Here is a 228,037-nt window from a genome sequence, read left to right as displayed (position 1 = left end):
TGCCCGTGGGCGTTTTGTGGCAGCAGCCTACGAGCAGATGGGGATCGCCGAGATTGCGCCTATTGCCCCCTCCATCGAGGACTATGCGCCCACAGCCCTTGCTTTTGCTCGTGACCAAGAACGCTGCCTCGCTTTTGCCAGCAAGGCTGTAGCAGCAGCCAAAACGCACCTGTACTTCGACCTAGGGGCGGTGCGTCAATTCGAAGCCTTCCTCCTAGCGGCGCTGGAAGCGGCTGCCCAGGGCGAGAAGCTGCCAAGTGGCTTCCGGGTGCCGCCTCCCAAGGGCGGGAGCTGACCTTTTTGGGAGGCTCTGGCCAGGCCTGGCAGCTTTGCTCTGCCGTGGGATGTAATCAACCCCCTCACTCTGGGATTAAGATGCAGAAAAACTGCAGGCAGGATGGCAAGCTGCCAATTGTCTCCCTGCATGGCCATGTAGAGCTGAGAGCGCGATAGGTCGAAGCCAATGAGTTTATCGCAAGGGCCGGGTTTTGATGGGGTGGATCCCCCGGATCCGAAGCTGATCGATGCCTGTGTGCATTGTGGGTTTTGCCTGACCACCTGCCCCAGCTACCGTGTAATCGGCAAAGAGACGGACTCGCCGCGGGGCCGCATCTACCAGATGGACGCCCTCAATCAGGGCCAAATCTCTCTCTCAGCGGCAGTGGTTTCCCACTTCGACAGTTGCTTGGGCTGTTTGGCCTGTGTTACGGCCTGTCCATCGGGGGTGCAATATGACCGCTTAATTGCCGCCACCCGCCCGCAGATTGAGCGCAACTACTCCCGCAGTTTTTGGGATCGGCTTTACCGCCAGTTCATCTTCTCGGTGTTTCCTTACCCGGAGCGGCTGCAACCGCTGCTGTGGCCTCTCTGGCTGTACCAAAAAATGGGGATCGGCGCTTGGATCCGAAAGGGTCTGGAAAAGGTCTCCCCGCGTTTGGCGGCCATGGAATCCCTGATGCCCCCCCTGGAGGTGGAGCAACTGCTGCCCAAGCGTTACCCTGAGCGGATCCCGGCGGTGGGAGAACGCCGTTTTCGGGTGGGACTCATTTTGGGCTGCGTGCAGCGCCTGTTTGCCCCACAGGTAAATGAGGCCAGCATTCGCGTCTTGACCCACAACGGCTGTGAGGTGGTGATCCCGCCTGTCCAGGGCTGTTGTGCGGCCTTGCCCCACCATCAAGGGCAACTGCAGCAGGCGGAAACCCTGGCCCGCCAGATGATCGATGCCTTTGCCGATTACGAGTTGGATGCCATTCTGATCACCGCTTCCGGCTGCGGACATACCCTGAAAGACTATGGCCACCTATTGGCCAGGGATCCCGACTACAAAGAGAAGGCAGCCCGATTTGCCGCCCAGGTCAAGGACATTCAGGAGTTTCTCGCTCAGGTGGGGTTAACGGCTCCTCTACATCCGCTACAGCCGGAACCCCTGGTGCTGGTCTACCAGGATGCCTGTCACATGCTGCATGGGCAGCGGCTCAGCCAGGAACCCCGACACCTGCTGCGGCAAATCCCAGGGCTGGAGCTGCGGGATCCCGTCGATGCCGCCCTCTGCTGTGGTAGCTCCGGCGTCTATAACCTGTTGCAACCCCAGGTGGCGGATGAGCTGGGATCCCAGAAGGTGACGAACTTGCTCAACACTGGCGCCCAGGGGATCGTCTCCGCCAATATCGGCTGCCGCCTACAAATCCAGAAACATCTGCGCCTACAGGGCAAAGCCGGGATCCCCATCTATCACCCGATGGAATTGTTGGATCGCGCCCTTACCGCTGCGTGACGCTTTCGCGAACAAGCTACAGGGGCTGCCTCTAGTCCCCGATCTGCTGAACAATTGGTTACTTTGCGGAACCGAAATAGCCATTAAACTAAGCATGTTGGCCGCGGCTATGTAAACTACCCGACACCAACCGCTAGGCGGTACGGAGCGGGCTTTTAGTAGCCCTGCAGTTAGCAAGCCAACCACGAGCCTCTGGGGTGGTTTACTGCACCCCCAATCGACCGTTACCAGTGCCCTAAAAGCTGTTTCTGGTGCCCGCAGTACCATTATAGCATTCCTCCCGACACTGACCCTACGGGTACCGTACGGGGCTCCTGCAATTTCTATCTGAATGCTGCTTGGATTCCGCACCCGCTTAGAGCTGAATAACCGGCAGAAGACCCTAGCCGCTCAGCACGCTGGGGTAGCCCGTCACGCCTACAACTGGGGCCTGGCCATCTGTCGGCAAGCCCTGGAGAACCGGCAGAAACTCCCCACCGCCATTGACCTGCACAAGCGCCTGGTAGCCGAGGTTAAGAAGGAAAACCCCTGGTACTACCAGGTCTCCAAATGCGCTCCTCAGCAGGCATTACGCAACTTGGAGCAAGCCTTTAAGCGCTGGCGGGGTGGGTTGGGGAAGTTCCCCCGCTTCAAACGCAAGGGAGTGCGAGACAGCTTTTACCTAGAAGGCAGCATCCGCATTTCTGGCGACCGCATCAAGGTGCCTATCTTCGGTTGGCTGCGCTGTGCAGAGTTACTTCCGGCGACCACACCCAAGAACGTGGTCATCAGTCTTCGCGCCGGACACTGGTACATCTCCTTCAAATATGAAGCTCCAGCGCCTCAAGTGGAGAAGACCGGGGAAGTTGTGGGAGTGGACTTAGGGATCCATCACTTGGCCACCTGCTCCGACGGGGAAGTATTCGAGAATCCAAAGCCCTACCGTAAGGCGAGGAGGCGTCTGACCAAACTGCAACGGCGGCTGAGTCGCAAGCAGAAGGGATCCGCTAACCGTAAGAAGGCGGTGGTGCAGTTAGGCAGGGCCCACAAGCGGGTGGCAGACATTCGGCAAGACAATCTGCACAAGCTAACGACTTACCTGGCCAAGAAGTATCGGGTGGTGGTGATTGAGGGCTTGCAGGTGAAGAACCTGCTTAAGAACCGCAAGTTGGCAGGAGCGCTGTCAGACTGTGGGTTCTACGAGTTTCGGCGACAGCTAGAGTACAAGGCCCAACTCTACGGCTGTCAGGTGGTGGTGGCGGATAGGTTTTATCCGTCCAGCCAACTGTGTTCAGGGTGTGGCCACAAACAGAAGATGCCACTCAGCGAGCGGGTATTTCGCTGCCCGTGTTGTGGTCTGGAGCTAGACCGCGACTTGAATGCAGCCATCAACCTAGCCCAGTGGTATCTAACTACCTGCAGCTCGCGGGGAAGTAACGCCTGTGGAGATCCCTCTGGCGGGGCGGTGGAGGTGAACTCTGCCGCCAGTCATGGGTCGCTGAAGCAGGAAGAAAGCAGCGATGCTGGGCAAAGTTCTGTTTTGTTCAGCGTTGCATAAGTCTTTCGGAGCGGCTATTCCATCAACAGGCCCAAGTCCAGGTGAGGCTGCCACAGATCGGCCAGGCGCTCCAGCAATTGCTCCCGCTGCTGAGCATAGTGGCCCTCCAGCTCCGGCAAGGGATCCCAGCCTTTTTGTCGGCGCAGCCAGTTCAGCCATTGTCGCCGCCACAGGTGGTTGTCAAACAGGCCATGCAGATAGCTGCCCCAAATCCGACCCGTGGGATCCCGCCAGCCCAGGTTCTCCCGGTCGAACAGCGGCAGGCAGCCAGAGGGATCCGCCTGGGTGGATCCCTGATGAATTTCGTACCCCTGGATGGGGGCCAGGGCAGGCCATCGGCTTTGGGTCTGTACCTGCTGGGTGACCTTGGTGGGCTGTAAAACGGTGGTCAAAGGGAGAAAGCCCAACCCCGAGTAGGTGCCGGCGATCCCCTCCCAGCCTTCGGGATCGGCGATGGTTTCTCCCAACATTTGCAGTCCGCCGCAAATGCCGACGATATGGCCAGAGTATTGGCGCAGTTGCTCGGCCAAGCCGGTCTTTTGCAACGCGAACAGATCGTTGAGGGTGGTTTTGCTGCCGGGCAGGATGACCACATCCGGGGATCCCAAACTTTGGCCGGGGTGAACCCAGCGCAGATGGACGGTGGGCTCCGCCAACAAGGGGTCAAAATCCGAGAAATTGGCCACCTGGGGCAAACGCACCACAGCAATCTCCAGGCGCCCTTCCCTCAGGGCTTGGCCACCGGCTCGGTCGCGGCGATCTTCCCAAAGCAGGGGGTTGGCTGCAATTCCCATCGAATCCTCTTGGGGCAGAACCCAGTCCACCCAAGGCAAGACCCCGACAACTGGGATCCCGGTGTAGTTTTCCAGCCAATCCAGGCCGGGCTGCAACAGTTCCCGCGAGCCCCGAAACTTGTTGATGACAATGCCCCGGATCAGGGCCCGTTCTTCGGGTTCCAGCAGTTGGAGTGTGCCCACCACATGGGCCAGCGCCCCACCTCGGTCGATGTCCGCCACCAGCCAAGTGGGGGATCCCAAATGCAAGGCAACCCGCATATTTGCCAAGTCCCGATGTTTGAGGTTCACCTCTGCTGGGCTACCTGCCCCCTCGCAAAGGATCCAGTCGTACTGCTTTTGCAGGCGAGCAAGGGCTTCTTTGACCGCTTGCCAGGCCGGCGCAAACCAGCGCTCGTAATACTCTCCGGCGCGGTAGGTGCCCACCGCCACTCCGTTCAAGACGATCTGGGAAGTCAGGTTGCCCTGGGGCTTCAGAAGAATCGGGTTCATTTCCACCGCAGGGGGGATCCCGGCAGCCCAAGCTTGCAGAGCCTGCGCGTAGGCGATCTCTTTGCCGTCTGGGGTGACATAGGCGTTGAGGGACATGTTCTGAGCTTTGAAAGGGGCAACCCTTTTTCCCGCTTTCTTGAGAATGCGACAAAGGGCTGTCACCAAAAGGGTTTTGCCCACATGGGAAGAAGTTCCCACCACCATCAAGGATCGACCTGAACAGCTCACCCCGGATCCCTCGCCCTTGGTTTCTGGTTGTTGCCATTCTCCCCGCGGCCAGTCCTGCCAAGCCAGGGCCTCCGTTGGCAAAAGCGACTCTGCAATCCCCTAGTTAACCGCCCTGCTGATGCCAAGAGCCGAAACCCCAGGTCTGCACGGGATCCCAGGGGCTTGCGCCTTTGTGCTCTCGGTTGGATTTTAAGCTGGGGCAGATGGATTCGAACCACCGAATGGCGGGACCAAAACCCGCTGCCTTACCGCTTGGCGATGCCCCAATTCACATTGCTTAACCAGCTTAATTAATCTAGCGATGCAGCTTCGGGTCTGTCAACAGTTGCAGTGAGCTCCTATGCGTGGGGAAGCTGAAGCTCTTCGCCAAGGCCAGGGCCGATGTCAAAGGGGTTCACAGGGAGAATGCGGGCCACCTCGAAGAAATAGGCGCGGATCTCTGGCCCGAAATAGATGACATCTCCGCTCCTCAGGTAGTGAGTAGCCACCCGCGTGCCGTTGACAAACACCCCATTGGTACTGGACTGGCCCTTGCGGTTGCCGTCGATCAGGCAATAGGTAAACCCTGTCCGGTTGGACTTGGTGGGCACCCGCACCAGGTAAGCGTGGTGACGCGAGACAAACCGATTGACGATCTGGATGGCGTTGGAGGGATCCCGTCCAACCGTGTAGATACTCTCCCGCAGGATGTAGCTGCAGGGCCGGACAGGATGGCAGATGGACAGGGTGAACTCCGGATGGGACACCGGCCGTTCAGGGACTTGATCGAACAAATCCGCCGGCAGATCAAAGCCCTGGCTGGGAAGAGGACTTTTCCCGCCAACCTCTGTGATGGAGGTGAAAAAATCGTCGTAGCTATGTGACAACGGCCTTCCCCCCTCAACGCTCAACGCCATCTACAGCAGCTTGGCTTTCCAAATTCAAAGTCTTACCTATAGTTCCCCAAAACCCTACTGCTTTCAAAGGAACTCTGGTCTTGGCGGGCTGCCGGAAAACCCACAAGCCCCAGTGTACTGTACTATACACCATAGGCAGCCTTGGAGATACCCCCTTTCCCCGGAAACTGGGCTTGGGCTCAGGTTGGGCCCATTTTGGTTTTCAGGGATCCCTTGGGAGCCACAGCCTCAGGCGGGCTATTCTGAGTAGCAGGTTTTTAACCTTGAGGTGAGGGTGTGACAGAGGCCCTGCTGCGTCGGTTGGATGTGGCCACAGAAGCTGCCCTGGAGGCAGGGGCTTTGCTGCGCAGTTATGTGGGAGGCACCCTTGCCATTGAGGAGAAACGTCCGGGCGACTTGGTGACGGCGGCGGATCGCGCTTCCGAGGATCTCATCTTAAAAATCTTGAGGCGGCACTTCCCCGAAGATGTCATCTTGACCGAGGAATCAGGCCAGCAGGGATCCCCGGAGGGTGCCTACGCTTGGATGATCGATCCCCTAGATGGCACCACCAACTTTGCCCATGGCTACCCTTTTGCCGCCGTCTCCATTGGTTTGCTGCAGGGGCGGGAGCCGGTTTTGGGGGTTGTTTGTGATGTTTTTCGCGGGGATCTGTTTCGCGCCGTCCAAGGAATGGGGGCCACCCGCAACCGTCAACCCATTCGAGTCTCCACAACGGCTGAATTGTCTCGGAGCCTGCTGGTTACCGGCTTTGCCTACGATCGTCGCGAAACCCCCGACAACAACTACGCCGAGTTTTGCCACTTTACCCATCTCACCCAAGGAGTGCGGCGCGGCGGATCTGCAGCTCTGGATTTGGCCTATGTGGCCACCGGCCAGTTGGATGGCTATTGGGAGCGGGGCCTCTCCCCTTGGGACATTGCCGCAGGGATCGTTCTGGTGCGGGAGGCAGGCGGCAAGGTGACCGCTTATGATGGCAGCCCGGTGGACGTTTACAGTGGCCGACTGTTGGCCAGCAATGGCTGGTTACACGCTGCTCTGCAAGAAGAATTGGCCCAAGTACAGCCTTTGCCGGTCTCCTTTCCCATGCGGCGGGATCCCCACCCAACCTAGAAAAACCGGGAAAGCTTGCCGGTTGAAAGAGTTGAATTCGAGACAGAAGTAGTTGAAGAATAATCAAGAAGACTACAAAACATCCGTGTCGGGCAGGGTAGGTAGAAGATTGGTTAGCAAGCTCCACAGAAAACAGCGACATTGCTGCCGGGCGGCACAGTTCGGCCTGGCTCTCCTCTTGGGAGCAATGGCCCTTGGGGTCGCCACTGCTGGCCCCGGTTACCCTCAGCCGGCACAAGGGAAAGTCGCCCCCACCGAGCGGGCACAGCCCCTCGATTCCCGTTGGGCCGAGATCCAGGCCCGGGGGCGCATTCGAGTTGGCTTGGATCCCAGTTTGGGGCCGGCCTATCTCTATACCGACTTGGAGCGACAAACCTACGCCGGCTTCGAGTGGGATATCCTGGAGGCGCTTGCCCAAACCCTTCAGGTGCAGGTGGATCCCATCTACGTGGCCTGGAGCGAGCAGTTGGCGGCCTTGCAAGCGGATGAGGTGGACTTGATCTGGGGAGCGCGGGAAGCTTTGGGCTTGGATCCGGAGCAGTTTCTGGCCACCCGGCCCTACTATCTCAGCCCGCAGCGCTTGGTGGTACGGGATCCCTTCCCCACCTCTGGGCCAGAGGAACCGGCCATTGAAGCACTGTCGCAATTATTTGGCCGCAAAGTGGGCATTGTAGTTAACAGTACGGGGGCAGCCCTGCTGGAGGCGTACAACGAGAGGAGAGGCAACGCCATTCGTCTCTTTGCCACCAGTAACCCTGAGCGCTTGTTTGCTCAGCTACAGGCTGGCCAGTTGGATGCTGTGCTGGTCGATCAGCCCGTTGCCGCCCTAAACCTGCGCCAAGCTGGATCCCGGCTGCGCCTGGTGGGGCCGCCCCTGTTCCCCATGCCTCTGGTGGGAGTAGTATCCTCTCAGCATCCTTCCCTGAAGGAAGCTGTGGATGGGGCGATTTCCAGCCTGATCGAAAACGGAACCTTGCAGCAGATTTTAGAGAAGTGGCAACTATGGGATCCAACTCTAATGTCCCCCGCCTCAACCGAGGACTAGCCCGCTACGAGACTGACCATTTCGCCATCTTAGGCGTGCCCCTTACCGCCGACTCCAAGGGGATCCGGCGCGGCTACCTGCAGGCGGCCAAGGCCCTCCACCCGGATCGGTTTGTGGGGGATCCCGAAGGTGCAGAGCGCGCCAACATCCTCTTTGCCAAGCTGGTCAACCCGGCCAACGAAGTGCTGACCAAAGAGCGGGAGCGAGGGGAATACGAAACTGTGCTCAAAATGCGGATCAAACGCCTTTTGGAGACGCCCCCCCCGGATCTTTGGCCCTCTGGGGAAGCCGTCAAGGGCTTGGCCGAGCACCCCCATTGGCAGGAAGAGTATGTCAGACGGGTGGAGAAGCTGGCCAAAGAGCAATACAGCTCCATGGAAACCCTGCTCGAGAAAACCGAGCAGTTGAGCGAGCTGAACCTGGCCTATTTGTTGCTCAAGGCCGGCTACCAAGGGATCCCAACCCCTTCCCCCAGCCGTACCACTGTGGGTGGGATCCCAGCCTCCCCCATCGTTGCTCCGCCCAGCCGTCCCCCTGTTCAGCCCGTTCCCACCCCACCTCCGGCTCCCAAGCTCAGCCCTGCGGAAACCCGCTTTATCCAAGCCTTGGACATGATCGAGCGCAAGCAATACCGGGATGCGGTGCAGTATCTGAACTTTGCCATCAGCGCTGAGCCCAACGTGGCCCGCTACTACCTGCACCGGGGCATTGCTCACCTGAAGCAGGGGAATGCTGGCATGGCCAAAGCAGACTTTATGCAAGCCAGTCGCCTAGAACCTGCCAACGCCGAGTTGATGGCAGAAGTGCGCCGTTGGATGCAGCAAGTCACCACTCAACAGCCCGTTCCCGTCCCCAAGGACTCCGTCCCGCCAACGCGAGTGGCCAGCCGTCAAACGTCACAGGCTCAGAAAGTGGTGCCGCCTCCCCGTAAGGAGGACAACGGCGGGTTCTTGAGCCGCCTCTTCGGCAGGAAAAAGTAGGCAGAGCCCCCCTTAACGCGCACCCCCTAGCACCAGCAGCGTCACCAGGGATCCCGTATTCCAGAGGCTGTGCAGCAGGATGGGAGCCAGCAGGTTGCGGCTGTGGCTGTACACCACCCCCAGCACCACCCCCAGCATGGTCAGAGGCAGCAGATCAGAGAGGTTGAGGTGGGCAAGGGCAAAGGTAAAGGCGCCGAGCACAATGGCGGCCCCCATAGGCAGGTAGCGGCTTAGAGTAGGCAGCCAAAAGCCCCGGAACAGCACCTCCTCAAAAACAGGGGCACAGACAGACACCACGGCCAAAAACACCAACCGCGCCCCCCAACCATGGCTATCCAGCAGCAGGGGCAAAATGGGATTCCCACCCCCTGCCTGCGGCAGCAGCAATTGCGAGAGTGCCGCTGCCAGCACCACCAAAGGCAAGGCCACCCAGTAGCCACACAGGCCCCACAGCAGCCAAGGGTCCCACAACCGCACCTGCAGCACCCTCTGCCAGCCGGGGTAGGTGTGCAAGAGACGGTACAATAACCCTGCCCCCAGCACAGCGCCGGAATTGTAGGTGAGAAACAGGGCTACCGCCTGCTGCCAAGGGCTGAGCTGCCGTGCCCCCAGGCCGAGGATGATGATGTAAAGTCGAGGCACCAAAGCGTTGAGGGCAATAAACCCCAAAAACCAGCCGGTCAACACCGCTTGCGCCCCGATCCCCGGCCAAGGCACTTCCCAAGCAGGGCCCAGGAGCGGACGTTTGCGCCAAAGGCTCCAGCCCAGCCAGCCCAACAAGAGCATCAACCCCAGCAGCGCCCCCAGCACGGGAATCCCACCCACCACCGCCAGTCGAAACAGAGCCGCCAAGGCCAATTTTTCCTGCTGTTGGTTGAGGGCATTTAGGCTATCGCTGCGCTGCTGCAGTCGGTAAAGCTGTTGCAGGGCCACCGCCTCAAACCAGCCATCCAGATGATTGCGGATCTGCACTTCCGCTTCTGGCCAGATGCGCCGCGGTGTTCCCCACAGTCCCTGTAGAACCTGGGCTGCTCTCTTTTGACTCGATTCCAGCTCCACGGGACGTTCCAGGTCGATGATCTGCTGCCATTGCTGCTGAGCGGCCTCCAGATCTTCTTGGTAGGCATAGAGCAAGCCAAGGCGCAGCCACAGTGCATCCAGCTCCGTCTGCAAATCTTGCATGGAGGCCAGAAGGGCAGGATCCACCTCTGGAGATTGGGCCAGTTCTGGGCTGGCCGCCTCAGATTCGCCAGCAGGAGTTAAACGGGCCAGCCGTTTTAAACGTTTCAGGCGTTCGGTGTAGTTATCGGCAGTCTGCTGATAGCGATTTTGGGCCACCTTGAACACATCCTGGCCCAAAAGTGCCCGTGCCAGATCCTGATAGCGGGGATCATCGAGGGTGCGGGAAGCCTGCAGGGCGAGATCGGTTTGCAACAAATCCAACTGCGTTTGGGGCGGCGGCTGAAACCAACTGCTGGAAAGAGAAAGCCCGACAATCAAAATGGCCAGTAGGCTCAGCAGGTTGAGGATCCCACGGCGAACAGAAAACCAAGCAGAGGAGGGGTCGGCAAAGGCCGTGGCTTCAGGGTGAGACATTGCGGCAACGGATCCAACTCAAGCGGGTTATATCCTATCTTCTGTATTGTCTTGGCGGAATGGAGTTGTTATTACTGCATTACGGATTTGTCCTGTTGTCACCGTCGCTCCAGCCAATAGCGATAGATGGGCAGATCCAATTGCAGACACTGCCACTCCCGCTCCGTGGGGATGCCGAGGGGATTGGAGTCCAAAGGCCCCTGGTGCGGATCCCAAAACTGCGGATGCTCTAAAAATCGAGCTGCCATTTCTTCGGCCACCTCTTGGATATCCGATTGCAGGAAGACAGGGCTGCCCGGTCGCAGCAGCAGAGCCAGATCTGCCACCAGTTGGGGTTGGACAATCCGCCGTTTGTGATGGCGCTTTTTGAACCAGGGATCCGGAAATAGGATGGTCACCCGGCTGAGATCCCCCGGCGCAAACAGATGCCGCAAAGAGACATTGATGTTGGCAAACAGAAAATGGACGTTATCCAGCCCCAGCTCGTCCCGCCAGGCATTGGCCCGTTCCACCAGCGCCTGCCGAATCTCTACCCCCAGGAAGTTCCAGTCGGGCTGCTCCTGAGCAATGCGCAGCAGAAATCGTCCGCTCCCTGTGCCGATATCCAGATGAAAGGGCTGCCCCAGCCGCCGGTATACCCGTTCCCAATGGGGTGGGGGGGCGGGCTGCTGATACTGTGCCTGCAGGGGATTGACGTGCTGCCGTACCCGGTGACCGAGGCCCCTCTGTAAGGGGATCCCGGCCCAAGGCGGAGAAGGGGGGCGCTTCTCCAGTTGGCCCTCAGGCGATTGCTGCCCCTGTTGCACCTCTGCTTCCATAGACCACCTCCTGCCGCCAGCTGCGGCCCTCGCCCACTGACCAAGGGATCCCCCAGCTTGGAGGGGAGCGACAAAAGTCCAGGAGATCTAGGCTACCACCGGATGCTGTCGATGACTTGCCGCAAGATCTGGGCCGAGCGGTGCAGCTGCTTGCGCTCGCTCTCGGTGAGGGACATGGCCAGCGTGCGTTCCACCCCCTGCCGCCCGACCACTCTGGGCAAGCTGAGACAGACCTCTGGCAGATCGTACTCCCCTTGGGTGAGGCTGCTCACGGTTAAAACGCGGTGTTGATCCCGCAGCAGGGCTTGGACAATTTGCGTCACCCCTAACCCGATGGCGTAGCTGGTGGCCCCTTTGCGACGGATGATCTCGTAGGCAGCGTTGCGCACCTGCTCGAAGATATCCCCCAAATAGGCGGGATCCCAGTCCGGCGAGAGTTCCCCAATCGGGGTGCCGGCGATGTTCACCTTGCTCCAAACGGCCACCTCGCTATCTCCATGTTCGCCGATGATGTAGGCGTGCAGGCTACGCGGATCCACCCCCAGGCGCTCCGCCAAAAGATAGCGAAAGCGGGCTGTGTCCAAAACCGTCCCCGACCCAATTACCTGCCCTGCCGGCAACCCCGACAACTTCAGGGAAACGTAAGTCATGATGTCAACGGGATTGCTCACCACCAAAAGGAGTGTGTCAGGGCAATGCGCCATCAAGGCCGGGATCAAGCCTTTGAAGATCTCGACGTTGCGCTGCACCAAATCCAAACGGGTTTCTCCAGGCCGCTGCTTGGCTCCTGCCGTTAAAATCACTACATCTGACCCGGCGCAATCCGCCAGTTCCCCTGCCCGTATCCGCGTCGGCTCCACAAAGGGGATCCCGTGCACCAGATCCATCACTTCCCCTTCCAGCTTGTTGCGGTCGATGTCGTGAAGGACCAGCTCATCCAGAGTGTTCTGGATTACCATCGAGTAGGCACAGGCCATGCCTACCTGGCCGGCGCCGATGATGGATCCCTTCAAAAGGCGGCGAGAAGTCAGCCCCTCGACCTGCTGCTGGGAGCGCTGCTTGGGTTGGTGCTTAGAAACAGTCATGGCTGCAGCCGCTACTCTTCGTTCTCCAGCTTAAGCCTGCCTAGAGGAAGAAAAAAACAGGCTACCGCTCTCCAGAAGAACTGGAAAGGCGAGAAGAGGCAGGATCGGTTGCCGCAGCGGACTGGATCCATCTGAAACAATAACAATAAATAGCCCTCTAACCTTCAACAGTCCTCAACCCGGCTGCTGGGTTAGCCGCTGCCAAAGCTGCGGAGGAATGCGCTCGTGAGGACACTTTAGGGACTGAATCTGAGCTAAATCTTCCGGCATGTAGTGCAAGGCTACCCGCGCTGCCGGATCCAAAAGGCTGCGCCGTCGTCGGTTACATTGCTCCGCTTCTCCCAGAAACACGTCCAGCCAGCCATCTCGCTCTTGGTAGCGAATCCTCAAAGCAGAGAGAGAAGGCAGAGCAGAGGAAACTTCTTTGCGGTAGAGCCGAAAGCCCTGCTCCAGACTCCAGCCCAACCACCACTGAGGCGCCAATTGCCCCAACTGCCTACACCACACCCCCGCCTGAACCTGTTGCCATGCCATGCTTGCCACTCCGCAGCTTGTTCTCCTGAGAAGACTTAACTGCAAATCTTTAGCAATTGCTACTTGGGTAAGCACTCTACCAGACTCCTCAAGCTTAATGCAAGTCTTTATCAAAGAGGATCCCTACTTTACCGGCACGCTATTGAAAGCTAATCTCAATAGAGCTATGCTGTTACTCGGTTGAGTGGTGGAGTTGTATCCATCAGTCTTCCTCTCTTGCCTTGGATGCATCGGGGATCCCACGCCCGCGGAATTAGCCATCCTGGGTCTGGCAGGGATCCCTTTTCCAGGGCTAGCTGAGGTTCTTTCTAATGAGAGCAGTTCTAACTAATAGGAGCCTGGTTCCTTCCCAAGCGTGTCGATGTACGGGTAGAACAAGTTCGGGAGCCAGAAGCGGTTTAACCTTGAAAACGGCGACGCATAGCCCTTCACGTCGGCAGGACAGGCTTTTTAATAATTCTTTTAATTAACCTCAAGAGTTGCTTCAAAGAATATCCCCTCCGGAGCACCCGAAAGCCCGTGCCAGCCCGGGGATCTTTTGTATCGAGAGACACACAAACTCCCCCAACAATTCCATAGGATGACCGTAGAATGGCAGAGACAGCGTGAATTCATAGCTGTTTTTTTCGGCTTGCCCTCCCCGTTGCCCGAGCGTCTACTGGGTGTTCCTAGCCTATGGTTGAAAGGGGGACTGCTGGGCCAGACCAGGCTGGCAGCGTTTACGATGCGCTGACGCGGGCCGATCTGTGGAATCCCCAGGTCATGTACCGTGGGCGCCCGGTACAGGCTCGGGGACGGGCTGTGCTGCGCACCATGTTCGAGAGCGTCAGCGATGGGTTGTTTGTCCTTGAGTGTCTGCCCCCGGAGCCAGAAAGAGGCTCACCTCAACCGCGCTGTCGGTTTTTGGTGGGTAACCCGGCCTTTCGCAGGATGTTTTTTCTCTCCTCTCGACCTATCGAGGGAGAAGAGCTCCAGAGTTGTCTACCGCCTTCTCTGGCTGCGCAGATTCAACTGCACACCGAACACTGCCTCAGCCATGGCCGGCAAGTGAGCTTTGAGCTGAGCCTAACGGCCTCTGCCGCTCCCGACCCAGAGTCGACCCATGTTCTAATCGTTACCCTTTCTCCAGTAGTTGAGGAGAACAAGCCAATCAGCCGAATTGTCGGCTCCTGTCAGGACATCACAGCACGCAAGCAAGTGGAGTGGCAGCTACAGCGCAGCCAAAAGCAACTGTTGGAGCACAACCGGGCTCTGATGGAGCTCACCCGGCACAAAGCCCTCAGCCAAGGAGACTTACAAGCTGCTCTGCAACAGATTTGTACTACAGCCGCCCATACCCTGGGGGTGGCACGGGTGGGGGTCTGGCTCTACACGTCGGAGCGCTCCAGCATTCGCTGCATCAATCAATTCGAGATCACCCCAGACAACCCCGAGGGATCCCATACTCAAGGGGCGGAGATCTGGGCCAAAGACTATCCCCGTTATTTTCAAGCCCTGGAGCAAGAGCGCACCATTGCTGCCGACCAAGTGGTGGCGGATCCCCGCACCGCCGAGTTCGGCAATTCCTACCTGACAGCAATGGGAGTGATCTCGATGCTGGATGCCCCCATTCGACTGGAAGGACGGATGGTGGGTGTTCTCTGCCACGAGCACATTGGATCCCCTCGCCACTGGACCTTGGAAGAGCAAAACTTCGCCGGATCCCTGGCGGATTTGGTGTCTCTGGCCCTCGAGATCTCGGAGCGCCGGCAAGTGGAAGAGGAGCTGCGCCAGGCTGAGGAGCGCTATCGCAATTTTTTCGAGAATGCGGTAGAGGGCATTTTTTTCACCGATGCGGCAGGTCGGTATCTCTCCGCCAACCCGATGCTGGCCCAGATCTGCGGCTACAGCTCCCCCGAAGAATTGATGCGCGAAGCGAAAGAGGCGGGCAAGCGGCAGCTCTATGTGGATCCCAGCCAGTGGGAGGAATTTGTGCGGCTATTGCAGGAGCAGGGATCCGTACGCGGCTTTGAGTACCGGCTGCGGCGGCGGGATGGCTCGATCATCTGGGTCCGAGAAAAGGCCCGTTTGGTTAAAGATAAAGCCGGAAATCTCCTCGGCTATGAAGGCATCTGCGAAGACATCACCGCCCAAAAGCAGAGCTTAGCCTACATGGAGTTTCGCGCTCATCATGATGCCCTGACAGGTTTGGTGAACCGCGAATCCTTTCGGGAGCGGCTGCAGCAGACCCTGCAGCAATACTACAGTGAATGCCTGGCCCTCTTCTTTGTGGATTTGGATCACTTCAAAGACATTAACGATACCTTCGGCCACAGTGTCGGCGATGCCCTGTTGCAGGGGGTAGCCGAACGGCTAACCAAGTGCGTTCGACCTGGAGATATCGTCGCCCGCTGGGGAGGGGATGAGTTTACCCTGCTGCTGCCCCGAATTGGCAGCTCCACAGTGGCAGCGCGTCTGGCTCAGCGGATTGTCGATGTCTTCCAAACTCCCTTCTCCTGCGAGGGCCATTCCCTTTCCGTGACCTGCAGCATCGGCGTCGCCCTCTACCCCCAAGACGGCGTAGAAGTGTCCACCCTTTTGCACCATGCCGACTTGGCCCTCTACCAGGTCAAGGAAAATGGCCGCAGCGGCTTTCGACTCTATCGGCCAGTTTCAGGGATCCCGGCAGCAGTCCGCAACACTATCCTGTAAGCTGGTTGGGTCAGAGGCCCTTCTGGTTTGTGATTTGTGCATCCGGGTCGTAGCTATCGCCGTCTCATTCCCTTCATTCGGCCCCATCTGTGGATGTTGTTGCTGGGGCTAACCTGTACCCTTGGCTTTGTGCTAACCATGCCCGCCCTCGCCTACTTGATCGAGTGGGTGGCCCGCTCCATTGGTGCCGGGGATCTGGGGCAATTGCGGATGCTGGCCTTGATTGGGGTGGTGTTTTTCTTGGTGCGCGGCGCTTTTCAGTATGGCCAAGACACCCTGATGGCGAGGGCCTCCTTGCAAATGGTTTTGGAATTGCGCCAACAGATTTATGCCCACCTGCAGGCACTGGATGTGGACTATTTTTCCGGCAGCCGCACCGGCGATCTGGTCTATCGCCTCACGGGGGATCTGGATCGGGTGGGAGAGGTGGTGCAACGATTTTTCCATCGCTTCATCCCCAGCGTGCTCACCATCTTGGCGGTGGTGGCCTACCTGTTCTATCTCAACGGCATTCTCACCTTGACCACCTTGCTGATAGCCCCCCTGATGGGAGCCTTGATCAGTTGGTTTGGGGATCGCCTTTTGTTTCGCTCCCGCCTCAACCAAGAGAAGATGTCGGATTTGGCCGCCCTCTTGACAGAGGTGTTTGCCGGGATCAGCCTCACTCGCGCCTTTGCGGCTGAGGACTACGAAATTCGCCGCTTCAGTGCCATTGCCGAAAGCAACCGCCTGGCCCGGTTTCAGACCGAACAGGTGAAAGCCATTCAAGACCCGGTGGTGGGTTTTCTGTACGCCATGAGCGTGTTGGGGGTGTTTTGGGTGGGCGGCTGGCAAATTAGCCAGGGCAACCTGACCGGCAGCCAGTTTCTCGGCTTTATCGCCGGTGTTGCGATGTTGATCGACCCTATTGTTCACATCACCAACAACTACAGCGAGCTGAAACAGGGTGAGGCTTCGGTGGAGCGGATTTTCGAGCTGCTAAACACCCGCTCCCAAATCCGGGAGCTGCCCGGGGCCCGCCCCATGCCTCCCATTCAGGGTTGGGTGGAGTTCGACCAAGTTTCCTTTGCCTACAAACCGGATCAGCCGGTGCTCAAACAGATCAGCTTTCAGGTGTCTCCCGGCGAGATTGTGGCCCTGGTGGGATCCTCCGGCGCCGGCAAATCCACCCTGGTGAGCCTGATTCCCCGCTTTTACGATCCCCAGCAGGGCTGCATCCGCATCGACGGCATCGACATCCGCACCGTCACCCTCAAGAGCCTGCGCCGGCAGATCGGCATTGTGCCGCAGGAGATCACCCTGTTTTCGGGAACCATTGCCAGCAACATCGCCTACGGACAAGAGCATTTTGACCTGGAAGCGGTGCGCCAGGCGGCCCAGGTGGCCAACATCGACACCTTTATCGAGAGCTTGCCCGATGGCTACGCCACCCGCGTGGGAGAACGGGGGGTCACCCTCTCCGGTGGACAACGGCAACGGCTGGCCATTGCCCGCGCCGTGTTGCTCAACCCCAAGATCTTGATCCTGGACGAGGCTACCTCTGCTTTGGACAACGAGTCGGAAGCGTTGGTGCAGGAAGCGCTGCAACGGCTGATGCAACGCTGCACCGTTTTTGTGATTGCCCACCGCCTCTCGACGGTACGCACCGCCCACCGCATTTTCGTCTTGGAGCAGGGGCAATTGCTGGAGCAGGGAAATCACCGAGAATTGCTGGGCAAAGGGGGTCGCTACGCCCAGTTTCACCTGCGCCAGTTTCATTGAACCCTTGGCCTCTGGATCTCCTGGATCTCCCATGCCTGCCAGAAGGGCCGGTAAAACTCCGGATCCGCAGGCGCTCCCCCCGGGATCCCGCAGATGGCCGCCGCAAATTGCACGGCCCGTTGCACCAGAATCGCCTCCGGCCATCCCCGCAACAGCCCCAGGATGGCCACGGCGCTAAATGCATCTCCCGCCCCCACTGTATCCACCAGCTGAGGCGCGGGCACTGGGTCGGCCCGATGGATCTGAGTAGGGGTGATCAGCAGCGCGCCTGCCGCTCCCAAGGTCAGAAATAGACCTTTCAGGTTCAGATGAGCCTGGAGGATCTGTCCTTGCTCCAGCAGGTCTCCAGGAGGGATCCCTTCCAGTTGGGCCACTTGCTCCAGCTCTGCCTGGTTCAGCTTCAGCCAAGTGCAGGTGCGCAGCATCTCCCGGATGGCGTCTGGATGCCACCAGGGATCCCGCAGGTTGAGATCCAGAAACACGGGACAGCCCAAAGCGGGGATCCCCTCTTGAAAATGGCGATGGGCTGCCTCCCGGCGGGCTGCCAAGCTGCCCCGGTAGAGCAGGCTGGGCTGGAGAGCTTGCAGAGCCCCGATATCCAACTGGATGTAGTCGTAGGCTTGGTCGGGCAAGATGGCGAAGGTGGGGATCCCTTGCTCATCCAGGGTTACTTGAACCTTGCCGGTGGGGTGAACAGAATCCTGCTGCAGACCCTCCAGGCGCAGCCCCTGCCGTCGCAAGGCCCCCAGCAGCTCTCTGGCGGCCTCGTCTTGGCCAACACGACTGAGCAAGAGGGGATCGGATCCCAGCCCCTTGAGGTTCCAAGCCACATTCAAAGCCGCCCCACCCAGCACAACCTCGGTGGGGAAGCAGTCGAAAAGCACCTCCCCCAAGATGAGCGGCAAACCCAGGGGCACATGAGAGGGATCCATCTTGAGCACTCAGCTAGAAATCGCAGGAGCCCCGTGCTGTACCGGTAGGATCAGTGTCGAGAGGAAAGTCCGCCTCCATGGTTATAATTGTACTGCGGACACCAGAAACGGTTGTTTAAGGCACTGGTAACGGTCGATTGGGGGTGCTGTAAACCACCCCAGAGGCTCGTGGTTGGCTTGCCAACTGCAGGGCTACTAAAAGCCCGCTCTGTACTGCTTTAGCGGTCGGAGTCGGGTAGTTTACGAAGCAGCCGTTGACGTCCGCGGTGCGGAGCCCAATCCCTGGAGCTCCAGGATCTGCTGATAGGTGTTGCTGCGGAACCAACGCTCGATTTCTCTGGCCCGTAGCACCGGCAGCGGATGGGTGCGCCCCACCGTTTGCATCTGCTTCAGCTCCATCTGCCACAGATCCCCGTCCAGCTCGTCGTAAGTACGGGCCTGCTCCAAAAAGGCGTCCACGTTCAGCTTGGAGGCCAACTGCGGGGATCCCCCACACAATTTCATCAACACCGAGATCACCGTCTTGGCATCTTGGGCTACCAACAGCGCCGCCCGGTCACAGGTAAACTCGGCACACCGCAGCCAGTGCATCAGTTGATCCTGCAACGCCTGATAAAACAACCCCCCGAAGGGGAGCAAGCTGGTGGAGAGCATGAGAATGTTGGCCATCGTCAAGTAGACCCCGTGATTGCACTTCAAGTGGCCCAACTCATGAGCGATCACGGCCTGAATTTCCGGCGGCTCCAACAGATCCAGCAGAGAGCTGTGCAAGACAATGAAGGGCTTTTTCCCCTGCATGGCAAAGGTGTAAGCATTGGGCGTGGGGTTCTGCCGCACGTAGAGCTGGGGCACCTCCAGATCCAAGATGCGACAGGCCTGCACCAAAAGCTGATGAATTTCCGGCAACTGATGCTCGTTAATTTGGATACTGGAAGCAATGTTGTCCAGATAAAATATCTGTCCTGCCGTTGAGCCAAGCCAATTTTGAATCAGCAGGCCCAGCCCCGGCACTTGCTGCAGAGAGCGGGTGGCTTGCAGATCCACGGGATGACGAAATTGGTCGGCCCGCAGGCCCAACAGAATGCGAGGTTCTCGTTGAATGGACGACATAGACAATAGACAACAGAGGGAGAAAGGACTTCGGTTACAACTCGTAGGGCACAAACTGGCGGTGGCGATTCAACAAAAATAGCCGCTCCGGCGGCGGATCCGACAGGGTCGGCTTGTCAGTAAAATCAAACGGGTTTTCTCCAGAGGGGATCTCCCAATAGACCACATGATCTTGAATGCGAGTGCCATCGGTAACAAAGCGCCCAGTATCGGCGGCAGCACGCTCAGCGCGGCGATAGAGTCGCCCTTGCCAGGTCAAGTGCGGGGGCAGCCCCAATCCCAAAAACAGTTGCTGCCGACTGGATTCCTGGTTGAACACCGTTTGCAGGCGATCCGCCCAGATCCTTGCCAGATCTGCCGGTTGGGGAGCAGCATGAGCCTCTGCATCGGCTGGAGTTACCTCCAACAGCAGTTGCTGGTTCAAAAGAATCCGAGCGGCTTGAGCTGGGGGATCCCCGCTGCCGGTCGTCGAGGGATTGGGACTGGGGATATCCAGACTGACCTGCACCTGAGGGCTGCTGGCCTGTAGCAAAATCTCTTCCAACCGTTGCTTCAGCAGACGGAGGCGAGCGGGGGCATCGGGGGTGCGCAGGGTCAAAACCAGCTCACTCCCCACCCGAAACTCGCTTTCTGCCCAGGTTGCCTCACTCCGCCAACTCCCCATCAGCCCACCCACGAGCAGGATCCCTGCCCACCTCGCCATCCTTGCCGGCCCCCTTACCGGGGGTGAAGCGCTCCTCTGTGGCCTTGACAAGTTCACTAACCTCGCCTCTCCCCTGCAGGACTCCTTGATCTTAGCCGCTACCCTAGATACATCTGTTCTCTTGACCCTATGCCGTTGACAAGCTCGGCTTCTTTGTCATTGTTCTAAGGTCATCATGCGGATCCCGACTTCCACCTATCGCATTCAGTTTCATGCTGGGTTTGACTTCGACGCAGCACGACAGATTGTTCCCTACCTGAAGTTGCTGGGCATCAGTGACTTGTATGCCTCTCCCATCTTCCAAGCCCGCAAAGGCAGCACCCACGGCTACGACGTGGTGGATCCCAGGCAGATTAACCAGGAACTGGGGGGAAGCGAAAAGTTTGAGCTCTTGTGGGAAGCCCTCAATCAGCAGGGAATAGGCTGGATCCAGGACATTGTGCCCAATCACATGGCCTACGATGGCCAGAACCAGATGCTCATGGATGTTCTGGAGAGTGGCCCCAACTCAGATTTTGTTGACTACTTTGATGTGAATTGGAATCACTCTTACCTGGGGATCAAAGGCAGAATCTTAGCCCCTTTCTTGGGAGATTTCTACGACAAATGTTTGGAGTCGGGTCAAATCCAGCTTCGTTATGATGCCGATGGCCTAAGTATTAACTACTACAACTTGAGGTTCCCCCTCAATATTGACACCTATGCGGATGTTTTTACCTACAACCTGAGCAAACTGCGGCGAAAATTGGGACGCAGCCATCCCGACTACGTCAAGTTACTCGGGATCCTCTTCAGCCTGAAATTCATTCCCAGCAAGGAAGATCTCCTAGAGCGCACCGATCAAATTAGCTTTGCCAAGCATTCGTTGTGGGAACTCTACACTTCTAGCCAACCTATCCAGAGCTTTTTTGACGAGAACATTGCCATTTTTAACGGCAAGCCAGGGGATCCGTCAAGCTTTGACCTGCTGGATAGTCTTCTGGCGCGGCAACATTTCCGCCTTTCCTTCTGGAAGGTGGGTGCTGAGGAGATCAATTATCGTCGTTTCTTTACCATTAACGAGCTGATCTCGCTGCGGGTAGAAGATCGCGAAGTGTTTCGCAAAACCCATCAGCTTATCTTTAAGCTTGCAGAACAGGGACGATTTAATGGTTTGCGCATCGATCATATCGATGGGTTGTTCAATCCCGAAGAGTATCTCCATCGCCTGCGGGAACGCTGCCCAAATCTTTACATCGTGGTGGAGAAAATACTAGAGGCCAATGAAAGTCTGCCCCAAAGCTGGCCGGTTCAGGGCACAACGGGTTACGATTTTTTGGCTAAGCTCAACGGCATCTTTTGTCAAGAAGAAAATGCGGAGGCTTTTGACTCTCTCTATCAAAATTTCACAAATCTACGGCATTCCCCAGAGCAGGTTATCGAAGATAAAAAACGCCTGATCATCGAGCGCAACCTGTCAGGAGATATGGATAACCTTGCTTTTTTGCTCAAACAGATCACCAGCCACCATCGCTATGCCAATGACTTTACCCTCTACAGTTTACGTCGAGCTTTGGTAGAAGTTTTGGTGTGCTTTCCGGTCTACCGCGTCTATATCCACGAAGGGATCCTCAGTCCAGAAGGTCAACAGGTGGTTCGTCAAGCTGTGGAGAAGGCCAAGGAGAACCTGCCCGTTTTGGTGAATGAGCTGAATTTTATTCAGCGCTTTCTCTGCCTGGAGTCTCTGGAAAATTTATCAGACCAGGAGAAAAATGAGCAGATCCATTTTGCCATGCGCTTGCAGCAGTTGGCCGGCCCTCTCATGGCCAAAGGGGTAGAAGATACTGCTTTTTATGTGTACAACCGCCTTTTATCTCTCAATGAAGTCGGCGGGGATCCCTGTCGCTTTGGCCTTTCGGTGCAAGAGTTTCACCGCTTTAATCAAGAGCGGTCAGCTCGGTGGCCTCTGTCCATGAATGCTTCTGCCACCCACGACACCAAGCGTGGCGAAGATGTGCGGGCCCGGCTGAATGTGCTTTCTGAAATCCCCGCCGAGTGGGAAAAGCACATCAATCTTTGGCATGAGCTGAACCTCGGCTACAAAGTCCGCAGCAAACAAGCTAAGCGCTCGGAACTGCCGGATCGCAATGACGAGTATTTGCTCTACCAGACATTGCTCGGCTCTTATCCCTTCCAACCGGAAGAGGTGCCCCAGTTTGTACAGCGGGTCAAAGATTATGCCATCAAAGCAGTGCGGGAAGCTAAGGTCCACACCGCTTGGCTTCGCCCCGATACCGAGTACGAAGAAGCCACTACCGCTTTTATCGAACGGATCCTTCAAGGTCCTAACCCCTTTTTGGAGTCCTTTTTGCCTTTCCAACGGAAAGTTGCTCACTTTGGCATTTTTAATTCTCTCTCACAGACGCTGATCAAACTGACCAGCCCTGGGATCCCGGATATTTACCAAGGCACGGAACTGTGGGATTTGAGCATGGTGGATCCCGACAATCGTCGGCCTGTGGATTTTTCCCGTCGCCTCGCCTATTTGGAAGAAATTCAGCGGCGGGTTAAACAGGATCCTCTCCAACTCATTGCGGATTTGCTCCTGCACCGCAGCGACGGACGCATTAAGCTGTTTCTGATTTACCACGTGCTCAAGGCCCGCCAGGAACAGCCCCAATTGTTTCTCGAGGGCAGCTACATTCCTCTGCAAATCAGCGGATCCCATGCTGACCATGTTGTGGCTTTTGCCCGTCAGCACAGTAAGCAGGTATTGCTCACGGTAGTGCCGCGTTTTTTAACAAAGTTGATCGACGAAACCCAAGATCCTCTGGGAGAATCCGTTTGGGCAGATACCGAAATTCATCTGCCGCGTTGGAAGCGGCTGGACTGGGTGAATGGGCTAACCCAGGAAAGGATCCCTGCCGGCGAAACCTTGCCGGTGGGCGTTGTCTTGAAATCCTTCCCGGTGGCCCTGCTGTGGGGACAATCCCGCTAGCGGCCTAGGCGGGAGCTAGGGCCTGAAAGTTGACGATGCGGGCAAACTCTTGGGGGTCTAGGCTGGCCCCTCCCACCAACACGCCGTCGATCTCAGGCTGGGCCATCAGCTCATCGATGTTGCCGGCCTTCACCGAGCCGCCATACAAAATGGGCAGTTGGGCATTGCCCAGGTGTTGCCGGATCAAGCCGATGACCCGGTTGGCCTCTTGAGCTGCACAAGTCTGGCCGGTGCCGATGGCCCAAATTGGCTCATAGGCAATCACCAAGTTCTCCAGATCGATCCCTTGCAAGGCGCGATCCAACTGCCCCACAATCCAAGACTCGGTCAAGCCTTGCTCCCGCTGCTGCTGGCTTTCTCCCACACAGAGGATGGGGGTAAGGCCGTGCCGCTGGGCGGCTGCCAGACGCCGATTGACGGTTTCGTCCGTCTCGCCGAAGTACTGCCGCCGTTCGCTGTGGCCGACGATGACATAGCGCACCCCCAATTCCGCCAGCATGGGGCCGGAAATTTCCCCGGTAAAAGCTCCCTGATCCTCCCAATGTAGGTTTTGTGCTCCCACGGCTATGTCGGATCCGCGGCTTTGCTCTGCCACCACCGCCAGGTCTGTAAAGGGCACACACAAGATAATCTGCCGCTGGGATGCTGACCCTGACGGCGATGACCGTAAAGCCAGGCCCAACTCTCGCAGAAACTCGCGAGCCTCAGCCTGAGTCTTGTGCATTTTCCAGTTGCCGGCAATGAGGATGGGGCGCAAGATGAGATCCTCCCTTAAAGACAGCAGAAGGAAGGGATCCCGCAAGCAGAAAGCCCAAGGAATATGTGGAAGAACAGCAGGGATCCCAGCTTTCGTTTTTTTGTATGACACAGTTTACCAGCAAGCGATCCCAGAAATACGGCGACGGGATCCCTTCTCCGAGCGCCGGTTAACCCCTCAACCCACGTGGGGACAGGGGGATCCCCCACAGGCCAAAACTCAACAGGGAAAGCAGCCTCTCAGAGCTCAACGATCTGGGTGTTTTCAAAGGTAGCCAGAATTTCATCCAGATCTTTGTTCTGCAGCGAGTAGGTAGCGGTGGCATCGTTGCCAAACTGAATTTCGTCCCCGTCCTCCAGATCCCGAAATTCCACCCGTTGCCCGCCCACGTAAAGGCCGTTGGTGCTGGGAGTGCCCTGAATGTCTCCGTCAATGATTTGGTAGGTAAACCCATCGGGAGAAGAGGGAGACTCTGTCTTAACCAAAATGGCGTGGTAGCGAGAGGCGTACTGGGAGTCGATGCGAATGCTGTTGCGCGGATCCCGGCCCAACGAATAAAGCTCAGCCGTCAACCAGTAGGCTTTTGGCCCGTGACGATCCTTGACGATGAGCACGTGATTGAGGGCCGGTCGGCGAGGGGGCGTGGTCATGAAAGGCACCCGCTTGCACAACACTGAGGGCAAGATAGCCAAAACATAACATAGGATCCCCCTGGTGGATCCCTGTGTCCACCGGATAAGTCTCTTCAGGTCGGCATCCCAGGCTGGTGCGGGATCCCCCTGAGCAACAAGAAAGGGTCTGAGTAGATTTTTGTAACAATTCCTCTCATAATAGGATCGACGATGCAGATGGATCCCTGACCATGAATGGCTCGCAACCGGATCCCGGTGTTCAACCCCGTTCTCCCAAGACACCGAGGCTCATTGAGTTGCCGGAAGATGAAACCGATGCGCAGCTCAGCGATCCCCTGCGGATGCAGCGCTACGAATGTCGTTCTTGTGGCTATGTTTACGAACCGGCCAAGGGGGATCAGCTCAATCGGATCCCGGCGGGCGTACCGTTTGAGGAATTGCCAGCCGATTGGAAATGTCCGGTGTGCCGAGCCGGTAAGCGCTCGTTCCAAGCAGTGGGCGCCAAGGGCAAGCCTTCCGGTTTTCAAGAGAACTTGCGCTACGGCCTGGGGGTGAACGTGATGACCCCTGCTCAAAAGAACCTGCTGATCTTCTTGGGACTGGCGCTGGGATTTTTATTTTTGATGAGTTTCTATTTCGTCGAGTGAGGGTCAAGATGTTCAAACCCCTGAGGCTGGTGCTGCTGATTGCTGTCTCGGTGCTGCTAATGGCGGCGCGGATGCCCAACATGCGGGTGGTCCCCTGGCAGCAGGTGGAAGTGCCCACCCAGAACATTCTGCTGGACATTGCCTTCACCGGCACCACCCCTTCCCATGGCTGGTTGGTGGGAGACAAGGCGACGCTGCTGGAATCCCGCGATGGGGGTCTGCACTGGCAGGTGCGGGAGCTGCCGGGTCTGGAGCCGGAAGCCTACCTGGCCTCCATTAGCTTTGCTGGGGCAGAAGGCTGGGTGGCCGGGCAGCCGAAGATCCTCCTCCACACCCTAAACGAGGGATCCGACTGGACTTCCATCCGCCTCAACAACCAACTGCCAGGGGAGCCGCTCTTGATCCAGGCTCTGGGCCCTGGCGCCGCCGAAATGGTGACCAATGTGGGGGCCATCTACCGCACCGAAGATGGCGGTCAGACCTGGCATGCCCAAGTGGATGAGCCGATTGGGGCCATCAAAAACATTGCCCGCGGCCCTGAAGGCGAATATCTGGCGGTGTCGTCGCGGGGCAGCTTCTACTTTCTGTACACTCCTGAAAGTCGCACCTGGAAGCCCTACCCGCGGGAAAGCTCCCGCCGCATTCAAAACATGGGCTTTGGCCCCCACGGCAGCGCTTGGAAATTGAACCAAGGGGCGGAGATCGCCTTTACCGATGACTTCACCTCCGGCCAGTGGTCGTCGCCGCTGCGTCCGGGGCGGGCCCTCAGCTTTGGCTACCTCAATGCCGCCTACCAGAACGACCACGACCTGTGGGTGGTGGGGGGTGGCGCTACCCTGATCCACAGCCCTGATGGTGGCAAAACCTGGGAACAGGCCAAGAAACTCAGCAACATCCCCGCCAACTTCTACAGCATTGAGTTTTTCGGCCCCGAGCAAGGGTTTATTCTGGGGCAACGGGGCACCCTCTTGCGCTATGTCAGCTCCAACAACTCCTGAAGGTCTCAGGGATCCCTAACCGGCACACGGGTGGACACACGCGCCAAGGATCCAGCTTCACGCCCTCGGCTGCTGGTTGCTGCCAGCGGCACTGGTGGCCACATTTTTCCGGCCTTGGCCGTTGCCGAGCAGTTGCCTGACTGGCAGATTGAATGGCTGGGGGTGCCGGATCGCATGGAAGGGAAGCTGGTGCGGGAGCGGTATCCCTTGCACCGGGTCGTCATGTCGGGCTGGCAGGGATCCCCTCTCCACAGGCTGCAGGCCTTGGCCCAACTGGCCCGTGCGACCCTACAAGTGCGCCGACTCCTTATGTCGGGACGGTTTGATATTGTCCTGACCACCGGTGGGTACATTGCCGCTCCGGCCATTTTGGCCGCCCGTTCGCTGGGGGTGCCGGTGTTGCTGCACGAGTCCAATTGGATCCCGGGCAAAGTGACCCGTTGGCTGGGGAGATTTTGTCAGGTGGTGGCGCTGGGCATGGCGGAGACGGCAGAGCATTTGCCAGGGGTGGCCGCCCAAGTGGTGGGCACGCCAGTGCGGGCCGAGTTCTACACGCCCCAGCCTTTCCCTGCCGACCTCCCCATTCCCGACGGGGATCCCCTCATTGTGGTCATGGGGGGCAGCCAAGGGGCGCGGGGCCTCAACCGCATGGTGGCCACCTGTGCCCCAGCTTGGTTGGAGGCGGGGGCCTGGATTGTGCATTTGACCGGCGGCAGCGAAGCTCAAGATCCGGAAGCCAGGATCCCCAGCCATCCCCGCTACCGGCCCTTTCCTTTCCGTCGAGATGTAGCTGCCTTGTTGCAGCGGGCCAACTTTGCCATTAGCCGCGCCGGAGCCATGAGCCTGGCGGAGTTGCTGACCACCGCCACCCCGGCCATTTTGATCCCCTATCCCTTTGCTGCAGAAGATCATCAGTATCAGAATGCTCTGGCCTTTGTGGGGCGCGGTGGGGGGGTGGTCATGCGAGAATCCGAAGAGAATCTGGACTTGCTGCGGCAAACGGTGTTGACCTGGTTGGCCCAGCCGCAGGTGGTTGCCCAAATGGCCGCTCGCTTGCAGGCCGCAGCTCCTCCCAATGCCAGCAAGGTTCTTGCCCGCCTGTTGCAGGAGATCCGCCAGAGTTCTGCCCGTTAAGCTGTGGTACAGCCAAGATTGGACAGCCTTTCCCAACGCCCGCCTGTGCTCGCCAAAGCGGCGGAGTCCCCTGCCCTGCTGGCAGAACTCCCGCCCGCTGACAGGATGGAATCGCTGTTGATGCGGCTAGAGCAGTGCTTCGGGATCCCCCAGCGGGCTCCCAATGGCCTTTCCCCTCACCCCGATCTCCTGGACGAGTTGGTGGGCACGATCCTTTCCCAGAACACCACCGATGCCAACAGCAGCCGTGCCTTCCGCGCCCTCAAAGCCGCCTTTCCCTCTTGGGAAGCGGTCTTGGCTGCCGACCCGGCAGATCTGGCCCAGGTGATCCGCTCCGGCGGCTTAGCCCACCTTAAAGCAGCCCGCATTCAGGAGATCTTGGCCGCCATTCAAGAACGACAGGGATCCCTGAGCCTCGACTTTCTGCGCGACCTGGACGACGCCGGCGCCCTCGACTTTCTGCTCTCGTTAAAAGGGGTAGGGCTGAAGACCGCCACCTGTGTGTTGTTGTTCGGGCTGGGTCGGGATCTCTGCCCGGTGGATACCCATGTGCATCGAGTGGCCAACCGTCTGGGCTTGGTGCGGGCCAAACATCCCGACGACACTTTTGCTCAGCTTTCCCCTCAGATCCCCAGAGGCAAAGCCTATTCCCTGCACGTCAACTTTGTCCGGCTGGGCAAGCGCATCTGCAAGGCCCGTATGCCCGAATGTGGCCGCTGCCCGCTGCGTCCCACCTGCCCTTCTGGGCGGCAGCGCTGATCCCGACAGCAGGGCTCTATTCTGCGGGCGCAGTAGAAGCATCGGGGATCCCCTCTTGTCCGTTCCTGCCGGCGTCTCTCTCTGCTGGGGGAACTTCCAACTCCAGGGCTTGCCGCACCGATTGAATCTCTTGGGAGAGCAGCACCCGCTCTCGATCCAACAGGCCGACGATCTGCTCTGGGTCTTCCCGAGAAACCACCGGCAATTGGCGCAAATCGTATTCGTACATCGGCTCGGCTGCCACTGCCACCGCCTCATCGGGGAAGGTGGTGAGAACTGGGGATTGGCTGACCTCCTGTACGGTTAGCTCCGCCAACTCCGCCGCCTCCTTGTGGGCCAAGGCCCGCTCCAGGTCTTCCAGGGTGAGAATGCCCCGCAGCCGCTCCTGTCCGTCCACCACCAACGCGCTATGGCACTTTTGCTGCAGCAAACTCTCCAGAGCTTCTCGCAGCGGTGTGTCTTGCCGAAGCAAAAGAGATGGGGGCACCATCACCTCTTGCACCGTCAGCTCTCTAGGCTCCTGCCCAAGGACTCCGTCAAGCGTTGCGTGGCGATAGCGACGGGCGGAAGGGTAGATGGCCGGCGAATGCAACTGCTCCGTCAGCCAGATGCTCAAACCCACTGCCGCCATCACCGGCAGCGCAATGTGATAGTCCCGCGTCATCTCAAACAGCAGCAAGATGGCCGTTAGCGGAGCCCGCACACTGGCCGCCAACACAGCCGCCATGCCCACCATGGCGTAGGCAGCGGGGGGAGACAAGGCAATCAGGGGCAAAGCTTGGGATAGCACCTGACCGTAGCCTGCCCCCAGCACTGCCCCCATGAACAAAGCCGGGGCAAAGGTTCCCCCCACAAAGCCGCTGCCCAGGCTCAAAGCGCTCAGCAACAGCTTGCCCAATAGGAGCAGGCCCAGATGGCCAAGAGAAAAGGGAACGGCCTGCAGAATCGACTCAATGGTTTCATAGCCCACCCCCAACGCCAATGGGATCCCCAAGCCCGCGCAGCCCAGGATCCCGCCCCCCAAAATGGGCTTGCTCCAAGCTGGCCAGGCCGCCAGGGGGCCACTGTTGAACAGGTGCTTGCCCCACTCCAGGGTGTAGCTGAAGGCCATAGAAACCAGGCTGGCCAAAAAGCCCAAGCCGAGATACAGAGGTACCTCCAGCAAGCTGTGGATCTCGTAGTCCGGCAAGACAAAAGCCGGCTGGGTGATGGTGGGCAAAAGAAAAGCGGGTTGTGCCCCCAACCCCACCTGGGCGATCAAGGCGGAGACCACCGCCGCCAACACCACCACACTGACAGCAGAAGTGGTGAAGGTGCGGGCCAAAGCCAGCTCCAGCGCCAAAAACACCCCGGCAATGGGCGCGTTAAACCCTGCCGCCAGGCCAGCCGCTGCTCCGGCAGCCATCAACAGTTGCACCCGCTCCCGCGAGAGGCGTAGGTTTTGCCCCAGCAGGGATCCCAGCAAAGCGCCACTTTCCACACTGGGGGCCTCAGGGCCAAGGGAAGCTCCCGCGCCCAACGAGATGGCAGCCGCCAAGAGCTTGAGCGGGATCCACCAGGGCTGAAGTGCCAAAGGACGAGCAGGACTCACCAAGCTGGAGAGGCTCAAGTTGGGAAAGGGCACAACTGCCCCCAAAGCGCCGATCAGCAGGCCCCCCAGCACCGGCGCCAGAGCCAGTGTCCAGGATCCCAGCAGCCACAGGCCATAGTGTTCTGCAGCCCTGCCGATGCCATCCACGAGGGTGTCCTGCAGCAGATAGCGCCACCAGCCAATCAAGTAGCGAAATCCAACCACCAACAGCCCCGTGGCCAACCCCACTGCCGCCGCCAGCAGCAGCAGCAGGTTCTCGGAGGAGAGGCGCAGGCGGAGAGCGGGGGCGCTGTTCATGATGGCTCAAGGGCTTTGGGAAGGCAGGGTTAAAATTTCTACACCGGTTTCGGTAACGGCGACTGTATGTTCAAATTGCGCCGAGAGCTTGCCATCTAAAGTTACCGCCGTCCACCCGTCGGAGAGCACCTTCACCTCCCAGGTGCCCTCGTTGATCATCGGCTCGATGGTGAACACCATGCCGGGGCGGAGTTTCTCCCCTTTTCCTCGCTCGCCGTAGTGGGGGATCTGGGGAGCAGTGTGGAATTGCCGTCCCACCCCATGCCCGACAAAATCGCGCACCACGCTGTAGCCCTGGGCCTCGGCATATTCTTGGATGGCAGCGCCAATGTCGCCGACTCTCCCCCCCGGCTTTACAGCAGCAATGCCCCGCCGCAGACATTCTTCGGTCACCTCCACCAGGCGCCGCGCCCGCTCAGAAGGCTGTCCGACAAAGAAGGTTTTGGAGGTATCGCCATGGTAGCCATCCAAAACCGGGGTGACATCGATGTTGATGATGTCGCCTTCTCGCAGGATCTGCTTGGGGCTGGGAATGCCGTGGCAAACCACGTGGTTGACGCTGGTGCAGATGGACTTGGGAAAGCCATGGTAGCCCAAAGGGGCGCTTCTGGCCCCATGCGCCCGCGTCCATCGCTCGGCCTCGTCGTTGAGCTCTTGGGTGGTGACCCCTGGTCGCACCATCGGCTCCAAGTGCTTGAGCAGATCTGCCGCCAGGCGACAAGCCCGCCGCATTTTCTCCAGTTCCCGCGAAGAGAGCAACACAATGGGCTGAGGGGCTTGCGTGAGCTGGTTCATACCCGTCTGCAAAGCGGATCCCAACTGCTCCCCCCATCGCTGGGAGCGACGGCTGAGGTCTGTCAACAACGCTCGCATGTCTTCCATCATGAGACCTTATCTGTGAAAAGCTCTGTGAAAACGGATGGATCTCTGCACCTGCAGACTGTCCAGGATTGGGTTCTCAGTTGGGATTCTGAATCGCCTTGCGCCCATTCACAGACCCCTGCCGGCCATTTTCTGCCGCCGACGAATCCGCTGCACCAACCACAGCCCCAGAAAATAGCTGACAAGGGATCCCCAAAAACCGACAAACGCACAGCCGACAAACAGCGTGCCCGACATCTCCAAGCCCCACTGCATCCAGTTTTGCCAGGTGGCCGCCACCAGCTCTGTGGTGGGAAGGACAGTTCGGGATCCCAGTAGCCATTCTCCCACCTGGTAGTTGAATGCATAGATGGGCACATAGGTGAAGGGGTTACTCACCCAGGTCCCTGCCGCCGCCGCCAGCTTGTTGCCCCGAAACGGAACAGCCAACACCAGAGCGGCCAACGTTTGAAAGCCGAAGATGGGGAAACAGCCGGCAAAAACCCCTACCGCCAAGCCACGGGCAATTTCTTTTGGCGACGATTGCAGCCGCAACAGGCGCAGATAAAGATAGCGCAGCCAACGCTTCCAGGAAGGATCCCGGCGGGCTAGGGTCGGCCCTGGTTGAGATCCAGAGTAGGATCTGGAATAAAGCTTAAGGGATCCCGGCGAAGGCCAGGAGAAAGAGGGCAGCCTCAACCAAAAGAGGGGGCTCATGGTGGCAAGGGGGCAACTGAGAGAAGGTGTTAAGTCCTGTAAATCCAGTGTATCTTTCCTGCCCTTGGCGACAAAGGGCCATTGGCAAATCCGGGCCAGCAGCAACGGGGTGACGCCGGGGGATCGGTTTACGGAGTGGTCACCTGAGCTTGTCCACCAAGGCCAGCACGAAGTTAAGACCCAAGTAGGAAACCAGCACCACCAAGAATAGGAACAGGGCAATGTTCAGCCCGGATCGCAGGGCAGAGGGCAGGGATCCCGATTTCATTTTGGGGTTAGGCCTTTCGGGGGGAGTTGTCATCTGAAGTTCTGGGGAAGACTGTGAATCTAGGATCCCATCTTGGCTGTGCAGGTGTACCCATCGGCTTACTTTCCGAAGATTGAAGGCCTCTTCTCTGAACACGGAGCAAGCCCAGTTCCTGGCCCCCGGCCAATGGGAGCGACTTGGATCGAGAATACCTGGCTGAGGAGATCGCATCTCAGAGAAGACAACGGCACCGGGAACCATGTAAACTACCCGACCCTGACTGCTTCGCAGTACAGGGCGGGCTTTCGGTAGCCCTGCAGTTGGCAAGCCAACCACGAACCTCTAGGCTGGTTTACGACAGCCCCCAAAAGCGCAATCACATTCGCACCATTCAAATCCGCATCCCCTTCCCATCCACAGTGTCCACACTTAAACTGCTTCCCACTGCGGTAGGATTGCTCAGGGTCGGGATGAATGTGCAAACACCGGTGGCAGGTCTGCGACGTGTAGGCAGGCGGCACAAGAATCAGAGCAACCCCCGCACGCAGAGCCTTGTACTCCAGAAACTGACGTAGTTGGTAGAACGCCCAACTGTTGGTCCTACGCCGCTCGGCTTTGCTGCGTGGCTGTTGATTGACCCTTTCCCGAATCCCTGTCAAGTCTTCCAGAGCAAGAGCGCTGTTTGTCGCCTTTGCCCTAGAGACAATAGCTTTGGAGATTCGATGATTGACCCACGCCTGAAAGCGTCTTTCCTTGCCAGACAGCCGTTGCAACAGTTGACGGCATCTGCGCCGCGAACTGCGTGTGCCCTTACTGGCTTTGCGTTGGAGTGCCGCCCTCAGCTTGGAGTAGTGGTCTCGGATTCGGTTCAACTGCTGTCCATTCCAGTTGTCCCCCTCTGACGTATGGGCGATATCCGTCCTGCCCAAGTCCACCCCGATCACCTTGTCGGTATCTTGTTGCTTGGGCGGGTTTTTCTCTACGCAAATCTGGATGTAGTAGGAGCCATCCTTCCGCTGGACTAGGGTGGCCGATTTGGGGTTAGAACCAGCCAGCATCCCACGCTGGTAGTTGCCAATGGCTAGTTCAAAGCGTTCTCTTCCATCAACCGTGGCAAGCGACACTGTCCAGTCTTTCTCGCGAAACGAGAAGATACGTGCATCGTAGGTCGCAAAGCCTCTCTTGAACGCTTTGACCGGACGGTTTTTCTGTCGGGCAACTTTACGGGCACCGGCCAGCCGTCTGCAGACCTGCTGAGTCAAGTTACTGGACAAGCCAAACCGAGCGCGAATCTGGTAATAGCAAAGGGACTGGAGTTTGACTGCGTTGACTACTTTTTCTGGTGTGTTTTGGTTGACCCAGTTCAACGCCTGCACAAAGGCATCCGTTGTCGCATCCAACTTTGCGGCTTGCGACTGAGACACCTTGAGCTTGCAGGAGACGGTCAGGACTTGGGTCATGGTTCTATCATAACTTCCGCATTCCTCCCGACACTGACCCTACGGGTACAGTGCGGGGCTCCTGCGATTTCTAGCTGAGTTATCCTGCCGCCAGAATTGCCTCCAACAAGGGATCCGCCCCAAAACGCACCACATCCGTACAGGGCCGTCCGGTCTCGGCTTCCACCCGGCGGATCTGCTCTAGGGCTGCTTCTTCCTCCCAGCCGAAGGTATTGAGGGCAACCCCCACCACGGGCGCGGGGGCAAAGGCCCCGGCAGCCGCTGCCACCTGCTCATACAGCTCGATCACTTTGGACAAGGGTGGGATGGGCACGTAGTCCATCCCCTTGATGTAGGTTTGGCCGGCGCGGTGTACCAGGATGAGGTGGGTGGGCTGGGATCCACGCAACAGAGGCAAGGTGGCCGTAGAGGCGGGGTTGAGCAGGGATCCCTGGCCTTCCAGATGCAGAATGTCGTGGTCAGAGCCATAGCGCATGATCAGTTGCTCCACCGCCCCACTGGCATAGTCCACCCGCACCGCATCCAAAGGGATCCCCTCGCCGCCGATCAGGATCCCAGTTTGCCCGGTGGCCAAAAAGCGGGAGCGCAGGCCCCGTCTCAGGCTGGCCCGGTGCAGCTCCAAGCTGGTGGACATTTTGCCCACGCTCATGTCGGTGCCCACCGTCAACACCCGTTTACAGGGCAAGGTGCGGGCCAGGGCTTTCCCCACCGATAAGTTGGGGGGCTCGCGGCGAATATCCCAGATCCAGGCCCCCGGCTGCAACCACTGCCGAAACTGGGGATCCTCGGCCAAAGGCGTGTGCAGCCCATTCACCAGAGATAGGCCAGCTCGCAGGGCCAGGCCCAACTCCTCCCGCCAGGCTGGCGGCAACTGCCCCCCTGAAGGGGCGATCCCAATCACCAGAACTTCAGGCCGGTGGGCCAGCGCCTCCTCCACCGAGGCCACGATGGGAATGTCTTTGGCAATTCCGGTCAGATGGGCCAGGGATCCCCCCGCCTGCTCCCGGTCGATCACCGCCACCACCGGGAAGGAGCCGTAGCGCAGCAGCCCCAGCCCCGTTTTCCCATGCTCCCCCAGCAATCCCCCGTGGAGCAGGATGGCCACGCGACTTTCGCTGGACAGGGATTCCGGCCTTCCCATTATTCCTCCCGCAGCTCTACCCCCAAACCCGGTCGGTCGGTGGGGAGCAGGCAGCCGTCCTGCAGGATGGCCCCGGCAAAGGGATCGTCGATGAGGTTGAGGTGGCTATCCAAGTCCAGGTAATCCACCAGGGGAGCCAAGTGGGCTGCCGCTGTATTCCCCAGGGCTGTGTTGCTGTAGCAGCCCAACATCACCTGTAGGCCGTGGGCTTTGGCGGTGTGGATCATGCGCCAGGCTTCGCTGAGGCCTCCGCACTTCATCAGCTTAATGTTGATCCCGTGGACGCGATCCACCAGAGGGGGGATATCGCGGCTGTCCATACAGCTCTCATCCACAAAAATGGGCAGCTTCGACTCGTGCCAGAGGGTGATCAGCTTCGCTTCCTGCCCCCTCTCCAAAGGCTGCTCCAGGTAGCTCACCCCTTGCCCCGCCAGCCAGTTGCTCATGCTCAGGGTTTGCTCCACCGTCCAAGCGCCGTTGGCATCCACTGTAATCAGGGATCCCAGCGGGATCACCTCTTGTACAGCAATCAGCATGTTCTGATCCGCCATCAGTCCTGAGCCGCTGCCCAGCTTGATCTTAAAGGCCCGCGCTTGGGTCTGTTCCATCCAGGCCAAGGCGCGCTGGCGGGCCGCCTGCGGGGTGGAGATGCCGATCGTCATCGTCGTGGGCGGAATGCGGGAGCGATCCAGCCCCCACAACTGCCACAGGGGCCTCCCCAGCCGTTTGCCCATCCAATCGTGCAGGGCCATATCCACCGCTGCCCGCGCTGCCGAAGGGATCCCGGCCCGCAGCAGTTCTGCCTCGATTGGCTGTCGCTCCCAGGGGGAATGGCGGCGCAGGATCCCTTTGGCCACCTCCAGACCCATCAGGATGTCGTCCAGAGACTGGTGGTAGTCGTCGCTCACCGAAAAAGGGCAAGCCTCTCCCCACCCTTCAACTCCCTCCTCCTCAATTCGCACCCAAGCCAAGGTTGTATCGCTGTGGGTACCTCGGCTGATGGTCAAGGCGTAGCGCTTGTGAACGGTGAAAGGTTCGACGTAGAGCCGCATGGGCATCTCCAGAAGAGGAAGCTTGGAGGGGCAATTGGGCCTGGGCCGCCCCTTTGAGCTTAGCTTGGTTCCCAGCCCAGCCTGCCCCCGTCCCCAAGCCCAGAAAACAAGTTATCCCTTGCCCCGTCCGCCGTCTATGGTGGGATCCAGATCCACCGTTCTCCATACCCTTGCCACCATGAATACCGCCGAACTGCTGGTTCGCTGCCTGGAAAATGAGGGGGTGCAGTACATCTTCGGCGTTCCTGGCGAAGAAAACCTGGAAGTCCTGCAAGCCCTGCGCCGCTCCTCAATTCGCTTTATCACCACCCGCCACGAACAGGGGGCCGCCTTCATGGCCGATGTCTATGGCCGGCTGACGGGCAGAGCGGGGGTGTGTCTCTCCACCTTGGGGCCGGGCGCCACCAACCTGATGACCGGAGTTGCCGACGCCAACCTGGATGGAGCACCCCTAGTGGCCATCACCGGCCAAGTGGGCACCGACCGCATGCACATCGAATCCCATCAATACCTGGATTTGGTGGCCATGTTTGCCCCCGTCACCAAGTGGAATGCCCAGATCGTGCGCCCCAGCATCACCCCGGAGATCGTGCGCAAGGCTTTCAAATTGGCCCAAACCGAGAAGCCCGGGGCCGTCCACATCGACTTGCCGGAAAACATCGCCGCCATGGAAGCCAGCGGCACTCCCTTGAGGAGAGATCGCCTGGACAAAACCTACGCCTCCTATCAAAGCCTGAACGAAGCGGCGTCCCTGATCTCCCGCGCCCGCAACCCCTTGATTTTGGCCGGCAATGGGGCCATTCGCGCCCAAGCCAGCAGCGCCCTCACGGAATTTGCCACCCGCTTGAACATCCCCGTGGTCAACACCTTCATGGGCAAAGGAGTGATCCCCTACACCCATCCCCTGTCCCTGTGGGCCGTTGGCCTGCAACAGCGGGATCTGATCAGTTGTGGCTTCGACCGCACCGATCTGCTGATCGCCGTCGGCTACGACCTCATCGAGTACTCTCCCAAGAAATGGAACCCCGACGGCACCATCCCCATCGTTCACATCGCTGCCCTGCCCGCAGAAATCGACAGCAGCTACATTCCGCAAGTGGAGGTGGTGGGAGACATTTCCGACTCCCTGATGGAGATCCTGCGCCGCTGCGATCGCACGGGCAAGCCGGATCCCTATGGCCTCAGCCTGCGGCAGAACATCGTCCGCGAGTACACCTGCTATGCCCACGATCAGAGCTACCCGATCAAGCCCCAAAAGCTGATCTACGACCTGCGCCAAGTCCTGGAACCCGAAGACATCGTCATCTCCGATGTCGGCGCCCACAAAATGTGGATGGCCCGCCTCTACCACTGTGACAAACCCAACACCTGTCTCATCTCCAACGGCTTTGCCGCCATGGGCATCGCCATTCCGGGGGCCTTGGCCGCCAAATTGGTGCATCCCGACCGGCGCATCGTGGCCGTAACCGGAGATGGAGGGTTCATGATGAACTGCCAAGAGCTGGAAACTGCCCTCAGGGTGGGCACTCCCTTTGTAACTCTCATCTTCAACGATGGCGGCTATGGGCTGATCGAGTGGAAGCAACACAATCAATACAACGAGGCTGCTTTCGTCAAGTTCGGCAATCCAGACTTCGTTAAGCTGGCGGAGAGCATGGGCCTCAAGGGCTACCGTGTCGAAAAGGCTGCCGAGCTGATCCCCATCCTGAAGCAGGCCCTCGAGCAGCCGGTGCCCACCCTCATCGACTGCCCTGTCGATTACAGCGAAAACCTTTACCTAACCCAGCGGTCGCAAGCGTTGGTCTGCGAGGCTTAGGGGACGAGATGGATGTGAATGCGAGATTTGAGCCGAGTTGGGGCATAGTAAGCCCAGGGTTGGCGGCCTCTGGGCAGTCCAGACTTATGTATCTTTACCGTTGACCCTTAGCAGCCGAGTGCAGTGAAATAGAGGCATTGTGGGTGACCCGCTAGCATGAACGATCTTCCTCCCCCTCCTTTTACCTCGCGCCGCGCCGGCGCTGCCAGCAAAGCTCTGGCCATCGCCAACGTCAGCATTACCCCCTTTGGCCGCAAGTTAAAGGAGCTGGGCTTTGCCGACGATAAGCAGATCCAGGACATCCAAAACGCCCTCAAAGCGGATCGAGAGGGCAACAGCAAGGCCCTGGCTCTGGTGGTCAAGGATATCGTGGGCAAAGAGATCACCCCTGACCTGGAGCGGGCTTACAAACGGCAGCAGCTCTTTGAACTGAAAATCATCTACGGGATCCCCTCCCTGGATGTCGACCTGGAGCCGGTGGAGATCTCCGAGATGATTGGGCTGATCGACTCGATCTTGCCCCTCGACATCTGCAACCGCTACAAATTCTTGCCCATTCGCCGTCGAGACAATCAGGTGACGGTGGCGATGGTCAAGCCAGACAACCTGCAGGCACTGGACGACATTCAACGGCGCTTCCGCATCCAGGGGCTGAAGCTGCAGCGGCGGGTCTTCACCCAGCGGGATTTCGAGACCCTGATCAGCCGCTACATGGATGCGCAGGCGGAGCTGCTGGCCATCAAGGGGATCAACGACGCGGCTGCTGCCCAACAGGCGGCTGCTGCCCAACAGGAAGAAGAGGTGGTGGTCAACACTGCCGAAATCGATCTGGATGCTATTGAGGATGTGGCTGCCGATGAGGCCGGCGAGGGATCCCTGGAGCAGCAGGTCAAATCGGCAGATGATGCCCCGATTATTAAACTGTCCAACCAGATCCTGGTCAAGGCCCTGCAGGATGGGGCGTCCGACATCCACATCGAGCCACAAGAAGAATACCTGCGCATCCGCTTCCGCAAAGATGGGGTGTTGCGGCAGGCTTTTGAAAACTTTCCCAAGAAGATCGTCCCCGCCCTCACTGCCCGCTTTAAAATCATCTCCAACCTGAATATTGCCGAGCGGCGCATGCCCCAGGATGGGCGGATTCGGCGGGTCTTCAAGGGGCGCAAGGTGGACTTTCGGGTCAGCACCCTGCCCTCCCGCTATGGGGAAAAGATCGTGCTGCGGGTTCTGGACAACTCCGCCACCCAACTGGGGCTGGACAAGCTGATCACCGACCCAGAGACCTTGGAAAGCTTCAAGGAGATTGTCAGGCGACCCTTTGGCCTAATCTTGGTGACCGGGCCAACGGGATCCGGGAAAACCACCACCCTCTACTCGGCTCTGGCGGAGGTGAACGATCCGGGCATCAACATCAGCACTGCCGAGGATCCCATTGAATACTCGCTGCCGGGGATCACCCAAGTGCAGGTGATCCGAGAAAAGGGCATGGACTTTGCCATGATCCTGCGGGCCTTCTTGCGGCAAGACCCGGATGTGATCCTGGTGGGGGAAACCCGCGACCACGAGACGGCCAAAACCGCCATCGAAGCCTCCCTCACGGGCCACTTGGTGTTGACCACGCTGCACACCAACGATGCCCCTGGCGCCATTGCCCGTCTGACGGAGATGGGGATCGAGCCATTTATGATCTCCAGCTCGTTGCTGGGGGTGTTGGCCCAGCGCTTGATGCGCCGGGTGTGTACCGAATGTCGGATCCCCTACCACCCCACGCCGGAGGAGCTGGCCCGCTATGGCCTTACCCTCAGTGGCGACGGCGAGCAGCTCACCTTCTACAAAGCCAACAAGCTCTCCCCCAAAGAAGTGGAGCAGCGCAAGGCCACCGGCAAGCCCATCTGCGAGAAGTGTGGGGGCGTGGGCTACAAAGGTCGGGTAGGGGTGTACGAGTTCATGCGCATGAACGACCGCCTTGCGGACTTGATCAACAAAGAGGCCCCCACGGAGGTGATCAAAGAAGCGGCGGTGGAAAGTGGCATGAAAACCCTGCTGGCCTACAGTTTGATGCTGGTGAAGCAGGGCCTCACCACGCTGGAGGAGGTGGATCGGGTGACCCTCACCGACAAGGGTCTGGAAAGCGAGCTGAAGGCCCGTGCCAAGGCTCTCAGCACCTGCCGCAACTGTGGCGCGGCCTTGCATGTGGACTGGATGGACTGCCCCTATTGCCTGACCCCGAAGTTTTAGGAAGTCGGCTTGGCACTTGACGATGTTGGGGTGCCGACTATAACAGTCCTATACAGTTGCCTTTCTCACATGGCTTTGGCCGGCGGCTCTTTTGATAGACAGTTCTACTCGCCTTTGGAGAACCCAACCCTATGCCCCAACTGATGATCGAAGACCTCATGGAAGCAATCGTCCAAAAGGGCGGTTCCGACATTCATATCTCGGCGGGTTTGCCCCCCTACTTCCGCATCAATGGTCACCTTGAGCCGACAGAGCATGAGCCTCTCTCGGCAGAGGAGGTGCAGCGGTTGATCTTCAGCATGCTGAACAACAACCAGCGCAAGCAGCTGGAGCAAAACTGGGAATTGGACTGCTCCTATGGGGTGCGGGGGATCGGGCGCTTCCGCGTGAACGTCTACCGCGATCGCGGCACCTATGCTTGCGCCATGCGGGCCCTGGCTTCTGAGATCCCCAACATCGACAAGCTGGGCCTGCCGGATGTGTGTAAGGAAGCAGCTCGCCTGCCGCGGGGCTTGGTGCTGGTAACCGGCCCAACGGGATCTGGCAAATCGACTACGCTGGCTTCCATGATCGACATGATCAACCGCGAACGGGCCGAGCACATCCTCACCATCGAGGATCCCATTGAGTACATCTACACCCCCATTCGCAGCATCATCCACCAGCGGCAACTGGGGGAAGACACTAAGAGTTTTGCCAATGCCCTGCGGGCAGCGATGCGGGAGGATCCGGATGTGATCCTGATCGGGGAGATGCGGGATCTGGAGACCATCCAGTTGGCCATTACCGCCGCCGAGACGGGCCACCTCTGCTTTGCCACGGTACACACCAGTTCTGCCGCCCAGACGGTGGATCGCTTGGTGGATGTGTTTCCGCCCGAGCAGCAGCAGCAGATTCGCGTGCAGCTCTCCAACTCCCTCAAGGCCGTCTTCTCCCAAACTCTGGCCCGCCGCCTCAATCCCAAGCCAGGAGAGCCTGGACGGGTGCTGGTGCAGGAAATCATGGTGGTGACGCCGGCCATTGCCAACCTGATTCGGGAGGGCAAAACTGCCCAGATCTACTCGGCTATCCAGACGGGGGGCAAGCAGGGCATGAAAACGCTGGAGCAAGATCTGGCTAACCTTTACCTACAGGGCAAGATCGACTTCGATACGGCCATGTCTAAGACCTCTCGCCCTGAAGAGCTGCAGCGGCTTTTGGGCAACGTTACCGGGCCCTCGCCAGCCGCGGCTGCCCAACAACAGCGGCCAGCAGCAGTTGCCGCCCGTCGCTAAACTTCGTCTCCACCAGGCAGCGCTGGGATCCCGGGGTGAGGGTTCATTGCCGATCTCTAGCCGCTGACTTGATTTGTGGCTAAGCTCTAGCTGAGAGATTGTTGATCTGCCCAAGGTTTGGGCTGACTTCTCTTTTGCACCTGCGAAACATTTAAAGCCATTTCGTTATTTAGAGCGATCTAGCCGGGGGTACAGCCATGCCGCGCTACAAGGTTCGGGGGTTAAAGGCCGGTCAGCCGGTACGCCTGACGGTGGTGGCCAACAGCTTGACCGAAGTTCGTGCACGGCTGCGCCGAGACGGGATTTTTGCCAAACAGGAAGACATTCAGGAGGAGAAACCCTTCTTTTCCTTGGATACGTCTTTCGATTTCTCAATGCTGGGATCCATCGACATTCGCGACAAGGCAGTGTTCTCCCGGCAATTTGCTGCCTTGATCAACGCCGGCGTGTCGATGGTGCGCTCTCTCACCATCATGGAGGAGCAAACCGGCAACCCCAAACTCAAAAAGTACCTGCGGGCTATCCGAGCGGAGGTGGAGGCGGGGAAAAACCTCTCCGACTCCATCCGCCCTTATCCCGACGCCTTCGACGGCCTCTACTGCAGCATGGTGCAGGCGGGGGAGGTGGGCGGCGTGCTGGACGAAGTGCTCAACCGCCTGGCCAAGCTGCTGGAGGACATGGATCGCCTGCAGAAGCAGATCAAGTCAGCCATGACCTACCCGGTGGTGGTGACGATCTTGGCTGTCTTGATTTTCTTGGGCATGGTGCTGTTCATCTTGCCCACGTTTGAGAGCATCTACAACGACTTGGGTGGGGAGCTGCCCGCCTTTACCCAGTTTTTCATCAACATCAGCAAGTTCCTACGCACGCCCCAGTACAGCTTGGGGCTGGTGGGCTTTCTAGGGGCCGTCTATTTTGCTTTCCGGCGCTTTTACCGCACCCCTGCCGGCAAGGAGACCATCGACGCGCTGGCCCTCAAGCTCCCTATCTTCGGGGATCTGATCCAGAAGTCGGCGGTGGCTCGCTTCTGCCGCACCTTTGGCGCTCTCACCCGCTCCGGGGTGCCGGTGCTGACTTCCTTGGAAATTGTGCGCGACACCTCCGGCAACCAGGTGGTGGCCAACGCCATTGACGCCGCCCGCCAATCCATCTCAGAGGGAGGGCAGATTGCCCCTGCTCTGGACAAGGCCAAGGTCTTCCCAGTCATGGCCATTCAGATGATCAGCGTGGGGGAAGAGACAGGGGAGCTGGACGCGATGCTGATGAAGACGGCGGATTTCTACGAGCTGGAGGTGGAGGAGGCGGTACGCGCCCTCACCAGCCTGCTGGAGCCGTTGATGATCGTGATCCTGGGCGGTATGGTGGGCTGCATTATCGTGGCCATGTACCTGCCCATGTTCAACGTGTTCGAGTTGGTGAAGTAGCCGGAAGGGATCCCTCGAAGTTGGACGGTAAATTCTACACAGGTTCTGCTGCTGGCTCCCGATAGTTTGGGTCGAAAGAGGCAAAGTCAGAGCAACGGAGGAAAGGGATCCCATGCTGAGGCGATGGTTAGCGGCCCTGGTGCTGTTGTTGGGGGTGGGGCTGGCAGTTTTGCTTTCCGAACAGCCGACGGGATCCCTGGTGGGACGGGTGGAGCTACCGGCAGGGGTAGCTCTGGAGAGCGTCCGGGTGATCGCCGCCGGCCCGGCCACTCGCAGCTCCAGCTTGACCGCAGATGGCGAATATCGCTTGGATCGATTGCCTGTTGGGGAATACCAGGTGACGGTGCAGGGATCCGGCCTGGAAACGGTGGGCAGCCAGGGATCCGTTCTGGTGCGGGAGGGGGCAACGGCCCGGATCCCCACCTTGCGCCCTCAGCTTGTCCCCCCCGGTCTCTATCTCTACAGCACCAGCCAGGTGTTTACGACCGCAGAACCGGCGCGGCTGCAGTGGCGGGCCACCAGCCTGGGCTCGGTGCAGCTCAGCCTCTATCGCTTTTCCCTGACAGAGCTGCAGGGATCCCCTCTCTTGCGGGATTTGGCGGATGCTGGCTATGGCTCCCTGAATCCGGCTCTGTATCCCACCCTGCGGCGGGAGCTTGTGCGCAGTTGGCAGCAGCCGGTGCCACGACGAGCGGGAGAGGGGTGGACAGCCCAAACCTTGGAGCTGGGGATCCTGCCGCCGGGGGCCTACTGGGTGGAGGCGGAGGGCCGGGAGCCGCTGGCGCAAACGGCTGCACCCTTGCCCCGTTTCGACCATTGGTTTTTGGTGAGCGATCTCGGCCTCATCCAGAAGCAGGATGCCAGCCAGTTGGTGGTGCAGGCGGTGCACCTGCGGGAGCTGCGTCCCCTGGCCGGGATCCAGATCCAAGTTTTCGGGGAGTGGGGGGATCCCCTGACGGCCACCACCGATGCAGAGGGGCTGGCCCGCTTTGGCCTGCCGGCGAGAGAGGGTTCTTCCCTGGTGGTCTATGGCCGCAGTGCCGACAACACCCTGCAGGCTTTGTCCCGCAGCTACGCCTATGGCTGGAACCAGCCCCACCGGATCTACGCCTACACCGATCGTCCCCTCTACCGCCCTGGCCAAACCGTCTATTTCCGCGCCCTGGTGCGAGAGCAAACCCGCCTCACGCCGCCCCCCCCAGGACAAGCAGTGCAACTGACCCTTACGGCCCCCAACGGGGATGTGTTGAGCGAACAAACCCTGGCCACCAATGCTTTTGGCAGTGTCCATGGGGAGTTTCAACTGCCAGAAGAAGCGTCCCTGGGCAGCTACGGCCTGGAGTGGCAGGTGTCAGGGCCGCAGGGATCCAGCCGCGAATACACCTCTTTTCAGGTGGAAGCCTACCGCAAGCCGGAGTTTGAGGTGGCGGTGGTGCCCGACCGACCTTGGCTGGTGCGGGGGGGATCCCTGAAGGTGCAGGTGGAGGCCGAGTATCTTTTCGGCGCGCCGGTGGCCGCTGCCCAGCTTCGCTACCGGGTTTACAGCAGCCCCGACTGGAGCCTGCGCTATGGGCTGTTGCCCCGTTCTGCCGAGGAAGACTATTTCGCCGACGACCTGGGAGAGGAGCAGGGCTACTACGGCGGCTACGGCCAGTTGGTGGCGGAAGGGGAAGGGGTGACGGATGCCCAGGGGCGTGCCGTCTTTCACCTACCCCGCCTGTTGGCCGATCTGGACTGGGAAGAAGACAGCTACTGGGGCCCCCAAGAGGTGCAGCAGTTGCGCATCGAGGTGGAGGTGACCGATATCAGCCGCCGGACGGTAACAGGATCGGCGCGGGCCTGGGTCACGGCTGGCGAATTTGCTCTGTTTGCGGAAGTGAACCGCCACCTGCCCGCTCCGGGGGATACCCTCACCTACCGGCTGCAAGCCCGCGATTACGATGGCCGCCCCGTCAGCGCCACCGGAGAGCTGAGCCTGGAGCGCTGGCGCTGGGATCCCAAGAGCAACACCTACCAACGGCAAGGTACCCTGCTGCGGCAGCCTTTTCAGATTGTCAACGGGGAAGGCAGCCTCGACCTCCACCTGCCCGCCGACCTGGAGCCGGGAGACTACCGGGTGCGGTTGACGGCATGGGATCCCCGCCGTCAAAGTGCTCCGCACCGCTGGCGCGAACGGGTGCAGGAGGTGGACTATCTCTGGGTGGTGGAGCCGGGCAGCCCCCTACAAAGTTGGGGATCCCTGCCCAGCCTGGAAGTGGTGGCGGATCGGCAGATCTACCAGGTGGGGGAAGAGGCCCAGATCCTGATAGTCTCGCCGCTGCCGGATGTGGCGGTGCTGGTGGGCATTGAGGGATCCCGGCTGCACCAGGTGCAGGTGCTGCGTCTCCAGGGGCATACGGCCACGCTGCGGCTGCCCATCCGCGGCGACTATCGTCCCAATCTCTACGTCACTGCCACTGCCATCGGCCCAGAGCGGCGGCTGTACCGAAGCGAGGCCCTGCTGCGGGTCTCCCCCTTGGATCGCTTTTTGCAGGTGGAGCTGCAAACCGATAAACCCACCTATCGACCGGGCGAGACCGCCCAAATCCAAATCCGCACCCGCGATGCCCAAGGGCAGCCGGTGAGCGCCGAGGTGGGCCTAGGGATTGTGGACAATGCCCTCTACCTATTGCGACCCGACTTCACCCCGGATATTCGCCGCTTCTTCTATGGGCGCCAGTACAACCAAGTTACCACCACTACCTCTTTCCCTCAGCAATATCCCGGCGGTGCTGACAAGCTGGCCGGCCAAGTGCGGGAAGACTTTCGCGATACCGCCGCCTGGTTCCCGGATCTGGTCACCAATGCCGATGGCCTGGCTCAGGTGCAGGTGCGCTGGCCCGACAACCTCACCACCTGGCGCTTGACCGCCCGCGCCGCCACTGCCGACACCCAGGTGGGATCCGCTCTTGCCACAGTCTCGGTTAGCAAAGACCTGTTGGTGCGCTTGGCCGCTCCCCGCTTTTTCCGGGTGGGGGATCAGCTCACCTTGGCGGCCATTGTGCAAAACCGCACGGGTCAAGCCCAAGCGGTGGAGGTGCGGCTGGAAGTTCCTGTTCCTGCCGGTGGGATCTTGAAATTGCAAGGCCCGGAACGACAACGCCTCACCGTGCCGGCCCAAGGAGCGGGGCGGGTGGAATGGCCTCTCCAGGTTCTGGGGGCCGGAGATACCTCTCTGCGGGTCTGGGCGGAAGGGAATGGGCTGAAAGATGCGTTGCAACTGCGGATCCCCAGCCAGCCTTTCGGCGCTGTGCAACGGTTCTCCCAGGTGGGTCGGGTGCAGGAGGGCAGCCTTGACTTATCGCTGGATTGGCCCGCCACCTGGGTGCCGGGATCCCGGCAGCTTCACCTGGAACTGGCCGCTAGCCCGGCAGCAACCCTGCTGGAGCCGCTGGATTACCTGGTGGAGTTCCCCTACGGCTGCACCGAGCAAACCCTGAGTCGCTTCTTGCCCGCCCTAGCCGTCGCCCAAGTCAGCAAGCAGTTGGGCTTGAACCTGCGCTCGCAAACCCTGGAGCGGCTGCCCCAGGTGCTTCGATCGGGCTTGCAGCGACTGGAGGGATCCCAGAACTACGATGGGGGCTGGGGCTGGTGGGCCCATGACCGGAGCAACCCCTATCTGACCGGATACATCCTGCAGGGATATCATCTTGCCCAAGCCGCCGGCTATGCCCTCAAAGATTGGCAGGTGCGGCAGGCCTTGGACTATCTGGCCGCTCAACTGGCCCAGCCACAAGCCCTCTCCCCGGATCTGCAGGCTTTTGTCGCCTACAGCCTGGCCCTCTGGGATCCCGCTTTGGTGACTGCCGACCTGCCGCCGCCGGAGCGGCTCTCCACCTTTGGCCTGGCCTACCGAGGGCTGGCCGCCCTGCAACTGGGCCAGAGGGATCTTGCCCAGGCAGCCCTGGATGAGGTTCTGGAGCGGCGGCAACAGGATCCCCAAGGGCGCTGGTTTATCCCGGCTGCCTCTTCCTTGGCAACCCACGAGCGCTCCACCTACGACGACATGGAGGTGGCCGGCCCGCTTTTGCAATTGGCCGTTCGGCTGCAGGATGACCGGGCTGCCCAGATTGCCGAGGCCCTTCTCCAGCAGCGGCAAAACAACCGCTGGCGCACCACCAAAGCCACCGCCGATGCTCTCCTCGGCCTGTCCGCCTACTACCAAGCCCAGCAGCAGCAGCTTCCCGGCCCCGGCGAGGTGCGGGTGTTGGATGGGACAACCGGATCCCTTCTTGATCGCTGGCAGGCCGGCGCTGGGGATCCCCGCTATGGGCTGGATTGGGCTGACGCAGAAGTGGGGAACCTGAGCAGCCTGCGCCTGGAAAAGTCCGGCCCCGGCCCCCTTTACTACAGCTTGAGGGGAGAAGCCTTCGTCCCCAACCCTCTGCCCTCTCAAGCCCAAGGCTTTGCGGTGAGCCGCAGCTACTTCCGCCTACAGCCCCAGCCCCAACCCAACGGGGAGATCCGCTACCGAGAGCAGCCGCTGCGCCCTGGCGACACAGTAAGGGCCGGAGAAATCCTCCTGGCCCGGTTGACGGTGGAAGCCGAGCGGGACAGCCACTACGTGGTGGTCGAGGATCCCCTGCCCAGCGGCGCCGAGATCACCTCCCAGGATCCGCGAGAGTTCACCGGCTTGGCCCCAGACTACTGGTGGGACTGGTTTTGGACCCGCCAAGAGAATCGGGATGACCGCGTGGCCTTTTTCAGCACCGAGCTCAAGCAGGGTCGCCATGAGTTTGTCTATCTCTTCCGTCCGGAGATCCCCGGCCAATTCCAGGTGGCTCCTGCCTTGGCCGAAGAAATGTACGATCCCAGCCGCCATGGCCGCAGCGCCGCTTACTCCCTCGAAGTTCTCCCTTGAATGCCTCGAACCTGCCCACTTGGCCAGAAACAAAGTAACCAGTTGCGTCAGTGTGGCCCAAGGGCTGACGCAATGAGCAGCTGCGCATGGCTGGGCCGCCCCCAAAGCACCTGCTCCTGTTTGTAAACGACCATGCCGGGCGGGGATCCCTTGGGTTTGAACACCAGTTTCGGGCGAGTGTAGACTACCGGCACCTGTTCGCTGAGGCGACCGCGGCTGAAATGGGCCGCCAAATCAGCAGCCGCCTGCAGATCTTCGCTTTCTGCTACAGCCCCGGGGGGCAAGCGCAGCAGCACATGACTGCCGGGGATCTCTTGGGCATGAAACCACCAATCGTGTTCCTGAGCCACGCGAAAGGTGAGCTGATCATTTTGCAGGTTGTTGCGCCCCACCCAAATGGAGAAGCCACTGGGGCTGGTAAAGCGGTGGGGGTTGAAGGTTGCCGGTGAGGCATGTTTTGAGCTCGCCCGCAGAGACTCTGTCCCGCTGTTGCGAGTGGGACTCTCCAAGTAGCGCTGTTCAATCAGCTCGGTCTCAATTTCCTTGAGGGTGGTCAAGTCTTGGGGATCCCGATAGGTTTCCAGCTGCTGTAGAGACGCTTCCACCTGCTCGAGGTAGAGGATCTCTTGGCCAAGCGCCTCTTGTAGGGGCCGGATAGCATCCTGGGCCCGTTTTTGTTTGCGGTGCTTGCGGTAGTAGGCTTGGGCATTGAGAATGGCATTTTTTTCGGGGTCGAGAGGGATCTTGACCGTCTGGCCGCTGGCAAAATCCGGCAGCTCGATGTGATGCAACCCTGGCCGCCAGAGGTGGAGGTGGGCCATCAACAAGTCGGCAGCCTGCTTGGAGGCTTCCGCCTGGGTGGAGTCGGCCAGCATTGCCTCAAATTGCTCTCGCCGCTGATAGAGCTTTTTCAGCAGGGTGGATACCCTTTGCAGCAGACGGTGGCGCTCTCGCTCAAACTGTTCGCGGTTAAGCTGAGCCTGGTAGTAGCCTTCCAGAAGTTGGTGCAGATTGAGTCGAGAAGGTTGTTGCAGGGACTCCGTCCCGCTAACGGGAACGGCACCGCTTGCCCAGCCGAGAACGGTGTATCCCTGGGGAGTGGGAGCTGGGTCAAACTGGCCTGTTTCCAGACGGGTTAACCAGTCTTGCCACCTGGCAAACAGTGCCTGCCAATCGCGGGCAGAGAGGTGATCGGTGGAGGTTTGCGGCGGGATCCCAGCCTGATGGCACATCGCTTCCACCAAGTGCCGACTGAGGCCGCGATAACAGCGCAACAGCCGTTGGCCGATGGGGCCGGGGATCAGGGCAACGCGCTCTTGCCAGCAGGAGAAGGGCTCGGATCGCTGCGGGATCGGGTCGGTTAGGGCCGGAGGAGCCTCGTAGGGCAGGCCCGGCTGCACTGGACGGATTCGCGATTGGCGCTCGCTTACCCCATGGCCACTGGCCAAGATCATGCCCGCCTCGTCCACCAAAATGGCATTGCTGTGCTTGCCCATCACCTCCAGGTAGAGATGGCGATAAGGGGGATCCCCGGGCCGAGGGGCAAAGCGCAAGTCAATCACCCGTTCCCAATCCTCCAGCAGAGCCAGCTCCGTCAGAGCCAAACCCTTCAGGTGCCGTTGGAGGAACTGGCTAAATTGAAAGCCATCCGGCTCTTTGGGAGGAGGCTGACAGAGGTGGAGACGGGCCGCCTGAGGGTGCCAGCACAACAGCAGGCAGGGACGGGCAGTGAGGGTGCGCAAGCCAATGACCACCGTCCACAGATCGGTCTGTTGGATCCATTCCACGCGGGCAGGCAACACTAGATCCCGACCTGTCTTAGCCTGGGCTAGATCTGCCAGCACAGCGCGCAGGGTGGTCAGATCAACGGGCTGCATCCCTGTTGCTGATACATTTACGCTGAACACTGCTGAACATCACTGTTCAACTATGCAGCGATAGCATTCTGTTTGTTTCCATTCGCGTTAGCGGGACGGAGTCCAAACAGAATGGCGGTATCCCGCAAAGCTTTGAGTAGAATACCCAAAGCGCAGTTTCCGTGTCGTCTTACTACCAATTTTCTGCTTTGCTTTGGCTACCATGTTGGCAGACTCGAAAGTAAACAGAAAGATCAACTGGTAGTAATCCGTACTGAACATATTATACATTATTTTCAGTATAGTTGAGCTTATTATTGACTAGAGTCATGCTCCTTCGCTACGCAATGCTCAGGCGGCTGGTCTGAGGCTGGCTTATTCTGACCCTTGGCCCGCAGATCCGACGCCCCCGACAGATGTTGAGACGGGTCTGGAGTGGCTGGTGAAAAACTCTGGGCAAGTTTTACCGGGTAGTTTCACCACCTCTATCCCTATGGTGCTCCGCACCGCCGAGGCGACTGGCTGGGCAGGAGTATCCAACTCGGCAGAACAGAAGGGGTTGACCGCCTAATCTTCGTCTTCATCTTCTTCGTCATCTCCGTCTTCCCATTCCTCATCGAGATCCAGCAGCAGGGCATAGAGCTGATCAAAAAGCTCTGGCGGCTCATCGGGGGTGAGCAGGTAGGGATCCCCTTCGTCAGGCAGAGCGGCGTAGAGCAAAACGGGATCGAGGGGGGTAAAGATGCCGTATTTCTTCTCTTGGTAGAAAAAGGTAGCTAGCAGTTGAAACTCCTGGGCATCTTCCTCGCTCTCGCCCAGCTCGAACACATCTTCCTCTTCGACTGGGGGCAATTCCCCCTGAACCGTGAGGATGTCGAAGCCATTTTGCTGCAAGGTGAGGTTCAACTCCCCCAAGACAGCCTGGATGGTGGGCAGGGTAGCCTGTAGCTCTTCGGGATCCGGCTCGTCCAGGATCCCTTCCATGTTGGCATCGCCGTTCACCGCTTGGCTGGGTTCTTCTTCCCCTTCCCAAACCAGCACTTTGATCACAGCATCAACGGGAGTCACCAGAGCATAGGTCTGCTCGTCGATGACCACCTGCCGCAGGATCTCGCACTTGAGAGGCTGGTTTTGCTCGTCGCGGAGCACCAAGGTTTCATGGGATTCAGTCATTGAAAACAGCCCAGGGTAGGAAAGACGGGGGTGTACAGAAGCTCATTCTCCCATGTTCTGCCCCCCTGCAATGCTGAGGGATCCCTTCCAGGCCCACCGGCAGAACTCTATGCTTCGGCTTCTCCTTCTGCTTGGGTTAAGGCTTCCAGAGCCAATAAAATCTCCTCTTCTCGGCGGGCGTAGGTTTCTTCGTCAATTTCTCCCAAATCTAGCTGAATTTGCAGGGCCGTAAGTTCTTTTTGCAGGTTTTCTTTGCTATCCAGCTGTGCTTCGGCGCGTTCTTGGATCTGCTCTGCTAGCCAAAGCAAACTTTGGGCCGGCCAAGTCAACAATTGCCAAACCATCCCAGGACCCCTAAAGCAGATGATGAGTCTTCGTAATCCTATCAATTTGGATTCTCAGGTGGCCATTGCCCCGGCCTAGCCGTGAAACTTTTTGTTCCCTTCCTCCCAAGCTGGAAAGACTGGGACACGCACGAAGCGCCAGGGGAAACACTGGCTATTGGTGCTCAGGCAAGTCCTAGCCGCGAAGACTAATCCTCTCGCTGGTGCTTCTCGATCCACTCCATGAGCTCCCCCTCGGAATGGGTACACAGGCGCTCTCCCGTGATTGGGTCTTGGACAGACCACCAGACCATGCCGCTGCCATCTACCCACTGCCGCACCCGCAGTTCATCGCAGGCCGCCAAGACTTCCTTCAAGCTCTGCCAAAGATGGCGCAGTCCTCTGAAGAGCGCTGAAGAGAAGGGATCCCTGCCGCCGTACTCGGCTGCCAGCTGCCGCTCTTCTTGTTTCAGCAGCTCCATCAAGCGGGTGTTGTTGGCCGCCCTAGCTGCTTCCAAACGACGGGCCAGGGAGGCTGCTATGTTTTGGCGATGGCGGGCCAGGAGACTTGTCCCCCTCATTTCAGCGATTGCACTCATAAGGCTGCTCTACATACCAGTACCTCTACACGATCAATCCTACCAAAAAATCTGTAGTCAAGGATACGAAAAGTGCAAAACCATCGGTCCTGCACGCTAACGTGCGGGATCCGATCCCAGTGCCCTGCCTGGGAGCTGCCGGAAGTTAATCCAACAAGGGGCCACCTGAGCAGCTCAGATCAATCGGCGGCTTCCCCGGACGGATTTAACGGGGGCTAATCCACAGGCAGCAAATTCAAGCGGAGCGGCAACCGGAGTTTTTCCGCGTCTTGCAGGAAAAAATGCTTGCAAGCCTACTTCCACGGAGCTGCCACAACTCGGAACGAGCCGACCAAAACAGCTTAGGCAGGAGGTGGAGAGGAAAAGGATGGGGGACTATCAACTTCAATGTAGCCTAACCCTCTCTTCTGGACGATGGTCCGTAGCTCCTGAATCAACTTTTGATCTTGGGAAGCGGTACGTGCTCCTGACTCGGCAGCCCATTCTTTCAAGCTTTGAATTTGGTCACGAGCAATGGCGGCTAGAGGAACCGTTTGGCGGGTGGTGCCCCAGGAGTAACGATACAGCCTGTTAAGGAACTAAGGGGCACAGTAGCAACACTTAGCAAACCAACTTCGGAAGCAGGACGGGTTGATAAGTAATAAAGAGGTCTCCACTATCTGCTCTATGCTACACTTCCCAGCTTCTAGCGAATGGGTTGGCATATCCCTCTCTCCTTCCTCTTGAATACTTGTATCCTATTTTTAATAGGCTGTAGCAACAATGTGAGTCTAAAGAAAGGTGTACTCGTCGTAAAGGGATCCCTTGAACAAAGCGCCGTTCAGGTTAGCTCCCCGCAGGTTGGTGCCCCGCAAGTCGGTTTGGCTCAAGTTGGCTTCCTGCAAGTCTGCTTCTCGCAAATCAGCTCCTCTTAAATCCGCTCCGGTCAAGTCCGCTTGCTGCAGGTAGGCTCGGCGCAAATACGCATCTGCAAGGTTAGCTCGGGCCAAGCTCCAGCCGGAACGCGGCTGGTTGAGAACCCGCCAAACTTGTTTCCACTTGGGATCCAATTGGGTCTGGGCGTCTAGGCGTGTCCCCTGCAGGACGGCCTGGCTGAGATCTGCCCCTTGTAGGTTGGCTGAGGTTAAGTCGGCCCCGCCGAGGTGGGCTTCGCGGAGATTGGCGCCGCGCAGATCGGCATGGACAAAGTTAGCCTCTCGCAAATTGGAGCCCTGCAAGTCCGCTTGCAGTAGGCGAGCTTGGCGCAGGTTAGCCTTTTGCAAGGAAGCCCTGCAGAGGATGACTTGGCTGAGGTCTGCATCGGCAAGGTTGGCTTCATCCAATTGGGCCGAGTGGAGATAGCCCCCGCAAAGATTTGCCTCCGACAGATCCCTGCCCACCAGATCTCGTCCTTCCTGCTCCCAGTTGAGGATTTGCCACACCTGGCGCCACTTTTCTGCAATTTGGGTCTCAGGGGTAAGGTGGGCGCTCCGCAGCAGGGATCCCCGCAAGTCCGCTCCCACGAGATTGGCCTGATGCAAATCGGCGTCAGCCAAAACGGCGCTGCTTAGGTTAGCCCCCATCAGGTTGGCTTGGCGCAAGTTGGCTTGCCGGAGATTGGCCTGGCTGAGGTTGGCATGGCTCAAGTCCGCCCCTTGCAGATGGGCTCCCTCAAGGCGGCTATGGCTGAGGTCAGCGTAACAAAGAATGGCTTCAGTTAGGCGGGCATTGTTCAAATCAGCAGCTTTTAGCTGGGCCCGCCATAGGTTAGCCTGACGTAGGTTTGCTCGACACAGATTGGCTTGTTCCAGGAAGGCTTGGCGCAGGTTGGCATTCACCAAGACAGTTCCCACCAAAATGGCCCGGCACAGAACTGCTTCAGCCAGACAAAGGCCAGAGAGGTCGGCCCCGCTGAGGAGGATCCCTTGCAGATCTGCTTGGTAAAGCCCCAGGGCGCTGAGATTCAGCTGCTTGAAATCCCGTTCCCCCTGAGCGTATTGGTGCAGCAGTTGCTGGACGGGGCTGAGCATGATTCCTTATCTACCAAATCCACCAGGAGATCCTGGCCGCGAACACAGACAGGGTAAGCCGATAGGTAGAGGGTGTTACGGCAGCCAAACCACTCGTAGCGGTGATCCCGGATCTGTTTGTAGCCCAGATCCCCCAGAAACTTCAAGCCAGGAAAGTTGCGGTACAGAGCCAGCCACACCTCCCCGCTCGGCAAAAGGGCGGCAATTTGTTCAATGGCAGCGGATCCCTGCCAGCGGCGCTCTGAGTGCTCCAGATCGATGAGAATCATCCCCAGCTCCACCTGCTCCGGTGGGATCCCCCATTGGGCCAGGGTAGAAGCATCTTGCATGGGGGCATAGCAAAACTGCCGTCCGCGATCCAGTTGCTCCAAGAGCTGAACGCCGGTGGCACAGAGGTTGCAGAGGCCGTCGTAGATAACCATGTAGGGCATGGTGGGATCCCTCAGGCGGGCTGACCCAAAATCTGTGCTTGGTACTGGGCTTCGGTAAGCAGTTGCCGAGGCTGCCGCTGCAGGAACACCCGACCCATCAGGTGATCGTATTCGTGCTGAAAGATCCGCGCCGGAAAATCCTGCCAGACCACCCTTTGCTGAACGCCTTCTGGAGTGTAATACTCCACCTCCACTTCGCGGGCGCGGGCCACCAGACCACGGCAATTGGGCACACTCAAGCAGCCTTCCCAACCCAGCACCTGTTCAGAACTGCAAGCCAGCAGACGGGGGTTAACCATCACCAGAGGCTGCATTTGCGGCGCTTCCGGGTAGCGGGGATTGGGACGAGAGGCCACGATCAGCACTTGGAGCAGGGATCCCACCTGAGGAGCAGCCAAGCCCACCCCCTGCGCCTCTTTCAGGGTAGCCAGCATGCCTTCTATAAGATCCTGCAAGGCCGGCGTTTTGAACTCCGTCACCGGCTCGGCCACTTGCGTCAGGATGGGATCCCCCAATTGGCGTAGGCGAAAAGTCATGGCTTGCCCCAAGCAATTCTTCTTCTCAGTCTAGCGGGGATCCCTGAGCAGCCTAGCGGCTCTTGCCAGTAGCCACCAGTTCCAGGGCCAGCTTGGAGCGCTTCAGCCCTTCTGGGATGGGGATGGGGTAGTGGCCGGTAAAGCAAGCGGAGCAGAACGAGTTGGGATCCCGGCCCGTGGCAGCCAGCATGCCTTCCCAGCTCAGGTAGGCCAAAGAATCCACTCCAATCTTCTCGGCGATTTCCTCTACGGAATGCTGGGCAGCAATCAACTGATCCTGGCTATCGGTATCGATACCGTAGAAGCAGGGATGGGTGACCGGGGGGCTGGAAATGCGCATGTGGACCTGGGTAGCCCCCGCCTGGCGCAGGGCCTTGACGATTTTCTGGCTGGTGGTACCCCGCACAATCGAGTCGTCCACAATAACAATCCGCTTCCCCCCCAGCACATCCTCCAGGGGGTTGAGCTTCATGCGAATGCCCCGCTCCCGCATGGATTGGGTGGGCTGAATAAAGGTGCGGCCCACGTAGCGATTTTTGATCAGCCCTTCGGTGTAAGGGATCCCCGACTGGCGAGCATAGCCAATGGCCGCCGGCGTGCCGGAATCGGGAACGGAGATCACCCAGTCGGCCTCTGCCGGAGCCTCCTTGGCCAGTTGTTCTCCCAGCCGCACCCGGTAGGAGTAGAGGCTTTCCCCGTGCATCCAACTGTCGGGGCGGGCGAAGTAGATCATCTCGAAGATGCACAACTTGGGGGTGGCCTCCGCCCAACGCACCGATTGCAGCCCCTGACGGCTGATCCACACCAACTCTCCCGGCTCCACCTGCCGCAGAGGGTCGGCCCCAATGATATCCAAAGCACAGGTTTCTGAAGCCAACACGTAATGCAGCGGCTCGGCCTCGGGGTGGCTGAGGGTGCCGTCGCTGCAGATGATCTCCAGCATCTCTGACTGCAGCAGCTCATCCAGAGCGGGGTTGCTGCTCAAAAGCCCCAACACCAGCGGACGCACCCCATAGGGATCCCGTGCCCCGATCAGGCCCTCTGGCGTGCCGATCACCAGACTAAAAGCCCCCTGACAGCGGCGCAAAGCTTGGCAAGTGGCCGCGATCCAATCTTGACCTTGGTTCACCGCCTGGGCAATGGCGTGGGCAATACACTCGGAGTCGGTGCTGCTGGTTAGGTGCCGGTCGGCGGCCTCCAGTTCCTTCCGCAGCTCTTCCGCATTGACCAAATTGCCGTTGTGGGCCAGAGCCAGCGGCCCCAGGCGAGTCTCCACGATCACCGGCTGAGCATTGGCCACACGGCTGGATCCAGTGGTGGAGTAGCGGGTGTGACCAACCGCCAGATCCCCGGTCAGTTGGGCCAAGTTCACTTCATCGAAGACCTGGGAGACCAAGCCCATCGCCTTGTGAACCCGGCAAAAGGATCCCTCAAAAGTGGCGATCCCTGCCGATTCTTGGCCGCGATGCTGCAAGGCAAATAGGCCAAAGTAGGCCAGCTTGGCCACCTCCTCTCCTGGAGCCAGGATGCCAAAGACCCCGCAAGCCTCTTGCAGCTCTTCCCGGGCATACCCCGCCCCGCTGATGTTTTCTGAGGGGTACAGGGCATCAACGCCAACGGCAGTCTGCCCCTCTGCTTCTCCACAGCCAGAAGATGGTTCTGCTCCCGCCCTTGCTGCCATGGATCCTCGTCTTGCTGTCACGCTTACCAGTCTAACTCGGCCCAGGTCATTCCCCTCTATCTGGCTTCACCCCCAAAGGGGGAGTCCACAGGTGGGGTTTGCAAAAAACTAATGCTCTATCTATAGTGTTAGCAGCGTGTGAGACGCTCCTGCTTTTGCGGCTGAGGAAGCAGGTTGGCCGGGTTTTTGAGTTGAATGCCACCGAAGCTCGGCTCTCCCAGAACCGGCAGGATCCCAAAGCTTTGTGTTGTGAGGAGTCAAACCCCATGAGACAGCAGCCCCATAGGTTCCGTCAGAGCTGGACGTTAGCAGCCTCCTCTGTAATAAGGGCCAGTATAGCCGCTCTTCTGTCGTTGTCACTTGTGGCTTGCCAAGAAGATGCCGGCGAACAGCCTGCGGTTACCATCACGCCGATAGCGGTGGTGGCTCCAACGCCCACTCCTTTCCTCATCCCCAGTCCTGTCCCTACGCCGCTGCCCACCCCTCTGCCTACCCCGACCCCCACTCCCCTCTTGAATCCTTTCCCCACTCCCAGCCCCTCTCCCACTGCTTCCTTTGCAGCAGAGCCGCCTTCGATTGCCGTGGTGGCCCTGACGGACGCGCGACAGACAGTACCCTTCAACGTGCTGGTGGCCGTGACGACTCCTGCAGGTTTGGGGGCCGGCATCAGCTTCCGGGTGGAAATCCGACAAAGCCCCCTCACCCTCACCTTTGATTTCACTGCCGCTGCCGTCGGCTGTCAGCCCAACAGCAGAGCCTGCATTGGCACCATCCCCATCACCATTCCCACTTCTGCTCCCACCGGGGATTATGAGGTGACGGCAATGGTGGCGGATACCCAGGGCCGAATTGCTTCGGCCAAAGCTCCTTTACGGGTGTTGCCTGCGCCCAGTCCCTCCCCCTCGCCAACGCCGACCGGCACCCCCAATCCCTTTCCCTCGGTATCCCCTTCGCCCAGACCCAGTCCCTCTCCCAGTCCTTCGCCGACGCCCAGCCCCAGAAGCTTCTAACTCCCTCAGGCAGTCTCTCTTGTCGATTCAGGACTAAGGTAGCTCTTGAAGAACTCGCTTCAGGGTGGCGATCAGGTGTTCAATATGGGCTTCCTCGATGATCAAAGGCGGGGAAAGGGCAATGGTATCACCTGTAGTGCGAATCAATACCCCCCGCTCGTAGCAGCGCAAAAACGCTTCAAAAGCCCGCGCTGTCGGTCGGCCAGGGATCCCTTCCAATTCAATTGCCCCCACCAAGCCGAGGTTGCGCACATCGATGACATGAGGCAAGCCCCGTAGGGAATGGAGAGCCTCCTCCCAGAGGGGAGCGAGGTTGGCAGCCCGCTCGAACAAGCCTTCTTCTCGATACAGGTTCAGGGTAGCCAAGCCGGCGGCACTGGCAACTGGGTGGCCGGAGTAGGTGTAGCCGTGGAAAAACTCGATGGGGCTCCAGGACAGCGTCCTGCTGTTGTCCCCTGGACGGTGCAGGTCATCAGCGGAACCAGCAGCCTCCATGAAGGCGCTGTAGATCTCTTGCTTGACGATCACTGCGCCCATCGGGATGGTGCCATTGGTGAGGCCCTTGGCACAGCAAATCAGATCCGGCACCACCCCAAAGTAATTGGCCGCAAAAGGGGATCCCAGACGCCCAAAGCCGGTGATCACCTCATCGAAGATGAGCAGAATGCCGTATTTGTCGCAAATGGCCCGCAGCTTTTCCAAATAGCCCACCGGCGGCAGCAACACCCCCGTTGAACCGGCAACCGGCTCTACGATCACCGCTGCAATCGTGCTGGCATCGTGGAGAGCGACGATCCGCTCCAAGTCTTCTGCCAAGTGGGATCCCCAGCGAGGCAGGCCGCGGCTAAAGGCGTTTTGCTCCAGGTTGTGGGTGTGGGGTAGGTGATCCACTCCGGGAATGAGGCTGCCGAAAAACTTGCGGTTGTTGGAGATGCCCCCGACCGAGATGCCCCCAAAGCCAACGCCGTGGTAGCCCCGTTCTCGGCCAATCAGCCGCTGCCGGGATCCCTGTCCGCGTAAGCGATGGTAGGCGATGGCCATTTTCAGGGCCGTATCCACCGCCTCAGAGCCAGAGTTGGTGAAAAAAACGTGATCCAGTCCGGCAGGGGTGAGCTGGATGAGCTGCTCCGCCAGTAGAAAGGCTTTGGGATGGCCCATCTGAAAAGCTGGGGCGTAGTCCAGTTGGGCCACCTGCTGTTGGATCGCTTCCACAATTGGGGGGCGGCAGTGGCCGGCATTCACACACCACAGCCCGGCAGTCCCATCTAGGATTTGGCGTCCATCGTGGCTGGTGTAATACATGTCTCGGGCGGCAACCAACAGGCGCGGGTTGGCTTTAAATTGCCGATTGGCCGTAAAGGGCATCCAAAAAGGCTCCAGATTCAGCTCCGCTTGCAGGGCGACGGCTGCTTTTTCCAGGGTTTCTTGCATGGCTGGCCCTCCGGCAGTAGACGAGATTTCAAGCTGGCGAAGATGGAATCCCTGGATATTGGATAATTTTGAAAGGGGCTCCATCCTGCTAACGGGAACGATAGAGCAATCCTAATCGGCCTGGGAGGCCTCTGGAAAGTTAGTATTTTCGCTCCTGAGGGGGAAACCGGGTGATCACCACGGGGCGATAGCTGATCTGAGGGGATCCCTCGCGAAAGGCAGCCAAGGTGTGTTGTAAAAACCGTTGATCATCCCGTTGGGGGTAATCTTCCCGCGCGTGGGAGCCACGGCTTTCCCGCCGTTCCAGGGCGCTGGCGAGGATCAAAGCCCCCACCGTCATGAGGTTGTCCAGCTCCAGCGCTTCGATCAGCTCGGTGTTCCACACCTTGCCCCGATCGTCCAAATGCAAATCCCGCTCGTAACGCTGGCGGATCTGCTGCCATTTTTGGATCCCTTCTTGGAGAACCGATTCGGTGCGGTAAACGCCGCAATGCTCGGTCATGCAATCTTGAAATTGCCGCCGCACCTGATCAATGCGGCTCTTCCCTGATCGTTCCAGGAGCCCGGCAATCCGGCTGGCGGCCTGTTTGAGTAGGGATCCCTCGTCCACTTTCGGCAAGGCTCGACCTCTGACGGCCTCTACCATGGCTGCCCCTGTGCGCCGCCCGAAAACAACGCACTCCAGGAGAGAGTTGCTGCCCAGCCGATTAGCCCCATGCACCGAAACACAGGCCGTTTCACCGGCAGCGAACAGCCCTTCCACACGGGTTTGGGCATCCCGCAGTACCTGCCCCTCCACCGTCACCGGGATCCCGCCCATGCAGTAGTGCACCGTCGGTCGCACTGGAATGGGATCGACAACCGCATCGATGCCCAAGTGGCGATGGGCCTCCTCCCAACAGAAGGGCAGCCGAGTGTGGATCTTTTCTGCCCCCAGATGCCGCAGGTCTAAGTAGACAAAATCTTTGCCGTCAATACCGCGCCCGGCCCGCACCTCCGTAACAATCGCCCGCGAGGTGATGTCCCGTGGGGCCAATTCCATCTGGCTGGGGGCATAGGCGGCCATAAAGCGCTCCCCCTTCCCATTGATCAGATAGGCCCCCTCTCCGCGCACTGCCTCTGAGATCAACACCCCCACCGGATACAGGCCCGTGGGATGAAACTGCACAAACTCCATATCCTGCAGAGGCAGGCCGGCCCGCGCCACCATTGCCATGCCATCGCCGGTGGAAGCAAAGTCGTTGGACGTGGAGTTGTAGATGCGCCCATAGCCGCCTGTAGCCAACATAACCGCCTTGGCCCGCAGCACTTCCAGCCGTCCGCTGGCCTGCTCCAACATCACTACGCCCTGGACTTGGTTGTCCTCCAGGATCAGATCCAGCACATACCATTCGCTGTAGAGTTTGACCCCAAAGCGCTTGAGGTTGCTCACCAACTCGTGTAGAATGGCCTGCCCAGTTTTGTCGGCGGCATAGCAGGTGCGCGGGTGGCTGTGTCCCCCAAAGGCCCGCTGGGCAATGCGGCCATCCGGCAGGCGGGAGAACAAGACCCCCAAGTGTTCTAGGTCGATGATCACCTCAGGGGCTTCCCGGGCTAGAATCTCCACCGCATCTTGATCCGCTAGGTAATCGGATCCCTTGACGGTATCGAAGGCATGAGCCTCCCAGGAATCTTGCGGATCAACATTTTGTAAGGCGGCGGCAATGCCCCCTTGGGCTGCTACCGAGTGGCTGCGAATGGGATGGGTTTTGGACACCAAGGCCAGGTCGAGGCTGGGATCCCGTCGCATAACCTCCAAAGCCGCTCGGCAACCGGCCAGCCCTCCCCCGATGATGACAATGTCGTGTTCCAGCATGGATGCAGGCAAGCTCTCGCAAAGGATTCCGCCACAGCCAGGATGGCGTTTTCCCATTATGGCCGGCCCCAGCAGCCTCTCCAGCAGCAGCTGAGTATAGCTCGTTATCAGCAGCGGTGCGGTGCCGTAGGCTTACCACTTTCTGCTGTAAACTACCCGACTCCGACCGCTAAAGCGGTACGGAGCGGGCTTTCAGTAGCCCTGAGCCTGCTCTGCTCCACCAGAGAACAAAACAGGCCCGAACCTCTAGGCTGGTTTACGGCAGCCCCCAAAAGCGCAATCACCTTCGCACCGTTAAAATCTGCATCCCCTTCCCAACCGCAGTGCCCGCATTTGAACTGCTTACCCTTGCGATAGGATTGAGCGGAGTCGGGATGAATACGCAGGCACTTGTGGCAGATCTGCGAGGTATAGGCCGCAGGGACAGCTACCACTTTGACACCCGCCCTCACAGCCTTGTATTCGATAAACCGCCGCAGCTGGTAGAACGCCCAGCTATTGCTACGCCGCCGCTCCTCACGACTGCGGGGCTGCCGGTTGGTACGCCCCCGGATGCCGCTCAAGTCCTCAATTGCAATGCAGGCAGAAAGAGATTTTGCTGTTTTAACGATGCGCTTAGCGATACTGTGCTTCACCCAAGCTTGAAAGCGTCTCTCTTTGCCAGACAGCCGTTGCAGCAGTTGACGGCATCGCCGCCTGCAACTGCGGGTGCCCTTACTGGCCTTGCGCTGAAGAGACGCTCTTAACCGACAGTAGTGATCTCGGACTTTGTTCAGCTGCTGTCCATTCCAGTTGTCTCCTTCGGAGGTATGTGCAATGTCTCGCCGTCCCAGGTCAACACCAATCACCTTGTCGGTGTTCTGTTGCTTGGGGGGCTCTGCCTCGACACAAATCTGGATGGAGTAGGAGCCGTCTTTGCGCTGGACTAGGGTGGCCGATTTGGGGTTAGAGCCAGCCAGCATTCCCCTCTGGTAGTTGCCAATGGCTAGCTCAAAGCGTTCTCTTCCATCAACCGTGGCAAGCGACACTGTCCAGTCTTTCTCGCGAAACGAGAAGATACGTGCATCGTAGGTAACGAACCTACGCTTGAACTCTTTAACTGGACGGTTGCGCTGTCTCGCCACTTTGCGAGCGCCTGCCACCCGTCTGCAGACCTGCTGGGCCAGATTACTGGACAAGCCAAACCGAGCGCGAATCTGGTAATAGCAAAGGGACTGGAGTTTGACTGCGTTGACTACTTTTTCTGGTGTGTTTTGGTTGACCCAGTTCAACGCCTGCACAAAGGCATCCATTGTCGCATCCAACTTTGCGGCTTGCGACTGGGACACCTTGAGCTTGCAGGGGACGGTCAGGACTTGGGTCATGGTTCTATCATAACTTCCGCATTCCTCCCGACACTGACCCTACGGGTACAGTGCGGGGCTCCTGCGATTTCTAGCTGACGAACAGCTTTAAGTTGCATCGCTTCCTAACTTCCCTCTTCCCCTGGGAGTGGTCGCGGAAGCAGCGCGGAACGCTTGGGGAGTGTCCCAATCCAGTTTGGAATGGCTATGGCTTGCATGGCGAAGCCATACACTGTTGCCCAGGGCTGCAGCGATTGCATCCTGCTCGTTGCCAAACAGAATGGCAGTATCCCGCAAAGCTCTGATCTCTGACGCTGCGAAACTTCGGGTCTTTGCTCTCTCGAAAGGCCAACCCTGCCTCTTGAATGGCGTTCCGCTTGAGGTGGCAGGGATCCTCTCTCACCCACTGCGGCAGGTCAGTGCAGGATGATGTCCCCCAGCTTTCTGGCTGTTTTTGGAGCCCCCTGCTATCGCGAACGGCACAGCCGGTCTTTGTGGGCAACCACAAACGTATGCAAGCAGACACCAAAGTAATGGCCGGATTAGAGTCAGGCTCCTCTAGCGGGCCAGGTACCGTTCCAAGCGTCCCTGGAAAAATGACAAGATTAACGTCAGCAGCCAGTACCACAGCGCTGCCACCACCAAAGCCTCAAAAAAATGTTGGCGCGGCAAACCCGCCTGTCGAGCCCGGCCCATCAACTCCTGCAAAGCAATGGCGCTGGCCAGGGCAGTGTCTTTCTGCATGGCGATGAATTGGTTGCCAATGTCGGGTAGGACAATTCGGAAAGCTTGCGGCAAAATGATGCACCACAGGGTTTGCCAGGGCTTAAGCCCCAGGGCATAGGCAGCTTCCCGCTGCCCAATGGGAATGGCTTGGATCCCGGCCCGGAAGATCTCGCTCATGTAGGCGCCATAGTTCAGGCTCAAGGCCAGCACTGCCGAAGTGAACGAGCCGAACACCAGACCCAGTTGCGGCAAAGCCTGGTAGATGAACAAAAACTGCAGAAATAGAGGTGTGCCCCGCATCAACGAGACATACAGAGCGGAGAGGCTGCTCAGAGGGGCAATCTGGGAGAGGCCCGCCAGTGCCGACAAAAAGGCCAAGGTGGTGGCACAGAGGATGGAGACCAAGGACAGTTGAAAAGTAGTGCCCACCCCTTGCGAGATGAACCACCACCACTCGCGCACAAAGTTGCCGTTGAGACGCAAGGTACGGATGGGGATCCCGGCCAACTCCAACTGTACCCCGCTGAAGGTGAACAGCAACAACAGCAGCCACAAAACCAACCACAACCCCTGGGCCACCGGGAACGGGATCCCTTTTCGAATCCGGGGCGGTGGGTAAATGGGCTGCTCCAGTGGGATAGAGTCTTTGCTCACTCAGCTTTTTTCGTCAGATCAATGCCGTAATACCGCTTCGAGAGGGCTGTTAGCGTGCCGTCGGCGTGCATGGATTCTAAAATTTCGTTAATTTTGGCTTGCAAGCTCTCGGAAGGGGCAGGGCTGGAGCGATCCAAGGCCACAGCCAAGGCTTCATAGTAGACCGGATCCCCCAGAGTTTTCAGGGGCAGTCCTTCCCGAATGGCGTTTTCAGCCGTCGGCAAAGCTGTCAAGACTGCATCCAGGCGGGTGCCATCCCCCAGTGCCAAATCCTGCAGAGCCAGGCTATCGGTGTCGTAGATGCGAATGTCCACCCGCGGGGCCGGAACTTGGATGGTCTCTCCTTCCAGGGTGAGGTTGCCCTCCAGGTAGGCTTGATAGGTGGTGGCGGTGCCCACCCCAACTCGCTTTCCTTCCAAGGCGGCGATATCTGTCAAGGTCGAGGCTTGGTGGACCACGAAGCTGGCGGGGGTGTAGTAGTAGGGAATGGTAAACAGCAGAGCTTTCTGGCGCTCGGCAGTCACGGTCATCGACCCGACATTGACATCCCAGCGGCCATTCCAAGATCCGGCGGTGATGACATCGAAGTTGATATCCAGAAACTCAGCCTCTACCCCCAAGCGCTTGGCGATCTCGCGCGCCACATCCACGTCAAATCCTTCCCAACTGCCGTCAGGGTTGCGGTAGCTCTGAGGCCGGTAATTGGAGTCGGTGGAAATCCGGAGCACCCCCCGCTCTTGAACTTGAGCCAACAAATCGCTACCTTGGGCCAGCAGGGATCCCTGGTGTGCACTTAAAGCCCAGCATCCGGCCAGGGTCAAGCAAAGGGCTTGTAGGGATCGGCGTCGAGAAACAGACATCGGCAAAACCTCAGATGAAGGTGAAGGGCAAACCCATTGGAATCCATCCAAGCTATCCAAGGCTGTCACAATTCCCGTTGCAAGGTAGTATCACCTGACACTGCCGCTTTGGGTGGCTATTCCCGACTGGGGCGAGCGGGTCGCAATTCTCCAAACATGCTCTAAAAAAGGCAAATCAACTGTCTCAGGATTGAGCTTATGAATCCCAATTGAGATTGAAATATCTCCTCCAGAAAGGCATCCCCTGAGACTTGAGATCAAGACTCGTGCTGTATTGCCCGGGGGGGCAATCCGTATCCCTCTGTGGGCAACGGAGAATCGACGTTCTGGGTAGCAGAAAACATTTGGCTCGACCCAATGGATCCCCCTTAGCAATTGGGCGGAGAGGATGTCAATATCTTTGGAAGAGAACGGGGTTGAGGGTGGTTATGCAAGCGGTGATCTTGGCGGGTGGGAAAGGAACTCGTTTACGGCCCTTTACCTTTTTGCAGCCTAAGCCTTTGTTGCCCCTCCTGGATGTGCCCTTTTTGGAGTGGCTGATCGGGCGCTGCCGCCGAGCCGGCCTGACGGATATTTTGCTCAGCGTGGGTTATCTGGGCCAACAAATTGAGGCTGCTCTGGGAGATGGCGCTGCTTTGGGGGTGAAGCTCCGCTACATTCCCGAAGAGACGCCTTTGGATACGGCAGGAGCCTTGGTGCTGGCTCAGCCCTATTTCACCGGGGATCCCTTGGTGGTCTTCAATGCCGACATCCTCACGGATCTGGATTTGCAGGCGTTGATGCAATGTCATGTGCAGAGCAAGGCCATTGCCACCCTCACCCTCGCCCGCGTGGAAGATATCACCGCCTATGGCCTGGTGGAAGTTGGGGAAGGGGGCCAGATCCAATCTTTTCGGGAAAAACCCACCCCTGCAGAAGCCCTCACCCTCACCACCGACACGATCAACGCCGGCACCTATGTCTTGGATCCAGCCATTTTTAAAGACTACCCCAGTGGGGATCCCCTCAGCTTCGAGCGGCGTGTCTTCCCCGATTTGCTCAGGCAAGGGCACCGGCTGCAAGCTTATCTCCACACAGGCTACTGGCGGGATCTGGGCACGCCGGCCAGCTACTACCACGGCCAACTGGACATTCTCCTGGGTCGAATGACGGATTTTCCCCTGGAAGATGTGCAGCAACAGGCGCCGGGGATATGGGTGCACAAAACGGCTGAGATCCATCCCAGCGCTCAACTGCACGCCCCCTGCTACATCGGCGCCCACACCCGTTTGGGATCCCAAGCTCAGATTCCGGCAGGCACCATCCTCGGCAGCCACAGCTGGGTAAATGGATCCCTGCAGCCGGGAGCCTACGGGCCGAGAGTCCTGGTAGTGTAGGTTAAGTGCAAGTTAAGTTCACAACCATCTACGACAAAGCCATCAACAGATGGAGTTACCACAAACTGGGGAACGCTGGGATCCCTACCTTGCCTCTGTGGCTGCTCGCTTTAATCGGGAGCTGGAAATTCAACTGGGTCAGCCAGCTTGGCAACTTCCCCCAGACCTGGAGCAACTGCCTTTTTGGCAAGCCCAGCAGCGGGATCACCTGCAAGAGCGCCTCGGGATCCCCTTTTGGCAACTGCGTGCCCCCAAAAAACGGGAAGCCTGTTTGGATTTGGGCTGTGGGGTAAGCTTCCTGACCTATCCCTGGAACGATTGGCAAGCCTACTTTTACGGCCATGAGCTGAGCGGTGAGATTGTGCGCTTTATTCGCTCGCGGGCACCCCAGCTTAACTCCAAGCTGTTCAAGTCAATGCAACAGGGATCCGCCCACCATTTGGAAAACTACGAGTCGGAGCAATTTGATCTGGCCATTGCCACCGGATTTTTGTACTACTACCCGATTGAGTACTTCGACGCGGTTTGGGCAGAGTTGATGCGAGTGTTGCGACCGGCTGCACCTGTGATTATTGAAGTGGTCAATCCCGACTCGGTGTGGGCGGAACAATGGGGCCTCATCGAGCTATTCAAAGGCACCGAACCGATTTTCACCCCCCTAACGGAGTGGGAGCGGCGCATCGCAGCCTTGGGGGGCAAAATTCAGAAACAGGCCAGTGGCGAACTGTTCACCACCTATTGGATTCAGCGCAGACCGTGATCTGCTCACAACCGGGAAAGTATCGGAGCATTCGGAGTAGTGGGGTAACCTTTAAGGCTGGGTACTAAGATTAAAAATAAGATAAAGATTAAGATTAAGAAGTGTGATCCCGGACAGGGGATCCACCGTCATCCATGCAAGCTTCCTCTTCCACCTTCCTCTTGGTTGATGGCTACAACATCATCGGAGCTTGGCCCACCCTGAACCAGTTGGCGCGTCGCTCCCTGATGGAATTGGCCCGTCTGCGCTTGGTGGAATCTTTGGCCAACTATGTGGCCTTCCGGGGCTACCAGGCGACCGTGGTGTACGATGCCTACGCCCAACCCACTCCAGCCCGGCAAGAGCGCTCCCCTTCGGGTATCGAGATCCTGTATACCTCCTATGGCGAGACCGCCGACAGTTGCATTGAACGGCTGTGTGCTCAGCTGCAGAAGGATGGGTGTCGGGTAAGGGTGGCTACCTCCGATCGTGTCCAGCAATTGGTGATCGGTGGCTACAACGCCGAATGGGTCTCGGCAGAACAACTGTGGGATGAAGTGCAGCAGGCCCAGCAGCAGATCCGGCACCTCCAGCCAAAACGGCTATCGAGCAAGCGGGGCATTGATGCCTACTTGGATGCAGAAACCCTCTCACGCCTAAACCGCTGGCGGCTGTCCGGCCAAGATCCCATGCGCTAAATGCCATCGTAGGGAACGGTGGGAGCTCCATACCAAAGATGCTCTTCATCTGGCGAGGCAGTGGGCAACTGCTCCTGTGAAGGATCCGCCGGAGCCAGCTCCTGCTCATCTACCAACACCAGCACCCGCACAACTCGATTTTTGGGCAATTGTTCCTGCGCCCGCATGGGCAAAATCAGTTGACCTTGGCTGTCGGTACGGGCCCAGAACTCATGTGCTTTCATGCTGTTTCCCAAAATCATGAGCCAATGAAGGGATCCCCAGGCCGGATCTTAGTGAGGATGATGAATGACCCCAGAAAGCTCCATCTGTTCTTCGTATTCAGATGAGTCGGAGAGGCTGGCCCAGCTTTATAGTTATTTTGATTCAAACTAGGACACTCTAGGACACTGCGTCAGGGTTGTGGAGCAATAGCGTTGCGGAGCAATAATGCGCGGGGCTAGAGGGCTTGTCTCAGCAGCCCAGGCATCTCACCTAACCTGAAACGGCCATAAGCTCCCACAGCATCTCGGATAAGCTTGCCTCAACAAATCTCAAAAGCTGCTGGCAGGTAGTCAACCAAAGCGTAGCTTACCCCTTCCCTGGAGGCCCGACGTTCTATCAGCGCAACATCAAAACGGCAGGACAACTCGGAGAGGTGGGGATGCTGGCTCAAGAAGGCTTGGGCAGCCCGGATCAAGCGTCGCTGCTTGGGGATCCCAACCGCCAAAAGCCCGCCTCGATCCCAGCTACCGGGGCTACGGGTTTTCACCTCTACGAAAATCAGCACATCAGCTTTGTGGGCAACCAGATCCAGCTCGCCCCAAGGGCAGCGCCACCGCTGGGCCAGGATCTGCCAGCCCTGCTGACAGAGATATTGCCGCACCCAGCCCTCGCCGACGTTGCCTGTATTCTGGAGGGAAGCCCTTCTGGGCAAGGGATCCATAAAAAAATCACCAGCGCCCGGCTCTAATGAGCAGAGCCATTGCCGTGATACTTGTCGGTGTCGTAAAAGCCGTTGCGGGTGCCGAAGTAGAAACTTGCCAGAGAGAGGACAAGAGCAACCCCCACCAAGACTAACTTTGCATCCACGTGGTTTTCCCCTGATTTTCTCCTCAACCGTGATCATAATAGCCTGCCGCTCCTTCACAATCCTCTGGTAAGCGATGCGCGGCACTGATATCGGCCAAGGCACAGCAAGTCTTGGGGGATCCCATCGGAAATGAACTACTCCCACTGGGAGCTCAGCATGCTACCATTCAGACGGAAAGGGAGTAGTCAGGCGGCTTACCGCCCTCTGCATCGACATACTGGCTAAAAACAGCCCGGTGCAAGAGACAAAGCAAGCCCGGCAGGCTGCTTTGGTGACGAGACTTTCACTGAGTTCACGCGGAGGTGAGCTTGGTGAGTCCGTCTGACTTTCCCAGCCTTCACCTCTAGGTGTGAACCGATTCCACACACAAGAGAGGTTGGAGGCTAGAAAATGTGGGCCGGTTTTTTATCGAGTTTGCTGCTGGTGACGGTAGCGGAATTTGGGGACAAAACCTTTTTTACCCCCTTGATTTTGGCGATGCGCCACCCACGCCGCTGGGTTTTTCTGGGGACATGGCTGGCTTTAGCGATGATGAACCTGCTAGCGGTAGGAACCGGGCAAGTGCTTTTTAAGCTACTGCCACCCTTGGGCGTGCGGGTGCTATCGGCTGGGGTTTTCGCCGTTTTTGGCTTGAGAATGCTCTGGCAAGCGTGCAGAATGCCACCTCAACAGGCATTACCAGAAGAAGAGGAAGCCCTCAGACAAGTGATGCAGGCAGAAGCAAAAGGAGTTGGCCGCGGGGGGGTTAGGGCCATCGTCTGGGAAGCCTTTAGTTTGATCGCCCTAGCCGAGTTCGGGGATAAAACCCAGATTGCTACCGTTTCCCTAGCCGCCACCCATCCGGGATTCAGTGTCTGGGCGGGGGCAACCCTGGGTCATGGTCTGATGGTGGGGCTGGCGGTGGTGGGAGGTCGTTTTTTAGCAGCTCACATCTCTGAACGCGCCGTGCATTGGGTGGGGGGCGGCTTATTTCTGGTGTTTGCGTTGCTGACCGGTTGGGAGTTGGCAGGATGAGGGATCAGCTAGAAATCGCAGGAGCCCCGCACTGTACCCGTAGGGTCAGTGCCGGGAGGAATGCGCTTTGATGAAGTACAATGGACTTATGAGCCAAGTCCTGACCATATCCTGTAAGCTCAAGGTGTTCCCGTCACAAGCCGCCAAATTGGACGCGACGATGGATGTCTTTGTGCAGGCATTGAACTGGGTCAACCAGAACACGCCGGAGAAGATCGTCAACGCGGTCAAACTGCAATCCCTTTGCTACTACGAGATTCGAGCCCGGTTCGGCTTGTCCAGTAACTTGGCTCAACAGGTGTGCAGACGGGTGGCGGGCGCTCGCAAAGTGGCGAGACAGCGCAACCGTCCAGTTAAAGAGTTCAAGCGTAGGTTCGTTACCTACGATGCACGTATCTTCTCATTTCGCGAGAAAGACTGGACGGTGTCGCTGACCACGGTGAAAGGGCGAGAGCGCTTTGAACTAGCCATTGGCAACTACCAGCGTGGGATGCTGGCTGGTTCCAACCCAAAATCTGCCACCCTGGTCAAGCGGAAAGACGGCTCCTACTACATCCAGATTTGCGTAGAGAAAAACCCGCCCAAGCAACAAGATACCGACAGGGTGATCGGGGTGGACTTGGGCAGGACGGATATCGCCCATACGTCAGAGGGGGACAACTGGAATGGACAGCAGTTGAACCGAATCCGAGACCACTACTCCAAGCTGAGGGCGGCACTCCAACGCAAAGCCAGTAAGGGCACCCGCAGTTCGCGGCGCAGATGCCGTCAACTGTTGCAACGGCTGTCTGGCAAGGAGAGACGCTTTCAGGCGTGGGTCAATCATCGCATCTCCAAAGCTATTGTCTCTAGGGCAAAGGCGACAAATAGCGCTCTTGCTCTGGAAGACTTGACAGGGATTCGGGAAAGGGTCAATCAACAGCCACGCAGCAAGACAGAGCGTAGGCGGGCAAATAGTTGGGCGTTTTATCAACTCCGTCAATTTTTGGAGTACAAGGCTCTGCGTGCGGGGGTTGCTCTGATTCTTGTTCCGCCTGCCTACACGTCGCAGACCTGCCACCGGTGTTTGCACATTCATCCCGACCCTGCGCAATCCTATCGCAGTGGAAAGAAGTTTAAGTGTGGACACTGTGGATGGGAAGGGGATGCGGATTTGAATGGTGCAAACGTAATTGCGCTCTTGGGGGCTGCCGTAAACCAGCCTGGAGGTCCGGGCCTGTTTTGTTCTCTGGTAGGGCAGAGCAGGCTCAGGGCTACTGAAAGCCCGCTCCGTACCGCTTAGCGGTCGGAGTCGGGTAGTTTACCCAAATTCCTGTTCGATGATCCGCCATCGGGCAGTGATCACGCCTGGCTCTAGGCTGAGGCGGCTGACGACAAGTTCCAGGGCTTGGTCGTCGCGGGTCTGGGTGACTAGCTCTGCTTCGACTTTGACCAGATTGGGCTTGTCCTCCAGGTCTTCGCTGTAGAGGGCACGCAGTTTGAGATGGGTGGGAGCTATACCCTGCAGGAGCAAGGCGCGGATGTGGGCCTCTGCTTGGCTTTTGCAGATGAACGAACACTCATAGACCAGTTCCAGTTCTGTGCCTTTCAAAGGCTGCTGGTTGATGCGGTAGCCCAGTGGACGCAGCACAACGTTGGAGATCAACACAGCTGCGGCCCCAATGGCAGCTTGGGGAATGTACCCCGATCCGGCAAAGGCTCCCACCGCGGCTGCACACCAGATGGTGGCGGCAGTGTTCAGGCCACGGACGCTGGCTCCTTCCTTAAGAATCACGCCCCCGGCCAAAAAGCCAATCCCCGATACCACTTGGGCCGCAATACGGGTCGGGCTGCTTTCATCAGGGGTGAGAACCGAGAGCATGACAAACAAAGCTGCACCCGTGGCCACCAGGGTATTGGTGCGCAAGCCGGCCATGCGCTGCCGCCACTGTCGCTCCAGGCCAATGAGGGATCCCAGGACAAAGGCAACGGCCAAACGCAAGGTGAAGTCAATCCAGGTCATGCTCCGGTTCTCGTGAAAGGATAAAGTTTAGCCATCCTCATCTGGGATCCCAAGGGCAGTGGCTTCCTGTTGCAAGGTTTGCCAGAGGGCTTCCAGTTGAGCAAAGGCGGATTCTGGGGCCAGCTTACCACCTGTTTCTAAAGCACAGGTTATGCCCACCCGATAGGCATACTGCTGCAGCCGTGACCGAAATTGAGCAGCAGCCAAGGGAGATAGAACTTTCAAGGTCATGGCACACCTCCTAAATGTTTGCTGTAACCCTTCGTTGGTCAAAGGACACCTCGTAAAAGTGCTCTGCGCCGCCGTCGCGATGGCCTTGTGGCGAGACTCTGAAAGGCTGATTTCTCAAGAAGGGCTGGATTATTCGTTCCTGGAACGCGCTTTGCCGGTGAGGTGCCCCCTGGATCCAGCGCCGGCGCAGCCCTAGAGCTCCACTTCAACCCCGACTAGCCAAGCCACCAGGGTGAAATACACCCAGAGGCCGGTGAAGTCTTTAATGGTGGTGATAAAAGGATCCGCTCCCGGAGCGTGGTCAAAGCCCAGCTTTAACATCACCCAGGGCAAAATGGCGCCCAAGATAGCCCCCAAAGTGAGGACAATGGCCAGAGCCAAGCCCACCGCTAGACCCAATTGTGGGATCCCATTCGGTGCCCCCTGCCAGAAGTAGGCAATCACCCCAGCCGTGGCCCCCAGGATCGCACCGATAATGCCACCAATGCTGGCTTCCCGCAGCAAATAGGGGAGAAACTGCCGCACGTTGATGTGGCCCCAAGCCAAGCCACGGGCAAAGATGGTCGTAGATTGGGTGCCGACATTACCGCCCATATCCATGACCAAGGGGATGAAAATAGCCGCTGCCGTCACTGCTTGCAACACTTCCTCAAAGGTTTGGATCACTCCCCCCACCACCATGCCGCCAATCAAGGTGATGATTAAAAACGTGATGCGCAGGCGGACGGCATACCAACGGGAGCCTTTAACCAGGCGCTCGCTCCAAACCTTGTCTCGGCTGAGCAAGTTGCCCACCCCTGCTTGGGCCAGAGCAGCATCCGTAGCCTCTTCTTCCACCAAATTGATCACATCTTCAAAAGTGATGTCACCCACCAAGCGCCCTTCCGTATCCACCACCGGAATGGCCGGCAAGCCGGAATCTTTGAGCAAACGGGCTGCCTGGAGATCCCGGTCGGTAACCCGAGCAAAAATATCCGATCCCTCAATCAGCTCCCGAATGGGCAAATCCGGATCTGCTTTCACGAGGCGCACGGTGCGAACCAAACCTTTGTAGAACCGCTGATCGTCCACCACAAAAATCACATCCAGCTCATCGTCTCCCAGTTGAGAGTCCCGCACGCTGGCCAGAGCAGCCCCGACGGTGATGGTATCCCGTACCGACAAGTAGCGCAGGTTCATCAGCCGACCGGCACTGCGCTCTGGATAACCCAGCAAGATATTCACTGCTTCCCGAGCTTCTGGGCTGAGGTTGGCAATGAGGCGCTTGGTTACTTTGGCCGGCAACTCCTCAAACAGACGTACCCGCTCATCAGGTGGCAGAGCTTCTATGAGCTGGATCACTTCTGGGCTTTCCATGCTGCGAATGAGATCGGCCTGCTCTTCGGGCCGCAGATACTCAAACACTGCAATGGCTCTGTCTTTTTCCAGCAAGCGAAAAGCCAGTACCCGCTGCCGAGGTGAAATCTCCATCAACTGCTGCACCAGCTCGGCAATGGGAGCGCGGTTGGCCTCTCGCTTGGCGGCTTCCAAGGAAGCAGGGGTTAGGAGATCGCGAAGAACGTTGTGCCGCATGATAAACCTCCGAACGTTGGGGTCAGCCGGGATGAAGAGAACCAGGAGGTCAACAGCCAACCGGTGCTCCGAGGCTCACAGGGAAGCCCTGAAACCCTTGGATGGCCGCGCAGCAAGCCGTAGGTCTAGCGCCAGGCCTCCAAGCCCAGCTTGGATCGCAAGCGCCCAAGCCGATAAGAGGGACTCCAAGGGATCCCCAGGCCTGCGGAAACCCCAAAACCCACAACGGGAAAGTCAAGGGGAATCCCCTCGGAATTACTCCTGATCTCCCCTTTTCTGAACAGGGCTGCACAAACCCATTGCTCAGGTAAGGCTCTGCTCAGCTCATCTGTTCGTCGCCGACTGAGAGAGCCACCCAAGTCAAAAGCTAGCCGGGAAAACTCTCCCACCCCTTCGCGTTGGCGAAACGGGATCCTCTCAAGCGACGACAGAAGCTGTCAGCGGGGAAAAGGAAGACACCAGTGAGAGCCCAATCTTCAAGAACGTGCTCCTCGAAGACCATCCACTGGTGGCTGGCGCTACAACTACCGGAAGCGTCCATGCTGTTGAACGTTTTCCTCCAAAAAGGTTAACCGAAACAACCCGGACAGCCAGAAGAGGATCTCTTCAGCCCCCTTTAGGCTAGTTGCAGGAGTGGGATCCCGTCAACCCTTTTTCTCCAGCTCATCCGGTGAAAAATTGGTGGGGCAGCTGGAGGGGTAAGATCGGGGTGAGCAGCAATAGCCCCATTGTGGTTCCTCTCGTCTCGACATTGCCCTCAGCCTGACTCAGCAAAGTCTACATCTCGGTGGCTTGCGACCTTGAGCAACCCACGCCCTTCGCCGCCTCTGTTTTGTTAGTGGTTTTTGTTAGTGGTTTGTTGGTGGCCTTGCTTCAATGAGCTGCGCTTCCCATCTCCTACAGGTGCCGATGTCCTTGAGCTTATGGCCTCTCTTCCCCTCGTTGCCGTGATCTTGGGCACACGGCCCGAAGCCATTAAGCTGGCCCCGGTGATCCAAGCTCTGCGTGCCAGTCCCCATCTGCGCACCGAGCTGATCTTGACCGGACAACACCGGGAAATGGTGGATCAGGTGATGCGGCTATTCGGTCTGCAAGCGGATCGGGATCTGGCGATCATGCGCCCCCGCCAAAGCTTGACAGACATCACCGAAGCCACCTTGCGGGGCCTGGAACTCTACTTTCAAGAGCAACATCCTCAACTGGTTTTGGTGCAGGGAGATACCACCACCGCCTTTGCGGCTGCCTTGGCAGCTTTCTACCACCGCATCCCGGTTGGGCATGTGGAAGCCGGACTGCGCACCGATGATCTCTACAATCCTTTCCCCGAAGAGGCCAATCGCCGCCTGATCTCCCAGTTGGCCAGCCTGCACTTTGCCCCTACCCCCCAAGCCGTTGACAACCTGAAGCGAAGCCACGTGGTGGGATCCATCCATTGCACCGGCAACACTGTCATCGACGCCCTACTGCAGGTGGCCTCCCAAGGGATCCCCTGCCCCATTCCCGGGCTGGACTGGCAGCGCTACCGTGTCCTGCTGGTTACCTTGCACCGACGCGAAAATTGGGGGGATCCCCTAACCGCCATCGGCAAGGCTCTGCTGCAGATCTTGGCCGAGTTTCCCGATACCGCCCTTCTTTTGCCCCTCCATCCCAACCCCTTGGTGCGGGATCCCCTGCAAGCCCTGTTGGGATCCCATGAGCGGGCTTTTCTCACTGAGCCTCTGGACTATCCCCTCTGGGTGAGCGCCATGCAGCGCTGTACCCTCATCCTCAGCGACTCCGGCGGCATTCAAGAAGAGGCCCCTGCCCTGGGCAAACCGGTGCTGGTGCTGCGGCAGACCACCGAACGTCCTGAAGCGATTGCTGCCGGCACCGCCCGCCTGGTAGGCACACACCCCGAAAAGATCCTGAAGGCAGCCCGAGAATTGCTCACAGACCCACAAGCCTATGCCCGCATGGCCCAAGCCCAAAACCCCTTTGGCGATGGCACTGCCGCCCGGCAAATTCGCCACATCATCGAGCGGTGGTTTAACCCGCAAAGCCCTCGAGAAGAACAAAGTTAAGAATTAAAAGTTAAGAATTAAATAAGAATCAAAGATGTATAGGCCGTTACCGGGAAAACCGTTTCTTTACCTATTGCTCTCAATAAGACAATTAATCTCAATAAGACAATTAATTAAGATAGAAAGCCTGACTCCAATCCAATTGACCCCAGTCCAATCAAGAGCGAGGATGCAAACCATGAGCACGACTGCAACTGCCACCACCGTTGTCCGGGTGCCGATTGTGGATGCCACCCCAGAAAATGTGCAACCCTTCGGCCAACTTATAGGGGACGATGTGGCCAATCCTGGGCTGGGGATCCCCTTTTATCAGGGGCGTGTCCTGGAAGGACAGAACATCGACTTTCAATACACCGGCAGAGCCGTTATCCGTACGGCTAAGATCCTGCCCGGATATCCACCTGTGCTCTGGCTGGAGCGCCACATGCGTATGACCCAGTTGTTTGTCGGCCTGGGGCAAGAGCCGTTCATCATGGTGATGGCTCCTCCCAACCATCCCAAAGCAGCTCCCGATCTCGACAAAGTACAAGCCCTGCGATTCCCTGCCGGGCATGGGCTGCTGCTGCACCTCGGCACGTGGCACGATTTCCCCATTGCCTGCGAGCGCCCCGTTGTGGTGCTAACCGCCAACTCCGAAGAAGTGGTGGAAGCCCTGGCCAGCATGGAAGATGCCCACGAAATGAATCAGGGAGATGTATTCAAAATTTCCCTCCCCCAACGGCTAAAAGCGGAGATCCACCTAGAGCTGGTGTAAACTACCCGACATCAACCGCTAGGCGGTACGGAGCGGGCTTTTAGTAGCCCTGCAGTTGGCAAGCCAACCACGAGCCTCTGGGGTGGTTTACAGCACCCCCAATCGACCGTTACCAGTGCCTTAAACAACCGTTTCTGGTGTCCGCAGCATTATTATAGCATTCCTCCCGACATCGACCCTACGGGTACAGTGCGGGGCTCCTGCAATTTCTAGCTGAATGCAAGTCCGGATCCCTGAATCTCTACAGGATGCCAAAGCCTCAGTTCTACAAAGTGGCGCTCTATCAGCCTTTGGCTGGATAGGGAACTCTTCGCCTTAACTGGGCCTTAACTAGGGCCAGACTCTTGTACCGAAACCTCCCTTTGGACCCTTCTTCCCCTGCAAGGGTCTAAGTATTCGAGAACACCTATTCTTACACACAAAAGCTTCGAGACAAGTTCAGAGAGAAATGCCTCTAGGCAAGAAAGGCTACCTGAGATTCTGCCAACAGGCGTCTTTAGGAGGGCCGTATTCAGCGGGAAGATTCACAAACGTCGGCAGCGTTGGCATCTGGAGGGAGTTGCTCTATATTAAATCAGCTAGCATATTCGATATTTGCCAGAATTTAAGTTATTGTGAGAGCTGACATGCCATCCAATTGGTCAGACATCCATCCTCTCAATCCTGGGCAAGGGTTGGGTTCAGCCCAGTCTGCGCCTTCCCATTGGAATGAGCGCCACAGGGGAGAAGGCTCTCATGCCGAGTATGAGAGGAACGGATCTCAGACCAGAGCGGCGGATCGTCCAGAGGACTTCATGCCGAGCAATGCCGCAAAGATTAAGGTTGTAGGCGTGGGGGGTGGGGGTGGCAACGCGGTCAGTCGGATGGCGGCCAGTAACCTCGTGGGCGTCGAGTTTTGGAGCGTCAATACCGATGCGCAGGCCCTTGCCCAGTCCTCGACGGTGAACCGCTTGCAAATTGGGCAGAAGCTGACTCGAGGCTTGGGTGCAGGTGGTAACCCGGCCATTGGCCAGAAAGCTGCAGAGGAATCCAGCGAAGAAATATCGGCAGCCATCAAAGGGGCAGATCTGGTCTTCATTGCCGCCGGCATGGGGGGAGGCACGGGCACGGGTGGAGCACCCGTCATCGCCCAAATTGCCAAAGCCAGTGGTGCCCTGACGGTGGGAGTGGTGACACGGCCTTTTTCCTTTGAGGGCAAACGCCGCAGCAAGCAGGCCGAGGAAGGGATCCAAGCGCTGCGGGAGGCAGTTGATACCCTGATTGTAATTCCCAATGACAAGTTGCTTTCGGTGATCTCCGAGCAAACCCCTGTCCAAGAGGCTTTTCGCGTTGCTGATGATGTGCTGCGGCAGGGGGTGCAGGGCATCTCGGATATCATTCTCATTCCCGGCATGATCAACGTGGATTTTGCCGATGTGCGCAGCGTGATGGCCGATGCCGGCTCTGCCTTGATGGGGATTGGCATGGGATCCGGCAAGTCCCGCGCCCGCGAAGCCGCCATTACCGCTGTATCTTCGCCGCTTTTGGAAACCTCCATCGAAGGGGCTAAAGGTGTCCTCTTCAACATTACCGGTGGGCCGGATTTGTCCTTGCATGAGGTCACGGTGGCTGCCGAGATCATCGCCGAGGCAGTGGATCCCGAGGCCAACATCATCTTCGGCACCGTCCAAGACGAGCGCATGCAGGGGGAAGTGCGCATCACGGTCATCGCCACCGGTTTCCAAGAGAAAGCCCGTCCAGCCGCCATCCCTGCTGCAACCAAAGTTTCTGCCTCCAACAGGTCGGGGGTTCCCAAGCCCACTCCCACGGGCTCTGGGCTGCCGCCTCGACAGCCTCCGGAGCCTGAGCCGCCGATGTCTGGAGGCTTAGATATTCCCGAGTTCTTGCGCCGCCGACGGCCCCCTTCGTAGGGTAGGGTGAAGGTATGCTGGTATCTTGGTGCCGGTTGTTGAGGGTGGGGAGTGCTTTGGGGTTAGGCCATGAACATTGTTGTCTTGGCGGGGGGGCGTTCGGCAGAACGTCAAGTCTCTTGGGTAACGGGTAAAGCCTGCAAACGGGCTTTGGAGGACCTGGGCCATCGGGTCAAGGTAATCGACCCAGATGAGGATCTGCCTCTGCGCCTTTGGCAGGAACGGCAAGCCGGCTGCGACTTCGTTTGGATTGCCTTGCATGGCCCTGGTGGCGAGGATGGGGTGGTACAGGGAATGCTGGACTGGCTGGGCCTGCCCTACCAGGGATCCGGGCCGCTGGCCAGTGCTCTGGCCATGGATAAGCTGGTCTCCAAGCAGATCTTTCGCGCCGCGGGGATCCCTACCCCCGATTGGCAGGTTTGGGATGACCAAAACCCCCTCACTTGGGCCGACTGTGCGGCAGAGTTGGGATCCCCACTGGTGATTAAGCCCAGCAACAACGGCTCGACGGTGGGCATCAGCATTGTCCGGGATGAGAGGTCATTTGCTCAGGGGCTGGAGTTGGCCCGCTCGGTCTCGTCGCGGATTTTTCTGGAGCGCTATGTTCCCGGAAAGGAGATCACCCTCTCGATCTTGTCCGGCCAAGTTCTTCCGGCCATTGAGATCATCCCCGCCCAAGGCGACTTCTACGACTACGAAGCCAAGTACGCACCCGGTGGCTCGCGGCATTTGATCCCCTGTTCCCTCAGCCCGGCAGGGTTGGCCCGCTGTGAGGCGGCAGGTCTGAAGGCCTACCAGGCGTTGGGGTGCGAAGGCTTGGCGCGGGTGGATCTGCGGGTGGATCCCGAGGAAAATCCTTGGGTGTTGGAGGTGAATACACTGCCCGGCATGACCCCCACTTCCCTCTGTCCCGATGCGGCGGCAGCTCTGGGGTGGACGTTCACCGAGTTGGTGGAGCGAATGCTGCAGGATGCCTTGCAAAAAGCCCAATTGACCGGATCCCGGCATCCTCAAAGTTCATCGGCGACTCTCGGCAACGCTCCCTGAGGCTTTTCCCAAGACAAGAACAAGAACCTTTACCCAGCTCTTTCAGAGAAGGGCAACCAGCAAAAGAATCACCCCAATTCCAACAATCAGTACAGCTCCCCCCAGCCACACCCAGGAGATGCGGGACCTGCTGCCTATGTCGGTTTTCCCGACAGGATTCTCCGGCGCAGGTTCAGGCTTTGAGTTGACCGAATCCGGGGCAACAACTGTTAGATCCTGCAACAAGAAGTCGCCTTTTTTTTCCAACAGAACTGTGGTTTCTTCTGAGGCCAGCAGCGGGTTCAACAAGGGGGCCGTTTGCTCCCACTCGTATTCAGAATGTCCCGACTCACGCCCGTACACCGTGACCTGCTCCAAGCCGGGCAAGCCCAACACTCTGAGCTCCGCCTGCACCCGTTCCATGAGATGGGGGTAGTCCACTCGGGCCGAGGAGGATCGATTCAGAAGAACATGCAGATGACCTTGGCGGCGTTTGACCGCAATTCTGACCGGGGCAGCCAACCGAGCCTGCAACGCTTGGGCAATCTCAGCTTCGGTCATGGTGCAGCATCCAAGGTGTGCGGGCTAATTCTAATACAATCCTAGAGCAACCGTGCAGAGGGCTACGGGGGCTCGGGGTAGAATGAGATGCGCATGGGCGAAGAAATGCCGGGTCTCGACAGAGCAGGGCGTTCCTCTTTTCTCTCGCCGGATCCCTAGCTGGAAGTTCTATGCAAGAGAAAACCATTGTCCGCGATTACTTCAACTCCGTTGGCTTCGAGCGCTGGCGGCGCATTTATGGTGAAGAAGAAGTCAATTTCGTCCAAAAAGACATCCGCCTTGGCCATGCTCGCACAGTAGAGACGGTGTTGCAGTGGTTGGGGGATCCCTCGGGTTTACGCATTTGTGATGCCGGATGCGGGGTGGGCAGCCTCAGTTTGCCCTTGGCCACCAGAGGGGCGCAGGTGTTCGCCAGCGACATCTCGGAACAAATGGTGAACGAAGCACGCCGCCGCCAGCAAATGGAGTTGGGATCCACAGACAACCCACACTTTTGGGTCTCGGATCTGGAGGAATTGACGGGGGAATACGATGTCGTCATCTGCCTCGATGTGATGATCCACTACCCTGAAGCCGAGGCCCTGCGCATGCTAAAACACCTGACCTGCCTGGCCCAGTCCCGCCTGATCTTCAGTTTCGCTCCCAAAACCCCCTGGCTGACGCTGCTGAAGAAAGTGGGAGAGTTCTTCCCCGGCCCCAGCAAAACCACCCGCGCCTATCAACACCGAGAGGCGACCTTGGTGAGCCAATTAACCGAATGGGGCTGGAAAGTGCAGCAGCGACAAACCATTCGCAGCCGCTTCTACTTTGCTTGGCTCCTCGATCTGGTTCGGTGACACTCGATCTGGTTCGTTAAACGGGAATGAAACATTTTCGTCTAGCTCCCCTCTCCCTCTGGCAGCGAGGCTGGGAGTAGGGGCAGCAGCGTGGAATGCTTGGGGAGTGTCTCAATCTAGTTTAAAAATGACTATAACGATCAGCTGAGGTTATCCAGTTGCTCCAGCAAATCGGGATCTGCCAGCTTTTGTAGGGCAAGCCGCGCGTCATCCCGAACCCCCCAATCGGGATCGTGGCGGGCGCTGGTCAGCAACTGCCTTGTTAGCATTGCGTAAACGGCGGGATCCTCGAGAGCCAGTTTCACCTGTTGCCCCAGGATCCCTAAGCTCCAGGCACAGTTGCCGCGTACCGCCGCGATTGGATCTTGAGCCAAGCCCCGGCAGAGAGCTGCGACCACCTCATCCAATGCCGGGCCGGGCAACGCCTGCGCCTGAGCCAATTGTCCGAGGGCACTGGCAGCCCACAATCGCACTGCCGCGATATCCCCGGCCAACACTTCCAGCAACACCGGGTAGGCGCGCGGATCCTTGGCATTGCCCAACGCCCACACCAAACCTTTGCGCACATAGCCGTTCCAATCCCAGCGCAAGCCCTCGATCAGCACCTCCACCTCAGCGGGATCCGGATTCCGACCTAGGGCATAGGCTGCTCCCACCCGCACCAACGGGCAGGGATCCCGGACTAGGGCCAGCAGGGGTTTAACGGCGCGGGGTTCTTCGATCTCACAGAAGGCGCGGGCCGCCTGCATCCGCAAATAGGGATCCGGATCCTGCAACTGCTGCAGCATCAGCTCCACATCCACCTCCGGCGGTGAGTGAGGTGGCAGCTCGTCTAGGGGCTCAAGGGGGGAAAAAGCGTCTTCTTGCATGAAAGGGTGCCCAGGTGTTGGCGGAGGGGACGGGGGCAAAACTTGCCCTTCCCCAAGGCAAAAGCCAGAGCCACAACAACCAAACCAGCAGCAGAGTTGCTGCCCATCATAAACTGCCGGGATCCTCCATCTGATCTGCTCTTTCCGGTTGGGATCCCGGCACCCTAAGCAAGTCCGCTCCTTCCAACACCCGCGCCGAGCGGATCACATCTCCCACCTGGATGCGCTCCACCCACTCCATCCCCTCGGTGACGTAGCCGAACACGGCATAGCGCCCGTCCAAAATCGGCAGAGCAGAGAGGGTGATGTAAAACTGGGAAGAGGCTGAGTCAAGTGGGCTAGAACGGGCCATGGCCACCGCCCCCAAACGATGGGGCAAGAGCAACTTACTCAGAGCAGCGGGATCCTGGATCAAGGTGTTGTAGCGGGGGTAGGGTTCCCCACGCAGCTGAATTTCCAGGGGGATGGTGCGCAGGCGGTTGCTCCCCGGCTCTGTTGCACCCCCTGTACCGTCACCACGGGGATCCCCACCCTGCACCACAAAAGGCTGCGGATCCTTTTCCACCCGATGGAAGGTGAGGCCATTGTAAAAGCCCCGCTGAACCAAATCCACGAACTGGCCGCCGGTCAGGGGTGCCGCTTCCCCGTGGATCGCCAAGATCACCTTGCCTACCCCCTCAGCAGTTTGCACCTCCATCTCCACCACTGCCTTCCCTTGCAGTTGCGGGCGGCTAGCATAGGCCGCCGGGATCCCAGAGGGGGATTCTGAGAGGGGGGGTGTACTGCGACAAGCCAACAGCCCGAGACAGAGGTATCCCAGAACTAAGCCCACTCCCACTCTGCAGCGGCTCATTCGCCCCAGCTTGGCGAATTTCATCTGCCCCTTCTCCTTCAATCGAATCTCCCACCCTCCAGGCGCTGCTCAACCCAGCAGGGATCCCTATCCAGGTGATTCAGATCCGCTGCGACAGCCCCAACTGCAAGGTAACGCTTTGAGCGCCATTGCTCACCCTCACGCCGTAGGGGCTGATGGCGGTAACCCGCCACTCTGCTTTTACCGCATGGCCAACAGCCACCTGCCGCACCACGTTGTCGATCAAAATCAGAGCCTTGGGGGCACCTGGATCGTGGATCAATCCCACCAGCTTCATCTGCGGCAGAGGCTGGGGTGGGATCCGCGCTGGCACCGGAGGCGCAGGTACCCTGGGGGGAGAGGGAAGACCAGCCCCTCTTGAAGCAAGAGGAGCGGCAACAGTCGGCGGTTTTGCCGGTTCGACCAAGACAGCCTTTGCAGAATCCTCAGGTGGAGCTTTGGGGTTTTCATCCACATCAGCAGCAGTGGGAAGCAAGGGCTCCTGGTGAGCATCGGAATGGGAAGAATTGGGTGCCTCAGCCAAGGGATCCCGAGTGGCCTGCGAAAAAACCACCGCCCGCGGGCGCAGGGTCATCCAAAAAGCCAGCCCTGCCACCAAGGTAGCGGCCAAAGCCATACCCAGCAGTAATCCTCCGGCAGCAGAGAAGCGCCGGGAAGGCAGTGGGGGCCGTGTGCCGAGGTAAGGATATTCGCCGGCTTCTGACAGCCCCTCTTCCAAGCTGTTCTCCAAATCCTCGAACAGCTCATCCAACAGAGAATCTGCCTGCTTGACTTGGCCAGACCATGCCCAAGGGGAACGACGGCCTCTGCCCGCTGAAGCATCTAACCCGGACATACAACCTCCCTAGCCTGAGCGGCGGGGATCCCGAGGAGTTGAGACACTCAGCCAACAGTTGCCGTCTATCGCCCAAAGGCTCTCAAAGGAGCCGCATTTCCGGGTACTCGGTCAACAGCGCCTCTGCCGACAGGGTGTCTCCCTCCAACTGCGGCGTCCACAGCACTTCGATGGCCACAATCCGATCTGCCGGAATCGAAGCCAGCTGCAACAGGCACTGCCGCAGATCCGCCATGGAGTTAACTACAGGTAGTGTACCCAAGTTACCACGATACGCAACCAGTAGAGTTACCAGCAGGTACTCGCCAACATCTGGGATCCCAGCAGCAGATCGCTGCAGCGCCGCTTGGGAGACTTGTTGGATCTGGTTGTTGCGGTTGCTGAGGCTTTCGACGCTGAACTTGCTCCGTTCTTGTAAAGAGGCTTGATAGAACAGGGATTCGGCGCGGGAGAGGGGCAGCTTCTCCGCTTGGGCATGGCCATAGGCCCAGTAGTCGCTGTAGCGCATCAAGCCAAGGGTGACCTCTTGCAACAGTTGGCTCAGCCCTTCTGGCGACTGAGTATCCGCCTCCAGAGCCAGGGCGTTCATGTCTTTTTGCAGTTGCCGGGCGCTGGCCAGCAGTCCCACTTTTACCTGCGCAACAGTTACCTGGGGATCGCGAACCCCAATGCTATCGTCCCCTTCTTCGGATCTGATCCCCGAGCGCAGCGTCTGCACCAAAAAGCTACCTGCCCCAACCAAGAGCAGCAGCGTCAGCAGGCCGCCACCCCCCCCTCCCCAGAAAAAGGGCACCAGCAGCGGAAAACCAAAGCCGCCTCCATAGCTGGGGTAGACAGGAGCTGAGTAGTGCGGGCCAATCGAGCGGGGGGCAGAGAACGTCGGAGACCGGAAAGATCCGCCGCCAATGCGACCGCCACTGCGTGCCCAAACAGCGCCTATGGGAGCCAGGGCCAAGGTCAAGGCCAGGGCAATGGCCAGCAGAGGCCGGCAGACGCGACCGATTCGTTTCAGCATGATCACAATGTTTTCGTCCATCACGGGGCTAGTCTTTCTTAATTCTACGCTTTCTCGTTGGCAGGAATAGGGGCGGAAACCGATCCCCCACCCGGCCATCTCACTTGTTCAATTCTTCTGTGTTGATTCTTTGTGTACTGAGCCGGCCAATGACCGTCAACCAATCGAGGCAGAGCCATGCTACGGTCTGGAAGGTTGCCAGGAGGAGGGCAAACAACAGCAATGCAAACTCAGGCTAACGTCCAAGCCGAGGAAAGAGAGCGGGCATCTTCTCCACCCCGTGCCCAGATTCGGCTGTTGGTGGTGGATATCGATGGCACGATTGCCGGGCCTTCCAACCAGGTTTCAGAGCCGGTTCGGGAGGCCATTCAGAAGGCCAAAGCAGCAGGGGTGCGAGTAGCCATCGCTACGGGTCGCATGCATCGTTCTGCCGAGCGGTTCCACTACGCGATTGGGGCCGATATGCCCCTATGCAGCTACCAGGGGGCTTTAATTCGGGATCCCGATAGCCAAAAGACCCTAAAGCACTGGAGCCTGGACTGGCCGCTGGCCGAGGAGTTGTTGCAAGCGTTGCAGGATCAGCCGGTGGGGGTTCACCTCTACATCGATGACCAGCTCTACTTACGGGAGCTGAGCCCTCTCAGTCAGGCCTATGCTGAGCGCTCTCAGGTGCCGTTCCAGATGTTCTCTTCCGCCCAATACGGACGAAGCCCCACCAAGATCCTGGCTGTTTCTGAGGATACCGAGTTCCTGCAGGAATTGCAGGGATCCCTGCGGCGGCGGTATTCCCCTGAGCAGCTCTATCTCACCCGTTCGGAGCCGATTTTTCTCGAGGCTACCCATCCGGCGGTGAACAAGGGCAATGCCGTTCGTTTTTTGGCGGAGGAAATGCTGGGGTTGTCGGCGGAGCAGGTGATGGCCATTGGCGATGGCGACAACGACATTGAGATGATTCAATACGCCGGGATCGGGGTGGCGATGGGAAATGCCTCGCCAGCTCTCTTGCCCCATGCCGATTGGATTGCCCCTCCTGTGGCAGAAGACGGGGTGGCGGCAGCCATCGAGACCTTCATCCTCAGCTAGGCAGGGATCCCATGCTGGGTCTGGCTTCTTCTCCCTTTCCTGAGGTCACCCTGCGTCCGGCGCAGCAACAGGCGTTGGCCTACCAATCGGGGCCGCTGGGGATCGCCGCCGTTCCGGGGAGCGGCAAGACCTTTATTCTGGAGCTGTTGATCGCCGATTTAATTCTCAATCGAGGGATCCCACCGGAGCGCATCGGGGTGTTCACCTACATGCGTTCGGCGCGGGGCAACTTGATCAGCCGCATCAATCAACGTTTGCAACGGGCGGGGTATCCGGATCGCTTTACCCAGGCCTTTACCCTGCATTCTTTGTCGTTGCGGGTGTTGCGGGAGGCCCCCAGCCGTTGGGAGGAGCTGTCTATTTTGGAGGGATACGAACAGGAGCGGTTGCTCAGCCGCCTGTGCCGCGCTTGGCTCGTCCGCCATACTCAGCTCTGGGAGCCGCTGATCCCCGGCGACAACAACCCGCAAAAGATCGCCCAAAACCGAGCCCAGTTCCGGCGCAGTTTCCAGCAGATGGTGCAGGTGGTCATCAGCAGGGCCAAGAATCTGCGCCTGGGGCCAGAAGTGATCCCCAGCGAGGGCTATCTGGGCTGGGCTGCTCCCATCTACGCCGGTTATCAAGCGGAATTGCGTCGCCTGGGCAAGTTAGACTACGACGACCTGGGCTGGCAAGCAGTGGATTTGATCGAGGGCAGTCCAGAGCTGCGGGAGCAGGTGCAGAACTGGTACGACTACCTGTTCGAGGATGAGGCCCAAGACAGTTCCCCCCTGCAGGAAGAGCTGCTGCGGCTGCTCAGCCAACGCACCGGCAACCTGGTGCGGGTGGGGGATCCCAACCAGAGCATCATGGGCACCTTTACCAGCGCCGAGCCGCGGCTGTTTCGCGCCTTTTGCCAGGCCAGTCCTCAGGTGGTGCTTTTGGATGAATCCAGCCGCAGTGCCCCCCAGATCATCGCTTTGGCCAACCGCCTGGTGGAGTGGGTGAATCAGCAGCACCCCATCCCGGCTTTGCGCACCGCTCTGGCCCCCCAGCCCATTCAACTGGCCACCTCCGGTGGCCAAAACCCCCCGGCCAGCGAGGGTGGTGTGGACTTTCTGCGGGTCGTCGGATCCCCGGAAGAGGAGCTGCAACAGGTGGCGCGGCAGGCCATTGCAGCCGCCCAAGCTTTTCCCGGCCAAACGGTGGCCATTCTGGTCACCACCAACGAGCTGGGGGGCAAAGCCCTCAGCTATCTCCAGGAAATGGGAGCGGAGCGGGTGATCGATCTGTTGCGGGGCAGTCCCAGTCAGCGGCGGGTGTTGTTGCAGCTCAAGGGAATCATCGACTGGTTTGCCCAGCCCACTGCCCCCACTCGCTTGGCTGCTGCTGTGGATTGCTTGGCGGATTGGGCGGGGATCCCACGTGCTGAACTGGGGCCGATGTTGACCTGGATCCGCGCCTCTCTGCCGGAGCGGCTGCTATTTCCCAACTTTGGTGAGGCTCCCGCTCTGCCCGATGGCCCGCCTTGGCAGAACTTGGGCAGGCTGCTGCGCACCCTTGCCGGTTGGCTCCGGGCCGGGCGCTCCCCTTGGCCGGAGGTGCTGAATGTGATCGTTCAAAGCCTCTACCGCAAGCCGGAAGAGCTGTTTGTGGGTCGCTATGTAATCGATCAGCTGGAGCAGGTGCTGGGATCCCTGCCCGAAACCGATTGGCAGGAGATCGCCCAAGAATTTCAAGTGATTCTGGATCACCGCCTCAACAACTTGCCTTCGGAGATCTTCGCCTTCGACCCCGAGCCGGGCAGCATCACTGTCACGACTCTGCATCGGGCCAAGGGGCTGGAATGGGATCAGGTGTTCATCCCCCAGGTGTCGGCCTACGAGTTTCCCACCCAGTACGGGGAGCGAACCCTGGGGCTGAAGTTTTTGGATGAAGTGGATATGCAGGCAGAGGCCCTGGCTCAGTTGCGACAGCTCAGCCCCAAAGGCGGCTGGGAGCTGCAGGCCGACTCGGCCACCAAGCAAGCCTTTTTGGATTTGGCAGCAGAGCGATTGCGGCTGCTGTATGTGGGCATCACCCGCAGCAAACGACGGCTCACCCTCTCGGTATCCAGCCAATCTCGCTTTGGCACAGAGCAGAGTTCATCTTTGGTGTTTCGGGTGTTAAGTCGCAGTTTTAGGGCCGGTTGACCGGGTGAGTCTCTCGTTCTTCATGGATTGGCAACCTGCTAGCATGGCTAAGCCCGATAGCGCTTGCGCGCCGCCTTGCGGCAATGGGGCAGTCTTTCAGAAGCTATGGATATTCTGCAATGCAACCTCGGCGTATTGCCCGCGAACTGGCCCTGCTGGGGGTCAATCAACTGCCAGCCACGGCGGCCAAACTGAGCGAAAAACAACTGGAGGACTTGCTGCTGGCAGCCATCCGCGCCCTGAGTGAAGAGACCCATGAAACCCTCTCCACAGCGGCGGCGGAAATCCAGCGCAGCGACCGTTTGTTGCACGAGAGCGATCCTCTATTGTTGGCCGATTCGGATCCCAAGGAAGAGGGTGGATCCCGCTCCGTCACCCTCCGCCTTCATCAAGCCCAACGGCACCTGCAGCGCCTGGAAATTACTCTAAAGGAGGCGAAGGTTCCTAACCCCAATGCCCTACGGGGGGAAGTGCTGGAGCTAATCCAGCAGGTGCAAGTGGCTCTCAGCAACGCCGGCCAAGCCCTAGAACACCTGGAACAGCGGCTGCACAGCGTCCGCCACATCTTGGATGAGGTTGTCCAGTTGTCCCAAAGAGCAGTCAACCGGGTGGGCGTTGCCCTGTCCATGCCGGAACTGTTGTACATTGCCCAATCCCAAGAAGTGCGTGCCTACGCTTTGCAACTGTTAACTGCCCTGCGAACCCACAAGGAGGCGATTGATGCTCGTTTGCAAAAGGCTTTGGTGGGTTGGCAATTGCAGCGGGTTGGTCGGATCGAGCGAGATATCCTGCGCCTGGCGGTGGTGGAGATGGAAATACTGGCCAGCAGCCCCGTGAAGGTTGCCATCAACGAAGCTGTAGAATTGGCCAAAAAATACGGGGATCCTGAAGCCGCCGCTTTCGTCAACGGAGTGCTGCGACGGGTAGTGGACAGCCAGATGGAGACCCACCGGGGTCGGGATCCCTCCCTCCCTGGTTCTGGTTCCGGGGGCTGAGCAGATCACTGGGGATCTTCCTTGCCAGGATAAAAGTCGGGATCCATCACCTGCTCAAATGTGTAGGGACACTGGGCAGGCAGATCTGCTTCAGACAATGGCGTTTCTCTCACCACCAACAGGATCCCGTCCTGGTGAGCCTCTTGCAGGGCTGCCGAAAGATCGGGCTTGAGGCTGGGACTGTCTCTGAGCAATCGCTGGATCTGGCGGCGTTGTTCAGTAATCGTTGCCCGCCAACTTTTGCCTCGCAGGTGGGGTTGCAATTGCCACTTCAGCAAATGCCCTACCAGGATCCCCAGCCGGTGCAGCAATTCCCGGCGTTCTTGCCTGCCCAAAGCCTCGATTTCCTCCACCAAGTTGGCGATATCCAGTTGATCCCACTGCCCCGATTTCAGCAGTGCGGCTTGCTTTTGCGTCCAGGCATAGAAGTCGTACTCGTAAAGTTGCATGCTTCCTTACCCTGAGCCCATCGATTTCCCGGACTAGGCCAAATCCGGGAATGCTTGTGGGAAGCGGGTTTTGCGGGTTGGCTGGGAGAAGCGGGCGATGAGACTCGAACTCACGACATCCAGCTTGGGAAGCTAGCGTTCTACCACTGAACTACGCCCGCGTAAATCAATCTCAAGTTTAGCAAGCTGAAACCCTTGCTGAATCTAACCTATCACGTTCCCGACCCCTTGAGTAGGTGGGGAGTCGGGGGGCATATTTTGCCCGCAATTTGACCAGCAGGGAATGACGTCGAGAGACAAAGCTATCGTGCATGCTGGGGCAGGGCGAGAGTGGGTTAATCATCTTTCACATGGGATCCCTGGTACAACTGAGGCAGTATTCTGTCTGCGGCCTATGTCCAGCATCCTCCTGCTCTCCGGTAGTCCCAGCACTCCTTCTCGCTCAGAAGCCGTTTTACATCACGCTGCCGGGATCCTGTCCGATCTGGGATTGACCACTCAGTTTGTTTCGGTGCGGGATTTGCCCCCAGAGGATCTGGCACTGGCCAAGTTCGATAGCCCTCAACTCAAGGCAATTCAGCAAAAGGTGGCCCAAGCTACCGGGATCGTCATCTCTGCTCCCGTTTACAAAGCCTCCTATCCAGGTGTGTTGAAGGCACTGCTGGATTTGCTGGATCAAGACGCCTTTACCGGTAAAGTGATTCTCCCCATTGCCACCGGGGGAACCCTGGCCCATCTGCTGTCCATCGACTTTGCGATGAAACCTGTGCTGGCGGTGATGGGGGCAACCCACATCCTGAGAGGGGTTTATATCCTGAGTTCTCAAATTCAGTTGGACGCTGCCGGAACACTACAGCTAGAGGCCGACATCGAGGAACGTCTGCGAGCAGGGCTGCAGGCACTTGTGCAGGCGGTGAAATAGAAGAAATCAGAATTTTGCGGAGACTGGCCGAATACGGGATTGGTGCCCTGGGCCCGGAACCGGTTGCGGCAATCTATTCCGAAAAGTGCATAGGTGATTGCCCAGTCAGGCCCGAGAAGCCGCGGAAGAGCCGACGGCAAGGGATCCCTTTTGCGGGTATGGCCGGATTAAATTTCTATAAATCCCCCAAAAAACCTGCAAAACCGTAAGTTATGATACAGACATAGGATAAATCGTTCACCTCTGCAGTTGGCTCACCAGTGGCCTGGAGCTGTGCAGAGACGGAAGTAGGGGTCTTCCCGAAGGAACGCGCCTCAACTGAATCGCGCCACTCTCTCCGTGGCTTACGGTTCAACAACAACAAACTCAACCCTTCGTTGATGGAGGCGACTTATGAAACTCTCTTTCCGTGGCAACACCTTTGACTACGTTCCCGCGCATACTCAGCTCAGCGATGAGGAGTTGCAAGCTCAGTATCGCGGTCAAACCTTCTGTGTGCACCACACCAGCAAGAAAGCGATGCCTCACCCTCATCAGCCCCTGACCTACCGGGGTGTAAGCTACTGAGGTGAATACTGTTTGCCCTTGTAGGTGAGGTGGGGATCCTCTGGAAATCTCCATAAGGGCTGGATAAAGACCGGGCGGCCCCGTTTGGGGTCGCCTTTTGGGGCAAAACAACTGGAGCAAAACAACACCTCCAGAAGAGATGGCTTAGCCCAGCCAGTTCAGATTCTCAAGCAAGATCGATATCCATCGATATCTTCTCGATATCTTCGTCCGCCAGCTTCTCTCCCCGTCTAGTGACCTGAAGGATTGCGTCGAGGCTGCCTGGGGACAGGTTCTATGTCTTCTGGAGTGGGTTTGCTGGAAGGGTGAGGTGGACCTTGCCAAGGTTGACCTCAAAGGGAGGAGCCAAATCGGTCGCAAGTGCTGGGGGACAGTCAGCAACAGCTGGGCTGTCGGGGGGCCTCAGTGCCCTGAATGCCGGTACCGGGTGCATCGGGACCCAGCCTCAGCCTTGGGAACTGTGCTGGGTGGATTAGAGGTTGTTTTGCGAGCTGGCAGTAGCCAGGGAGGCTGGGGAAGGGAAGCCACCTGTCCAGTCGTTTTGTCGGGGGTTGTAGACCCAGGCAAGTGGCAGGGGGCAGGAATGCCCAGCCGCGAGGTAAGGACTCCGTCCTGCTGACGGGAAGGGAAGCCTGTGCTCTGTCCGCAGGACGAGCGCCGGGAGGATGCCACAGAAGATGGGTGGGTCTTCACCTGCCAACTTGATTCTGAAATGGGAGCGATGCCGAGACAGGGTGCGCTAAGATGCGGTTCCAAGCGATAATGGCCTTAGCAACTTGCCCTACAGGGATCCGCTGCGATGGAAGCGTTTTTCGAGTTTCTCTGGTCGGCTTCGGCCATCTTGCTGGTGATCTTGGTGCTGCTGCACAGCCCTAAGGGGGATGGGTTGGCGGGCATTGGCGGGCAGGCCCAGCTGTTCTCCAGCTCCAAGAGTGCTGAGCAAAACCTCAACCGCATCACCTGGACGGTAGCGACCCTTTTCCTCTCCATCAGCGTGGTGTTGGGGGCGGGCTGGCTCTCGGCAGCCACAGGGCCATAGGGATCCCTTTCCGTGTTGGCGATTTACCTGCATGGATTCGGCTCTGGGCCGCAGTCGGCCAAGGCAACTTTCTTTCGGCAGCGGCTGCAGCAGGTGGGGATCCCTGTTCAGGTGCCCGATCTGAACCAGGACAATTTTGCCCAGCTCACCTTGACCCGCCAGATCCAGCAGGTTTCCAGCCAGCTTGCCGAGATGAACTACCCCCCTGTCACCCTCATCGGCTCTAGCCTGGGGGGGCTGGTGGCTGCCTGGGTTGCCGAACAACAACCCTGTGTGCAGCGCTTGGTGCTCTTGGCGCCGGCTTTTGGCTTTTTAGGCCATTGGCTGCCGCGGCTGGGGGCAGAGGCGGTGGAGACTTGGCGGCGAACCGGACAACTCATGGTGTTTCACTACGGAGAAGGCCGCCCTCTCCCTTTGGAGTACGGCTTTGTCGCCGATGCCCAGCGCTACCCGGATGGGGGGTTACGACGGCCTGTGCCCACCCTAATTGTGCACGGGATCCAAGACGACACCATCCCCATTCAAGCCAGTCGAGACTATGTGGCCCGTCGCCCCTGGGCCCAACTGGTGGCGGTGGAGAGCGACCACGCCCTGACCGATGTGTTGGATCCCATTTGGCAGATCACCAGCCGCTTCTGCGGGTGGGGGATGGAGACGGGGCAGTAGGGTTGTTAAAGGGGATCCCTGTCCCGTGCTTGCCCATTCGCGAAAGCGTCGCGTAGCGATAATGTCTATGCAATCCAAAGTGCTGTGCCTACAACAGGGGAAGGCTGACGTGACTGCCGGCTTGCTCTTCGATATGGACGGGGTGATTGTGGATTCGGAACCAATCCATGCCCGCGCCGGGGCCATTGCCCTGCAACGCTGCCACCTATCCCTGGATTTGGCCCCCATCTCCCTGCAGTTCAAGGGGCGCACCGACCGCGACATGTTCGAGTACCTTGTCCAACACCAGACGGACACCCCACCTGCAGAACGGCCCCTGCTGGTGCAGCGCTTGATCGAGGAAAAGGCCAAGGCTTTTGGCGAGCTGCTGGCAGAGGTACCCCTGGTGCCGGGGGTGCTGGAGTTTTTGGCGGCCAGCCGCCAGCGCTTTTCTGCCCTGGCCGTCACCACTTCGGCCATCCGCCGGGATCAAGCGCAGATTTTCCAGCGCTTCGACCTGCACCGCTGGTTTGACGCGGTGATTACCGCCGAAGACATTCAGCGGGCCAAGCCCGACCCAGAGCCTTACCTGAAAACGGCTGCCGCTGTGGGGTTGGATCCGGCGTTGTGTTGGGTGATTGAAGATTCTACCCATGGGATCCGCGCCGCTAAGGGGGCTGGCTGTTTTGCGGTGGGCCTCACCACGGCTTTCACCGCCGAGGAACTGCGCCACGCCGGGGCAGATGTGGTGGTGGACAGCTTTGCGGAGTTGGCCACACTCCTGTTCGCGAGAGCGTCGCGTAGCGATAACCTGCCTGTGTAGGGAGCCCAGCCCATTCGCGAGAGCGTCGCGTAGCGATATGCCAGCACCCACTTTTTTGCGGCAGGCCCTGGATCGCTATCCGTTTGCTTCGCGGCGACGGGTGGTGATGGGCAGACAGGGATCCGTGGCCACCAGCCAACCTTTGGCGGCAATGGCGGGCATGGAGATGTTCTGGGCGGGCGGCAATGCTGTGGATGCAGCCGTGGCAATGGCGGTGGCTTTGACGGTGGTGGAGCCAACCTCCAATGGCATTGGCGGCGATGCCTTTGCTCTGGTGTGGGAGGGGGGGGAGGAGGGTCAGCTGTACGGGTTGAATGCTTCCGGTCGCAGCCCAGCCGCCCTGACGCCGGAGCGGTACCGGGACCATGGGCGGATCCCCCCCTACGATTGGTTAGCGGTGACGGTGCCGGGGGCAGTTTCCGCTTGGCAGACCTTGCACCGGCGCTGGGGAAAGCTGCCGTTCGAGCGTCTGTTTGTGCCTGCCCTTCGTCTGGCGCAAGAGGGATTTCCGGTCTCTCCCCGGGTGGCCCAACTGTGGCAGGCGGCGGAGTCCATCTATTTGCCCCTGCCGGATCCGCGCCACGAGGCCTTCAAGGCCGTTTTCTTTCCCCAAGGGCGTGCCCCACGGGCTGGAGAGCGCTGGAGCAGCCCCCTGCATGCTCAAACCCTAGAAGAGATTGCCCGTAGCGGTGGGGAGAGTTTTTACCGGGGGGAGCTGGCGGAGAAGTTGCTGGCTTTCTCGGAGGCCACGGGCGGCTTCCTGTCCCCCGCCGACTTGGCTGAGCACCGGGCCGATTGGGTGGAACCCATCCATACGGATTACCGCGGCTACACCGTCTGGGAGATCCCCCCCAACGGGCAGGGCATTGCCGCTTTGATGGCGCTCAACCTTTTGGAGGGTTTTGAGCTGGGTCGGATCTCCTACGATGCCGGCGAGCGCTATCACCTGCAGATTGAGGCAATGAAGCTGGCCTTTGCCGATGTGAGCCGACAGGTGGCGGATCCGGAGTATGTGCGGGTCAGTCCTGCCCAGATGCTGGATAAGGCTTATGCACAGCGGCGGCGGCAGTTGATCGGGAGGGAGGCGATCCCCCTGGCCCAGCCAGGGCTGCCGGAGGGGGGAACGGTTTACCTGGCTGCAGCTGATGGTGAGTTGATGGTGTCTTTGATTCAGTCGAATTTCGATGGCTTCGGCAGTGGTCTGCTGGTTCCGGGCACGGGCATTGCTCTCCACAACCGCGGCACGGGTTTCACCCTGGAGCCCGGCCATCCCAACCAGGTGGGCCCCCGCAAGCGCCCCTACCACACGATTATCCCCGCCTTTCTATCTAAAGAAGGGATCCCCCTCGGCCCTTTTGGTGTCATGGGGGGGGCAATGCAGCCCCAAGGCCATGTGCAGGTGGTGGTGAATTTGGTGGATTACGGCCTGAACCCCCAGGCGGCTCTGGATGCGCCCCGCTGGCGAGTGCTGTGGGATCAGGGGATCCCGCAGGTGGCGCTGGAGAGCACGGTGCCGCCCCAGGTGGTGCGCGAACTCTCCGCCCGCGGCCATGCAGTGCAGGTGGTGGACGCAGAAGAGGATTGCGGTCTTTTTGGCCGGGGACAGATCCTCTTGCGGGATGGGGATCACTTCATTGCGGCTTCCGAACCCCGTGCCGATGGCCTAGCCCTGGCGTGGTAGAGTGCCTAGCTCATCACCATGCCACCATCGATGGCAAAAACCTGTCCCGTGATGTAGGCCGCCGCCGGATCTGCCGCCAAAAAACGCACCAGCCCCGCCACTTCTGCCGGGGATCCCAGTCGCCCCAGGGGGATCTGCGCCAAAATCGGGCCGGGGTCCAGTTTTTCGGTCATTTGGGTGGTGATGAACCCCGGTGCCACGGCGTTGACGGTGATGTTGCGGCTGGCCAGCTCGCGAGCTGCTGTCTTGGTGAGGCCCACCACCCCTGCTTTGGCGGCGCTGTAGTTGGCCTGGCCGGCATTGCCCACCAAGCCCACCACCGAGGTGATGTTGATGATGCGCCCCTGGCGCTGCTTCACCATGATCTTGGCGGCTGCCTTCAGGCAGAGAAAGACCCCCGTCAGGTTGAGATCCAGCACCGCCTGCCAATCTTCTGGCTTCATGCGCAGCAGCAGGGTGTCGCGGGCCATGCCGGCATTGTTCACCAGCACATCCACCCGACCCCACCGCTCCATCACCTGGGCAAACAGGCTCTCCACCGCCTCTGGGCAAGACACATCGGCGGCCACAGGGATCCCTTCTCCCCCCAGGGCTGCGATCTCTTCCACCAGAGACTCGGCTTCGGCAGCGGAGCGGGCGTAGTTGATCGCCACTTTTGCTCCAATGGCCCCCAGGTGCAGGGCAATCGCCCGGCCAATGCCCCGGCTGGCTCCGGTGACCACAGCCACCCGGTCTTGGAGGGAAGGCAAAGGGAGAAGCTCAGACATAAGCGGCAGATTCCTTATGATTGGGACAGCCGCAACAGTATAGGATGCTTTAGAGCCCTCTGGTTGCCACTGGCTTCCCTGCGATCGCTTGCGCTGCGTCCCTCATAACCGCCGTTCGCGCTACTTGGATGGAGTCCTTCGGCATAGGCAGGAGGGATCCCACGGCTCTGTGCAGTCACCCTGCCCGCAAGATGTGTTGACGGACGGATTCCCAGACCAACGGGCGAGCAGAGCCGGACTATGATCAAAGGCTAGGCCGCAGCAGAGCATGCCTCTAACCCCCAAAACCCTGAACTTTGCTGAATTTACTGAGCTTTAGGCGGTTTGGCAAAAGTCATTGAGAGGGATATAGTAGACCAAGTTTCCCCCTGATCCTTGAGTCCACCGCAACGGTTGCCGGGAAGTGAAGGGGGAAAGCGCTCGGGGGGTATTCCTCAGGGCTTTGCGGGATACCGCCTTCCTGCTCAGAGATAGGCAGGATGCGATCGCTTCTTTCCTGAACCATGTTCAGGAGAGTTTAGCGTGAATGTATCAGGAACTGTCCATGCAAGTGGAGTTTCGCGAGTGCGATCCGGGAAATCTGTGGATCTGGTTTGAGTTTGCCGAGCCGCCGGTCGAAGCTGAGCTGAAGTACCTCAACGAGGTGCTGGAGTCATGGTACGTGCTGGGCAAACTGGGGGGATTTAACGCCGAGCGCCTGGTGGCCCAAGAGGCAGAGGCGGATCTGAGCTATCTGGAGTATCCCAACGAATCGGATCCCTTGCCTTCCCTGATGCACAACATGGGATCCCTGGAAGAGAAGGACAACTGGGCCCGCTGCTGGTTTGATCTGGGCACCGCCGATGCGATGGCGCTGGATGTGTTGATCAACGCCCTGCGCACCCTCAGCCTGGAATACATCGGCCTCAGCCGCGTGATTATCGGCGGGCAAAATGAGGATTGGCCAACGGCGGATCCGGAGGAGATGGATGACATGGATGACTACGATCTAAACGGCTATGTGCGGGATCACAGGGAGGAGGAAGGAGGGCTGGAATAGCGGGATCCCTGCCTACTCCAAGTAGCCCAGCTCTTGCATCTGCCGCACCAAGTCGGCATCGCTTTCCACATTCACCTTGCGAGGAGCCGTGCTAGGCCGCCGGGACTCTGCCCAGCTCACCCAGGCTCTCAGCCCATGCTGTAGGCGAGCCAGCCAAGCCTGGGGGGAAAGTGATCCCCAGCCGGCTTCCCCCGCCGACCCGTCGTGACAGCGTTGCGGATCAGCATCAGGGAGAGAGGACACGGGATCCCCGTCGCCGACCCAGAGCAGATCCCGCAGCTCCGCCGGATCCTGCTCCAAGTTGTAGAGGCTGGGACGATCCCCCGTTTGGATGAGCTTGGTCATCCCCTCATAGAGGGCACGGCGGATGTCGTAACAGGCACGCGCCCGCAGCAGGCTGTCGTTACGGCTTTCCATAGCCCGAATGAGGAGGTGGGGCGGGAAGGCTTCGCTGAGCACTGTTCCCTGCTCGGGATCTTCCCCTGCCAAGGTGCGGGCCAAGCTGAGGCGGGCGACCTCGCGGCGGAGCTTGAGGCTGACACAGGGGGCACCGTTGGGGGAAAGGTTGGGGCTAAAGCCGGCAGCTTCCAGGAGGGTATGGAAGAGGCGGCGGGTGGAAACGGGGGTGGCAATGCGCTTTCCTGCCGGGAAGTGGCCGGGATAGCGCAGGATGAGGGGCACGCGGATCAGCTCTTCGTAGACCACAAAGGCGTGGCCGACGAAGTCGTGTTCTCCCAGGCCTTCGCCGTGATCGGCGACGATGGCCACCAGCGTGTTCTGCTCCAGGCCGGTGTGGCGCAGGGTGTCGAAGACGGATCCCAGTAGGTGATCTTGGTAGGCCACCTCAGCATCGTAGATATCCCGCAGCACCTGCGCTTGCAGTGGAGAAAGGGGCTGCGGCAGGGGCGCCATCCAGCGGTAGGGCTGGGCGTTGTATTGGCGCAAAAAGTCGCGGGCCTCGCGGTTGCTTTTGAAATAGGGGGCGTATTTCTGCACAAAGGGCTCCGGCGGCCAGTAGGGCAGATGGGGCTCCATCAGGTTGACAAAGCAAAAGAAGGGCCGTGCTCCGGGATCCGACCGGCGGCGGGCCATCTGCTGCAGGTAGCGGTTGAGGTCGGCAATCGAGGCGGCGGTGTTGCCTTTGAAGTTGAGCAGGCGGGTCCAGAGGGAGGCAAACCAGGGGTGCAGCGCCAGCTGGAAGAGGGCGTCGGAGCGGGCAAAGGCGTTTTGCACCGGATAGGAGAGCCGCCGCCAAAATTGGGTGTAGGCGGCCAGCCAGCGGTTCAAGGGGGCGGGCAAGGGGGTGCCTTCGGGGGGGCGGGTGGGCAGAGCGCCACCGTAGTTGTAAAAGGTTTCAAAGCCGCGCCGCAAGCCGTTTTTCAGGATCCCCACCAGAGGGTTGTTGCAAAAGCCCACAGTGGTATAGCCGCTCAGCTGCAACAGCTCTGCCAGGGTGGGCAAGGCGGGGCTCAGCTCCAGATCTGCTTGGACGGTCTGGTGGGTGCTGGGGTATTCCCCCGTAAACAGGGAAGCGTGGGAGGGGATGGTCCATTGGGCGGGGGCAATGGCCCGCTCGAAGAGGGTGGATTCGGCGGCCAGCCGATCCAGGTTGGGGCTGGTGGGCAGTTGGCGGGCACGCTCCGCTTCTGACCAATAGCAGGAGAGACGATCCGCCCGCTGGGTATCCAGCACGATCAGCAGGATGTTGGGGCGTTCTACGGCAGCAGCGCCGGCCCTTGCGGGGGAATGTCCTGTTTGCGCCACTCGGACGGAGTCCTCAAAGCTCACCACAACTCACCCGATACTTTTCCTTAAAGGTATCCCTATCCTGCCATGCTCTCGGCCAGCTTTCTGCTTCCCCCCAGCCCCCCTTAGGGCAAAGTGAGCTGGGTTTGGCTGTTGCCTTGGATCCGAGCAGTGTTGGCCTGCCAATCCAGGATCCCTTGGTTGCCTCTGACAGTCAAAGCCTGGCCGGGCTGGCGGTAGCGCACGTTGCCCTGGGCCTGCAGCTGGGTGGAGCCGATGCGCCAGCGGATCTCCTGGGCCTGCAGCTCTTGACCGGTTTGCTCGGCTTTGGCTTGCCCGTTGCCCAATATGCGCAACTCGGTTAGAGGCAGGGGAGCCCGCAACTGCTCGCCCCTGAGGCGCAAAGCTTGTAAGGGAGCGTAAACCTCTACAGACCCTACTGCCTGCACTTCCCCGACGCCAAATTGCCACAGAAAACGGCTGGCAGCCAGCTCCAGATCCGGATCCCGGTACTCTGCCCGCACCGGCTGAGTGGGATCCCAGTTCTCCAGCTGCATCTGGGCTTGGCCAAAGTCGACGAGCAGCCGCTCCCCCTGCAGGGATCCCTGGCCCTCCAACAGCTCCACTTTCACCTGGCCCTCAGCTTGGAGGAGGCGCTGTTCCGGCAGCCATTCCACCCGCTGGGCCTCCAGACGCAGGTTGTCTCGCTCCGATTCCACCTCGACTTGACCCCTCAATTCCAGCCGTCGTTCGCCGGGGTACGCAGAGCCTTGCTCGGCGCGGGTGCGGATGGCGCGGTTGTCTTCGTCGAAAAATTCTCCCTCAACGGCCTGCAAATGGGCGGATCCCAACTGCACAGGAGCGGCACCATTTTCTGGGGGGGACTCATATTCGGCCAGGCGAGCCTGTAAGCGCCAAAGAATGCCGCCGTCGGGCCTGGCTTGGGTGAGGGTGATGTCTTCGTAGATCAACTGGGGGGTGGAGATGGGCTCGGAAGGCGCATCGGGATCCCACTCCGGCCCGCCACAGCCCGCGCTCAGCAGGGCCAAAACGGCCAGGAAACGGAGGACAGACAAAGACCTGGACTGCATGGATCTTCTTCCTTGTGGGCGCTCTCCCCTACCCTAGCTTTCTTAGGTTGTGTTGATCTTTCATTTGAGCCAAAAGAGAGCACTGACGAGATAGAGAAAACTCAAGAAGTTCCTGGCCAATTTGTCAAAACGAGAAAATAGATGCCGGTACTGCTTTAACTTATGAAAAAAGCATTCGATTAAATGCCTCTCTTTATACAGATGCTTGTCATAATGCCGCTGCGTCTTTCTATTCCTTTTAGGCGGAATAACCGCTTGAGCTTCCCCTATCTTCTCAATCAACTTATCCGCATCATATCCTTTATCCCCAATTACTTTGGTATCCTTTCTCTGCCAGCCCTCTATCAATTCTTCCCCTTGAGTAATATCGCTCTTTTCTCCGCCAGTTATTCTCAATTCCAGCGGATTTCCCAACCCATCTACACTCACATGAATCTTGGTGCTGTATCCCCCTCGGCTTCTCCCCAAAGCTTGCTCCCCTTTTTTCCGGCAGCACAGGAGTGCGCTCGAACCATGGTTGAATCAATAATGAGATGCTCTAAATCAGGGTCGTCAATAAAATACTTGAACATCCGTTCCCACACTCCAAAACGACTCCACCGGTGGAATCTTTGATAGATGGTGTACCATTTGCCATATCCTTCTGGGAGGTAGCGCCAAGGAGCACCGGAACGGGCTATCCAAAGAACTGCTTCAATAAACTGTTTGCAGTTTGCTTCTTTCCCAATGTTAACTCTCTCTTCTGTCTGTAAAAAAGCCAATATCTTCTGCCATTTGTTTTCATCTAAAAAAACCAACTTCATCCTCTTTCCTCTATAAATCATTCTCTCTATCCTAACATAAGATCAACACGACCTAGGACTCCGTCCCGCTGGCGCGATCAGCCGTATCCTTCCGCTGTGCCGGACGGGATCCCGCTCTCGGCAAACCCGTGGCATTATCAGGGCAAGGGGTTTTCGGGGGCAAGCGTGACCCAACTGTTGCAACTTTTCATTTACGGCCTCGTCTTGGGCAGCATCTACGCCCTGGGAGCAATTGGGGTGTCGCTGACCTTTGGCATTTTGCGCTTTGCCAACTTTGCCCACGGGGATCTGATGACCCTGGGGGCCTACTTCGGCCTGACATTTGTTGGGTTGGGTTGGCCAATTGGGGTCAGCCTGCTCCCGGCAGCCTTGGCCACGGTACTTTGTGCAGTTGGGATCGACCAGCTCATCTATCGCCGCCTGCGCCGGGAGGCACCAGTGATCTTGCTCATTTCTTCTTTTGGCACCGCCCTGATTCTGCGCAGCCTGGTGCAGATCATCTGGGGGCCCAACAATCAGGTGTACCGCAGCGGGATCCAGTTGCCGTGGCGGCTTGGGGAGCTGCGCATTAAGCCCGATTGGGCGGTAATCCTGGCGGGAACAGCCCTGTTGGTGGTGGCCCTGCATCTCTTCTTACAACGCACGCGGGTGGGCAAAGCGATGCGGGCCATGGCCGACAATTTTGAGCTGGCCAAGATTACCGGCATTGATACGGAGCGAATCGTTCTCTGGACTTGGGCCATTGGCGCAGCCTTGGCCTGTGCAGCAGGTGTGTTCCTGGGTATGGATACCCGGCTGCACCCCACCATGGGCTGGCGGCTATTGCTGCCCATTTTTGCAGCGGCCATTCTCGGCGGCATCGGTCGCCCTTACGGGGCTATTGCCGGAGGAGTGGTGATCGGCCTGGCGGAAGAATTCTCGACCTTGGTGATCAACCCGGCCTATAAAACCGGGGTGGCCTTCGCCATTTTGGTACTGCTGCTGATCTTCCGACCCACGGGATTACTGGGATCCCCGGGTGGGGGGGATGTCTGATGTTGAGCTACGGCATTTTCTTTTTGATTTTGGTGGGGATCTACGGCGTGCTGGTGCTGGGCCTCAATATCCAGTGGGGCTACGCCGGCATGTTCAACATCGGGGTGGGGGCTTTTTTTGCCGTGGGAGCCTATGCCAGCGCCATTGTCACCACACCCCCAAGCGCCGAGCATTTGGGCGGCTTCAATCTGCCCTTTTGGGTGGGTTTTGCCATAGCTGTGGCCGTCGCCGGGGCGATTGCCTTTTTGATCGGCTTGATTACCCTGAAGCTGCGTTCCGACTACTTGGCCATCGCCACCATCGGCATTGCTGAGATCATCAGCCAAATCCTGAGAAATGAGGGCTGGCTGACCAATGGCGTACGGGGAATTACCCGCATTCCGCGACCCTTTCGCGGCTGGATCCCAGGTCAGGATACCCTTCTCTACTTGGGCTTGGTGCTGGTCATTTTGGCGGTGGTCTATTGGGCTGCGGAGCGGGCCTATCGCTCCCCCTGGGGGCGGGTGCTGCGGGCCATTCGCGAGGATGAACCGGCAACCCTGGCTGCCGGCAAAGATGTGCTCCAGTTTCGCCTGCAAGCGTTTGTGCTGGGATCCATGCTCATGGGGTTGGCGGGGGCCCTCTACGCCCATTTTGTCAATTTCATCAGCCCAGAAGCCTTTCAACCGGAGTTTGCCACCTTCATCGTTTGGGTAATGCTGATCGCGGGGGGCAGTGGCAACAATCGCGGCGCCTTGCTGGGAGCGCTGGTAATTTGGGGGGTGTGGTCGGGCAGCGAGTGGCTCACCAACCGTTTGCCGCCCCAGTGGGCCACCCGGGCTGGCCCTTTGCGCATTTTGTTGATCGGGATCCTGCTCCAGGTGATTCTTCTGACGCGCTCTCAAGGATTGTTGCCTGAACGTCCGCCCAAGCCCGTCTTGGGCACTTCTCCTTCGCCTAAGCAGAACCCCGCAGGATAGGATTGGGTCGGCTCCAGCCGTTGTTGACGTGTTTGAGATAACCCAGCCCTCTGCCGCCATGACTCCGCGCCCCAAGGAAACCGACCCTTCCTGGCCACCTTGCAACCCCGACACGACGGGCTGCCCCCCTGATGCCGGACAACCAGGGATCCGGACTACACCCATCCAAGAGGGCTATGCTCTGCCGGAGCAGTATTTCAACCGGGAGCTGAGCTGGATTGAATTCAATGCCCGGGTTTTGCACGAGGCCCTGGATGAGCGCACACCTCTGCTGGAGCGGCTGAAGTTTCTGGCCATCTTTGAGAGCAACCTGGACGAATTTTTCATGGTGCGGGTGGCGGTGATCCGTCGTCAGTTGGAAACGGGCGTGTTGGTGCTAACCCCGGATGGCCTTACACCGCAGCAGCAGTTGCAGCAGATCTCGAGCCACCTGCGCCCCCTGATTCGAAAATTGCACACTTGCTTCCGGCAGGAACTGGTGCCCAAGCTGGCGGAACAGGGCATTCACATCCGCGATTTTTCCGAGCTGGCCGAGTCGGAACGGCAGGAGCTGCGGGACTACTTTGAGAGGCGTTTGTTTCCAGTGCTCACCCCCTTGGCGGTGGATCCAGGCCATCCCTTTCCCTACATCTCCAACCTCAGCCTCAGCTTGGCGGTGGTGGTGCGGGATCCAGAGACTGGCAAGGAGCATTTTGCTCGCGTGAAGGTGCCCAACACCTTGCCCCGCTTTGTGCCGCTGCGGGATGGGGTAAGCTTTGTGCCGCTGGATCAGGTGATTGCCCACCATCTGGAAGCGCTGTTTGTCGGCATGCAGGTGCTGGAGTACTACCCCTTCCGCATCACCCGGGATGCCGATCTGGAAATCCAAGAGGACGAGGCCGACGATCTGCTGGCTGCCATTCAAGAAGAGCTGCGCAAGCGCCGCTTCGGCTCAGTGGTGCGCATGGAGATTGCCAGCCAAACTCCGGCAGCCATCCGACAACGGCTCAGCGAAGAGATGCGCCTCAACAGTGACTCGGTGTACGAAGTGGATGGCCTCTTGAGTATGGGGGGGGTGATGGCGTTTCTCAGCCTGGATCGGCCCGATTTGAAGGATCCCCCTTGGGGGCCGGTCACCCCGCCCCGCCTGCGCACTGCCTCGGTCAGCGATGAGCCGGTGGATATCTTTGCCGTCATCCGGGAAGGGGATCTGTTGGTGCATCACCCCTACGATTCTTTTGCCGCCAGCGTGGAACGGTTTTTGGAGGAGGCCGCCAACGATCCGCAGGTGCTCACCATTAAGCAAACCCTCTACCGCACCTCCGGCGACTCGACGGTGGTGAAATCCCTCATTCAGGCCGCCGAAAACGGCAAGCAGGTGGCCGCTCTGGTGGAGCTCAAAGCCCGTTTCGACGAAGAAAACAACATCCTCTGGGCCAAAAAGCTGGAGAAAGCCGGGGTCCACGTGGCCTACGGCCTGCCGGGGCTGAAAATCCACTGCAAACTGGCTTTGGTGGTGCGGGAAGAGGAGGGATCCCTGCGCCGCTACGTCCACATCGGTACCGGCAACTACAACCCCAAAACCGCCCGTATCTATACCGACCTAGGGCTGTTCACTTGCGATGAGACCCTCTGCAACGACGTTACGGAGTTGTTTAACCTGCTGACGGGCTACTCGCGGCAACGGCAATTCCGCAAGCTCTTGGTGGCCCCCAGAACCCTGCGCCAGGGCATGGAAGCCCTGATCCGCAGAGAGATCCGCCATGCCCAAGCGGGGGGCCAGGGGCGTATCATCGTCAAGATCAACTCTCTCACCGACCCGGAAATGATCCGGCTGCTCTACGAGGCCAGCCAAGCCGGGGTGGAGATCGATCTCATCGTGCGGGGCATGTGCTGCCTCAAGCCCGGGATCCCAGGCCTAAGCGAACGCATCCGCGTGATCAGCATCATCGGGCGCTTCCTGGAGCACTCCCGCATCTTCTACTTCTACAATGGCGGCCAGGAAGAGTACTTCATCGGCAGTGCCGACTACATGACCCGCAACCTGGATCGGCGCGTTGAGGTGGTTACCCCTGTGGAGGATCCCGCGTTGCAGCGGGAGCTCAAGGCGATCTTGGACATCTGCCTGACGGACAACCGGCAAGCCTGGGAGTTGCGCCCTGATGGCACCTACGTGCAGCGGCAACCCAAGCCAGGAGAGCCTGTGCGCTCCACCCACCAACGCCTGATGGAGCGGGCCGCCAGCCGCATTTAGCAGGATGACTCTCACTGCTAACCTCTCTCTCAGAGGGAGAGAGGAGCAGCCTCGCCGCTATCGGGAATGGCCACCAAAGCTCAGGATCCGGTGGTCTTGGCGGCCTCGGCCTCTTCCTCGCCCAGCGCAATTACCCGTTCCGTGGCCTGCAACGAAGACTGCAAGCTCTCCAACTTTTCCCGGCTGGCGCGGTTCAGCCACGACTCGATTGCATTCACCAAGAGCTGATCCACAGAGAACCAGCCCCCCCCATTCACCGCAAAGGCCAGGAAGATCGCTGCGTAGATGGCGGATAGCTCCAAGTAGGGAACGCTGAAGCCGGCCACCTTAATGTGATGGAACATGGCCACCGCCATCGTGGCGAACAAGCCCAGTGCTGCCCCTCGGGTCAACAAACCCAACGCCACCATCGGAGCTGCGATCAGCTCGGTATAGGCAGCCACATAAGCGAAGAAGATCGGGAAGGGCAACCCGATCACTTCTACATAAGCCGTCGCAAATCCTTCGATATCTGCCAGTTTGTCAAGGCCGTTGTGAATCATGAATAGCCCTGCCACCACCCGCAAAACGGTCCACGCCACTTGAGACCAGCGCGGAGTTACGCTGTCGTGACGCAAAGCTGAGGCGAGTAGCACGGGAAACTGCTGAGAGGGTGCCATAGGATAAAACCTGCGATGCAAAGATGAGCAAAGATTCTAACTCATTGTAACGATTCTAAATTTCTGTAACAAGATGGGGTTCAGATCCCCAGTGGTCAAGGGATCCCATGCAAAAACAGGGATCCCATGCAAAAACAAGGCCTCCGGTCCGCTTCCGCGAAAGGCCTCCGGCCCGCTTTCGCGACCGGTCGGGTGGGTTTCCGGCGAGCTTTCACCGCAGGCGATTGCGCCACACTATCTCTGCTCTTGGCCTGGAACCTTTCCGGCCTTGCTGAGACCTGTCAACCTCTGTAAATGGAGCCCTCATAATGGGTTCATTTGCTGCCTGTGTCGATATGGTTGCCGAATCTGTCCTCGCCTCTGATGTCAGCTCCGCCAAAGCCCAAGCCGGGAGAGAGGAGGGATCCCCACCTGCCATTCGTTTGCGGAGGGTCAGCCGCAACTTTTCCGGGATCCAAGCGGTGGACGGGGTGGATTTGGAGGTGCAGCAGGGGGAGTTTTTTACGTTGTTGGGGCCGTCGGGTTCGGGCAAAACCACCTGTTTGCGGATGATCGCGGGCTTTGAGCGTCCGGATGAGGGGCAGATCGAATTGAACGGCCAGAATGTTTTGGGTCTGCCGCCCTACCGACGGCCTGTGAACACGGTGTTTCAGGACTATGCTCTCTTCCCCCACATGACGGTGGCGGAGAACGTTGGCTACAGCTTGATGATCCGCGGCATACCGCCGAAGGAGCGCCAAAAGCGAGTGCAAGAGGCGCTGGAGCTGGTACAACTGCCCGATCTGGGATCCCGTAAACCCAGCCAACTTTCAGGGGGGCAACGGCAACGGGTGGCCTTGGCGCGGGCTTTGGTTGGCCGACCGCAGGTGCTCTTGCTGGATGAACCTTTGGGGGCGCTGGATTTGAAGTTGCGCCAACAGATGCAGTTTGAACTCAAGGCCCTACAACACCGCCTTGGTCTCACCTTTTTGTACGTCACCCACGACCAAGAAGAGGCCCTGACCATGAGCGATCGTATTGCCGTGTTCAATCGCGGGCGCATCGAACAGGTGGGATCCCCGGCAGAGCTCTACGAGCGACCTGCCACCCGGTTTGTAGCCGGTTTTATCGGCCAAACCAACTTGATCGAGGGATCCCTGGCGGAACGATGCGTGGGAGAAGCGGCCCTGTTTGCTTTGCGCCCGGAGCACATTCGGATTGACTTATCTGAAGAAGGGATCCCCGATGGCCACTGCCGCTTGCGGGGACGGATTTGCGACACTGCTTATCTAGGGGCTTTCATTCGCTATCAGGTATGGGTGTCGGGCTGTGAGGTGAAACTTTTGGCTGTGCAACCCAACCCCGGCCTGAATTTGCAGCAGTTGCCGGAAGGGACGGAGGTGACTTTAAGTTGGGATCCCAGCCGGATGCACCGCATCCCCGAATAGGGCTCTCAATCCCGATCTCCTCTGGAGCTTGTCTATCCGGCGTCGGCGCTATCTTGCAGGCAGTTGACACTCCCGCCGACTGAAGTCGAGGGATTCTTACGTAGCCCAGAAACGGGCTCGCAACGGCGTTGTCAAAGGGAGAAAAACGGGCCATGATGCGCATTTCCATCCAGCCGGGGAGTGGGATCCCTGGCTCCGTGCAGCTCTTTAATTTGCTCTGCTTCGCCATCGCCTGTGGGCAGTTTCCTCCCGGCTGCCGCCTGCCCAGCACCCGTCAATTGGCCATGCAAACGGGCCTGCATCGCAACACCATCCACAAGGTTTACCGCCAATTGGAGGCCATGGGCCTGGTGGAAACCCGCGCTGGATCTGGCATTTACGTGAGCCGCTCCGCCCGCCAGGTGGTTAACTACTCTCGCGGCCTGGGGGAAAACCTGGATCGATCCCGACAGGTCCTGGAGCAGGTGCGCCAGGGCATCGACCAGCTGCTGCAGCAGGGGTTTTCTTTGGAGCAGGTGCGGGATCTGCTGCTAGCGGAGATCGATTGGCGATTGCGCTGCAGTGCCCAAGTGCTGGTGTGTGTGCCCAACCGGGATTTGGGTACAGGACAACTGATGGCCCAGCAAATCCAGCAGACTTTGGGCATCCGGGTCCAGTTGGTGCCCCTGGAGGAGCTGGCCACCGTTCTGGATCAGATCCATTCCGGCACTGTGGTGACGCTGCACTATTTTCTCAGCGCCGTCGAGGCCATTGCCCAACCCCGGGGGGCCCGTGTTCTGACGGTGGAGGTGTCTGACTACGCCCGCGAAATTGCCCTGATCCGCCAATTGCCTTCCTACGCCTGTCTGGGGCTGGTGAGCATCAGCACTGCCCTGCTGGAAGTTGCCGAGGTGATCGTCCACAGTTTGCGGGGAGACCTGCTGGTGCTGACGGCAGTGATCTCGGATACGGAACGGGTGGGATCCCTAATCCGCCGCGCCCATACGCTGATTTGCGATGAGGCCAGCTACCCCACCCTGCGGGTCTTGGTGCGCCAAGCCCGAGCCGATCTAATCCGCACACCCAACCTAGTCTGCGCCACCCCCCACATCGGAGAAGCAGCCATGGCCGAGCTGAGACGGGAATTGGGTGGGATCCCTGGAGCCGGAGGGGATAGAGAGGCGGGCGGCAGCGATTTGCAGAGTAAAGAAACGCATTAAGCCTTGTTGCAGGTGAGCCATTTTGCGGATGACAGGCTGCCCAAGATCGTGCTTAAGTGAAAATACGGTAAAAGCTCTCTCATTTTGATTCATCGCTGATCAGTCTTTACACGCATGGTGATCCTCGACTACGCCTCCGCCAATCACGACTATGTGGCGGTTACACGGGAAGGTTTCTGGGAGGCCATCCGCTTCCAAGACCATTTTTACGTCTTCAACCGGGGCTTTTCTCAGCTGCAAGAGGCCATCGCCAGTTGCCGCTACGACATGGATCACGGATCCCTGATCAGCCTGGTGGTGGTGCGCCCTCAGGGCTATGAAGTGTGGTCGCAGGTGGGATCCGACATTCCCGTCTTGCCGAAGCAACTGTTGAGCCCGACAGCCAGGGACTCCCTCCTACCGGCGCGTTCGGTTCCATCTTTGCCCGAACGTCCTTTCTGGTCTTTTTGGGGTTGGGGATCCAAGGCTTATGTGGTGGATGGCGAGCCGGCTGCACCCCAGTCTTTGTTCCACCATAGCCCTCGGCCCTACAACGCGCTACAGGCTTGAGCCGGAATCGGTTGCGCCAGTGTCGTGCAGCAACAGTTTCAGGGAACAGGACGGCTCCACATGCAAATTGAGATCCGGCTCTTCCACCAGCAGGGGCACGCGCTCGGCCACTTCCAGGCCAAATCCTTTCAAGCCGCTGATGTGGCGAGAGGTGTTGCTGATCAGGCGCATTTTGCGCACCCCTACATCCCGTAGGATCTGGGCGCCGATGCCGTAATCGCGCAAGTCCATCGCCACCGGTGGCGCGGTTTCAGAAAGTCCCAGATCTTGCCGGGCGTAGGACTTGATTTGCTCGATGAGACTCAGCTCCTGCTCTTGCCGGCGCAGGTACACCAGCACCCCCTTGCCCTGGTGGTCGATCATTTTCAGGGCCGCTGTCAATTGGCGGCGACAATCGCAGCGCAGGGATCCCAGCGCATCCCCTAGGGGACACTCCACATGGACGCGCACCAAGACGGGCTCAGAGGCAAATTGGTCCGGATCCCCTTTCACCAGAGCCAGGTGCTCGACTTGGTTGAGGCTATCGCGGTAGCCGTAAACCCGAAACTGGCCGAACTCCGTCGGCAGGATAGCAGCAGCCTCTCGGTGAACCAGTTGTTCGGTGCGCAGGCGGTACTCGATGAGGTGGGCGATGGTGATGATCTTCAAATCGTGCTGACGGGCATATTCGATCAACTGGGGCAGGCGGGCCATGGAGCCATCCGGGTTTTGGATCTCGCAAATCACCCCTGCCGGATACAGCCCGGCCAACATCGCCAGATCCACCGCTGCTTCCGTATGGCCAGCCCGTTTGAGTACTCCGCCCTCCCGTGCCCGCAGCGGAAAGACATGCCCAGGCCGGCGCAGATCTTCCGGTCGCGTGTGCGGGTGAATGGCCGCCTGAATGGTGCGAGAGCGATCGGCAGCGGAAATGCCGGTGGAGACTCCGGCTTCCGGCCCAGCATCAATGCTGACGGTGAAGGCAGTTTGGTTGCTGTCGGTGTTCTGCCCCACCATCAGGGGGATCTTCAGCTCATCGAGGCGGGATCCCTGCATGGCCAGGCAGATAAGGCCCCGCCCGTAGGTGGCCATGAAGTTGATGGCCTGCGGAGTGGCAAACTGGGCAGCACAGACCAGATCCCCTTCGTTTTCTCGGTTTTCGTCATCGACCACGATGACCATGCGACCACACTTGAGGTCTTCGAGGGCTTCGGGGATGGAGTGGAAGATCGTCTCTGTCTCGGCCTGCGGGATGGCACTCATGGAAAAGGGGACGCAAAAAGGGAAAACCTGGCACAGCCGGCTCTGGGCACCGGATCTGCCGGATCTATGCTAGAGCAAACCGGGCGACAGGTAGGGATCCCAAGGCAGAGTCAGTACTTGGGAATCGAGGGATCGTAAGCCTCTGCCCAGGCGAGGATCCCCCCGCGCAGGTTTTTTCCTTGGATCCCAGCAGCTTGTAGGATCTTCAGGGCTTTGGCCGAGCGTGCCCCACTCTTGCAGTGGACGATCAGCTCTGAGCCGTTAAGGAGGCGACGCACCTGCTCCACCCCGTCGCCGTTTTCAATTTGGGGCAGGGGGATCAGGTGAGCACCAGGGATCCGGCCTATCTCCCACTCATTTGGGTTGCGCACATCGACCAACACAAAGTCTTGGTGAGCATCCATCCGCGCTTTCAGCTCGGCCACAGTGATCTCGGGGATCTCTGTCTGGCCAGCTTGTTCTGTGGCTTGGGCTGGCGGGATCCCGCAGAACTGCTCATAGTCGATAAGCTGGGTGATGGGAGGAGTGGCAGGGTTTTTGCGCAGCTTCAGCTCCCGGAAGCTCATGTTCAGGGCATCGTAAAGCAGCAGCCGCCCACTTAGGGTTGTGCCCACGCCCAGCAGGATCTTCACGGTTTCGGTAGCTTGAATAACACCGATGATGCCGGGGAGGATCCCCAACACTCCCCCTTCGGCGCAGGAGGGCACCAGTCCTGGTGGGGGCGGCTCGGGGTAGAGATCCCGGTAGTTGGGCCCATCTTCGTAGTTGAAGACCGTCGCTTGTCCCTCGAAGCGGAAGATCGAGCCGTAGACATTGGGCTTGCCCGTCAACACACAGGCATCGTTCACCAGGTAACGGGTGGGGAAGTTATCGGTGCCATCCACAATCACGTCATAGTTGGCAAACAGCTCCAGTGCGTTGTGGGCCTTCAGGGCGGTGTTGTAAACATCCACTTGACAGTGGGGGTTGATCTCCAGGATGCGGTTCTTGGCCGATTCCACCTTCGGCTTGCCCACCCAGGAGGTGCCGTGGATCACCTGCCGCTGCAGGTTGGACACATCCACCACATCAAAATCGACAATGCCAATCCGCCCCACGCCGGCTGCCGCCAAGTACAGCAACAGGGGCGAGCCAAGGCCGCCTGTGCCGATGCACAGCACTTTGCCCGCTTTCAGCCGCTTCTGTCCTTCTAGGCCCACCTCGGGCAGGATCAAATGCCGAGAAAACCGCTCCATCTCCTCGCGGGAGAGGCTGACTTGGCTGGTATCCAGGTTCAACATGCTCACAACCCTCCAGCAATAGCGGGAACGATGCTGATGACGGCTTGTTCTCCCACGGGGGTGTTGTTGCCTTGGGGCAACGTGCGCACATCCTCGTCGTTGAGGTAGACATTGACAAAATTGCGCAGCTTCCCATCCTCGGTGTAGAGGTGGCGCTTCAGCTCGCCATAGCGGGCGATGAGGTTGCCCATCACTTCGCCAACATTGCTGCCCTCGATCTCGACAGCTTCCAGGTTGTCGGTGTAGGGGCGCAGGGGAGAGGGGATCAGAACTTTGGTTGCCATGGGAGTTCGGGGAGAGATCTTGGGTATCTACTGGAGACTTTTGAGGATCCAGAGGATCTGGGCTGACCTATCCGTTTGTCGATCTTGTTGGGGCTGTCTACTGACTTTGAGGATTCAGCTATGTTACAGACAAGGTTCAGCACTAGACTACCGCTTTTTCCGGTGGTACCCATCCCAGCTTTCAAGGATCCCAACTGAACTTAGCCGTGAACTTCAGCCTCAAACAGCGGCAAAGCCCAAACGACTCTAGCTTGCCAAAGCCGGGAGCGGGGGTATGCGAATGTCTTCCAGCATCTGCATCGGCTCCCGTTGGGGCTGCTCCTGCTCATCCAAAACCCAGCTCACCACCTCTTCTGCCTTGCCCTCGCGCACACTGACGATCACACAGGAAAAGCCCCAAGGAAAAGCATGCTGCCGATCAAACTCGGAGGGAATGGCCGCATGGTTGGGATGGGAGTGATAGGTGCCCAGGATCCCCAGCCCTTTGCGCACCGCATGGTCGTTGGCCCGCTTGAAATCCGCCGGATCGATCAAAAAGCGGCGGCGGCTGGATTCCCCGTCTGCCAGAGGGTTTTCCGCTTGATCCCAGGTGTTGGTCACCGACCAAAGCTCGTGGATGATCTTGTCGGATCCCCGGATTTCCCCAATTAAAATGCCGCAGCTCTCGTGGGGAAAGGCTTGTTCGCCGTGCTGGCGGATGCTGTGAAGGTGGTCTGCCGAGAGGTAGAGGGCCATGAATCTCGCCTTTGCCGATGGAGTTACCGTTCTTTTATTCTGGCACAAGTTGGCCGGGGATCCCTCAACTTAGCTACAGCGGATGCCATTGGGGCGCAACGGGCAGGCCGTTCCGCAGAGGCCGCCGCTGCTGAAAATGTTCGGCCACCAGTGTGGCGCGGTCAGACCCGTCCATCGAGTGAACCCAGAGGTGGCTCTGGCTTTGGAGGGGTGACGGGGGCATAGTGGGGGCAACCCTGGCACGGCCCTTGGGGATGGACGGCACAGCGCAACCAAGCCGAGTGGGCACTGAAAACACAAGAGGGATCCCCCAGGGGTGGGCCAAATTCGCCGGCCCGTTGACGGCGCAGCAGCACCACTTGCCGTCGCCAATCTTGCAAAAATCGGCTGTAGGCGCGTTCCCGCCAGCGACGCTTGGCCGCATGTTCTAGGACACGGACGGTAAGGTTATCCAACATGGAACGATCACCCAAGGAAGAGGCCAACAGGCTGGAAGTTGCGTTGGATGGCTGAGAACCTCAGGATGGCACACACTGGCGAGAAGAACCCAAGAATTGCAAACTCTCCTTGAGTTCAGCTTACTAGCGCAGGAGCCCCGCACTGTACCCGTAGGGTCAGTGTCGGGAGGAATGCGCTTTGATGAAGTACAATGAACTTATGAGCCAAGTCCTGACCATATCCTGCAAGCTCAAGGCGTCCCAGTCGCAAGCCGCCAAATTGGACGCGACGATGGATGTCTTTGTGCAGGCGTTGAACTGGGTCAACCAGAACACGCCGGAGAAGATCGTCAACGCGGTCAAACTGCAATCCCTTTGCTACTACGAGATTCGAGCCCGATTCGGCTTGTCCAGTAACTTGGCCCAGCAGGTCTGCAGACGGGTGGCCGGCGCCCGCAAAGTGGCGAGACAGCGCAACCGTCCAGTTAAAGAGTTCAAGCGTGGGTTCGTTACCTACGACGCACGTATCTTTTCATTCCGCGAGAAAGACTGGACGGTGTCGCTGACCACGGTGGAAGGGAGAGAACGCTTTGAGCTAGCCATTGGTAACTACCAGAGGGGAATGCTGGCTGGCTCTAACCCCAAATCGGCCACCCTAGTCCAGCGGAAGGATGGCTCCTACTACATCCAGATTTGCGTAGAGGAAAAGCCACCCAAGCAACAAGATACCGACAAGGTGATCGGGGTGGACTTGGGAAGGACGGATATTGCTCATACCTCAGAAGGGGACAACTGGAATGGACAGCAGTTGAGCAGAGTCCGAGAGCGCTACTCCCGGTTGAGGGCGGTACTCCAACGCAAAGCCAGTAAGGGCACACGCAGTTCGCGGCGCAGATGCAGAGAACTGTTGCAACGGCTGTCTGGCAAGGAGAGACGCTTTCAGGCGTGGGTCAATCATCGCATCTCCAAAGCTATTGTCTCTAGGGCAAAGACCACAAACAGCGCTATTGCTCTGGAAGACCTGACAGGGATCCGGGGAAGGGTCAATCAACAGCCACGCAGCAAAGCTGAGCGGCGTAGGACCAACAGTTGGGCGTTCTACCAACTACGCCAGTTTCTGGAATACAAGGCGAGGGTTGCAGGGGTTTCTCTGATTCTTGTGCCGCCTGCCTACACGTCGCAGACCTGCCACTGGTGTTTGCACATCCATCCCGACCCTGCGCAATCCTACCGCAGTGGCAAGTCGTTCAAGTGTGGGCACTGTGGATGGGAAGGGGATGCGGATTTGAATGGTGCGAATGTGATTGCGCTCTTGGGGGCTGTCGTAAACCAGCCTAGAGGTTCGTGGTTGGCTTGCCAACTGCAGGGCTACTGAAAGCCCCCCCTGTACTGCGAAGCAGTCAGGGTCGGGTAGTTTACTTTAAGTTTGTGGAGTTTCTTCCGATGGCTCTGGCTGCTGGTGGCGGGCCTGGGCCCGTTGCAGGGCTTCTCGCACCACAGCAAAGCCCGTTCCCCCGGCGCTGAGCCGCGTGGCCACCACCTGGCGGGGCTCAATGGCCGTCAAAATGTCCGCCTCAAAGGCCGGGTGGAAGGTTTTCCAGCGCTCCAAGGGCAGATCCCGCAGCAGGATCCCCTCTGCCAAACAAATGCGCACAATCTGCCCCACCAAATCATGGGCTGTGCGAAAGGGGATCCCTTTGCGCACCAAGTAGTCGGCCACATCGGTGGCGTTGGAGAAATCTTCCTGCACAGCAGCCGCCATGCGCTCAGGTTGAAATTGGATCCCTTCCCGCAGCAGAAGGGTCATCGCCTCTAGGCAGGCTTTCAGGGTATCGACCGTGTCGAATAGTCCCTCTTTGTCTTCTTGGAGATCTTTGTTGTAGGCCAGCGGCAGCCCCTTCAAGGTGACCAACAAAGCCTGGAGATGGCCAAACACCCGCCCCGCCTTGCCGCGCACCAACTCCGGCACATCGGGATTTTTCTTCTGGGGCATGAGGCTGGAGCCGGTGGCACAGGCATCGGTGAGGGTGACAAAGCCGAACTCCTGGGAAGCCCAGAGGATCACCTCTTCCGAGAGGCGGCTGAGATGCACCAAAATCAAGCTGGCGGCAGCGTGGAACTCCACCAGGTAGTCCCGGTCGCTGACGGCATCCAAGCTGTTGGCGCTGATCCGCTCAAATCCCAGCAGATGGGCGGTGAGCTGCCGATCGATGGGCAGAGAAGTGCCGGCCAAAGCCCCGGATCCGAGGGGGCAGACATTCACCTCTTCCCGCACCCGCCCCAGCCGTTGCCAGTCTCGCCAGAACATTTCTTCATAGGCCAAGAGGTGGTGGGCCAAGCTAATCGGCTGAGCCCGTTGCAGATGGGTGTAGCCGGGCAGGATTGTCTCCAGATGCCGCTCAGCCAAGTCCAACAAAACTCCGCGCAGCTCCCAGAGGGCTTGACGAAGGTGATCGATCTGATCTCGCAGATAGAGACGCAGATCGGTGGCCACTTGGTCATTGCGGGAGCGCCCGGTATGCAGTTTTTTTCCCACTTCCCCCACCAAAGCCACCAAACGACGCTCGACGGCGTAGTGGACATCCTCTGCCTCTGGATCGGGCCGGAAGGTGCCGGCAGCCGCTTCCTGTTGGATCTGCTCCAATCCCCACCGGATCTGGTCGGCCTCTTGCTGGGTCAGGATGCCACAAGCGGCCAACATCTGCACATGAGCCAGGGATCCGGCCACATCGTAGGGCAGCAGGCGGATGTCGAAGCCGATGCTGGCGTTGAAGCGGGCGATGGCAGGATGCAGGGATCCCTCGAAGCGTTGGCTCCAGGGGCGAGGGGTGGAAGTTACCGTCGGCTCAGACATCGGCTGGGAACCGGAAGAATGGGAAGAAAGACCCCGCTGCAGAAGAAAAAGCACAAAAACCAAATACCGACGGCCAAAACCCCGCCGGCTCAGGCCAACTGGATCCAGCTAGAGCAATGGTGACAAGGCCCTAGTGGGAGCTGGTGATGCTCTTGAGCATGTAGCCCGCCACGATCCCTATCAAAAGCGCCCAAATTTGGCCCGATTCCACAAAGCCATTCCAACCCTTGCGGATATCGCCCAGCACATCCTGTCGGAACACCTGCCCGACAATCATTTCCGTCTGGAAAGCCGTGGGGGCCGGCAAGTAAACCGAAGCGGTTTCAGACCCAGAAGGAGAGAAGTTCATGGTTGTACCTCAGGTGTAGATAACACAGTGCAGCCAACCTGGTAGCTCCACCAGCTAGAGCGTACCGCTCTGAAAGACCTACGAAACGCCAACAAACACTTCCACTCGCACCGGCGGCGCGGAGTGCTCAGCGTCTGCCGCGCTTCTGCTTTCTTCCTGCCTTAACGAACTATGGCTGGCAGCAGAGATCACCCCCACTGCCCCGCCAGAGGGATCTCCACAGGCGTGACTTCCCCGCAAGCTGCAGGTAGCCGCTCCTTGCTCTCTGAGAGAGCCACACAGACTAAAGCTGGAGCAGGCTTTAGCCCATGCAGAACGCATGCCAGAACTAACCAACTAGCCTAGTAGTCCGGCAAAACCACGTCAACCAACCCACCGTTGCTGCCCAGCCCAGTAGCGTTGAGTAGCTTGCTTGAGCTATTGTGAGCGTTGCGGCCTGCTGTCATTAACCCTGAGTTTGAACTTTTTTAGCTAGGTTGTGTTGATCTTTCATTTGAGCCAAAAGAGAGCACTGACGAGATAGAGAAAACTCAAGAAGTTCCTGGCCAATTTGTCAAAACGAGAAAATAGATGCCGGTACTGCTTTAACTTATGAAAAAAGCATTCGATTAAATGCCTCTCTTTATACAGATGCTTGTCATAATGCCGCTGCGTCTTTCTATTCCTTTTAGGCGGAATAACCGCTTGAGCTTCCCCTATCTTCTCAATCAACTTATCCGCATCATATCCTTTATCCCCAATTACTTTGGTATCCTTTCTCTGCCAGCCCTCTATCAATTCTTCCCCTTGAGTAATATCGCTCTTTTCCCCGCCAGTTATTCTCAATTCCAGCGGATTTCCCAACCCATCTACACTCACATGAATCTTGGTGCTGTATCCGCCTCGGCTTCTCCCCAAAGCTTGCTCCCCTTTTTTCCGGCAGCACAGGAGTGCGCTCGAACCATGGTTGAATCAATAATGAGATGCTCTAAATCAGGGTCGTCAATAAAATACTTGAACATCCGTTCCCACACTCCAAAACGACTCCACCGGTGGAATCTTTGATAGATGGTGTACCATTTGCCATATCCTTCTGGGAGGTAGCGCCAAGGAGCACCGGAACGGGCTATCCAAAGAACTGCTTCAATAAACTGTTTGCAGTTTGCTTCTTTCCCAATGTTAACTCTCTCTTCTGTCTGTAAAAAAGCCAATATCTTCTGCCATTTGTTTTCATCTAAAAAAACCAACTTCATCCTCTTTCCTCTATAAATTATTCCCTCTATCCTAACATAAGATCAACACGACCTAGGCTGGCTCGGAGTCGGGCAACACCTTCAACACCACCAGCGTTGTGTCGTCCACGGGCTCAGGCCGCAGGGAAATTTCATCCTGCAACAGGAGCTCTGGATCCTCGGGCAGCCATAGGGGAAGAGGATGGGATCCCCGACGGCCTCGGAAGGCATCCATCTGCTCAAACAAGCTCTCCAAAATGTCTTCGGGGGAGTCGTAGCGACGGGCAGCGTACTGGATGGCGTCCATCAGCCCAGAGGTTTCCAAGCGCTCGCCGCGGGTGTTGGCTGTCTCCGTGTAGCCATCGGTGTAGTACACCACCACATCCCCGGGTTGCAGTTGCACGCAGCTTTCCGAGTAGTGGCTGTTTTCTTCCAAGCCGATCAGCGCCCCCTCTGTGTCCAGGGGTTGAATTTCTCGGGTGCGGGCCTGCCACCACAGGGTGGGGTTGTGGGCCGCGTTGCTGAAGCAGAGGCGATGGGAGCGGGGATCGTACTCCGAATAAAACAGGCTGATGAAGCGATTGGAGTTTTCCAGGTCACTGTACATGGCCCGGTTCAGATGTTGCAGAACACGGGCCGGCGAATGGCGGTTGAGGGCCTCCGCCCGCACCATGGCGCGGGTCATGGTCATCAACAGGCCGGCGGGCACCCCTTTGCCCATCACATCCCCAATGACGATGGCCAAGCGAAAGCCTGCCGTTTCTTCAGATGAGTCGGATGTTTCCAGGCGTTCGCCGGGAATCTTGATGAAGTCATAGTAGTCGCCCCCCACTTTGCTGGCCACCCGGCAACGGGCTGCCAAGCGAATCCCCTTGACTTGAGGGCACTCCCGAGGTAGCAGTTGGGTCTGGATGTAAGAGCCAATCTCCATTTCTTTTTCCAGGGCCATCTTGCGGCGCAAGGCTGCCGTCAAGCGGTCATTTTCGATGGCCACCCCTGCCTGATCGGCGACCAAGCGCAACAGTTGTTGGCGACGTTCATCCCAGTGGTAGCCAGGCTGACGGCTGAAGACGTACAAGCGACCCTGGACAGAGTTGCGAATCAGCAGCGGCGTGCCGAAAAGGCGTACATCCGGCCCCAAGCTCTGGCGGAACCGTTCGTCCAAGAGGTGTTCCAGGGCAGGGATCTTAACAGACAGGGATCCCTCCGTTTTGAGGATGGGCTCTTGAGCCGAGAGGGTCTGGGTAATTTGCTCCATCTCAGCCCGAATCTGCTCGCGGTGATTGAGATCGGAACAATGCAGTTGATCCAACTGGATGGTGCCGTTGGGATTGAACAAAACCAGGGCTCCGCCTTCGGCATCGGTCAGTTGGCTGGCCACAAAAGCCGTCAGCTCCAGGATCTGGTTCAAGTTGTTAAAAGAGCGCAGAGCAAAAGCCAGCCACGCCAGCAGATACTGCATCCGATGGTGTTCTCTCTCCAGTTCTGCCACCCGATCCGGCATTGCAGGGGCAGGCACAATGGCCGGCTTGACCTCCGGCAGCTCTCTATCATCGGACGCAACGGCACCTGAAGAGGTGGGATCCTCATCCTGGCCGGTCTGAGCTGAGCGCAAGTCCCCCGAATTGTCCGTGGGCGACAGCGACGGAGCATTGGGGGGGAGGGGATTTTTGCCCGAATCCTGGGCCAGCAAGGACTCTGACCACAAAGAATCTGACAGCCCGGCAGGGGGCTGCCCTAAAACGGCCTTTTGGGGGCTGTGATCATCCATCGGGAAGACTGGCGTTAATCCCTTGGAAACGTAACGAAACAGCTTAGCAAAAATATCACAAGCTTCATCACACTCATCCCTCACACCCAGCGATGCTGACGGGATCCCTGGCACAGCTCTCGGTAGAGCTGTTCCACCTGGCTGAGGTTGTGGCTGAGGGTATAGCGCTCCAGCACCCGCTGGCGGGCCTTCATCCCCAGCAGTTGGGTAAACTCCCGTTGATCCCGCAGCAAAGGCAGCAGCGTTTGCAGCTCTGCTGTCACCCGTGTCGGATCCAGCGGGATCCCGGCTCCATCGGCCAAAACCTCTCCATCAGCACCCACATCGGTGGCCACTGCTGCCAGCCCACAGGCCATCGCCTCCAACAGGGACAAAGAGAGCCCCTCGATTAAAGAGGGCAAAATAAACACATCGGCTCCTCGCAAGATCTCGATGCGTTGCTGCTCGTCGGCAATATAGCCCAGCCAGTGGATCCCATGTTGAAGGGTGTAGAAGGGCTTGAGGGTGTTGAGCAGCGGCCCATCCCCCACGATCAGCAGACCACACTTCTCCCCCATTTGGGCGTGTTTCCAAGCCTTGAGCAGGGCCTCCAGGTTTTTCTCCGGCGAAACCCGCCCCTGATAGACGAAGATCCGCTCCAGTCCCAACCGCTGTTTGAGGGTGGAGGGCCCAGGCGCATACTTGTCCACATCGACCCCATTGGGAATGACCACCACCTGTTGGGGGCGCACCCCCAGCTTGACCAAGATCTCCCGCTGCGTTTCCGAGAAGACGATGGTGCGGTGATAGTTGGCCAAACACGGTGCGTAGAGCTGGTAGGCCAAGTATTGGGTGCGAGAGGCGATGTTGCGCCGCCGTCGGTCGAAGGCAGGGTGGAAAGTAGCCACCAGCGGCTGGTTGAGCTCAGCGCAGATCTCCGGCAACACAAAGTCGATGGGAGAAATGGTCAAGGAGGCATGCACCAGATCCGGCTGCAATTCCTTGAGAGCCTGGGTGAGCAACCGCTTGGCGTTGGGGGCCGGGATCGTGTAAATCTGCGATTTGTACAGACAGGGGAGGGAAACGTCTCGACGATCCAGCTCCGCCCTCCAGCCTTCACCACCGGGATCCAGAGCGGGCGGTTGGCCCTCGTTGGTGAAGTGAAAAAAGCTCACTTGATGCCCTCGATCCAAAAGGCCGTTGGTCACCTCGCGGCTATAGGTGACGTTGCCACAGAAAGGTGTTTTTTTGCCTATCCAGGCGATGTGCATGGGCGGATCCCCGCGGAGCTAAAACGCTGAGCTGCAAAGGGAGTCTCGATGCTCAAGCCTCTACAAGAGTAGCAGAGTTAGCTCCTGCCTTGGCCCGTCCCCTCGGAAGAGGATATCCAACCTCGCGCTGCGGCAGGATTTACGAGACCTCTCTGCCCAATAGGCTCCAGGTGTACAGCCCCGCCAGCCCCGCCAGAACAGACAGGGCCACAAACATCCAGGGAAGGCCAAGGCGGGCTTCCGCCAATCCCGTGAACACCAGCGGCAAACTGAGGGCAATGTTGGCGGCGTTGTTCTGGAGCCCAAAGATCTTGCCTCGCAGATGGTCAGGCGTTTCCTCTTGGATCAAGGTTTGCATCGGCACCGCCACCAAAGCCCCCCCACAGCCCAACAGGGCAATCCAGCCCAAGCTGGGCAGCAACCAGTGGGTCGTCCAGGATAGGGCTGCCAGAGCCCCACAGAGCAGCAGGGATCCCAGGCCAACCCAGGCGCGGCGGCTCACCCGTCGGCCCGTATGGCCCACCCAAAAGGCGCCGATCCCCATGCCCAGGCCAGCAGCGGCCAACAACACCCCGAACTGATCCGGCTTCAGCTCTGCCATCACTTCAGCCATGCGCACCGCCAAAACTGCCAGCGCCGCAAACAGCGAGTAAAGCACCACCACCTGCACCAAGGCAGCTCGGATCAGGGGCATCTGGCTGACATATTGCAGGCCCAAGCGGAGATCTTCCCAGAGGTGAGGGACTTCCCAACGCCGGGGCTCCAGCTTCTCGTGGGGTTGCAGCAGCAATAGCAGGGATCCCGCCAAGAGGTAGGCTCCTCCCACCAACAGCTCCGGCCCCACTTCCCAGCCCGGCAACCAATGGCGTATCCAACGATCCGCCAGGGTTAACAGCGGCTCCCCCACGGCAAACCCGACGATCAGCGAAGCCATCATCGTGGTGGTGTACAGGGAGTTGGCCGCCAGCAACTCTCCTTTCGGCAGGATCAGGGGCAAAGTCGCCTGCTCGGCAGGAGCAAAAAACTGGGTTAGAACCGAGACGGCAAAGCTCACCAGCAACAGCCCCGCAAACCCCAAGGGGATCCCCGGCCAAAGGTCGCGCCCGGCAGTGAGCCAGAGCAGCGGCGGCAACAGCAGCACTAGGATCCCACGCCCCAGGTTGGAGAGCACCAACACCCCTTTTTTCAGCCAGCGATCCACAAATACCCCTGCCAGGCTGCCCAATAGCATCGCCGGCAGCGTAAAAGCCAGCATGATGGCCGAGACCCAACCGCTGATGGAAGCCCCTTCAGGTTGAAATTCGCGGGCAACCAAGCCGATCAGCAGCACCAATAACACCTTGTCCGCCAACTGCGAACACACCTGCCCCATCCACAGCAGCAGGAAATTGCGTCGGCGCAGCACGGCAAGAAAGTTTCTCAGGCCCGGCTCAGACAGACCTTGATCTTCCTTCTCTGCTTTTTGCCCCTTTTCGGGATCCTCAGGAGGTGGCTCCGGCAGGGGATCCCCAGGAGAACACTCCGGCGAGCTGAGGGCGGGGCTTGCTGTCGGCTCAGGCAAGAGAGCTTCTGACTTCAGCCCCCAAGTTGGCGTTGACGCAGGTGGGGGATTCTGGAGAGGGGAATTGGGGTGGCAGATCCCTGCCCCTCCCTCCGGCCAGCCCCATCGTTGCTCCAAAGTCATCATGCTCCCCAGGTGACCTGCCCATTTCCCCGACGTCGGCCCCACAACAGAATGGGATCCCGTCAGCAAACAAAAGTGGAAATGGGGTGCCCCGATCTTATCTTGGCCCGCCTTCCAATCCACCAACCCAAATCTTGGGAATCGGCAGGCCTAGCTTCCTGCGGCAGACAAGGAGCGCAAGGGATCCGGGATCGACTCGCTGGGAGCCACAAAGCTGCCCTTTTCCACAAAAGTCAGGCGCAGGCTCAGCCAACGAATAAAATCCGCGTTGGTGGATACCACTGCCCCCAGGGGCTCCTTCAACTTGTCCCGCAGGGGCTTTAACTCTGGAGCCTCCATGAAGGCCGGCTGCGGCACCCAGAAGAAATCGACAGGGTGATGGTGCTCCTCGCAGTATCGACGACGCTCCTCCAGCACCTCTTCCAGAGGCTCAGAACGTAAGAAAGACAGGCTGGCAACGACAAAATGATAGGTAGTCGGTTCGGCAGCAGACATAAGATTGCTGTGGAACTGTGTTGAGAATAAAGGCTAGAGCCGGGCGTCCACCGCTCCTTGCAGATCCTCTCCCTCAGAGAGAGGCAGATTTGAGCAGATGCGGAGCCGGATCGCGGGAGCTACACAGCGGCTGACAGTCTTCCAACTGCCGGAGAACGGGTAGCCGCGCCATGACTTCCTCAGGGGGCATGGAGTGTTCTGAAGCCTGCTTGAGGGTAGGTAGAGCCTGAGCTGCCCATTCCCGAGCCCAGGGAGCGGACTCAGGAGTTTCCTTCTCCTCCAACAGCTCTTGGCAAAGGGCAGTTGAGCGCTCCAAGTCACCACTGCCCTGATATGCCATGATCAGAGCTACACGAGCCAAAACGCATTCTTCCGGATCTGCCCTCGAGCCATTGCGCTCGCTCAGGCGGCGGGACAAACTCTCTTGTCTTTCTTGGATGGAACAGCAGTAGCAGAAGGACTCGAGAAGGTTGATCGCCTCCAGGTAGCGCTCCTGCTTGAGAGCAGTGATACCGGCGCGGAGGGATCCATGGGGGTGGGACATGAGCCTAAGTACAAGAAAAGAGTTCGGACGGACTTGCACCTGAAGGTTATCCAGTCAGTGGCCCGTCTTCTCATCCAAGGTTTCGTGTCTAAAACTACTATACACCCTCTGGACAAGTGACCGCCGATTTACTCTTCCTCTTAACTTGTGGAAAGGGCGCTCAACCCTTACGGGCTAGGGTGTAGGCGCTGACATAGTGAGTCTCCCGGCGCAGCACCGCACAGCCTGCCTGTTGCAGGCGCACCCCCAGATCGTCGTGGATGTAGTCGCGGTAGTAGGGTTCGTGGAAGGTTTGCATAAAGGCTTCCATCGTCTCCTTCAGCTCTGGCGAATCCAGCAGTTGCACCGAGTCGCAGATGACCACCACGCCCCCTGGCTTCACCACCCGACTCATCTCGTTGATGACATTTTGTCTGGCCGGGCCAGGCAGCTCATGAAAGAGAAAAACGCTGATGACGGCGTCAAAGGTGGCATCGGCATAGGGCATGGCCTCGGCGTTGGCGCGGATAAGCTGGGGCAGCTCCCCCGGCAGCTCCTGCAACAGTCGGTTGGCCTTGCGCAGATAGGCAGGAGAAAGATCCAGGCCATACAAAGCTGCTTTGGGCAGGGATCCCCGCAGTAGGCGCAGCATCCGCCCCGTGCCACAAGCTACATCGAGGATGTGGGGGCTGACCAAGGTGGGATCCAAGGCATCTTTGAGCAGGCGAATCACCCGACGGCGCATCGCGTCCGCTGTGCCCCCAAACAGCAGCTCCACCTGCAGGTCATAAAGCTCAGCCGAGCTGTCGCTCAGGTAGCCGTTGGTTTGGTAATGAAAATTTTGCAGGTAGTATTTCGGATAGCCCTCGGTGGAGATGTCTTGAGAAAACTCTTGGTAACGCTTGCTGTGAACCCGCCGAGTAATTTGCGGCAAATCCAACCACACCTGTGGGTAATAGCGGGCAAAGTCCAGCCAGGGGTTGTCGAACAGGAGCGCGTGCGGGTAGTACCCTGCCTCAGCATCTTGCCAGTCCGCTTGCAGGAGTTGTTCGTAACGGGCCCGCAACACCTGTAGCGTGTCAGCGCTCACCCGCACCTTGGCCCGCGGCGGCGGGGTCCTCCCGGAGGAGAAGCTTTGCAGATCCCTGAGCACGGAGAGCATCAGATCTGAAGCTTGGGTGGAGAGCGCTTTGTGGGCAAAGCCGAAGATGTTTTTGCCCCACTGAAAAGCGCGGTAGGCAGCTTCTCCGACTGGAGATGGGATCGGCAGCGACAGCTCAGGACTTAGTTGTAGGCTCATAACCCTGCAAGGTGCGAATGAAGAATGAAGGCTTAACGTTTGTTTACACTTAATTATAGCAAGGCGGCCACGCCGGGCCGGCAGCCGCTGGGCGCGGGGAAAACCTGGCGGAATTGGATCCCTGAGCACACCCCATCTGGCCAAGCAGGGGAGTACTCTAGTGGTGTCCTCAAAAGGATGTCCCCGATTGCCCTATGAGCTGGAGGAAGGGGCTGATCAGGTCGATTTGATAATGGGAAGAGGGAGCGCCTCAGCATGACAACCAAGACGGTGTTGGTCATTGACGATAGCATCATGATTCGCAAGATGGTGGCCAGCATCTTGGCCGATCAGTTCCAAGTGGTGGAGGCCAAAGACGGGTTGACAGGGCTGGAAGCGGCCAAAAAACATCACCCCGACCTGATCCTGCTGGATTTTGTCATGCCCAAGATGGATGGCTATGACACCTTGCAGGCCATCCGCCGCGAAGACAGTCTGAAAAATACTCCTATCATCATGATGTCGGGGCTGAAGGAACAGGTGACTGCCCGCATTCCTGAGCCCTTTGTCGATTTTGATTTCATCGAGAAACCGTTTGAGGCAGATGCCCTTTTGGCTCTTATCCAAAAGGTCCTCCAGGTTGCCCCTGCCGCTGCACCGGAGCCGGGATCCGAAACCAACACCCAACTGATTCTGAACCGGCTCACCGCCATCGAGACGCTGCTGATTCAAGGTACGGAAAACTTGATCCAGCGGGAGGTGGTGGCGCGGCTTTCTGGGATCAACCAACGCCTGGCGCGTCAGGAATCCCGCAGCAGCAATCTGGAGGCCCAGATCAGCAAGCTCGCCGGCGAAGTGGAGCGACATGCCCAGGGTTTGGCCTTGATCGTCAAGGAGCTGCGACAGATCCGTAAACTTCTAGGAGGATCCTGATGTCTGAGAGGGTTTTTGAGCGAGCTTATCGGCACCTGGATGCGGTGACGGCTCTATTTGTGGCCGTGCTGCTGATTTCCAACATCGCCTCGACCAAGATCGTTCTTCTGGGGCCCTTTACCTTTGACGGGGGCACCATTCTCTTCCCCCTCAGCTATATCTTTGGCGACATCCTCACGGAGGTCTATGGCTATGCCCGCTCGCGACGGGTGATCTGGCTGGGATTTCTCTCGGCGGCCCTCATGTCGGTGACATTCATGATCGTGGGATCCCTGCCGGCCGCCCCCGACTGGCCCTATCAAGAAGCCTACGACCAGATTCTGGGCCTGACGCCCCGCCTTGTGCTGGCCAGCTTAATCGCCTATTGGGGAGGCAGCTTTGCCAACGCCTACGTACTGGCCCGCATGAAGGTGTGGACGCGGGGACGGTGGCTGTGGACACGCACCATCGGCTCTACCTTGGTGGGCCAAGCGGTGGACACGGGTCTGTTTGTCACTTTGGCTTTTTGGGGGGTGTTCCCTGGCCTGGACAGCTTAATACTCTCCAACTATGTATTCAAGTGTGCCGTTGAGGTGGCGTTTACGCCCCTGACCTATGCCATTACCGGCTGGCTAAAGCAGCAAGAACAAGAAGACTACTTCGATGTGGCAACCGACTTTAACCCCTTCCGCCTCCAGCCTGTATCCAGGTGAGTCCATCAACTGCCCCAACGGATTTGGCTTTGAGAGGGATCCCATTTTGGTATAGTCAAAGCGTTATCCTTTCTATCCTGCTGCCGTCCGGTGTTGCCGGGAGCTTTTATCCAAGACAAGACTTTTGTGAGGGATCCGCAAGATGATGCTCGTTTTCCAAATTGCTTTGTTGGTGTTGGTGCTTTACAGCTTGCTCTTGGTGGTGGCGGTGCCAGTGCTCTACAGCTCAGCCAGCGACTGGAGCCGGGCCAAGAATGTGATTTTGGTGGGATCCCTGCTCTGGGTGCTGATGGTGATCGGGGTGGGGGTGCTGAGTTTCCTCAAGTGAAGCCGTAGAAGGGCGAGGGCCAATCCACCGAAGGTCACCTTGTGGTCGCAATCAGCGTTGCGTGGGAGCTGCACCGTGGGTGTGGCGGCCCAAAGTTTTTGTCTGGGATCCTGGACGAACTACGCACTTCCGCACCTCGATAAGCCTTAAGCTCTCTCGGTAGAGGGGATCCCATCCTCTACAATGGACGGCGAGGCGTCGGCCTTGCTTGCCATCGGTCAGGCTGTCTACAGGCCGCGCTAGTGAGCTTTGAAGGTGCTGAGGTGTTTCAACCAGCGGAGGTTTGGGTGTTGAGAGCAGTGATGAGAGCAGGGAAATGTTCGCAGGAACTTGGCCTTGCTCGGCGAGGAATGAGGCTGGCCTTGGCGGTTCTGGTGATGGGGAGCCTGGGATCCCTGGTGATGCCCCATTCTGCAGAGGCGCAGTCGGGTTTGGTGATCACCGGCAGTGAAGGGGTACCTGTCCTCAGCTATCGGCTCGATTTTGGCGGGGTTCGCAGTCGTTTGGATCGCTATCGCCTGACCATTCCCCCCCAGAATGTGGCGGTGGCAGAAGTGCAGATCAACGGGGACAGGAATTTCGATGGCCGCATCGATCCGGAAAGTGTCCGCCTGGAGGTAGAAGGCCGCCCTGTAGAGCTGGATCAAGTGTACTGGAACGAGGAGTTTCGCTCTCTAGAGGTGGTGGCCCGTCAACCCATTGCTGCCGGTCAGGAGATCCGTCTGGTGCTCTCCAATGTGCGCAACCCCTCGTCTGCCGGCATCTATCGGGTGGAGGCGCGGGTACGGGGTACGGAACCCAACCCCCTCTTCCGGAATGTGGGCAACTGGCTGATTACCATTGAAGACCCAGAGCGGATTGGCTTCTGATCTATTGACCCGATGATCTGACCTACTGTCGATCTTTGCGGCGATCCTATAGGCACAGCCCTTTTGCGGGTCTGGGACAGCGACACCCAAGTTCCCGGCCAGTTGGGGTGGGATCCCTCTCCAAGTGTTTGTTCGCCGTGGTATGGGCTGCTGGAAAAAGCCGGAGTTCTGAGTTTTTCTAAGAATGGGGATTGTGCAAATCCGGCAAGTTTGGGTGGGGGAGTGTTTACCTTGTTGCTTGCTGACACCTGGTATCCCAATTGGTGGCAGGCTCTAATTTTGGGCATGGTGCAAGGGATCACCGAATTTCTGCCCATTAGCAGCACGGCCCATCTGCGGGTGTTTCCGGCTTTGGTGGGGTGGCCGGATGCGGGAGCTTCGTTTACGGCGGTGATCCAGTTGGGCAGTTTGGGGGCGGTGCTGATCTACTTTGCCTCTGACCTGCGCCAGTTGATCCTCGGCTCTTGGAAGGCTTGGCGAGAACGAGATTTTCAGCAGGAGCCTTGGCGGCTGTCGGTCGGGATCCTGGTGGGAACAGTGCCAATTGTGGTTGCCGGCTGGGCCATCAAGGCCATTTGGGGATCCCCGCCCCGCCAGTTGTGGGTGATCGCCACCGCAGCCATTGGCTTGGCTGTGTTGTTGGGCTGGGCAGAGCAAACGGGCAAACGCCAGCGAGACCTTCACAGCTTAGGCATTTGGGATGGGATCTGGGTAGGGCTGGCCCAAGCTTTGTCCCTGATCCCTGGGGTGTCGCGCTCCGGCTCGACGCTGACGGCAGGGCTGTTTCTCCATTTGCAGCGCTCGGCTGCCGCTCGCTACTCCTTCTTGCTGGGGATCCCGGCATTATTTTTGGCGGGGGTTGTGGAGTTTATCTCCGAGTTCGAGGCAGAGGCCCTGCTGCCGCAGGGGTTGGGGACGCTTTCGGCCTTCGTCTTTTCCTACTTGTCTATCGATTGGCTAATTCAGTTTTTGCAGCGCAGCAGCACCTGGCTGTTCATTGTTTATCGGATTGGCTTTGGCTTGTTTATTATCTTGGGTTTAGCGCTGGGGTTCCTAAGACCCTAATCAAGCTCAGTCAACTACAATCCACGGGGATCCCTGAGGTGGTCACTCCTTTCTGGCTGCTTTTCCCACTGAGAAGATTGGCAAAATGGGATCCCTGCCTGAGGAGGTGGAAAGTCAGATTCGCGCGTTGCCAGTGGAACGCTTAGAAGAGCTGGGTCTAGCCTTGCTGGAGTTCCAGTCGTTGATTGACCTCACCACCTGGCTTGATGGATTCAGCCATTAAAGGTTCTCCCCTTCAAAAAAGGGCTCCGTATCATACGCTGACGAATCTAAAGATTGAGCCCGTGTGTTGCAGCGCACTTGCACTTTGTTGAAGCAGATGTTAGTTTCTGCTTGAGCATCAGGCTGCAAATCCAGTCTTGCTCTTGTCGGGTGATGAACGGTAGATCCTCCTGAGAGAGTTCCTTCTAGGGATCCCTGCCCTAATTTTGTGTTGCTTGTAGCTCCAATAGAAGGATTGCCGGATCCCTGTGGGGGTCACTTGTGCCACTTGAACTGCTAGAACCAAGGCGATTATGAACGGCCTCAGGATACTGCTTATGTTGATGCTCTCTTCTGTGTTGGTGTTGCTGTGTGGGTGCAGTGGCGGGGGAGGTTCTACCCCCAGTGCAGAAGAAGAGCCCAATCCTGATCCCACTACTGGATTTGTGCCAGAAAATCCGGGTGAGGATCCCTCTCCAGATATGATCCCGGTCGATGAACTGGATAGATTGTTTCCGAATTTGCCACCGGATCCAGGGGAGGCGGGCAAGCAAACTTTGGAGGGGATTGATGCCGATGGAGATGGCGTGCGTGATGATGTGCAGCGCTGGATTTACCGCCGGTATCCCAATGATGAGCTGAAGCGGAAGGCCATGCTGCGATACGCCAAAGCTTTACAGGCAAGCATCGTGAATGTTGACAGGGATAGTCGAGACCAGGTGCGTGCAAGAGTGCTTGATGGTTTCCGAGCAGAGCGATGTGCAAGATTGGCATTCGGCGGAGTTGATCAATTTGATCTCATTGATGAGGTTGCTGAGGCAGTAAGGGAAGTGCAATTTCAAATGCTTAACACTCAAGAAAGAGTCATTGCAGATTTAACAGTTGATGCCAAGTTCTCTGGACAAGTCGTTGGCGCAGAAGAATGGACATGTACTGACCCAATTCGCTAGATTAGTGAGGATAAATGGATGTTCGGTCGAAATACTGTTCGTCTTGTTGTTTTATTGTGCTGTTGCCTGTCTGTACTGATTCTCAAGTCTTGCTCATTACCAAACAGACCAAATATTCACTCAGTTATTTCTCCCAATTTCAGCTTCAATACCGCTGCACTTGTCCTCAAGTCTAAAATTTACTATATTAACGGACTGGCAACTGAAATACGTGACGCTGAGGATAATCGTGATAGAATCATTGCTGCCATTGGAGGAAATGAAGAGAATGTATTGATCCGACTCAAAGACAATATTGGGTTCGAGCAAGACATCGCAAACTATCGGCTTGCTTACAGCATGGCTTTGGGAGGAATAACTGCGTCTGGAAATGTAACTCAAGCAGCAGACAACCCAACCTTTCAAATCGTTGCATCCATTGCACTCAAGATTCGGGAAGCACTGCCAGAACTGTCAGACCCTCAAGCGTGGCAATATGCTCGTGTTCTTCTAAAAGCCCCAAATGCAAATGATATTCTAAGGCCACTATTGCAAAGGTTTAATGTCCAAGAAACTCTAATTAATCTTCTTGGTCAAACAATGCAGAAAAAAATGAATGGCCAGGCTATTCAGAGTGGTTCCGCAGAATCGGTGCATTTGAAGATGGGGTGATGCTGCTGAAAGGCACTCGGAGCTTTGATGCAGGGGTTGGAACCCGGAATGTGGGGGTTTTGAACAAAGTGAATGCCCAGGGCCAAGTCTCGACGTTTGTGGATGATCTCCCATTTGGGGCCTTCGGAAGAGGAACTGCAGAATACCTATCCAACCTCGTTCAGGTGGGCAATAGCGTCGTTTTCACCCGGTATAGCTTCCCGGTGATTATGGCTCGGCAAAGTCGGGATTGGCTGCGTTCCTGTTGTGGTCAGGAGTTGCTGCAGGTGGATGCCACAGGGCAAACCACTCAGGTGATGGATTTGAGTGCTTTTTTCCCGCCTGGGTTTTCGCTTATCTCGGATAACTCCGCAACCAAGCTCGTCGGGCAGGAGTATTATTTTCTGGCCAATAACCAAGGGAATCCGAGTATTCTCAAGGCCAATCCCAGTCAGGGGCTAGCGGTAGTGGTGGATGGGCGGGTGATACGAGAACAAAATGGTGGAGATTCTGTACCCATCCGGGATATTGACCTACAAGGAGCCAACTTAGTGGCTTTGTTGGGGCAGAGTCGTCTTTTGGAAGATGCAGAAGGGTCTTGGCGCAGTGGGTTGGCACGGGTGTCCCCTCAGGGATCCCTGAGTCCGATTTTCCGGATCCCGCAGGATTTTAGCTTGCAGCCGGAGAAGATAGTGGTGGAGGATGCGGGCTTTGGTTTGGTGGCCTGTCCAAGGCTTTCGAGTAACCAGCCAGAATTCTATTCCTGTGCCCTTTACCGGGTGACCCCTAGTGGAGGGTAGGAGCAAGCAGGAAGGCTTGGGCTATGACTTAGAGTATTTATTCACCCGCCTGCGACACGGTATGAACAACTTCCTCCTGTTGAAGAGCTTGCAGCGCCTGGGGCAAATGCTCCGCCAGCCGTGCCGGATCCACTCCCGTTAGGCCGCGTTCTTGCGCCAGATGGACAGCCGCCTGAGCATGCCACCACACCCCCGCACAGGCGCAACTGAGCAGGGCGGGAGCGTCCAAAGGTTGACCGGCTTGAGCTCTTCTTCGCGCCACTAGGCCCCCGATCAAACCGGTCAAGACATCGCCGCTGCCACCGCGGGCCAAAGCCGGTGTGCTTTCCGGGTTCACCCAGCATTCCCCAGTGGGAGAGGCGATCACCGTCCGCGCCCCTTTCAAAACCACCACTGCTCCACTCTGGGCTGCCGCCCTTTGGGCTGCCTCGATGCGATCCCCAAGCGGGATCCCCGGAAAAAGCCGCCGAAATTCCCCCAGGTGGGGGGTGAGGATGGCCTGGATCCCTTTTTCCTGAAGGCGCTCTACCCCCATCTCCGCCAGAGCATTCAGCCCATCCGCATCGATCACCCAGGGGATCCCGGCCCAATCCCGCAGCAGGATCTCCAGCAGGGGCAAACGGGTTTCTCCCAAGCCCGGCCCCACGGCCACCGCCTGAAAGGGTTTCTCGGCAACCGGCGGCAGAGAAGGGATCCCTTCCCAGGCATGAACCAAAACCTCTGGCAAGGCGCTGTGGATCAGTCCTTTCAACTCCGCCGGCGCCGCCATCGTCACCATGCCCACCCCGCTGGCGCGGGATCCCAGCCCCGCCAACACCGCTGCTCCAGCATAGGCTGCCGAGCCTGCCACCAACAACAGGGATCCCTGGCGGTATTTGTGGGTATCCAAAGGGGGATCCGCAGGAAAGTGCTGCCAAGGCCGCAGCAACAACCGGGGAACCTCATCCTCTGGGCAGGCCCAAGGGGGGATCCCAAAATCAACGCGATGTAACCGTCCTACCCAAGGCAGAGCTGCTTCCTGCCACAGCCCCCGTTTCCAAAGGCCAAGGGTATAGGTATGGCTGGCGCGAATGCAGCAGCCCCAGACTTCCCCGGTTTGGTCGTTGAGGCCAGACGGCAAATCCAGGCTGAGGATGGGGATCCCACTGCCATTGGCCCACCCCACCGCCCCCGCCCAAGGCTCCCCCAAAGGCCGGTTCAGACCGATCCCAAACAGGGCATCAATTAACAAATCGCAATCGGCCAGCTCTTCAAGACTCTCCACAAACTCTGCCCCCAGCGCCTTGAGATAGCGGGCGTGGTCTGCCGTCAGGGGTTTGAGATCCGGCTTGCCCAGCCACACCTTCACCGACTTTTGGGCCAGCCATAGCTCCCGCCCAACCACCAACCCATCGCCACCGTTGTGCCCTGTCCCACAGAGGATCCCAATGCGATGGGCTTGCGGAAAATCCTTCTGCAACTGAGCAACAACGGCCAGCCCCACCTTCTCCATCAGAGCGGCAACGGGCATGCCGGCAGAGAAGATCTGCTCCTCAATGCGCTGCATCTGTGCGGAACTGACCAGGCTGATGGCCGGATCGAACTGGCAACGAGAACCCATATCGCTACGCAACGCTGTTGCAACCGGCGGCATTGCTGAGGGGAGATGGCTCATGGCTAAGTTGCGCTAATCGAGCTTAGCTCTATCACATTCCCATCCGGATCCCGGACGAACACTGCCGCTCGCCCGGAAGCGCTCGGTTGCACCTCATACCCTTCCTGCCGCAGGCGAGCCTTCACCGCTTCCAAGTCATCTACCCCCAGCGCCACATGGGGATTACGCCCCCACTTTGAGGATCCCGTTCCGCTTCGCTGCCGTGGATCCATCGGCTCCTCGGCCACGATTAAATGAATTTGGGAGGAACCCACTTGATACCAAGCGCCGGGAAAGTCAAACGGCAACCGTTCCACCTTGGGGATCCCAAGCACTGTCCCGTAAAAATGTTCGGCTCTGGCCAGATCGCTTACCCAAAGGGCGGTGTGCAGGTGCTGGTAGGTTGGCTTTCGTGGAGTAGTCATCGTCTTGGCGGCGGATCTTGACCCGAGGGCTTTGCAGGATCTGGTGCAAACAGGTTTATTTTCTCGCAACAGCCAGCCAAACCTGTGAGCTAAGGTGGAGCTAACGCACCGGCGACGACCCTACTCTTGTTCTCGCACAGGGGTTGACCTATGGGATCCCGCACCAAGTTTTTTGGCACGGTCTTGGCCATGCTGGCCGTGAACAGCATCTACATGCAGTTGCAGCAGCTTTCTCTGCAGTTGGAAGAAAGGGATCCCGCTCCCTCTGAGCAGTCTTCTCCAGAGCCTCAAAGCAGCAAGGGCTCCGTCCCGCCAACGCGAACGGAACGGCTGGATCCCTGGCACCGTGTTGCCCAAGTCTTGCAGGGTCTGTGGCCCGGCGATGCGAGCTTGAAAGGACTCCGTTCCGCCAACGCGAACGGGATCCTGTCGCGAGAGTCCACGTCCCCCCTGGAGCCTTGAGTGCCAAGCTGAGAGGGGATATGACGCTTTGCAAAGGGGATCAAACCCCGTACCATAGAGGAGCAGGTTTCTCCGTTTCTCTGTTTTCAATCCCCAGGACTCACCATGGTGCAGCCGTCAGCGACCTCTGGGCAAAAGCCGATTGTGATCGCCCCTTCCATCCTTTCAGCCGATTTCAGCCGGTTGGGGGAGGAAGTACGGGCAGTGGATGAGGCGGGGGCCGACTGGATCCATGTGGATGTGATGGATGGCCGCTTTGTGCCCAACATCACCATCGGCCCGTTGGTGGTGGAAGCCCTGCGCCCGGTGACGGCCAAGCCCCTGGACGTCCACCTGATGATTGTAGAGCCGGAGAACTATGTGGCGGATTTTGCCAAGGCAGGGGCCGACATTATTTCCGTGCACGCAGAGTCCAGCTCCACCATTCACCTGCACCGCACCCTCAGCCAAATCAAGGATCTGGGCAAGCAAGCGGGCGTGGTGCTCAATCCGGCCAGCCCTTTGGAGCTGATCCAATACGTGCTGGATCTGGTGGATCTGGTGTTGATCATGAGTGTCAACCCCGGATTTGGCGGGCAAAGCTTCATTCCGGCAGTGGTGCCCAAAATTCGCCAGTTGCGGGCCATGTGCGATGAGCGGGGCCTGGATCCCTGGATCGAGGTGGATGGCGGCATCAAAGCCAGCAACGCTTGGCAGGTGATTGAAGCAGGAGCCAACGCCATTGTGGCCGGTTCGGCAGTGTTCAAAGCCAAAGACTATGCCGAAGCCATTCGCAGCATTCGCAACAGCCGCCGTCCCGAGCTGGTGACAGTTTGATTTGAAGGAAATTGCTCCCTTCTAAAATCCAGCTTGGCCCTGGCGCTTTGCGCCGCTGACTTAATCTGGCCCCCCACTCCCGGCTCTTCGTCCACAGAGGGGGAATGGTTTTAGCCTCACAACCTTATTGCTACGCAACACTGTTGCAACTAGCGCATAGCCGCAGTCTCTTTCTGGGCAGCGTGAGGCGCCGTCCCGCTGTTGGCAGCAGTCGTGCCCAAGCAATGGGGAGGCCCATCGACGGAGGGTGGGATGATCGGCTGGGGCAAAGTGGGGCTGAAAAAAGTCTGACAAAAAGGCACGTGGTTGCGCCGAATATCGGCAAGGTAGGGAGGAGGAATGGTGCCCAAATAGGCGCCCAGCACCTGCTGCTCGGGATCCTCTGGCAACACTTGGTAATACAACATCAGGCGATTATCGGGAAACCAGGCGCGGATAAGCCTTTGCAGGGCCTTCAAGTTGAAGCCCGGCTCTTCAGGGTTGCGAATCAGGTGCATTCCCGCCAGGCGCCCGCCGACAAAATAGGCTTGCACATAAAACCCACGGGCATAGATGGGGGGCTCCAAGGAGTTCTGAGATGAAGGGGAATCGGGCAGGTAAAGGGCTTCACCCCCAGGACGCAGTTGCCAGCGGCTCCAGCGGGGATCCTCCCGGTCGCTAGAAAGGGTCTCCCAATTGTTGGCGCGGGCGTAGCTCAAGAAGCGCTCCTCGACCATGCCCAGATAGAGCATTTCCATTTGCAAGGGCAGCCGAGCCCGGGTTTGCAACAGGGGCAGAGTGCGCACTTCTCCCTGCTTGAGCACCAAGGTCTCCCCCCGCGCCGAGCAAGGGACACCTATGAGCATAGCCATCAGCAACCCTGTTCCAATTGCCCGTCCAATCTGGCTGAGGCCGCGCCTTGCGAACAGCTCTAGCCGGAGAGGTAAAAACTGCGCCACTGGCTGCGGCTGTGGCCCATTGCCCCTCAAAACCGTCGAAGCAGGAATGTAGGATGAGATCAGCACAGCAAAAAAGCAGGGTAGTAAGTAACCGATCCTAACCCAAAGAGACAAGGTTCTTCGAGAATCTTAATCTGGTCTCTGAGGAAAGTTGCTTGCCAGTCTGCCCTGCCGATGGTTTGGGTAGCGAATGCGCATTACCCTCGAGAATGGCATTCCCGCTGCAGCAGCTTCTGACCGGACAGAATGGCCGGGATTGATCGTCATTGCCGGCCCCACGGCCACCGGGAAATCTCGACAGGCACTGCTTTTGGCCCAACGGCTGGGATCCCCGTTGTTGAATGCGGACTCTCGCCAGGTCTACCGCGAGTTCGACATCGGCACAGCCAAGCCTACCCCCGCCGAGCAGGCCCTTTGGCCCCACGAGTTGATCGACATTGTTGATCCCTGCCACACCTACACGGTGGCTGAGTTTCAGCAGGCGGCCCAAGCCCGCATCGCCGAGGCCCATCGGCAGGGACAGACTCCCATCTTGGTGGGGGGCACCGGTCTCTACATCCAATCGGTGACTGCTGGCCTAGGGATCCCTGCTGTACCCCCGCAGCCCCAACTGAGAAGACAACTGGAAACTTGGCCCCCTGAGATCCGCTACGCCTGGCTGCAGCAGTTGGATCCCGTTGCCGCCCAGCACATTCATCCCCATGACGCGGTGCGCACGCTGCGGGCTTTGGAGATCGTTTACACCACCGGGAAGCCGGCTTCCAGCCTAAGGCGGGCTCATCCCCCCCATTACCCCATCTTGATCCTGGGGCTGCGCTGCCCAATGCCCCGTTTGGAACAACGCATTGCCCGGCGCACGGCGGAGATGATGGAGCGGGGGTGGATCGAGGAGGTGAAAACCCTGCGGGAGCGCTACGGGCCAGACTTACCCCTCTTGCAGACCTTGGGCTATGCGGAGATCGGCGCTTACCTGGAGGGGCGGATCCCGGAAGCCGAACTGCAACCCCTGATTGTGCGGCGCACCCGCCAATTTGCCAAGCGGCAGATGACTTGGTTTCGAGCCATGCTGGGGATCCAAAAGGGCCATGCCTACGGCACCCTGTCGGGAAGGGGTCGATGCGTGGCCCTGTGGCTGGACTGCGAAGCTGAGGATTTGCCGGAGCAGATCTGGAAGCAGGTCAAGGCTTGGATGGCAGCTCCGACCACTGTTGAAACCAGTCCCGCCGCCGCTGAGCATCGGCTTTTCGATCCGTAAGGATCTCCAACACCCGCACCCCTTGGGCAGGCAAGGGATCCAAAGCTTGGGCCAGCTCCTGCCAGCTTTCCACCCGCCGGTGGGGAATGCCGTGGGCTTGGCAGAGGAGGGCAAGATCCACCAACTGGGGAGTAGCAAAGTAGGGCTCAAAGGGCGGATCTGGCCCTTGACGGCCCACTTCAGCAATGGGCAGCAGCTCGAAAATCCCACCCCCCTGGTTGTTGATGAGGAGAATGGTCAGGGATCCCCGCACCTGTTGGCCGAGCCGTAGGCCACTGCTGTCGTGGAGAAAGGCCAGATCCCCGGTCAGCAGCACCGTTGGGCGTTTGTGAGAGCCGTGGGCCACCCCAAGGGCGGTAGAGAGAATGCCATCGATGCCGTTGGTGCCGCGATTGAAGTAGGGACGGATGCGGCGGTCGTTGGGGGGCCAAAACCACTCCACATCCCGCACCGGCGTGCTGTTGGCAATAAACAGCGGAGTCTCTGGGGGCAAGTGGTGGGCCAGCCACCAGGCAACCTTGCCTTCAAACCACTCCGATAGGTCAGTCATGGCCTGGTCTAGGGCAGCACGGATTTGTGCTTCCGCTGTCAGCCAGCCCTGCAGAAAAGTTGTTCGCTTGGCCGGCGCTTCCGGGATCCCGGCGACCCACTCCTCTACGGCGAAAGGCAAGTGGGTGGTGGGGTTGTGCAGGGGATCCCCATTGTCGGGACGGGGATCCAACCGCCAAACGCGGGGAGCAACCTTGGCCAGGGTTTGCCGCAGCGCTTTGCTGGTGGGCAGGGATCCCAGTTGGATGACTTGCTCCGGCCAAAGCTGGGGCCGATCCCGCTGCAGGATGAGATCGTAGGTGGTGATGAGATAGGGGTTGAGGGAAGCGTAGTTGCGCAGGGGAGAGAGCCCCTCGGCCAGAACCGGCCACCCCAAAGCCGTCGCCAAATGGGCCACTGCCTCCACATAACGCTGGGGATCCGCCGGTTGAGCCGGCCCCGCCAAGATCACCCCCCGCTCACAGCCGCGCCACTCCTGCCAAAAAGAAACCGTCTCCGTCTGAAAAGGGCTCCGCACCGCCTGCAAGGAAGAGCCGGTGCATGGAGGAGCAACCCCACGAAAAAAGGTCTTCTCGAACTCCGGATCTTCCTGTAGATGGAGCAGCGGCGCAGTGCTGCCATCGGCAATGGGAGCCAAGGGATCCCGGAAGGGCACATTCAAATGCACAGGGCCGGGGAAGGGGTAAAGGGTGCGCTCCCAGGCGTGAACCAGGGTCTGGCGCAAGTAGGCCAGGGCTTCTGGATCCGCGCTGGGCAGGGCCAACTCCGCCTGCCAGTTGGGGTAATGGCCGTAGAGCTTCACCTGGTCAATCGCTTGGCCGGCGCGGCAGTGGCGCAGCTCCGGGGGCCGATCCGCCGTCAAAACCAAAAGCGGCCAGCCACTTTCTGCCGCCTCGATGAGAGCTGGGAAAAAGTGAGCGCCAGCGCTGCCGGAAGTACACACCAGGGGGATGGGCTGCCGGGTTTGCTGGGCCAACCCCAGAGCAAAAAAGGCTGCCGACCGCTCATCCAGCACCGGGATCGCCTCGATGTTGGGGTGCTGGGCCAGGGCGTAGGTCAGGGGGGCTGAGCGGGATCCCGGAGACACCACCGCTAAACGGCAACCCAGCCGACTCAAGGTTTCGGCCAATAGGGATCCCCAGAGGGTGTTGAGGTTGCGCCAGTCCAGCCGCCTCGGCAGGACAAAGTTTTCACCGGTCACAGCGGAGACAAGGTGTTGAGATCGAATCGGGATCCCGGCGGCAAAAAGTGAATGCGGGCATTGTGCAGCCGAAAATACTCATCCGCTGCCGCCTCCTGAACGGTCGAGTACAGTTGCGTCCCGTCCACAATCGTCACCGTCCCCAAGCCGATCACCTCCATCACATCGTCGGCCTGGATCACCACCGCCGTATTCTCATCAATGCCGATACCCAAACATTGGGGATAGTGGGCCACCGCCGTGACCAGCCGCACCAGGCGATTGCGCTGATGGAAATGTTGATCGATGATGACGCGAGGCAAAAGGCCCAGGCCTGTCTTCACCGTTACAATTGCCGGCGTGGGCGGTTCTCCGCTGTAGCCGCGGGAGATCATCTGCTGCCCCAACGCAGAAGCTCCGGCGCTGGTTCCGGCAATTACCGTCTGCCCCCGCTGCCACTGCTGTCGAATGGCCTCCATCAGCTCGCTGTGGGCCAGCACCTCCGCCAGCCGCTCCTGATCCCCACCCGTAAAGTAGATGCCGGTGGAGAAGCGGATTTTCTCAACGTTATCGGGATCCCTCGCCTCCATCGGGCTGCGGATATCCAGAACTTGGAGGCTGGCTGCCCCCATCTGCTGAAAAATGTTGGCGTAGATCTCCCCCAGCACCGCCGGGATCCCAGAAGCCGCGGGCACGATGGTGATGTGGGCAGACTTTCCCCCCGCTCGGCGGAAGAACTCCCAAAGGATGTGGCGCTCATTTTCCTTATCCTCTGCTCCCCCGACGGCGATGATGTCGGAACGGGCGGTGATGGGATCCTTCACGGTAGAGCGGCTCAGGGGTTGGGCGTCGTTTGTCGGCGTGGAAGGAACTCCGTTCCACTCCAGCTCACGGTGGGCAGCAGAGACATCAGGCAAATGGGGCATGGAGCGCGAGGAAGATTAAAATGAGCACATTTCACTTTCACTATGCTACGGCTTGGGATTCGGTTTGGCGCAGCTCAATTCCAGATTTCACGGAAGAGTCAGGGGTTGGTTAGGGGTCTCAAAAGGGGGAATAATGTTCATAAGAACACCCCTCGTCTCGTCCTTCGGTTCACCCAGCAGGAGCATCCATGGCCAGAAAACCTGACGGATATCTTGTCCACATCATGCTGGAAGGTGGACAAACCATGCAGGTACGGGTCAAAGAAGCCAGAGAATACACCGAGCTGATCAACAACCTCATGGTGGGCGGCGAAGAGTTCATCACCTTGCCCAAGCAAATGGACAATGAGTACATGATCGTGCGTCCTCAACGGGTGTCCGGCGTGTCGGTGGAGGCGATCTACGCTTCCAGCGTTGGCATCGACCTATAGAGCCTATAGAGCAGACCAAGGTCAGGGATCCCTTGAGTATCGCCGGGCTGACAACGCAAAGCCCCCACCACTAGGGGCAGGGGCTGCCAGAGGACTAGACCCCGCAGGATTTAGAACCTCAGTACCGACAGGTTAGCTTTGCGGGGGCAGGATCACCTTGTCGATGACGTGGATCACGCCGTTGGAAGCTTCAATGTCGGCTGTTACCACATTGGCATCGTTGACCTTGACACCATCAGCCAAAGAGATTTCCACAGGGGATCCCTCGACCGTAACCACTTCCCCAGCTTCCAAAGAGGTAGAGAGAACTTTGCCGGGCACTGCATGGTAAGTGAGAAATCGAAAAAAGTCCCCGAAAAAGATGTTTCTACTGCCCCAAGATGCTTTCTTACAAAGGCTGCGGGGGTATCTTCCACTAAGGTTAGATTTGCAACAATCATCGCAGGGTGGTGGTGAGCAATCCAAAACAGGCTGAAAAAGGATCCCTTGAGGCTGAGGGATCAGTTACGTTTGTCTGCATCTATAGTCATTCTGATTCAAACTAAAACGCTGCACCCACACCTGAAGCGTTGAATGCGCGGGGCTGGAAGACTTTTCTTGGTAGCTCAGGCGTCTCACTCTAACCTGAAACGACTGTACTGTTTTGTTTGCTCGAGCTGTCTATCCAGCGGCAGCACAAAAAATAACACCCTCACGGTGCCGAGCAAAGGGATAAATGAGTTAACGAGCTCGTAATAATCCTGGCAGTTGTGCTTACTCTTCTTCCGGCTCGAAGTCTTCGTCGTAGTCGTCCCCGATCAAATCGTCGATATCGTCGATGTCTTCTTCCAAAATCATCTCAGGGACCTCAATGGGCTGCTCGATCAACCGGCCCTCTTTGCGCAACCAGTCAAGAATGGAGAGGCTGCTAGGAGAGGGCACCACCGTTGGCGGTTGATCGCGGGGTTCTTCGCGCAGAGAGGGATTGTGGTAGTACATGCCGTACAGAAGGCAGCTATCGACGAGGAATGAGCCCGGCTTGGGCTAAGCCCCTCTCAACAGAGGGACGCGGGCTTTTCATCAGCCGTTTCTTAGCTTAGCCTACGCCTGCCACTCCTGCAAAAAGCGGTGCAGCACCCGCTCCAGTTCAACAGCCCGCGCTGCCTTGAACAGCAGCCGATCCCCGGCTTGCACGTGATGGAGCAAGATTTCCAGCAGTTCGGATACCTCCTCGCAGCGTTCTGTCTGGGCTGCCGGTTTTTGGTCGAGCAGCGGTTGCATTTCTCCTTCGGGATCCAAGAGCAAGATCCGATCCAGCCCCAGAGGGGCAGCCGCCCGACCCACCTCTGCATAGAGCTGAGGCGCATGCTCTCCCAACTCCCGCATCGGGCCGAGAATGGCCCAGCGCCGTTTTCCCGGGGTTTGGGCCAGCAGGTGTAGAGCCGCGATCATCGCTTCCGGCGAGGCGTTGTAGGTTTCGTCCCAGATTTCCACATCTCCTGCCAGCTTGAGATGGCGGTTGCGCCCCTCCAGAGGGGTAGGCAAGGCGATGGGTTCTCGGAGCCGCTCCCAATCCAGCCCCAAGCTGCGCAAAGCAGCCAGCACCCCCATCCAGTTGAGGGCATGGTGTCTTCCCGGCAAGGGCACCGGCAGCGTTAGGCCCTCCACGGTTACCGTTTGGGCTTGGGGATCCCATTCTCCTCGTAAGTCCCCCTGATCCAGGCCATAGGTAAGGGTTTGTCCCGACCACAGGCTGGCGGCGGTAGACAACAGCAAGGGATCTTCTCCATTCAGCAGAGCCACCCCCTGCCCTAGCTCCTGCAGCAGCTCGCACTTGGCAGCAGCAATGGCCGCGCGGGATCCCAGTCTGCCGATGTGGGCGGTGCCAATATGGGTGATCAAGGCGTGGGTGGGCTGAGCCATCTGAGCCAGGCGGCGAATTTCTCCGGGGCCTCGCATGGCCATTTCCAGAACCACAAACTGATGCTCCGGTCGCATCTGGAGCAGGGTTTGAGCAACCCCGATGTCGTTGTTGTGGTTGGCCTCACTTTTGAGAACTGTGCCGTAGCGGGATAGGGCAGCCGCCAGCATTTCCTTGGTGGTGGTTTTGCCTGCTGAGCCCGTGATGGCTACTACGGAGGGGGGAAACTGCTCCCGCCAGCCTCTGGCAATGCGCTGGTAGGCAGCTAGGGTATCTGAGACTTGAAAATGGGGCCCAGCCACCGGACGCTGGCTGATGACGGCAACGGCCCCCCTTGCCAAAGCTTGTGGAATAAAGTTGTGTCCATCAAACCGTTCCCCCCGCAGCGCCACGAAGACTGAGCCTGGCTGGAGTTGGCGGCTGTCGGTGCAAATGGCTTGGACGGGAAGACCCAACAAATGGGGATCCCCCTGCAGGGGAGTTTGCAGCAGGTCAGCCACAGTTCGTAAGGTCAGCATCGGGCAGAAACTCCAATTCGCCTACAGCCTCTTCGTCTATGGTCATTTCAGACCCGATTGAGACATTTCCCAAGCGCTCCCCCTCACCCCCAGCCCCTCTCCCAGGGGGAGTCAGCCCTCACCCCCAGCCCCTCTCCCAGGGGGAGAGGGGAGTTGGGGATAGCTGTACAGCTTTTTTCAGCGTTGTTTACCACAGCCAGTGTCAATCAATCTCTTGCGTGGGAAGGCTCCCGCTTGGCTACGGAACTCCCATGAAGTCGGAAAAAGCTGTAAACCCAGTTCCTGGGCAACGCCAATACACGACTGGGTATAGGAAGTTGTCAGCTGGGTTGCAGCGTTTCGATCCCAGTCGGGAGGGCGATGATTGCCTCTTTGGCCATGCCGATGAACAGGCCATGTTCCACAACCCCCACCGTCCCCTTGAGTTGATCGGCGATCTTGGCAGGATCCGCCATGGGGCCGAATTGGCAGTCGAGGATGTAGTGCTGCTCGTCCGTCAAGTAGGGATCCCCGTTGGCATTCCGCCGTAAGGTGGCTGTGCACCCCAGAGCCTCTACCCGCGCCAAGGTGGTTTTCCAGCCAAAGCGCACCACCTCTACCGGCACCGGGAAGCGAATGCCCAACTGCGCGACTTTTTTAGAGGCATCGGCGATGATGATCAGCTCGGCAGCGCTGGCCTCCACCAACTTTTCCCGCAACAGGGCCCCTCCTGCCCCTTTGATCAGGTTCAGGGATCCCACTTCAATCTCGTCGGCCCCATCGATGGCCAGATCCAGGCGCGGCTGCTCTTCTAGGGTAGCCAGCGGGATCCCCAGGGAGCGGGCCTGTTCAGCCGTGCGCTCCGAGGTAGGCACGCCGATAATCTGGAGACCTTCGGTTTGCATCCGCTCTGCTAGGGCGCTCACGGCAAAGGCGGCTGTGGATCCCGTGCCCAGCCCCACCACCATCCCCGACTGCACCTTTTGAACCGCGGCTCGGGCTGCTGCTTGTTTCAGATCATCTAAAGACTCGGTCCCGCTGACGCGAAGGGTAGTCATTCCCAGCTCCTCTCCCGTGGATGAAGATCCTACCAAAGTGCTTTGCACCGCTACCGCCCGCTCCAGCTAAAACCCTCCGGCGCTGCCACCACTTGGCCAAAGAGATCATAGGGCTCAGCGCGGGTGATCTGCACCGGCACCAGGGATCCCAGGGATCCCTGCCCCTGCACATACACCACTCCATCCACCTCGGGGGCAAAGCGGGGGGAACGGCCAATCCACTCGCCGGTTCTGGGGTTTTCCTGCTCCAAGAGAACGGGAACCACCCGGCCTACCTGCTCGCGGTTGCGGCGGAAGGTGATCCCCTGCTGCACCTGCATCAGGCGGGCACGGCGCTCCTGTTTGACGGCCTCTGGAACCTGATGGGGGAGGTGGTAGGCAGGGGTGCCCTCTTCGGGAGAAAAGGTAAACACCCCCACATGGTCAAACTGATGGCGCTGGACAAAGTCTAGTAGATGCTGGAAGTGCTCCTCCGTCTCCCCAGGAAAGCCGACGATAAAGCTGGTGCGCAGCACGGCATTGGGCAACGCCTGGCGCAGCCGCTCGATCACCCGGTCGTTGACCTGCCCTTGCCAGGGGCGATTCATGGCCTTGAGGATCTGCGGATGGCTGTGCTGTAGGGGCAAATCCAGGTAAGGCAAGAAATTGGGAGTTTCTTGGATGGCCTCCACCACTGCAGGCGTGACGCCGGTGGGGTAGGCGTAGAGCATGCGGATCCAGGGAATGGGGATCTTGCCCAGGGCGCGAATGAGATCTGCCAGCCGCGGCTCCCCGTAGAGATCGATCCCGTAGTGGGTGGTGATCTGGGAAATTAAAATCAGCTCCTGCACCCCCTCTTCGGCCAGCTGTTCTGCTTCCCGTAGGATCGACTCGATGGAGCGAGAGCGTTGGTCGCCCCGCAAGTGGGGGATGATGCAGAAAGAGCAGCGGTAGTTACAGCCCTCGGCTACCCGCAGGTAGGCCACCGGCGCGTGGGTGGTGCGATAGCGAGGTACGGTCTCGTCGGCAATGTAATCCAGGCTAGAAGTAACGGCATTGACCCGCTCTCCCCGCTCCACCCGCTCGATGATTTGGACGATCTGGTGATAGTCGCCCGTACCCACGATAGCCACCGCCTCCGGGATCTCCTGCAGCAGCTCCTCCTGGAAGTGTTGCGCCAAGCAGCCGGCAATGATGATCTTTTTGCCTTGTACCGCCAGCTCCATCAGGGTACTGACCGACTCCCGTCGCGCTGCCTCGATGAAGCTACAGGTGTTGACAATCACATAGTTAGCGCTCTCTTCGTCCCCATCCACCCGGTAGCCCGCTTGGGCCAGCAGGCCCAGCATGTGCTCGGTGTCCACCCGGTTTTTCTCGCAGCCCAGGTGTAAAACGGCAACCGACGCCTTTGTACGCTGCACCGCTGTTCGCGTAAGCGGGACGGAGTCCTTAACGGATGGGAAACTGGAGACGGTCGCTTCTAACCCATTCATGGACTGAGCATCAAAAAGGGGGCAGCTTGCCAGAGGCTTATCTATTCTAGTTGAGGGCCGCATCAGCGTTGCGGAGCAATAGAGCCGTAGCCACGGCCAACGCGGTGGCCGCCCAACTGTAGGGATCCCCGCCAGCCGCCGTCGAAAACAGAGGTGCCCGTCCATAGCCCCGCAGGCGCAAAGCCTGATAAACCCTCTGCGAGCGCTCGTAGCTGCGAACCAACAGGGTGCCCACCGAAGCGGCCAGAAAGGGCAGATCTTGTCTTAGAGACGGCCCAGGACGCCACAGGGATCCCCGCGGTCGCCAACCCCTCAGCCGGGCTGCCCGTTGCATCTGCTGCCACTGAGCGGCCACCTCCTGCAAATAGCGCTGGGTGAGCCAGGCCAGTTCCAGCAGGAGGTCTGGGATCCCCAGGGCCCGCAAAGCTGCCAACAGTTCCGATGTGGGAGTGGTCTCCAGCAGCAGCATCGTGAGGGCAAATAGGGCCAGCCCTCTCCCCCCAATGCGAAGCGCCATCTGCAGCCCCTCCCAACGCAGAGCCAGGGATCCCCAGCGCCACAGGATGGTTTCCCCCGCCCAGAAGGGTAGGATCCCCATCAACCCTGCCACCAACAGCCCTGGGGCTGCCAGCCGCCTCAGCCCGAGGCTCCAAGGCAATCCCGACAGGCTCCACAGTCCAGCCACCAGCGCCCAGATGAGCGGCAAGAGGGCCAGGCACCTCACCGAGGCGAAAGCCGCCATCAGCGCCATCAGGCCCAGCACCTTGGGCAGAGGTTGCCACCGGTGCAGCCAGGAAAGGGGTTTGGAGGGGTGAGGATGGGATTGTTGACCGCGCCAGCAGCAAGGGATCCCTGAGCCGGCTTCATCTCTTGCCATAGTCTCCCAGCAGCGCCGGTTGTACCCGCTGCAAAAACAGCACCACCCAACTGGCGAACAACCCCTCCACCACCATCAGGGGGATGTGGGCCACCACCAAGCTCCCAAGAGCCAGGCGACCGGCTTCTGTGGAGAGGATCCCGCTGCCAGCGTCAACCACAGCAGCCATGACCACCCCGTAAAACAACAGCACTGCTAGACCCACCCCAACCGCTCCCGCCAAGAAGGCAGACACTCCGGCCCCCATCACCCGACGGCCTGCCCGAAAAATCCCACCGGCCAGGAGCGCCGGGATCCCCATAATGGCGGCGTTGATGCCCAATGTGGTCAGGCCCCCATGGCCAAAGGCCACCGCCTGAAAAAACAAGCCCACTACAATCGCCGGATAGGCCAAAGCCCCCAACATCAGACCCATCAACCCGTTCAGCACCAGATGCAGGCTGGCCGGGGGAAAGGGCAGGTGAATCGAAGAGGCCACAAAAAAGACAGCCGTGAGCAAAGCCGCTTTGGGCAACTGGTCGCGACAGCGTTGCGTAGCAATATGGCGGGGATCCCGTTCCCACCAAGGACATTGCTCCGCAACGCTGGCGCGACGGAGAAGCCGCAAGCTGTAGCTGGTGATCAGGGCGGTGATGCCATAACCCCCTAGCCAAAGCGGTGCCGGCAAAATGCCATCGCTGATGTGCATGGTCAGTCCTACTCCAGAGCAGAGGAGCCAGCCTGGGAGCCTGAGATTCCTGACCCTGGAGATCCCGAAACCGGTGGGCTCTCCACCGCTGCGTAACCAGATTGACGGGGCCTGGAGAAGAACAGAGCTGTGCCCAGACAGCCCCAAATGACACAGGCGGCCATAACCCCCCGCTGCAAAGGCCCAAAGGGTGGGGAAGCGCTGGGGATCCCTTCTGTCTGAGGGAACTCCTCGCCCACCGGCACATTGACCAATACCCCATGCCCGGCCTGGCGAATCCGCACCTGCCAGAGGCCCGTCAGGTTGGGATCCGGCTGCAGCAGAAATCGTCCCCGCGCATCCGTCTGTCCCTCCTGCCAAGGGGTAGTGGGATCCGTTGGCGCAAATACCGTCACCCGGGCGGATCCCATCGGTTCCCCAGAATCGTAGCGGGCCTCGATCTCAAAAGCGGGAACAGCCCGAAGAGAGGCTTCCACCCCATGGGCCCAAGCCGGAGCAGGCTCAAGCAAGCCAAGAAGCAGTAGCAAGCAAGAACGAGAAAGGATCCAGGGTTTTGGTCTGTCCATGGGCGGCGAAGATGGGGTCAGCAACTGCTTGATCTCCAGGAGATCAGAGGCAAGAACTCTGCCCTCCTAGCACTGAAAGCAGATCCCCCGACGCACTTCACCATTGCTCCGCGCTGCCAGCACGGTCGCGTAAACAAGCTGCAGCCCCAGCATAGCTTGGCATCGGTACTGTTCTACCGAAACACAGCCTTCCCGGTCGTCACAATCCCCCACCAGGGCATCTGTAGGGCTATGCCTATGGCAAGGGCTACTCCTGCGCCAGATTCCCCGCCCGCACCCAACCTTCCTGCCCATTCTGACGGCGGATGCGCTGCCAACGACCATCTTCGCTGAGGCCCAGCACCGTCACCACCTCGTTCATGGGCACACCACCAATGTAGGTTCCCTCCCGCTCTGGAGTGGCCCGCAGCGCCAGGCCAATGGGCTCGATCACCCGTCCCTGCCCACCTACTGCCACCATGGGGGGTCGAGCCGGCAAAGGAGTTAATTCAGGGTTGGGTTCAACCGTGGGAGCTGTAGAAGTTGAAGCTGAAGCACCATCCACAGGGCCCAAATTGCCGGCGCGCACCCAGCCCTCTTGTCCGTTCAACTCCCGCCGCACCCGTTGCCAACGACCATCGGCGCTGTACTCCAACACCGTCACCGTTTCCCCCACCACAATTCCCCCTTGGTAGGCTCCATCGGCAGAAGGTTGGCTGCGGATTGCCAGGCCAATTGGCTCGATCACCCGCCCGCGGCTGCCGGGGGGAAATCCCTCAGGGTCAACAGTGCCTGCAGCAGGGCCAGAGGGGGGAGAGGGAAAACTGGCTGGGCGGGGCAAGGGATCCAAGCGCACCGCCTGCGGAAATTGAGGCGGGGCAGGGGGGGCCAACATGGGGGCGACGAGCTGCCACAACTGCCAAGCCAAGGCGGCCAGAGCCCCAACCGAGACACTCACCACCACCAAGGTGCCCAAGGGAAAACCGCCAGAAGCAGGAGAAGAACGGCCTCGCATCGGGTAGTTAGCCATCCGAAATACCTTCCCGCAATGCTGCAGGCAAGAATCCGCAGAGAAGATGGGATCCCCGTCAAAACCGGGGATTTACGAAAGCCAGAGCACGACTGCTGCGCAACGCTGACGTGATTGCATCCCAATGTATCGTGTTCCGCAGCGCTCTTGCTAGGCCTGTGCAGAGGAATCGCAACGCTGACGGGGCGACGCGACCCCAGAGGGCAAGGGCGTCGGAGATTAGCTTCTACTTATTGGTGTTGGTGAACTTATTCTGCCAGTCGGTCGTCAAAATCTCTCGGCCAAATACCCATCCTGCCAGAAGGAGGGGCAATGCCAAGCCCAGAAAGCCAAAAAGACTGACCACCTGAGCCACTTGCCGCTGGGCTTGTTTTCTCCTGGGATCCGGGATGTTGTTAGCAGCCAGCACCACTTTAGAACAAAAAGCCACCACAACCGCCCCCACCGGCCCCAAAACCAAAGAGGGCCACAGCCAAGCCGCCACTTGCGAGAATGCGTAGGCTCCAGTGAATGGGATAATCACGAAACAAGCCAGCTCCAGGATCCCCCACGTGAAGAGGGCCAACCAGACATCTTTGCGGAAGACTTCATCGGGATTGGTGTACATAGGCCTCCAGGATAAACCGCCCACACTAAGGCCAGACCTCGAGACAGGAACGGAAGCGCCACGGCCTCCAGATTAACTCCAGGTGCTAAGGATCTTGCTTGACGGATCCTCCTTACGCTACTTTTCCCCTTGGGCAACTCAGTAAGATAATGCCCAAGATTCTTGGATAAGCCTCCGTTAATTTGGAGAGAAGGGCAGCCTTGACAAGGATGAACTCCCCCTGTGACCCCATACGTAAAGACTTGAAATAAGATTTAAGTGTTCAATCACTCATGAATTGCCTGCGCCTGTGGCCCTTTCCGGCCGAGGTTGGGGTCAAGCTTGCCCTGTTGAGAGGGCTCTTTATTCACCCGCGAGCCGAGGGCCCATCACCTCTGCACGATTGTTGCCCATGAGCTGCCGAAGGGATCCCCACACCCCAACGCCCTGCAACCTTGTCTCCTGCTGACTTCGAGAGTGCCAAGCTGCCATGTCACGCATCCTCATCATCGATGATGATCCCAGCATTTGTGCTCTACTGCAGCGGTACTTGCAGCGGCAGGGGTATTCGGTTGAGGTGGCGATGACGGGGGCCGAGGGCTTACAGCAGTTGCGCGCTTTTCAGCCGGCCTTGGTAATTTTGGATCTGAACTTGCCGGATGTGAGCGGCTACGATCTCTGCCAGCAAATGCAAAAAGAGACCGGCGTGTACGTGTTGATGTTGACCAGCCGCGTCAGCCCTGCTGATAAGTTGCACGGATTCCAGTTGGGGGCAGATGACTACCTGACCAAGCCCTTCAGCCTGCCGGAGTTACAGGCGCGAGTGCAAGCCATTCTGCGGCGGCAACGCATGAAGACCGAAGTTGCCAGCGCACCGGTCTTGACCTTTGCCTCTTTGGTAATCGACCCGGAAACCCGAGCAGTCATCCGCGAGCAGCGCCTGATCAACTTAACAGCACTGGAGTTCGATTTGCTCTATGCTATGGCTCGACATCCGGGGCGGGTTTGGCGACGGGCTGAGCTGATTCAAGAGGTGTGGGATTTTAACCACGAGGGAGATGAACGGGTGGTCGATGTCCACATTGGCCAAATTCGCAAGAAACTAGAGACTGATACCAGCCAACCGGAGTTGATCCGCACCGTGCGTGGAGTTGGCTACAAGTTTGAGCCCCCCGCTCCGAAGGAGGGATGGGGAGAGGAAAAACCTTAACCCCCAAATAACTCTCCCCTCTTCACGTTGGGAGAGGGGCCAGGGGTGAGGGCCCGTTAATCCAAGCGGCGGCCTGTCAAACGCACAAAAATGTCTTCTAAGTTGGCCGGGCGCACCATGAGGCCGGTTTTGTCAGGTTCAGCTTCCAACTGCCGCTGAGCTTCCGCCAAGCTGGGGAAAAAGGTGTACTCCACCTCCCGGCCAGGACAGGATCGCACCAGCAGGGCCTCTCCATACTTGGCCCGCAGTTGCTCGGTGCTGCCCAACTCGATTAACCTTCCCCCATCCATGATGCCAATGCGGTCGCACAGCTCTTCTGCCTCCTCCATGTAGTGGGTGGTAATCAGCAAGGTCATGCCCTGCCGATTGAGATCCCGCAAGATCTCCCACAACAGCCGCCGCGCCTGGGGATCCAACCCGACGGTGGGCTCGTCCAAAAACAAAATCTGGGGGCGATGCAGTAACGCCCTGGCCACCTGCAAGCGTCGTTTCATTCCCCCTGAGAGGGTTTTCACTTTGTCTTGCCGGCGATCCGCCAGCCGCACATACTCCAGCCATTCATCGATGCGCCGTTGCCGCTCTGGGTTGGGGATGTGGTGCATACGCCCGTGGAACTCCAGGTTTTCCCAAACGGTCAGCTCTGCCTCTAGGGTGATAGGCTGCAGAACTACGCCAATTTGCTGCCGCACCGCCACCGGATCCCGCACCACGTCATACCCCCCCACCCGGATGGATCCCTGGCTGGGTCGGGTAAGGCTAGTAAGCATGCGGATGGTGGTGGATTTGCCGGCGCCGTTGGGCCCCAACAGGGCAAACACTTCCCCCTGGGGGATCTGCAGGCTCAAATCTTGAACGGCAACCTGCTGCCCAAAGCGCTTCCACACCCCCTGCATTTCCACCGCCACCGTCTTGGTTTGGGGCAAGGTTGGGGCCGTCGAAAGAGCTGTCACAGTCTGCTCCGGTAAAGTGTAAAGAAATCTTTATTCTCCAGCATACGCCAGCCGTGTCAGCAAGCTGCAGGTCTTATCAGGGATCCCTGCCCTTGGCAGTAGTTTATGCTATCCCTTCAAGTCTTCCGTGGCTGTGATCTCGTTCCCTGTGGTTTTTCTCCAAGCTCTGCAAAATAGTGCACATTGCACCTGAAGGGTGAGTTACGTCCGCAGGGCAGGGCGTGATCGTACAGCAGATAGGGGAAGTCGCACTAAATAGCTAGTGCTGTATCTGTACGTACGGGTAACAATAAAGACACAAGCTTGAGCGGGCTGACTGTTCGGCTTGGGGCTTTTTCTTGGTGAAGTGACTTCCCTTCAGCGCCCACCGATACCCTCTACTAACCAATGTAAGGAAAATGCAGAGCAAAGACCGATTCGACCAAATTGACTTCCGGCTGGATCGCCTGGTTGGGGCTGTGTTGACCCTGGCCGAGACCGTCAGCTTCGTCAAGGATGACCTAACCCATCTGAAAGCCATTGTTCAACAACAGGTGCTGATATCCCAGGAGCAGAGCACTTGGCTGGGAGAGTTAAAGGCAATATGTCAACAGCAAGCCGATACAGCTCGTCGCCAATCTGAGATGATTGAGCGCATTATTGCCCATCTCCTGCCCACTCAGGATCCCAAGTCTTGAAGGATCAGAGGGCAACCTGGGGGCGTGCCACAATGGCAGCAGAGCTGAGGTTTTCCACCGTTGGAGTGCCAGGTTGCAGCAGCAGGACAGGGTTCTGTTGAGGCTGAGGAGCTGTTTGCTTTCTTTCGTTGCCGACGCTTGCCTTACCTGGATCGCTTTGGCCCTCAAGAGGCCAAGCTGCCGCCGGACAACCTGCTGGAGCAATGGCGGCGGGATCGCCAAGCCCTGGCAGCCGCTGTGTTTGAGCGATTCCCCGGAGAACAGGTTGCGCCGGGCAATGAAGCTCTCTTGGCAGCCATGGCCGACGGGGCGGAGCGGATCTACGGCGGACGGATTGCCGCAGAGCTGTTTTGGCAACCGCAGGAAGATCTCAACTGTACTGCTGAGGCAGAGCTGTTGCAGCTTGCTTCTGAACCTGTCCCTCACTCCTCCTCTCCAAGGGATCCCATCCCTGCCCCAGAAGACTGCGAGATGGTGCCCGCTCTTGCGTTGCCGCCTGAAGCTGTTCCAGAGGGACGTTCAGTTTGGGTGAGCAGCTCCCTGGATCTGCTGATTCGGGATCCCGCTCTCGTTGGCAGAAGTCGCCACGCCGCCCGATCCTCTTACCTGCCGGTTCATATTCGTATCGGCAAACGCCCCAAACCGGAATACGAATTGTTGCTGGCTTTGCAGGCAGAGTTGCTCGGATCCCTGCAGGGAAACGTTCCCAAGCGGGGCATTTTGATCCTGAAAGATGGGAAGTGGCACCCCGTCCACCTGAGCCGCCGACGAGCACAGGTGCGGCAATTGCTGCAGGAGTACCTGCACTCCCTCAACCAGCCGGAACCACCGCAGGTGTTCATGGCCCGCAGCCGCTGCCATCTTTGCCACTGGCGGGAGCATTGTCGGCAGTTGAACGCCGCCGCTCAACCCCTCAGCCTGCTGCCGGGCGTAACGGGATCCCGCTATCCCCTTTTGCAAGAGGCGGGGATCCACTCGATTGAAGCCCTGGCCAACGCTCAGTTGGATAGGTTGCAAGCCATTCCCAAGTTGGGATCCGGCGTGGCCCTGCAACTGCAGCTGCAAGCCCGTGCCACCCTCAGCCGGCAGCCTCTCTGGATTCAATCCCCCCCGGAAACCCTGCCCACCACACCCGTAGAGCTGTACTTCGATATCGAGGCGGATCCCCGCCACAACGTCGCCTATCTGCTGGGGCTGCTGGTGGTGGAGCAAGCCGAGGGGAAAAAGGTTGCGAGCTATCACAGTTGCCTGGCCGCCGAGCCGCGGGAAGAAAGGCAAGCTTGGGAGCAATTCTTGCAACTGGCACAACGCTATCCTGACGCTCCCATCTACCACTTTCACGGCTTTGAAGTGCAGACCTGCCGACGGCTGGGGGAGCAATACCGCACGGATCCCCGACAGCTGCGGCAGTTGTTGCAGCGCTTTGTGGATTTACAGGCCTGGGTGCAACGCTCGGTGGTGCTGCCGATCGAGAGCTATTCCCTGAAAAACATCGCCCGCTGGTTGGGGTTTCAGTGGCGTCTGCCTGATGCCAATGGCGCCCAGTCCATTTATTGGTATAGCCAATGGCTGGAAACTCGGGAGCGCAGATATTTGGAGCACTCGATTATCTACAACGAGGATGACTGCCGGGCTACCCACCGCCTAAAAGACTGGCTGTCCCAAGGAGTCCTCCATGCCGAATGATGCGAATAAATTGACAAAGACGGCCTATCCCCAGCCGCAAATGCCGCAGCTTGCGCCGCCAGTCTTGTGGCCAGTTGCTGAGGTTTCGTTTAGAATCAGGCAGGACTGTTTAGTTTATCAGGGGAATCCCATGCTGTTGAAATCTCATGAATCTCCTCGCCATCAGGGCAGAAACCGTCGCGGTCGTGGGGGATCGGCACGCAAGCGCCAACTGGACAAACGGAACCGCGCCTTGATGCAACGATTACGACAACGAGAGCAAGCTCTCAACTCTCGATCTTCTCGGCAGGGGCAAGTTAACCCTGCCTTTTTTGTGCTTGCTTCTCCTTGGCCTGGCTACGAGGGATCCCGCTTGGCTGCCTGATCCGCCCATTTCTTTCATGGCATCGAAGAATCGAAGAGTTTGCTTCTTGCGCCTTCAAGACAAAGACTGCACCCCTGCCGATAGATGCGGGTTTTGGCTGCGGGGCTCTGGATAGGTGGGAAACTCTCGGTCAATAGCGTAAACGGCTCAATTCCCGTCGCAGTCAGGATCGGGATGACAGGATTTGAACCTGCGGCCCTCTGCTCCCAAAGCAGATGCGCTACCAAGCTGCGCTACATCCCGGCTTAACTTTTGTGATTATGCCAGATCCCCGCCTCCGATGCACCCCTAAGCAGGGATCCCTCGCTCAGATCAACAGGGGAACAAAAGAATCTGTCCGCTTCAGCTAGAGCCCGCAGGAGCCCCGCACTCTACATTAGTGGCTAGTGACTAGTGGCTAGTCACTACCCACTCACCACTATCCAGGGTCAGTGCCGAGAGGAATGCGGCCTTCCTTGATGAAGTACAATCGGCGCATGACCCAAGCCCTGACTGTAGCTTGCAAGCTCAAGGTGTCCCAGTCGCAGGCCGCAAAGTTGGATGCGACAATGGATGCCTTTGTGCAGGCGTTGAACTGGGTCAACCAAAACACACCAGAAAAAGTAGTCAACGCAGTCAAACTCCAATCCCTTTGCTATTACCAGATTCGCGCTCGGTTTGGCTTGTCCAGTAATCTGGCCCAGCAGGTCTGCAGACGGGTGGCAGGCGCTCGCAAAGTGGCGAGACAGCGCAACCGTCCAGTTAAAGAGTTCAAGCGTAGGTTCGTTACCTACGATGCACGTATCTTCTCGTTTCGCGAGAAAGACTGGACAGTGTCGCTTGCCACGGTTGATGGAAGAGAACGCTTTGAGCTAGCCATTGGCAACTACCAGAGGGGAATGCTGGCTGGCTCTAACCCCAAATCGGCCACCCTAGTCCAGCGCAAAGATGGCTCCTACTACATCCAGATTTGCGTAGAGAAAAAACCACCCAAGCAACAAGATACCGACAAGGTGATCGGGGTGGATTTGGGAAGGATAGATATCGCTCATACCTCAGAGGGGAAGAACTGGAATGGACAGCAGTTAAACAAGGTACGAGACCACTACTCCAAGCTGAGGGCGGCACTCCAACGCAAAGCCAGTAAGGGCACACGCAGTTCGCGGCGCAGATGCAGAGAACTGTTGCAACGGCTGTCTGGCAAGGAGAGGCGCTTTCAAGCTTGGGTGAACCACAGTATCGCTAAGAGCATCGTTAAAACAGCAAAATCTCTTTCTGCCTGCATTGCAATTGAGGACTTAAGCGGCATTCGAGAACGCACCAATCAACACCCCCGCAGTCGTGAGGAGCGGCGGCGTAGCAATAGCTGGGCGTTCTACCAGCTGCGGCGGTTTATCGAATACAAGGCTGTGAGGGCGGGTGTCAAAGTGGTAGCTGTCCCTGCGGCCTATACCTCGCAGATCTGCCACAAGTGCCTGCATATTCATCCCGACTCCGCTCAATCCTATCGCAAGGGTAAGCAGTTCAAATGCGGGCACTGCGGTTGGGAAGGGGATGCGGATTTTAACGGTGCGAAGGTGATTGCGCTTTTGGGGGCTGCTGTAAACCAGCCTAGAGGTTCGTGGTTGGCTTGCCAACTGCAGGGCTACCAAAAGCCCGCCCTGTACTGCGAAGCAGTCAGGGTCGGGTAGTTTACGACTTGAGCATCTTGGCCGGCATGACAATGAGGGTATTCCCCTGTCGCTCCACCACGTAGAGCTCCTGTCCGGCTTGGATTTCTAGGTTGGGAATGCTGCACTTGGCGTTCCAGGTGGAACCCAGATAAGAAACCCGCCCCCGTTCGCCTGGGGGAATGGGGGTGATTGCCCGCGCCTCGCGAGATTCCTCTACCTGAACCGATCCATGGGGCACCAGACGGCGGCTGAGGATAATCAACACCACCGATGCCCCAATCCAGCTGGCAAATTGTACCCAGATCGGCAGCCCCAAATAAGCCAAAAGCCCCGCCAAGAGCGCCGCCAGCCCCACCGAGCTGGCAACCAATTCTGGCAAAAACAATTCGGCAGAAATGAGGACTAACCCGATGATGATCCAAGGCCAAACCATAGAATCCAGGGATCCCACCTAACTCAGTATGGCTCAAAACCCCTGGATCCTCAGCAGGGATCCCTTGTCCTTAGGGAGACTGGTTGGGGCTTACCCGCCCAAGCGGTAATTCTCCAAAAACTGCAGGGGATCCATCTCTTCCTGAGGGGAGCTTTTGGGTAGGTTCTTGGATTCGGCGATCCGCATCAAGGTCTCCCAGTCGGTGCTCATGACAAAGGCCACGGCTTGGCGAGCCGCCTCTCGGTGGGGGCAGTCCTCTCCCAAGACACAGCCATCTCGACAGAGGGTGGCGCAATCGTGCGCAGTGCTCCTGGGATCCGGGCCAGCCATGATGTCTTCCTCTCGGTGGGTTTCACGTTTTCTTTAGGATACCTGAAGAGAATCTTGCGCTTGCAGGAGATTTGGGTCAGGGCGGGTAGCTTGGATGAGGAGATGAGGCGACAAGACCTGTTCAAGCAAGAGGAGCCTTATGGAGTTTTCGCAATTGCAAGCGCTGGTGGATCGAGCGCTGGAAGACAAAAAGCTCACCCGCACAGAGGTGGATCAAATCGTCAACGCCATCCGGTCGGACGGCAAAATCTCCCCCGAAGAGATAGGCTTGCTGGAGTCCATTCGCGAAATGGTGCTCCGTCGGGAGATTCAGGTGGTGGAAACGGCAGATTAAGGGGCAGGGATCCCCAAGTAGAGGGTGACTTCGCTGCGGTTGTGAAACAGGTGGCGGGCCCTCACCAAGGGGAAGGCACTACCCAAGATCTCCAAACTTTGCCGCAGCACCCGCAGGCGGTGTTGGCGAGGTAACTTCAGGGTCATCACAGCTCTCCCCTGTGGCTGCAGATGGGGGGCAAAAGCCACCATCAGGCGGGCAGAAGCCGGGCCATCCATCCGCATGTCGTTGAGGATCAGGTGAAACCGGCCTGGGCCACGGGCCAAGTAGGCTTGGGCGCTGAGGCGATGGTGGCAGATCCCCGGATCTTGGCTGAGGCGCTCGTCCAAGTCCGCCGGATCCACTGCCGTGACCTGCTGGCCATATAGACGCAAAATGCGCGACCATCCCCCCGGCGCTGCCCCCAGATCCAGAGCCTGTCCCCCTGGCACCAAGGGAATCTGAAACACCTGGATGGCCTCCAGCAGCTTAAACTCGGAGCGGCTGATCTGCTCTGGATCCTGCCGAAAGCGATGGATCCCACCGGCCCAGTTGGAGAGGTTCTGGGCAGCCAAGGATAGGCCCAGCCAAGCGCGAATGCCCATCGGTTGAGCCAGGATCACCACCGAGATTACCTGCTGGGGGTCTTTGACCTGCAGGGGGGATCCCACCGCTGCCATCACCTGTTCGGCCAGGGTTTCATTGACCTGGAAGGGCTTGAGAGCCGGCTCTCCAAACAGGCGCGTCTGAACCGAAAAGCTGAGGGCGGGGTCAATGGCTGCCAACATTTCCCCATCAAGGCGCAATTCAACTAAGGATCCCTCGGCCAGCCGCCGTTCTTGGTGAATGGGGCAGATGTGGCGCAAAAAAATGGGCGGGTCAGCTTGCCAAGCCCCAGCCAGGTCGGCAAATGAGCGTTGGCTGCATACCCACACCAAGCCAGGTGCTTCCTTTAGCCGCTGCACGGCAGCCTCTGGATCCGCAGCTTCTATCTCCCGGATCGCCAAATCCATAAAATCCGGGTCGGCACTGCCCAGCCATGTATGGGTATCAGGGGGGAGAGGATTGCTCAACGGGCTCGCTGCCAACGCACGTAGGGTAAAGAAGCGGCTACTTGCTGAATCTGGGCTTGGGCGGCCAGCAGTTGTCCTGTGGCGTCCCAGGTGCCCTGCACCAGCATTTGCCAGGCTCCCTGGGGGATCTCCACAGCAGCGGCGTTCTCCCCCCAGCACACCTGTTTGCTGGGCAGATCCAGTGTCAACTGGAGCTGGGGATTTTCCGCCACCGCCTTCTGCAGGGCTTGAATCACAGCCGGGGGTGCCGTAACACAAGGGATCCCTAGGGCCAAGCAGTTGCCGAAGAAGATCTCGGCAAAGCTTTCGCCAATGAGGGCGCGGATCCCCCATTTGGCCAGCGCTTGGGGGGCATGCTCCCGGCTGGAGCCACAGCCAAAATTGGCATTGACCACAAGGATCTGGGATCCCTGGTACTGAGGCTGATCGAAGGGGTGTTGGCCGGGATCCTGGGCGCGGTCGTCGGCAAACACGTGCTGGCCCAAGCCGTCAAAAGTGACGCACTTCAAAAAGCGGGCCGGGATAATCCGATCGGTGTCGATGTCGTTGCCCAGCAGGGGGATCCCTCGGCCTGTGACGGTCAAAACTTCGCTTGACATGGGAACTTGATGAATTCTCCCAGAGAGGACTTCAGGGTATCGCAACGTTCGGCAAAACCCTGCCCAACGGCAAAGGAAAGCCGGCAAAAGGGGAAGGCTTGGCTCGGCTACCGGCGGTAAACCTGATTTTCCAAATTGCGCACCTGCCGCTCCAGCCGATCCAGCCGCCCGCGCAGCTCGTCCATTTCCGATTGGCGGGGCACGCCCAGATCCTGCAGGACGTTGCGCACCTGCCGCTGAACGTAGGATTCAAAGTTACTCTGCTCGGCCTTCACCTGGTTGAGCAGGTTGTTGATGACATTGGATGCCTCTTCTGGGTTGAGCTGCCCCTTCTGCACCAAGTCGTCGGCAGCCTTTCTCAACTGTTCTGCCAGCAGAGTGGTTGTGCCCACGCCCATTAGCAAGAGCTGACGTAAGATACTGTTGTTGTCCAATGCTGCCCTCCAAAGGACGCTTCGCGAACGGTACGGGCCTCCATGACTACCCATTTTCCTCAGTTTGCCCTCAACTTCGCAACCGGCTCGGCCAGTTTCTCCCTTTCGCCTGAGGCGGCACAACAATGGCACAAGGCTCTGCAAATCCTCTTGGAGCGACTCAAGATCCGTTCCCGACAGCAGCCTCAGGAGCCGGTTGAGTTTCGTTACCCTACTGAAGATTTCAGCTTGGAGATGTTCTGCAACCCCAACATCTGGGCTGGCCCCCACGCAGCCAAGGTGCTGGTGACTCTGAAAACCAAGGTGCTGCGCCTTTCCACCGAAGTGGAGTTCTCTCGCCTTCAAGAAGACCTCAGCCAATATCTGGAGTCCCTAACATGAGCGAAGATGCCCATGCTGCGGGAGAGGATCCCGCGGCCATTACGGTGACGCAACTGCTGGACGAGCCGCCAGAGGGGATCCCCGGCCACTTGGAAGTGGTTGCCCTCACTTGGCACGACCGCCAGCGATCCCGGCAACGGCTGGTGAGCGACTGGGGTACCGAGATCCAGTTGATGCTGCCTCGGGGCACCCATCTTCACGATGGGGATCTGCTCTATGCGGATGCGCAGCGACACATTCGGGTCAAAGCCCAACCCGAACCGGTGCTCTTGATTCAACCTGAAAACCCCATCCAGATGGGCCAGGTGATTCATCAACTGGGCAATTGGCACCGCCCGGCCCACGTTTCCCCCCAAGGGCAGATCCTGGCGCTGGCCGATGATCCGCTGCAGGACTGGCTGGCCCACATGGGGATCCCGTTTCGGTTGGAGATGGCTGTCTTCGAGCCCAACCTGTTGGCCCACAGCCATTAACCTGGGCCTTTCTGAGCGCAAACCCGTCCCTCCGACTCATGGCCTAGGCTCCAGCCTCTGCTTCTCGGGTTGCCAACCGCGCTGCAAACTCTCGGTGTTCCTCCGACTCAATTCCCCTTTGCAGCACACCCAACACCTGCTGCATGTTGCCCGTCAGCAGCGCGTCCACGGCTAACCACAACCCCGGAAACACCCGACTGTACAAAACGCCCAACTCATTGGGCTGTTGCTGCACGTACTCTCCATTCTGGAAGACATACCAGCGAAAGGCTTGCTCTTGGGTTAGCCAGACCAGATATTCCCGCACGCCGTTGCGCCGGTAGGCCCGCAGCTTATCATGCAGGTCGTAGGAAGCTGTGCTGGCGGCAATCTCCACAATCAGCTCCGGTGCACCCTCAATGTAGTCATCCTCGCTAATGCGGGACTGTCCCCCACAAGATTCGTGCATCCGCAATATGGCATCTGGCTGCGGCTCATTGTCCAAGTCCAGGCGAACGGTTGGATTGCCCGCCGACTCAACCCCCGGCGTTGCTGCTTCATAAACTCCCAGCCAGGCCATGATGTGGCTGTGTGGTCTGCCATGTCGGCGATATCTGAGGGGAGATGCCACGTAAACAATTCCCTCAATCAGCTCGGCTTTTTTGAGCTGAGGCATGGCTTGATAGCGCCGTTCAAACTCATCGCGGGTGAGACGATCGCCGCTTTCTAAGATGGGCAGTTCACGGAAGGAAGGGCTACTGACGCTCATGACCAGCTCTCTTACCAGCAGTCGCGACAGTGTTGCGGAGCAATATCGATGACTCCATCCGGGTTGGCTGGTAAGTCCATCATAGAGGGGCTGCTCTGTCGCGACAGCGTTGTGGAGCAACAATGGGCCATAGATGGGACGGGATCCCTTTCTATTCGACCCATTGAGCAGTCATCATCAGATGTCCAAGTTCTCGATCCGAACCGGCTCAAGAGGTTCTGCCAGCGGAAACCCCAGCACCTGGGCATAAAAGTAAAGCTCTGCCTCCAAAGCCCGTTTGATGTTGGCCGCCTGGCGAAAGCCGTGTTGCTCTCCCTCGAAGGGCACATAGGCCACTGGGATCCCTTTGGCCCGTAGGGCTGCCACCATCCTCTCCGCCTGATTGGGGGGCACGATGGCGTCTTCCAACCCTTGGAAGAAGATAACCGGACAATTGAGGCCCTCCAGGTGATGAATGGGGGAACGCTCCCGGTAGAGATCCCGCCGCTCTGGGTAGGGGCCAATGAGGCTGTCCAAGTAGCGAGACTCGAACTTGTGGGTCTCCTGGGCCAGGGCTTCTAGATCGCTCACCCCGTAGTAGCTGGCACCTGCTCGGAAGACGGCGTGGAAGGTCAAGGCCGCCAACGTGGTATAGCCGCCAGCGCTGCCCCCTTGAATGAGCAGCCGTTCCCCATCCACCTTGCCCTGTTCTGCCAAAAATTGGGATCCGGCGATGCAATCTTCCACATCTACCAGGCCCCACCGGCCTTTGAGAGCATCCCGATAGGCCCGTCCGTAGCCGCTGCTGCCCCGGTAGTTCACATCCAAAACGGCAATCCCCCGACTGGTCCAGTATTGGATCCCCAGGTTGAGCACGGCTGCCGTCGCCCCGGTGGGCCCGCCGTGGCTTTTCACCAGCAGGGGTGGCTTTTCGCCAGCAGGGGCAACAAAGTCTCGGTTTTTGGGGGGATAGAAGAAGGCGTAGGCCACTTCCTTGCCGCCACCGGTGGGAAAAACAATGGGCTCTGGGATCGACAGATAGTCCGGATCCACCGCCACGCTGCTGGAACGGGCCACCACCTCCACTTGGCTGGAGGGTAAGTCTAGGCAGACCAAGGCAGTGGCTTCCGTCGGGGATCCGGCCAGGAAAGCGGCTTTTTCCCCACTCACCTGCAAACCGCTGATCTGGGTGTAGGGCAAGGGGATCCCTGCCAACTGTCCTGAATGGGGATCCAGATAAGCCAGATGAGACAGCCCGTCTTGTTCATAACAGGCCAGGATGCGCCCATCGCCACAGAAGCCGTAGGTGCTCAGGCCAAACACCCACTGCGGCTCTCCAAACTCCGCTTCCATAGGGCAGAGGGGAATGGGGCCCTGGGGATCCCAGCGATAGAGGTTCCACCAGCCGCTGCAATCGGAAACAAAGTAGAGATCCCCTTGCGGTGACCACTGGGGCTGGAAGATCGACTCGGCAGGGCCACCGGCCAGCTTTTGAGGTTCTCCCAAGCTGCCGTCAGGGTTCACCTCAGACCGCCACAGTTCCGTCCCATCCCAGGGCATCTGGGGGTGATCCCAGGTCAGCCATACCAAGGTCTGGCCGTCTGGACTGAGGCGCGGGCTGGCGTAGAAGTCGTGCCCAGAAGCCAAAATCTGCTGGGATCCGCTTTCCAAGTCAATCGAGACAAGGCTGTTTTCCGGCTCTCCCTGGCGGCTGTGATCTTCCCGCACACAGAGGATGCGTCCACGCGCCCGATCCACCACCCCATCTGCATAGCGATAGGGGCCTGCTTCTGTCAGGGGCTGGGGATCCGAACCCGGCAGCAGGCGGTAGAGCCGTTGGTCAGCGAAGTTGCAAAAATACACTACCCCTGCCGACACCCAATAAGCTCCACCCCCATACTCATGCACCCGTGTCCGCACATTGAAAGGTGCCGGTGTCAGCTCCACCAGGATCCCGTCGGCAGAGCGCCGCATCAGCACGTTTCGCCCCTTCTCTTGTGGGCGACCCTCCGTCCAGTAGAGATCCCCTCCATCCCAAACTACCTGTCCCAAGCGCAGGGATCCCGTCACCACCAGGTCAGCGGTAATCGGGGATCGCCAAGATCCATAGCCGGCCTGTTGCACCATAAGCTATTAACTCTCAACTAATTCTCGACCCCAGAACCCCTATTATGCCGGCAGCAAGGGATCCCTGCCTTTGCCTACAGCCTGTGGGGAAAGGGCTCGGATTCTGGGAAAAGGTATCCCGCGATACAATTCTCTCCGGGCTGAATGGGTTTGATGGAACACGTTAAGGCAACAGGGATGCACAACGCTTTCTCGACTGCAGGATTAGCCTTTCCCCTGTTGACGTTGGGAAGGCATTCGGTGAAAGCCTCAGCCGACTGCAGTTGGGCAAATTTAACACATGGGCGAGGTGATGAGCTAAGTGCTTCCCTCTGTTGGCCGGGCTGCTGCAACAACTGGACTTCTTAATACCCTTTGCACTCACTTCGTTTCGGAGATCACCGATGGCTCTATCATTTAATCGTCGTCAAGTGCTGAAAATGGGCGCTCTGGCCGGAGCCGGGGCTGCCCTAGGGCCGCAGATCTGGGTGAAGCGATCCGTGCCCGCCTACGCCCAGGGAGAGACCATCCGCGTTGGCATTTTGCACTCCCTTAGCGGCACCATGGCCATTTCGGAAACCAGCGTGGTGGATGCGGAAAAGCTGGCCATCAAAGAGATCAATGCCGCCGGTGGGGTTTTGGGCAAGCAGATCGAGCCGATTATCGAGGATGGCGCTTCCGATTGGCCAACCTTTGCGGAGAAAGCCACCAAACTGATCGATGTGGACAAGGTGGCAACGGTATTCGGCTGCTGGACTTCGGCCAGTCGCAAAGCCGTGTTGCCGGTGTTTGAATCCAAGCAGCACCTGCTCTGGTATCCCGTGCAGTACGAAGGACAAGAGTGCTCCAAAAACATCTTCTACACCGGCGCTGCCCCCAACCAGCAGATCGAGCCTTCGGTGGAATGGCTGCTCAAGAACAAGGGCAAAGAGTTCTTCCTGGTGGGATCCGACTACGTGTTCCCCCGCACGGCCAACACCATCATCAAGGCCCAGTTGGAAGCCCTGGGGGGCAAGGTGGTGGGTGAAGACTATCTGCCTTTGGGCAACACAGAAGTTACCCCCATCATCAGCAAGATCCGGGCCGCTCTTCCCAATGGCGGTGTGATCTACAACAGCTTGAATGGCGACAGCAACGTGGCCTTTTTCAAACAACTGAAAGGGGCAGGGCTGGGGCCGGATCGTTATCCTTCCATGTCCGTCAGCATTGCCGAAGAAGAGGTGCAGGCCATTGGCCCCGAATTTTTGGAAGGGCACTTCGCCGCCTGGAACTACTTTATGACGGTGGATACGCCTGCCAACAAGAAGTTTGTGGAGGCTTTCAAGGCAGAATACGGCCAAAACCGCGTCACCAACGACCCGATGGAAGCCGCCTACATCATGGTTTACATCTGGAAGCAGGCGGCAGAAAAAGCGGGAACGGTGGAGATCGACGCCGTGCGGCAGGCAGCCTACGGCCAGACCTTCGATGCCCCTGAAGGCTTGGTAACCATGAACACCAACCACCACCTGACCAAATATGTGCGGATCGGCCAGGTGCGCTCCGATGGCTTGTTTGATGTCATCTTTTCTACGGATGCCGTGGAACCACAGCCCTGGAACCAGTTTGTGGCAGAGACCAAGGGCTTTGCCTGCGATTGGTCAGATCCGGCCAAGGGCGGTCGCTACAAAGTCAGCTAGTCCTGGCCAGGGCTGGGATCCCTTGCCGTTTGGATAGGGTCGGGGATCCCGCCTAGATGCTCGGTTAGCCTCCCTAGTTTAGTTGGAAGGAGGATCCCCTGCCCATGACCTTGCTCTTGGATAGCTTGTTTAACGGCCTTAGCATCGGCACCGTCTTACTAATAGCCGCCTTGGGCTTGGCCATTGTTTTCGGCCTCATGGGGGTCATCAACATGGCCCATGGGGAGCTGATGATGTTGGGGGCCTACACCACTTTTGTGGTTCAAAATGCCTTTCGTTCCCTAGGGGATCCCTGGCGGGATCTGTACATCTTTCCAGCTTTGGTAGCTGCCTTTGCCGTCACGGCTCTGGTGGGACTAGCCCTGGAGCGGGGGGTGATTCGCTTTTTGTATGGCCGACCCTTGGAGACCCTTTTGGCCACCTGGGGCGTGAGCCTGATCCTGCAGCAGTTTGTGCGCAGCGTCAATTGGGTGCTGGCTTTCCGCTTGGGGGCCTTCGCGGTGCTCTTTTTTGGCGGCTGGTGGCTCTTGGCCAGGCGAACGGATTGGCCGCGCCTCAAAGGGTGGACGCTGGCGCTGCTACTGGTGCTTTCCACGGCAATTGCAGCGGTGGGGGGGCGGGTGCTGGCGCAAACCTATGCTTTAGCAGTCACTCAACCCTGGTTTGGAGCCCAGAACAAAGATGTGACGGCTCCCCGGTGGCTGGGGGGTGGGATCCCGGTGGGCAACCTGTTTTTGCCCAATACCCGCCTGTTTATCATCGCCCTCACTGTCTTCTGCATCCTAGGGCTGTACTTCTTCTTGCAACGCACCCGCTGGGGGCTGCGCATCCGGGCGGTTACCCAAAATCGGGCCATGAGCGCCTGTGTAGGGATCCCCACGCAAAAGGTGGATGCCCTCACCTTTGCCGTCGGCTCGGGTCTGGCGGGAGTGGCCGGCGTAGCGGTCAGCCTGCTGGGATCCGTGGGGCCGAACACCGGCCAAAACTACATCGTGGATACCTTTATGGTGGTTGTCGTGGGGGGTGTCGGTAAGCTTTTGGGCAGCATTGTGGCAGCGCTTGGGATCGGGATTGCCAACTTTGTCATCGGTTCCGGGACGCTGGCTTTGATTTTTCCCAACGTGCCCATCCTGACCGATACCCTCAACTTTTTTGCCACCACGAGCATGGCCAAGGTAATGGTCTTTGCTTTGATCGTGGCCTTTTTGCAGGTGCGACCTCGGGGCCTTTTCCCCGAAAAAGGTCGTATGGTGGATGCCTAGGGAATGATCTCGCTTGGCGAAAACTCTAGGACCAGACTCTCCATCTTCTACTCCCTCACAAAGCCCATGAAACTGGTTCATTCCCCCCGTGCTGATCATGAAGTGGCTGCTCCCGCCGCGGGTGGGGATCCCAATTCTTCTCGCAAGCTTCTGTGGGAGGCCGGGATCCTCATCGTTTTGGTGCTGGCCTTGATCTTTGTGGCCCCAACTGTGCTGTCTGGCTTTCGGCTCAACTTGTTGGGGCGGTTTCTGGCCCTCAGCATTGTAGCTTTGGGGATCGACCTCATCTGGGGCTATACCGGCATGCTCAGCCTGGGGCATGGGGTGTTCTTTGCCTTGGGGGGCTACGCTCTGGGGATGCACCTGAAATTGCAATTGCCGGAAGGTCAGATACCGGAGTTTTTCAGCCTCTATGGGGTAACGGAATTGCCCTGGTTTTGGTATCCCTTTTATTCGTTTCCGTTTACGGCTGTTGCTGTGGTCTTGATCCCGGCTTTGGTGGCGGCAGCCCTGGGGTATTTGGTGGTGAGAAATCGCATCCGAGGGGTTTATTTTTCCATTTTAACTCAGGCCACCACGATTATTTTCTTTAACTTCTTCAACGGCCAACAGCGCTTAATTAATGGCACCAACGGCCTGACCAACTTCCAGACTTTGTTTGGCCTAGATGTCAACTCGTCCGAAATGCGCTTTGCTGTCTATGTCACTACAGTTCTGGCGGTGGTTTTGGCTTACCTTCTCTGTCGTTGGCTGACCAGCGGCCTATTCGGTCGGATCCTGGTAGCCATTCGAGATGACGAGCCACGGGTTCGTTTTTCCGGCTACGATCCCACCGGCTTTAAAGTTCTGGTGTTTGCCGTGTCTGCTGCCCTGGCAGGCATTGCCGGAGCTTTGTTTACCTTGCAAACTGGGATCATCTCTCCCAATGCGATGGCCGTTCCCTTTTCCATTGAGATGGTAATCTGGGTGGCGGTGGGCGGTCGGGCCAGTTTGGTGGGGGCGGTGCTGGGGGCTCTGTTGGTTAACTTTGCCAAGAGCTTGCTGAGCGAAAATCTTCCCGAAATTTGGTTGTTTTTCCAAGGGGGATTGTTCCTGCTGGTGGTGCTGGTGTTGCCGGATGGACTGGTGGGTTGGGTGCGCACCCAAGGCAGGCAGCTTTGGGTCACCGTTCAGCTTTGGCGCAGGCGTTTGGCAGATACTTCCCCAGCTTAAATCTGGCTTTCTGTCGATGTGCATCATACGCAAGGTGCAAGTTCAGAGTAAAAGGATCCCAGATCTGATGGGTGAGCCAGCGATGCCAAGTTTCCTCTCCTATTTGATGGGTTTATTTGATGGGTTGAGAATCCGGTTTGACCTTTGGCCTTTCCGTTCTTGGATGTGATCCCTATGCTCACTGCAGCTCCCACCGCTACCCGACAAATTTTACAAACTCAGGATCTCACCGTCAGCTTTGATGGCTTCAAGGCTTTGGACAGGCTGAACTTCTCTCTGGAGGAAGGGGAGCTGCGGGTGGTCATCGGCCCCAATGGGGCAGGCAAGACTACGTTTCTCGATGTGCTGACGGGCAAGGTTAAGCCTACTCGAGGCCGGGTGCTGTTTAAAGGAAAAGATCTGACCAAGCTCAAGGAACATGAGATCTCGATTTTGGGTGTTGGGCGCAAGTTTCAGACGCCGCGGGTCTATCAAAACTTGAGCGTGCGAGAAAACTTGGAGCTATCCCTCAACCCTGACAAAAGGGTTTTTTCCACCCTATTGGGCAAAAAGCATCTGCGAGAAAAAACGGATGCTCTTTTGGAAACCATTGGCCTCAGCCGTAAGGATCGGGTTCCGGCAGGGCTGCTTTCCCACGGAGAAAAGCAATGGCTGGAGATCGGCATGGTGATTGCTCAAGATCCGGATTTGCTGCTGCTGGATGAATGCGTGGCCGGGATGACGGACAAAGAAACGGAAGCTACAGGAGAGTTAATTCAATCCTTAGCCCAAAGCCACACCATTTTGGTGATCGAACATGACATGGTGTTTGTCCGACAAATTGCCCGCAAGGTTACCGTTTTACACCAAGGCTCGGTGCTGTGCGAAGGTACCTTTGAGGATGTGAAAAACGACCCGCGAGTGATTGAGGTCTATCTCGGATCCCACAAGGGGAAAAACTAAGCAAAGAGGCTATAGTTCTGTATCTAATCGACTCATGCGCAGGCCTATGAATACGGAAAACGCGACCGCAACACAAAACTTATCCCGAGATGGATCCGGGCCTCTCCTGGAGGTCTCCAACTTGAGGGTTTACTATGGTCAGAGTTTAATTGTGAAGGATCTCTCTTTTAAGATCTTTCCCGGCCAAGCGGTTTGCCTTCTGGGCCGCAATGGTATGGGCAAAACCACCACACTTAAAGCCCTGATGGGACTTCTGAAAGACTGCACAGGCAAAATTGCTTTTGAGGGCCGTCCTATCAACCATTACCCTCCCAATTGGCGAGCCCGCGCCGGTATTGGCTATGTACCCCAAGGTCGAGAGATATTTCCTCGCCTAACGGTTGAGGAAAACCTGCTGGTGGGGCTAGAAGCGGCACCGGACAGAGAACGGATCATACCTGAGTTTGTCTATGACCTATTCCCAATTCTGCGTTCTTTTCTTAAACGGCTGGGTGGGGATTTGAGCGGTGGGCAGCAGCAGCAACTGGCCATCGCCAGGGCTTTGGTGGCAGAGCCCAAACTTTTGCTCCTGGATGAGCCTACAGAAGGGATCCAACCCTCCATCATCATCGAGATTGAAGAAGCCATCACCCGTATTCAAAAGGAGCGGGGCGTTTCGGTGTTGCTGGTGGAGCAGTATTTTGAGTTTGCCCAAAGTCTGGCCGATTACTTTTATCTTATGGAAAATGGATCCCTTATCATGGAGGGGCCGACTGACCAAATGGACGAAGAAAAAGTCCGAGCTCACCTTTCTATCTGAGGTGGCACCTGGAGAGCCTGAAAACCTCTATAACTTTTTTGAGAGCGGCAAATGGCATCCTGCATGTTCCAGAGACCTTGCCTAAACTTCTGGAAAAGCGAGAAGTCCACCTGCGAGGGGATAGGCTAGGGTTAGCCCTGGGCTTCCTTGAGCAGCAGCGTTGGCTAAGCTAGAAACTGTTCAAGATTGCGCTAGCTTGCCATTTCCATCCACAGGTTTGTGTCTCCTCCGATTCACTTCACTGCAGAGCCCTGGCTGCACACCTACAGCGAAATTATCGATGTGCGCTCTCCGGCAGAGTTCGCAGAGGATCATTGGCCGGGAGCCATCAACTTGCCTGTACTCTACGATACAGAACGGGCGGAGGTGGGCACGCTCTACAAGCAGGTGGATCCCTTTACAGCCCGCAAACGAGGGGCAAGCTTGGTGGCCCAGAACATCAGTCGCCACTTGCAAACCCATTTTGCCGATAAAGATCGCGATTACCGGCCCCTAATCTACTGCTGGCGGGGAGGGCAGCGCTCTGCCAGCTTGGCATTGGTGTTGTCCCAGGTGGGCTGGCAGGTTACGGTTTTGCAAGGTGGCTACAAAACCTACCGGGCCTGGGTGCGCCGACAGCTGCAGATCTTGCCCCAGGAATTTACTTACCGAGTGCTCTGCGGACCAACAGGGAGCGGCAAAACCCAGTTGCTTCACCATCTGCGCCAACAGGGATCCCAAGTCCTCGATCTGGAAAAGCTGGCCTGTCACCGGGGATCCCTCCTGGGGGCCGAGTGGGGGGTGCCACAGCCCGGTCAGAAGAGCTTTGAAAGTCAACTGGTGCAGGTTTTTCTCCAGTGGGATCCCGCCAAGCCAGTCTGGGTGGAGGCTGAGAGTGCCAAAGTGGGCCAGCTCCATCTGCCGCCTGCCCTTTGGCAAGCCCTTACCCAAGCCGACTGTGTCGAAGTGCAGTTGCCTCTAGAGGAGCGGGTGAAGGGGCTGATCGCCCACTATCCCCACTGGATTGCTCACCCCCAAGCGCTAAAGGGGAAATTGCTGCCTCTGAAGTCCCGTCTTGGCCAGGCCCGCCTGCAGCGTTGGTTTGAGCTGATCGACGCCCAAGACTGGCCGCAGTTTGTGCAGGAGTTGCTGGAGCAGCACTATGACCCCACCTATCGGCACGGGCTGCAGCAAAACTTCAATCGCCTTCGGGCCCGGATTGAGCTGTCTGACCTTTCCGAGACCAGCCTCAGGGAAGCTGCTGCTCGCCTCATCCAGATGCCGCTTGGATCCCTGGCTAGGTGAGCACAATAAACTCCAAAGCCCGCAACACCTCAAACCACTCGGAAACTTCCAGCCGAACCGTGGAATCGGCAATCCACCGGCAGCCGGGATAAAAAGACTTGCGGTAGGCGCGAGCGGGATCCTTGTAGTCCACTTCCAATTGAAAGTGATCCGGCAGTGGGCGAGGCCGGTAGGCCGGCAGCCGCCTCAGGGATCCCTCTACACCTTGGCGGATGGCCCGCAAAACTTGCTGCGGATGTGGCGCAATGACCGACTGGCCCATTCCTTTGTGGGTGACCACCGTCTCGATTTGGGCGTCATAAGCTTTTGCTTCAGCACACACCTCCGCATCTCCGGCTACAAACACAACTGGGACTCCCTCATAGGCAGCCGTGAGGCTGACCAGGTGAAACTCGGCGATGGCCTGGCCGTTCAGCCGGATTTGGCTAACTTCGGTGGTGTAGGTGTGGGCGAGGGGGTTGGCAGCAGATCCGGCGCGGGCATGATAGCCGATTAGGAGCAGGGCATCGTAACTGCGATCCAACTCTTGCACCATACAGTAGGGGTGGCCGCTCCAGCCGCGGATGAGTTGCACCGGCTCCGGCAACCGTTCGGGGATGAGGTTTCGCCCGGAGTCATGGGCATCTTTGACCGTGATCTGCGTGGCTCCGGCAGCCAGGGATCCCTCACAAGCCGCGATCACTGCTCGGGTCATCTGCTCTCGGAATGCCTCGTAACCCGGCTGGCCGATGGTGGCCTCATCCCAATGGCTGATGCCGGCGATCCCCTCGATATCGGCGCTGATATAGACCTTCATGCTTGGCTCAGTAGACTCAGCATTGGATTCTGTCGGGCTCTATCCACCCTCAGATGCCGCTCAACATCGCTCTGCACAAGGGATCCAAGCGGTTATTTCCCTTGCGAAAGCTGCCCCTGTCTCCGTTACGGATCCCTTCCCTATTCTCAAGAAGCTCGGATGAAGAATAAAGACTCCATCCTGCTGAGGCGGTCAGAGAGCCACCAAAGAAGCAGATACCCCCTGCTGTAACTCCGACAACAATGAGGCCGGACGCCCCTTGTAGGGCCAGGCAAAAGCGTGACGAAAGGCTGCTTCCTGGCAGTGTTTGAGCTGCTCGAAATCGATAATGTCGTGGGTTAGCAGGTTTTCGTACTCAAACGGCAGCCGCACATTGTGCAAGCCGGCGTTGTCGGTGCAGATGGCGATATCTACCCCCGCCTCAAAGCAGCGGTCAAAGACAATCTTGAGGGGCTCCAAACTGGGCAGGGTTCCCGTTTTTAGATAGGTGGTGGGACAAACTTCTAGGCATTGGCCTCGCCGCGCCAGCTCCGGCAGCAATTCTGGATAGTGGAGGGGGATCTGAATGCCGTGGCCGATCCGCGAGACATAGGGCAGCAACTGTGGGTAGCAGCCATCCAAAGTTTCGTACAGGTGGGCAGTGGTTTTCAGGCCGCGGGCCAGCGCATACTTGAACAGCTCAATCCACTCGTCCATCCGTTCGCCGTAGGGCTTGTCTCCCCCGGCCAGGTCGATGGCACACACATACTCCGACTCAGCGGCAGCTTCCACCATGGCCCGGTTGATGTGGCTGGGCAGGCGTGAATGCAAACAGACGATCTGGGTGGTGACGATGGGATACTCCCGCTGCTGGCTGGCCTGCCCCACCGTCTCGATTACCTGGCGCATCTGCTTGAGGCGCTCCGCCTCATCCAGGCTGGGATCCGTGCGTAGGTAGGGAGTGTAGCGAATCTCCAGGTAGGCCAGATCCTCAAAGACGTAGGCTCCCCGCAGCAGGCGGTAGATAAAATAGGGCAGGGTTTCCAGGGTTTGCACCTGTTCCACCAGCGTGTGCAGCTCCAGGTAATCTTCGAGGGTGTTGCGCGGGCGGGTGTAGAACTCCTCGAACTCGGCATAGGTGGGAAAGCGCTCTGCCACAGGGGATCCCTGGCGGTGAAAATAGCGCCACAGAATTCGGGGGACAACCGAACCGCCCAAATGACGGTGCAACTCCGCGTGAAGTGCCATAAACGCTCTACAGTGGCCCGCCAGGGGGCAGACTTGGTTTGTTTAAGTACTATTTCTACTCTTATCCTACTCTTATCCAACCGCCTCAGGCTTGTCCAGGTCTAATCCCGCAAGCCCGGCTAGAAGTTTAGATCGTCAAGCCGATCCCCTGCCCATCGTGATAGGCGGCCAGCAGTAGGTCGGTGGTGGTATCCCAAGCAATCTCGCCCGAGCGCGATAGAGCAATGGCCCCAAAGGAGCGGCGACGTTGGCGGGCCTCTTGAAAAGACTTGGCCATGGCAGCCTTCAGGCTGAGGCCATCTTCCACTCGAATCACAATCCGCGCCGCCAAGCTCTCATCCAAAATATCTTCCCCGACACCAGTACAACTGACCCCCGCCGCCGCACTGGCATAGGTTCCCGCTGGAGTGGCCGAATCGCTTACTCGCCCCACCCGTTCAAACCCCCGCCCGCCGGTGGAGGTGCCGGCACAGATTTGCCCCTGTTGATCCAGCGCCACCGCCCCCACCGTGCCCATGGCCAGAGCAGTGAGAACCCTGGTCGGGGGATGGGTTTGACGCAACTGCACCCACTCTTGAACCCGCTTGAGAGTGGCCGGGTCATAGACCGGCAACTGCAGCTCCCGCGCCAGCTCTGCTGCCCCTTGTTCGGCCACCACGCGATCCGGGCTTGATTGCAGAGCCTGGGCCATGAGGATGGGATGCTGAACTCGGCTGACGTTGATCACCCCGCTAAAAGACTGGGTGGCCCCGTTCATGAGAGCGGCGCTCATGCGGATTTGCCCATCCGATTGCAAGACCGACCCCGTCCCGGCATTGTAGAGCGGATCATCCTCCAGCAACTGGCAGGCATGCATCACCGCCGCCTCGGCACTCTGCCCAGCCAACAGCAGCTCGTAGGTGCTCTCCACCACCTGCTGCAGGGATCCCCTCACTTTTTCCAGGCTGCTTTCCCCTTCCAGGGCGCTGCCGGCTCCGCCGTGGATGATCAGTTTGGGCTGAGGCATGATGAGATCGGTTACCTTGTGAGAACAGTGGAAGACTATATTTTGATTTTCGGGTACAACATCCACCCATGCATCTGCTCCATCCCAGGGATCCCAACGCAAAGGGAGAGGGAGCCTTAAGATAATCCTGTAGATTTGCTAAGCATAGATACTCAAGGGCGATTCTGGTAAAGGGCTGTCGGATTGCAGCCGGCAGGGATCCCCCTGATGGTATGGCACAAGCGAGGTTACATCCATGGCGCTGCCCAGCTTGCACGAGTTTCCTTGGCTGACCACGGTCATCGCTTACCCTGTGTTGGCCGCCCTATTTATTCCCCTGATCCCAGCACCGGCTGGGGATCCCAGTACCCGCGCCTACGCACAAAAGTTGGCCGAGCGGATCCGCTGGTTTGCTTTGTTCATTGCGGTCACGGATCTGCTGATTCTGCTGGCCGGCTTCTATGTCGGCTACGATCCCGGCCAGACGGGCTTGCAACTGCTGGAGCGCTACACCTGGGTACCCCAAGTGGGCTTGAGTTGGTCGGTGGGGGCTGATGGCCTCTCCATGCCCCTGATCCTGCTCACGGCGTTTATCACTACCCTAGCCATCTTGGCCGCTTGGCCGGTCACCCTCAAACCTCGCCTCTTCTACTTTTTGATGCTGGCCATGTACGGCGGGCAGATCGGGGTGTTTGCCGTGCAGGACATGTTGCTGTTTTTCCTGATGTGGGAATTGGAGCTGATCCCGGTGTACTTGCTCCTCTCCATTTGGGGTGGGGCAAACCGCCTCTATGCGGCCACCAAGTTCATCCTCTACACGGCTCTCAGCTCCCTGTTTATCCTGGTGGCAGGTCTGGCTATGGCCTTCTACGGGGATCCCATCAGCTTTGACATGACGGATCTGGCCCACAAGACCTATCCACTCACCTTCCAACTGCTGATGTATGGGGCCTTCCTCATTGCCTATGGGGTGAAGCTGCCCATTTTCCCCTTGCACACTTGGCTGCCCGATGCCCACGGCGAGGCCACTGCGCCGGTGCACATGTTGCTGGCCGGGATCCTGCTCAAGATGGGGGGCTATGCCCTGATGCGCATGAATGCGGGCATGCTGCCGGATGCTCATCTTTACTTTGCGCCGGTGCTGATCGTGTTGGGGGTGGTGAACATCATCTTTGCCGCCCTCACCTCTTTTGCCCAGCGCAACCTGAAACGGAAGATCGCCTGTTCTTCCATCAGCCACATGGGCTTCGTGCTCATCGGTATCGGATCCCTGACGGAGATCGGCATGAGCGGCGCCATGCTGCAGATGATCTCCCACGGGCTGATCGGGGCCAGCCTGTTCTTTTTGGTGGGGGCCACCTACGACCGCACCCATACGCTGGAGCTGGAAGAAATGGGCGGCGTTGGCCTGAAGATGCCCAAGATCTTCTCCATGTTCACCGCCTGCTCCCTGGCTTCGCTAGCCCTACCCGGCATGAGCGGCTTTGTGGCCGAGATCATGGTGTTTATCGGCATGGCCACCACCGATGCCTACTCTCTCCCCTTCCGGTTGGTGGTGGTTTTCCTGGCAGCAGTTGGGGTGATCCTGACCCCCATCTACCTGCTGTCGATGTTGCGGCAGATTTTCTTTGGCCCGGAGAACAAAGAGCTCACCGAACACGAAGAATTGGTAGATGCTGAGCCACGCGAGGTGTTCATCATCGCCTGCCTGTTGATCCCCATCATCGGCATTGGGCTCTACCCCAAGCTGGTGACCAGCCTCTACGACCAATCCACCAACGCCTTGGTGGCGCTGCTGCGGCAGGAGCTGCCTCAAACTGGTGAGACGGTTGCCCAAGCTCCTGCCCTCTACAACAACTGAATAATAATGTTGAATTGAGATGAGAACTGAGGGTCGGAAAGGGATCCACTCTCTTTCTATCCCCTATTGGACTTGTGGCTCTCGCCAGCTTGAACTTGCATCCAGCCGAACAAAGTTGCGATTGTCAGTTGGATCCCTTGGGCAAACGCAGGAGTGGGGACCACCTCTTGGGGATCCTCATGCACCGTCGGCTGCTGCCCGGCAGGGTAGGCGAAAACAACCCTTTCTTCGGGATCCACCACCCACCCCATTTGGCAGCCGTGATCCAGGCCGATCAAGATTTTTTTGACCAGCTTCATTGGATTTTGATCGGGAGAGAGAATCTCGATCATCCAATCCGGGCAAAAGGGGATGAGATTTTGAATGGTGCCATCTTCATCCACAGGGATCCGATCCCAGGCGATTACAGAAATATCCGGTACAATCGCATATCCGGCAAAGGTGCAGCGTAGCTCTGGAAATGCCATTCCCAGTTGAGAAGGCTCCAACATCTCGTTAATGAAGCTACCCAGTTTTAGTTGGAGACGGCTATGTTTTCCCTGTGGCATGGGCTTCTGGATAATTTCTCCTTTGATGAACTCGCTGGCGGGCTGAGTTTCCGGCTGTTGTAGAAAGTCTTCCAGAGTTAGAGGCTTGGCAGATAGACTGACCATGGCTTTCTCCCATCACGCTGCTATCCGATTAACAATAGACTGAGAAAGTATCAAAGCTGATCAAATCAAAACAGATCCCTGTCACGTTGTTGCCAAGTCATTTGGCGGTCATAAGGGCTTTTGCCGGAAAACAACCCCATCAGCGGCCCCAAAATGGCCCCAAACACAAAACCGCCCGCATGGGCCCAGTAAGCAATTCCCCCACCCTGCATACCGATATTGGTAGGCGTCTGTAGGCTGGCAATGCCGTAGAAAGCTTGCTGGATGAACCAAAAGCCTAGGAACACCCAAGCCGGAACGTAGAGGGTTGTGATGAAAATACCCAAGGGCACCAGGGTCAGAATCTCGGCCCGTGGAAAACGCAAAATATAGGCTCCCAATACGCCAGCAATAGCGCCGCTTGCCCCCAGTGAAGGAATGGGGGATCCCATATCGAAAAACCACTGCGTTAATGCAGCCAAAGCTCCGCAAGCCAGGTAAAAGATGAGGTAGCGCAAATGGCCCAAGCGATCCTCAACGTTGTTGCCGAAAACCCACAAAAAGAGCATGTTCCCGCCAATGTGGAGAAAGCCCCCATGCAGAAATTGTGAGGTGAATAGGGTTATCCATTCCGGACGCGACGAAGAGGTGAGCTCCCCTCGAAAACTGGCCGTCAACTCTATCGGTACCACTGCCCACTCTCGGAAAAAAGCTGCCAGCTCTTGTGGCGACAGGGTTAGCTGGTACAGAAAGACTAGAATATTAACGATCACCAAGGCATAAGTGACATAGGCTGTGCGGGTGGTTGGGTTGCGATCTTGCAGGGGTACCACAGTTAAGATCCGGTTGACGTCACCCTCTAGCCTAACCTGTCCTTTCCCACCCCCCCCGGCTCACCTCTAAGCCCCTACCTGAGGCTACACTAGGGTAACCTGCTGGGAGCTATGCTTGCAGACGGATCCCTTGCCGACGAACGCATCTCGGCCAAGCTCGCTCGGCAGAGAATGGACTACAAGATAAGGATTTAGAGGAGTGGATTGATGTCCGAGGTTGAAAGCCCCACTGCCCCGCTCAAGTTTTTGATCGTCGAAGATCATCCAGAGGTGGCCCAGAACAACTGTGAGTGGCTGCAACGCATTGCAGCAGATGCTCAATGTATTACGGTCACCAATCCCATGGACGCCATCCTGCGCTTGCAGCGGGAACAACCAGACTTGGTTGTAGCCGATCTGCTCTATGGTCAAACCAGCGGAGAGCAGTCTGCCGAGCCTGGCCTAGAGTTCCTGCGCCATATCTTTGAGAACTACCCCACCTTGAATGTGATGGCCTATTCCAGCGAGCCGCTGCTGCTCACTCCATTGGTGGGCCTGATCAGCAAACACCAGGGTGGGTTTGCCGCGGTCAACAAAATGGAACGGCGCACCGTGTTTCTGGAGGGGGCCAAAAGCGCCCTGAATGGAGAATTGCGCATGCCGCGGGAGTTGCGCGGTCTTACGAAGCTGACAGAACGAGAAATTGAGGTCTTGAACTTGCTCTGCAAAGAAGCCCTCACCGACCAAGCCATTGCCGATCGCATTCACACCAGCAAGAAGACCGTACAAAACTGTATCCAGAGGCTCAAAGAAAAGTTGGATATTTTCGGCTCTGAGGATGAGATCAACGCCCGCGTTGCCATGTGTATGACAGCCGTTCAGAAAAAGATTATCCAGTGGTGAAACAGAATAGATTATGAGTTTGTCTCTAAACACTACTTTGGCATAGATTGCCAATGGAGCTTATCCAAGAAGTGAGGGGGGATAAGTGATGTTATTAGAGGCCGAGACAAAGCTGGTACGGGATAAGTCACTGGGATACCTCGTAACAACAGAAGAAACGCCAATCGAGAAATGGAGCCCTTTTACTTTGCTGATGCGTGTTGTGTCGGTATCTTTATCTACATTGCTACTTATTGGACTTCCTATCTTCGCAGTTCTATCGGCAATACTTTCTGCCTTAGGGACATGGATCCCTAGCACTTTGGCCAGTGGCATACCTCCTATTGCTATGGCTTTTTCTGGATTGTTGGGTGGTTTATCGATGCTTCTTTGGTACTATTGGTACTCAAATCAACCCTATAAATCTAGGGTTGTTATTTTGAGCAATGGCTTCATTTATCATGACATCTATCGTGACATCCTAGGAAAGCAGAACAGACTTGCCTATAGGTATAACGAAATTGTCTCAGTGAACGTGGACTTCAGAAAGAAGAGTGTCGGTTTTGTCAAATCAGAATGCTACCCATACTACAGCTACTACATCAATTGCCAAGGAAATCCTGTCGTATCTATATCTTCCCCGTCTTTGCCTTTGATGAGGTATGTAGCCAGCTACATTTGCTCCACGCGCTGGAAAGGCATGAGAGAAGCAATTGAGCGTGGACAAGAGGTTTCATTTGGATGCGTTGCCATAAGTAGGGAGTACGTTAGAGTCAAGGATTTCGGTTCTTCAGAGCGATTGTTATTTAGGATCCAGGCTATCAAAGAGATTAAGCTGTGCATTGATAGTGAGGATGGTTACGTATTCCGCCTGGAGTTTATCTCAGGGTCTAGGTCAACAAAGAGCTCTGATTGTTACTTCCGCTGTGACAAGGTAGATAACTTCCATCTATTTTTCAAGACACTCAAGCTTGTGGGTATCCCTATGAACCTTTCTGAGCTTCCAGCACGTCTCACCTTTGAGAATCATATTAGACAGGCAACAGATGGCTAGACACCAACCGAATGGAGGAGGCACCGATCTTTGGGTACAGCCTTTCCAGGAGATAAGCGAGGTAGTACTGCACGGCAAAGACAAAGAGCACGCATGAGGAAAAAGCAGGCTTCCATAGCTTCCGCCTTTATTTCCTCGAGACGACTGGGCGCCGGACAGCTTTCAACTTGGATCAGTGGATCCCCAGTGCAGAGGCAAACACGCTGTGGCCCACTATGGCCTCTACCACAACACTGATGGCAAACCCCAGCATGGCCAGCCGTCCGTTCCATCGCTCGGCCTTCTCCGTCCAGCCAATCTCCCACTCCGGCGGGGTATCGCCGTCTTGACCGTACTGCGGCACATACCGCGGGCGACTGGCACTCTCCCAACCGGCAGGGCGCTTGGAGTTGAAGAAAGCCATCGAGCCAATCACAACAGCGGCCACCAGCCCGGCCACCATGACGGCAATGTAGGGGAGGAAGGGATTGTCAAGCATCATTGGATTGTCAAGATAGGGATTGAAGGAGGGTGAAAGAGCTGGATGAAAGGGTAGAGCCATAACATCTCAAAGCCGAAGAGAAACTCTCTGAGATGCCCGATGTGGCTCTACCGAAAAGATCTTTGACAGATTATTGCAGGTTATTGCAGACCTAGCCACTGGGCGAGAGTGCTGGCAAAAACACTGTGGCCCAGCACCGCTTCTGTAGCAATGCTGATCACCAAGCCCAACATGGCCAAGCGTCCATTCCAACGCTCCGCTTGCTCTGTCCAGCCTGGGATCCAGTCGTTGGTGGTGTCGTAGTACTGGGCAACAGAAGCGGAGTCCAGACGAGAAGGGATTCTGGGAGACGATTGCATTACTAATACCTCGTATTGGTTGCTGTAACCAAACTTAACACAAAGTTACATTTTGTGACAAGCTTCGCTTTCAGGTCAGGGCGGAAGGGATCCCTGGCCGTTGCAACGGTTTGGGCGGATGGGTTTGCCGAAGGCTGGCCGGAAGCGATGTCATACTGAGGGAAGCAGGCTTTTTGCGCAGACCATGGCGGTATCCCCCCTTTCTTCTCTCAAGCTTGACCATTCTTTCGATCTGGCTGCCCAGGTGCGGTCAGATTTTCCGATTTTGCAGCGCCAGGTCAACGGCCACCCGCTAATCTACTTTGACAATGCCGCCACTTCTCAAAAGCCACTGGCGGTTATGCAGGCGATGGATCATTACTATCGACACTGCAACGCCAACGTGCATCGTGGGGTGCATACGCTGAGCAACGAAGCCACAGATGCCTATGAGGGGGCGCGGGAAAAGATCGCTCGGTTTGTGAACGCGCCTTCTCCTCAGGAGATCATCTACACCCGCAATGCCAGCGAAGCCATCAATCTGGTGGCCTATAGTTGGGGCTTGAGCCATCTGGAGCGGGGGGATGAGATCGTCCTCTCGGTGATGGAGCACCACAGCAACCTGATCCCGTGGCAATGGGTGGCCCAGAAGACGGGAGCCCACCTCAAGTTCATCCAGATCACGCCAGAGGGAGAGTTGGATCTGGAGCACTACCAATCTTTGCTCAGCGACCGCACCCGCTTGGTGGCGGTAACCCAGGTCTCCAACATGCTGGGATCCATCAACCCCGTTCAGGAGATGACTGAACTGGCCCATCGTTACGGAGCCAAGGTTTTGCTGGATGCTTGCCAGAGTGTGCCCCACATGCCTGTGGATGTCCAGGCGCTGGATTGCGATTGGTTGGCCTTTTCGGGGCACAAGATGTGTGGCCCAACGGGGATTGGCGTCCTCTACGGCAGGCGGGAGCTGCTGCGAGCGATGCCCCCTTTTTTGGGTGGGGGAGAGATGATCGCCGATGTGTACTGGGATCACGCCACCTATGCGGATATCCCCCACAAATTTGAAGCCGGTACGCCGGCGATTGCCCAGGCGGTGGGGTTAGGGGCAGCCGTAGATTACTTGAGCCAGATCGGTCTGGAGCGGGTTCATGCCCATGAACAAAGGTTGATTACCCACCTGTTGGACGGGATCCAGCACATAGCGGGTATTACGGTTTATGGCCCCAAGGATCCGGCGCGACGGGCAGGGCTGGTTAGCTTTTCGGTGGAGGCTGTCCATCCCCATGACCTGTCTACTTTGCTGGATGAGCAAGGCATTGCCGTTCGAGCGGGGCACCACTGCACTCAACCCCTCCATCGCTATTTGGGAGTACAATCCACTGCCCGAGCCAGTGTTTACCTGTACAACACGTTGGCGGAGGTGGATCGCTTTTTAGACGTGTTGGCAGAAGCGGTGGAGTTCTTCGGCGCTGCCCTAAGCTAGGGATCCGGGATAGACCTCTGAAGAGATGAGGTAGACTCATGCCTTGGGATCTGGGGCGGTTCTGGAACACGCTCACCTACTATGAGGCCCTGCCTTTGGCGGAGGTGTGGCGTCGGGTTCAAAATGGGTTCCAGGCCGTGGAGGATGATTTTGTGCCACCTTCTCTTTCCGAGCCGGTCGCTATCCAGATAGGGGTGGTGGGGGAAGGTTTGCCTGACGGGTTGGCGGAGGCCCTGCGGCAGCAGGGCGTGGAGGTGAGCCATACGCCAGATTGGGCGACAGCAACCGTGATCCTAGGTTTGGGGGATCCACCAACGGCCAAGGCTTATCTGGAGCAATTGCGCAGCAGTGGGCAAACGGAGCGGATGCTGTTCGACTTTCGCCGGCCCAACCCAGATCTGAACCGGTTTTGGGGCATTTTGGACGATGTGGTCATGGGAGGGGTGAGCCAAAGCCAGTTGCAGTGGGGGGAGGGGCAGCTTCTGTTTACAGGGCAAGTTTCCACGGCCAACTTTGGGGGGTTTGTTTCCACGCGCACCCGCAATTGGCAGCCGCCGCTGGACTTGTCGGGGTTTGCCGGTCTGGAGCTGCGCCTGCGAGGGGATGGGCAGCGGTATAAGGTCTTACTGCGGGATCAAGGCGGCTGGGACAGCCCCGCCTACGGCTATGCGTTCGACACTGCGCCGGGAGAAGAGCAGACCGTTCAGATCCCCTTTGCGGAGATGGTTGCCACGTTCCGCGCCCGCCGGGTTTCTGCTCCCCCTCTCAATAGTCGCCAGATCTACTCGCTGCAACTGATGCTAAGCAAGTTCGAGGCCGATGGCAGCCCAAACCCCCGCTTCCGGCCTGGGCCCTTTCAGCTGGCCGTGCGCTGGATTGGGCTGTATCGTCGGGAGCCTCTGCCGCAATTGATCGGGGTGGCGCGGGGATCCCTTGCCCCGGAGTGGATAGCTGCCCTGCAGGGTAGCTCCAGCCGTTGGTGTGGGGTGGAGATTCCGGTAGAGACAGAGGGATCCGCTCTGGCAGCCCAGTTGCTCCGCCTCCTGCGCTCGCCTCAGAGCGTGGGCCGGGTGGTGTCTTCAGAAGCTTTCCATGCCTAGCTTTCTGGGCCGCCTCAAGGGATCCCTGGGGATGGGGCTTTTGGCCGGCCTGTGGCTGTGGGTAGGTCAGGGGATCCCCTACCTGTTCGACTGGGATGAGCTGATCTACGCCAGCTTGGCGCGGCAGATGCTGGCCAGCGGGGATCCTTTCTCGTTGGCCATCAACGGGGAGCCTTTTTTCGAGAAGCCCCCTCTCTTTTTTTGGCTGCAGGCCCTGTCCATGGCTGTTTTAGGGATGAACGAAGGGGCAGCGCGCTTGCCCAATGCTTTTGCTGGCGGGATCACGGTGGCGCTGCTGGTGGGGTGGGGATCCCATCTGCGTGGGGTGGGGTTTGGCTGCCTGTGGGGGATCCTACTGCTGACAGGCTACCTGCCCTTGTTTTTTTACAAAACTGGTCTCATCGACCCGCTACTCAACCTGGGCATGGGGGTGGGTCTGGGATCCCTTTGGGCCGCCGAGGAGGCCTGGCGGGCCGGGTACTCTGGACGCAGGTGGAGAGCGGTGGGGGCGCTGGCCCTGGGCTTGGCAGTGTTGGCCAAAGGGCCGGTGGGGCTGGTGTTGCCCCTGGCTATCTGGATCCTCTACAAGCTCTGGCAACGGGATCCTCCCCTTCGATGGGGGGAGAGCCTGGTTTTCCTCAGCCTAGCTGTGACTGTTCCCCTCACTTGGCTGGCGTTGGAGGGGGTGCAACGGGGGCCAGAATGGGTGGAAGAGTTTGGGCGCTACCAATGGCGCATCCTCACCAGCTCAGATGGGCATCCCGGCCCGGTTTATTTTCATCTGTTGGCCTTTGCCCTGGGGTGCTTTCCCTGGGGCGCTCTGGCTTTGGCCGAGATCCTGCAGCCCATCCCCAGGAGCGTGGGCTCGGTGGATTTGACTCGGCGGGCAGAATCTCTGCTGTTGGTGGCTTTTGGGGTGGTGCTGGCCCTGTTTTCGCTGCTGGTGCAAACCAAGCTGGTTCACTACACCTCGCTGCTGTACCCCATTGGGGCCTACTTTGCTGCCCTGCGCTTGCAGCGCCTGGTTGCTGAGAAAAGAGGGCCCAGTTTTTGGGAAAGTGCCTGGATCCTGCTCAGTGGCTTGTTTTGGCTGGCCCTGTGGCTGTTGCTGCCCTGGCTGGGATCCCAGGACCCCGCTGGGCTAGTCCAAGCATGGGTCTTTGCCGGCATCCCTGACGACTTTTCCAGCAGCTTGGTGCTGGGATACCTGCAGGCTGAGGTGGAGTGGCCGGTGTTGACCTACGTCCCCGCCGCGATCCTGCTGCTGGGAATTCTCCTTTGGAGTCGAGGACGGCGGCGGGCTTGGGGCTGGACAGTTTTGCTCTTGGCCACGGGACTGAGCGCCCAACTGGCCTGGTGCTGGGTCTTCCCCCGCCTGCTGCAACACACCCAGGGAGGAGCCGTCCACTTTTTCCGGCAGTTTGCCACTTCCGAAAACAACGCCCAGCCGGCTCTCTCTGGAACGGTGGGCCTGTACGGCTTTCGCTCTTTTGTACCCTATTTTTATGGCCCGCTGCAGGTTCCCTACGCCGCCAGCCCAGAAGAGCTGGCCGACTGGCAAGCCCAGGGGCAGGCGCCCGACTACCTGGTTACCTGGGATCCCTTTGTAGCTGAACTTACAGCTCCCGAGGGCGAACAGGCAGCCATTCTGGGATCTTGGCGGGTCGTCGAGCGCCGCAGTCCCTTTTGGCTGTTGAAAAAAACCTCTTCTCCTCCCTAGGCCCCAGATGAGCCAGTACGTGCTGCGCATCAGCGATATTCCTGCCCAAGATCGTCCCCGCGAGCGGCTGCTCAGCCAAGGGGCAAGGCACCTCTCCCACGCCGAGCTGCTGGCCATCTTGCTCAACACTGGCCAGGGGCCAGGCAAGCTCTCGGCAGTCGGCCTCGCCCAGTTGCTCCTGAAAAAATTGGAAGCCCAAGGAGATCCCTTGGCCCAACTGCGCCAGGTGGAGGCAGGGGAGCTGCTGCAAATTGAAGGCATTGGCCCGGCCAAGGCAGCCACAGTGTTGGCCGCCATCGAGCTGGGACGACGGGTGTTTTTGAGTCGTCCGCCAGACCGGACAGCCATTGAGTCGCCAGAACAAGCGGCTATGGCTCTGAGTGGTGACTTGATGTGGGAATCTCAAGAGCACTTTGCCGTCTTGCACTTGGATGTCAAGCACCGTCTGCTCAGCCAGCAGATTGTAACCCGGGGCACCGCCACCGAAACCCTGTCTCATCCGCGGGAGACTTTCCGCAGCGCCATCAAACAGGGGGCCAGTCGCATCCTCGTCGCCCACAACCACCCTTCCGGGAGCTTGGATCCCAGCCCAGAAGACCTTGCCCTTACCCGGCAACTCTTGCAAGCGGGGCAACTGCTGCAGATCCCGGTCTTGGATCACCTTATCCTCGGCGGCGGACAGTTCCTCAGCTTGCGCCAGCGCACCAACCTTTGGCAGGAGTTTCCCCAGCCGGAGTAGTCTTCACCCCCAGCCTTTCTCCCAGAGAGAGAGAGTAGAATCAAGGCAACGGACAGGTTCGCCGTCTTTGGGTTGACCACGCCCAAGGGATCCCTGTGTGTGGGCTCTCAAGAATTGGGCAGCGGCTCAAAGCGCATCCCCACCTTGAGCTGGCCGCCATTGACCAGGTCCCAAGCGGACTGTTCTTTTTTGCCAGGCAGTTGCGCCCGCCGGATCAACAGGGATCCCTCTCCTGTGGCTACGTAGATCCCTTCTCCTCTGGCCAACCCCACCACTTCTCCGGGACTGCCCTGGGGGATTTCAGGGGGTGGCGAGTGCAGTTGGGGAGAGGCGGAGCGGACAATCTTTATCCGCTGTCCCTCTATACCGGTGAAACAGTTGGGGGAAAAGGCGCGGATTTGGTTGTGCAAGGCCTGGGCAGGGCGCTGCCAGTCGAGGTGAAAGTCTTGTTTTTTGAGCAGAGGGGCGTAGGTTGCCCGGGATCCATCCTGAGGAATAGGGGTGAGTTCCCCTTTCTCCAATTTCAAGAGCGTTTCCACCAAGAGTTCTGCCCCCAGTTGAGCCAGTTGGGGTGCCAATTCTAGGCTGGTTTGCTCTGGCCCAATGGGTAGCTTGGCCTGGAGCAGGATGGCCCCCGTATCCATTCCCTCATCCATGAGCATCGTGGTTACGCCGGTCTCGGTTTCGCCGTTGGCAATAGCCCACTGGATGGGGGCAGCGCCACGATAGGCGGGCAGGAGGGATCCATGCACATTCACACAGCCCAGCTTGGGCATCTGCAACACCGTCAGGGGCAAGATCTGGCCGTAGGCCACCACCACAAACACATCGGCAGCCAGCGCCTCCAGAGCCGCCAGCACTTGGGGATCCCGCCGCAGGCGGACAGGCTGCCACACCGGGATCCCGTGGGCCTGGGCGAGAACCTTGGTAGGGGGGGGAAGCACCTTTTGTCCCCGTCCCTGGGGCCGATCCGGCTGGCAGACCAATCCCACCACTTCAAAGGGGGACTGCGGCTGCAACAGGATCTGCAGCGAAGGCAGGGCAAACTCTGGCGTGCCGAAAAAAACAACCCGCATGGCCAACCCCAACGAGCACTGTCCTTCAGAATACGCTCAGCCAGCGGCTGCAAACGCTCGGCTACTTACTATCTCCTCCGTCAACTGACACCCGGAGATTCAGTCTGGGAGGCAGGAGAAGGGGGTGGCGGCTTATCCAGCGGAGAGATTTCTCTCTCTGAGATGGGGGATCGCCCGGTCAAGGGCACCTGCGGGGACTGCCAAAAGGCGGGCTGTTTGAGATCGAACTCCTGGCTCCAGGCCGGGAAAAAGGAGCCCAGTTTTTGCCCGGAAAGCCGCAGCCTTTGCAAGAAAGTCCATTCCAGACGGGTCAAGGCTCGCCGCAGAAAATCCCTAGCCCAATCCGGATCCGGGGCTTCTGCCGCCTGCAAGTTCACCTGCAGGAGGCCCAGTTTGGGATGGAAATGAACCCGTGCTTGGATCCCTTCCGGACGCAACAGGTAATTGAACACCTGCTGGATGGCCACCTCATCCCCCCGCTGAGCGCGATACAGAGGGCTGTTGGGGTTGGGCTGGGGCTGGTAGCGCCACTCGCAGTGCCATTCCGGGATCCCTTCATTGGCCAGAAAGCCAAACAGCTCCACCTGACGCTGCCTGTGGGTCAGCGCCATTTGCTCCAAGGCCGGCGAGAGGCTCCCCAGCAAAGCATCCGGCTCAGGCAAGGGATCCCCCTCTAGGCGCAGCAACAGGCGGTGGCCGGAAAGCCGCGCTTGTACCTGGAGATAACCCAACCCCAGGGATCCCAGGGCTTTTTGCAGATCGGCCAAAATGGCGGGCAGAGGAGCCTGGACATCCAAAGAATCGCTCACCGACAAAAGATCTCCAACAAGCCCTAACCCAACCTAGCCAATTTCCAAGGTTGCTTGGATCCCTGGGATCGCCGGCCAAGATGGCCAGATCCATTCTGCTTTGGATAATTGCTAGATCCCCAGGATCAGGCGAGCTGCAGCGAACTGAGTTAACCTCAGCAACGGCTACAGCCCATAGAAATCCGGCCCGGATCCCTCGTAGCTGGGGTTGACCCGCAAGTTTAAGTGGGGACAGATGATCTCGCAGGTGCGGCACTGGATGCAGTTTTCCAAAGACATGGCATGGGAGCGGATGCCATTTTGGTCGCGGATGTGGTGTACCTCTGCTGTGCAGTCGGCAACGCAGGGGGTGGGGCGATTCAGCTTGTCGTAGGTGGCGATGCACCGGCGGCAGGTTTCGGCGTCGAACTCCAGGATGTGACGGTTACCCTCGGGGTAGCGGGGATCCGCGAAAAAAACCGCATCGGGCCGCGAGAAATAGCCCGGTCGAGAGGCCAATTCCTGGGGAGCCAAGGTTGTGGGGGCCACAAAATCCGCTTGAATGGCAGCGTGGGGGGCCACATAGCTGCGCGGGGGTGGCTCGCTGGGGCTGACCCGCCCGGTGAGCAGGGTGTAGGCGCGCAGAGTTTCTCGTCCGCGGCGAACGGGATCCTGCAGGCCCCAGCGCAGGGATCCCAGCCAGGGGTGGCCGGCATCGACGCTGCGGCACACCTGAGGTAAGTATTCTTCCAGCAGGCGGGAGTTTTCCAAAAAAGCCTCGCGGAAATAGCGACTGCGGTAGAGGTTTTGCCCCACTGCACTTTCCATCACCGCCTTTTGATAGTCGGCTTGGATGCGCAGATCCCCTTTCAAGAAGCCATCGTGAATGAGGCCCGCCGCCAGATAGCCGGTTTCCATGGCATTATCCACCCCGGCCAAGCTGCCCACATCCAACACCCCCAGCGCATCCCCCAACAGCAGGGCTCCCTCAACGCCAAACCGGGTGGGCAGGCTGTGGTAGCCCCCTTCGGGAATCACGGCAGCCCCGTACTTGAGCAACCTGCCGCCAGCAATTAGGGACTGGATCCAGGGGTGAGCCTTGAACTCCTGCAGACGTTGCTGGGGGTTGAGGTTGGGGTTTTTGCTGTCGAGGCCGATGATCAGACCCAAAGCCAGGCGGTTTTCCTTAAGGCCATAGACGAAGCCGCCGCTGAAGCTACCATCCAAAACCGGGTAGCCCAAGGTATGCCACACCTGCCCCTGCAGGGACTGGGGGATCTGCCACACCTCTTTGACCCCCACCGACCACAATTGCGGGTTGGGGCGCAGTTGAAACTTCTCGATGAGATCTTTGGAAATGAAGCCTTTGTCGCCAAAGCAGGTGAGTTCGGCAAAGATGCAATCTTCGTACACTTGGCCAGAATCGCTTGCCCGTACCCCGATCACCCGCTCCCCCTCGTAGAGGATTTCATGGGCGGCAAAGCCGGGGAACACATCGAGGGTAACATTTGGGATCCCTTTGGCTTTTTCCTGCAGGGTTTCGGCCAGCCAACGGATGACGTGGCTGAGGGTGAGAATGAACTGTCCCTGCTTGCGAAATCCCGGCGGGATCACCGCTTCCGGCAGATCCCAGCGCTGTTGGGATCCCAACACGCTCAAGTGATTGGCTTCCACCCGGCCTTCGTGGGGAAATCCTTGGCTTTCAAAATCGGGGAAGAGCTTGGCGATCACTTGGAGGTTGCAGATGGCGCCACTGACGATGTGACCGCCGAATTGGCGGGCTTTTTCCAAAATGGCAATAGAGATTTTCAGCCCAGAGAGCTTGGCCAGATCCAAAAGGCGGTGGGCCAAGATCAAGTTGGAGGAGCTTCCCCCCACCAAAAGAAGGTCGTAGCGGATGGCTTCACTCATAGTCCCCCACACGGTAGCTCTGGATACCCTGCCTGTATCCTAAAAAGGGGAGGGGAGAAAGAGGGCAAAACTTTAGACCTTCTCAAGCCTCTGGTGCGAGCCCCCAGCAAGATGATCGTCGTCGGCCTAATGTCGGGCACTTCGGTAGACGGGATCGATGTAGCCATCGTCCGCATCGAGGGCGACGATTCCCTACAGTGGGAGTTAATGCATTTCCAGACGATCCCCTATTCCCCAACGCTGCGGGCGGAGATTTTGCGGGCTGCGGATCCCAAAACCGGCACGGTAGATCACATCTGCACCTTGAACTTTCGCTTGGGTCGAGCTTTTGCGGCAGCGGCCTTGCAAGGGATCCAGGCGGCCCATCTTACCCCCCAACAGATCGATCTCATCGGCAGCCATGGTCAAACCCTTTGGCATAACCCCAGTGGGCCAGAAGCTTCGACTTTGCAAATCGGTGAAGCTGCAGTTATTGCCGAGCTGACCGGGATCCCGGTGGTGAGCAATTTTCGGGCGCGGGACATGGCGGCAGGAGGTCAAGGCGCACCTTTGGTAGCTTTTGTGGATTGGCTGCTGTTGAGGCATCCCCACCTTCATCGTGTGGCCCAAAACATCGGCGGCATTGCCAACCTCACCTATCTCCCCAGCCTCTACAGTGGGGGATCCCCCTTGGCTTTCGACACCGGCCCCGGCAATGTTTTGATTGATTTGGCGGTGATGCGGGCCAGTCAGGGACATCAAGCCTTTGATCGCGACGGAAAATGGGCTGCCCAAGGCCAGATCCACTGGGAAAAAATTACAGAATGGATGCGGGATCCCTATTTTCAAAAGGCACCGCCCAAAACCACTGGTCGGGAGTATTTTGGATCCCTTTATTTGGAGCAAATTTGGACCCAATTTATATCCGCTCACGACTGTATTGCCACCCTCACGGGGTTCACAGCCTGCTCCATTGCCCAAGCCTATAGGGACTTTTTGCCCGCGACCCCAGATCAAGTTATCCTCAGCGGTGGCGGCACCCAAAACCCTGTCCTTATGCGACTGCTGCAGGAACAACTGCCGACCACAACCCTGTTGACTTCCGACCAAGTGGGGATCCCTTCTAAGGCCAAAGAGGCCCTTGCCTTCGCGGTATTGGCCTATAAAACCTGGCAAGGTAAGACCAACAATTTACCGGAAGCAACTGGGGCAAGACATGCTGCCATCTTGGGCCAAATCACACCCTCTTGTCGTAACCAGTCCTAACTCATCTGTATCGTTATCTCCAACAAGCTTGAGCCATTCCTCTTACTCCCGAGGAAAGAGAAATGTCCAGAATTGCGGCGGAGCCTCTGCCGAATCCAGATCTCGCTAGGATGTCACGCAAGGCTGAGAAAAGCGATAAAGTTACCTTGCCAAAATCTATAAATCAAAAGCCCTAGTTCTTATGAAGGATCGTCCTCTGCCTCCACTTCTGCTGGCAATCATGATTTTTAATTTCTTCATTCTCTTTGGCTGTAGTGTTGTCCGGCATCACCTGTTTCAGTCTGGAGGATATGATCTTGGCATCTTCGACCAATCCATCTATCTAATCAGTCGGGGAGAGGTCCCGTTTTCGACCATTCGAGGGATCCACATCTTGGGAGACCACGCAGCCTTTATTCTCTATCCCATCAGCTTTTTGTACCGCATTGTCCCCTCGGTCTATTGGCTGTTTGGGCTCCAATCCCTGGCGTTAACCTTGGGAGCATTGGCTATTTATCACCTTGCACTTCAGGCCAAGGTCGATCCCAGCCAAGTGATGGTGATTGCCACAGCCTATCTTCTCTATCCGGCCATTTTTAACGCCAACCTTTTTGATTTTCATCCAGAGGTTTTGGCCGTTCCCCTTTTCTTGGCGGCTGTGCTCTGCATTCGCTCTGGAAAATTGAGGGGGTTCCTTCTCTGTTTGAGCGGCATTCTTGGCTGTAAGGCGGTGTTATCTCTCAATGTTGTTGCTCTGGGAGTCTGGCTGTTGTTTTGGGAAAAAGGACGAATTCAAGAACGCTGGCAACAGCGCTGCCAAGTGGGCGGCTGGACGGCAATTGCGGCAGGATCAGCTTGGTTTGGGATAGCCACTTTTGGGGTCATTCCTCACTTCAGCGGCAGCGAGCCGGCAGCCGTTTCTCATTACGACTATCTAGGGAATTCTGTTGCGGAAATTGTTCAAGGTTTAATCTTGAGACCGATGCTGGTTTTGAGCAAAGTCTTCTCCCTGGACACCCTGCTTTATGGAGTTTTGTTGGTCGTGCCTTTGGCTTGGGGTCTCTCTTGGCGGCATTGGGATCCCTGGATCCCTGCCCTGCCTACCCTGGGTTTGAATATACTCTCCAGCAACCCCGCCTATCGGGATCTGGTACATCAATACGCTTTGCCTATCGTTCCTTTCTTGTTCTTGGCCGTCATCGAGAATGTGAAAAACCATCCCTTGCAGAGCCATTTTATAAAAGATGGAAAACTGCCCCTGATCTGGTCTTCGCTGGCCTTTTTGGCCTTGGGGAAATACACCTTTTTCGGCTCGATTTATCTCAGCTCCCTGGACACTTGGCAGGCAACCCGACAGGCTCTTGCCCAGATCACCACCCAAGGGGGCGTCCTCACCACCCACGAGATCAGCCCTCACCTCACCCAGCGACCTGTAATCTACTTTACAGACGAGGGCCGCTTCAATGGATCCCCGCCCTCTCAGTGGGATCCCTTTGATTATGTGTTGCTCAACACCCGTCATCCGGGGTGGCGCAGCACTCCAGAGTTCTCCCGTGTCCTGATTGAAGCTTTACAGAAGGAAACTCAATTCCAGCTTCTGTACCACCAAGATGGGGTGTATTTGTTCTCTAGGTTACGAAAAGACCTCTAAGAATCGCATAAGAATCGCAATTCTAAGGACTGCAGACTACTTTATTGGCACTTGATCTAATTGACTTAAACCAAGTCTTCTTCTCGTTGCAACAAATGATTAAGAAACTGCTGCTTCAATCTAAAGAAATTGTTTACACTTGCAAGGCTTAATCTGAGCTTAGTCTTCTCTTAACTTCAAGCCACTAACTCTGTAGTGCCTATCCTCATGCGCGAATAGAGTAGCGCAGGGGTTAGGTGCTGTTTTATAAGACTCGCCAAGTTTCTAAACAAAACTTGTCAAGACAAGAGGAGAAGTCAACGTGAGTATCCATTCGCATGGCCCTAAGCTTCGTCCTGGAGACGAGCCTATGTGTAACCACTCTCCCAACCCCACTTTCAGCAGCATCCTGGAGAGCCGTTTGCAGCGGCGTCAAGTGTTGCAGGGGGGAATTGCTGCGGCGGTGGCCACCTTTTTTGGCTTGCCTGCGCTGAACGGTGCTTCCAAATCGGCAAAAGCCGCCAGTGGCAGTGCTTTGCTGGGCTTCAAGGCAATTCCTGTGAGCGCGGAAGACAAACTGGTGGTGCCCGAAGGCTACACTGCCCGTCCGCTGCTGGCTTGGGGTACTCCCATCACCGGCACCTATCCACAGTTCAAGCTGGAAAACACCGGTGCCGAGCAGGGAATGCAGGTGGGCAGCCACCACGATGGCATGCACTTCTTCCCCATCGAAGGGAAGGATCCCTGGCAGGGCAGCTCCACCGAGGGTTTGCTGGTGTTTAACCACGAGTACGTCGAGCCTCGGTTTATGCATGCTGCGGCTGTGGGCCAAAAGCTGGATTCCGACTTGTATCCCACCAATCCTGACGGCAGCCGCGATCCCGACCAGGTGCTGAAAGAGCTGAATGGCCACGGGGTGAGCATTGTCCACATCAAGCAGCAGGGAGACGGCAGTTGGGAAGTGGTGCGGGATCGCCTCAACCGCCGCATCACCGGTCTTACCCTCATGGAGATCCAAGGGCCAGTGCGGGGATCCGACTTCGTGAAAACCAAGTTCAGCCCTGAAGGCACAATGACCCGGGGTACTTTGAACAACTGCGCCCACGGCGTCACTCCCTGGAATACCTACCTCACCTGTGAGGAGAACTGGGCTGGCTACTTCAGCAACACCAGCAAAGGCCCCGACCAAAAGCCCAACCTGCCCCGGGAGCACAAGCGCTACGGCGTAAGCACCGAGACTTCCCGCTACGGCTGGGAGCTGGCCAGCAACAAGGCGGACGAGTTCATCCGCTTCAATGCCACCCCCACCGCTGCGGATGCCACCCAAGACTACCGCAATGAGCCCAACACTTTTGGCTGGGTGGTGGAGATCGATCCCTTTGATCCCAGCAGCACTCCCAAGAAGCGCACCGCTCTGGGCCGCTTCGCCCACGAAGGCGTGGTGTTCCAGCCGCCGGTGGAAGGCCAGCCGATTGTGGCCTACATGGGGGACGATGCCCGCTTTGAGTACATCTATAAGTACGTCTCTGCCGAGCCCTACCGCAAGGAAACGGCGGGCGGACATCTGTTGGACAATGGCACCTTGTATGTGGCCAAGTTCAACGAAGATGGCACAGGGGAGTGGCTGCCGCTGGTGTTTGGGAAAAACGGTCTAACCCCGGAAAACGGCTTCACCAGCCAAGCAGACGTGTTGGTGAATACCCGCACGGCGGCGGATTTTGTCGGTGCTACTAAAATGGACCGGCCTGAGTGGGGAGCGGTGGATCCGCAAACCCGCATGGTCTACTTCACCCTGACCAACAACAGCCGTCGGGAACAAGACCAGGTGAACGCTGCCAACCCCCGTCCCAAAAACAAGTGGGGTCACATCATCCGTTGGAAGGAAGCCAACGACCGGCCTCAAGCCACCCGTTTCGAGTGGGATCTCTTTGTCTTGGCCGGGCCGCCGGAAGATAGCCGCAAGCTATCGGGCCAGCCCCTCAATGAAGACAACATCTTCAACTCTCCCGATGGTCTGTGGTTCGATGCCAGCCGTCGCCTCTGGATCCAGACCGACACCAGCGACAGCAATCTCAACAAAGAGGAGTTTGCGCCTTTTGGCAACAACCAAATGTTGGCTGCCGATCCGGATACAGGGGAAATTCGCCGCTTCTTGACCGGGCCAATTGGGCAAGAGATCACCGGTGTGGTCACCACTCCCGATCAGCGCACCATGTTCATCAACGTGCAGCACCCAGGCGCCAGCACCAGCGAGGACGACTTTGCTGCCGGCAAGGTCAATTCTCGCTGGCCAGACTACGACCCCAATCTCTACCCCCGCTCGGCGGTGGTGGTGATCACCAAAAATGACGGCGGGATCATCGGTACCTAGTTGTCTCTGAGGCCGTCAGCCCATAAAACCCAGCGGCAGGGATCCTTCATCTCTGCCGCTTTCTTGCACTTAACCCAGCAAGGCTGATCCCTGCAGGGTCAGGAATCTGGAGCTATCTCTCAAGTACCAATTCTCCCTCTGGGAGACGAGCCGGGGGTGAGGGAAATTAATCCCACAGGTTTAAATCCGTCACTGCCCCCAGGCTGCTGCTGGAGACCAGCTTGGCGTACTTGGCTAGGGTGCCCCGTTTGTAGCGAGGCTCAGGAGGAGACCAGCGGGCGCGGCGGCGGGCCAGCTCTTCTTCGCTCACATGCAAGTGCAACTGGCGAGCCGGGGCATCAATGGTGATGAGATCCCCTTCCTCCACCAGGGCAATCGTGCCCCCCACATAGGCTTCGGGAGCCACATGGCCCACTACCATGCCGTAGGTGCCGCCGGAGAAGCGGCCATCGGTGATCAGGCCAACGCTATCCCCCAAGCCGGCGCCGATGATGGCCGAAGTGGGCGAGAGCATCTCCCGCATGCCGGGGCCACCTTTGGGGCCTTCGTAGCGGATCACCACCACATCCCCTGCTCGGATCTGGCCGGAGAGGATGGCCTGCAGGCAGGACTCCTCTGAATCGAAGACCCGCGCCGGCCCGGTAATTTGCGGGTTCTTGACGCCGGTAATCTTGGCTACTGCTCCTTCGGGAGCCAGATTCCCCTTGAGGATGGCCAGATGCCCTTGGGGATACAGGGGGCTGTGCCAAGGGCGGATCACCTCCTGATCCGGGCTAGGCTCGTCCGGCACATCCCGCAGGACTTCGACGATGGTCTGGCCGGAGATGGTGAGGCAGTCCCCGTGCAGCAGGCCGTGGTTGAGCAGCATTTTCATCACCTGGGGGATCCCACCGGCCCGGTGCAGGTCGGTGGCCACAAACCGCCCTGAAGGCTTGAGATCGCAGAGGACAGGCACGCGAGCACGAATGGTCTCGAAATCATCTAGCGTCAGGGGCACTTCTGCCGCATGGGCAATGGCCAGAAAGTGGAGCACGGCGTTGGTGGATCCCCCTACGGCCATGATCACCGAGATGGCATTTTCAATGCTTTTACGGGTGATGATGTCGCGGGGGCGGATGTTGGCTTTGATGGCCTCTGCCAAGACCTTGGCCGATTGGGCGGCACTTTCGGCTTTCTCTTCGTCTTCTGCAGCCATGGTGGAGGAGTAGGGCAGACTCATCCCCATAGCCTCAAACGCGCTGGACATGGTGTTGGCCGTGTACATGCCGCCGCAGGATCCGGCACCGGGACAGGCATGGCGCTCCACCGCCAGCAGCTCTTCCTCGGAGATGCGCCCGGCACTGAACTCCCCCACCGCTTCAAAGGCGCTGACGATGGTGAGGTCGCGGCCATTGTAGTGACCCGGCTTGATGGTGCCGCCGTAGACGAAGATGGAGGGCACATTGAGGCGGGCCATGGCGATCATCGCCCCCGGCATGTTCTTGTCGCAGCCGCCAATGGCCAAGAGGCCATCCATGCTCTGGCCGTTGACCACCGTCTCGATGGAATCGGCAATCACTTCCCGCGACACCAGGGAGTATTTCATCCCCTCCGTGCCCATCGAGATGCCGTCGCTAATGGTGATGGTGCCGAACACCTGGGGCATACAGCCCGCCGTTCTCAAAGCCGCCTCCGCCCGCTCCGCCAGAGTTTGGATCCCCATGTTGCAGGGGGTGAGGGTGCTGTGGGCGTTGGCAATGCCGACAATGGGCTTGCCGAAGTCTTCGTCGCGAAAGCCTACGGCCCTGAGCATGGCGCGGTTGGGGGAGCGCTGTACTCCCTGGGTAACCACTTGGCTGCGCAGCGGGAAAGGGGAATTGGCCATCATTGCAAGAGGAAACCGGGACGAAGTAGGGAGAGGAGAAAAGGGGTAGAACTCATCCTACCGCGTTTCTTCGGGGGAACATGAGCTTTCCCGGAAAGAGGGATCCAAACCAAATCTGAAGCAACTCTGTAAGTTGTCTGCACCTGCGCCGAGGATCGGCCAGCCTACCTAATAGAAGGGATCCCAGGTTCCAATCGCCCTGGCAAGACCGAGTCCTTGCACTCCGGGTCAAGACGCAGGGGTCGGGGATCCCTTGTATGGGTGTTTTTCTTTCGTGTTGGCGAAGCCTCGTATGGTTCTCAGCTCTCCTCTCCCCTCGCCTGCAGTGCCCAGCAGTGCCGACCGCGTTAGCGGGACGGAGTCCTCACGGGAGATGTTGCGGGATGTGCTCACCCTCTCCCGTCATGTTTTACAGCAGTTTGGCAGTTTTACGGCAGAGGCCCAAGACTTCAGCGCCCTGATGAACCGCATTGCCCTGGCCGGCAAGATGATCGCCCGGCGGCTGAGTCAGGCAGGACTGATCGAAGGGGCGCTGGGGGTTACCGGCAGCCTCAATGTCCAAGGGGAAGAACAGCAACAGATGGATGACTATGCCAACCGGGCCTTCATTCGCGCTTTGGAGCAAACGGGCCTGGTGTGTCGGCTGGTCTCGGAAGAGATGAAAACCCCGGCTCGCCTGCCGGAAAACTGCTCCCTCAGCCGCCTGGCCCTGATGATCGATCCCCTGGATGGATCCTCCAACATTGACGCCAACCTCAGCGTCGGCTCTATCTTCTCCGTCCTTCACCCTCTTGAGGATCGCCCGGAAGCGGACAACCAAGACCTGCTGCAACCGGGCCGTCGCCAACTGGCTGCAGGATATATTCTCTACGGCCCCAGCACCCAATTGGTCTATTCCGTCGGCAAGGGGGTACACGGTTTTACGTTGGATCCCAGCTTGGGGGAATTTATCCTCTCCCGCAGCGACATCCGCATTCCTGAACGCGGCTCCGTCTACAGCCTCAACGAGGGCTATTTTTGCCAGTGGAGCGAAGGGATCCAGAACTATGTCCGGTATGTTCACCGCCGCGATGGCTACATCTCCCGTTACAGCGGCGCTCTGGTGGCGGATTTTCACCGCATTCTCCTGCAGGGCGGAGTTTACCTCTATCCCGGCACCCAGAAAAAACCGGAGGGCAAGCTGCGCCTGATGTACGAGGCCAACCCCCTGGCTTTTCTGGCCGAGCAGGCGGGCGGGGCGGCCACCACTGGCACCGAGGCCATCCTAGACATCGTCCCCCAATCTCTCCACCAACGGGTGCCCCTTATCATCGGCAGCCGCGAGAACGTGGAAGAAGTGCTGCGCTGCCTAGAGGGTTCTCTGGTGCCCTAGGTTCTTCCCAATCCTTCTCTTTGAGCCAAGCTGGCCTATGGTAACCCTGGCAGAAAACCCCCTTCGCGTTGGTCTCAACCAAGAACGCACCCCGGATCCCTGCATTGTGGTGCAGTTTGGCGCTTCTGGGGATCTGGCCGCCCGCAAGCTGCTCCCGGCCTACTATCGGCTGTTTGGGCAGCGGCGGCTGCCGCCGGAGTTTACTTTGGTGGGGGTGGCCCGCCGCGATTGGACTCACGAGGTTTATCGGGAAAAGATGCGGGCTGCCGTGCAGGAGTTTGCCCCCCAGGACTTGGGGCCGGAGGCCCTCTGGCAGGACTTCGCCAGCCGCCTGTTCTATTGCCGCCTCGATATCGGAGATGCTGAGAGCTATCTGCGCCTAAAGCAGCTGCTCAGCCAGCTGGACGAAGAGCGGGGCACCCGCGGCAACCGAGTGTTCTATCTGGCGGTGGCGCCGGACTTCTATGCCCAGGCCATCCAACAGCTGGGGGCAGCTGGCATGGTGGCCGATCCGACCAAAACGCGGGTGGTGATCGAAAAGCCCTTTGGCCACGACCTCACCTCGGCCCAGGAACTCAACCGCCTTGTGCAGCGAATTTGCCAGGAAGAGCAGATCTACCGCATTGATCACTACTTGGGCAAAGAGACGGTGCAAAACCTGCTGGTCTTCCGCTTTGCCAACGCCATTTTCGAGCCTCTCTGGAACCGCAACTACATCGACCATGTGCAGATCACCGTGGCGGAGACGGTGGGGGTGGAGGATCGGGCCGGCTACTACGACACTGCCGGCGCCCTGCGAGACATGGTGCAAAACCACCTAATGCAGATCTATTGCCTGACGGCCATGGAGCCACCTGTCTCACTGCGCAGCGATGGGGTGCGTAACGAAAAAACCAAGGTGCTGCAGGCCACCCGCCTAGCGGATCCCCGCAATGTGGCAGCCGCAGCGGTGCGGGCGCAGTACGGCCCTGGCTGGATTGCCGGCAAGCCGGTGCTGGGCTATCGGCAGGAGCCCAATGTCAATCCCCAGTCCAAAACCCCCACCTACGTCGCTCTGAAACTGGAGTGTGATACTTGGCGGTGGAAGGGGGTGCCCTTCTACTTGCGCACTGGGAAACGCCTGCCCAAGAAGGTTTCGGAGGTGGCCATTCACTTTAAGCAGGTGCCCCTTTCCCTGTTCCAATCGGCAGCTCGGGAGGTGAGCCCCAATATCCTGGTGCTGCGTATCCAACCCAATGAGGGCATCTCGTTGCGCTTTGAGGCCAAGATGCCGGGGCCAGAGATCCGCACCCGCTCGGTGGATATGGATTTCCGCTATGGGACTGCCTTTGGAGCGAGTACACCGGATGCTTACGATCGCCTGCTCCTGGATTGTCTGCTGGGGGATCCAACGCTGTTTACCCGTGCCGATGAGGTTGAAGCGGCCTGGCGGGTGGTGACGCCGGTGTTATCGGCCTGGGAGTCTGAGCCCGGCAGCGGCAATGGCGGCGGTGCTGCACCGCCTCTGTTCACCTATGAGGCCGGCACTTGGGGGCCAAAGGCTGCCGAAGATCTGCTCACCCAATCGGGGCGGCGGTGGCGGCGCCTCTGATTTGGCTGCTCTCGGCTGGTAAACCATGGCCTATCCACCTCTGTGTAAGCCGGGGCACCCTCAGCAACAGGCAGAAGAGCATGAGCAGCTCAAGAGCCCTTTCAAATGGCCGCTGCAGAAGAGAACACCAAGACGTAGGGATCCCCGGCTGTTGCAGCTAACATGGGCATGGCCTGTTTATTGCGTGGGTATCATGCCGCCACTGTTGTTCCGGTTATCCGTCCGGCCCTGGCGAGCCTTGTCGGTGGGCCTGGCAGTTGTGTTGGGGATGGGAGGGTGGAGCTCTGCCCAGGCCCAGGTGTTGCTGCACGTCCCTCTGCCCAATGGGGGCTTGATGCAGGCCCAAGCGCTACAACTGGCCACCGACTCGCTGCGGCTGGCCCAGTTTGGTCAAACGGAAGAAGCGCTGCGCCGCCTGCAACTGGCCGTGGCCATGGTGCCCAACTCCTCAGAGCTGCTCTATGTTTTGGGCAACGTCCACCTAGAACTGGGGGACTTGGAGCAGGCGATTGCCTCGTTGCAGAAGGCCCGCGCCCTGTCTCCTCAAGATGGGGCTGTTCTCTACTCGCTGGGATCGGCTTATTTGCGGCAGGGCAGCTACTTTGCCGCTGCTGAAACCCTGGAACGAGCTGTGGCCCTGCAACCGGATAACCCCAACGCTCGCTTCCAACTGGGCAATGCCTACCTCATGCTGGATCGGTGGGATGCGGCCCGGCAGGAATATGAGAAGACCTTGCAGTTGGATCCCGCCTACTGGCCGGCCATGAACAACATGGGCTTGGTGGACTATGAGCAGGGGGATCTCGACGCCGCCATCGATCGCTGGGAACGCACGATAGAGATGAACAATGCCGTAGCAGAGCCCTATTTGGCCCTGGCGACTGCCCTCTACATTCGGGGAGAAACCGAACGGGCTGAGGAACTGGGGGCAAAGGCCATGCGCTTGGATCCCAACTACGCCCGCCTGCAGGTGTTGCGGGAGAACCTGTGGCGAGAAAACCTGCTGCGAGATGTGCAGATCCTCCTGCGCACCCGCCCTGTTGCAGAAGCTCTGCAGCAAGCCGCTATCGAGCAGTTCAACCGGCGGATGGGCCTCTCAGAATAGATTCAGGATAGATTTAGGAATTGACAGTGGGAAGTTCTGCAGGGGATCCCTTGAGAACTCGTGCCTGAAACTTGGCCCGAATCCGCTCGGCAATCCCGGCACTGTTCAAGCCTAGTTCTGCCAAGGATTCCTCGGGGGTGGCGTGCTCCACCCACACATCCGGCACCCCCAAGCGCAACAAGGGCACTGCCAGGTCGGCGTCGAGCAGGGCTTCGGCCACTGCCGAGCCAAACCCACCCATGAGGCAACCTTCTTCCACCGTCACCACCAAGCGGCTCTGTTCGGCCAAAGGCAGGATCAGCTCGGTATCCAAAGGCTTGGCGAAGCGGGCATTGACCACTGTGGCTGAGATGCCGTGTTCTTTCAAGATCTCCGCCGCCTGCAGGCTGGGATGCACCATCGACCCATAGGCCAGGATCAGCACCTCGCCGCCGCTGCGCAACACCTCGGCTTTGCCGATGGGCAGGGGTTCCCACCCCTCTTCTGCCAGAGGCACCCCTACACCCGATCCGCGCGGGTAACGCATGGCGATGGGGCCCTGGGTGTACTGGATCCCGGTCACCACCATGCGCTGTAGCTCCGCTTCATCTTTGGGAGCCATTAGCACCATTTCCGGAATGCAGCGCAGATAGGCGATGTCGTACATGCCTTGGTGGGTGGGGCCATCGGCTCCTACAACTCCCGCCCGATCCAAGCAAAAGAAGACCGGCAACTTTTGGATACAGACATCGTGGATGATCTGGTCGTAGGCCCGCTGCAAGAAGGTGGAATAAATGGCCACCACTGGCCGCATTCCCTCACAGGCCATGCCAGCCGCCAACGTTACAGCGTGCTGCTCGGCGATCCCCACATCCACAAACTGATCCGGCAGCTTTTCCTTGAGCTTATCCAGGCCAGTGCCCGTATCCATAGCGGCGGTGATGCCGATGATGCGGGGATCCCGCTCGGCCAGCTTGCAGAGGGCATGGCCAAAGACCTTGCTGTAGCTGGGGGGCTTGGGCTTGGTGGGCGGGTAGGGCTTGCCGGTGGCCAGGTCGAAGCGGGATTGGGCATGATACCCCACCTGTTCCGCTTCGGCAGGCGGGTAGCCCTTGCCTTTGACGGTAGCTACATGCACCAGCACCGGGCCGGAGATGCCGTGGGCCAACTCAAAGGCATCCAACAACTCCGCCAGGTTGTGCCCGTCCACCGGCCCCACGTAGGTAAAGCCCAGCTCCTCAAAGATGATGCCTGCCTTGTTGTTTTGCACGGCGGTAACCAGCTTCACCGTTTCCTTGAGGCGGTCAATTTCCGGGCTGAGGCTGGATCCCAGTAGGGGCAGGTTCTTCAGTTGCTCTTCTAGGCTGTCGGCCAAAAACTGCACCGGCGGGCTGAGGCGCAGGCGGTTTAAATAGCGAGGGATCGCCCCCACATTGGGGGAAATAGACATGCCGTTGTCGTTGAGCACCACCATCAGGTTGGTCTTGGGCAGGTGCCCGGCGTGGTTGATGGCTTCATAGGCCATGCCTCCGGTCAGGGCACCATCCCCAATGATGGCCACCACCTTGAAGTTGTCTCCCCGCCGATCCCGAGCGATGGCCATGCCCAAAGCTGCCGAGATGCTGGTGGAAGCGTGCCCCGCCCCAAAGTGATCGAAGCGGCTCTCGCTGCGCTTCAGGTAGCCGGAAATCCCCCCCTTCTGGCGCAATGTGTGGAAATTGTGGTACCTGCCGGTGAGCATTTTGTGGGCATAAGCCTGGTGCCCCACATCCCAGATCACCTTGTCTCGATCCAGATCGAGGGTCTTGTAGAGGGCCAAGGTCAGCTCCACCACCCCCAGCCCTGGCCCCAGATGACAGCCGACCGGGGAATTGGCAGCCGTCTGCAGATGTTTGTCGCGAATCTGGCGGGCTAGGCTGCGCAACTGGCTCAGGTTCAGGTTTCGGAGCTGGTTGGGATGAGTGATGTCACTCAGGTGCATAATGGACTCGTCCTTCCGGTGTGATCTCACTCTAATTCATTTTCAGGAGGGGTTTTGTAGCCCTCCCTCTCAAAACTTCAAGGAATGCAGGGATCCCCCTTAATGCTGGGCCAAGGGCAGTGAGATCTTGAAAGGGGCACGCCAAGGAGCTTATTCAAGGGTTAGCCTCGCGTAAGGCCCTCGGTTGCTCCGGAGTTAAGGGCTAGGGCCCACTGCCGCGATGGTTTCTTCCTTTTTGTTAGCCATGAAAATCGCCGCCAACATCACCCAGCTCATCGGTCGCACCCCGCTAGTGCGGTTGAATCGGATCCCGCAATCGGAGGGGTGCCTGGCCGAGATCGTGGTGAAATTGGAGAGCTTTAACCCTGCCGCTTCGGTGAAAGACCGCATTGCCGTCAGCATGATCGAGGCTGCCGAACAGGCCGGTTTGATCACCCCCGGCAAGACCATCTTGGTGGAGCCCACCTCTGGCAATACCGGCATTGGCCTGGCCATGGCCGCTGCTGCCAAGGGTTACCGGCTCATCATCGTCATGCCTGAGAGCATGAGCCTGGAGCGGCGACTGCTGTTGAAAGCCTACGGAGCAGAGGTGCACCTGGCCAGTAGCGCCGGCGGCATGGGGGAAGCCATCTGGAAGGCTGAAGAGATCGTCCGCCGCACTCCCAACGCTTACATGTTGGGCCAGTTCACCAATCCCGCCAACCCCCGGATCCATGCCAGAACCACCGGCCCGGAAATTTGGGAAGATACCGATGGTCAAGTGGATATCCTGGTGGCAGGGGTAGGTACCGGCGGCACCATCACGGGGGCGGGCGAGTTTTTGAAGGGGAAAAACCCAGCCATTCGACTGGTGGCCGTTGAACCCAAGGCCAGTGCCGTCTTGAGTGGTGGACGGCCCGGCTTTCATCGCATTGAAGGGATCGGAGCGGGATTCGTGCCTGATGTGCTGCGGCGCGACCTGCTGGATGAGGTGATCCCAGTGGAAGATGAAGAGAGCATGGTCTACAGCCGGCGCCTGGCCAAAGAAGAAGGGATCCTCTCCGGCATTTCCACTGGGGCTGCCTTGGCGGGAGCCATCCAGGTGGGGCGGCGACCGGAAAACGCTGGCAAGCGGATTGTAATGATCCAGCCTAGTTTTGGGGAACGCTACCTGAGCACACCTCTTTTTCGCGACTTGGAGCGGGATTCCGATTCGAGATGACGATGATGCTGAGACTGCTGCCCTACAGGTCGCCCTGGCCCAGAGGGCGAGCTAGCATGGGTGAGAGTGACGTGGCGGAACGGCAGACGCGCTAGACTTAGGATCTAGTGCCGCAAGGCGTAAGGGTTCAAGTCCCTTCGTCCGCATGAGAATCCCCTACTTCCCCAGCCCCTTTCCCCCAAGAGGGCAGAAGTTCCCCCGGTCAACAGCAATGCTGACTGCCTTACGGTCGCTCGCCAGCAAGCCTAGGAGAGCCAAGGTGACAAAGCAAGCTCTCCCGCCGGCTAAAAGCAGACAGGGACACATCTCCCAGGCTAGAAGGCTTCTCGGTCCGCCTGCAGAGAAACTGGACTGGGTTGCTGCCACGAAAACCTTGGCTCTAGGCCGGAAAGATCACCTGCAGAATTTGCTCGGGGGCAATCGACTCCACCTTCCCATCGGCCCCCTTGACCGCCCGAAACGGCCCCTCTGAAGGCAGCAACCGCAGCGGGTCGGTGGGCCCAAACAACGCCACCAGCGGCGTCTGCACCGCCACCGCCAAATGCATGGGAGCGCTATCGGCGCACAACAGCAGCGTTGCCCCACCAATCAAGGCCGCCAGCTGCCCCAGCCGGACAGGACGGCTCACCGGCAGCTCCGGCAGTTGCGCCAGAAAGCCCTCCGCCAGCTGCTCATCCTCTGGCCCCACCACCAGCACCAACGGCAGCTCCGGCCGCTGCTCCCGAAAACCCTTGATGACCTTGACCCAGTTGGCAGAGGGATAGATCTTCTGAATTCCCTTCTCCTGCGACAGCTGGCTGGCCCCCGGATGCAACAGCACATAATCTTGGGCGGCATCCCCCAAAAGGCGCTTGCGTTCCTGCTCTGCCCACTCCAGGTCTGCTTTTTTCAGACGAATCTGGGGCAACCCCGCCGGCGCAGCAATGCCAAACCCCTGCACCAGGTCGTGGTACATCTGGGCCGCATACTGGGCCGGCTTCAGGGGCACCGGGTCGGTCAGCCAAGGTCGCCCCGGCCCCGGCGGCGCATAGCCCACTCGCTTGGGAATGCCGGTCAGCCACAACAACAGCTTCACCCCCAAGCTTCGGCCCAGGCTCAGCACCCCGTCATACTGCCGCTCGCGAATCCGCCCCAGCAGGTCGCTGAGATCCCCCAACGACAGCTGTTCTTTGAACGGAAAAGTCAGCACCCGACTCACCGAAGGGCAAACCTCATAAGCCCCTGCTGCCCGCGGCTCCACAACCACCTCCAGCTCCGCCTCCGGGAAGCGCTGCCGCAAACTGGCCAGGGCGGGGAAAAACAAAATCTGGTCACCAATCCCGCCCGGCACCAAAGCCAGAATCCGAGGTGCCAAAGGGGCTTTAGCTGCTGGAGAAACCGCCTGCATAAAGCATCCTGTAGAAAGCTGTATCCAGCCTAGGGGATCCCCGCTTACTCTATCTCAGATTGGGTGGATAGATTCAGGGCCAGCTCGACCCGCGGAAGACAAACCCCAGAACCCTTCTGGCCCAGAGCGTTGTGTACACAGGCTCTCATCCGCGATGATGGGCTGTGGCCGCCACCTTCTCCAAAGGCAGCACCATGACGGAGGAGCCGATTCCGCTGCTGGATTTGACGGGGCAGTACCGCGCTTTGGCCGGGCTGTTGCAGCCGCAGCTGGAAGCGCTGCTGGCCTCTGGCCAGTACATCGGCGGGGCGGCGGTGCAGCGCTTTGAGGAGCAGTTTGCCCAGTTTTTGGGGGGTGGCCCCCTGGAGGCCGTCGGCTGCAATTCCGGCACCGATGCCTTGGTGTTGGCTTTGCAGGCTTTGGGCATCCAGGCGGGGGATGAGGTGCTCACCAGTGCCTTTAGTTTTTTTGCCTCGGCTGCCGCCATCAGCCGGGTGGGGGCGCGTCCGGTGTTTGTGGATGTGGATCCGTGCACCTTTAACCTGGATCCGCAGCTGCTGGAAAGGAGCATCTCCTGCCGCACCAAGGCGGTGGTGGTGGTGCATTTGTTTGGGCAGGCGGCCAACATGACCCAGATTCTGGCTATTGCCCGGCGGCACGGCTTGGCGGTGGTGGAAGATTGTGCCCAGGCGGTGGGGGCCTGCTGGGGGGGCAGGCCGGTGGGCACGTGGGGAGAGGTGGGCTGCTTCAGCTTTTTTCCCACCAAGAATCTGGGTGCGGCTGGGGATGGGGGGGCGGTGGTGACGCGGGATCCCCAACTGGCCAGGCGGGTGCGGGCTCTCAGGGAGCATGGGCAGACCCGTCCGTACCACCACGAGCATTTGGGTCTCAACAGCCGTTTGGATGCGCTGCAGGCGGTGATTCTCTCGGTGAAGTTGCCTTATCTGCGGGAGTGGAACTGGCGGCGGCAGGGGATTGCGGAGTGTTACCACCGCTTGCTGCAAGGGATCCCGGGCTTGATGTTGCCCCAGGTGGGGGTGGGGGGGAACTCGGTGTGGCACCAGTACACGGTGCGGGTGGTGGGTTCTGAGGCGACGGATGGGCGGCGGCGGGACTATTTGCAGCAGGGTCTGAAGGAGCGGGGCATTGGCAGTCGGGTTTACTATCCTCTGCCATTGCCGCTGCAGCCGGTGTACCGAGGGCTGGGCTACCGGCGGGGGGATCTGCCCAATGCCGAGCTATGTGCGGCTCAGGTGTTGTCTTTGCCGTGTTTTCCTGAGTTGACCACCTGTCAACAAGAGCGGGTGGCTGCGGCCATTGCTGAAATCCTCTCAGAAAAAACCTGCCCGTAGCACTCAGTTATGTCTGCCTTATGGTCATTTCGATTCAAACTAGAACACTGCACCCACGCCCACAGTCATTTTAAATAAGAATGAAACGAAATGAAACATTTCCATCCCATTGCTTCCCAACTCCCCTCTCCCTCTGGGAAGAGGACTGGGGGTGATCTCGGAAGCGGTATGGAGCGCTTGGGGATTGTCTCAATCCAGCTTGAAAGGACTACAAATGGCCAAAAAACGAAGTCTCCAGACCCGTCCTCCCAGTGCGGCGGAAGGAAGCCAGCAGGGTGTCAATTCTGGGACTCGACCGGCTGCGGCGGCTGCCATTTCAGCACCAAGGTAGAAAGTTGCGGCAGGCAGAGCTCGAGGGAGTAGGGCAAGTTGTGGTAGGCCCAGTCGTCTGTCCACTTGCCCCCCAAATTGCCTACCCCGCTGCCCCAAAACTCCACAGCATCGCTGTTGAGCAGCTCTCGATAAAAACCTCGTTCCGGTACCCCAATGCGGTAATTGGGCCAGACCACCGGCGTGAAGTTACAAACCACCACCACCCACTCACTGGGATCCTCCCCATAGCGGATGAAGGAAACGATGCCGCGATGATCGCTGCAGTCGATCCAGCGGAACCCCTCCGGTTTGGTGTCTTGGGTATACAGGGCAGGCTCAGAGCGCAACAGGTGATTCAGGCTGGCCACGTAGTGGCGCAACTTGGCGTGGGGTTCATACTGCAGCAGCTCCCAGTCCAGATCTGCCCAAACATTCCACTCATTCCACTGGCCAAACTCCATGCTCATGAACAAGGTTTTCTTGCCAGGGTGGGTGAACATGTAGCCATACAAAGCCCGCAGACTGGCGAACTTATGCCAATGATCCCCCGGCATTTTGCCCAACATGTGGCTCTTGCCATGCACCACCTCATCATGAGAAAAGGCCAGCATGTAATTTTCGCTGAAGGCATACATGAGGCTGAAGGTGACCAAATGGGGATGGAACTGGCGGAACCAGGGATCCATGTGGAAATAATCCAACATGTCGTGCATCCAACCCATGTTCCACTTCAAGTTGAAGCCCAGCCCACCCACATGGGTTGGCCAAGTTACCATCGGCCAAGCAGTAGATTCTTCGGCAATGGAAAGCGCACCGGGGTTGTATTTGAAAATGAGGGTATTGAGCTGCCGGAAAAAGTCGATGGCTTCGAGGTGTTCCCGCCCGCCGTAGGGATTGGGGATCCACTCTTTGCGGTCATAATCCAGATAAAGCATCGAGGCCACCGCGTCCACCCGGATCCCATCGATGTGGTATTTCTCGAACCAAAAAAGGGCATTGGCCACCAGATAATTGCGCACCTCGTTGCGGCCATAATTAAAGACCAAAGTGCCCCAACCTTTGTGCTCGCCTTTGCGAGGGTCGGCGTACTCGTACAGGTGAGTACCGTCGAAAAAAGCCAGCCCATGCCCATCTTTGGGGAAATGCCCGGGCACCCAATCGACAATCACGCCGATCCCGGCTTGGTGAGCCCGATCGACAAAATACATAAAGTCTTGCGGGGATCCATAGCGGGATGTTACGGCATAGTAGCCAATCACTTGATAGCCCCAAGAGCCATCGAAGGGGTGTTCTGCCACCGGCAACAGCTCGATGTGGGTAAAGCCCAGCTCCTTCACATAGGGGATCAATTTGTCCGCCAGCTCGCGGTAGGTGAGGAAGCGAGTGTTGGGCTTTTGGTCCACCAGCACACTTTGCCCTTCGGCAGGTGGATCTTCAGCCGAGGCGTGCATCCAGGATCCCAGATGCACCTCATAAACCGAAATCGGCGAGCGCAGGGGATCGGTGGCGGCGCGTTTTTCCAGCCAGGCTTGGTCGTGCCAGGTGTAGGTGTTGAGGTCGGCTACGATGGAGCCGGTTTTGGGGCGCACCTCCTGTTGAAAGCCATAGGGATCCGATTTTTCGTAGATATCCCCCCAGGAAGTTTTCACCTCGTACTTGTAGATGGCGCCTGGCCCTATGCCGGGGATGAACACCGCCCAGATGCCGCTTTCGCCCAGCCGCTTCATCTGGTGTTGACGCCCGTCCCAGTGGTTAAAATCGCCGATAACGCTGACGTTGCGGGCGTTGGGAGCCCAGACGGCGAAATGCACCCCCTTCACCCCATCCACCGTGATGAGATGGGCGCCCAGCTTGTCGTAAATGCGGTGGTGATTCCCCTCGTTGAACAAGTAGCGATCCAGCTCGCCAATGTGGTTGACCTTCTCCAAGGGAAAGCGGTAGGGATCCTCCCATTCTTCCAAGTGTTCCCCTTGGGGATCCCAGACCCGTTGGGCCCGCAAAAAATAGTCCGGCAGAGGGGTTCCCGGCTCAAAGCGCAGCTCGAATAGCGTTTCCGGGTGCAGCGGCTGCATCGGGTAAGCCTGTCCAGTGGCGCGTTCCACCAGCCAAACCTGCCGAGCATTGGGCACAAGGGCGCGCACCAACCCAAAGGATTTCCCGGCCTCTTCTATCTGCTGGGGGCCCAAAACGGCATAGGGATCCTGCCATTGGTTGGAAACAAACTGACCCACTTGTTCAGCAGACAGGAGAAAGCCCATCGGGAACCCTCAGTAAATGACCATTCTAGTCTAGCGGTGGCTGACCCCCAGTTTGCGCTGTCAGCTCCAGGCCCGCCTCCAGGCAAAGAATCCCTGCAAGAAGTTCTGCAGGCGGGGGTTGGTGGCCAATTGTTGCCTGCGGTGCTGCAGGGCCGCCTTGGCATTCACCTCCGAGCGGGTGGGGTAGATGTGGATCCCGGTCAGGGCAGAGACGGGCAGCCGCCGGCTCATGGCCAAAACCACTTCATGAATCAGCTCTCCCGCCTGGGATCCCACCAGGTGCGCCCCCAAAATCTGGCCGTTGCGCCGACAGATCAATTTGGCAAAGCCCAGGGGGGCGGCTTCTGCCTGGGCCCGATCCACATCGGCAAACTCCTGTTTGAGCACCACCACATCCTTGCCGTATTGCTGCCGGGCTTCGCTTTCGGTGAGGCCCACACGGGCCAGCTCCGGCTCGGTGAAGATGGCCCAAGGAATGACACGATAACGCGCTTGGCTGAGGGGGAAAAACAGGGCATTGACCAGGGCCACTGCCCCTTCGTAGGCCGCCACATGGGTAAATTGCGGCCCGCCGATGACATCCCCACAGGCGTAGATGCGGGGATTGCGGGTTTGCAGCTTGGCATTCACCTGGATCCCTTGGGGGGTGTACTGCACGCCGGCGGCTTCTAGACCCAGCCCTTCCACGTTCGGGATCCGACCGGCGGCCACCAAAATCTCTTCTGCACGGATCACTTGATCACCTGCAGCGGCGGTGCCTGCCCCGGAATTGGCCTTTAGGGAAAGCAGCTTTGCCCCTTGCTCTTGGCCAACTGCTGTGGCGCGTACCCGGGTGAGGATGCGGATCCCATCTTGGGTCAACTGTTGCTGCACCACCTGGGCGGCTTCGGGATCCTCCTTGGGCAAGATGCGCTCGCGGCTGGCAATGAGGGTCACCTCGGATCCCAGACGGGCCAGAGCTTGGCTCAACTCGCAGCCTACCGGCCCCGCCCCTATCACCGCCACCGATTTGGGCAAGCGGGTCAAGTCAAAGATCGATTCGTTGGTCAGATAGCCCGCCTCGGCCAAGCCCGGCAAGGGGGGAACCCAAGGACGGGATCCGGTGGCGATGACAAAAGCCCGCGCCTGTACCTGCCGTCCTGCCACCTCAAAGGTGCGCCCATCCACAAAGTGGCCCTTGGCAAACACCAGTTCCACCCCCAGTTGGCGGAAGCGATCTGGCGAATCGGCGTGGTTGGCGATGTAGCTCTGGGCAGAGCGAATGTGTTCGTACACCTTGAGGTAATCCACCGAGATCCCTGCTGGGCCAGGGAGAGTTACCCAACCGGCAGCCATGGCCTGGCGAATCCGATGGACGGTATGGGCCACGTGAAGAAGGGCTTTGCTGGGCACACAGCCATACCAGAGGCAATCTCCGCCCAGGCGGTCGCTTCCTTCCACCAGCAGCACCTTGGCCTTCAGTTGGGCCGCAGCGCTGGCCACCACCAAACCCGCTGCACCGGCGCCAATGACCACAATATCGTAGGAGACAGGCATGGCTTTTTTTAAACTTTTAAACAGGAGAATCGGGCAAGGGATCCCAGGAATCGGCAAAAGATAGCACCATCCTATGTCTTGAGTGGGCCGGGGGCAGGATGGGAGAAGGGGATCCCTTTCCACACCCTTTCTGCATGGGAGAAGAACTTGTTAGAGTGGGACGGATGGATCCCTTGCAAGCTGGGTTGATCCGTCTGTTCTACTTTTCAGGGTTTGGGGACTTATGACTATCCTGCTGCCGAGCGAACCTATCCTGGCCGTGAGCATCTTCGGCATGGGCCTGCCAGAGCTGGCCGTGATTGGGGTGATCGCGGTGGTCGTGTTTGGCCCCAAGAAGCTACCGGAGTTGGGCAGCGCCTTTGGCAAAGCGTTGCGGAGTTTCAAACAAGAGATGAACAACCCCAGCAGCGATGACGAGCCTGCCGGCACGGAAAAGGTGGAGAAGGTGGTGGAGAAGGATGCCGCCTGAGGGTCGCGGAGAGGGGTGGGATCCCAACTTCTGCCAGGGACGTGCTGCCGCAACTGGGGATCTTGTCGAGAGGGGGGATCCAAGCCGGCTTCGATCAGAAGTAAAGTCAGCTCGCAAGGGAGCCAGATCCAGGGCTAGTGTATAGTTCTGGAAAGTTTCCCGGACCGGCGCTACCGGCTGAGCCAGGATCAGCCCGGATAGGCCCATCGGATGCCCCAGAGGTGGTATGGCTGAGCTGACCGATTTCGAGTTGATGCGCCAGATCCAACTGCGGGATCGCCGCAGCCACTTTTTGCTCAAGGATCGCTATCAGAAGCGCCTGCTGGATATTGCCTTGGCCATTCTCAAGCAACCTCACCAGGCGGAAGAGGTGGTGCGGCAGGTGTTCGAGTTCTGCTGGAAACACGCCAATGCCTTTGACCTGCAGCGGGATCGCTCAGTGGCTCTGTGGCTCTACGAGTTGACAGCCTTTCAGGCTAGGGAACGGCTGCGGCGTTGGGCTTGGCTACCTGCCCCCCTCTCCATTCAAACTTCGGCTCCCCTGTGGCCGCAACGTCTTCTCTGGGGCAGCCTGGCAGTGCTGGGGATCTACGCGGTAGACATAACAGCGGCCTACTGGCGGCTGCGCTGGCAGTGGGGATCCCCCATCGAGGGAGAGTCGGTGGCAGTTCAACGGCTCTACCAAGAGTGGCAACGACAACCGCAGGTGCAGCGAACCCTGCTGCGGGATCCCAGCTTCAGCACTCCCCTGTTGGTGCAAGCCCTCTGGTCGCCCCATGCCAAGCAGGTGCTGCTATTGGCCTCGGAGATGGCTCCCGCCCCCCCAGGGAGCACCTATCAACTGTGGCTGGAGTCGGATGTCCAGGGAGGGGGACGACTGCTGGAAAACGCCGGCACTTTTGCCGTCAACGGGGAAGGATCCCTGCAGTGGCTCAGTCAACCCATCCATTCTGAGCAGCCGACCCGCCTTCTCGTCACCCTTGAACCGGCAGGAGGAAGCGAATCCCCCACAGGCCCGCCTCTGCTGCAGAGCAGTTTCTGGATCCCTGCTGCCCAGCCCTGATCAAGAGAGATGGGGGGATGGCTGGGGAGTTTGTCCCCCGCTCTTGCGCCGCTTAGCATGGGATCCCCGCAAGCGCACCTTGAGACGGTAGCGAACAGTTTCATGCACAACTTTGTAGGAAGCATCCACACCGTGGGTTTCCCGCAGCCATTCGCGGATGTCGCTGTAGGTACGGAATCGGCCAGGCTGATGCAGCTCCTGCTTGAGGATTTCCAAAACCGGCTTGGGGATGAGGGGTTTGCGCCCTTGGTTGCGGGGCACCGTCAACATGCCCTCTAGCCCCTTGGCCTTGTAGCGTTGAAACCATCGAAAAATCGTTGAGATGTCCCGCCCCAGAATTTCAGCCAAGCCTGTCATCGTCTTGACTTTCCCAATCTTGAGCAGGTAGAGAGCTTGAACCCGCTCCTTCCCGGTCGGTGTAGACTGCTTGCTTAGTAGGGATTTGAGCTCTTCAGCCGATTCCCGAATGTCGAGCTTGAGGACTCCAGCCATGTTGGGGCGTCGCAGAACAGCGTTGAATTCGTTGCCTGGCGGAGAGTCTACCACAGTAACTTGGGGTTTTGGAAGTTGTTCGTGAAGTTTGCCTGGGCATTGCTTGACATTTACAGAATCTCGAACTGAAAAATCTCTAACAGGCTACCCTCGTCGCTTTTCAGGATAGGCGGGCAAGGGATCCCCTCTAGGGCGGCAGGCCGTGGCTGTAGGAGTGGCTGTAGGATCAGAGGGCAAGCTTGCCGACGCTGCACTATGGTTCTTCGCAAGTATCTTGCAGGAGAGGGGCTGCGTTGGTTTCGCCTGGCCCTGCAGTTGCAAGGATCAGTTGTGCCGGCAGTGCTGCCCCGCGCCTTTATCTGCGGCTTGGCCGGGGTGCTGGTTTCGATTCTGTATAAGCTGGGGCTGCCCCTGGCGCTGTCGTCGTTGGTGGCGTTTGTGCCCAACATCGTTTTGGGTTTGATGCTGGTGTTTCGGACAAACACCGCCTACGAACGGTTCTGGGAGGGGCGGAAAGCCTGGGGATCCGTGGTGAATGACGTGCGCAATTTGGCCCGCCTGATTTGGGTAGCCATTGAAGAAAAGCAACCCGGCGACCGGGAAGAGAAGATCCAAACTCTATATCTATTGCCCGCTTTTGCCATGGCCATGAAACAGCACTTGCGCCAGGAACCTCTGCTGGATGAGATTCAGCCCCTCCTCAGCCCGGAGCAGTTGCAACGTCTCCAAAGCCTCAACCATCCCCCTTTGCAGATTGCCTTTTGGATCGGAGATTACTTACAGCGACAATACCAAAAGGGCCGCGTTGAGGTCTACCAGCTCACGATCATGGTGGAGCGGCTCAACAGCATGGTGGATGCGCTGGGGGCTTGCGAGCGCATTCTCATGACCCCAATGCCCATGGCTTATGCCCTGCACTTGAAGCAGTTGTTATTGCTCTACTGTTTATCTTTGCCGTTTCAGATGGTGGAAGGTTTGGGTTGGATGACCGGCCCCATTGTGGGATGGCTGAGCTTTATGTTGTTTGGCGTTGAAGAGATCGGCATCGAAATTGAAAATCCCTTTGGCCGGGATCCCAATGATCTGCCCCTCGATAACATTTGCAACAAGATGAAGCACAATATTGCGGATTTGATCAATTCCACTTAGGGAACTCTCGCCGTTCTGGATGGCAGGGCAGCTGCCCATTTCAGATCCTCAGCCGGCACCTACCCCTAGTGGAGATAGCCGGGGCGAACCCGATGATTGAGAGGAAGGGATCCCTATATCTTGGGTAGGGAACAAGATGGGTTTGCTAAACTGTGGACAATTTGCCGAGGTGCTCTGGGGATGGCCTGCTCAACCTGCACATTTTTACACCTGGCCGATGTGCATCTGGGCTATGACCGCTACGACAGCCCGGAGCGGAGCAAGGACTTCTTTTTGGCTTTTCGGGATGTTGTCCGGCGCTATGCCATTCAGGATCCGGTGGACTTTGTGCTCATCGCCGGAGATCTGTTCGAGCATCGGCAGATTCAGCCCGGCGTTCTCAACCAAGCCCAGATCGTCTTGCGGGAGCTGCAGCAGGCCGGGATTCCGGTGTTGGCCATCGAGGGCAACCACGACAACCGTCCCTATGGCGTGAAAACCAGTTGGCTGAGGTACTTGGCCGATCACGGGGAGTTGATCCTGCTGGAGCCGGAAGCAGGGGAAGAGGGCCTGGAGTTGCGTCCCTGGGCGGGTGGGCGGGGAGGGTATCTGGATTTGCCCTGTGGGGTGCGGGTGATCGGATCCCAGTGGTACGGATCGGCAGCTCCCAGGTCGATTGAGCAGTTGGCGGCGGCCATTCGACGGTTGCCCCCCGGCCCAGAACGGGTGGTGTTGATGTTCCACCACGGTCTAGAAGGCCAAATTGCCCGTTACCAAGGCGCTTTGCGCTACCGGGATCTGTTGCCCTTGCGGGAGGCAGGAGTGGGCTACCTGGCCTTGGGACACATTCACAAAAGCTATTCCGAGGGGGGGTGGATCTTCAACCCGGGATCCCTGGAGGCCAACAGCACTGCCGAATGGGACTTCCAACGGGGGGCCTATCGCGTCCGCTGGGGAGATGGCCCACCCCAAGCGGAGTTGGTGCAGGATTACCATCAGCGGCCCCGCCGCCGGCTCTATCTGGAGGCCAAGGGCAGAGAAACCCCCGAACAGATTGCCGCAGCAGCCATTGCCTTGGCTAAGGGATCCCGTTTTCAGGAAAGTGAGATGGAGCCGATGGTGGAGTTGCGGCTGGTGGGACAGGTGGGGTTCGCCAAGCATGAGCTGGATAGCCGCGCCCTACAGTGTCAAATTCAGCAGCTTACCGGCGCCTTGCTGGTTCTGTTTCGTTTTGAGGCCAATACTTTAGAGCTCGGGTCGGCTGCCCTTTCCTTGGAAGAAGAGGGGCAGAGGCTACAAATCGAAGAGAAAATCTACAGGGATCTGCTGAGCAGCCATGCCCACTACCGCAAACGCAGTGAAGAGCTAGCGCGGCTGCTTCTGGATCTTAAAGAAAAGGTTTTGGATGGGCAAGGAGAATCTGAAGTGTATGCTCACCTAAGGGGAGCTTTTGATGCTCCGCATCGCTGTCGCGAATGGGGAGCAGAAGACTGATTATGCGGATCCTCTCTCTCGCTTTACAAAACTTCAAATCTCATGAGGATGCCGTCTTCACGTTTGAGCCAGGTATTAACGCCATTTGCGGAGAAAACGGAGCGGGCAAGACCAGCATTTTGGAAGCCATTGCCTGGGTTTTGTTCGACTACTGCCCCTACAGCCAAGAAGAAATCATTCGCTCCGGGGCCAACGACGCAGTGGTGACTGTGCAATTTATCTCCCAATGGGATCAGCGCACCTACGATGTTCGCCGCAGCGTAACGCAGGGATATCGTCTCTTTGATCCCCAGCTGAAGCAGCGCCTAGAGTATGAGCGCAAGTCCGATGTGCTGCCGTGGCTGAGGCAACATTTGGGCGTACCTGCCGGTACCGACCTGGCGCGGCTCTTTGCCACAACGATTGGGGTGCCCCAAGGGACTTTCACGGCAGACTTTCTCAAAACCGGTCGAGATCGCAAAGAAGTTTTCGATCGCATCTTAAAGGTGGAAGAGTACCAGCAGGTAGCCAAAGACCTGTTGGCGGTCGAAAAATACAGCGAGGCGCAGATTCAGGCCATTAATCATCAAATTGAATTGCTCCGCCAACAGCTACAGGAGTGGGATCCGCTGCAAGCGGAGCGGCAGAAAATCCAACAAGAACTGAGTTATTGGCAAGAGCGCTTGAGTCAATCGATCCACACTCTGGATCAGGTTAAGCTTGAGATCGAGCGACTGGAGAAATGGCTTGAGCAAATCCAAACTTTAGATCACCAGATTGCCCAACTGGAGCAAAAGGGATCCCTGCTTCAGGTATCTCTTGAGCAGGCAGAAAAGTTATGGGCAGAGGCCAGGCAAGCTCAAGCGCAGCAACAGCAATACTGGGAGGGATCTCAGCATTTTTTGGCCACAGAAGCTCGCTTGCGGGAGCTGGAAAAACAGCAACAGCAACGCTTGGAGTGGCTGAAACAGCGGGATGCTTTGCTCTCGCAAAAGCAGCATATCGAAAACCAATTGGCAAGACTTCAAGAAAAGTTAAGCCAACAGCAGCGCTGGAAGCAGGAGCTAGAGGAGCTAACCCCGCAAATTCAGGCCCAAGAGGAGCTAGAGCGTCAGCAGACCTATTGGACTCAACAGCTCAACACGTTGCTACACCTGCACCGCGAATGGGAACAGATCCAGGCAGAATGGACAGCCCACGCCGAGCGCTGTCAACTGCTACAAAGCCGAGTGCAAGAAGCTGAACAGGCCCAGGCCACATGTCGGCAGCATCAATTGACCTACAACCGTTATTTGCAGTTGGAAACCCTCATTGCAGAGCAGGAAGCGCTGCGGCGAACCCGACAAACTTTACTGGCTCAACGGGAAACTTTGCAACATCAACTGCATCGATTGGAGCTGCAGGGATCCGAATATCAGCAACAACTCCAGATCTTCCAAAAAATGGAGGCGGAAAAACTTGAGCTGCAACCCCTGTGTGAACGGCAGGCCTCCCTGGAGCAGCGCCACTCCCAACTTGGCGAGAAGTTGGCTTCCTTTCAGGCTCTGCGCCTTGAACTCAAACAACGGGAAACGGAGCAGGAACAAGGCCAAGTCCAATTGCAACAACTGCAGCTCCAACTGAGACAACGGCAGGCGGATTTGGAGCGGGTAGCCGCCATTCCTGCGCTCGAAACTCAACAGGAGCGATTGCAAACTCAGCTCAGCCGCATTGCCGCAGCTCGTCAATTTCAACAGGAGCTACAAGCCCTTTTTGAGCAGGGCTCGGATCAATTGGCTCAACACCATCACAGCATCCGGCAACTTCTGGACGAATTGGAAGCGCAGCGACACAACTATCCCCAACTTCAATCTCTGTGGCAGCGGATCCCAGAGGTACTCACTCGATCTTCAGCACTCAGCCAACAGTTGCTCCAGTCCATCCATCAGATTTTGCAGGATCTGGCTCCCCAAACTTCCGAGCCCCAACTTCGTCAGCAGTTGTCCAACATCCAAAAACAACTCAGGACTTTGCAACCCTTGCTCGGCCTAACCGCACAAATACCCGATTTACAAGCCCAAATTCAGCAACTGCTGCAGTTGCAAGCCGAACGACAAAGCAGAATTGATGACCTTCACTGGGATCTTGAGGCTGAGCCCACCTTCCTTCGGCAACAACAGGAAATTGGCCAGGCGCTGCAAGAACTGGGGGATCCCAGAGGGCAAATCCAGCGCTTGGAAAGAGATCTCAGCCGCAAGTCTAGGGTTGAGCAAGAATATCAACAAATAGCGGCCCATGTTCAGCAACTCCAACAGCAGATACAAGCCCTAGAAGAGCAGCTGCAACCGCTTTCAGATCTGGATGAAAGAATTGCAGCTTTGCGGGAAGAACAAGGCCGGCACCGCAACAACTACGAGACCTTTATCCGCATGCAGCCTCTTGCCCAAAGTTTGCCCCGACGGCAAGATGAACTCCAAGCGGCCCAGTTGGCCCTAGATCAAATCCAGAAAGCCAAGCAAGAAAAACAAGCCCAGATCGACCGCTGGGAACAAACAGAGGGATCCAAAGATGACCTGCAAGCCCAAATTGAAAAAGCCGCCAAAACCTTAAAATCTCTGGGGGATCCCAGAAGTCAAGCCGAACGGCTCAAAGCAGAGCTAAAACAGGAAAAGCAGTATTTACAAATGCAGGCCGACTGCCTGCAGCAGCTTCAGGATTTACAGGCCGCACTCAACCCTATCGAGGAGGCCCTATGCCAAACGGAGCATCTGGATCGAGAGCTGGGATCCCTGCAGGAAGAACGCGAACGATACCGTTTAGATCACGAGCGCTATCTGCAGGCAGAACCCATTGCCCAATTGCTTCCCCAGCGGGAACAGGAACTGGCCGAGCTAAACGCCCAGCGGCAGCAACTGCAAACTCAGCTTTCCCAACTTCGCGCAGCACGGGATCCCTTAGCTGCTCTGTATCGACCGCAGGAGCATGAGCATCTTCGATCCCTTCTGCAGGCCACCGAAATTCAAAAAGCTGAAGCCCAAGCCCGACTGGAGAGCTTAGCTCCTCAACTGAGCAAAATTGAGGAAAAGTTGCGGCAATTGGAACAGGCCAAGGCCAGCTTAAAGCAAGTCGAGGCCGAAAAAACTGAGAGAGAACGCCTACACCGCTTTATCAAATTCAGCCGAGAGACCTACAGAAAAGCCGGCCCCCAAGTTACCCAATACTACCTGCAGCAGATTAACCATACCGCCGATCACCTCTTCCGAGAAATTCTCAACCGTCCCAACGTCACCCTGACCTGGGAAGCCGATTATGAGATCCGCGTTCAAGAAGCCGGCAGCCCTAAACGGCGGTTTGCCAGCCTTTCCGGGGGAGAGCAAATGTCGGCGGCCTTGGCAGTGCGCTTGGCTTTACTCAAGGTGTTGGGACAACTAAATATTGCCTTTTTCGATGAGCCCACCACCAATATGGATACCCAACGGCGACAGCGGCTGGCAGAGGCTATTACCAACCTGCGATCTTTTGAGCAGCTGTTTGTCATCAGCCACGACGATACCTTTGAGCAAATGACAGAAAATGTTATTCGGGTGGAAAGGCACTCCGGATCCAAGTCGGTAGGGAGGGATCCCGCCTATGGTGTTTAGAGCCGACCGGATCCTGGCAGTGTTGCAGCAAAAGCGGGAGGCCTTTGCCACTTTTGATCAAAGGCTGTCGGAGCGCAGAGAATACTATAAGCAGGCCATGGAAAGCTTGTGCCAGTGGTCAAGCCTAGAGATTGCCGAAAAAATAGCTCCATTCCCTTTCCCAGGCGCTTTACCTACTGCAGAGTGGGATCGCTACTCCAATTGGAGGATCCCTTTTGAGCAGGAATGGGCCAATTACGAAGAAAGCCGCGATTGGGCGAAGTCGGTCATTGAAAATATTCCTACCTTTGCCGTAGATGGATCCCAGATTTATCCCAGCAAAGATCTGTCAATACCGGTGGCGCTGGTGCAAATTGGCTGGTATGAAAACCATCATTGTGCAACAGGCTTGTACGAAAAAGACATTCAAGTGGATGTATTGACTCCAAGGGACCTGGGATCCGACAGCAGCGGCGAACCGAAAGAGCGAATGGTTAACATGCGCCGCTTTCAAATGGAAATCGAGAGACTTGTAGAATACATTCAAAAATCTCAACCGGGATCCCGAAAATTGGCCTTTTTGGACGGGGCGCTGGTGGCTACTTTTGCCGAAGTCTTTGAGCCAGAAAGCCAAGACTTTTATGTGCAGTGTTTGCTCCAGCTTCTGCGGGCCAGCGAGCAAAGCCGGATCCCTATCGTGGCCTACATAGACACCACCTACACTTCCGATTTGGTGGCGTTGCTGAAGCATTGTTTTGACCTACCCGAAGCTCCACAGCTTCACGATGCGCAACTGCTCAGCCCCTGGTTGGAGTGGGGGGATCGCACACCTTTTTTCATCTGTGCCCGCGGCGGCAGCCTCAACCCCCAAGATGGGATCCTCAATCGCTACCAAGAAATGCGAGAGCGAGTGGGATTTGTTTACCTGCGCACCAGTGACAACTTTCCGGCTCGCCTGGAAATACCCGTTTGGGTTTATGAGGCAGGACTGTTGGACTGGTTGGTGGATCTGGTTCGCTGTGAGGTGGTGATTGGGCGAGGTTATCCTTATGTGCTGGAGACAGCCGATCAAATAGCCGTTATCCGCAATGAGGATCGCAACCTTTTCTTGCGTCTCATGCAAGATTGGGCCGCTCGCGAAAAGCTGAACCTAAGGCTATCCCGGAAAACAGTAAGTAAATTACAGCGGAGACGAGTTCGATGAGATTGGGAAAGGTAGTTCGCTCCAACAATCACTGTGATTATGTGGTGCAGGTGGACGATGCTTTAGAAGTCAAAAATCCGCCGGCTCCTGATGACTATGGCTTCGGCAGCTTTGTCAAGCTAGAAAGCGACCGGCGACACTGGGCTGTAGGTCTGGTTTACAATACCCAACTCCTGAATCCGATGTTCCTCAATTCTGGGCCGCGCCTTTCCAGCCAGCCGGATCCCTATTTTTCCCCCGATCTGCAGAATGAGGTGCGCACGCTACTCTCGGTGGTCTTAATCGGGGCCTTGGATGAAGAGCGCCGCTGTGGCCGGCAAGGGATCCCACGCGTGGTGGTGCCTGTAAACACGCCGGTTTTTCGCATGAGCCGGGAAGAGATCCTGCGCTTTCACCAGGATCCCCAAGGTCAAACCCAATTTTCCTACTATGGTTTGCTGCTGAGTAGCGGCGGCAACTTTGCCAATCATTTGATCTACCAAGTCTTGAACGACATTACGCCGATGTTTGCCGATCCAGCTCAACGGCGAGCTCTGCAAATCTTAAGCAAAGAATTGGCCTGGAAAATGACTGTAGGAGCGATGCGCTAATGCCCCAAAAAATCACCGATAATGGCCACCATCCAGAAGCCACCCTCTCTCCAACTGAGGACTCTCCAGAGGTAATTGGCACCGTCAAAGGGCCTGGAGAAACCTCCAACCAATATGTTTTCATCACTTCCAATACCCAAGCGGTAAAGGTGGGCGATTTCGTCTATTACGAAGTCCAGGATCCCCAATCGCAAACGCTGCAAATCTTGGGTAAAATTAGCCAAGTTCAGCTCCTGGATCACATCCCCGATCGCATCTTTGCCGATACCGAAATCGATCCCAGCACCATTGTGGCTCTGGTGGGCTTCACCCATCCCAATCCGGAAATCTATGCGGTTACCGTCGAGGTCATCGGCTATTTCAATCAGAAGATGGGCTTTATTAACCCCCGCCGCGCTCCGGATCCCGGTGCCAAGGTTTTTCTGGCCTCCAATCGTCTGCTGAAATCAATTTTGAACAAACGAGATGAAACAGCCATTGGGGGTGCTCACTTGGGCAGCCTGTTGTTGCGCGATGAGGGAGCAGTGCCCGTAGTACTGGACGTCAAGGAAATGGTCAGCACCCATCTGGCCATTTTGGCGGGGACAGGATCCGGCAAATCTTATACAGCAGGGGTTTTGATTGAAGAGCTGCTTTTGCCCAAAAACCGAGCTGCCGTCCTCATTTTCGATCCCCACGGGGAATACCATACGCTGGCGGAGATGCAGTCCCACCCCAAGTTTTTTGGGGAAGACGGCTACCGTCCTAAAGTCAAGGTTCTTTCACCACAGGAAATTAAGATTCGTGTATCTTCTCTTAACTTCTTTGATATTCTGACCCTGCTGCCGGAAACCAGCGATCGGCAAAAATCTTTTCTGGAAAAAGCCTTCCGCAGAACAACTCAATTTAACCCACTCCGCTGGACGATTCAGGATTTAATCGATGCCGTAAACGAGGCTGATTCCGCAGAGGATGGATCCCAAGGATCCTCAGCCGCCGCTTTGGAGTGGAAATTAGAACAGATCGACCGTTCTCCCTATTTCGACAATTTGCAACACCTAGCTCCCAAAGACTTGTTTGAGCCGGGGCAGGTAACCATCCTGCAAATGCATGAGATCAGCCAAGAAGAACAGCAGGTGATCGCTGCTGCCATCTTGCGCCAGGCCAACTATGCTCGGATCAATACCCACAAAGGCAAGATCCAGCCGGGGGACGAAAATTACTTGCCTTATCCCGTCTTTATTTTGCTGGAAGAGGCCCATCGGTTTGCCCCTGCCCACGAGCCTTCCCGTTGCAAACAGGTGCTGCGCACCATCCTCAGCGAAGGACGCAAGTTTGGACTGGGAGTAGGGCTGATCACGCAACGCCCTGGCAAGTTGGACTCGGATATTCTGTCTCAATGCATGAGCCAATTTTTGATGCGAATTGTCAACCCTGCCGATCAGGAAAATTTGCGCCACAGTGTCGAGGCTGCCGGACGGGATCTGTTACAGGAATTGCCCGCCTTGAGCAAAGGTCAGGTGATCATCTCCGGGGTGTGCGTCAATACCCCTGTACTGTGCAAAGTGCGGCAGCGCTACACGCAGCATGGCGGCGAAACGTTGGATATTCTTGGCCTCTGGCAAAGGCATTCCCAAGAGCACCACCAACGGGATCGCTTGGCTCAGTCAGCCCCTCTCAAACCGCGTCCTCAACCTCAAGTGGTGGATGGACTCAGCATTGATTAGCAATGGCCCAAAACTCCAACTGTGGCCTGATCTCAATCGCTGAATCTGCCAAATCTACAATCCGAAACCACTGCTTGATTGCAATACAATTCATTTCACAGAAACAAGTTTTGGGGCGAGCAGGATGAGGAAACAAGCCCTTTTGCCAAGCTTCCTGGGCATTGCCGTTGCGGTTCTGCTGGGATCCGGGCCTGCCTATGCTCAGTTGCGGCTGATCCCCGAAGCGGCGCGGCGGGTGTACGAGGCATTGCCGGATCTGCCGCTGGAAAACACCTACACCCCTATTAACCCCAACGATGGCGGCCCCGCACCTGAAGAGGATACTTTGGTGCGGCGAATGATGATCTATCACCTGCAGGTGGCCGGTCGCTCCCCCACCGACCGCTTTGACTGGCAACTGACGCTGGCAGACTATTTCGATGCCAACGAGCCAATCATCGCCCAACGGTATCCCGGTGCCGACCGCCTCACGGTCAACCCCTACGCCCAAGACAAGGCAGCTGTGCAAGCCCTGAACCGGCAACAGCGACAGGCCCTGCTGGAAGCCCTTGTGCTGGCCTTCGGTGGGGATCCCGACCCCAAACCCCTCTACATTCCCGCCGACTTGAATCCTGTCCCCGCCCTACCCACCCCAGAACCCATGCAACCTTTGCTGCTCCCTGGTAGCGGAGGGGCTGAGCTGCTCAGGCCCTAGCCGAGGTTTCCCGCTAACTCAAGGCTTGCCCGGTGTAGTTCTCAATGCAGCGCAGGAACAGCTCTACCCCAATGCCAAGGGCAGCCTCATCGAAGTCGAAGCGGGGGTGGTGGTGAGGGTAGTTCAGGCCCCTTTCGGGGTTGGCGGATCCCAGGAAAAAGTAGCAGCCAGGCACCTCATTCAGGAAAAACGAGACATCCTCTCCGCCCATGGTCATCTCTGGGATGATCCTCGCCTCTGGGCCAAACACCTCGCGGGCAGACTGTTCCACCAGAGCTGCCATAGCAGGATCGTTTTGAACCGCCGGATAGCCCCGCTCGAATCGAAACTCATAGGTGGCTCCGTAGGCTTGGCAAATGCCGGCAACGATTTCTTCCATGCGCTTTGGGATCAAATCGGCCACTTCAGGGTGAAAACTGCGCACAGTACCCCAAATTTCTGCGCTTGGGGCGATAACGTTGAAGGCATCGCCGGCCCGGAAACGGCCCACCGTCACCACCGCCGGCTGCAGCGGATCCACATTGCGGGAGACAATGGTCTGCAAAGCATTGACAATGTGGGATCCCACCACAATGGCATCCACTGTTTGTTGGGGAAGGGCAGCATGTCCGCCTCGCCCGATCACCTGAATCTGAAAGCGGTCGGCAAAGGCCATCGAGGGGCCACTTTTCACGCCAATAGTGCCCAGAGGGCGATTATTCCACAGGTGTAGGCCGAGGATGGCTTCCACATCCGGGTTTTTCAGAACCCCCGCCTCCAGCATGGGCTTGGCTCCGCCGGGGCCTTCTTCGGCAGGTTGAAAAATGACCTTGACCGTGCCCTTGAGGTGTTGACGGTGCTGTTGCAGCAGCTTGGCGGTGCCCATAGCAATGGCCGTATGGCCGTCGTGGCCACAGGCGTGCATGACGTTGGGGATGGCGGAGCGGTACTCGACTTCATTGGCCTCATGAATGGGCAGGGCATCCATATCGGCCCGCAGCGCCAAAACCGGCCCCGGCTGCTCTCCCTCAATGGTGGCCACGATGCCGGTGTGGGCAATGCCGGTCTGGTGCGGGATCCCCCAGCTTTCCAGGCGCTGGCTGATGTAGGCGGCGGTTTGCTTCTCCTGGAAGCCCAGCTCAGGATACTTGTGGATGTGGCGGCGCCAGGTCACCAACTCGGGTTGTAAAGCTCGAACAGCAGGGCGAAGCGCAGGGACAGACATGACCTGAAAAACAAAAATGTCTTGGAAAACCTTCACCAGCGGCTGGTGTTGTCGCATGAAGTTGCCTGTTGATTTCACCAGTATGGCAGAGGTTTTGCCAGGGCTGTCTTTCGCTCGATCTCTGGATGGATACCTAGGCCCACAGGGATCCGGTTTCCGGCGGTAGATCTTGCCAGCGGCCCGGCCCCACTGCTCGCAAAGCTTCCTGCAAGGAGATCGCCCCTGAGTAGAGGGCCTTGCCCAAAATGGCCCCTGTCAAACGGGGCAAGCTCAACAAAGCCAGCAAATCGGTCAGCGAGCCGATCCCTCCCGAAGCAATTACAGGCACTTGAGAGACGGCTAGAATCTGGCGCAGCTGTTCTAAATTGGGCCCGGCCAGGGTGCCATCCCGGCTAATGTCGGTATAGATGATCCCGGCAGCTCCTTGGGCTTGCACCCGTTGCACTAGCTCAGGAGCCCGCAGGGGAGTGGTGCTCAGCCAGCCGCGGGTGGCCACCTGCCCTTGCCGAGCGTCGATCCCCACCCAAACCCGACCGGGGAAGGCTTGGGTCATAGCCTCCAGGGTGTCGGGATCCTCTACGGCTAGGGTGCCAACGATCACCCGATCCACCCCCAAATCCAACAACTGCCGCGCCCGTTCAAGGGATCGGATCCCACCCCCCACCTGCACCGGGATGGCCAGGCTGCGGACAATGCGCTCAATGATGGGCAGGTTGACTGGATCCCCGCTTTTGGCCCCGTCCAAATCCACCACATGCAGGCGAGGAGCACCCTGTGCCGCCCAAGCTTCGGCCTGTTGGATCGGGTCGTCGGCTACCTGTTCTGCCTGGGCGTAATCCCCCTGGTAAAGGCGCACGGCGCGGCCCTGCAAAAGGTCGATGGCGGGGATCACCTCTAAGAAGGCGCTGGTGTAAGGCATGATTGGGATCCCTTAGGGGCTTCTCCAGTATCGCCTGGGAGCGGCCTTGCTCCAGCGGAGATCTGGATCTCTAGACCCTAAAGTGCTCCACACCGCTGACGCGATGGGAGAACATCCTGAGATGACTATGAACGCGCGCCAACTGGCTCTGTTGGCTCTGCAGAAAATCGAGCGCCAAAACGCCTATGCCGACCTGGTTCTGGGGCATTTGTTGGCCAACAGCAGCCTGATCCCCGCCGACCGGCATCTGGTCAGCGAGCTGGTGTATGGCATTACCCGCCGTCGCCGCACCCTCGATGCCTTGATCGATTGCCTTGCCCAGCGTCCTGCCCACAAGCAGCCCCCCGATTTGCGACTGATTTTGCATCTCGGCCTCTACCAACTGGCTTTTTTGGATCAGATCCCGGCCAGTGCTGCCATCCATACCAGCGTGGAATTGGCCCGCCAGATGGGGCTGGGATCCCTGACAGGGGTGGTGAACGGCATCTTGCGCGCCTACCAGCGGCAAGTGTTGGATCAGCCAGAGAAGGATCCCCTCAAGCCCCTCGAGGACACTCTGCCAGCCGACCCAATTCAGGCTTTGGGGATCCGGCACAGCTTTCCCGACTGGTTGGTGAGCCTATGGTGGGAGCGCCTGGGGCCGGTGGAAACGGAGCAGTTGTGTGCTTGGTTTAATCAGCCACCCCACCTGGATTTGCGGGTCAACCCACTGCGGGCAGATGTGAATAAAGTCATTCAAGCCTTGGCAGCAGCCGGGATCCCTGCCCTCCCCATCTCCGAGGTGCCGGGTGCCTTGCGACTTCAGGATCATGCCGGCGACATCACGGCCCTGCCCGGCTTTGCCCAGGGTTGGTGGAGCGTTCAAGATGCCAGTGCCCAGCAGGTGGTGCATTGGCTGGATCCCCAGCCAGGGGAGCGGGTGATCGACTGCTGCGCTGCTCCGGGCGGCAAGACCACCCAAATAGCCCAACACATGCAGGATCGGGGGGAAATCTGGGCTTTGGATCGCCACCCCCACCGTCTGCGGCGCCTGGAGGAAAATAGGCAGCGCCTGGGCTTGAGCTCAATCCGTCCCCTGGCCATCGACCTGTTATCCCTGAGCGCTGCTGCCGATCGCGTCAGCGGGACGGAGTCCTTACCCCCTGCCCCCTTGCCCCCCTGGCAGAGTGCTGACCGCGTACTGCTGGATGCCCCCTGCTCCGGCCTAGGCACCTTGCACCGCCATGCTGACGCTCGCTGGCGGCAGACTCCAGAGCGGATCCCTGAATTGGCCCACCTGCAAGCTCAGCTTCTGCAGGTGGCAGCCCGTTGGCTTAAGCCGGGCGGAGTGTTGGTGTACGCCACCTGTACGCTGCATCCTGCCGAAAACGAGGAGATCATTCAAGCCTTTCTCGACAGCCACCCCAATTGGGCTGCTGAAGGGGATCCCCTGCTCATCTGGCCCCACCGGCAGGATCGGGATGGATTTTTTATCCAACGGCTGCGCCGCTCCGGTTACTAACTCCCCTCTCCCTCTGGGAGAGGGGCTGGGGGTGAGGGCAGCAACGCCGAAGACTTGGGGAGTACCTTAACCATTGCCACATGGCTTCTGAGCTGCTGACCAGTCCGAAAAACCCCTGGATCCGCAAGTTGCGGCAGTTGCACCGCAGCAAAGGCCGGCGGGAACAGGGCGCCTTTTTGGTGGAGGGATCCCATCTCATCGAAGAAGCCCTGCGGGTCGGCTGGCCTTTGCAAGCCCTCTGCTACACGCCCGACTGGGCCAGCCGTCACCCTCACCTGCTGGCCGATCTGCCCAAGGGCCTACGGCGGCAACCCGTCAGCTCAGAAGTCATGGCAGCGCTCTGTACCACCGAGTCTCCCGAAGGAGCTGTGGCCGTGGCCGTCAGTTGGCAGATTTCCTCTCCCCCCCTGTCCAAGTTACGTTTGGGCCTTGTGGTGGAAACGCTGCAAGATCCAGGCAATTTGGGATCCCTAATCCGAGTCGTGGCCGCCGCAGGAGCCGACGGCCTTTGGCTAAGCGCAGACAGCGTCGATCCCGAAAACCCCAAAGTCTTGCGGGCCTCTGCCGGCCAGTGGTTTCGCCGTCCGCCCCAAGTCGTGCCCGACCTAGCCGCCTGGATCCAGAGCTGCCGTTGCCACGGGATCCAAGTCTTGGCTGCTACCCTCTCCCCCACAGCAAACTGCTACTGGGATCAAGATCTCACCCGCCCTACCCTTTTTCTCCTGGGCAACGAAGGGGCTGGCCTGAGGGAAGCGACTATCCAACAGGCCGATGCCCAGGTGCGGATCCCGATGGCCGAGGGTGTCGAATCTCTGAACGTCGCTATGACGGGGGGGTTGTTGCTCTACGAGGCCCTGCGCCAGCGGCGATCTCGCTCAGGAAGCGCTCCCTGAACAGCTAGCTGCTCCCTCAAAACTCTTCCTCTACAAAGACCGCATCCTCATTCTCTTCCTGCTCTCCCTCCTCCATCGCTGCCGGCCGGCTGGCGGAAACCGTCACCCCCGCAGAAAGTTTCTCCCGCACAGCCGCTTCCACCTCCGCTAGGAGCTCTGGGTTTTCCTTCAAGTAGACAACCAGATTGTCCCTTCCTTGGGCAACATTTTCCTCCTTGTAGCTGTACCAAGAGCCGCGCCGCTTGAGAATGCCCATCTCATCTGCCAGATCGATGATGCAGCCGATGTTGGAGATCCCTTGGCCGAAAATGATGTCAAATTCTGCCCGCCGGAAAGGGGGGGCAACTTTGTTTTTCACCACCTTGACCCGCGCTCGGATCCCGTATTCTTCCGCACCTTTTTTCAGGGTTTGAACGCGGCGAATATCCAGCCGCACCGACGCATAAAACTTAAGGGCATTGCCGCCGGTGGTGGTCTCCTGGGGGCCATAGCCTATGCCGCCAATTTTGGAGCGCAATTGGTTTAAGAAAAGAACGATGGATCCGGTTTTGCTGACATTTCCGGCAATCTTGCGCAGCGCTTGGCTCATCAGGCGGGCCTGCAATCCCACATGGGCGTCTCCCATATCCCCCTCGATCTCGGCACGGGGCACCAACGCTGCCACCGAATCCACCACCACAATATCCACAGCCGCAGAGCGCACCAACTGATCGACGATCTCCAGGGCGGCCTCCCCCGTGTCCGGCTGGGAGATCAACAGGTTTTGAATATCAACCCCCAAAGCTGCTGCGTAAGTGGGATCCAGCGCATGTTCCGCATCCACAAAAGCTGCCGTTCCCCCTTGTTTTTGCACTTCGGCGATGGCATGTAGGGCAATTGAAGTTTTCCCAGAAGATTCCGGCCCAAAGACTTCGATAATCCGCCCTTTTGGGTAACCTCCGCCCAAGGCCAAGTCGAGGGTGATGGCCCCACTGGGTATGGTCTCCACCCGCATCTGGGTGGCATCTCCCAGGCGCATGATTGCCCCTTTGCCGAAATTCCGCTCGATCTGGCTTAACACCTGCTCCAGGGCTTTGCGTTTTTCTGACTTCAATTTGTCCGAGTCATCAGCAGTGTTCACAGCAACGGCTTTCCGGGCCATAACCCGCATCCCCCCCAGGAGTCGTGGTGGAAAATCGAGCCTGCATTCTAACATTGTCGCCTTGCTCTGAGCGGATCCCTCTCCCTCCAACTGCAGTCAGCTCGTACCTTGCCTCGGTTCCTAACTCCCCTCTCCCTCTGGGAGAGGGGCTGGGGGTGAGGGCAGGTCTTCTGCATAGCCTTGCAGAGCGGGTAGAGTGGGCTAAAGGGATCTGCTCAGGAATGTCCCCACGGTCATGACTTTGGTCTTACAATCCCCCGGCCCGGTTGTGTTTAGTTGGGGGCCGCTCAGCCTGCGCTGGTATGGCTTATTGATCGGCCTGGCAATGGTGTTGGGCTTGCTCCTGGCTCGCCATCTGGCAGCTCGGCGTGGCCTTCCCCCCAGTTCCATGCCTGATCTGCTGGTGTGGTTGGTGGTTGGATCCCTGCCCCTTGCTCGCCTGTACTATGTGGCCTTTGAGTGGGAACGCTATCGAGATGGCCCTTGGTGGCAGGTCTTGGCCCTCTGGCAGGGGGGCATTGCCATTCACGGTGCCTTGATCGGCGGCAGTGCGGCGCTTTACCTGTTCGCCCGGCGGCACCGGCTGAGTTTTTGGTTGCTAGCCGATTGCCTTGTTCCCTCCCTCAGCCTTGGTCAGGGGATCGGACGTTGGGGCAACTTCTTCAACAATGAAGCCTACGGAAAGGTGTTGCCTCCGGATAGCCCTCTGTGGGTACAACTGCAGCTGCCTGATGGATCGCGCGTCCATCCCACTTTTTTGTACGAATCCCTCTGGAACTTTGGTCTCTTCGGGCTCCTGCTCTTTTTAAGCTACCGGCGCCAGCTTCCCCCCGGCACCCTCTTGGGCCTCTACCTGGTGGGGTACAGCCTGGGGCGCTTCTGGATCGAAGGCCTGCGCACCGATAGCCTCATGCTGGGATCCCTGCGGGTGGCGCAGGGGGTGAGCCTGTTGCTCATTGGAGCAGGCCTGGCCGCAATCTTGACAGCTCCCAAACGCGTTTCTGTTCACCCAAACGAGGCAACTTCCTCGCCTGGGATCCCCGCCCCAAAGGAGTTGTAAGCCATGGCCAGCGAACAGAATGAAGAGCTCTGGCAGCAAGCCTCCCCTCTGCTGCTGCCATCCGCCGCTGCTACCCAATCACTAGGGGCCCTCGTAGCTCAAGCCGCCCTTGGCTTCCTCGCCCCTTCAGGTCAACAAAAATCTCCCCCTCCCAGCCGCAGCCTCGGCTCCACTTCCGGCTTGGTCATTCTTCTCGAAGGTAATCTGGGCAGCGGCAAAACCACCTTTGTGCAGGGACTAGGGCAGGGCTTGGGGATCCCTGAACCCATCGACAGCCCCACCTTCGTGCTGGTGCAGGAATACCACACCGGACGGATCCCTCTTTTCCATTGCGATCTCTACCGCCTAGAGACCTCTTCTGCCGCTCGCGCCGGTGGGAAAGAATTCACACTCCTAGAAGACCTAGGGCTAGAAGAACTTTGGAGCCAAGGTGGGATCACCGCTATTGAGTGGCCCCAGTACCTCCGCCATCTGCCTGCGACCTACCTCTGGCTGCGCCTACAGCCCCATCCCCAGCAGGAAGGAGCCCGCCTTCTACACGTCAAGGGAAAGGGATCCCAGACTGGCCACCTTTGGCAGCAAGTTCTTTCTCAATTCACTCAGCAAAACCTCGAAGAAGGGATCCACTTCTCCTCCTGAAAGTACTTGAAAGCAGAAGAAAAAGTTGAGATCCCAAAAGACTTATGGTCATTTCGATTCCAACTAGGACACTGCACCCGCGCCTAAAACGTTGAATGTACGGAGCCAGAAGGCTCTTCTCAGCAGTTCAGTCGCTTCACCCCAGCCTAAAACGACTATAAGCTCAAGGCAAACAGCCAGAATTCAGCCAAAAGTCATCCTCAGGCCAAATCAAACAGCAGCACCTCAGCCCCTTCTTCACTGAAAAGGTTGAGCTCGCTTTCCCTAGCAATAGCCACGCCATCTCCTTCTCGCAAAAACAAGCCATCCAGGGTCACATCGCCCCGAGCTATCTGCAGCCATCCGTAGCGCTTCTCATCCAAATATTGGCAGATGGTGTGTCCCGGCTCAATCAACCCCGCGTAGAGATTCACATCCTGATGCACAATTACGGATCCCTGGCGCCCATCTCGAGAGGCAACTAAACAAAACTCATTGGGATGCTCTGTCAAACCCGTCGCTTTTTGTTCATAGCTGGGCTCCAGGTTTTCCTGCTCCGGCAAAATCCAAATTTGCAGCAGATGAACCTCCTCATCTGCCGAGTAGTTGTACTCGCTGTGCCAGATCCCTGTGCCTGCCGTCATCCGTTGAATTTCACCAGGACGAATCACAGATCCCGTGCCCAAGCTGTCTTTATGCTCAAGGATCCCTTCCAAAACATAGGTAACGATCTCCATGTCCCGGTGCCCATGGGTCGGAAAGCCAGCACTCGGGCTGATTCGGTCATCGTTAATCACCCGCAAAGCCCGGAAGCCCATGTAGCGAGGGTCGTAGTACTCTCCAAAAGAAAATGAGTGGTAAGTATCAAGCCAACTGAGCTTGACATGACCCCTCTCTTCCCGCTTGCGCAAAGTCAGCATCACAGTTTCTCCGAAACCTGACCCTCGCAACCATCTTATTAACTCTGCAGTCAGAATGTCAATATTCAAACAGTTTTATTTCTTCTTTTCCCTGCTATTCTCGCCAAAAACTTGCCAAAAATTTTGGGTTGGATATCTTGACGGGGTGGTGGGGGTGGGGATAGGGTAGTAAAGCGCCACAAGGCCACCCAGCCCCGGCGCCCCAGAACCTTGACAAGTAACTCGTTCGGTCAACCATCGCCAAGCAGCACAGCAGGCTCCCTGAGTCGGCTGGTGGCTGCATATTCAACCCTGTCAAGTTTCCATTTTTCCAGAGACAAGCTCTTGAATTGACACGGAGAGTTTGATCCTGGCTCAGGATGAACGCTGGCGGTATGCTTAACACATGCAAGTCGCACGGACACCTTCGGGTGTTAGTGGCGGACGGGTGAGTAACACGTAGGAATCTACCCTCAGGCGGGGGATAACAGCTGGAAACGGCTGCTAATACCCCATACAGGCGGAAGCTGAAAGGAGCAATCCACCTGAGGATGAGCCTGCGTCGGATTAGCTAGTTGGTGGGGTAATGGCCTACCAAGGCGACGATCCGTAGCGGGTCTGAGAGGATGGCCCGCCACACTGGGACTGAGACACGGCCCAGACTCCTACGGGAGGCAGCAGTGGGGAATTTTCCGCAATGGGCGCAAGCCTGACGGAGCAATACCGCGTGAGGGAGGAAGGCCCTTGGGTTGTAAACCTCTTTTCTGGGGGACGAAAGCTGACGGTACCCCAGGAATAAGCCTCGGCTAACTCCGTGCCAGCAGCCGCGGTAAGACGGAGGAGGCAAGCGTTATCCGGAATTATTGGGCGTAAAGGGTACGTAGGCGGCTGGTCAAGTCTGGGGTCAAAGGCCACAGCTCAACTGTGGGAAGGCCCTGGAAACTGACCGGCTAGAGTGAGGTAGGGGTTGCGGGAATTCCCGGTGTAGCGGTGAAATGCGTAGAGATCGGGAAGAACACCTGAGGCGGAAGCGCGCAACTGGGCCTCAACTGACGCTGAGGTACGAAAGCTAGGGGAGCGAATGGGATTAGATACCCCAGTAGTCCTAGCCGTAAACGATGGACACTAGACGTTGGCCGTATCGACCCGGTCAGTGTCGGAGCTAACGCGTTAAGTGTCCCGCCTGGGGAGTACGCACGCAAGTGTGAAACTCAAAGGAATTGACGGGGGCCCGCACAAGCGGTGGAGCATGTGGTTTAATTCGATGCAACGCGAAGAACCTTACCAGGGCTTGACATGCCGCGAACCCTGCGGAAACGTGGGGGTGCCTTCGGGAGCGCGGACACAGGTGGTGCATGGCTGTCGTCAGCTCGTGTCGTGAGATGTTGGGTTAAGTCCCGCAACGAGCGCAACCCTTGTTCCTAGTTGCCAGCATTGAGTTGGGCACTCTAGGGAGACTGCCGGTGACAAACCGGAGGAAGGTGAGGATGACGTCAAGTCAGCATGCCCCTTACGCTCTGGGCTACACACGTGCTACAATGGCGCGGACAAAGGGTCGCGAGCGCGCGAGCGTGAGCCAATCCCAAAAACCGCGTCTCAGTTCAGATCGCAGGCTGCAACTCGCCTGCGTGAAGGCGGAATCGCTAGTAATCGCAGATCAGCATGCTGCGGTGAATACGTTCCCGGGCCTTGTACACACCGCCCGTCACACCATGGGAGCTGGCCATGCCCGAAGTCGGAGCACCCGCCGAAGGCAGGGCTGGTGACTGGGGTGAAGTCGTAACAAGGTAGCCGTA

Annotated in this window: 205 protein-coding genes, 3 tRNA genes, 1 rRNA gene, 4 pseudogenes and 1 riboswitch (2 of these 214 only partly in view); of the genes and pseudogenes, 103 read left to right on the top strand and 110 right to left on the bottom strand. The window is 58.4% G+C overall.

The window, feature by feature from the left end; translation table 11 throughout:
- The 3 genes from CYB_RS10370 to CYB_RS10360 all read left to right on the top strand — a co-directional run.
- Nucleotides 1–295, top strand: the end of a protein-coding gene (locus CYB_RS10370; protein ID WP_041436667.1) for a tetratricopeptide repeat protein. The gene continues 2,396 nt to the left of window position 1, outside the view; only the last 295 of its 2,691 coding nucleotides appear in the window; its start codon lies beyond the left edge, outside the window; it ends in the stop codon at nt 293–295.
- Between the two features lie 168 nt (nt 296–463).
- Nucleotides 464–1,774 (top strand): (Fe-S)-binding protein, encoded by a 1,311-nt coding sequence (locus CYB_RS10365; protein ID WP_011433755.1) that lies wholly within the window; start codon nt 464–466, stop codon nt 1,772–1,774.
- 331 nt (nt 1,775–2,105) lie between these two features.
- A complete protein-coding gene (locus tag CYB_RS10360) occupies nt 2,106–3,311 on the top strand; it encodes an RNA-guided endonuclease InsQ/TnpB family protein (protein WP_011433754.1) in 1,206 nt (401 codons plus the stop codon).
- A 14-nt stretch (nt 3,312–3,325) separates the two neighbouring features.
- Here CYB_RS10360 and CYB_RS10355 read toward each other — a convergent pair whose 3' ends face one another.
- From CYB_RS10355 to CYB_RS10345, 3 genes are all read right to left on the bottom strand, one after another.
- Entirely contained in the window at nt 3,326–4,801 is a 1,476-nt protein-coding gene (locus tag CYB_RS10355) for a cobyric acid synthase (RefSeq protein ID WP_041437491.1), read from the bottom strand.
- Nucleotides 4,802–5,019: 218 nt separating this feature from the next.
- A tRNA-Gln gene (locus CYB_RS10350) sits at nt 5,020–5,091 on the bottom strand.
- Between the two features lie 72 nt (nt 5,092–5,163).
- Nucleotides 5,164–5,721 (bottom strand): FHA domain-containing protein, encoded by a 558-nt coding sequence (locus tag CYB_RS10345; protein WP_238376761.1) that lies wholly within the window; start codon nt 5,719–5,721, stop codon nt 5,164–5,166.
- A gap of 276 nt (nt 5,722–5,997) precedes the next feature.
- On the opposite strand from CYB_RS10345, the gene CYB_RS10340 reads away from it, so the two are divergent.
- The 3 genes from CYB_RS10340 (at nt 5,998) to CYB_RS10330 (ending at nt 8,859) form a co-directional block, all read left to right on the top strand.
- The gene (locus CYB_RS10340; protein ID WP_202943700.1) at nt 5,998–6,834 is read left to right on the top strand and encodes an inositol monophosphatase family protein; all 837 of its coding nucleotides are present in this window, start codon (nt 5,998–6,000) and stop codon (nt 6,832–6,834) included.
- Nucleotides 6,835–7,021: 187 nt separating this feature from the next.
- A complete protein-coding gene (locus tag CYB_RS10335; RefSeq protein WP_011433750.1) occupies nt 7,022–7,879 on the top strand; it encodes an ABC transporter substrate-binding protein in 858 nt (285 codons plus the stop codon).
- Nucleotides 7,837–8,859: a J domain-containing protein gene (locus CYB_RS10330; RefSeq protein ID WP_011433749.1), complete on the top strand. Its 1,023-nt coding sequence runs from the start codon at nt 7,837–7,839 to the stop codon at nt 8,857–8,859. The genes CYB_RS10335 and CYB_RS10330 overlap by 43 nt, the downstream gene beginning before the upstream one ends.
- Nucleotides 8,860–8,871: 12 nt before the next feature.
- On the opposite strand, the gene CYB_RS10325 is transcribed toward CYB_RS10330, so the two are convergent.
- The 4 genes from CYB_RS10325 to CYB_RS10310 all read right to left on the bottom strand — a co-directional run bounded on the left by CYB_RS10325 (nt 8,872) and on the right by CYB_RS10310 (nt 12,892).
- Nucleotides 8,872–10,455 (bottom strand): CPBP family intramembrane glutamic endopeptidase, encoded by a 1,584-nt coding sequence (locus CYB_RS10325; protein WP_011433748.1) that lies wholly within the window; start codon nt 10,453–10,455, stop codon nt 8,872–8,874.
- Nucleotides 10,456–10,553: 98 nt separating this feature from the next.
- Nucleotides 10,554–11,273 carry a tRNA (guanosine(46)-N7)-methyltransferase TrmB gene (trmB, locus tag CYB_RS10320; protein ID WP_011433747.1) on the bottom strand — a complete coding sequence of 240 codons (720 nt, stop codon included), beginning with the start codon at nt 11,271–11,273 and terminating at the stop codon, nt 10,554–10,556.
- A 92-nt stretch (nt 11,274–11,365) separates the two neighbouring features.
- Entirely contained in the window at nt 11,366–12,286 is a 921-nt protein-coding gene (locus CYB_RS10315) for an L-lactate dehydrogenase (RefSeq protein ID WP_011433746.1), read from the bottom strand.
- A 246-nt stretch (nt 12,287–12,532) separates the two neighbouring features.
- The gene (locus tag CYB_RS10310) at nt 12,533–12,892 is read right to left on the bottom strand and encodes a hypothetical protein (protein ID WP_011433745.1); all 360 of its coding nucleotides are present in this window, start codon (nt 12,890–12,892) and stop codon (nt 12,533–12,535) included.
- A 675-nt stretch (nt 12,893–13,567) separates the two neighbouring features.
- Here CYB_RS10310 and CYB_RS10305 point away from each other — a divergent pair.
- Nucleotides 13,568–15,583: a diguanylate cyclase domain-containing protein gene (locus CYB_RS10305; RefSeq protein WP_011433744.1), complete on the top strand. Its 2,016-nt coding sequence runs from the start codon at nt 13,568–13,570 to the stop codon at nt 15,581–15,583.
- Between the two features lie 36 nt (nt 15,584–15,619).
- A complete protein-coding gene (locus CYB_RS10300; RefSeq protein WP_011433743.1) occupies nt 15,620–17,344 on the top strand; it encodes an ABC transporter ATP-binding protein in 1,725 nt (574 codons plus the stop codon).
- Here CYB_RS10300 and CYB_RS10295 read toward each other — a convergent pair.
- The 3 genes from CYB_RS10295 to CYB_RS10285 all read right to left on the bottom strand — a co-directional run bounded on the left by CYB_RS10295 (nt 17,338) and on the right by CYB_RS10285 (nt 20,089).
- Complete coding sequence (locus tag CYB_RS10295) at nt 17,338–18,276, bottom strand: carbohydrate kinase family protein (protein ID WP_041436664.1); 939 nt, start codon at nt 18,274–18,276, stop codon at nt 17,338–17,340. The two genes, CYB_RS10300 and CYB_RS10295, sit on opposite strands and share 7 nt — an antisense overlap.
- 240 nt (nt 18,277–18,516) lie before the next feature.
- On the bottom strand, nt 18,517–19,386 hold the full coding sequence (locus CYB_RS10290) for a M48 family metallopeptidase (protein ID WP_011433741.1): 870 nt from the start codon (nt 19,384–19,386) through the stop codon (nt 18,517–18,519).
- A gap of 34 nt (nt 19,387–19,420) precedes the next feature.
- Nucleotides 19,421–20,089 carry a hypothetical protein gene (locus CYB_RS10285; RefSeq protein WP_011433740.1) on the bottom strand — a complete coding sequence of 223 codons (669 nt, stop codon included), beginning with the start codon at nt 20,087–20,089 and terminating at the stop codon, nt 19,421–19,423.
- 175 nt (nt 20,090–20,264) lie between these two features.
- Between CYB_RS10285 and treY the strand changes: the two genes are divergently transcribed.
- On the top strand, nt 20,265–23,066 hold the full coding sequence (gene treY / locus CYB_RS10280) for a malto-oligosyltrehalose synthase (RefSeq protein ID WP_011433739.1): 2,802 nt from the start codon (nt 20,265–20,267) through the stop codon (nt 23,064–23,066).
- A gap of 4 nt (nt 23,067–23,070) precedes the next feature.
- Here the strand turns inward: treY and tpiA are convergent, their stop codons facing one another.
- The gene (tpiA, locus tag CYB_RS10275; protein ID WP_011433738.1) at nt 23,071–23,823 is read right to left on the bottom strand and encodes a triose-phosphate isomerase; all 753 of its coding nucleotides are present in this window, start codon (nt 23,821–23,823) and stop codon (nt 23,071–23,073) included.
- Nucleotides 23,824–24,062: 239 nt separating this feature from the next.
- On the bottom strand, nt 24,063–24,473 hold the full coding sequence (locus tag CYB_RS10270) for an FHA domain-containing protein (RefSeq protein WP_011433736.1): 411 nt from the start codon (nt 24,471–24,473) through the stop codon (nt 24,063–24,065).
- 212 nt (nt 24,474–24,685) lie between these two features.
- On the opposite strand from CYB_RS10270, the gene CYB_RS10265 reads away from it, so the two are divergent.
- From CYB_RS10265 to nth, 4 genes are all read left to right on the top strand, one after another.
- Entirely contained in the window at nt 24,686–25,102 is a 417-nt protein-coding gene (locus CYB_RS10265) for a rubredoxin (RefSeq protein ID WP_255344539.1), read from the top strand.
- A gap of 8 nt (nt 25,103–25,110) precedes the next feature.
- Nucleotides 25,111–26,100 (top strand): photosynthesis system II assembly factor Ycf48, encoded by a 990-nt coding sequence (locus CYB_RS10260; protein WP_049749647.1) that lies wholly within the window; start codon nt 25,111–25,113, stop codon nt 26,098–26,100.
- Between the two features lie 30 nt (nt 26,101–26,130).
- On the top strand, nt 26,131–27,234 hold the full coding sequence (gene murG, locus CYB_RS10255) for an undecaprenyldiphospho-muramoylpentapeptide beta-N-acetylglucosaminyltransferase (protein WP_011433733.1): 1,104 nt from the start codon (nt 26,131–26,133) through the stop codon (nt 27,232–27,234).
- 120 nt (nt 27,235–27,354) lie between these two features.
- On the top strand, nt 27,355–27,993 hold the full coding sequence (gene nth, locus CYB_RS10250) for an endonuclease III domain-containing protein (protein WP_011433732.1): 639 nt from the start codon (nt 27,355–27,357) through the stop codon (nt 27,991–27,993).
- A 16-nt stretch (nt 27,994–28,009) separates the two neighbouring features.
- Here nth and CYB_RS10245 read toward each other — a convergent pair whose 3' ends face one another.
- The 7 genes from CYB_RS10245 to CYB_RS10220 form a co-directional block, all read right to left on the bottom strand.
- Entirely contained in the window at nt 28,010–29,881 is a 1,872-nt protein-coding gene (locus CYB_RS10245) for a chloride channel protein (protein WP_011433731.1), read from the bottom strand.
- Nucleotides 29,882–29,887: 6 nt separating this feature from the next.
- Nucleotides 29,888–30,676 (bottom strand): type I methionyl aminopeptidase, encoded by a 789-nt coding sequence (gene map, locus CYB_RS10240; protein ID WP_011433730.1) that lies wholly within the window; start codon nt 30,674–30,676, stop codon nt 29,888–29,890.
- 195 nt (nt 30,677–30,871) lie between these two features.
- Nucleotides 30,872–31,459: a DUF2062 domain-containing protein gene (locus tag CYB_RS10235; RefSeq protein ID WP_011433729.1), complete on the bottom strand. Its 588-nt coding sequence runs from the start codon at nt 31,457–31,459 to the stop codon at nt 30,872–30,874.
- Between the two features lie 139 nt (nt 31,460–31,598).
- Nucleotides 31,599–31,760: a hypothetical protein gene (locus tag CYB_RS15170; RefSeq protein WP_187147230.1), complete on the bottom strand. Its 162-nt coding sequence runs from the start codon at nt 31,758–31,760 to the stop codon at nt 31,599–31,601.
- A 212-nt stretch (nt 31,761–31,972) separates the two neighbouring features.
- Entirely contained in the window at nt 31,973–33,166 is a 1,194-nt protein-coding gene (locus CYB_RS10230; protein WP_011433728.1) for an RNA-guided endonuclease InsQ/TnpB family protein, read from the bottom strand.
- Nucleotides 33,167–33,245: 79 nt separating this feature from the next.
- Nucleotides 33,246–34,307: a DUF1611 domain-containing protein gene (locus CYB_RS10225; protein ID WP_011433727.1), complete on the bottom strand. Its 1,062-nt coding sequence runs from the start codon at nt 34,305–34,307 to the stop codon at nt 33,246–33,248.
- On the bottom strand, nt 34,307–35,359 hold the full coding sequence (locus CYB_RS10220) for a dipeptide epimerase (RefSeq protein ID WP_011433726.1): 1,053 nt from the start codon (nt 35,357–35,359) through the stop codon (nt 34,307–34,309). The genes CYB_RS10225 and CYB_RS10220 overlap by 1 nt, the downstream gene beginning before the upstream one ends.
- A 178-nt stretch (nt 35,360–35,537) precedes the next feature.
- Between CYB_RS10220 and CYB_RS10215 the strand changes: the two genes are divergently transcribed.
- From CYB_RS10215 to CYB_RS10195, 5 genes are all read left to right on the top strand, one after another.
- Entirely contained in the window at nt 35,538–37,175 is a 1,638-nt protein-coding gene (locus tag CYB_RS10215; protein ID WP_011433725.1) for an acetolactate synthase large subunit, read from the top strand.
- Nucleotides 37,176–37,331: 156 nt separating this feature from the next.
- A complete protein-coding gene (locus CYB_RS10210; RefSeq protein ID WP_011433724.1) occupies nt 37,332–39,413 on the top strand; it encodes a GspE/PulE family protein in 2,082 nt (693 codons plus the stop codon).
- A gap of 131 nt (nt 39,414–39,544) precedes the next feature.
- Entirely contained in the window at nt 39,545–40,687 is a 1,143-nt protein-coding gene (locus CYB_RS10205) for a type IV pilus twitching motility protein PilT (RefSeq protein WP_238376760.1), read from the top strand.
- Nucleotides 40,688–40,884: 197 nt separating this feature from the next.
- Nucleotides 40,885–42,111 (top strand): type II secretion system F family protein, encoded by a 1,227-nt coding sequence (locus CYB_RS10200; RefSeq protein ID WP_011433722.1) that lies wholly within the window; start codon nt 40,885–40,887, stop codon nt 42,109–42,111.
- Nucleotides 42,112–42,223: 112 nt separating this feature from the next.
- On the top strand, nt 42,224–47,011 hold the full coding sequence (locus CYB_RS10195; protein WP_011433721.1) for an alpha-2-macroglobulin family protein: 4,788 nt from the start codon (nt 42,224–42,226) through the stop codon (nt 47,009–47,011).
- A gap of 47 nt (nt 47,012–47,058) precedes the next feature.
- Here the strand turns inward: CYB_RS10195 and CYB_RS10190 are convergent, their stop codons facing one another.
- The 9 genes and pseudogenes from CYB_RS10190 to purF form a co-directional block, all read right to left on the bottom strand.
- Complete coding sequence (locus tag CYB_RS10190) at nt 47,059–48,888, bottom strand: Rqc2 family fibronectin-binding protein (RefSeq protein WP_011433720.1); 1,830 nt, start codon at nt 48,886–48,888, stop codon at nt 47,059–47,061.
- A 546-nt stretch (nt 48,889–49,434) separates the two neighbouring features.
- A complete protein-coding gene (locus CYB_RS10185) occupies nt 49,435–50,040 on the bottom strand; it encodes a DUF3727 domain-containing protein (protein WP_011433718.1) in 606 nt (201 codons plus the stop codon).
- Nucleotides 50,041–50,147: 107 nt separating this feature from the next.
- Entirely contained in the window at nt 50,148–50,384 is a 237-nt protein-coding gene (locus tag CYB_RS10180) for a gas vesicle protein GvpG (RefSeq protein ID WP_011433717.1), read from the bottom strand.
- A gap of 188 nt (nt 50,385–50,572) precedes the next feature.
- The gene (locus CYB_RS10175; RefSeq protein WP_148202750.1) at nt 50,573–50,962 is read right to left on the bottom strand and encodes a hypothetical protein; all 390 of its coding nucleotides are present in this window, start codon (nt 50,960–50,962) and stop codon (nt 50,573–50,575) included.
- A 578-nt stretch (nt 50,963–51,540) separates the two neighbouring features.
- A pseudogene (locus CYB_RS14930) lies at nt 51,541–51,642 on the bottom strand (IS630 family transposase); the annotation flags it as partial.
- Between the two features lie 90 nt (nt 51,643–51,732).
- Complete coding sequence (locus tag CYB_RS14120) at nt 51,733–52,971, bottom strand: pentapeptide repeat-containing protein (protein WP_011433715.1); 1,239 nt, start codon at nt 52,969–52,971, stop codon at nt 51,733–51,735.
- The gene (locus CYB_RS10160; RefSeq protein WP_011433714.1) at nt 52,905–53,402 is read right to left on the bottom strand and encodes a thiol-disulfide oxidoreductase DCC family protein; all 498 of its coding nucleotides are present in this window, start codon (nt 53,400–53,402) and stop codon (nt 52,905–52,907) included. The genes CYB_RS14120 and CYB_RS10160 overlap by 67 nt, the downstream gene beginning before the upstream one ends.
- 11 nt (nt 53,403–53,413) lie before the next feature.
- A complete protein-coding gene (gene def, locus CYB_RS10155) occupies nt 53,414–53,938 on the bottom strand; it encodes a peptide deformylase (protein WP_011433713.1) in 525 nt (174 codons plus the stop codon).
- A 52-nt stretch (nt 53,939–53,990) separates the two neighbouring features.
- Entirely contained in the window at nt 53,991–55,619 is a 1,629-nt protein-coding gene (purF, locus tag CYB_RS10150; protein ID WP_011433712.1) for an amidophosphoribosyltransferase, read from the bottom strand.
- Between the two features lie 353 nt (nt 55,620–55,972).
- Here purF and CYB_RS14925 point away from each other — a divergent pair, with 353 nt between their 5' ends.
- Nucleotides 55,973–56,629: a hypothetical protein gene (locus CYB_RS14925; RefSeq protein ID WP_148202749.1), complete on the top strand. Its 657-nt coding sequence runs from the start codon at nt 55,973–55,975 to the stop codon at nt 56,627–56,629.
- A gap of 33 nt (nt 56,630–56,662) precedes the next feature.
- Here CYB_RS14925 and CYB_RS10140 read toward each other — a convergent pair whose 3' ends face one another.
- The 6 genes and pseudogenes from CYB_RS10140 to CYB_RS10120 form a co-directional block, all read right to left on the bottom strand.
- Nucleotides 56,663–58,060: an aspartate aminotransferase family protein gene (locus tag CYB_RS10140; RefSeq protein WP_011433709.1), complete on the bottom strand. Its 1,398-nt coding sequence runs from the start codon at nt 58,058–58,060 to the stop codon at nt 56,663–56,665.
- Between the two features lie 139 nt (nt 58,061–58,199).
- Complete coding sequence (locus CYB_RS10135; RefSeq protein ID WP_011433708.1) at nt 58,200–59,915, bottom strand: succinate dehydrogenase/fumarate reductase flavoprotein subunit; 1,716 nt, start codon at nt 59,913–59,915, stop codon at nt 58,200–58,202.
- Nucleotides 59,916–60,067: 152 nt separating this feature from the next.
- Nucleotides 60,068–61,279, bottom strand: a complete 1,212-nt coding sequence (locus tag CYB_RS10130; protein ID WP_011433707.1) for an RNA-guided endonuclease InsQ/TnpB family protein — start codon at nt 61,277–61,279, stop codon at nt 60,068–60,070.
- A 277-nt stretch (nt 61,280–61,556) separates the two neighbouring features.
- A pseudogene (locus CYB_RS15690) lies at nt 61,557–61,722 on the bottom strand (RNA-guided endonuclease TnpB family protein); the annotation flags it as partial.
- A gap of 94 nt (nt 61,723–61,816) precedes the next feature.
- Nucleotides 61,817–62,638: an amino acid ABC transporter permease gene (locus CYB_RS10125; RefSeq protein WP_148202748.1), complete on the bottom strand. Its 822-nt coding sequence runs from the start codon at nt 62,636–62,638 to the stop codon at nt 61,817–61,819.
- Nucleotides 62,635–63,498, bottom strand: coding sequence for an ABC transporter substrate-binding protein (locus tag CYB_RS10120; RefSeq protein ID WP_011433705.1), 864 nt, complete (start codon nt 63,496–63,498; stop codon nt 62,635–62,637). Before CYB_RS10120 ends, CYB_RS10125 begins: the two co-directional genes overlap by 4 nt.
- A gap of 428 nt (nt 63,499–63,926) precedes the next feature.
- Here CYB_RS10120 and CYB_RS10115 point away from each other — a divergent pair, with 428 nt between their 5' ends.
- The 3 genes from CYB_RS10115 to CYB_RS10105 all read left to right on the top strand — a co-directional run bounded on the left by CYB_RS10115 (nt 63,927) and on the right by CYB_RS10105 (nt 66,311).
- Nucleotides 63,927–64,874: a nucleotidyltransferase family protein gene (locus CYB_RS10115; protein WP_011433704.1), complete on the top strand. Its 948-nt coding sequence runs from the start codon at nt 63,927–63,929 to the stop codon at nt 64,872–64,874.
- A 49-nt stretch (nt 64,875–64,923) separates the two neighbouring features.
- A complete protein-coding gene (locus CYB_RS10110; protein WP_041436656.1) occupies nt 64,924–65,634 on the top strand; it encodes a class I SAM-dependent methyltransferase in 711 nt (236 codons plus the stop codon).
- A gap of 134 nt (nt 65,635–65,768) precedes the next feature.
- Nucleotides 65,769–66,311, top strand: coding sequence for an NYN domain-containing protein (locus tag CYB_RS10105; protein ID WP_011433702.1), 543 nt, complete (start codon nt 65,769–65,771; stop codon nt 66,309–66,311).
- Here the strand turns inward: CYB_RS10105 and CYB_RS10100 are convergent.
- From CYB_RS10100 to CYB_RS15535, 3 genes are all read right to left on the bottom strand, one after another.
- Nucleotides 66,308–66,535 carry a hypothetical protein gene (locus CYB_RS10100; RefSeq protein WP_238376759.1) on the bottom strand — a complete coding sequence of 76 codons (228 nt, stop codon included), beginning with the start codon at nt 66,533–66,535 and terminating at the stop codon, nt 66,308–66,310. The two genes, CYB_RS10105 and CYB_RS10100, sit on opposite strands and share 4 nt — an antisense overlap.
- 299 nt (nt 66,536–66,834) lie before the next feature.
- Nucleotides 66,835–67,236, bottom strand: a complete 402-nt coding sequence (locus CYB_RS10095; RefSeq protein ID WP_011433700.1) for a YraN family protein — start codon at nt 67,234–67,236, stop codon at nt 66,835–66,837.
- 23 nt (nt 67,237–67,259) lie between these two features.
- On the bottom strand, nt 67,260–67,382 hold the full coding sequence (locus tag CYB_RS15535) for a hypothetical protein (RefSeq protein WP_011429573.1): 123 nt from the start codon (nt 67,380–67,382) through the stop codon (nt 67,260–67,262).
- A 391-nt stretch (nt 67,383–67,773) separates the two neighbouring features.
- On the opposite strand from CYB_RS15535, the gene CYB_RS10090 reads away from it, so the two are divergent.
- Together CYB_RS10090 and CYB_RS10085 are read left to right on the top strand one after the other, a co-directional pair.
- Nucleotides 67,774–68,397, top strand: a complete 624-nt coding sequence (locus CYB_RS10090; RefSeq protein WP_011433699.1) for a TMEM165/GDT1 family protein — start codon at nt 67,774–67,776, stop codon at nt 68,395–68,397.
- Nucleotides 68,398–68,485: 88 nt separating this feature from the next.
- Nucleotides 68,486–69,679 (top strand): RNA-guided endonuclease InsQ/TnpB family protein, encoded by a 1,194-nt coding sequence (locus tag CYB_RS10085; protein ID WP_011433698.1) that lies wholly within the window; start codon nt 68,486–68,488, stop codon nt 69,677–69,679.
- A gap of 18 nt (nt 69,680–69,697) precedes the next feature.
- Here the strand turns inward: CYB_RS10085 and CYB_RS10080 are convergent, their stop codons facing one another.
- The 3 genes from CYB_RS10080 to mgtE all read right to left on the bottom strand — a co-directional run bounded on the left by CYB_RS10080 (nt 69,698) and on the right by mgtE (nt 72,202).
- On the bottom strand, nt 69,698–70,399 hold the full coding sequence (locus CYB_RS10080) for an MgtC/SapB family protein (RefSeq protein ID WP_011433697.1): 702 nt from the start codon (nt 70,397–70,399) through the stop codon (nt 69,698–69,700).
- 27 nt (nt 70,400–70,426) lie between these two features.
- Nucleotides 70,427–70,630, bottom strand: a complete 204-nt coding sequence (locus CYB_RS10075; protein ID WP_238376758.1) for a DUF7219 family protein — start codon at nt 70,628–70,630, stop codon at nt 70,427–70,429.
- Between the two features lie 192 nt (nt 70,631–70,822).
- Nucleotides 70,823–72,202, bottom strand: a complete 1,380-nt coding sequence (gene mgtE, locus CYB_RS10070; protein WP_041436654.1) for a magnesium transporter — start codon at nt 72,200–72,202, stop codon at nt 70,823–70,825.
- A 923-nt stretch (nt 72,203–73,125) separates the two neighbouring features.
- Between mgtE and wecB the strand changes: the two genes are divergently transcribed.
- The 4 genes from wecB to CYB_RS10045 all read left to right on the top strand — a co-directional run bounded on the left by wecB (nt 73,126) and on the right by CYB_RS10045 (nt 77,973).
- Entirely contained in the window at nt 73,126–74,262 is a 1,137-nt protein-coding gene (gene wecB / locus CYB_RS10060) for a non-hydrolyzing UDP-N-acetylglucosamine 2-epimerase (protein ID WP_011433693.1), read from the top strand.
- Nucleotides 74,263–74,440: 178 nt separating this feature from the next.
- Complete coding sequence (locus CYB_RS10055; RefSeq protein WP_041437468.1) at nt 74,441–75,016, top strand: ureidoglycolate lyase; 576 nt, start codon at nt 74,441–74,443, stop codon at nt 75,014–75,016.
- 794 nt (nt 75,017–75,810) lie between these two features.
- Nucleotides 75,811–76,926 (top strand): cell division protein FtsZ, encoded by a 1,116-nt coding sequence (ftsZ, locus tag CYB_RS10050; protein ID WP_011433691.1) that lies wholly within the window; start codon nt 75,811–75,813, stop codon nt 76,924–76,926.
- 69 nt (nt 76,927–76,995) lie between these two features.
- Nucleotides 76,996–77,973 (top strand): D-alanine--D-alanine ligase family protein, encoded by a 978-nt coding sequence (locus CYB_RS10045; RefSeq protein WP_011433690.1) that lies wholly within the window; start codon nt 76,996–76,998, stop codon nt 77,971–77,973.
- Nucleotides 77,974–78,015: 42 nt separating this feature from the next.
- Here the strand turns inward: CYB_RS10045 and CYB_RS10040 are convergent, their stop codons facing one another.
- The gene (locus tag CYB_RS10040; protein WP_011433689.1) at nt 78,016–78,513 is read right to left on the bottom strand and encodes a hypothetical protein; all 498 of its coding nucleotides are present in this window, start codon (nt 78,511–78,513) and stop codon (nt 78,016–78,018) included.
- Between the two features lie 170 nt (nt 78,514–78,683).
- Between CYB_RS10040 and bchM the strand changes: the two genes are divergently transcribed.
- The gene (gene bchM, locus CYB_RS10035) at nt 78,684–79,349 is read left to right on the top strand and encodes a magnesium protoporphyrin IX methyltransferase (protein WP_011433688.1); all 666 of its coding nucleotides are present in this window, start codon (nt 78,684–78,686) and stop codon (nt 79,347–79,349) included.
- A 140-nt stretch (nt 79,350–79,489) separates the two neighbouring features.
- Here bchM and CYB_RS10030 read toward each other — a convergent pair whose 3' ends face one another.
- From CYB_RS10030 to CYB_RS10015, 4 genes are all read right to left on the bottom strand, one after another.
- Nucleotides 79,490–80,218 (bottom strand): HEAT repeat domain-containing protein, encoded by a 729-nt coding sequence (locus tag CYB_RS10030; protein WP_011433687.1) that lies wholly within the window; start codon nt 80,216–80,218, stop codon nt 79,490–79,492.
- A gap of 106 nt (nt 80,219–80,324) precedes the next feature.
- Entirely contained in the window at nt 80,325–81,095 is a 771-nt protein-coding gene (locus CYB_RS10025) for a peptidylprolyl isomerase (RefSeq protein ID WP_011433685.1), read from the bottom strand.
- A gap of 76 nt (nt 81,096–81,171) precedes the next feature.
- Entirely contained in the window at nt 81,172–81,927 is a 756-nt protein-coding gene (locus CYB_RS10020; protein WP_011433684.1) for a hypothetical protein, read from the bottom strand.
- 82 nt (nt 81,928–82,009) lie between these two features.
- Nucleotides 82,010–82,963, bottom strand: coding sequence for a DUF1517 domain-containing protein (locus CYB_RS10015; RefSeq protein ID WP_238376757.1), 954 nt, complete (start codon nt 82,961–82,963; stop codon nt 82,010–82,012).
- 201 nt (nt 82,964–83,164) lie between these two features.
- Here CYB_RS10015 and CYB_RS10010 point away from each other — a divergent pair, with 201 nt between their 5' ends.
- From CYB_RS10010 to nusB, 4 genes and pseudogenes are all read left to right on the top strand, one after another.
- A complete protein-coding gene (locus tag CYB_RS10010) occupies nt 83,165–84,025 on the top strand; it encodes a Cof-type HAD-IIB family hydrolase (protein WP_011433682.1) in 861 nt (286 codons plus the stop codon).
- Between the two features lie 11 nt (nt 84,026–84,036).
- Nucleotides 84,037–86,196 carry an ATP-dependent helicase gene (locus tag CYB_RS10005; RefSeq protein WP_011433681.1) on the top strand — a complete coding sequence of 720 codons (2,160 nt, stop codon included), beginning with the start codon at nt 84,037–84,039 and terminating at the stop codon, nt 86,194–86,196.
- A 119-nt stretch (nt 86,197–86,315) separates the two neighbouring features.
- Nucleotides 86,316–86,504: pseudogene (locus tag CYB_RS15685) on the top strand (nitrogen utilization protein B); the annotation flags it as partial.
- Nucleotides 86,505–86,666: 162 nt separating this feature from the next.
- The gene (nusB, locus tag CYB_RS15680) at nt 86,667–87,191 is read left to right on the top strand and encodes a transcription antitermination factor NusB (RefSeq protein ID WP_369791771.1); all 525 of its coding nucleotides are present in this window, start codon (nt 86,667–86,669) and stop codon (nt 87,189–87,191) included.
- A 5-nt stretch (nt 87,192–87,196) separates the two neighbouring features.
- Here the strand turns inward: nusB and CYB_RS09995 are convergent, their stop codons facing one another.
- Entirely contained in the window at nt 87,197–87,640 is a 444-nt protein-coding gene (locus CYB_RS09995) for a DUF29 domain-containing protein (RefSeq protein ID WP_011433679.1), read from the bottom strand.
- An 89-nt stretch (nt 87,641–87,729) separates the two neighbouring features.
- Nucleotides 87,730–87,801 (bottom strand) — tRNA-Gly (locus CYB_RS09990).
- Nucleotides 87,802–88,034: 233 nt separating this feature from the next.
- On the opposite strand from CYB_RS09990, the gene ssuE reads away from it, so the two are divergent.
- The 6 genes from ssuE (at nt 88,035) to CYB_RS09965 (ending at nt 93,317) form a co-directional block, all read left to right on the top strand.
- Nucleotides 88,035–88,562, top strand: coding sequence for an NADPH-dependent FMN reductase (ssuE, locus tag CYB_RS09985; protein ID WP_011433678.1), 528 nt, complete (start codon nt 88,035–88,037; stop codon nt 88,560–88,562).
- A 232-nt stretch (nt 88,563–88,794) separates the two neighbouring features.
- Nucleotides 88,795–88,876: riboswitch (Glutamine riboswitch) on the top strand.
- A 79-nt stretch (nt 88,877–88,955) separates the two neighbouring features.
- Entirely contained in the window at nt 88,956–89,129 is a 174-nt protein-coding gene (locus tag CYB_RS14400) for a DUF4278 domain-containing protein (protein ID WP_083757650.1), read from the top strand.
- Between the two features lie 799 nt (nt 89,130–89,928).
- Nucleotides 89,929–90,168 carry a preprotein translocase subunit SecG gene (gene secG, locus CYB_RS09980; RefSeq protein WP_011433676.1) on the top strand — a complete coding sequence of 80 codons (240 nt, stop codon included), beginning with the start codon at nt 89,929–89,931 and terminating at the stop codon, nt 90,166–90,168.
- Between the two features lie 12 nt (nt 90,169–90,180).
- On the top strand, nt 90,181–90,834 hold the full coding sequence (locus CYB_RS09975) for a YqiA/YcfP family alpha/beta fold hydrolase (protein WP_011433675.1): 654 nt from the start codon (nt 90,181–90,183) through the stop codon (nt 90,832–90,834).
- 67 nt (nt 90,835–90,901) lie between these two features.
- Nucleotides 90,902–91,636, top strand: a complete 735-nt coding sequence (locus CYB_RS09970; RefSeq protein ID WP_238376756.1) for an HAD family hydrolase — start codon at nt 90,902–90,904, stop codon at nt 91,634–91,636.
- A 37-nt stretch (nt 91,637–91,673) separates the two neighbouring features.
- Nucleotides 91,674–93,317: a gamma-glutamyltransferase family protein gene (locus tag CYB_RS09965; RefSeq protein WP_011433673.1), complete on the top strand. Its 1,644-nt coding sequence runs from the start codon at nt 91,674–91,676 to the stop codon at nt 93,315–93,317.
- A gap of 5 nt (nt 93,318–93,322) precedes the next feature.
- Here the strand turns inward: CYB_RS09965 and fabG are convergent, their stop codons facing one another.
- The gene (gene fabG, locus CYB_RS09960) at nt 93,323–94,084 is read right to left on the bottom strand and encodes a 3-oxoacyl-[acyl-carrier-protein] reductase (RefSeq protein ID WP_011433672.1); all 762 of its coding nucleotides are present in this window, start codon (nt 94,082–94,084) and stop codon (nt 93,323–93,325) included.
- A gap of 544 nt (nt 94,085–94,628) precedes the next feature.
- Between fabG and CYB_RS09955 the strand changes: the two genes are divergently transcribed.
- Entirely contained in the window at nt 94,629–95,123 is a 495-nt protein-coding gene (locus CYB_RS09955) for a DUF3531 family protein (RefSeq protein ID WP_011433671.1), read from the top strand.
- A 12-nt stretch (nt 95,124–95,135) separates the two neighbouring features.
- Here CYB_RS09955 and CYB_RS09950 read toward each other — a convergent pair whose 3' ends face one another.
- From CYB_RS09950 to CYB_RS14545, 3 genes are all read right to left on the bottom strand, one after another.
- The gene (locus CYB_RS09950; RefSeq protein WP_238376755.1) at nt 95,136–96,911 is read right to left on the bottom strand and encodes a sulfatase; all 1,776 of its coding nucleotides are present in this window, start codon (nt 96,909–96,911) and stop codon (nt 95,136–95,138) included.
- 83 nt (nt 96,912–96,994) lie between these two features.
- Nucleotides 96,995–97,960: an LPS export ABC transporter periplasmic protein LptC gene (gene lptC / locus CYB_RS09945; protein ID WP_011433669.1), complete on the bottom strand. Its 966-nt coding sequence runs from the start codon at nt 97,958–97,960 to the stop codon at nt 96,995–96,997.
- A 60-nt stretch (nt 97,961–98,020) separates the two neighbouring features.
- A protein-coding gene (locus CYB_RS14545) for an IS5-like element ISSoc13 family transposase (protein WP_076611515.1) occupies nt 98,021–98,763 on the bottom strand; the annotation gives its coding sequence in 2 pieces (ribosomal slippage) (nt 98,021–98,445 and nt 98,445–98,763; 744 coding nt in all).
- 165 nt (nt 98,764–98,928) lie between these two features.
- Between CYB_RS14545 and CYB_RS09930 the strand changes: the two genes are divergently transcribed.
- The 3 genes from CYB_RS09930 to CYB_RS09920 are packed head-to-tail and all read left to right on the top strand — an operon-like array spanning nt 98,929 to nt 102,990.
- Nucleotides 98,929–99,798, top strand: a complete 870-nt coding sequence (locus tag CYB_RS09930; protein ID WP_011433668.1) for a branched-chain amino acid ABC transporter permease — start codon at nt 98,929–98,931, stop codon at nt 99,796–99,798.
- Nucleotides 99,798–100,757: a branched-chain amino acid ABC transporter permease gene (locus CYB_RS09925; RefSeq protein WP_011433667.1), complete on the top strand. Its 960-nt coding sequence runs from the start codon at nt 99,798–99,800 to the stop codon at nt 100,755–100,757. Before CYB_RS09930 ends, CYB_RS09925 begins: the two co-directional genes overlap by 1 nt.
- A gap of 58 nt (nt 100,758–100,815) precedes the next feature.
- Entirely contained in the window at nt 100,816–102,990 is a 2,175-nt protein-coding gene (locus CYB_RS09920) for an RNA degradosome polyphosphate kinase (RefSeq protein WP_011433666.1), read from the top strand.
- Nucleotides 102,991–103,070: 80 nt separating this feature from the next.
- Here CYB_RS09920 and CYB_RS09915 read toward each other — a convergent pair whose 3' ends face one another.
- On the bottom strand, nt 103,071–103,625 hold the full coding sequence (locus CYB_RS09915; RefSeq protein WP_041437454.1) for a DoxX family protein: 555 nt from the start codon (nt 103,623–103,625) through the stop codon (nt 103,071–103,073).
- 332 nt (nt 103,626–103,957) lie between these two features.
- Between CYB_RS09915 and CYB_RS09910 the strand changes: the two genes are divergently transcribed.
- The 3 genes from CYB_RS09910 (at nt 103,958) to CYB_RS09900 (ending at nt 106,824) form a co-directional block, all read left to right on the top strand.
- Nucleotides 103,958–105,076 (top strand): ABC transporter ATP-binding protein, encoded by a 1,119-nt coding sequence (locus CYB_RS09910; RefSeq protein ID WP_011433663.1) that lies wholly within the window; start codon nt 103,958–103,960, stop codon nt 105,074–105,076.
- Nucleotides 105,077–105,228: 152 nt separating this feature from the next.
- A complete protein-coding gene (locus CYB_RS09905) occupies nt 105,229–106,275 on the top strand; it encodes a GntR family transcriptional regulator (protein ID WP_238376754.1) in 1,047 nt (348 codons plus the stop codon).
- Nucleotides 106,276–106,389: 114 nt separating this feature from the next.
- Nucleotides 106,390–106,824 (top strand): hypothetical protein, encoded by a 435-nt coding sequence (locus tag CYB_RS09900; RefSeq protein ID WP_011433661.1) that lies wholly within the window; start codon nt 106,390–106,392, stop codon nt 106,822–106,824.
- A 60-nt stretch (nt 106,825–106,884) separates the two neighbouring features.
- Here the strand turns inward: CYB_RS09900 and ribB are convergent.
- From ribB to CYB_RS09875, 5 genes and pseudogenes are all read right to left on the bottom strand, one after another.
- Nucleotides 106,885–108,033: pseudogene (gene ribB, locus CYB_RS09895) on the bottom strand (3,4-dihydroxy-2-butanone-4-phosphate synthase); the annotation flags it as partial.
- Nucleotides 108,034–108,176: 143 nt separating this feature from the next.
- Entirely contained in the window at nt 108,177–109,346 is a 1,170-nt protein-coding gene (gene moeB, locus CYB_RS09890; protein WP_011433659.1) for a molybdopterin-synthase adenylyltransferase MoeB, read from the bottom strand.
- Between the two features lie 2 nt (nt 109,347–109,348).
- On the bottom strand, nt 109,349–109,630 hold the full coding sequence (locus CYB_RS09885) for a MoaD/ThiS family protein (RefSeq protein WP_011433658.1): 282 nt from the start codon (nt 109,628–109,630) through the stop codon (nt 109,349–109,351).
- Nucleotides 109,631–109,876: 246 nt separating this feature from the next.
- Nucleotides 109,877–110,365 carry a M67 family metallopeptidase gene (locus tag CYB_RS09880; protein WP_011433657.1) on the bottom strand — a complete coding sequence of 163 codons (489 nt, stop codon included), beginning with the start codon at nt 110,363–110,365 and terminating at the stop codon, nt 109,877–109,879.
- A 161-nt stretch (nt 110,366–110,526) separates the two neighbouring features.
- Nucleotides 110,527–110,823 (bottom strand): DUF6464 family protein, encoded by a 297-nt coding sequence (locus CYB_RS09875; protein ID WP_011433656.1) that lies wholly within the window; start codon nt 110,821–110,823, stop codon nt 110,527–110,529.
- A gap of 199 nt (nt 110,824–111,022) precedes the next feature.
- Between CYB_RS09875 and CYB_RS09870 the strand changes: the two genes are divergently transcribed.
- Entirely contained in the window at nt 111,023–112,177 is a 1,155-nt protein-coding gene (locus CYB_RS09870; RefSeq protein WP_011433655.1) for an RNA-guided endonuclease InsQ/TnpB family protein, read from the top strand.
- A gap of 45 nt (nt 112,178–112,222) precedes the next feature.
- Here the strand turns inward: CYB_RS09870 and argH are convergent, their stop codons facing one another.
- The 9 genes from argH to CYB_RS09820 all read right to left on the bottom strand — a co-directional run bounded on the left by argH (nt 112,223) and on the right by CYB_RS09820 (nt 122,239).
- Nucleotides 112,223–113,656: an argininosuccinate lyase gene (argH, locus tag CYB_RS09865; RefSeq protein ID WP_011433654.1), complete on the bottom strand. Its 1,434-nt coding sequence runs from the start codon at nt 113,654–113,656 to the stop codon at nt 112,223–112,225.
- A gap of 130 nt (nt 113,657–113,786) precedes the next feature.
- On the bottom strand, nt 113,787–114,005 hold the full coding sequence (locus CYB_RS09860) for a hypothetical protein (protein ID WP_011433653.1): 219 nt from the start codon (nt 114,003–114,005) through the stop codon (nt 113,787–113,789).
- A 489-nt stretch (nt 114,006–114,494) separates the two neighbouring features.
- Nucleotides 114,495–115,237, bottom strand: a protein-coding gene (locus CYB_RS14540; protein ID WP_076611515.1) for an IS5-like element ISSoc13 family transposase whose coding sequence is annotated in 2 segments (ribosomal slippage) — nt 114,495–114,919 and nt 114,919–115,237 — 744 coding nt in all. Because the reading frame shifts where the segments join, the coding sequence is not laid out codon by codon here.
- 52 nt (nt 115,238–115,289) lie between these two features.
- Nucleotides 115,290–116,987, bottom strand: coding sequence for a PP2C family protein-serine/threonine phosphatase (locus CYB_RS09845; protein WP_238376753.1), 1,698 nt, complete (start codon nt 116,985–116,987; stop codon nt 115,290–115,292).
- 80 nt (nt 116,988–117,067) lie between these two features.
- Nucleotides 117,068–118,237: a glycosyltransferase family 4 protein gene (locus CYB_RS09840; RefSeq protein ID WP_011433651.1), complete on the bottom strand. Its 1,170-nt coding sequence runs from the start codon at nt 118,235–118,237 to the stop codon at nt 117,068–117,070.
- A gap of 139 nt (nt 118,238–118,376) precedes the next feature.
- Nucleotides 118,377–120,044, bottom strand: a complete 1,668-nt coding sequence (locus tag CYB_RS09835; RefSeq protein WP_238376752.1) for an MFS transporter — start codon at nt 120,042–120,044, stop codon at nt 118,377–118,379.
- Nucleotides 120,045–120,071: 27 nt separating this feature from the next.
- Nucleotides 120,072–120,416: an MgPME-cyclase complex family protein gene (locus CYB_RS09830; RefSeq protein ID WP_011433649.1), complete on the bottom strand. Its 345-nt coding sequence runs from the start codon at nt 120,414–120,416 to the stop codon at nt 120,072–120,074.
- A gap of 73 nt (nt 120,417–120,489) precedes the next feature.
- Nucleotides 120,490–120,960 carry a hypothetical protein gene (locus CYB_RS09825; protein WP_011433648.1) on the bottom strand — a complete coding sequence of 157 codons (471 nt, stop codon included), beginning with the start codon at nt 120,958–120,960 and terminating at the stop codon, nt 120,490–120,492.
- 160 nt (nt 120,961–121,120) lie between these two features.
- The gene (locus tag CYB_RS09820) at nt 121,121–122,239 is read right to left on the bottom strand and encodes a class I SAM-dependent methyltransferase (RefSeq protein ID WP_011433647.1); all 1,119 of its coding nucleotides are present in this window, start codon (nt 122,237–122,239) and stop codon (nt 121,121–121,123) included.
- A 255-nt stretch (nt 122,240–122,494) separates the two neighbouring features.
- On the opposite strand from CYB_RS09820, the gene CYB_RS09815 reads away from it, so the two are divergent.
- From CYB_RS09815 to CYB_RS09780, 9 genes are all read left to right on the top strand, one after another.
- Nucleotides 122,495–123,151: a response regulator gene (locus CYB_RS09815; protein WP_011433646.1), complete on the top strand. Its 657-nt coding sequence runs from the start codon at nt 122,495–122,497 to the stop codon at nt 123,149–123,151.
- The gene (locus CYB_RS09810; RefSeq protein WP_011433645.1) at nt 123,151–123,843 is read left to right on the top strand and encodes a queuosine precursor transporter; all 693 of its coding nucleotides are present in this window, start codon (nt 123,151–123,153) and stop codon (nt 123,841–123,843) included. The genes CYB_RS09815 and CYB_RS09810 overlap by 1 nt, the downstream gene beginning before the upstream one ends.
- Before the next feature lie 142 nt (nt 123,844–123,985).
- Nucleotides 123,986–124,171, top strand: coding sequence for a photosystem II reaction center protein PsbZ (gene psbZ / locus CYB_RS09805; protein ID WP_011433643.1), 186 nt, complete (start codon nt 123,986–123,988; stop codon nt 124,169–124,171).
- A gap of 350 nt (nt 124,172–124,521) precedes the next feature.
- Nucleotides 124,522–125,040, top strand: coding sequence for a DUF2808 domain-containing protein (locus CYB_RS09800; RefSeq protein WP_238376751.1), 519 nt, complete (start codon nt 124,522–124,524; stop codon nt 125,038–125,040).
- A 231-nt stretch (nt 125,041–125,271) separates the two neighbouring features.
- On the top strand, nt 125,272–126,105 hold the full coding sequence (locus tag CYB_RS09795; RefSeq protein WP_011433641.1) for an undecaprenyl-diphosphate phosphatase: 834 nt from the start codon (nt 125,272–125,274) through the stop codon (nt 126,103–126,105).
- 85 nt (nt 126,106–126,190) lie between these two features.
- Nucleotides 126,191–126,328, top strand: a complete 138-nt coding sequence (locus tag CYB_RS14395) for a DUF4351 domain-containing protein (RefSeq protein WP_011433640.1) — start codon at nt 126,191–126,193, stop codon at nt 126,326–126,328.
- Between the two features lie 316 nt (nt 126,329–126,644).
- Nucleotides 126,645–127,256 carry a hypothetical protein gene (locus tag CYB_RS09790; protein ID WP_041436645.1) on the top strand — a complete coding sequence of 204 codons (612 nt, stop codon included), beginning with the start codon at nt 126,645–126,647 and terminating at the stop codon, nt 127,254–127,256.
- 18 nt (nt 127,257–127,274) lie between these two features.
- Nucleotides 127,275–127,907, top strand: coding sequence for a hypothetical protein (locus CYB_RS09785; RefSeq protein WP_041436643.1), 633 nt, complete (start codon nt 127,275–127,277; stop codon nt 127,905–127,907).
- Nucleotides 127,907–128,686, top strand: coding sequence for a hypothetical protein (locus tag CYB_RS09780; protein WP_011433638.1), 780 nt, complete (start codon nt 127,907–127,909; stop codon nt 128,684–128,686). Before CYB_RS09785 ends, CYB_RS09780 begins: the two co-directional genes overlap by 1 nt.
- Nucleotides 128,687–128,723: 37 nt before the next feature.
- Here the strand turns inward: CYB_RS09780 and CYB_RS09775 are convergent, their stop codons facing one another.
- Together CYB_RS09775 and CYB_RS09770 are read right to left on the bottom strand one after the other, a co-directional pair.
- The gene (locus CYB_RS09775) at nt 128,724–130,340 is read right to left on the bottom strand and encodes an NAD(P)H-hydrate dehydratase (RefSeq protein ID WP_148202747.1); all 1,617 of its coding nucleotides are present in this window, start codon (nt 130,338–130,340) and stop codon (nt 128,724–128,726) included.
- A gap of 2 nt (nt 130,341–130,342) precedes the next feature.
- Nucleotides 130,343–130,744, bottom strand: a complete 402-nt coding sequence (locus CYB_RS09770) for a VOC family protein (RefSeq protein WP_041436641.1) — start codon at nt 130,742–130,744, stop codon at nt 130,343–130,345.
- Between the two features lie 150 nt (nt 130,745–130,894).
- Here CYB_RS09770 and CYB_RS09765 point away from each other — a divergent pair, with 150 nt between their 5' ends.
- Nucleotides 130,895–131,206 (top strand): hypothetical protein, encoded by a 312-nt coding sequence (locus CYB_RS09765; protein WP_011433635.1) that lies wholly within the window; start codon nt 130,895–130,897, stop codon nt 131,204–131,206.
- Between the two features lie 105 nt (nt 131,207–131,311).
- Nucleotides 131,312–132,022: a ribulose-phosphate 3-epimerase gene (gene rpe, locus CYB_RS09760; RefSeq protein WP_011433633.1), complete on the top strand. Its 711-nt coding sequence runs from the start codon at nt 131,312–131,314 to the stop codon at nt 132,020–132,022.
- Between the two features lie 149 nt (nt 132,023–132,171).
- Here rpe and CYB_RS09755 read toward each other — a convergent pair whose 3' ends face one another.
- A complete protein-coding gene (locus tag CYB_RS09755) occupies nt 132,172–132,873 on the bottom strand; it encodes a hypothetical protein (protein ID WP_187147229.1) in 702 nt (233 codons plus the stop codon).
- Nucleotides 132,874–133,150: 277 nt separating this feature from the next.
- Between CYB_RS09755 and miaA the strand changes: the two genes are divergently transcribed.
- A complete protein-coding gene (gene miaA / locus CYB_RS09750) occupies nt 133,151–134,215 on the top strand; it encodes a tRNA (adenosine(37)-N6)-dimethylallyltransferase MiaA (protein WP_011433631.1) in 1,065 nt (354 codons plus the stop codon).
- Here the strand turns inward: miaA and menD are convergent.
- Complete coding sequence (menD, locus tag CYB_RS09745) at nt 134,139–135,965, bottom strand: 2-succinyl-5-enolpyruvyl-6-hydroxy-3-cyclohexene-1-carboxylic-acid synthase (RefSeq protein WP_011433630.1); 1,827 nt, start codon at nt 135,963–135,965, stop codon at nt 134,139–134,141. The genes miaA and menD overlap by 77 nt on opposite strands.
- Entirely contained in the window at nt 135,962–136,870 is a 909-nt protein-coding gene (locus CYB_RS09740; protein ID WP_148202746.1) for a cyanophycinase, read from the bottom strand. Before CYB_RS09740 ends, menD begins: the two co-directional genes overlap by 4 nt.
- A 188-nt stretch (nt 136,871–137,058) precedes the next feature.
- Here CYB_RS09740 and CYB_RS09735 point away from each other — a divergent pair, with 188 nt between their 5' ends.
- On the top strand, nt 137,059–137,301 hold the full coding sequence (locus CYB_RS09735; RefSeq protein WP_011433628.1) for a hypothetical protein: 243 nt from the start codon (nt 137,059–137,061) through the stop codon (nt 137,299–137,301).
- Between the two features lie 132 nt (nt 137,302–137,433).
- On the opposite strand, the gene CYB_RS15530 is transcribed toward CYB_RS09735, so the two are convergent.
- The 10 genes from CYB_RS15530 to CYB_RS09685 form a co-directional block, all read right to left on the bottom strand.
- A complete protein-coding gene (locus CYB_RS15530) occupies nt 137,434–137,766 on the bottom strand; it encodes a fasciclin domain-containing protein (protein WP_011433627.1) in 333 nt (110 codons plus the stop codon).
- A gap of 288 nt (nt 137,767–138,054) precedes the next feature.
- Nucleotides 138,055–138,279 (bottom strand): DUF3134 family protein, encoded by a 225-nt coding sequence (locus tag CYB_RS09725; RefSeq protein WP_011433626.1) that lies wholly within the window; start codon nt 138,277–138,279, stop codon nt 138,055–138,057.
- Between the two features lie 102 nt (nt 138,280–138,381).
- Nucleotides 138,382–139,719 (bottom strand): UDP-N-acetylmuramoyl-tripeptide--D-alanyl-D-alanine ligase, encoded by a 1,338-nt coding sequence (gene murF, locus CYB_RS09720; protein ID WP_011433625.1) that lies wholly within the window; start codon nt 139,717–139,719, stop codon nt 138,382–138,384.
- 320 nt (nt 139,720–140,039) lie between these two features.
- Nucleotides 140,040–140,756: a ribose 5-phosphate isomerase A gene (gene rpiA, locus CYB_RS09715; protein WP_011433624.1), complete on the bottom strand. Its 717-nt coding sequence runs from the start codon at nt 140,754–140,756 to the stop codon at nt 140,040–140,042.
- Between the two features lie 50 nt (nt 140,757–140,806).
- The gene (gene rimO, locus CYB_RS09710; protein WP_202943699.1) at nt 140,807–142,228 is read right to left on the bottom strand and encodes a 30S ribosomal protein S12 methylthiotransferase RimO; all 1,422 of its coding nucleotides are present in this window, start codon (nt 142,226–142,228) and stop codon (nt 140,807–140,809) included.
- A gap of 46 nt (nt 142,229–142,274) precedes the next feature.
- Nucleotides 142,275–143,105: a cobalt ECF transporter T component CbiQ gene (gene cbiQ / locus CYB_RS09705; RefSeq protein WP_011433622.1), complete on the bottom strand. Its 831-nt coding sequence runs from the start codon at nt 143,103–143,105 to the stop codon at nt 142,275–142,277.
- Entirely contained in the window at nt 143,092–143,793 is a 702-nt protein-coding gene (gene cbiM, locus CYB_RS09700; RefSeq protein WP_011433621.1) for a cobalt transporter CbiM, read from the bottom strand. Before cbiM ends, cbiQ begins: the two co-directional genes overlap by 14 nt.
- Nucleotides 143,794–143,801: 8 nt before the next feature.
- A complete protein-coding gene (locus tag CYB_RS09695) occupies nt 143,802–144,302 on the bottom strand; it encodes a hypothetical protein (RefSeq protein WP_187147228.1) in 501 nt (166 codons plus the stop codon).
- 304 nt (nt 144,303–144,606) lie between these two features.
- Nucleotides 144,607–145,368 (bottom strand): SH3 domain-containing protein, encoded by a 762-nt coding sequence (locus CYB_RS09690; RefSeq protein WP_011433619.1) that lies wholly within the window; start codon nt 145,366–145,368, stop codon nt 144,607–144,609.
- A gap of 226 nt (nt 145,369–145,594) precedes the next feature.
- A complete protein-coding gene (locus tag CYB_RS09685) occupies nt 145,595–145,975 on the bottom strand; it encodes a hypothetical protein (protein WP_011433618.1) in 381 nt (126 codons plus the stop codon).
- Between the two features lie 469 nt (nt 145,976–146,444).
- Between CYB_RS09685 and CYB_RS09680 the strand changes: the two genes are divergently transcribed.
- Nucleotides 146,445–147,164, top strand: a complete 720-nt coding sequence (locus CYB_RS09680; RefSeq protein WP_011433617.1) for a response regulator transcription factor — start codon at nt 146,445–146,447, stop codon at nt 147,162–147,164.
- Nucleotides 147,165–147,220: 56 nt separating this feature from the next.
- Here the strand turns inward: CYB_RS09680 and CYB_RS09675 are convergent, their stop codons facing one another.
- Nucleotides 147,221–148,069: an ABC transporter ATP-binding protein gene (locus tag CYB_RS09675; RefSeq protein WP_011433616.1), complete on the bottom strand. Its 849-nt coding sequence runs from the start codon at nt 148,067–148,069 to the stop codon at nt 147,221–147,223.
- Nucleotides 148,070–148,512: 443 nt separating this feature from the next.
- On the opposite strand from CYB_RS09675, the gene CYB_RS09670 reads away from it, so the two are divergent.
- The 3 genes from CYB_RS09670 (at nt 148,513) to CYB_RS09660 (ending at nt 150,841) form a co-directional block, all read left to right on the top strand.
- Nucleotides 148,513–148,791 (top strand): hypothetical protein, encoded by a 279-nt coding sequence (locus CYB_RS09670; protein ID WP_011433615.1) that lies wholly within the window; start codon nt 148,513–148,515, stop codon nt 148,789–148,791.
- Between the two features lie 60 nt (nt 148,792–148,851).
- Complete coding sequence (locus CYB_RS09665) at nt 148,852–150,477, top strand: TM0106 family RecB-like putative nuclease (RefSeq protein ID WP_238376749.1); 1,626 nt, start codon at nt 148,852–148,854, stop codon at nt 150,475–150,477.
- Between the two features lie 130 nt (nt 150,478–150,607).
- Nucleotides 150,608–150,841 (top strand): hypothetical protein, encoded by a 234-nt coding sequence (locus tag CYB_RS09660; RefSeq protein WP_041436636.1) that lies wholly within the window; start codon nt 150,608–150,610, stop codon nt 150,839–150,841.
- A gap of 169 nt (nt 150,842–151,010) precedes the next feature.
- On the opposite strand, the gene CYB_RS09655 is transcribed toward CYB_RS09660, so the two are convergent.
- Nucleotides 151,011–151,084 (bottom strand) — tRNA-Pro (locus CYB_RS09655).
- A gap of 233 nt (nt 151,085–151,317) precedes the next feature.
- On the opposite strand from CYB_RS09655, the gene CYB_RS09650 reads away from it, so the two are divergent.
- Nucleotides 151,318–152,511 (top strand): RNA-guided endonuclease InsQ/TnpB family protein, encoded by a 1,194-nt coding sequence (locus CYB_RS09650; protein WP_011433613.1) that lies wholly within the window; start codon nt 151,318–151,320, stop codon nt 152,509–152,511.
- Nucleotide 152,512: 1 nt separating this feature from the next.
- On the opposite strand, the gene CYB_RS09645 is transcribed toward CYB_RS09650, so the two are convergent.
- Nucleotides 152,513–152,926: an NfeD family protein gene (locus tag CYB_RS09645; RefSeq protein WP_011433612.1), complete on the bottom strand. Its 414-nt coding sequence runs from the start codon at nt 152,924–152,926 to the stop codon at nt 152,513–152,515.
- A gap of 90 nt (nt 152,927–153,016) precedes the next feature.
- Nucleotides 153,017–153,256 (bottom strand): hypothetical protein, encoded by a 240-nt coding sequence (locus tag CYB_RS09640; RefSeq protein ID WP_011433611.1) that lies wholly within the window; start codon nt 153,254–153,256, stop codon nt 153,017–153,019.
- A 139-nt stretch (nt 153,257–153,395) separates the two neighbouring features.
- Between CYB_RS09640 and CYB_RS09635 the strand changes: the two genes are divergently transcribed.
- Nucleotides 153,396–153,590 (top strand): hypothetical protein, encoded by a 195-nt coding sequence (locus CYB_RS09635; RefSeq protein ID WP_011433610.1) that lies wholly within the window; start codon nt 153,396–153,398, stop codon nt 153,588–153,590.
- Here the strand turns inward: CYB_RS09635 and CYB_RS09630 are convergent.
- From CYB_RS09630 to CYB_RS09620, 3 genes are all read right to left on the bottom strand, one after another.
- Nucleotides 153,587–154,642: an SAM-dependent methyltransferase gene (locus CYB_RS09630; protein WP_071818169.1), complete on the bottom strand. Its 1,056-nt coding sequence runs from the start codon at nt 154,640–154,642 to the stop codon at nt 153,587–153,589. The genes CYB_RS09635 and CYB_RS09630 overlap by 4 nt on opposite strands.
- Complete coding sequence (gene leuD / locus CYB_RS09625; RefSeq protein WP_011433608.1) at nt 154,639–155,241, bottom strand: 3-isopropylmalate dehydratase small subunit; 603 nt, start codon at nt 155,239–155,241, stop codon at nt 154,639–154,641. The genes CYB_RS09630 and leuD overlap by 4 nt, the downstream gene beginning before the upstream one ends.
- 107 nt (nt 155,242–155,348) lie before the next feature.
- Nucleotides 155,349–155,675, bottom strand: a complete 327-nt coding sequence (locus tag CYB_RS09620; protein ID WP_011433607.1) for a phasin family protein — start codon at nt 155,673–155,675, stop codon at nt 155,349–155,351.
- A 42-nt stretch (nt 155,676–155,717) separates the two neighbouring features.
- Here CYB_RS09620 and CYB_RS09615 point away from each other — a divergent pair, with 42 nt between their 5' ends.
- Nucleotides 155,718–156,056, top strand: coding sequence for a hypothetical protein (locus tag CYB_RS09615; protein ID WP_011433606.1), 339 nt, complete (start codon nt 155,718–155,720; stop codon nt 156,054–156,056).
- Complete coding sequence (locus CYB_RS09610) at nt 156,053–156,529, top strand: urease accessory protein UreE (RefSeq protein ID WP_011433605.1); 477 nt, start codon at nt 156,053–156,055, stop codon at nt 156,527–156,529. The genes CYB_RS09615 and CYB_RS09610 overlap by 4 nt, the downstream gene beginning before the upstream one ends.
- A 43-nt stretch (nt 156,530–156,572) precedes the next feature.
- On the opposite strand, the gene CYB_RS09605 is transcribed toward CYB_RS09610, so the two are convergent.
- The gene (locus CYB_RS09605; RefSeq protein WP_041436634.1) at nt 156,573–157,277 is read right to left on the bottom strand and encodes a Uma2 family endonuclease; all 705 of its coding nucleotides are present in this window, start codon (nt 157,275–157,277) and stop codon (nt 156,573–156,575) included.
- A gap of 177 nt (nt 157,278–157,454) precedes the next feature.
- Entirely contained in the window at nt 157,455–159,383 is a 1,929-nt protein-coding gene (locus CYB_RS09600; protein ID WP_011433603.1) for a S9 family peptidase, read from the bottom strand.
- Between the two features lie 383 nt (nt 159,384–159,766).
- On the opposite strand from CYB_RS09600, the gene urtA reads away from it, so the two are divergent.
- The 6 genes from urtA to mnmH all read left to right on the top strand — a co-directional run bounded on the left by urtA (nt 159,767) and on the right by mnmH (nt 166,540).
- On the top strand, nt 159,767–161,041 hold the full coding sequence (gene urtA / locus CYB_RS09595; protein ID WP_011433602.1) for an urea ABC transporter substrate-binding protein: 1,275 nt from the start codon (nt 159,767–159,769) through the stop codon (nt 161,039–161,041).
- Nucleotides 161,042–161,145: 104 nt separating this feature from the next.
- Entirely contained in the window at nt 161,146–162,303 is a 1,158-nt protein-coding gene (gene urtB / locus CYB_RS09590) for an urea ABC transporter permease subunit UrtB (protein WP_011433601.1), read from the top strand.
- 3 nt (nt 162,304–162,306) lie between these two features.
- Nucleotides 162,307–163,515, top strand: coding sequence for an urea ABC transporter permease subunit UrtC (urtC, locus tag CYB_RS09585; RefSeq protein ID WP_011433600.1), 1,209 nt, complete (start codon nt 162,307–162,309; stop codon nt 163,513–163,515).
- A 174-nt stretch (nt 163,516–163,689) separates the two neighbouring features.
- Nucleotides 163,690–164,457, top strand: a complete 768-nt coding sequence (gene urtD, locus CYB_RS09580; protein WP_011433599.1) for an urea ABC transporter ATP-binding protein UrtD — start codon at nt 163,690–163,692, stop codon at nt 164,455–164,457.
- A 34-nt stretch (nt 164,458–164,491) separates the two neighbouring features.
- Nucleotides 164,492–165,256 (top strand): urea ABC transporter ATP-binding subunit UrtE, encoded by a 765-nt coding sequence (gene urtE, locus CYB_RS09575; RefSeq protein WP_011433598.1) that lies wholly within the window; start codon nt 164,492–164,494, stop codon nt 165,254–165,256.
- A 219-nt stretch (nt 165,257–165,475) separates the two neighbouring features.
- Entirely contained in the window at nt 165,476–166,540 is a 1,065-nt protein-coding gene (gene mnmH / locus CYB_RS09570; RefSeq protein WP_011433596.1) for a tRNA 2-selenouridine(34) synthase MnmH, read from the top strand.
- Here mnmH and CYB_RS09565 read toward each other — a convergent pair.
- From CYB_RS09565 to CYB_RS09555, 3 genes are all read right to left on the bottom strand, one after another.
- On the bottom strand, nt 166,533–167,336 hold the full coding sequence (locus CYB_RS09565) for a M55 family metallopeptidase (RefSeq protein WP_011433595.1): 804 nt from the start codon (nt 167,334–167,336) through the stop codon (nt 166,533–166,535). The two genes, mnmH and CYB_RS09565, sit on opposite strands and share 8 nt — an antisense overlap.
- Nucleotides 167,337–167,528: 192 nt before the next feature.
- Nucleotides 167,529–168,563, bottom strand: a complete 1,035-nt coding sequence (locus CYB_RS09560) for an adenosine deaminase (RefSeq protein WP_011433593.1) — start codon at nt 168,561–168,563, stop codon at nt 167,529–167,531.
- 127 nt (nt 168,564–168,690) lie between these two features.
- Nucleotides 168,691–169,569 carry an isoaspartyl peptidase/L-asparaginase gene (locus CYB_RS09555; protein WP_011433592.1) on the bottom strand — a complete coding sequence of 293 codons (879 nt, stop codon included), beginning with the start codon at nt 169,567–169,569 and terminating at the stop codon, nt 168,691–168,693.
- Nucleotides 169,570–169,804: 235 nt separating this feature from the next.
- Between CYB_RS09555 and CYB_RS09550 the strand changes: the two genes are divergently transcribed.
- On the top strand, nt 169,805–171,409 hold the full coding sequence (locus CYB_RS09550; protein ID WP_011433591.1) for an NAD(P)H-quinone oxidoreductase subunit 4: 1,605 nt from the start codon (nt 169,805–169,807) through the stop codon (nt 171,407–171,409).
- 56 nt (nt 171,410–171,465) lie between these two features.
- Here CYB_RS09550 and CYB_RS09545 read toward each other — a convergent pair whose 3' ends face one another.
- Nucleotides 171,466–172,062, bottom strand: a complete 597-nt coding sequence (locus tag CYB_RS09545) for a Uma2 family endonuclease (protein ID WP_011433590.1) — start codon at nt 172,060–172,062, stop codon at nt 171,466–171,468.
- A gap of 65 nt (nt 172,063–172,127) precedes the next feature.
- Nucleotides 172,128–172,874: a rhomboid family intramembrane serine protease gene (locus CYB_RS09540; RefSeq protein WP_011433589.1), complete on the bottom strand. Its 747-nt coding sequence runs from the start codon at nt 172,872–172,874 to the stop codon at nt 172,128–172,130.
- A gap of 207 nt (nt 172,875–173,081) precedes the next feature.
- Between CYB_RS09540 and CYB_RS09535 the strand changes: the two genes are divergently transcribed.
- The gene (locus CYB_RS09535; protein ID WP_011433588.1) at nt 173,082–173,756 is read left to right on the top strand and encodes a response regulator transcription factor; all 675 of its coding nucleotides are present in this window, start codon (nt 173,082–173,084) and stop codon (nt 173,754–173,756) included.
- Nucleotides 173,757–173,844: 88 nt separating this feature from the next.
- Nucleotides 173,845–174,789, top strand: a complete 945-nt coding sequence (locus CYB_RS09530; protein ID WP_041436629.1) for a hypothetical protein — start codon at nt 173,845–173,847, stop codon at nt 174,787–174,789.
- Between the two features lie 172 nt (nt 174,790–174,961).
- Here the strand turns inward: CYB_RS09530 and psb35 are convergent, their stop codons facing one another.
- Together psb35 and CYB_RS09520 are read right to left on the bottom strand one after the other, a co-directional pair.
- The gene (psb35, locus tag CYB_RS09525) at nt 174,962–175,270 is read right to left on the bottom strand and encodes a photosystem II assembly protein Psb35 (RefSeq protein ID WP_041437432.1); all 309 of its coding nucleotides are present in this window, start codon (nt 175,268–175,270) and stop codon (nt 174,962–174,964) included.
- 140 nt (nt 175,271–175,410) lie between these two features.
- On the bottom strand, nt 175,411–175,629 hold the full coding sequence (locus CYB_RS09520; protein ID WP_011433585.1) for a hypothetical protein: 219 nt from the start codon (nt 175,627–175,629) through the stop codon (nt 175,411–175,413).
- Between the two features lie 184 nt (nt 175,630–175,813).
- Between CYB_RS09520 and CYB_RS09515 the strand changes: the two genes are divergently transcribed.
- Genes CYB_RS09515 through radC form a run of 4 tightly spaced genes read left to right on the top strand, consistent with a single transcriptional unit; the run spans nt 175,814 to nt 180,650 of the window.
- Nucleotides 175,814–177,091: a cysteine desulfurase gene (locus CYB_RS09515; protein ID WP_011433584.1), complete on the top strand. Its 1,278-nt coding sequence runs from the start codon at nt 175,814–175,816 to the stop codon at nt 177,089–177,091.
- Nucleotides 177,092–177,129: 38 nt separating this feature from the next.
- Nucleotides 177,130–178,191: a CIA30 family protein gene (locus tag CYB_RS09510; protein ID WP_011433583.1), complete on the top strand. Its 1,062-nt coding sequence runs from the start codon at nt 177,130–177,132 to the stop codon at nt 178,189–178,191.
- Complete coding sequence (locus CYB_RS09505; RefSeq protein WP_011433582.1) at nt 178,184–179,911, top strand: ArnT family glycosyltransferase; 1,728 nt, start codon at nt 178,184–178,186, stop codon at nt 179,909–179,911. Before CYB_RS09510 ends, CYB_RS09505 begins: the two co-directional genes overlap by 8 nt.
- Before the next feature lie 7 nt (nt 179,912–179,918).
- Nucleotides 179,919–180,650 (top strand): RadC family protein, encoded by a 732-nt coding sequence (gene radC, locus CYB_RS09500; RefSeq protein ID WP_041436627.1) that lies wholly within the window; start codon nt 179,919–179,921, stop codon nt 180,648–180,650.
- A 107-nt stretch (nt 180,651–180,757) separates the two neighbouring features.
- Here radC and fmt read toward each other — a convergent pair whose 3' ends face one another.
- The 3 genes from fmt to CYB_RS09485 all read right to left on the bottom strand — a co-directional run bounded on the left by fmt (nt 180,758) and on the right by CYB_RS09485 (nt 184,425).
- On the bottom strand, nt 180,758–181,726 hold the full coding sequence (fmt, locus tag CYB_RS09495; RefSeq protein WP_011433580.1) for a methionyl-tRNA formyltransferase: 969 nt from the start codon (nt 181,724–181,726) through the stop codon (nt 180,758–180,760).
- An 80-nt stretch (nt 181,727–181,806) separates the two neighbouring features.
- A complete protein-coding gene (locus CYB_RS09490) occupies nt 181,807–182,535 on the bottom strand; it encodes a hypothetical protein (RefSeq protein WP_011433579.1) in 729 nt (242 codons plus the stop codon).
- Between the two features lie 165 nt (nt 182,536–182,700).
- Entirely contained in the window at nt 182,701–184,425 is a 1,725-nt protein-coding gene (locus tag CYB_RS09485) for a 4Fe-4S dicluster domain-containing protein (protein ID WP_011433578.1), read from the bottom strand.
- Nucleotides 184,426–184,518: 93 nt separating this feature from the next.
- Between CYB_RS09485 and CYB_RS09480 the strand changes: the two genes are divergently transcribed.
- From CYB_RS09480 to CYB_RS09470, 3 genes are all read left to right on the top strand, one after another.
- Nucleotides 184,519–185,670, top strand: a complete 1,152-nt coding sequence (locus CYB_RS09480) for an anhydro-N-acetylmuramic acid kinase (RefSeq protein ID WP_238376748.1) — start codon at nt 184,519–184,521, stop codon at nt 185,668–185,670.
- Between the two features lie 181 nt (nt 185,671–185,851).
- Entirely contained in the window at nt 185,852–187,300 is a 1,449-nt protein-coding gene (locus tag CYB_RS09475) for a DUF2079 domain-containing protein (RefSeq protein ID WP_011433576.1), read from the top strand.
- Nucleotides 187,301–187,649: 349 nt separating this feature from the next.
- The gene (locus CYB_RS09470) at nt 187,650–189,650 is read left to right on the top strand and encodes a PhoX family protein (protein ID WP_238376747.1); all 2,001 of its coding nucleotides are present in this window, start codon (nt 187,650–187,652) and stop codon (nt 189,648–189,650) included.
- A gap of 166 nt (nt 189,651–189,816) precedes the next feature.
- Here CYB_RS09470 and ilvD read toward each other — a convergent pair whose 3' ends face one another.
- Nucleotides 189,817–191,514, bottom strand: coding sequence for a dihydroxy-acid dehydratase (gene ilvD, locus CYB_RS09465; protein ID WP_011433574.1), 1,698 nt, complete (start codon nt 191,512–191,514; stop codon nt 189,817–189,819).
- Between the two features lie 373 nt (nt 191,515–191,887).
- On the opposite strand from ilvD, the gene fbp reads away from it, so the two are divergent.
- The 3 genes from fbp (at nt 191,888) to CYB_RS09450 (ending at nt 195,582) form a co-directional block, all read left to right on the top strand.
- Nucleotides 191,888–192,886 carry a class 1 fructose-bisphosphatase gene (fbp, locus tag CYB_RS09460; RefSeq protein WP_011433573.1) on the top strand — a complete coding sequence of 333 codons (999 nt, stop codon included), beginning with the start codon at nt 191,888–191,890 and terminating at the stop codon, nt 192,884–192,886.
- Between the two features lie 37 nt (nt 192,887–192,923).
- Nucleotides 192,924–194,477 carry a glucose-6-phosphate dehydrogenase gene (gene zwf / locus CYB_RS09455; protein WP_011433572.1) on the top strand — a complete coding sequence of 518 codons (1,554 nt, stop codon included), beginning with the start codon at nt 192,924–192,926 and terminating at the stop codon, nt 194,475–194,477.
- 193 nt (nt 194,478–194,670) lie between these two features.
- Entirely contained in the window at nt 194,671–195,582 is a 912-nt protein-coding gene (locus CYB_RS09450; protein ID WP_041436622.1) for a tetratricopeptide repeat protein, read from the top strand.
- A gap of 13 nt (nt 195,583–195,595) precedes the next feature.
- On the opposite strand, the gene dxs is transcribed toward CYB_RS09450, so the two are convergent.
- Nucleotides 195,596–197,542, bottom strand: coding sequence for a 1-deoxy-D-xylulose-5-phosphate synthase (dxs, locus tag CYB_RS09445; protein ID WP_011433570.1), 1,947 nt, complete (start codon nt 197,540–197,542; stop codon nt 195,596–195,598).
- 244 nt (nt 197,543–197,786) lie between these two features.
- Between dxs and cysK the strand changes: the two genes are divergently transcribed.
- Nucleotides 197,787–198,743 carry a cysteine synthase A gene (gene cysK / locus CYB_RS09440; RefSeq protein WP_011433569.1) on the top strand — a complete coding sequence of 319 codons (957 nt, stop codon included), beginning with the start codon at nt 197,787–197,789 and terminating at the stop codon, nt 198,741–198,743.
- Nucleotides 198,744–199,122: 379 nt separating this feature from the next.
- Here the strand turns inward: cysK and CYB_RS09430 are convergent, their stop codons facing one another.
- Nucleotides 199,123–200,130 carry a glycosyltransferase family 9 protein gene (locus CYB_RS09430; protein WP_011433568.1) on the bottom strand — a complete coding sequence of 336 codons (1,008 nt, stop codon included), beginning with the start codon at nt 200,128–200,130 and terminating at the stop codon, nt 199,123–199,125.
- Between the two features lie 194 nt (nt 200,131–200,324).
- Between CYB_RS09430 and CYB_RS09425 the strand changes: the two genes are divergently transcribed.
- A complete protein-coding gene (locus CYB_RS09425) occupies nt 200,325–201,482 on the top strand; it encodes a DegT/DnrJ/EryC1/StrS family aminotransferase (protein WP_011433567.1) in 1,158 nt (385 codons plus the stop codon).
- Nucleotides 201,483–201,760: 278 nt separating this feature from the next.
- On the opposite strand, the gene glgB is transcribed toward CYB_RS09425, so the two are convergent.
- Both glgB and CYB_RS09415 read right to left on the bottom strand, forming a co-directional pair.
- On the bottom strand, nt 201,761–204,052 hold the full coding sequence (gene glgB / locus CYB_RS09420; RefSeq protein WP_011433566.1) for a 1,4-alpha-glucan branching protein GlgB: 2,292 nt from the start codon (nt 204,050–204,052) through the stop codon (nt 201,761–201,763).
- Between the two features lie 60 nt (nt 204,053–204,112).
- Nucleotides 204,113–205,588, bottom strand: coding sequence for a dihydrolipoyl dehydrogenase family protein (locus CYB_RS09415; RefSeq protein ID WP_041437425.1), 1,476 nt, complete (start codon nt 205,586–205,588; stop codon nt 204,113–204,115).
- Nucleotides 205,589–205,811: 223 nt separating this feature from the next.
- Here CYB_RS09415 and tatA point away from each other — a divergent pair, with 223 nt between their 5' ends.
- Both tatA and CYB_RS09405 read left to right on the top strand, forming a co-directional pair.
- Nucleotides 205,812–206,057, top strand: a complete 246-nt coding sequence (gene tatA, locus CYB_RS09410) for a twin-arginine translocase TatA/TatE family subunit (protein ID WP_011433563.1) — start codon at nt 205,812–205,814, stop codon at nt 206,055–206,057.
- Nucleotides 206,058–206,283: 226 nt separating this feature from the next.
- Nucleotides 206,284–207,120, top strand: coding sequence for an anti-sigma factor domain-containing protein (locus CYB_RS09405; protein ID WP_011433562.1), 837 nt, complete (start codon nt 206,284–206,286; stop codon nt 207,118–207,120).
- Here the strand turns inward: CYB_RS09405 and CYB_RS09400 are convergent, their stop codons facing one another.
- Nucleotides 207,121–207,612: a helix-turn-helix domain-containing protein gene (locus CYB_RS09400; RefSeq protein WP_011433561.1), complete on the bottom strand. Its 492-nt coding sequence runs from the start codon at nt 207,610–207,612 to the stop codon at nt 207,121–207,123. It abuts the gene before it with no gap.
- A 255-nt stretch (nt 207,613–207,867) separates the two neighbouring features.
- Here CYB_RS09400 and CYB_RS09395 point away from each other — a divergent pair, with 255 nt between their 5' ends.
- The 7 genes from CYB_RS09395 (at nt 207,868) to CYB_RS09365 (ending at nt 218,006) form a co-directional block, all read left to right on the top strand.
- Nucleotides 207,868–208,761, top strand: coding sequence for a bestrophin family protein (locus CYB_RS09395; RefSeq protein ID WP_011433560.1), 894 nt, complete (start codon nt 207,868–207,870; stop codon nt 208,759–208,761).
- 180 nt (nt 208,762–208,941) lie between these two features.
- On the top strand, nt 208,942–210,234 hold the full coding sequence (locus CYB_RS09390; RefSeq protein ID WP_011433559.1) for a metallophosphoesterase family protein: 1,293 nt from the start codon (nt 208,942–208,944) through the stop codon (nt 210,232–210,234).
- Nucleotides 210,235–210,236: 2 nt separating this feature from the next.
- Entirely contained in the window at nt 210,237–213,833 is a 3,597-nt protein-coding gene (locus tag CYB_RS09385; protein ID WP_148202745.1) for an AAA family ATPase, read from the top strand.
- Complete coding sequence (locus CYB_RS09380) at nt 213,823–215,016, top strand: DNA double-strand break repair nuclease NurA (protein WP_011433557.1); 1,194 nt, start codon at nt 213,823–213,825, stop codon at nt 215,014–215,016. Before CYB_RS09385 ends, CYB_RS09380 begins: the two co-directional genes overlap by 11 nt.
- A complete protein-coding gene (locus CYB_RS09375) occupies nt 215,013–215,606 on the top strand; it encodes a hypothetical protein (protein ID WP_011433556.1) in 594 nt (197 codons plus the stop codon). The genes CYB_RS09380 and CYB_RS09375 overlap by 4 nt, the downstream gene beginning before the upstream one ends.
- A complete protein-coding gene (locus CYB_RS09370) occupies nt 215,606–217,312 on the top strand; it encodes an ATP-binding protein (RefSeq protein ID WP_011433555.1) in 1,707 nt (568 codons plus the stop codon). Before CYB_RS09375 ends, CYB_RS09370 begins: the two co-directional genes overlap by 1 nt.
- A 142-nt stretch (nt 217,313–217,454) precedes the next feature.
- Nucleotides 217,455–218,006, top strand: coding sequence for a hypothetical protein (locus tag CYB_RS09365; RefSeq protein WP_238376746.1), 552 nt, complete (start codon nt 217,455–217,457; stop codon nt 218,004–218,006).
- Between the two features lie 13 nt (nt 218,007–218,019).
- On the opposite strand, the gene CYB_RS09360 is transcribed toward CYB_RS09365, so the two are convergent.
- On the bottom strand, nt 218,020–219,210 hold the full coding sequence (locus CYB_RS09360) for a M20 metallopeptidase family protein (protein ID WP_011433553.1): 1,191 nt from the start codon (nt 219,208–219,210) through the stop codon (nt 218,020–218,022).
- A gap of 133 nt (nt 219,211–219,343) precedes the next feature.
- Nucleotides 219,344–220,129, bottom strand: a complete 786-nt coding sequence (hisA, locus tag CYB_RS09355) for a 1-(5-phosphoribosyl)-5-[(5-phosphoribosylamino)methylideneamino]imidazole-4-carboxamide isomerase (protein WP_011433552.1) — start codon at nt 220,127–220,129, stop codon at nt 219,344–219,346.
- A gap of 127 nt (nt 220,130–220,256) precedes the next feature.
- On the opposite strand from hisA, the gene CYB_RS09350 reads away from it, so the two are divergent.
- Both CYB_RS09350 and CYB_RS09345 read left to right on the top strand, forming a co-directional pair.
- Nucleotides 220,257–221,630, top strand: a complete 1,374-nt coding sequence (locus tag CYB_RS09350) for a 16S rRNA (cytosine(967)-C(5))-methyltransferase (RefSeq protein WP_011433551.1) — start codon at nt 220,257–220,259, stop codon at nt 221,628–221,630.
- An 80-nt stretch (nt 221,631–221,710) separates the two neighbouring features.
- The gene (locus tag CYB_RS09345; RefSeq protein WP_011433550.1) at nt 221,711–222,523 is read left to right on the top strand and encodes a TrmH family RNA methyltransferase; all 813 of its coding nucleotides are present in this window, start codon (nt 221,711–221,713) and stop codon (nt 222,521–222,523) included.
- 16 nt (nt 222,524–222,539) lie between these two features.
- Here the strand turns inward: CYB_RS09345 and recA are convergent, their stop codons facing one another.
- Nucleotides 222,540–223,664, bottom strand: coding sequence for a recombinase RecA (gene recA, locus CYB_RS09340; protein ID WP_049749588.1), 1,125 nt, complete (start codon nt 223,662–223,664; stop codon nt 222,540–222,542).
- A 235-nt stretch (nt 223,665–223,899) separates the two neighbouring features.
- Here recA and lgt point away from each other — a divergent pair, with 235 nt between their 5' ends.
- Together lgt and tsaE are read left to right on the top strand one after the other, a co-directional pair.
- A complete protein-coding gene (gene lgt, locus CYB_RS09335; RefSeq protein WP_011433548.1) occupies nt 223,900–224,724 on the top strand; it encodes a prolipoprotein diacylglyceryl transferase in 825 nt (274 codons plus the stop codon).
- Nucleotides 224,725–224,727: 3 nt separating this feature from the next.
- Entirely contained in the window at nt 224,728–225,363 is a 636-nt protein-coding gene (gene tsaE, locus CYB_RS09330; RefSeq protein ID WP_011433547.1) for a tRNA (adenosine(37)-N6)-threonylcarbamoyltransferase complex ATPase subunit type 1 TsaE, read from the top strand.
- Nucleotides 225,364–225,563: 200 nt separating this feature from the next.
- Here tsaE and CYB_RS09325 read toward each other — a convergent pair whose 3' ends face one another.
- Entirely contained in the window at nt 225,564–226,262 is a 699-nt protein-coding gene (locus tag CYB_RS09325) for a pirin family protein (protein WP_011433546.1), read from the bottom strand.
- 331 nt (nt 226,263–226,593) lie between these two features.
- On the opposite strand from CYB_RS09325, the gene CYB_RS09320 reads away from it, so the two are divergent.
- Nucleotides 226,594–228,037, top strand: a 16S ribosomal RNA gene (locus tag CYB_RS09320) (it continues 29 nt past the right edge of the window).

It is taken from the genome of Synechococcus sp. JA-2-3B'a(2-13) (assembly GCF_000013225.1).
GTDB lineage: Bacteria > Cyanobacteriota > Cyanobacteriia > Thermostichales > Thermostichaceae > Thermostichus.
Note: the sequence above shows the minus strand (reverse complement) of the source record. Positions and strands in the feature narration are given on the sequence as shown.

Excerpts from the sequence above, each read along its gene's own strand:
- recA (WP_049749588.1), bottom strand. The coding sequence starts at position 223,664 with ATGGCCCGGAAAGCCGTTGCTGTGAACACTGCTGATGACTCGGACAAA.
- CYB_RS09905 (WP_238376754.1), top strand. The coding sequence starts at position 105,229 with ATGATGCGCATTTCCATCCAGCCGGGGAGTGGGATCCCTGGCTCCGTG.
- CYB_RS10260 (WP_049749647.1), top strand. The coding sequence starts at position 25,111 with ATGTTCAAACCCCTGAGGCTGGTGCTGCTGATTGCTGTCTCGGTGCTG.
- CYB_RS09395 (WP_011433560.1), top strand. The coding sequence starts at position 207,868 with ATGGTTCTTCGCAAGTATCTTGCAGGAGAGGGGCTGCGTTGGTTTCGC.
- CYB_RS09430 (WP_011433568.1), bottom strand. The coding sequence starts at position 200,130 with ATGCAGGCGGTTTCTCCAGCAGCTAAAGCCCCTTTGGCACCTCGGATT.
- CYB_RS10030 (WP_011433687.1), bottom strand. The coding sequence starts at position 80,218 with ATGCAAGAAGACGCTTTTTCCCCCCTTGAGCCCCTAGACGAGCTGCCA.
- urtE (WP_011433598.1), top strand. The coding sequence starts at position 164,492 with ATGCGCAGGCCTATGAATACGGAAAACGCGACCGCAACACAAAACTTA.
- ssuE (WP_011433678.1), top strand. The coding sequence starts at position 88,035 with ATGTCCAGCATCCTCCTGCTCTCCGGTAGTCCCAGCACTCCTTCTCGC.
- CYB_RS10195 (WP_011433721.1), top strand. The coding sequence starts at position 42,224 with ATGCTGAGGCGATGGTTAGCGGCCCTGGTGCTGTTGTTGGGGGTGGGG.
- CYB_RS09385 (WP_148202745.1), top strand. The coding sequence starts at position 210,237 with ATGCGGATCCTCTCTCTCGCTTTACAAAACTTCAAATCTCATGAGGAT.
- CYB_RS09755 (WP_187147229.1), bottom strand. The coding sequence starts at position 132,873 with ATGGCTATGCTCATAGGTGTCCCTTGCTCGGCGCGGGGGGAGACCTTG.
- CYB_RS10230 (WP_011433728.1), bottom strand. The coding sequence starts at position 33,166 with ATGACCCAAGTCCTGACCGTCTCCTGCAAGCTCAAGGTGTCTCAGTCG.
- CYB_RS10355 (WP_041437491.1), bottom strand. The coding sequence starts at position 4,801 with ATGGTGGTGGGAACTTCTTCCCATGTGGGCAAAACCCTTTTGGTGACA.
- CYB_RS10220 (WP_011433726.1), bottom strand. The coding sequence starts at position 35,359 with ATGCGGCTCTACGTCGAACCTTTCACCGTTCACAAGCGCTACGCCTTG.
- CYB_RS09615 (WP_011433606.1), top strand. The coding sequence starts at position 155,718 with ATGACTACCCATTTTCCTCAGTTTGCCCTCAACTTCGCAACCGGCTCG.
- secG (WP_011433676.1), top strand. The coding sequence starts at position 89,929 with ATGGAAGCGTTTTTCGAGTTTCTCTGGTCGGCTTCGGCCATCTTGCTG.
- CYB_RS10045 (WP_011433690.1), top strand. The coding sequence starts at position 76,996 with ATGAACATTGTTGTCTTGGCGGGGGGGCGTTCGGCAGAACGTCAAGTC.
- CYB_RS10360 (WP_011433754.1), top strand. The coding sequence starts at position 2,106 with ATGCTGCTTGGATTCCGCACCCGCTTAGAGCTGAATAACCGGCAGAAG.
- zwf (WP_011433572.1), top strand. The coding sequence starts at position 192,924 with ATGGTAACCCTGGCAGAAAACCCCCTTCGCGTTGGTCTCAACCAAGAA.
- CYB_RS09360 (WP_011433553.1), bottom strand. The coding sequence starts at position 219,210 with ATGTCTGTCCCTGCGCTTCGCCCTGCTGTTCGAGCTTTACAACCCGAG.
- CYB_RS10345 (WP_238376761.1), bottom strand. The coding sequence starts at position 5,721 with ATGGCGTTGAGCGTTGAGGGGGGAAGGCCGTTGTCACATAGCTACGAC.
- urtC (WP_011433600.1), top strand. The coding sequence starts at position 162,307 with ATGATCTCGCTTGGCGAAAACTCTAGGACCAGACTCTCCATCTTCTAC.
- CYB_RS09425 (WP_011433567.1), top strand. The coding sequence starts at position 200,325 with ATGACGGAGGAGCCGATTCCGCTGCTGGATTTGACGGGGCAGTACCGC.
- CYB_RS09520 (WP_011433585.1), bottom strand. The coding sequence starts at position 175,629 with ATGCAATCGTCTCCCAGAATCCCTTCTCGTCTGGACTCCGCTTCTGTT.
- CYB_RS14395 (WP_011433640.1), top strand. The coding sequence starts at position 126,191 with ATGGGATCCCTGCCTGAGGAGGTGGAAAGTCAGATTCGCGCGTTGCCA.
- CYB_RS09820 (WP_011433647.1), bottom strand. The coding sequence starts at position 122,239 with ATGAGCCTACAACTAAGTCCTGAGCTGTCGCTGCCGATCCCATCTCCA.
- fbp (WP_011433573.1), top strand. The coding sequence starts at position 191,888 with ATGTTGCGGGATGTGCTCACCCTCTCCCGTCATGTTTTACAGCAGTTT.
- CYB_RS09405 (WP_011433562.1), top strand. The coding sequence starts at position 206,284 with ATGGCTGAGCTGACCGATTTCGAGTTGATGCGCCAGATCCAACTGCGG.
- CYB_RS10105 (WP_011433702.1), top strand. The coding sequence starts at position 65,769 with ATGCAAGCTTCCTCTTCCACCTTCCTCTTGGTTGATGGCTACAACATC.
- wecB (WP_011433693.1), top strand. The coding sequence starts at position 73,126 with ATGGCCTCTCTTCCCCTCGTTGCCGTGATCTTGGGCACACGGCCCGAA.
- CYB_RS09605 (WP_041436634.1), bottom strand. The coding sequence starts at position 157,277 with ATGAGCGTCAGTAGCCCTTCCTTCCGTGAACTGCCCATCTTAGAAAGC.
- CYB_RS10135 (WP_011433708.1), bottom strand. The coding sequence starts at position 59,915 with ATGCTGGAACACGACATTGTCATCATCGGGGGAGGGCTGGCCGGTTGC.
- CYB_RS09900 (WP_011433661.1), top strand. The coding sequence starts at position 106,390 with ATGGTGATCCTCGACTACGCCTCCGCCAATCACGACTATGTGGCGGTT.
- lgt (WP_011433548.1), top strand. The coding sequence starts at position 223,900 with ATGACTTTGGTCTTACAATCCCCCGGCCCGGTTGTGTTTAGTTGGGGG.
- CYB_RS10010 (WP_011433682.1), top strand. The coding sequence starts at position 83,165 with ATGCAAACTCAGGCTAACGTCCAAGCCGAGGAAAGAGAGCGGGCATCT.
- CYB_RS10040 (WP_011433689.1), bottom strand. The coding sequence starts at position 78,513 with ATGACCGAAGCTGAGATTGCCCAAGCGTTGCAGGCTCGGTTGGCTGCC.
- fmt (WP_011433580.1), bottom strand. The coding sequence starts at position 181,726 with ATGCGGGTTGTTTTTTTCGGCACGCCAGAGTTTGCCCTGCCTTCGCTG.
- CYB_RS10020 (WP_011433684.1), bottom strand. The coding sequence starts at position 81,927 with ATGTCCGGGTTAGATGCTTCAGCGGGCAGAGGCCGTCGTTCCCCTTGG.
- CYB_RS09450 (WP_041436622.1), top strand. The coding sequence starts at position 194,671 with ATGCCGCCACTGTTGTTCCGGTTATCCGTCCGGCCCTGGCGAGCCTTG.
- CYB_RS09685 (WP_011433618.1), bottom strand. The coding sequence starts at position 145,975 with ATGTACACCAATCCCGATGAAGTCTTCCGCAAAGATGTCTGGTTGGCC.
- CYB_RS09345 (WP_011433550.1), top strand. The coding sequence starts at position 221,711 with ATGGCTTCTGAGCTGCTGACCAGTCCGAAAAACCCCTGGATCCGCAAG.
- CYB_RS10090 (WP_011433699.1), top strand. The coding sequence starts at position 67,774 with ATGTGGGCCGGTTTTTTATCGAGTTTGCTGCTGGTGACGGTAGCGGAA.
- CYB_RS10175 (WP_148202750.1), bottom strand. The coding sequence starts at position 50,962 with ATGAGTGCAATCGCTGAAATGAGGGGGACAAGTCTCCTGGCCCGCCAT.
- CYB_RS09955 (WP_011433671.1), top strand. The coding sequence starts at position 94,629 with ATGCAAGTGGAGTTTCGCGAGTGCGATCCGGGAAATCTGTGGATCTGG.
- CYB_RS09885 (WP_011433658.1), bottom strand. The coding sequence starts at position 109,630 with ATGGCAACCAAAGTTCTGATCCCCTCTCCCCTGCGCCCCTACACCGAC.
- CYB_RS10270 (WP_011433736.1), bottom strand. The coding sequence starts at position 24,473 with ATGACCACGCCCCCTCGCCGACCGGCCCTCAATCACGTGCTCATCGTC.
- nth (WP_011433732.1), top strand. The coding sequence starts at position 27,355 with ATGCGGCTAGAGCAGTGCTTCGGGATCCCCCAGCGGGCTCCCAATGGC.
- CYB_RS09600 (WP_011433603.1), bottom strand. The coding sequence starts at position 159,383 with ATGGTGCAACAGGCCGGCTATGGATCTTGGCGATCCCCGATTACCGCT.
- CYB_RS09970 (WP_238376756.1), top strand. The coding sequence starts at position 90,902 with ATGCAATCCAAAGTGCTGTGCCTACAACAGGGGAAGGCTGACGTGACT.
- CYB_RS10185 (WP_011433718.1), bottom strand. The coding sequence starts at position 50,040 with ATGACTGAATCCCATGAAACCTTGGTGCTCCGCGACGAGCAAAACCAG.
- CYB_RS09475 (WP_011433576.1), top strand. The coding sequence starts at position 185,852 with ATGAAGGATCGTCCTCTGCCTCCACTTCTGCTGGCAATCATGATTTTT.
- CYB_RS10310 (WP_011433745.1), bottom strand. The coding sequence starts at position 12,892 with ATGGCATGGCAACAGGTTCAGGCGGGGGTGTGGTGTAGGCAGTTGGGG.
- CYB_RS09815 (WP_011433646.1), top strand. The coding sequence starts at position 122,495 with ATGACAACCAAGACGGTGTTGGTCATTGACGATAGCATCATGATTCGC.
- CYB_RS10285 (WP_011433740.1), bottom strand. The coding sequence starts at position 20,089 with ATGGCGAGGTGGGCAGGGATCCTGCTCGTGGGTGGGCTGATGGGGAGT.
- CYB_RS09735 (WP_011433628.1), top strand. The coding sequence starts at position 137,059 with ATGGCCAGAAAACCTGACGGATATCTTGTCCACATCATGCTGGAAGGT.
- CYB_RS09325 (WP_011433546.1), bottom strand. The coding sequence starts at position 226,262 with ATGCTGACTTTGCGCAAGCGGGAAGAGAGGGGTCATGTCAAGCTCAGT.
- CYB_RS10075 (WP_238376758.1), bottom strand. The coding sequence starts at position 70,630 with ATGACCTTGAAAGTTCTATCTCCCTTGGCTGCTGCTCAATTTCGGTCA.
- CYB_RS09740 (WP_148202746.1), bottom strand. The coding sequence starts at position 136,870 with ATGCCCCATTTGCCTGATGTCTCTGCTGCCCACCGTGAGCTGGAGTGG.
- moeB (WP_011433659.1), bottom strand. The coding sequence starts at position 109,346 with ATGTTGAACCTGGATACCAGCCAAGTCAGCCTCTCCCGCGAGGAGATG.
- CYB_RS10265 (WP_255344539.1), top strand. The coding sequence starts at position 24,686 with ATGAATGGCTCGCAACCGGATCCCGGTGTTCAACCCCGTTCTCCCAAG.
- CYB_RS09550 (WP_011433591.1), top strand. The coding sequence starts at position 169,805 with ATGGCGCTGCCCAGCTTGCACGAGTTTCCTTGGCTGACCACGGTCATC.
- CYB_RS10115 (WP_011433704.1), top strand. The coding sequence starts at position 63,927 with ATGCAAGCGGTGATCTTGGCGGGTGGGAAAGGAACTCGTTTACGGCCC.
- cbiM (WP_011433621.1), bottom strand. The coding sequence starts at position 143,793 with ATGCACATCAGCGATGGCATTTTGCCGGCACCGCTTTGGCTAGGGGGT.
- CYB_RS09775 (WP_148202747.1), bottom strand. The coding sequence starts at position 130,340 with ATGAGCCATCTCCCCTCAGCAATGCCGCCGGTTGCAACAGCGTTGCGT.
- CYB_RS14120 (WP_011433715.1), bottom strand. The coding sequence starts at position 52,971 with ATGCTCAGCCCCGTCCAGCAACTGCTGCACCAATACGCTCAGGGGGAA.
- CYB_RS09785 (WP_041436643.1), top strand. The coding sequence starts at position 127,275 with ATGTTCGGTCGAAATACTGTTCGTCTTGTTGTTTTATTGTGCTGTTGC.
- CYB_RS10005 (WP_011433681.1), top strand. The coding sequence starts at position 84,037 with ATGCTGGGTCTGGCTTCTTCTCCCTTTCCTGAGGTCACCCTGCGTCCG.
- CYB_RS09375 (WP_011433556.1), top strand. The coding sequence starts at position 215,013 with ATGAGATTGGGAAAGGTAGTTCGCTCCAACAATCACTGTGATTATGTG.
- psbZ (WP_011433643.1), top strand. The coding sequence starts at position 123,986 with ATGATGCTCGTTTTCCAAATTGCTTTGTTGGTGTTGGTGCTTTACAGC.
- CYB_RS10335 (WP_011433750.1), top strand. The coding sequence starts at position 7,022 with ATGGCCCTTGGGGTCGCCACTGCTGGCCCCGGTTACCCTCAGCCGGCA.
- CYB_RS15170 (WP_187147230.1), bottom strand. The coding sequence starts at position 31,760 with ATGACAACTCCCCCCGAAAGGCCTAACCCCAAAATGAAATCGGGATCC.
- CYB_RS09690 (WP_011433619.1), bottom strand. The coding sequence starts at position 145,368 with ATGGCTAACTACCCGATGCGAGGCCGTTCTTCTCCTGCTTCTGGCGGT.
- CYB_RS10080 (WP_011433697.1), bottom strand. The coding sequence starts at position 70,399 with ATGACCTGGATTGACTTCACCTTGCGTTTGGCCGTTGCCTTTGTCCTG.
- bchM (WP_011433688.1), top strand. The coding sequence starts at position 78,684 with ATGCAAGAGAAAACCATTGTCCGCGATTACTTCAACTCCGTTGGCTTC.
- urtB (WP_011433601.1), top strand. The coding sequence starts at position 161,146 with ATGACCTTGCTCTTGGATAGCTTGTTTAACGGCCTTAGCATCGGCACC.
- dxs (WP_011433570.1), bottom strand. The coding sequence starts at position 197,542 with ATGCACCTGAGTGACATCACTCATCCCAACCAGCTCCGAAACCTGAAC.
- CYB_RS09515 (WP_011433584.1), top strand. The coding sequence starts at position 175,814 with ATGGCGGTATCCCCCCTTTCTTCTCTCAAGCTTGACCATTCTTTCGAT.
- ftsZ (WP_011433691.1), top strand. The coding sequence starts at position 75,811 with ATGCCGAGCAATGCCGCAAAGATTAAGGTTGTAGGCGTGGGGGGTGGG.
- CYB_RS09995 (WP_011433679.1), bottom strand. The coding sequence starts at position 87,640 with ATGCAACTTTACGAGTACGACTTCTATGCCTGGACGCAAAAGCAAGCC.
- cysK (WP_011433569.1), top strand. The coding sequence starts at position 197,787 with ATGAAAATCGCCGCCAACATCACCCAGCTCATCGGTCGCACCCCGCTA.
- CYB_RS09560 (WP_011433593.1), bottom strand. The coding sequence starts at position 168,563 with ATGGCACTTCACGCGGAGTTGCACCGTCATTTGGGCGGTTCGGTTGTC.
- CYB_RS10225 (WP_011433727.1), bottom strand. The coding sequence starts at position 34,307 with ATGGGAAGGCCGGAATCCCTGTCCAGCGAAAGTCGCGTGGCCATCCTG.
- CYB_RS09680 (WP_011433617.1), top strand. The coding sequence starts at position 146,445 with ATGTCACGCATCCTCATCATCGATGATGATCCCAGCATTTGTGCTCTA.
- hisA (WP_011433552.1), bottom strand. The coding sequence starts at position 220,129 with ATGCCTTACACCAGCGCCTTCTTAGAGGTGATCCCCGCCATCGACCTT.
- CYB_RS09920 (WP_011433666.1), top strand. The coding sequence starts at position 100,816 with ATGACTCCGCGCCCCAAGGAAACCGACCCTTCCTGGCCACCTTGCAAC.
- CYB_RS09350 (WP_011433551.1), top strand. The coding sequence starts at position 220,257 with ATGAACGCGCGCCAACTGGCTCTGTTGGCTCTGCAGAAAATCGAGCGC.
- CYB_RS10025 (WP_011433685.1), bottom strand. The coding sequence starts at position 81,095 with ATGAAATTCGCCAAGCTGGGGCGAATGAGCCGCTGCAGAGTGGGAGTG.
- CYB_RS09925 (WP_011433667.1), top strand. The coding sequence starts at position 99,798 with ATGTTGAGCTACGGCATTTTCTTTTTGATTTTGGTGGGGATCTACGGC.
- CYB_RS10100 (WP_238376759.1), bottom strand. The coding sequence starts at position 66,535 with ATGAAAGCACATGAGTTCTGGGCCCGTACCGACAGCCAAGGTCAACTG.
- CYB_RS09780 (WP_011433638.1), top strand. The coding sequence starts at position 127,907 with ATGCTGCTGAAAGGCACTCGGAGCTTTGATGCAGGGGTTGGAACCCGG.
- murF (WP_011433625.1), bottom strand. The coding sequence starts at position 139,719 with ATGCTGACCTTACGAACTGTGGCTGACCTGCTGCAAACTCCCCTGCAG.
- CYB_RS09610 (WP_011433605.1), top strand. The coding sequence starts at position 156,053 with ATGAGCGAAGATGCCCATGCTGCGGGAGAGGATCCCGCGGCCATTACG.
- CYB_RS09725 (WP_011433626.1), bottom strand. The coding sequence starts at position 138,279 with ATGTACTACCACAATCCCTCTCTGCGCGAAGAACCCCGCGATCAACCG.
- radC (WP_041436627.1), top strand. The coding sequence starts at position 179,919 with ATGAGCCAGTACGTGCTGCGCATCAGCGATATTCCTGCCCAAGATCGT.
- CYB_RS10210 (WP_011433724.1), top strand. The coding sequence starts at position 37,332 with ATGAACGATCTTCCTCCCCCTCCTTTTACCTCGCGCCGCGCCGGCGCT.
- CYB_RS10295 (WP_041436664.1), bottom strand. The coding sequence starts at position 18,276 with ATGGATCCCTCTCATGTGCCCCTGGGTTTGCCGCTCATCTTGGGGGAG.
- CYB_RS09635 (WP_011433610.1), top strand. The coding sequence starts at position 153,396 with ATGGAGTTTTCGCAATTGCAAGCGCTGGTGGATCGAGCGCTGGAAGAC.
- CYB_RS10190 (WP_011433720.1), bottom strand. The coding sequence starts at position 48,888 with ATGCAGCCCGTTGATCTGACCACCCTGCGCGCTGTGCTGGCAGATCTA.
- CYB_RS09370 (WP_011433555.1), top strand. The coding sequence starts at position 215,606 with ATGCCCCAAAAAATCACCGATAATGGCCACCATCCAGAAGCCACCCTC.
- CYB_RS09765 (WP_011433635.1), top strand. The coding sequence starts at position 130,895 with ATGGGATCCCGCACCAAGTTTTTTGGCACGGTCTTGGCCATGCTGGCC.
- CYB_RS14400 (WP_083757650.1), top strand. The coding sequence starts at position 88,956 with ATGAAACTCTCTTTCCGTGGCAACACCTTTGACTACGTTCCCGCGCAT.
- CYB_RS09910 (WP_011433663.1), top strand. The coding sequence starts at position 103,958 with ATGGGTTCATTTGCTGCCTGTGTCGATATGGTTGCCGAATCTGTCCTC.
- CYB_RS09880 (WP_011433657.1), bottom strand. The coding sequence starts at position 110,365 with ATGGCCCTCTACCTCTCGGCAGACCACCTTCACAGCATCCGCCAGCAC.
- CYB_RS09670 (WP_011433615.1), top strand. The coding sequence starts at position 148,513 with ATGCAGAGCAAAGACCGATTCGACCAAATTGACTTCCGGCTGGATCGC.
- CYB_RS09870 (WP_011433655.1), top strand. The coding sequence starts at position 111,023 with ATGAGCCAAGTCCTGACCATATCCTGCAAGCTCAAGGCGTCCCAGTCG.
- CYB_RS10085 (WP_011433698.1), top strand. The coding sequence starts at position 68,486 with ATGAGCCAAGTCCTGACCATATCCTGTAAGCTCAAGGTGTTCCCGTCA.
- CYB_RS09640 (WP_011433611.1), bottom strand. The coding sequence starts at position 153,256 with ATGGCTGGCCCGGATCCCAGGAGCACTGCGCACGATTGCGCCACCCTC.
- map (WP_011433730.1), bottom strand. The coding sequence starts at position 30,676 with ATGAACCAGCTCACGCAAGCCCCTCAGCCCATTGTGTTGCTCTCTTCG.
- CYB_RS09400 (WP_011433561.1), bottom strand. The coding sequence starts at position 207,612 with ATGGCTGGAGTCCTCAAGCTCGACATTCGGGAATCGGCTGAAGAGCTC.
- CYB_RS10160 (WP_011433714.1), bottom strand. The coding sequence starts at position 53,402 with ATGCCCTACATGGTTATCTACGACGGCCTCTGCAACCTCTGTGCCACC.
- CYB_RS09645 (WP_011433612.1), bottom strand. The coding sequence starts at position 152,926 with ATGGTTTGGCCTTGGATCATCATCGGGTTAGTCCTCATTTCTGCCGAA.
- CYB_RS09535 (WP_011433588.1), top strand. The coding sequence starts at position 173,082 with ATGTCCGAGGTTGAAAGCCCCACTGCCCCGCTCAAGTTTTTGATCGTC.
- CYB_RS09840 (WP_011433651.1), bottom strand. The coding sequence starts at position 118,237 with ATGCACATCGCCTGGATAGGCAAAAAAACACCTTTCTGTGGCAACGTC.
- CYB_RS09510 (WP_011433583.1), top strand. The coding sequence starts at position 177,130 with ATGCCTTGGGATCTGGGGCGGTTCTGGAACACGCTCACCTACTATGAG.
- CYB_RS10305 (WP_011433744.1), top strand. The coding sequence starts at position 13,568 with ATGGTTGAAAGGGGGACTGCTGGGCCAGACCAGGCTGGCAGCGTTTAC.
- urtD (WP_011433599.1), top strand. The coding sequence starts at position 163,690 with ATGCTCACTGCAGCTCCCACCGCTACCCGACAAATTTTACAAACTCAG.
- cbiQ (WP_011433622.1), bottom strand. The coding sequence starts at position 143,105 with ATGGCAAGAGATGAAGCCGGCTCAGGGATCCCTTGCTGCTGGCGCGGT.
- urtA (WP_011433602.1), top strand. The coding sequence starts at position 159,767 with ATGGCTCTATCATTTAATCGTCGTCAAGTGCTGAAAATGGGCGCTCTG.
- purF (WP_011433712.1), bottom strand. The coding sequence starts at position 55,619 with ATGGCAGCAAGGGCGGGAGCAGAACCATCTTCTGGCTGTGGAGAAGCA.
- CYB_RS10130 (WP_011433707.1), bottom strand. The coding sequence starts at position 61,279 with ATGACCCAAGTCCTGACCGTCCCCTGCAAGCTCAAGGTGTCCCAGTCG.
- CYB_RS09860 (WP_011433653.1), bottom strand. The coding sequence starts at position 114,005 with ATGAACTTCTCTCCTTCTGGGTCTGAAACCGCTTCGGTTTACTTGCCG.
- fabG (WP_011433672.1), bottom strand. The coding sequence starts at position 94,084 with ATGTCTGAGCTTCTCCCTTTGCCTTCCCTCCAAGACCGGGTGGCTGTG.
- CYB_RS09555 (WP_011433592.1), bottom strand. The coding sequence starts at position 169,569 with ATGCCTCAGCCCAAACTGATCATCCACGGCGGAGCCGGCAGCGCCCTG.
- CYB_RS09530 (WP_041436629.1), top strand. The coding sequence starts at position 173,845 with ATGTTATTAGAGGCCGAGACAAAGCTGGTACGGGATAAGTCACTGGGA.
- CYB_RS10140 (WP_011433709.1), bottom strand. The coding sequence starts at position 58,060 with ATGCAAGAAACCCTGGAAAAAGCAGCCGTCGCCCTGCAAGCGGAGCTG.
- CYB_RS09485 (WP_011433578.1), bottom strand. The coding sequence starts at position 184,425 with ATGAGTGAAGCCATCCGCTACGACCTTCTTTTGGTGGGGGGAAGCTCC.
- CYB_RS09390 (WP_011433559.1), top strand. The coding sequence starts at position 208,942 with ATGGCCTGCTCAACCTGCACATTTTTACACCTGGCCGATGTGCATCTG.
- CYB_RS09965 (WP_011433673.1), top strand. The coding sequence starts at position 91,674 with ATGCCAGCACCCACTTTTTTGCGGCAGGCCCTGGATCGCTATCCGTTT.
- CYB_RS10215 (WP_011433725.1), top strand. The coding sequence starts at position 35,538 with ATGAATACCGCCGAACTGCTGGTTCGCTGCCTGGAAAATGAGGGGGTG.
- CYB_RS09770 (WP_041436641.1), bottom strand. The coding sequence starts at position 130,744 with ATGACTACTCCACGAAAGCCAACCTACCAGCACCTGCACACCGCCCTT.
- CYB_RS10330 (WP_011433749.1), top strand. The coding sequence starts at position 7,837 with ATGGGATCCAACTCTAATGTCCCCCGCCTCAACCGAGGACTAGCCCGC.
- leuD (WP_011433608.1), bottom strand. The coding sequence starts at position 155,241 with ATGTCAAGCGAAGTTTTGACCGTCACAGGCCGAGGGATCCCCCTGCTG.
- CYB_RS09830 (WP_011433649.1), bottom strand. The coding sequence starts at position 120,416 with ATGTCTGCTGCCGAACCGACTACCTATCATTTTGTCGTTGCCAGCCTG.
- argH (WP_011433654.1), bottom strand. The coding sequence starts at position 113,656 with ATGTCTGAGCCGACGGTAACTTCCACCCCTCGCCCCTGGAGCCAACGC.
- CYB_RS09470 (WP_238376747.1), top strand. The coding sequence starts at position 187,650 with ATGTGTAACCACTCTCCCAACCCCACTTTCAGCAGCATCCTGGAGAGC.
- CYB_RS09650 (WP_011433613.1), top strand. The coding sequence starts at position 151,318 with ATGACCCAAGCCCTGACTGTAGCTTGCAAGCTCAAGGTGTCCCAGTCG.
- miaA (WP_011433631.1), top strand. The coding sequence starts at position 133,151 with ATGCGCATTACCCTCGAGAATGGCATTCCCGCTGCAGCAGCTTCTGAC.
- CYB_RS09825 (WP_011433648.1), bottom strand. The coding sequence starts at position 120,960 with ATGTCCCACCCCCATGGATCCCTCCGCGCCGGTATCACTGCTCTCAAG.
- CYB_RS10200 (WP_011433722.1), top strand. The coding sequence starts at position 40,885 with ATGCCGCGCTACAAGGTTCGGGGGTTAAAGGCCGGTCAGCCGGTACGC.
- CYB_RS09800 (WP_238376751.1), top strand. The coding sequence starts at position 124,522 with ATGAGGCTGGCCTTGGCGGTTCTGGTGATGGGGAGCCTGGGATCCCTG.
- CYB_RS09845 (WP_238376753.1), bottom strand. The coding sequence starts at position 116,987 with ATGGATGATCACAGCCCCCAAAAGGCCGTTTTAGGGCAGCCCCCTGCC.
- CYB_RS09565 (WP_011433595.1), bottom strand. The coding sequence starts at position 167,336 with ATGAAGGTCTATATCAGCGCCGATATCGAGGGGATCGCCGGCATCAGC.
- CYB_RS10205 (WP_238376760.1), top strand. The coding sequence starts at position 39,545 with ATGCCCCAACTGATGATCGAAGACCTCATGGAAGCAATCGTCCAAAAG.
- CYB_RS09380 (WP_011433557.1), top strand. The coding sequence starts at position 213,823 with ATGGTGTTTAGAGCCGACCGGATCCTGGCAGTGTTGCAGCAAAAGCGG.
- CYB_RS10120 (WP_011433705.1), bottom strand. The coding sequence starts at position 63,498 with ATGTCTGTTTCTCGACGCCGATCCCTACAAGCCCTTTGCTTGACCCTG.
- rpiA (WP_011433624.1), bottom strand. The coding sequence starts at position 140,756 with ATGACTACCCTTCGCGTCAGCGGGACCGAGTCTTTAGATGATCTGAAA.
- psb35 (WP_041437432.1), bottom strand. The coding sequence starts at position 175,270 with ATGATGCTTGACAATCCCTTCCTCCCCTACATTGCCGTCATGGTGGCC.
- CYB_RS10245 (WP_011433731.1), bottom strand. The coding sequence starts at position 29,881 with ATGAACAGCGCCCCCGCTCTCCGCCTGCGCCTCTCCTCCGAGAACCTG.
- CYB_RS10235 (WP_011433729.1), bottom strand. The coding sequence starts at position 31,459 with ATGAGCCCCCTCTTTTGGTTGAGGCTGCCCTCTTTCTCCTGGCCTTCG.
- CYB_RS09810 (WP_011433645.1), top strand. The coding sequence starts at position 123,151 with ATGTCTGAGAGGGTTTTTGAGCGAGCTTATCGGCACCTGGATGCGGTG.
- CYB_RS09875 (WP_011433656.1), bottom strand. The coding sequence starts at position 110,823 with ATGTTGGATAACCTTACCGTCCGTGTCCTAGAACATGCGGCCAAGCGT.
- ilvD (WP_011433574.1), bottom strand. The coding sequence starts at position 191,514 with ATGGCCAATTCCCCTTTCCCGCTGCGCAGCCAAGTGGTTACCCAGGGA.
- rpe (WP_011433633.1), top strand. The coding sequence starts at position 131,312 with ATGGTGCAGCCGTCAGCGACCTCTGGGCAAAAGCCGATTGTGATCGCC.
- treY (WP_011433739.1), top strand. The coding sequence starts at position 20,265 with ATGCGGATCCCGACTTCCACCTATCGCATTCAGTTTCATGCTGGGTTT.
- lptC (WP_011433669.1), bottom strand. The coding sequence starts at position 97,960 with ATGCAGTCCAGGTCTTTGTCTGTCCTCCGTTTCCTGGCCGTTTTGGCC.
- CYB_RS10365 (WP_011433755.1), top strand. The coding sequence starts at position 464 with ATGAGTTTATCGCAAGGGCCGGGTTTTGATGGGGTGGATCCCCCGGAT.
- mgtE (WP_041436654.1), bottom strand. The coding sequence starts at position 72,202 with ATGCGGCACAACGTTCTTCGCGATCTCCTAACCCCTGCTTCCTTGGAA.
- glgB (WP_011433566.1), bottom strand. The coding sequence starts at position 204,052 with ATGGGCTTTCTCCTGTCTGCTGAACAAGTGGGTCAGTTTGTTTCCAAC.
- CYB_RS10055 (WP_041437468.1), top strand. The coding sequence starts at position 74,441 with ATGAGCACGACTGCAACTGCCACCACCGTTGTCCGGGTGCCGATTGTG.
- trmB (WP_011433747.1), bottom strand. The coding sequence starts at position 11,273 with ATGGAAGCAGAGGTGCAACAGGGGCAGCAATCGCCTGAGGGCCAACTG.
- CYB_RS09545 (WP_011433590.1), bottom strand. The coding sequence starts at position 172,062 with ATGGTCAGTCTATCTGCCAAGCCTCTAACTCTGGAAGACTTTCTACAA.
- CYB_RS09505 (WP_011433582.1), top strand. The coding sequence starts at position 178,184 with ATGCCTAGCTTTCTGGGCCGCCTCAAGGGATCCCTGGGGATGGGGCTT.
- def (WP_011433713.1), bottom strand. The coding sequence starts at position 53,938 with ATGACTTTTCGCCTACGCCAATTGGGGGATCCCATCCTGACGCAAGTG.
- CYB_RS10180 (WP_011433717.1), bottom strand. The coding sequence starts at position 50,384 with ATGGTTTGGCAATTGTTGACTTGGCCGGCCCAAAGTTTGCTTTGGCTA.
- CYB_RS10015 (WP_238376757.1), bottom strand. The coding sequence starts at position 82,963 with ATGGACGAAAACATTGTGATCATGCTGAAACGAATCGGTCGCGTCTGC.
- CYB_RS10325 (WP_011433748.1), bottom strand. The coding sequence starts at position 10,455 with ATGTCTCACCCTGAAGCCACGGCCTTTGCCGACCCCTCCTCTGCTTGG.
- CYB_RS10290 (WP_011433741.1), bottom strand. The coding sequence starts at position 19,386 with ATGTCGTCCATTCAACGAGAACCTCGCATTCTGTTGGGCCTGCGGGCC.
- CYB_RS10110 (WP_041436656.1), top strand. The coding sequence starts at position 64,924 with ATGGAGTTACCACAAACTGGGGAACGCTGGGATCCCTACCTTGCCTCT.
- CYB_RS09415 (WP_041437425.1), bottom strand. The coding sequence starts at position 205,588 with ATGCCTGTCTCCTACGATATTGTGGTCATTGGCGCCGGTGCAGCGGGT.
- CYB_RS09790 (WP_041436645.1), top strand. The coding sequence starts at position 126,645 with ATGTTGATGCTCTCTTCTGTGTTGGTGTTGCTGTGTGGGTGCAGTGGC.
- CYB_RS10095 (WP_011433700.1), bottom strand. The coding sequence starts at position 67,236 with ATGGATCCCTTGCCCAGAAGGGCTTCCCTCCAGAATACAGGCAACGTC.
- tatA (WP_011433563.1), top strand. The coding sequence starts at position 205,812 with ATGACTATCCTGCTGCCGAGCGAACCTATCCTGGCCGTGAGCATCTTC.
- tsaE (WP_011433547.1), top strand. The coding sequence starts at position 224,728 with ATGGCCAGCGAACAGAATGAAGAGCTCTGGCAGCAAGCCTCCCCTCTG.
- CYB_RS09660 (WP_041436636.1), top strand. The coding sequence starts at position 150,608 with ATGCTGTTGAAATCTCATGAATCTCCTCGCCATCAGGGCAGAAACCGT.
- rimO (WP_202943699.1), bottom strand. The coding sequence starts at position 142,228 with ATGAATGGGTTAGAAGCGACCGTCTCCAGTTTCCCATCCGTTAAGGAC.